This window comes from Parageobacillus sp. G301 (assembly GCF_030268025.1).
Lineage (GTDB): Bacteria > Bacillota > Bacilli > Bacillales > Anoxybacillaceae > Parageobacillus_B > Parageobacillus_B toebii.
The window spans coordinates 250,515-481,200 of sequence record NZ_BSDB01000002.1; the positions used below are offsets into that span (position 1 = coordinate 250,515).

Consider the following 230,686-nt stretch of genomic DNA (forward strand, 5'->3'; position numbering starts at 1 on the left):
TGCCGCTTACCGAAGTGTTAAAACCCGCCATTGACTACGCGGAAAACGGCTATCCGGTGTCCCCGACGTTAGGGAAGCACTGGCAGGCCGCATTTCAAACATATCAAAAAATGTTAAAAGGCCCGGAGTTTGCAAGCTGGTTTGAAACGTTCGCGCCAAACAGACGCGCTCCAAAAATCGGGGAAATATGGGCGTCCAAACATCATGCCAATACGCTTCGCCTCATTGCGGAAACGAATGCGGAAAGCTTTTACCGCGGCGAATTAGCGGAAAAAATCGCGGCCTATTCCAAACAATATAACGGCTTTTTAGACATCGATGATTTAGCGGAATATGAAGTGGAATGGGTCGAGCCGATTTCTGTTCATTACCGTGGTTATGACGTATGGGAAATCCCGCCGAACGGACAAGGCCTTGTCGCCTTAATGGCGCTGAATATCATGAAAGGGTTCGCCGTTCCAGAAACGCCAACGGTCGCGACATACCACCAGCAAATCGAAGCGATGAAGCTGGCGTTTGCCGACGGAACGGCTTTTATTACCGACCGCCGTTATATGCGGCATCGTGTCGAAGAATTATTGTCCGAATCATTTGCTAAGGCAAGACGAGCGCTTATTGGAGAAGAAGCATTGCTTCCAAAGCCGGGAACGCCTCCAAAAGGAGGGACGGTCTATTTAGCAGCGGCGGACGGCGACGGCAATATGGTGTCGTTCATTCAAAGCAACTATATGGGATTTGGCTCCGGCCTTGTTGTGCCAGGTACAGGCATCGCACTGCAAAACCGCGGGCATAATTTTTCCTTTGATGAACATCATGTAAACCGGCTGGCCCCAAGGAAAAAACCGTACCATACGATCATTCCGGGGTTTTTAACCAAAGGAAACGAGCCGGTCGGACCGTTCGGCGTCATGGGCGCATTTATGCAGCCGCAAGGGCACTTGCAAGTCGTGATGAACATGATTGACTTCCATCTCAATCCGCAAGCGGCGCTCGATGCGCCAAGATGGCAATGGGTTGAAGGAAAAAAGGTGCTCGTCGAACCTCATTTTCCTCGTCATATTGCCGAAGCGCTGGCACGAAAAGGGCATGAAATCCATGTTTCCCTCGATTCCGGGACATTCGGGCGCGGTCAAATCATTTGGCGGAATCCGCGCACAGGAGTGCTCGCGGGCGGTACAGAACCGCGCACGGATGGAACAATCGCCGCATGGTAAAAGTAAATTATCTTAAAAACGAAACCTGCCTTGTTGGAAAAAGGCAGGTTTTCATATGCTTATTCCACCGTAAACATAATCGTCGCTTTTGCGTTTGGCCAATTTTTATCCGCAAGCCACCATTCAAGCTTGTAATTTCCTTTTGGCAAATCGGCAAACGTTTCGGTAAAAACGAGCGCTTCTCCTTGTTTTAACGGACGTTCTTCATAAATTTGCGTAAACATTTTCCCTTCGCTGAACTGTTTCACTTTTTTTCCGTCGCGGTACAAAATGTAATCATATTTTTTTCCGCTCGTAAACGTCACTGTTTGCACGCGATTGGTTTGATTTTTTACCGTAAACGTCACCACGTAATTTCCATCTTTTTTCTCATACGTTAATGAAGGTTTGAGCGTCCCATTGCTCATCCCTCGCTCTAATTGCGATTTTGCTTGCGAAGTCTCATCTTTTGCCTTTGGCCGTTCTCCTCCATTGTTGGAAAAAAGCATACCGATTGCCGCCACCCCCACAGCGATGCCCGCTAGCCCGATCATCCGTCCTTTTCCCATAAAGCTCACTCCTTTCTATATATAGTCGTCCCCATTTTTCATCTTGTTACAAGAAACGAAAAAAATTATGAAAAAATCCTTGTCCTCCTTGATATTTCTGGCATATATGCCCGATTTGTCTAATAAACTGTTACAAATTGAACAACAACGAGAGTGTTTGAGGTGGGGATCGTTCATAACAGCACGGATACAAGCTCTAGATGTTTCTAAAATGCACAAGCAGAAGTGGTTTTCATCATCCACGAGGCGAGTCTCATTTCACACTCCTCACATCCAACTTAGGGAGGGCGAGTGGTGTGCACGATTACATCAAAGAGCGTACTATCAAGATTGGAAAGTACATCGTGGAGACGAGGAAAACCGTTCGCGTGATCGCGAAAGAATTCGGGGTTTCCAAAAGTACGGTTCACAAAGATTTAACAGAGCGGCTCCCTGAAATTAACCCGGAGCTGGCACAGGAAGTCAAACAAATTCTCGATTACCATAAATCGATTCGCCATTTGCGCGGGGGGGAAGCGACAAAGAAAAAATATAAAAAACAAGCCGTGAAAAATAACTAGGAAGTTTTCCACCTTGCGTCATACCTTCGTAACAAAAATAGTATGATTCTCCTAATAAAATATGGTAAAATAATCAATTAGGAGTGATTCGAGGGTAGAGGCAAGGAGGATCATATATGTTCTCGAGGGATATTGGGATTGACCTTGGCACGGCGAACGTACTCATTTTTGTCAAGGGAAAAGGAATCGTGTTAAATGAGCCGTCCGTTGTCGCGATTGATAAAAATACAAACAAGGTGCTGGCTGTCGGCGAAGAAGCGAGACGAATGGTAGGGCGTACTCCTGGGAATATCGTTGCCATTCGGCCGCTAAAAGATGGAGTAATCGCCGATTTCGATATCACGGAAGCGATGTTGAAGTACTTTTTAAACAAGCTCAACGTCAAAGGCTTTTTCGCCAAACCGCGCATTTTAATTTGTTGCCCGTCGAATACGACATCGGTGGAACGGAAAGCGATCAAAGAGGCAGCGGAAAAAAGCGGCGGCAAAAAAGTTTACTTAGAAGAAGAGCCAAAAGTAGCGGCCATTGGCGCAGGAATGGATATTTTCCAGCCATGTGGGAATATGGTAGTCGATATTGGCGGTGGCACAACCGATGTGGCAGTCCTCTCGATGGGAGACATTGTCACCGCCTCCTCCATTAAAATGGCTGGGGACAAGTTTGACATGGAAATTTTGCATTACATCAAGCGGGAATATAAGCTGCTAATTGGGGAACGAACTGCGGAAGAAATTAAAATCAAAGTCGCAACTGTATTCCCAGGCGCACGTGATGAGGAAATTGACGTTCGGGGCCGCGATCTTGTCACAGGCTTGCCGCGCACGATCACGATCCGCTCTGGGGAAATTGAAAAAGCGCTGCGTGAATCGGTCGCGATGATTGTACAAGCTGCCAAAAGCGTATTAGAGCGCACCCCACCAGAATTGTCGGCCGATATTATTGACCGCGGCATTATTTTAACGGGAGGCGGCGCGCTGTTGCACGGCATTGACCAATTGCTTGCCGAGGAACTAGAAGTGCCTGTGCTTATCGCGGAAAACCCGATGGATTGCGTTGCGCTCGGAACGGGGCTCATGCTTGAAAACATCGATCGCGCGCCAAAGCAAAGTTTTGCTTAATTTTTTGATGAACAAAGCGAATAGATACCACCGTTAGGAATTGGTACCTATTCGCTTTTTTCGCCTCACTGCTTTATAATGATATTGACATCCCACACGACTCAAGTCGTGGGATTATTGGGTTGTTAACGTCCGCATTCATTTCTGGTTTGGACAACGCCCAAGTTCAGGGCTGTGCCATCAGCCCGTCCTACGGCAGAGCCTATAGCTCCGTAGGCTGGCAGACTATCGCTTAGCTACAACATCTGCCACAGGTGACTCTCTTACATGTTTTTACGTCTTTTTTTGACGGACTCCATCGGTTTTACGCTTGAAAAGTCTACCTTTTCGTTCAAGCAACCTAATACCGATGCGGTTAGAAACATCCGTTCGTTTTCATTATACCAAAGTGATACTATGTCGAGCAATGGAACTGCCCATAGGCAGTCCTTGCTCGAAGCCGATTCACCCCAGAGCTAAAGCCGATGGGCTTTTTCGGCAATATGTGGCATATGCGAGGTGACATCCCTTGTTGCGAGGGTTTTATACAGCGGCCAGCGGCATGATGGCCCAGCAGCGCCGCATCGAAATGTTGACAAACAATATCGCCAACGCCAATACGCCTGGATACAAGTCTGACCAAGCGGCATTGCGCGCATTTCCGGAACTGCTTCTTTCGCGATTGGACAAGGCAACCGTGCCAACGAAAACGCCGCGTTCATTTCCGTTGCAGCCAACGATTGGTTCGATCAACACGGGCGTCTATATGCAAGAACTCATCCCGAATTTCCGCCAAGGCGATATAAAAGAAACTGGACAGCCAACCGACATTGCGCTGATCAACGGGACGCTTCCTGTTGATGCGGAAACGGGGAAGGAAGGAACGCTGTTTTTCGTCGTGCAAAACGAAAACGGTGACATCCGCTATACGAGAAACGGCAATTTCACCTTGAATCCACAAGGCTTTTTAACGACGAACGACGGCTGGTACGTATTAGATGAAAACGGGCGGCGCATCCAGCTTCCAAGCACGAATTTTACCGTGAACGCCGATGGAACGATTGTCGCAAACAATAACCGCATCGCAAGAATTAACATCGCTTTTGCGGCGAATCCGAATACGCTTGTCAAAGAAGGAAACGGCTTATTCCGCAGCGAAAACGGCGTCTTGCCGAGCGCGCTTGGCAACCCGAACGTTACATACACGCTGAAACAAGGCTTTTTAGAACGGGCAAACGTAGACCTCAACCGCGCGATGACCGAAATGCTTTCTGCATACCGCGCCTTTGAAGCAAACCAAAAAATCGTACAAGCTTATGACCGAAGCATGGATAAAGCCGTGAACGAAATCGGGCGGCTCAAATAACGAGTAGGGGGATCAATACGTGTTACGTTCGATGATTACCGCTGCCAATACGATGGCACAACTCGGGCAGCAGCTCGACGTCATTAGCAACAACATCGCCAACAGCAACACAACCGGATTTAAACGGCGCGAAACGAACTTCGGCGAACTGCTTGCCCAACAATTTACGAATTTACCAAATGACAAGGCCACTCGCCTTACCCCAAACGGCGTACGGTACGGCGTCGGCGCGCGCCTTGCCGAAACAAACCTCGTGCTTGCGCAAGGGGCGCTGACGAAAACGGACCGCGCCTTAGACGTTGCCCTTGCAAAAGAAGGACAATTTTTCCGCGTCCTCGTCCAAGGAGAAAATGGCGCGCAAGAAATCGGCTATACAAGATCTGGCGCATTTTATTTAACTCCGTCCGCTGAAAATCCAAATGAGCTGATGCTTGTCACAAGCGATGGCCATCCAGTGCTTGACGAAAACAATGCGCCGATTTTGCTTCCGGAAGGCTTTAAAAACATTACAATTTCCAATAATGGCACCATTACCGCTGTCGCTTCCGACGGCCGTGTGATGAGAAGAGCCAATATCGGCATTACAACGATATTGCGGCCGCAGCTGTTGCAATCGGTCGGCGATAATATATTTACCCTCCCGGATTTAAACGCGCTGAACGTCAATGAAACCGATGTCGCGGTAAACATGACCGGCAATTTGCGCAATCAAATCAGCATGACGCAGGGCGCTCTCGAACAATCGAACGTCGACCTCGGCACGGAATTAACCGATATGATGATCACGGAGCGCTCGTACCAATTGAATGCCCGCGCGATTTCCCTTTCCGACCAAATGCTTGGTTTAATTAACGGAATCCGTTCATCATAAGGGGACATTTATATGAATGAACAACACCAAGAAGAAAAACAAGAGCATAAAGAAGAAGCGAAGACGGAGCACCGCCGCAAATTTCAGCGCACCCGCCTCATTCCGATTTGGCTTCGCCTCGTGATCGTTTTTGTCCTGATGACGGTGAGTCTTGCCGCTGGCGCGATGATCGGCTATGGCGTGATCGGCGACGGCAGCCCGTTTGATGTCTTTAAACGCTCGACATGGCAGCACATCATCGATTTTGTCGAGAAGCAATAACAAGGCGAACATAGAAAGGAGACTATGTATGCTTGACATCCAACAAATTCAAGCGATCATTCCGCACCGCTATCCGTTTTTATTAGTGGACCGCATCTTGGAAATCGAAGAAGGAAAACGCGCCGTCGGCATCAAAAACGTCAGCGCCAACGAATCATTTTTCGTCGGCCATTTTCCGGAATATCCGGTCATGCCTGGCGTCTTAATCGTTGAGGCATTGGCGCAAGTCGGCGCGGTCGCGATGCTGAAAAAAGAAGAAAACCGTGGACGCCTCGCCTTTTTCACCGGCATCGACAACTGCCGCTTTAAAAAGCAAGTAAAACCAGGCGACCAGCTTCGCCTTGAAGTCGAAATCATCCGCGCCAAAGGCCCGATCGGAAAAGGAAAAGGTGTCGCAACAGTGGACGGCGAACTCGTTTGCGAAACGGAAATTATGTTTGCGCTTGGCGACAAGAAAAACGACTGATGCCTCGCTCTCCTTTCGGCAGTGAAAGGAGAGCCTATTTTGTTTGTCCGGGAAAGCTGATTTTTGTGGTAAAATGGACGTCAAGAAGGAGGTGAGGAGACGGTGGAGCGGCTGATGGAACAAATTCTTTTTGAGTTGAAAGAAATGCGTGTGGATCTAAACGAAGTGAAGCAAGGCCAAAAGCAATTAGAATCGGACATTCGCGAGCTGCGCGCAGGCCAAAAGCAATTAGAATCGGACATTCGCGAGCTGCGCGCAGGCCAAAAGCAATTAGAATCGGACATTCGCGAGCTGCGCGCAGGCCAAAAGCAATTAGAATCGGACATTCGCGAGCTGCGCGCAGGCCAAGAGCAGCTGGAATCGGATGTACGTGAACTTCACTTAGGCCAACAACAGCTAAAGTCCGATGTTCGCACGTTGCAGAAGGCGGTTGCTGAACTCCAGGAGGGGCAAGTGCGGGTCGAACAAACCATCGACAAACTTTCTCAAAGTATCATTGACAACTTAGCTCCTTATTTTGACACAATTACCCACCATATCGATGAACGATATGAAGAAATAAACGAGAAATTACAGCGCCACGACCGGATGATCGAAACCCTCTCCTATCGTTCCCTCGCGCAAGAAACCGAACTCAAAGACCTCAAACGAATGATACAAAATTCCTCATAAAATGCATGAATTTCTCCTTTCTGGGAAACATAAGCAAGGACCGATCTTTACATAAGGTCAACAACATTCCCAGAAAGGAGAAGAACCGATGAAGAAAAAGTGGCTTTTATTCAAACTGTTCAGCGCTTTCGTCGCCATGATGCTTGCGGCAGGATGCAATATGGGCAATGACAATGACAACGACAATCCGCCGCCGCCAGACAACAACGTGGATCAAAATGACAATAACAACATCAACGATCGGGACATGAACCCGGCGGACGACATCAATCAAAACGATGACGCCGACAACAATATGAACAATAACGGCGATCTCAATGACAATAAAAATGATCAATTGCCGCCAGGCGACGATACGAACAACACACCAGGCGATGATGAAAACGATAACGTTCCGGACCGTGAAGACCCAATCGAAGACCCGCAAGATACAAACGATAAAGACAATAAAGACGAATAATGAAACAAGGGTTGCCCTACAAGCAAGGGGCAACCTTGTTTTATTTATGCGAAGTCGCGATTTTGTCAGCGGACGACCAAGCTATAACCATATTGTGAACGCTTTCTTAGTTACAGAGGAAAAATGTTGCCTAGATATATCTATCCTTATCGTTTATAATGGTTACGGTATGATATTGTTAGACGACAAGGGATTTATTTCTAGGAGGTATAATCATCATTATGGAAGAAACCATCAGCCTGCGCGAACTGTTCGAAACATTGCGGAAACGTTTAATGCTTATCGTACTCATTACTGCCTTAGCGACAATTATAAGCGGCGTAGTCAGCTACTTTTTTTTAACGCCGATTTATCAAGCATCGACACAAATTTTAGTCAACCAGGCAAAATCGGAACAACAGCTATACAATTATAACGAAATTCAAACGAACGTGCAGTTGATTAATACGTATAGCGTCATTATAAAAAGCCCGACAATTCTCGAAAAAGTAAAAGAAGAATTAAACTTGGACCGCACGGTGGATGAGCTCAACGAACAAATCCAAGTTTCAAGTGAAAAAGATTCGCAAGTGTTCTCGGTGACCGTTCAAGACCCGGATCCTGCCATGGCCGCCAAAATTGCCAACAAAACGGCAGACGTCTTTAAAAACGAAATCGTCAAAATTATGAACATCGACAACGTAAGCATACTCTCTAAAGCAGAGGTAAAAGAAAATCAAGAACCTGTTAAACCGAAACCATTATTAAATATGGCGATTGCCTTTGTTGTTGGATTGATGACAGGCGTTGGACTTGCCTTTCTACTAGAATACTTAGATAACACGATTAAAACCGAAACGGATGTCGAAAAACATCTTGGACTGCCAGTACTCGGTGCAGTAAGCATCATTTCGACGGAAGAATCGAGAAAAGCGAAAAAACAAGTAAGCATGGTGAAAACAAGAGGTGAAACCATTGGCTCGTAGAGATCGGAAAAAAATACAAAAAATAGAGCGAAGTTTAATTACGATGGAAGACCCGAAATCGCCAATTTCGGAACAATACCGGACGATTCGGACGAACGTGCAATTCTCGTTTGTCGACAAAACGATGCGTTCTATAATGGTCACTTCGGCAGGCCCCGGGGAAGGAAAATCAACGACGACGGCAAACTTAGCGATCGTCTTCGCTCAACAAGGAAAAAAAGTGTTATTAATTGACGCCGATTTACGCAAGCCGACGGTGCATTACACGTTTCGCTTAAACAACTATACGGGGTTAACCAACGTACTAACCAACTCCGCGCCGTTATTGCCGTCATGTCAAGAAACGAGTGTAGAAAATTTATATGTTCTTACATCCGGTCCCATTCCGCCAAACCCAGCGGAGCTTCTGAGTTCCAAGACGATGGAACAATGCATGCAACAACTGTATAACGAATTTGACTTGCTCATTTTTGACACGCCACCGGTGTTGGCGGTGACGGACTCGCAAATTTTAGCGAATCAATGCGACGGGACAATATTGGTCATCGAAAGCGGCGGAACGGAAATCGAGGCTGCCGTAAAAGCGAAGGAACTATTGGAAGCGGCCAACGCGAAACTGCTTGGCGTTGTGCTGAACAAACGGAAACACCGCGAAGGCGGCTACTACTATTACTATCGATATAAATAAGGAAGGGAGGCTTCCCGATGATGGGAAGCCTTCGATATGGTGCATAGAGGGTGAGAGTGATCGTGAAAAATTTTCTCTTAACGGTGTTGCTTTTGGTAAGCTGCGTGTCATTTATTATAGCGGGGCAGCTGTATTGGCAGAAAAAAATTGATGACACGGTGAAGCAGGCGATGGCCGAAGCACCCAAGCAAGAAGCAATCGATGAAAATGAAAGCAAGCTGATGAAATATGCGGCTCAGCTGCCTTCCGAAGTGCAAAACAAGATCAAAAATGCGATCCATACAAACCACCCGGTGCGGCTTGTCATTGTCGGTTCACAAGCAATTTCTTCTTCCGAGAAAAGCTGGCCGGCTTTGTTCAAAAACGAATTGGAATCTACATACGGTAAACAAGTATTCGAAGTGGTCGTCAAAGAATATGGAGATATGACAACGAAAGAAGCATTAGAGGCGAATGTAGACAAAGAAATCATCGATGCGAAGCCAGATATTTTGTTATGGGAGCCGTTTTTATTAAACAATAACGGTGTCATCGAAATCGAAGATACGCTGCAACAGATTGACACCATCATCCAAAACATCCAATCCGCATTGCCGGATGTGACGGTGATGCTACAGCCGCCGCATCCGATTTATAACGCTACATATTACCCAATCCAAGTGGAAGAGCTTAAAACGTTCGCGAAAGAAAAAGGATACACTTACTTAGACCATTGGAAAGCATGGCCGGATTACAAAAGCGAAGAGCTCAACGATGTTGTCAATGAAAACACAGACTTGCCAAATGAACGAGGCCACCAGCTATGGGCAGACTTTTTGATCGACTATTTTATTGCCAAATAAGAAGCGCACCTCATGTTTCATGAGGTGCGCTTTCCTTATTACGATGCCGTTTTCAATTCCAAATGCTCTTTTAATTTATTCGAAATCGCCAGTCTCTCTTTATCTGGGACAATCAAGTAATAAGTACCGTTAATTGTCGTCCCTTTTCCGGTAATATGGAGCTGCTCAATATGGTGGCGGGCCTCTTTGTAGTTTGCTTGAATCTCTTGCATTTCATCAAACGTTAAATTTGTTTTCATGTGTTTTCCAATTGCTGCTAACACTTCATCATAATTTGTAAGGGAAGAAAAGCTTGCCCCTTTTTGAATGATTGCTTCGATAATTTGCTTTTGCCGGTCTTGGCGGCCAAAATCGCCGCGCGGGTCGCTTTTGCGCATGCGCGAATATTTCAACGCTTTCTCCCCGTTTAACGTAATTTCTCCTTTCGGGAACGTTACCCCTTCATACGTAAACGCAAACGGGTTGTTTACCGTTACACCGCCGACCGCATCGACAATATCGCGAAAACTTTCCATGTTGACTTTAATATAATAGTCAATTGGAATATCTAAGAAATGTTCGACGGTCGCCATTGTCATCTCTACGCCGCCAAACGCATACGAGTGATTGATTTTATCTTTTTTGCCTTTTCCGATGATTTCCGTGCGTGTATCGCGAGGAATGCTGACCATTTCTATTGATTTTTTATTCGGATTGACCGTCATCACAATTAACGAATCGGCGCGGCCGCGATCTCCTTTTCGCTCATCGACGCCAATTAATAAAATGGAAATTGGTGTTTTCTCTTTAAACGATATTTCGTCATCCCGCTTATCGGATTTCCAGTCTACATTTTCATACATTTGATTTACCGTCTGTTTCACATGGTGATAGATCGAATAAGCGTATGCTCCAATACCGATGAGAAGGGCAGCGACAATCCCGCCAACCCAGCGCAGCCATTTTTTCTTTTTTCGACGTTTTGCTCTCATGTATAACCTTCCTTTAGTTATATAATTTTTTCATTTAACTAACTATTACGATTATAGAGCGTTTTTCCATGTAGTACAACAGAAAGAAGAAGAGAAATAGGAATTATTCACCACTCTATCCATAAATTTCGACAGAATTCCGCAAAAAACACCGATTGATAGCTCTATTTTCCTATGTTACCATAATAAATAGTTGCTTAGTAACTCGAAAAATAAGGAGGGGTTAGCGATGATCGATATACATAGTCATATTTTGCCTGGCGTTGATGATGGAGCGCAAACGATCGATGACGCCATCGCAATGGCGCGCGCCGCAGTAAAAGAAGGAATTACGACCATCATCGCGACTCCTCATCATAAAAACGGAAGCTATGATAATCCAAAACAATCCATTATTACACGGGCAGCCCAATTGAACGATATCATGAAACAGCACGATATTCCGCTCACAGTATTGCCCGGACAGGAAGTACGCATTCATGGGGATTTATTAAAAAACCTAGCAGAAAACGAAATCATGACCCTAGCAGACACTTCGTATTTATTCATCGAATTCCCTGCAGACCACGTACCCCGTTATGCCGAACAGCTATTGTTTGACTTGCAGCTGAAAGGCATGATCCCAATTATCGTACACCCAGAGCGAAATGCTGAAATCATAGAACATCCGGAGCGTCTCTACCAATTGGTGAAACGAGGCGCGCTGGCACAGCTAACGGCCTCAAGTGTATCAGGACATTTCGGGAAAAAGATAAAAAGATTTTCCTTACAACTGATTGAAGCGAACTTAGCGCATTTCATCGCTTCGGATGCGCATAATACGACAAACCGTCCATTCCGTATGCGGGAAGCATACGATGTCATAAACAAAGAATTTGGCATCAATGCCGTGTATTTCTTCCAAGAAAACGCCGAGCTTCTCATCCGCGGGCAAGCGGTATATCGCGAAGAGCCGGAACGAATAAAAAGGAAAAAATTTTTGGGTTTGTTCTAATATGTTTTATGGTAACATCGTTGTCATAAAACATATTTTTCTTTTCTCCTGTTTTTGTCGAATCGTTGCTGATTTCTACGAACGATGGCAAAAATGGGGGCGAAAGATGGATGAAAAAATGACAGAATGATGGTAATGTATGTGAAATAGAAGAGAGATTACGGGACTAGGCAGTCGCCTGAGCTTTTCGATTTCGGTGATGTCTAGCTCCGGCGGTCAGCCTGTCAGCTACTTCGAGCAGCATCTTGGATGACATGCGCCGATTAATCGCAGGCGCAGCTCGGGAGCAAATAGCTTTCCCTCTAGGGGTGACAAACCTATCCTGTTGGGCGGAAGAATATTTGCTCATCGCTGCTAGCGGACTGCCTGCACTTTTCGGTGATGTCTAGCCTCGGCGCCTAGCTCCCTTGTGCGAAATAACCTTCGCCCTTGAAGTGCAAGCACTTCCGCGGGCGAAGAACATTTCGCTTCGGGGGAGCCAGGATGGCGACATTTCGCCGTTGCCCGCAGGACGCGGGCCGCTTTTAGGCGAAATTGGGGCGCCTTGGCTTTTCGGAGATGTCTCCTTTCCGTTATCAATGGAGGCACTCGGCCATGCCGTGGGTGGGGACGATGACGGTCCTGCCACCTTAGACGCTAGTCGTCGAGGGTGTGGTGTGAGGGCGGGTTAGATGCCCGGTTTTATATGAATTTAGTTGTGGTCTATTTATTACCGTGAATAGTCTAGAACTAAATTCATATATTTATTTTTGTTATCAAATACATAGAAAAGAGGGATTTCGTTGAAAAAAGTACGCAAAGCGATCATTCCCGCAGCGGGGCTCGGCACGCGCTTTTTACCAGCAACGAAAGCGATGCCGAAAGAAATGCTCCCGATCGTCGATAAACCAACGATTCAATACATCGTTGAAGAAGCGATTGCATCCGGCATTGAAGATATTATTATCGTCACAGGAAAAGGAAAACGTGCGATCGAGGATCATTTCGACAACGCCTATGAACTTGAACATATACTAATGAAACAAGGAAAACTAGACTTGCTTGAAAAAGTGAAAGAACCGTCCAAAGTCGATATTCACTACATCCGTCAAAAAGAACCGAAAGGGCTTGGCCACGCCGTTTGGTGTGCGCGCAACTTTATCGGTGACGAACCGTTCGCCGTCCTTTTGGGCGATGACATTGTTCAAGCGGAAACGCCATGCTTAAAACAGCTCATCGACCAATACGAACAAACATTTAGCTCGGTCATCGGCGTCAAACGGGTGCCTGATGAGGAAACACACCGCTACGGCATTATCGATCCACTCGAACAGCACGGCCGCCGCTACCAAGTTCGCCAATTCGTCGAAAAACCGGCGCCAGGCACCGCGCCGTCCAACTTAGCGATTATGGGAAGATACATACTTACACCGGAAATCTTCTTATTCCTTGAAAAACAAGAAGCCGGTGCCGGCGGCGAAATCCAGCTCACCGACGCGATTCAAAAACTCAACGAAATTCAGCGCGTCTTCGCCTACGAATTCGAAGGCAAACGCTATGATGTCGGCGAAAAGCTCGGATTTATCCAAACGACGATTGAGTTTGCGTTGCAACATGAGGAGTTAAGAGGTGATTTACTAGAATTTATGGAGAAAATCGTTGCGGAAACAAAACAAAATACAAATGCATCATAACGAGCTATCGCGAACATGGCTCGTTATTGCATTTCTATATACGAAGGGAGACGCAAGGCGTTGGCATATCGAAAACGATTAACGTTTTTAATGATATTGGACTCATTGATCGTTTTAACAGCGATTTACGTTAGCTTGTTTACGCTTCAACCAGGAATACAAATATGGAAGTATAAATCGGTTCTTTTATCGGCGCTGACGTTGCTTATTAGCCATCATTTCTTTGCGTTTATATACCGTTTATATCAAAAGGCGTGGGAGTACGCAAGCATTGGCGAATTAATGGCGATTATCAAGGCGGTTACCTTTTCGATTATCACAACGGCGATCGTGCAGTTTGCTGTCTTTCAAGATATTTACGTCCGCGCGTTGATGATTACATGGATGATCCATATTATTCTTATCGGCGGATCGCGGTTTGTATGGAGAGTATACCGCGACCGTTATGTAAAACCAAACATGAACAAACGGAGAACGCTTATTATCGGCGCGGGCGCCGCAGGGACGATGGTAGCGCGGCAGTTAGTAAACAATCCAGAAGCGGAAATAAAGCCAGTCGCGTTTATTGATGATGATCCCAATAAACAAAAATTGCAGTTTTTTAACATTCCTGTGATGGGAACGACGAAAGATATTGAAGATGTTGTTCGCGCGTTACGCATTGAGCATATTATTATCGCGATTCCATCGTTGACAAAAAAGGAACTGAATCGCATTTTTGAACAGTGCGCGAAAACAAATGCGAAAACACAAATCGTCCCGAAACTCGAGGATATCGTGACAGGGAAAGTATCTGTTAGCCAGTTCCGCGATGTGCAAGTGGAAGACTTGCTCGGAAGGGAACCGGTCGAACTTGATCTCGAAAGCATCTCCAGCTACATCGAAAACAAAGTCATTTTAGTCACAGGCGCTGGTGGTTCGATCGGTTCCGAAATTTGCCGGCAAGTATGCCGATTTAACCCGAAAAAAATCGTTCTGCTCGGTCACGGAGAAAACAGCATTTATCAAATCGACATGGAACTTCGTAATCAATATAAAGATCAAATCGACATTGTCCCAGTCATCGGCGACATTCAAGACCGCGAGCGCATGTTTGAGGTGATGGAAGAACATAAGCCAGATGTCGTCTACCATGCAGCGGCGCATAAACATGTTCCGTTAATGGAATACAACCCGAAAGAAGCGGTTAAAAACAACATTTTCGGCACAAAAAATGTCGCCGAAGCGGCCGATACATTTGGTGTCCAAACTTTTGTATTAATTTCGACTGACAAAGCGGTCAATCCAACTAATGTGATGGGAGCGACAAAACGCTTAGCGGAAATGATGATTCAACAATTGGACAAACAGAGCAAGACAAAATTTGTCGCCGTCCGCTTCGGAAACGTCTTGGGAAGCCGCGGCAGCGTCATTCCGTTATTTAAAAAGCAAATCCAAGCTGGCGGACCTGTCACCGTTACCCATCCGGAGATGACGCGCTATTTTATGACGATTCCGGAAGCATCCCGGCTCGTCATCCAAGCTGGCGCACTTGCCAAAGGCGGCGAAATCTTCGTCCTTGACATGGGCGAACCAGTCAAAATCGTTGATCTCGCGAAAAACTTGATTAAACTATCCGGATACACCGTCGAAGAAATCGGCATCGAATTTACCGGCATTCGTCCTGGTGAAAAGCTGTTTGAAGAGCTGCTCAATGAAAACGAAGTCCATCCAGAGCAGGTGTTTCCGAAAATATTTATCGGGAAAGCAACGCTTATTGACCCAAAAATACTACAACAATTTATGGAACAGTTTCCTAATATGCGATCGGAAGAAATTCGCCATCAATTACTAAATATAGCTAATAATCGGTTAGATCATCAGACTGCTATAAATCATTCATAAAGGAGAACTAAACAATAAATTTTGCAATCGTAGGTTGTGAGCATATCGCGAAAAACACGCTGAAGCAGTTGAACATATTGAGGGAGTCAATTTAGTTGCGGTTTGTGATAAAGTTCCACAAGCGATGGATGAGTATGTAAAAAATATGGGGCAAAACCTTACGAAGACTTAGCGGACATTCTCAGTGATCCATCCATTGATGTGGTGAACATATGCACTCTGAACGGTCTTCATGTGCCAATTACCGTAGAAGCGGCAAAAGCAAAAAAATGTCATCGTTGAAAAACCTCTATTGCGTTAACATTAGAAGATACAAACTTATGTAAAAATGGGGATGATATTTGGAAAGTTATTGATGCAGCAGCAACGAAACCTTATGGATTTATGCCATTATATCCAGGACCAGGTTTAGGCGGTCATTGTACCCCAATCGATCCTTGGTATTTGACATGGAAGGCAAGAGAATATAATTACCATACCCGTTTAATTGAAATTGCCGGTGAAATCAACGACAGCATGCCAGATTTCGTCGTCCAACGTTGCGTAGAAATTTTAAATGAACACGGAAAAGCGTTAAAAGGTTCTAATATTCTAGTATTAGGCGTTGCCTATAAAAAAGATATCGATGATTATCGTGAATCACCGGTATTGCCAATTCTAACGAAATTGACAAAAGCAGGAGCAAACTGGACAGTTGTTGATCCGCACGTGAAAGAGTTTAAGTGGAATGGCAAGTTAGTAAAAACGAAAAATTTGCATGAGGTTAATATTGAAGAGGCTGATTTGGTGCTAATTACTACGAATCATAGTGCTTTTGATTTTGAAATGGTCGCAGAGAAAGCGAAATTTATTTTTGATACGAGAAATGCTCTGATGTCAAAAATAGAACCAGGGAAAAATTATTAATTATAACTATTTGGAGGCTTAGGTTTGTGTCTTTTGGTCTAAAAAGATTAAAAATAAATAATAAAGGTTTTTTAGCCAATGTTTTAACATTATTAACGGGTACAATCATAGCTCAGGCTATACCAATTGCTGTTTCACCTATTTTAACTAGAATATATAATCCAGACGACTTTGGAATATTTGCTTTATATACGTCTATAATATCGGTTATTGCAGTTATGGCAAATGCTAGGTACGAACTTGCTATAATGCTTCCTAAAAAAGAAGAAGAGGCAGTAAATATATTAGCTTTGTCTATTATAGTTGCAGCGGCGATTAGTTTATTGTTATTTATTATTATACTTTTATTTCATGATAATATAGCCTTGTTATTAGGCAATCCTAAAATATCGGATTGGTTATATTTTATTCCCCTAAGTATTTTGTTAACGGGTATATATCAATCATTTAATTATTGGTCTAATAGAAAAAAACAATATAAAAGGCTTGCTTCTAATAGAATGTACCAATCGACAACAACAGCTGGAGCAAATTTGGCATTAGGGCCAATAAAAAATGGGGCATTTGGTTTAATAATTGGAGGTCTAGTTTCCCAATTAATTTCGACTATTCGATTAGCTATAAAATCAATTAAAAATGATAATATTTCATTGAAATCTATATCTTTGAATAGCATGTTACAAATGGCCAAGAGATATGATCAATTCCCAAAATATGCAATTGGATCGGGACTGCTTAACAGTGCATCTGTCCAATTGCCTGTTTTTATTTTATCCAGCTTTTTTTCAAGCAATGTTGTAGGGCTTTATTCTCTTTCTAACAGGGTCTTAAATATGCCAATGTCTATTCTAGGGAGTGCTGTAGCTCAAGTTTTTTTTCAGACTTCGGCAGAATTGAACAATAATAGTAAAAGTGTACTAAAAACGGTTACATATAATACCTATAAAAAAATGTTGTATATTGGAACTGTTCCCCTATCTATTGTTTTTGCTTTTGGAGATTATATATTTTCTTTTGTTTTTGGAGTGGAATGGAGAGAGGCAGGAGAATATGCAAGGGTACTAAGTCCATGGCTTTTACTAGTATTTGTATCTTCTCCGCTTTCAAATCTATTTACAGTACTGGAAAAGCAAAGACAAGGGTTTTTATTTAATCTTTTCCTATTTATTAGTAGAGTTTTATCATTGTTAGTAGGAGCGGTAGCGTTTAAGGATGCATCTTTTACTATTTCTTTATTTGGTGTTACCGGCTTCTTGTTTTGGCTGTGGCATTGTTTATATATTTTGAAGCTTGTTGGCATTAGCTATAAAAAATCGTTTTTATTTACTTGTTCATTTTTATCTCTCGTGTTTGCGATATTAATGAGTATAAGATATCTTTTGTTTGGAAATGTAATGTGAGGAGATTTCGCTTATGATAGAGATTTTACTAAAAAATAATTCCGGATTTAAATGGTTTAGGCAGGATGATATTTCTTTTAAGGGTTATTTTAAAATACATGATAATTTTACTAATAGCAATAATCCATACTCCATTAATACTAAGATTAAAAATCAAGATGATTTTTTATCTTTTTTACATGAAGCAAATGGATTTTTTGCTATAGTCAAAGAAGATGCGAAAAATATTTTTGCGGCAGTAGATCGCGTCAGAAGTATCCCGCTTTTTTATGGTAAAAAAAACGGTCAATTTTATTTAAGTGATGATGCTCATTGGATTCGTGAAAAAGTAAATGATCAAGATGTAGATGAGGTTTCGAAAACAGAATTTCTATTAACAGGTTATGTAACTGGCAAAGATACACTGTATCCCAATGTAAAACAGCTTCAAGCTGGTGAGTATCTAATTTATAATAAAGAAACAAAAAGCCTTGTTACCGAACAATATTTTCAATTCAGGCATTCTAATTTTTATGATACTTCCAACGAAGAGTTAATTAGTCTACTCGATCAAGTACATGTCAATGTATTTAAAAGATTAGTAGAATCTTTGGACGGTCGTACAGCTGTTGTTCCTTTGAGTGGGGGATACGACTCCCGATTAATTGTCGTGATGTTAAAAAGATTAGGTTACGAAAATGTTATATGCTTTAGTTATGGCAAAGAAGGAAATAAAGAATCAACGGTTTCGAAGAAGGTTGCAGATTTCCTTGGGTATCAATGGATCTTTATCCCGTATACCAAAGAAAGGTGGCATAAGTGGTATCGTTCCGAAGAGAAACAGTCCTATTATAGATATGCAGATGGACTTTCTTCTCTTCCTCATATACAGGACATTATTGCTGTTTCTGAATTAAAAGAGAGAAACTTGATACCAAAGGATAGTATTTTTATTCCGGGACATTCAGGTGATTTTGTAGCAGGTAGTCATATACCTACTAGTTTTGTTGGTAGAAATAGCATATCATATAAGAAATTAACAAATGAAATTTTTAAAAAGCACTATAGCTTATGGAGTTTAGAGAAAAATGGTAATAATTTCAAAGAGAGGTTTAAAGAAAAAATATATAGCAATATTCCTAAAAAGCCCGTATATTCAATTGAAGAAGCCGCAGATTTATTTGAGTGTTGGGATTGGGCAGAAAGACAAGCAAAATTTATATGTAATTCTGTGAGAGTGTATGATTTTCTTGATTATGAGTGGCGAATGCCTTTGTGGGATAATGAAATTATGGCGTTTTGGTCAAGAATAAAGATGAATAATAGAATCAGTAGAAAGTTATATTTTGACTATGTTAATAGAATGCAAAGTGATTTTGCATTTATTGAAAAAAATAAAGAGGATAGCTCCTTTACTAAAAATGGGAAAAATTTAATAAAAACGTTTTCCTTCATATATAGCCTTCTATCTAGATTTTTAAAATTGAAGCAATATAACTCGCACCCATTACAAATGCATGGAATTGTAGACAAAGAAGAATATATTAAAAGTGTTCTAGGTGGAATGGAAAGTATAAATTCTATATTAACGGCTCATTATTTAGAAAGCAATTTATGATACTATGTTAGATATCTGTAGTGGTGTTAAGTGTAAGTTCATGAACATAGCGTAGTTAAGTCTCTACAATAAAAATAATAAGGAAATGGAATAGATATAGGATATACTGGAAAAAGTATAATGATAACTTCAATGGTGATAAGTTTTACTTTTCTAATAGCTCGGTAAAAAAGATTAATGGAGAATATGGTGTGTTTGAAAGTAATGACTTTTATCATTATAGCCGCGGAATAATATGCGCATGGAGATATTAGGTAGTTTCGTTGTGGGAAAGAGGTAATAAAACTTAACTTTTTGTATCTAAAATATTGACTAAAATTCGCTGTATAAATTGGACAAGGATACAATTGAAATTATTGAGTAATTTCGATTTCTTTTTTAGTTGTTATCATAGTTTACGAAAAGGAAATGAATCATAATGATCAGAGTGATTAAATTATTAAGAAAAATTTACCATTATATAAAAATGTGTATTTACGTAAATGAGAAAATAATATTATTTCAACATCAAAAACATACAAATCAAAAATCTTCTGCGACGATTGTTGAAGCTAATAAAGATAATGTAAAGGATATTCTTGCTTTTCAAGATAAAAGATATTTAAAAGTGTTTAATCATTTTTTGGAGATTGGTGATAGAGGTTATTTCGCTTATTTAAACGGAAAGTGTGTTCACCGATCTTGGGTAAAACATAAACCACAACATGTTTCGTTACATCCATTATTATCAATACCATTGAACTATAACGAAGTGTTCATTCATTATTGTGAAACAGCGCCAGATGCTAGAGGGAATAATATTTACCCTCATGTTCTATCAAGAATAGCAAGTGATTTTAAAGATCGTTCAAGAATTTTGATCTCGGTAAATGAAAAGAACATCCCTTCAATTAAGGGAGTAAAAAAGGCGGGGTTTATAGAGATAGAGCGTTATAGGATTATTGTTATATTTGGTATTAAATATATTAGGGTGGAGAAGTTATATTGAAATCCATAAAAGTTTAATAAAAAATCAAATATAAACTACTTCTATAAATGTTTCTAAACTTTATGGTAAACATTATGATTTCAGAATGGACATAAGCGTGGGTTTCTGTATTAATGTCTATTTACTATATAAAGTTGTATGGGTATACATTTCTCCACGCTTTCATAAGGGAGGATAACTTTGGTTAGCAATATGAATAATAAAGAAAAATATAGAGAGCTGTGTAAGAAAGAGAAATCAATCCCAATCTTTTCAAAGGATTGGTGGCTAGACGCTGTGGCGGGAGATAATTGGGATGTGGCTATTGTAGAAAAAAATGGTGAAGTGATTGCAGCCTTGCCTTTTGTAAAGAAAAGGAAAGCGATTTTTGATATTATCAGTATGCCAAAATTAACGCAGAACTTAGGAATCTGGGTCAAATATCCTGAAAACCAAAAGTATACAAATCGCCTATCTTTTGAAAAAGAGGTTTATACGGAATTGATTGATCAACTTCCTAAGTTTGACTACTTTAAACAAAACTTTCATTATAATGTAACGAATTGGTTGCCATTTTATTGGAAAGGGTTCGAGCAAACAACGAGATATACATATGTTATAGAGGATTTAACCAATGTAGATAAAATTTTTGCATCTTTTCGCGAAAACATTAGAAGGGAAATTAGAAAAGCGACAAAAAAGGTAGAAGTAATCTCAAATGATGATATTGAATTATTTTACGATGTAAATAAGCTTACTTTTGAGCGTCAGAATTTAACAATCCCTTATTCTCTAAGTTTTTTAATAAATTTAGATCAGACATTACACCCACGAAATGCTAGAAAAATTTTCTTTGCAAAAGATAAACAAGATCGGATACACAGTGCAATTTATATAGTTTGGGATGAAAACAGTGCTTATTATTTGATGGGTGGGGGAGATCCTAATTTGAGAAACAGTGGTGCTACATCATTGTTAATGTGGACAGCTATTAATTATGTATCCGACAAAACTCAAAAGTTTGATTTTGAAGGAAGTATGATAGAGCCAATTGAACGGTTTTTTAGAGCTTTTGGTGCAGTGCAAAAACCTTATTTTCAAATCACTAAAACAAATTCGAGATTACTAAAAGCTAGAAAGTTTTTGAAAGAGGTTTTTAAATGATTACTGTGTATATACCTAATAATCATATACAAGAGAGAAGTTATATTATTCGAGTGTTGTTTGAGGAGTTTCTTGGTTTAAAATATAAGATAAGTGTTACGGAAGGAAATAATTATAGGATTGTTCTAGAAAATGGTTGTAAATTGATTATAAAAGATGCATTCTTTTCTCTGTTTAAGGATGACTTTTTAGAATATCTTGCAATCAAGAATATACCAAGTAATGTTATATTTGTAAAAAATCAATTTACTTCTGAAAAAGATATACCGATTCTGTATGGAAATGAAGAGTTATCCGTTAGCTCAGAACAGATTATATGTGGAATTGATTTATTTGCATCTAGTTTCTTTATGCTTACTCGTTGGGAAGAATATGTAAATAAGGAACGAGATCTGCATAATCGATTTCCTGCAACTGCAAGTGTGGCGTACAAGTTTGGGTTTCTTGACCGTCCTATCGTCAATGAATATGTTGAAATGCTATGGAATATGTTAAAGTACCTTGGTATTGAACAAGAACGTAAACAAAGAAGTTTCCAATATATACTAACCCATGATATTGATTATATTTTATGTTGGAAAAGTTTAAAACAATTATTTATACTTTTAGGCGCGGATATAATAAAAAGAAAAAGTATTCGAGAGGCTATAAATAGTTTAAAGGATTTTATAAATGTAAGATTAGGAAATAGCAAAGATCCATATGATACATTTGATTTCTTAATGGATCTTTCTGAATCGCTTGGTGTTAAATCACATTTCTATTTTATGAGTGGTGGTTTAACGACTTACGATAATCACTATAACATTGATTCTGTGAAAGCAAGAGAAATTATTAAAAAAATTGAAGACAGGAATCATATAATTGGTTTTCACCCAAGTTTTAATACCTACAATAATAAAGAGCAGTGGCAAAAAGAAAAGGAAAAATTAGAAGAAGTTCTAGGATATCAAGTAAAAGAAGGGAGGCAGCATTATCTTCGATTTGAAGCGCCATTTACATGGAGAATATGGGATAAGAATCAAATGGAGTTTGACAGCACATTAAGTTACGCAGACAAAGAAGGTTTTCGTTGTGGGGTTTGCTATGATTTCCCAGTGTTTGATTTTTTAGAAAGAAGGCAGCTTAAATTAAGAGAAAATCCTTTAATTGTAATGGAAGCTAGCTTTACAATGTATCAAAGCATCGGACCTCTTGAAATGGAAAATAAAATAGATATGCTTATTGAGAAAGTAAAAAGATACAATGGAAATTTTGTTTATCTGTGGCATAATTCGAGTTTTAAAGTAGGAAAATGGAAAGAATATGATAATGTTTATTCTAACACATTATTAAGGAATTACAATTATTGATTAGTTTAAAGGTTAATATTAAAAATGAAAATGAACGTGTTGCAAAACGTATAACGAATGCATAAATGCACATAAAAAATCCACCACCTTGGAAATCATATACAGTGACCCAAGCCAACTACCAAGGGGTAAACACGATCATGATTTCCAATTTGAACAGTGAACATGCATGGAACTTATGAAATCGACCCAATTTTAGAAGCATTATTTCGGTATATCGACTCGCTATCGTTGCCGGAAAAACCGTATGTGGCAGGAAGACCACCGGTGTCAAAAAATTGTCATTGAATTGTTTCTTTTTGGGAACATATTTTTCCATTGGTTCCTTGTGAAAATTAGTGCGCATCCTGCAACGTTTTCGCTGTTTTCAGCGGGCTTAGTGAAGTTCCTCCTCTTTCTACGTTTTCCCGCGCGCGGCGAAGTGGTTCCGGGAACAGGGATTTCCTGTTTTTTATGCACAGTTGCTCAAAGATTTAGAAGTACGGTATCCCCAAATCGTGCTGATCGACAGAACGCCCCTTCGAAGCAGTCTTTACGATTCACAGGCAAAGTGGGGAGTGTCCACTCGATATCACTGGTTGAAAGGATATAAGCTCCATCTCTGCACCACTGCCAAGGGAATCATTTTATCTCATGTGTTGACCACAGCGAATCGGAATGATGCGGCAGTGGCATCAGAATTGCTTGCTTCTTTGGAGCAATGGAATATGGAATTCGCATTAGGTGATGCCGCGTATGTCAATGAAAAGGTTCGACAAACAGCCGAACAAGCAGGAATCATATTCTTCATTTTCCCCATCGACCGTTGCAATAGTGAGTGAACGGAAAGATGCCTAATGGCCTGGTTCCTCCTGTCCTTTTGAAAACGAGATTTGGTCAATGGCTGTTTGGGCTTCGCCGCGAGATGGAACGGGTATTTAATGAGTAAAAGAGTGACGGGGTGGAACAGACGCGATTGTATGAATCTCATCGATACTTACTGCATGTGTTATGCTGCATATTTACGCATAACTTCGAGTTTTTACTCTAGTTTTGCAACACCACCAATATAAAAAAATCAATAAACGGAGTGCTAAACAATGAAAATACAAATGCTTGATCTATCAGAACAATATCAGTCTATGAAAGAGGAAATCCTTCAAAAACTTTGACGAAGTCATGTCTTCATCTCGCTTTATTTTAGGAGATGACGTGAAGCAATTAGAATCGGATATTGCAAAGTACAGTAATGTCAACATGGTATTGGCGTAGGGAACGGTAGCGATGCGATTCATATCGCTCTTCAAGCGGTAGGAGTAGGTGAGGGGGATGAAGTGATCACTACTCCTTTTACATTTTTCGCTACGGCTGGATTCATTGTTCGTACGGGAGCGAAGCCGGTTTTTGTGGATATTGATCCGGTAACCTTTAATATAGATCCAGCGAAAATCGAAGCAGCCATTACCTCAAGAACAAAGGCAATTGTTTCGGTTCATTTATACGGACAAATGGTGGATATGGATCCGATTGTGGAGATTGCTCAAAAATATAATTTAGCGATTATTGAAGATGCTGCTCAGAAAGTATAAAGAAAAAACGGTCGGAGAGATGGGAACGGCTGCTGCGTATAGTTTCTTTCCGACAAAGAATTTGGGTGCATATAAAAGTTTTAGGATGAAGATGGTTAATATAAAATGTTAACAAAAAGGGGAATGACGAGAATTGAGAATTGCCTATGTAATAGCTGGAACTTTTGATAAAGAAAGTGGAGTAGCAAAAAAAATATATAATCAAGTGAGAGAATGGGAAAAACAAGGGAATAAGGTAAAGTTATTCTGTTTTACTAAAAGAAAGGTTACTAATTTATTTCATTCATTAGATATTGAAATTATAAAATTTAGTAATTATGTTAGCTTCGTTTTAAATCCTTTTTTGTACAGAAAAGTATTAAAATTCCAACCGGATATTGTTTATTTTAGGCAATATCCTTTTACTTTTTCTTTTTATTTTCTTTTTAAGAAGTTGCCTACAGTAATTGAGTATAATTCTGATGATGTAGAAGAAACAAAGTTAACATTTAATTTTCCTGTCAGAGTTTTTCATCTATTAACAAGAGAATTAATTAATAGATCTGCAATTGGTTTTGTAACCGTCACATATGAACTTGAAAAAAAGTTGAAGAAATATAATAAACCAATTATTACAATTGCCAATGGGATAGGTAGTAATACTTTAAAAATAGAAAGAAAGATAAATTATAACAATAAAATTAATGTGTTATTTCTCGGTTCACCTAATCAGCCATGGCATGGGGTAGATAAAATATATTATTTGGCATCTAAACTTCCAGATGTAGACTTTCATTTAGTAGGCATCATGGATAAAGTAGCATTAAATAATGTTCATACATATGGCTACTTGAGTTTAGAACAATATGCAAAAATAGTAGAAGTATGTAATGTAGGAATTGGAACATTAGCTTTACACAGAAAAAAGATGAATGAAGCCTCCCCTTTAAAAGTAAGAGAGTATCTACACTTTGGGTTACCAGTAATTATTGGTTACGAAGATACAGATTTTATTGGAAAAGAAGAGGATTTCATATTAAAAATTCCTAATAATGAGGAAAATATTAAAGATAATATAAATTTAGTCTCTGATTTTATTAGGAAGTCTAAGCATATAACTGTTGATAGAAGAAAGATTGCTCATATTTATTTTTCTGAAAAAGAAAAGAAAAGGTTAAAGTTTTTATCTTCTTTATTGTGAAAAGATAAAGTTAGTACATTTTGTGTTGCTAAAGAATTGGGTGAGTCACCGTATCACAGTTTTTCATTATTTGGAAATATTGCAACTTAACTTAAAATACTATCATGTATGGACATCATGCAATGGTTTCTTTATTTGGTGTAATCAATGAAATATGCGATTGTCAGAAAAAAGTAATCCAACGCATATACAAGCTTTTGTGTTAGATTTTGAGTAAAGTTTTATCTAAAGTTTAATGTACATCTTTTTCTTCATCAAGTATTACTTAGAAATTTGAGTTGAGTAGCCTTCAAGATTTGCTGAGACTTTTATTCGGTACGTACTATATAAATGTAACTTAGAGTTTCAACCTCGGTATAACATCGGTTTATTTAGCTGATATACTGTTTCTAAAGAAACGAACGAAAAAGGAGCGGACCTATGCAATGAAGCGATTGAAAGTAACCAATACCCATAGACTCACAGTTTACACCTTATGGAAAGAAGAACGTCAAATTAAAGATGCTTTTGGCGTCAATGTGTGACCGCCGTTCGTTTGGTCAGGAAGGATATCTTGGAAAAGAAGTTGTAGCGATGCTAGATCTTCATCGGCAGCCTGTGTCTACCTATGTACCCTTAGGAGGACTTGAAAAATTACTCTATAAAAAACTCCACCTCGCGAATCTCCGTATCTGACGGAAGAACGACAATGTGAGTCAAAAAACATGAACTCCATAGTATTCTTTTGAACAAGGACTCGGAATGGCAACTTCTTGGGATGCACGCATTGTTCAAACATGGCTTCGGAACCAATACGGGGTTTCCATGACTCAGGTAGGCGTGAATAAAATGCTTCATCGCCTTGGTTTTTCCTATATCTGTAAGACCTATACGTTAGCGTAAGGAGACGAGTAAAAGCCACGGGCATTTGTGCAAGAGATGAGATGGTGAAAAAAACTCATGACTGATAACATGTTTTTCCTATATATCGATGAGACGCGCATGCGCTCGTATCAAGCATTACGAGTCACATGGGCGGAAGTGGGAAAACAAAAACAAATTCCTATGTATGGGCATCATGCCAGTGTTACTCTGTTTGGCACTGTGAAGTCCTCAACGGAAAGGTCATCGTCGAAAAAGCACTTACTTGCAACATGACAAGCAATCAAGGGAAACATGTACTTTTAGTGTTAGACAACACTCGATTCACCATGGCAAACGAGTGAAAGAATTTTTGGATGAACATGAAGACCATAAATCTGATCGAACGCCTCTAGAAATGGCTAAAAGAGTCAGTCATTGCCAATCGGTTTTATAAGGATGTCCATGACATCGAACAGTCTGTGGGCAGTTTTTTAGAGTACATCGAACATCATCAACAGGAAGTTCTTCAGTGCTTAGGTTGGTATGTTGCTTGAGAAGTCGAAATGTTAAGTTACATTTATATTAATGGAGAATTCTATACTTGAAAGGGGGAACTTGCTTTTGTTGTTATTTTTGAGCATTTTGTTTTTAATATATTCTCTTTTCATTTCATTTAAAATTAATAAAAAATTTTATCCTAAAGGTATTTCTCCTACACTCTTATTTACGGTAGCATCAATATCCTTTATTAATATAGGGTATATATATTACTACGTAAAATATTCAGAATACTACAGTTGGGTAGGTAAACCATTATTAGTTACTAGTATGGGATTGTTTATTATTTGCGTTTCATCTCTTTTTCATCATATAATTTTTTCTAATAGTTTACCAGTTAAAAATAATGTTAGTAACAAATATGAGTATAAACTAGAAAATTATAAAATAATATTTTTGATAAGTTTATCTGTTTTTATCTTCGTGCTTATTTATTATATTTTACTTGGATATATACCTTTATTTGCGGCTATAAAAGAATTAGTATCAGATGGATTAAAAAATGGATTGATGAATACCAAAAGAGTGGCAAGAGATATTTATATAAATAAGGATGCAAAATATATCCCATTACAAGGATTTTTTGAACAAATGAGGTATTATGGATTACCCGTAGTTATTTTCCTGAATTTATTTTATTTAAAGAAAACAAAAATAAGCCATGTGATGATAGCCGTTTCTATTCTTTTAATAATCTCCTCGGGGCAAAGGTGGCCATTGATGTATGCTTTAACAGGAGTATTTGTTTATTATTCATATACAATTAATAATCAGAAGAAATTTCTAAAAACATCTATCAAAGTTTTTGTATTAGCGTTGTTAGCAGGATGTGTGCTCTCAATTTTATTAGGGAGAAATTTGGAACATACAGATATAGGTATGTTTGGTACTATTTTTTTTGGTTTAAGCGATTTATTAACGAGAATAGCTACTGGAAATGTTGAAATTCCATTTTTTTCCTACAGTATAATTCCTTACGAAGTAGATTATTTCTATGGTTGGACATGGGTTCAAAACTTGATAGCTTATTTTCCAGGACCATATCCTAGTTTCCCAGTTGATTTCTACAAATTGGTTACAAAAGATCCGATTGGATATACTGCACCTCCAGATTTTTATACTGAGGCATACATTAATTATTCGTGGATAGGTGTAATATTCACTTGTTTTTTATGGGGGAGTGTATTATTTTTTATCGGAAGAAGTATTTTGTTTGTGGAAAATAATATATTTAAATTGAGTTACAAAGTTCTAATTATTACATTGATTGCATTTTCTGCTTTTTCAGGTATTATGTTCATATTTGGCGGTATAATTATAATTATATTTATAGAGTTAATAAGAATATTAATTAATATTATAGTAAAAGATAATCCTTCATCTCCATAATAGATTTTTTTGTAATCCCCATAATAATTATAATATGATAAGTGGACAGGATAGGAATAACAATAGTAATGAGATTATTTAACTGGTAAATGTTTTTATAAAAAGAGTAACAGTGTTACAAAATTAGAGTAAAAAGTATGAAATCTTTAAAAATGCATAACTGCAAATTTAGTAAATAACGATGAAATCCATACTATCGAAGTAACTAAGCATAGGTAAACGTAATATCAATGTTATATAAAAACGAAAGTGGTTGATTATTATGTTAGAAAAAAAGAAGGTTTTATTTTCTGCTACTGTTTATTCTCACTTAGCAGCATTTCACAAACCATTTATAAAATTATTGCAAGACAAAGGTTATGAGGTGCATGCGGCTGCAAATCCAGATCATGGACGTAAAGAAGAAATTGAAGAGATGGGAGTCATTTGTTGGGATATTCCCTTTTCTCGATCGCCTTATCAGTTGTCAAATTTTAAAGCTATGATAGAATTGAAAAATTTATTTCAAAAACACTACTTTGATTTAATCCATGTCCATACTCCAGTTGCTTCTTTTTTAGTAAGATATACAGCAAAAAAATATAAACAAGGACCTGTTCTTTATACGGCCCATGGATTTCACTTCTATAAAGGAGCCCCCATTCAAAACTGGCTTATCTATTATACGGCTGAAAAACTAGCGAGAAGATGGACTGACGGTTTGATAGTGATGAACAAGGAAGATTATGATAACGGAACAAAACTTGGGTTTAAAGAAAATGAGTCTTTGTTTTTTACACATGGAGTAGGTGTATCTTTTGATCAATATTCCGTTAGTACTGATTCTAGTGGCTATATTCGCCAACAATTAAACATCGCAGACAACGATATTGTAATTACATATATTGCAGAGTTAATTGAAAGGAAAAACCACATCTACCTATTACGCAATTGGGAAAATATTCTGAATAATTATTCGAATGTTCACTGTTTAATTGTTGGAACAGGAAGAAGAGAAGAGGATTTAAAAAAATATGTAGAGCAAAATCAATTAAAAAATATTCACTTTCTGGGATTTAGAAAAGATATTCCGGAAATCTTATCACAGTCAGATATTGTAACTTTGCTTTCTTTTCATGAAGGTTTACCTAGATGTATCATGGAAGCAATGGTTTCTGGAAAACCGCTAGTTGTAACGAATGTAAGAGGTTCAAGAGATTTGGTGAAACATGGGGTAAATGGATTTGTAGTCGACTTAGAAGATGACCAATCTTTAGTCGAGTCCTTTGCCAAATTGATTAACGATAAAAATTTACGGGAACAAATGGGGAAGTCTTCTTTTAAAGAAATTCAATCCTACAACCTTGCAAATGTTCTTAATGAAATGCAAGAAATTTATTCACATTTTATTGATAGAAATTAGATAGTGAGAAACAGAATTGTTTAATTAAAAAAAGATTTCAATTCATGGAGGAACAAAATGACAATCCTTGTAAAGGATGGTACCGGTTATATCGGTAGCTATACTTACTTATGTTGAATTGTTAAGCACACTGGATATGACATTGTTGTTGTTGATTCGTTTTGTAACAGTAAACTGGAAGCGTTAAAGTGAGTCAGTGAGATTACAGGAAAGGAGTTTTCAGTCTATCATATTGATTTATTGGAGAAGAATCAACTGGACGAAATATTTTCCAACCATTAGATTGATGCGTTGATTCATTTTGTTGGATTGAAAGCTGTCGGTGAGTCGGTAGCGATTCCACTTCGCTACTATCATAACAATATTACCGGTACGTTAATGTTATGTGAGGTAATGCAAACTTATGGTGTGAAGAAGATCGTATTTAGTTCTTCGGCCATAGTATACGGAATCCCAGAGTGTGTGTCGATTTCTGAGGATTTTCCACTCTGGGCAACGAACCAGTATGGACGAACGAAACTGATGATTGAAGAATTTTTGCGTGATCTGTACGTGTCTGACAGTGAATGGAGCATTGTGCACTTATGTTACTTTAATCCGATTGGTGCACATCCAAACGGGCGAATCGGTGAAGACTCAACTTAATGCTTTATATTACGCAAGTAGCGGTAGGAAAATTAAAAGATCTTCGCGTGTTTGGCAATAACTATCCAACGGTAGATGGTACTGGGGTTCGCGATTATATTCATGTTGTTGATTTAGCAATCGGACATGTGAAAGCATTGGAAAAAGTAATGAACACAACGGGAGTAGAGGCGTATAATCTCGGCACAGGACGGGGGTATAGCGTCCTTGAGCTTGTATCGGCTTTTGAAGAAGTAACAGGCATCAAAATCCCGTACAAAATCATCGGGCGTCGTCCAGGTGATGTAGTCATTTTTTATGCGGACCCTACTAAAGCAAAAGAAGAGCTAGGTTGGGTTGCTACTAGAGGGATTGAAGAAATGTGTCGCGATGCTTGGCGGCGGCAATCGAATAATCCAAATGGGTATGAAAGCGTGTTATTAAAAAAATAAGTACATGATTTTAAAGGGAATGGCTGTATGATAAAAGTGAAAGAGTTTTTATCGTTTGGTTTGTTTGTCAGGCTTAACTTTTACTTCAAAGAAACGAGGTGATAACTATATTAAAACGAAGTTTTGATTTCGTCGTTTCTTTCATCGCGTTAATCATTTTATCACCAATCATGTTGGTAACTGCGATACTGGTTCGCTATAAATTAGGCTCTCCCGTTCTCTTTAAACAGCAGCGTCCCGGGTTGCACGGTAAACCTTTTTATTTATATAAGTTTCGCACAATGACAGATGAACGAGATGAAAAAGGAGAGCTATTACCTGATCATCTAAGATTGACTCCATTTGGGCAGTTTCTTCGAAAATATAGTCTTGATGAATTGCCACAGCTGTTTAATGTGTTAAAAGGGGATATTAGTCTCGTAGGGCCTAGACCATTGCTTATGGAATATTTAGAGCTGTATACACCAGAACAAGCCCGTCGTCATGAAGTAAAACCAGGGATAACTGGTTGGGCTCAAGTCAATGGGCGCAATGCGATTTCGTGGGAAGAGAAGTTTGAATTAGATGTTTGGTATGTGGACCATCAATCGTTTTGGCTCGATTTAAAGATTCTTTTTCTTACCGTGATTAAAGTGCTTAAATCCGAAGGTATCAGCCATGAGGGACATGTTACCATGGAAAAATTCACTGGCACTAAAAATGAAAAAAAGAGTGGATGATGTAGATGAATCCGATTGTCGTCATCGGCGAAGGTGGCCATAGCAAAGTGATCCAAGATATTATCTTTGCGATGGGGGGCTACCAAATTATTGCGATTTTAGACGATAAATATAAAGATGTTCATAATCGCGATGGAGTATTATATGGTCCGATATCTGTCGTTTCGAGCATTATAGATAGAGATCGGAATACGAAGTTGATTATCGCTATCGGAAACAATCAAGTACGCGCCGAAATAGTAAAGCGGATTGGTGTTGATAATAAAAAGTTTGCTACATTAATTCATCCTTCCGCCATTATTAGCCCTTCTGCACGCATTGGAGAAGGAACTGTGATTATGCCGAATTGTGTGGTGAACGCAAATGCGGAAATCGGTAAACATGTCATTATCAATACAGGGGCGATTGTAGAACACGATAATCGTATAGGGGATTATGCCCATATTTCTCCTAACGCTACTTTAACAGGAAACGTTGCGGTTGGAGAAGGAACTCATATTGGTGCGTCTGCGACGATTATTCCGGGAATAAAAGTTGGTAAGTGGAGTGTTATTGGTGCGGGTTCAACGGTAATTCGGGATATACCAGATTTCAAAAAAGCAGTCGGATGTCCGACTAGACTGCTAGATTAGTGTTATAATTTTTTATTAAGGGAGATTATCAACTTTAGCATATAAGGATGATAGCGAATGACTAACAAATCTCGAATTTTTCTTTCCCCTCCTCATATGAGCGGGAACGAACAAAAGTACATCAATGAAGCGTTTGAAACAAACTGGATTGCTCCGCTTGGTCCGAATGTCGATGCGTTTGAAAAAGAGTTGGCGGAATATGTAGGTTCAAAAGGAGCGGCTGCGGTTAGTTCGGGGACAGCGGCGATTCATCTTGCGTTACGGTTGTTGAATGTCCAACAAGGGGATAAAGTTTTTTGTTCTTCGTTGACGTTTATCGCAAGTGCCAATCCGATTTTGTATCAAGGAGCGGAGCCTGTTTTTATCGATTCGGAGCCTGATACGTGGAATATGTCTCCGTTGGCGTTAGAAAGAGCGATGGAAGAGGCGAAGAAGGAAGGCAAGCTTCCGAAAGCGGTGGTTGTGGTTAATTTATATGGTCAAAGCGCGAAGATGGATGAAATCTTAGCGATTTGCAATCACTATCAAGTGCCAGTAGTGGAAGATGCAGCGGAGTCGCTTGGTTCTACATATAAAGGAAAGAAAAGCGGTACGTTTGGGAAGTTTGGCATTTATTCGTTTAACGGCAACAAAATTATTACTACCTCTGGCGGAGGAATGTTGGTTTCCGATGATGTCGAAGCGTTGCAGAAAGCTCGTTTTCTAGCGACTCAGGCACGCGATCCAGCTCCGCATTATCAACACAGCCAAGTAGGATATAACTACCGCATGAGCAATATCGTCGCCGGAATCGGCCGGGCGCAGTTGGAGGTGTTGGACGAGCGGGTGAAAGCAAGACGCGCCATTTTTGACCGCTATGTGCAAGCGTTAGGGGATATCGAAGGCGTCCACTTTATGCCGGAATTGGAAGGTACGATGTCGAACCGCTGGCTGACGACGTTGACAATCAATCAGCAAGCGCTTGGCGTGACACCAATGGATATTATCAACGCGCTTGCGGAGGAAAATATCGAGGCAAGACCTGTATGGAAGCCGCTTCATCTGCAGCCTGTGTTTAATGGGGTAACGTATTATCCGCATCAGGAAGGTTGGAGCGTTTCCGATGAATTGTTTGCCAATGGCATTTGTTTGCCATCTGGCTCTAGCATGACCGTTGAGGAACAAAATCGGGTCATTGACGTCTTTATTAAAGCGATAAAACGATAAATAATTGTTTGCAAGCCTCCTGTTGAAGCCGTTCAGCGGGAGGCTGCATTTATTTTTTTGATTTGGAGGTGACTGTTGTGACGGAGAAAAAGCCGCTACAACTAGAAACCGAGCGTTTCAAACATATATTGATCAAAGCGTATCAACGAGGGGAATTGTCCACCAATATCACCGCAAAAGATATGGTTCAGGAGCTAGCACATCAGTTAAAACAAGTTTTTTTTAAAGAGGATAATAAGTAGTATTGGGAGGTATGTATGCCATCATTTCAACAGCTACCAAAGTCCGTGAAAAAAACGATTCGCTACATTCTTCAAGATGTTCAGTCGTTAGAAAAATTGGAGTGGATGGAAAAAACGATTCACTATATTATATTCAAAAACGAAAGAAGGAAAAGGAATTAAAAAAGAATGATTCGTTTAAACAGATTAGGTGATGGTATGAAAAACAAATTTGTTCTTTGGATTCTTGTCTTCACATGGTGCGGGATGATTTATTATTTTACGGAATCTTCCATGTTTACTGGTACGAATACGGCAAGTTGGATTAGTGAAATCGTACAAAAGCTGCAATTAGGGCATGTCAATCATATCAATGATGGGTTTTTGTCATGGAATTACATCATGCGTAAATTGGCGCATCTTTCGGTGTTCGGTCTGCTTGCGGTGCTTGTGTGGAGAGCGTTAGATCCGCGGCGGTTTGCGATGATTGGTGCGTGGGTGTTTGCCGTTATTTGTTGCGCATGTTTGGATGAATGGCATCAGTCGTTTCAGCCGGGAAGAAGCCGCTTGTGTCCGATGTTGTGATTGACGCGTGTGAGGTGGGAATTGCTTTATTTGTTGTGTGGATTTTATTTATGAGAGACATGTTCTTAAGTGTGATAAAGATTACGAATTCCCTCTATGTTTTGCATCATGGTTAGATCCTCTGCTTCCTCTTCTAGCTATACCCGCTGTATCCATTCCATTGGTTAGTTTTTCAACAACTACACCCTAGATGCTCAAAGATTTCTTTTTTGGATGTTCGATTATTCATGGTTCCATTTTTCCATTGATGTGGTTCATTGTTTTGGAAAAGTGGATGATGGCTTCGTACAGAATATTGCGCGGCTAGTCGCAAGAAACAGGCGTATAAAAATTTTTTTATGATAAAATTTTAGATAATTCAGATAAAAATATATGGTAACCTGCCGACTTGTGAATGTAATAATAACTGCTGTAGATGAAAAGGGGGAGTATTTATGGAAGAGTATAAGGATAAAGTAAAACAACTAGAAAGGATTTCTTACAGTAAATACTTAAGTGAGTTTGCTGGGGAATTTAAAAAGATAAGAGATTGGGCTAAGGAGAAAGGCCTAGTTAGATTTGAAAAGATGGCTCAGTATGAAATTGAGGTTCTTTCTCTCCGTGACCAAACACCGATTGTTAAAATCAATGATAGAGGAAGATTTATTCCTATGATCGAATATAAAGATGGAACAAAATGGCCTGATATAGAGAATTTTACCGGTGAACAAATAGCATATTATGAACAGCGTCTAGAAGAAACGGAAAACGTATTTTTAAGGGCTAGATACGCTGACTTTCTGTTTGAACATGGTGATAAACACGGAACTAAAAATAAGTATGAAATTTCTAAAATACTCTTGCCATCATTGCTTGAAATAGCCGAAAAGCATTTAGATAAAGGTAATTTTTATTCGTTTGTTTCTGATCTGGCAAGAGCGGTTGAAGTTTCTTTGAAAATGGGAAATAAAGAATGGATTGAGATTGTACTCAAAAAAATAGAGAGCACTTTACACATGTTTGATAAGAACAAAGACTACAGATGGACATTGGAACTGTCTAGGCTGTTAAGAAATATCTTAGGCAGCAAGTTATCAAATTTAGTTGATGAAAATATTGTGTTGTTGTGTATCCAATTACTAAACAAAAGGAGAAAAAGTTATTGGGATAATAAGGAATATGCCGATCATCGCATGTTTTGTAAAGAAATCATCCATTGGAAAAAGTTGAAGAGAATTAGCAATGAAGAGGAACAACAATTGCAGGTGGAAATCGGACAGTCTTTTGAGGAAGAAGCGATACATCAACAAGGTAGAGAACAAAAGAGTAGCATGGTAAAGGCCCATTTTTATGAACTAGCGATGAGGCATTATGCGAATATTGGAAGGACAGATAAGGTTGAAGAAATGAAAATACTTATAAGAAAAGCGTATAAAGAATGGGAAGAGAGTGACGAATTATCTGTTGTTTCTGTGGAGGTTCCAATCCCTACTCACGAAATAGAAAATATGATGCGAACTTATCTTGAAGTAGATGTAGCAGAATCGATAGACATGATAGCGAAGCCAATTGATTTTATCCCTGATATTAATAATGTCGAAAAACTAACGAAGGAACTGATGACTGCTTACCCCTGTATCATTTAGTAACTAAAGGATTAATAGATGATGAAAAGAAAGTCGCTGAAGCTAAAAATGATGAGGAGTCTTACCAATGGGCTTTCTCACAAAATTATATGTTGCATTTACAAATGGTTTTAAACATGGTTCTTGTCCCTTTATTTGATAAATTAATGAATGAGAGAGGACTCACATCAGAAATAATAATAGATAAAGTTTTTGCATGGCCATTAATGAGCGAGAAGAATAAACCGTTTGTAGAACTGGGAATAAAAAAATTTTTTGATGGAGACTATGTTAGTTCCATTCACATATTAGTCCCTCAATTCGAGTCCACCCTTAGACGAATGTTTGCAGCCGCAGGATATGCGACTACTTCGATCAAAAAGTCTACTGCACAACATGAAGAAACATTTAACGAATTTTTGAACAGAGATGATATAAAAGAGGCTTTAGGGGAACGCATTCATAAATTGATACAAATGGTAATGGTAGATCAGATGGGGATAAATTTACGTAATAAAGTGGCTCATGGATTAATTACGTTTGAACAGTGCACGAAGGGTCTTAACTTGTTAGTAATCTACTTATTTTTATTACTGACCAATTATTCAGTGGTCAAAGAAGAAAATAATGCAAGTGAGTAAATTTTTTGTATAGGTTTCAATCATTGGGCGATGATTTAACGCCTGCTTTGAAAAAAGATTAAGTCCAGGAAATTGTGTAAAAAGAAAACGGCAAAAAGCGATTTTATTTTCCGGTGATCCAAGTTCGCTGTACTGATAGTGGAATTTTACACAATATTTAATATCGGTATTTATGAGTTATAATGTAAGAACATATAAATCATCACACGGAAACCGCTTTAAAACATCACTAAGCCTTTGTAGCTGTAGGCTTGGATCTCCATCTAAGAATCCTATATATCCATAATCACTCATAGATACACGCGTGAAGTATGCCCAAATCGCTTCTCAACCCTTGATATATAAGGGTTGAGAAGCGATTCCTAGTAAGTGTCTAACTCGGGGCAGTCGTTTCTTCGAATTTTGTCGAAGTGTTGAGGTTGAGCGGCAGAGGTGTATAGGATTATAATCATATATAGAACGAATGTTCTTTAGAGGGCGAAGTGAATGAGATGAGCAAGGCGAACATGGGTGCCTCATCAGTTTTACCATATTGTGTGTCGCGAGAATCGCCGTGATCCGTTGTTTCAAGAACCGAATGATTTTCTCGCTTTTTTGCATATCCTCGGTCAGCTTCATGAAAAAATTCCGTTTGAAATGGCTTCTTATTGCCCTCATGACAAACCATTTTCATTTATAGCTACGCTTACAACACGAGCCCATTTTGAAAATTATTGGCGCTCATTAATAAGCGATATGCCAGTTACTATAATACACGCTACTGCTTGACAGAACATGTGTTCGAAAAATGCCATGTCAGCAAATTCATTGACGATGATAAAGGAATGTTGGAAATGAGCCGTTACATTCATCTGAATTCTGTCGAAGCCCGTATCGTGCATGTACCAGAACATTACCGCTGAAGCTATTTTTATTTGTACATGGGTTCAAAAGTTTCTCCACCATCATTTATGAATATCGATGTGCTATTACATTATTTTCTCGGTACTACAGCAGAACAAAAGAAAAATATGTGAGGTTTGTAAAAGAGTGCGATTCCGTCTGTTCAAGTAGTTGATCACAATGGTAACAAGAGGTATATTGGTAGAACTGTGGGATAGCAATATGAAATTAAAACTCAATTGTCTTTGTTTGTTAAGTGAGCTAAAATTCAAGATAAGCAGCAATGATTCGATTCGGTTTACTTTTGACGAAGGAAGTGAAAAGTGGTGCAGGATTTTTTAGAAGATGGGAACTTAATGCCTGGGATACACGAATATACATGTAAAGAGTTTGAAGAGCAATTTGTACAAAACTTCCCTCATTCCGAATCGCGTCCTGATATCTATGAAAAGTTTTGTATATGGATCAGGAAATTGGTGAAAATGTTACCACCTCGAATATATGGTTAGATGGTAGCTTTTTAACGACGAAGCTGAATCCTAACGATATTGATTTGGTCGTTTTTTATCGTCCGGAAGATATAGAATCTAAAGAAGTATCAGAGGTGTTAGACAACTATATTCATCAGATATCCCGACAGTACCGTTGTGATGCATATTTTTGTCTAACATTGGAACACTATCCTCCAGAGGTTAAAGCTGGGATATCTGGGAATGTTGCTATAATGCAAACTTATTGGATGGGACAGTTTGGTTTTGACAGAAATAGAAAGCCTAAGGGGATTGTTGAAATACGTCGTGAAGAATTAATGAAGTTAGGAGGTGTTACTCATGATGTCGCCTCAAGATTGGATGGATAGAAAAATTCGGGAAACGGAATCAATCATAAAAGATACGAAAGAGCAACTTTCTGTATTAGATATTCCTGATTATGTGCAATCATTACAAATATCATCTTTTAAGCGGCGCCTTGAAGATCTTAAAAAAGTAAAAAAAGAAATCGAAAGGGTTTCGAACAGAGAAGAAATGGTATTAACAATGCATCCCCCTAATTTACCAAGCGGAAAAATATCTGTACGTGCTTTTACTTCAGTATTAAGTGGTTTACAAAATTTATCGGATAGCATTGCAAATACTCTCTTTAATCAGCCAAGTGAAAAAGGAAAAATACCTCAAGATATTCTTGAGCAAAATGAGTTTATCTTAAGAGAAACTAAAGCAGGATCTTTCAAAGCTGTTTTGGAAGTTAAGCATCCGGAACAGCATACACTTGATGAACCAATGCAATCGCAAATAATAGGTGAATTGTTTAAATTATTAGAATCATCTGATGTGCCAGATCAACTAGCCGAATTGATTTCGCAATTAGGACCAAGAACTTTAAAAAACTATATTGAGTGGACAAAATCCATTAAAGAATTAAATACATCGATAGAATTGGAATGGACATCACTATACAGATCACCATCGCGTATATCATTAAATGTAGAAAAAGCAGGGCGGATTTTTAAAACTCTTAGCGATTTTTCTAATACGACAGAAACAGAAATAAAAATAATAGGCAGATTAACTGGTGCGAATATAAGAATTAAAAATTTTGAAATTGTAACCGATGAAGGTGAAAAAATTACAGGAAGAATAAGCAAAGATGCATTAAAAAAGATTGAAAATTTGGGTCTTAACAAAAAATGTGAAGCCGATTTACTAAAAGTTACTGTTATCGGACCGGCAAATCGGGAAAAAGTATCTTGGACTTTACGTGATATTAGATTATTATCGTAGAAATTGACATTTACTTTTTTAATTTTAGGCAGTACAAAGAAAACTGCCATTTACAATCTTGGCAACGGCTTAGATTTATTCCGTCAAAGAAGTGATGGAACAGAGAATATTTAACATTTCATTTATATATCCTTTAAAAAAAGAAGGTGAACTTTTTATGAATCAATTTCAGATAGGATTTACAAATGGAAAATCGGACTTATCTATTGGGTTTGATACAAATATCTTGCTCGATGCGATATACAAAAGTATTCAAGGAAGTCCACTTTCTTCATTAGAAGTAAACTCATTATGGCAAGCTAAAGATTTCCTAGAATCAATTGTCCAATTTTGCAATGGAACCCATAAAATGAGTACAGCAGGTATATCAGGGGGGGAAGCATTTAGCATATACGTAAATGCTCTTGAGTTTGAAGGTACTGTAGAAGATATCAAAAAGTCTGTATCAGAACATATTAAAGTTTTAAATGAGCTTGAGAAAGGAAATACAGCAAATGAAGATGATGTAGGCTCAATCGTAGATGTTTTTCAGTCCATTTCTAAATATTTAAATAATGAGGTCTTAAGTTTTACCTCAAGTAATATCGGGGGTTGGAGAATTTAAATATGAGAATATCTGCGATTGGTAATTTAAAGGCTACAGTTAGTGATATGTTTAATTTTGAAGATCAATTAAAAAATCTTTCATTAAAGATATATCCATCTGTTGCTTTAAAGGAACTGATCGTAAATGATCTTATACCAATTGTAAAACAACTGCGGGATATTTTAATATCGGAAATTAAAGCTTTGGAGGAAAATGAACAGCATGTTATTTCTTCTAAGGCTAAGGCAGTAAACAAAATATGGTTTAGTCGCCGTATTCAATTTGTAGCAAGTGCTATTTCAGGGACAGATTTGAAATCTTATCCATTAGAGATTATGGAAATATTTAAAGAGATGATCAAAAACATAGACGGAGAAAATTTTGAATTATTAACGTCTCCTATAGACCAGTTAAATTTTACTTTTCAGGAAATTTGGCATCCAATAAAAAAACTACTTGAAAATGAAGTAGGAGTTACAAGTAATAATAATAAAAAGTTTGTTAAATTAACATTTCCAAGCCAGCATAAGGATAATGTGTTCTTAAGTGGTATTTATGCTCATGAAATAGGACATTATTTTGACCGAAATAGGGGACTTTGGTCCAAAATATTTGCACAAAAAGTTTTGTCCCACCCTTATTTAAATAAGTTAGGAAAATTCTTTTTCAAACAAAACAATCATCCAGCTTCCATTGCGGAAATTTCATCTTTTCTCCATGATACAGTACTGGGGGCATGGCTTCGCGAAGCTATAGCCGACTGTGTGGCAATATATTTATTAGGACCTGCTTTTATATTTTCTTCCAGTGACTTGCTTACTTCAGTTGTAGGTACGCAAATAATTCAAACGGGGAGCTTGATAGATGTCCCATCCCACACACATCCGCGAGATGGATTAAGATTTAAGTTTCAGTTAAGTGTTTTACGAAAGTTGAAACTGTATGATCCTTTACACGAAAAAATCAAGGAAATCTTAGATACATTAGAAAAGGACTGGGAACAAGCCCAAGTGGTGTATCAGCCTAACATAATTAGTCGCAATTATATAAGTTTTATGCTTAACCAGGAGTCCTATCAAATACTAGAAAGGATATGGGAAGAGTGTTTATCATTGGTTGTTAATGAAGTTGAAGCGCTTATAGGTGATAATTTAATGAAACCATGCCACATAGAAGAAGCGATGAGGCTGGCTGAAGAGAGAATTAAATGGTTAGTTCCGCCGAATGAATTAGACGGAAAACCAGCTAATGCAAAAGCTATATTGAATTCTGGTTGGTTTGCAAAATTATTAGGGGACAATGAAATATTATCTAGAGTTCAAAGTTTGGATGGGGAAAAATCAGAGTACAACTTCTTAGGGTTGCTAAATGGATTAATGAAATATGCGTTGCATGCCTCTACCATCCAAGAAAGGTGGGGGAATTAAATGGCTATTTTGTCTAAAGATAAAATAGAGGAATATTTATCATTAGATGATCATGAAAAGAGATTGATTGTTACTCCAATATTAGACAGAGAGAAGCAATTAGGAGCTTCGACAATAGACCTGAGGTTAGGAACAAAATTTAAAGTAGATATGAGAACTAGAGAGCCATATATTGACCCGATGGAGAATAATAGACCAATAGAAACTTTTTTTGATCAGACGTATCGAAATTTTGGTGAAAAGTTTTTGTTATATCCTGGCCAGCTTGTTATAGCATCTACCTTCGAATATGTTAGACTGCCTAGTAATTTAATGGGATTAGTAGTTACACGTTCCTCATGGAATAGACTGGGGGTGACTATATCTTCTGTGGTACAGCCAGGATATGCCGGTGTATTGACATTGGAGTTAGTAAATCGTTCTTCCAATCCAATAGCAATTTATCCGGGATTAAGATTTGTCCAATTGTTATTGTTTGAGGTAAAAGGGGATACAAAAATACTTGATTACGCATTGCAATCTCTGTCTAAATACGTGGCTAATACGGAACCTTTCATATCAAATATTTTTAGAGATAAAGATCTAGAGACTCTCATGAAGTTTATATGACAATTAGTAATGGGTATGTAATCAATATCCAAAAATAAAATATATTGGTTACGTTCCTGTGCATTGCGATCCGAAAAGTAGACAGTATAAAATCGGTTAAGCAGGGGAATCAAGTGCCTAAATGGCTCTGATTCCTTTCCTTTCCTTTTCTTTTCTCGTCTTTTCCAAGCGTCTCAGCCCCCTAAGGCCTGTCAAGGAGAGCATTTGACAGCCCCTCAGATTCTGGGAATGGATGGTTAAGACAAGGAAGGAGAAAATATAGCCCTCTAATGGATTATCGAAAAAAGCCATTTATAACCTCGGCAACGACTTAGGATATTCCGTCAACGAAGTCATTGAAACATGTGAAAAAATAACCGGCCACAAACAAATCCTTCATTGAATACACCGAACGCCGTCCGGGCGCCCCAGCGCGCCTTGTTGCCTCCTTGGAGAAGATTTATTATAAGGAACTCGGCTGGAAAGCGGAATATTCGTTGGAACAAATCATAGAAAGTGTGTGGAAATGGCATCAGCGGAAAGGATTACAACGATAATGCTGCCCTTGTTGTGGGGCGGCGTGTTTATTTATGACTAAAATTAACAGAATATTCCGTATATATTTGATTCGCTGCACCGTGCATGGCGGCGATGGAGTTATGGAATAGTACATAAATCGTGGGTATATTTTCACAAAAATGTAATGGAAGGAAAAGGATTGGGAGGAAAGGTGTCGAAATAAAAGGATTAGTGTCAATATCACGAATATGGAGGGGATAAAGTTGAATTTTTTTCGGGAACTAGGCAGATTGGCAGGGAAAGCAACGGGAGCGGTGATAGGTGGCGCGGTGAATGTTGTCGGTGAAATAACAGGCAGCCAATGGATCAAAGAGGTAGGCGATGGCGTGAAAAAAGCGTCTGAGTTTGCCGGCGATACGTTTGGCCAAGCGGTAGACGGCGTATGGAATACGGCGTCTGGCATCATTCAAAAAGATGAAGCGAAGATCGAAAAGGGCCTTGGAAACATCGGTGAATCGATTTCGCGCACGGCCAAAGGAGTATACCAGACGGCCAAACATACATACCAAAACGGAAAAGAGGTCTATGAAGGGCTGCGCGATGACGATGAGAAAAAGATCAAAAACGGATTGACCAATATTGCCAAAACGGTAGCTGTAGGAACGTTGGCGGTCGGAATCGTGGATGTGATCGATGGCGCTGACCATAGCGATTGGGCAGAAAGCGATCAAGATCCGGACAACATAGGTAATGGGGCAGATGCCAATGGACATTCTATGGGTTCCTATACCGGCTATTCCGAGGTGGCAGTCAGCATCGAATCGGAAGAAAATCCGGGGACACATCATGTCCGTCCTCACTGGGTGGAAGGACATTGGCGCGATGGGCAATGGATTGAAGGATACTGGCGTGATGGGGATGGAAATACCGATGTGAACTTGACAGAGCAACAAGGCGGCGGCTATGAGCGGACGAATCCGGACGGGAATCCGGGTAATAACCTGGCATAAATTAGATGACCTTCTTTTGTTTCAAGTGGGGAATAAACTTTTGATAATAGCCAAGACGGCGAGGGAGGGAAACGGGTGAAAGAAGAAATATTGCTTGTAAAAATACATAATTCCTTAGCGGAAGGCAAAAGTGATTATGAAGCTACTCGGGGAAATTGGAGGATGAGTAAACATAGATTTCCGTATATTCAATATGTTGCAGGGGTACATCATGGAAAAGTCGTTTGTGTCTTTCAGCCTGAAGAGTGGGAGATTATCGAAGAAGGACCTGATAAGGGGAGAAAACGTTTTGCAGGTACCAAAGTTTCTAGTGAAGTATTGAAAAAGCTGCAAATGGTAGAGGACAAAGTTATGAGGAAATTCGGAAGCGGGAATGCTATTGCTTATCTTTCATTGGATGAATTGGATCAGTTAGTGAGCAACTACCAAACTATAAAATATGCAAAGCATCATACGGCTAAATCAAACGATGTGGGGGAAAACGTGCTTGACCGAATCAAAGGAGGGCTGTTCGGCCTTGCGATTGGCGATGCGCTGGGGGCGACGACGGAGTTTATGAGTGCCGAGGAAATTCGCGGCACGTACGGAAAAGTGACTGACATCATCGGCGGCGGTTGGCTTGATTTACTGCCTGGGGAAGTGACGGACGATACGGCAATGACGATTGCGGTGGCGAAAGGGATCATTCGGAATAAGGAAAATCCGATTGCTGAAATCGGAGAGGAGTTTTTGAAGTGGTATAAGACCAATCCCCCGGACGTCGGCAATATCATCCGCACCGTGTTTTCATTGTATGCTGGCGATTGGTTTGATGCTGCTTATCGGGCTTGCCGGAAGCTCGGCGGCAAATGTGCGGGGAACGGGTCGTTAATGCGCTGTTTGCCGATTGCGCTGGCGTATGCGGATCAGGAAAAGATGGAGGAAGTCACGGTCCTTCATTCGAATATGACACATCATGATAGTCAAGCGGCGGAAGCGTGCCTTATTTATAACCGCATTGCTTCTCGGTTGTTGCATGGAGAAAAGCTGTCAGCAGCGATTAGGCAAGAAGTTGTTCATACGCGATACGAACCGCTTTTAACGATTGAACCGGCCTGCCCGCCTGACGGCTATGTCGTGCATACGATGAGCTGGGTTCTTCATTGGCTGTTGCGCTGCGAATCGTTTGAAGACGTCGTCATTTCAGCGGTGAATATGGGCGGCGATAGTGATACGATTGCGGCGATTGCCGGGGGATTGAAAGGATTAGAAGTCGGATATCACCAACTGCCAAGCCGTTTTATTGAAAAAATCGTCTGTGCCGATGAGTTGGAAGAGCTGGCGGTGCAATTGGTAAATATTCGGGGCTAGTCGGGTGGAGTTTGCCGCGGCCTTCCTATTGGTTGATCGGTTTGAGATAGGATTTATAGGTTTCCGATAATTTCCATCGATGTTTCTTTGTTCGAAATTTTTGTGAATGATGGGGGGATGTATGATGCTAGCTCATCGATTGGCTGAAATACATTCGAACTTTGGCATTTATAGTGAATCACAAATCAATGGGAACGTTGACTTTCATATCGTATCGGATTTGAAACAAGTTCCGGAGTTGAATTATTTAGTGGATTTTTATGAAGCGTATTTCCAGCATTATAAAAAAGCAATGGATCCATCTCGGAATTATTGGTCTTTTAAGAGGGACAATATTGCCCGAAGTGTGGATTTGCCGTTTATTGGGCGTAAGGTTGTTGAGCGAGGTAAGGCAGAGTATATCTTTGTGTTTAAGGGTTCCTTGCAGAAGGAAGAGAAGCTGAGTATGACCGTCCTTTCTTGTTTTTGGATTTTTGAAGACGTACAACCTTATCAGTCATTTTTTGATCGCTATTGGCCCAATACCAAAAATTATGATCCGCTTGTTCGAAATTTAGGGATCACCAGGGATATTGCAGAGAGATCATATGTGACGGATTTTGCTAGGGTAGCTAATCATAGAGGGATCCGGGATATGAAAAAGTGCAAGGAACTGTTAATGGACGAAATACATTTATTAAATCCCCAACTGGTCATATTAGTCGGTTCAGAGCCAAGAGATGCATTTAGCCACGAACTTCGGCTGCATCCGGAAAAGTACATGAGTGTTCCGTTTTCGTTAAAAGGGGTTCCGAAAAAGACACAAATAGAGGGTCCGCTTCTCTATAAGCAACTGCGTGAACGTCTTTATCATTTGTTAGACAAGGAAAAGGGTCAGGTTCTGTGAAGCGCCGAGAATGGTCGATTGGGTTTGGTGCCTGTCACCACCCGATATGCTTGGGAAAGGAGATGAAGCGATAAAAAGGAGATTGAGATATAGTGAATGCATAAAAGCAAAAAGCTCTTATTTCTGTACTCCAAAACCATATCTCAAACGATATCCAGCTTTTGCTGCTTAAATAGAGCAAAACAATTGTTAAATGCCCGAAAACTTATAAAAAACTTGAAATTGAGATAGTTTTTTCTTTTTTTCTTTTGTCTTCAAACAATAAAAATGAAAAACATAAAGGAGGAATAATAAAGATGAAAACACGTATTCCAACTATTTTATCTCACACTCTTCTTTCTGCTTTTTTAGTTATCGGGTTAGCTGCGTGTAATGACAAAGAAGCTACCAGCCAAAATTCTTCTTCTAAAACAGCAGAAAAAGCTTCTGAATCGGATTCGAAAAAAAACAAAAAACAAGAGAAAGAAGCAATATACACTTTTCCTCCATTAACAATTCAGAAACAAGAACAAGTATTACTTGAAACAAAACAAGGAACGATGCGCTATTTAGGTTATGCAATTGATGAAGGAGATCAATATCTTTTAGCGATTCGTTTTGAAGGAAAAATAACAGAGGCAATGAAAAACAATTTTTACATTAAAGTTATTTTAGAAGACAGTGAGTACGACGAAATTGATAATGAAGTGAAACCAGTGAATATTTTACCTACCAAAGAAGGAGAAATCCATCTATACCGATTAGAGACTCCGGCCCAAGGGAGAAAAATCGTTCGATTAGATGTCACATTCCAAAAATCCGAAAACAAACTAGTAAATACTACACCAAAACAAAATATCGAATTCCAAGAATCCGAACAAGAAGATATTACGAAAACTTTCCAACTTCCAGAACCAAACGGAACAATGAAAATTCCAGGAGAAATAGGTTTTAAAACTCTTGAACATTCCGATTTATCGGTAGTAAAAGAAGGAGAATATGGAATTGTGAAAATCAATTCCATCTCTTTATCTCCTACTTACAATAGCCTTACCATTAGCGGAAGCATTGAATATAAAACAGATTTATACGGTAATCCTAAATTTCGTTATTTCCTTCCTGCAAGCAAAGAGTATGGGAATATGGAATTAGAGCTTAACACAGAAACTGAAGATAGGTTTAAAGGAACAAAAGTTCCGTTTGAAGCAAATATAGAATTGAATGAACCAATCGGGAAACAACAAGGTGAATTTTATTTTGCGATAGATGATATTATGTTTGGATTTGATTTGGTAACAGGAAAAGAATTAAAAGAATTACACATTACTCGTTTTCCTTTAGGTGAAAAAGGTTATGGAGCAAACAGAGTAGGTTATGGAGCAGTAGAGAAATTTCCAAGCTTATTTGGTTTTGAAGATACAAACGGAAACATTTATTTTGACGCTCGTGTCATTACAGGTTTTTGGTACGGTTATGGCGAAAATACGAAAGGCCATTCTTTATACAAAATTGATGTATCCGGCGATTATCAAACCCTTTCCTTCCAATTAGGAACAGAAAAAACAGATGAAAAAATTAATCCGAACGCTAAAGCATTTATTCGTATTTACGATACAGAACCACAATTTAACGAAGAGACAGGAGACATTCTTCCTGAACCAAAACCGCTCTATGAACGCACTCTTGGTGTTAGCGATAAATTAGAACCAGTTAGTATCGATGTTAAAGGAAAACATCATATTTATATTGTATATATGTCTTCTGAAATTGATAATAGTGTATGGGATAATAGCTTGGAAAAGACTATTCATGTTCCTGTTATTATCTACGATATGAGGCTATCCAAGTAAATTAAAAGAGAGAATTTATTGCACATAACCCTGTCAAGTAGACAATGAAAAAAAGAGTATATTAAACTGCGGCCTTTTCTCGGTATTCAATCGGGGAAAGGCCGTTTAGCTTTTCTTGAAAACGACTGTGATTGTAAAAATAAATATATTCTTCTATCGCCTGATGCGCCTGTTTGATCGTTTTTGGGCGCACTAAATACAGCTTCTCTGTCTTTAAATGGGAGAAAAAGCTTTCGATACACACATTATCGTGGCAATTTCCTCTTCGGGAATGGCTTCCTTGAATTTTGAGTTCTTGGAGCTGGTTCTCATAGGATTTTGTCGTGTATTGGAATCCTTGATCCGAATGCAGAAGAGCATTCTTGCTAAATGGCTTCTCCTCTAGTTGTTTCAGTGTATTTAATACCAATTCAAGATCGTTTCTTTCCGATAATTCCCACGCGACAATTTCGTTGTTATATAAATCTAAAACCGCAGACAAATAAGCAAACGTATCTCCCACACGCACATACGTAATATCTGTTACGAGCTTTTGAAACGAATGGTCGGCGCAGAATTCGCGGTTTAAAACATTCGGAAATACCACAGATCCTCTTCGTCCGTAGAAAGGACGCTTTTTGCGAATTACCGATTGAATTCCCAATTCCCTCATGAGACGCCGTACACGTTTATGGTTTACCATGATTCCTTCCCTAGATAATGCCCTTGTCATTCGTTTATATCCGAAGTATGGATGAATCTTATGAATAGCGAGTAAATGTTCTTTCAACAGAAGATCTTCTTCCAGACGCAACGCTCTTTTGGATCTACTTTTGCGCCATTTGTAGTATCCAGCCCTGGAAACTTCGCCAATTTGAAGCAGCCATGCCAGTGGGTGCTTTTTCCGTAGCTCCTCAATAATGAGAAACCTTTCCGCTTTTAAGACCACTCCTTCCCGTGTAGATTTGGATTGCGCTTTTTTAGGTATTCCACCTGTGCTTTCAAATACGCGTTTTCCTCTTCCAAACTGGAAAAATGTTTGCGATTCCATACTCCCCGTTGATCTTTCAATGACTCGCCGCGTTGAACTTTCTTGATCCATTGTGCAATCTGGGCGTCGCTCTTGATTCCAAAATGTTCGCGGAGCTGCCGATAAGACCAGCCCTCCTCCAACTTCAAACGAACGACTTCCCGTTTCAGCTCTTCGGAATAGGTGTTAAAAGTTTGTCCTTTCTTCGCCATAAAAAATCCCCTCCCAAGTAGACTCTTAAGAACATCATATCAAATGTCCTCTTTTTTCGCTGTCTACTTGTAGGGGATAATACCATGGCTGGTCTTTCTTCGATTCTTTTTTCTTCTTTCCCTTGTTTTTCAAGTATTTATAGTAACCTGATCTTGAAACCTTTAGCTTTTCACATATTTTAGCAACCGGATATTTTGTTTTTAGTTCATCTATTACTTTGAATTTCGCTGTTTTCCCCCCTTTTCAGAATTTGAAGATACTTTTTTAAAATTTCATTCTCCATCTCTAGCTCTCGTATGATCACATCCTTATCCATTTCAGGATGATTTTTAACTTTTCTTCTTAACCCTGCTCTCCATACGTTTCATATTGATCGATCCATTTGTAAATATATTTGTGATCGGTAATATCAAGATGGTGCGCAATCACTTTCACGCTTTCTCCTGCCAAGGCTCATTGAACCGCTTCAAGCTTTAATTCTGTAGAATAACTTTTAGCTCCTTGTTTTTTAGACATGTTTATCGGCTCCCTTCTATCATCTGTATGGGCATCTTGTTTTCGATTTATACATGTCTACTTTCAAGGGCTCACTCCACTGTCACTTGTCGAAGGCTATTCCGTAAAGAAGTCATTGAAGCATGCGAAAAAGTAACCGGCCGCAAAGCCTTCATTGAATCCACCAACCGCTGCCTAGGTCCCCCCCCTCCGGTGCGCCTTGTTGCATCCCCGCATTTACGAAGAACTTGGCTGGAAAGCGGAATATTCGTTGGAACAAATCATCAAAGCGGGTGGAAATGGCATAGCCGAAATGTGAAATAAAGATGCGAACTGTTTATTACATTTGTTAAATATAAATAGAAACAACAAACATGATGTCGTAAAGAAACACATACATATATAGGAATGGATCACGAACAATTTATCATCGGTTGAATATCACTTTGATTGTCATTCGGTTGGATGGTTGCTAGAATAATGCATGTCGCATCTTTTAGCAGAAGGATACACTTTTCTAAAATAGTTTTTGATGACTTCATGTTTTGTGTGAGGGGAGTTCGGATATGTCGAAATCGTTCGTTTATATCTCCCTCGTCTTGATTATGATAGTTTGGGGATTGAACGTGATTGCCATCAAGATTTTAGTTGAACATTTTTCGCCGGTGACGTTAACGTCATTTCGGATTTTTACCGCGGGGATCGTTGTGATTCTGATTTTGCTATTCATGGGGCAGTTGCGGAAATTAACTTGGAAGGAAGTTATGTATATTGGCATAGCCGCTTTGTTTAGCGTCGTTGCCCATCACCTTTTTCTGGCGCTTGGATTAGCAAAAACGACAGCGTCCAATGCTGGTTTAATTTTAGGTCTTGTTCCGCTGGTCACATCATTGTTAGCGGCTATCTTTTTAGGCGATCGGTTTACGGTGTTTCGGTTTGTCGGGATTTTCCTCGGGTTTGCCGGCGTGGCGTTTGTCGTGTTAAACGGTAAAAGCGGCATTCACCATGTGTCCATTGGCGATTTTTATGTATTTCTGGCCGTATTATCCCAAGGAATCAGTTTTATCATGATCAAAAAAGCAACGGTCGATGCGCGTGTGATGACAGGTTGGATGTTGTTGTTTGGGTCTTTGCTTCTGTTTTTTATTAGTTTGTGGATGGAACCGAACGGCGTCTCCAGCTTGGTAAACGGTACGCCATTCTTATGGATGATTTTCCTTGCTTCCGCTGTATTTGCCACTGCGCTCGGCCATATGTTTTACAACCAAGCGATCCAACATATTGGTGCGGTGGAATCGGCGATTTTCATTAATTTGAATCCTTTGTTTTCTTTGCTGGGAGCTTATTTATTCCTCGGAGAATCTATTTCCTTTACACAAATGCTGGGATTTATTTTGATCGTGCTCGGCGTCGTCTTAGGGAGCGGTGTATTGGATGAAATCGAGGTGTTTACTCATCGCTCGAAAATGATGGGGAAAAAGTGTTGAAAAACGGAGCTTGTGGGGCTCCGTTTTTTATTGGTGAGGGGGTCTGTCGCTAAGGGGATTTCCTCTGTCTACACAAAAGACCGAATATTCATTATCTTGTGTAAAAAAATCAGTCCACTATGGATCGAAAATGAAAAATGTAGGTGGGGGAGTCATCATTCTAACATGTTATGTAAATCTTGCAGCATACCGACAAAAACTAGATCGTGATGTATGTTTTCATATAAAGCTGGGCCAATTGTTACATAAGTTTCTGTTATGTTCCCCATATTTTCCTTCTTTACTCCTCTTCCCCTAAATATTCCAACATCTTTTCCGCTATGTTGATGGATTGATTTTTTATCTTTTGTCTTTTTCGGAGAAATGCTGGCCAGCTTGGATGATGGAGAAACTGTGCGGTTGGGATGGTCCATTTTCCACTGCCTTCGAGGCGTTGGTACGCATCAATTTTTCCTTCTGCGCAATATCGGCGAACCATTTGTGGTGTGACGTCGAGAAGAAGTGCGACATCGCGAACGGTTAGATATTCTGGAATGGTTGGTTCCGTTATTTGGCTAAGAACGTTCTGGACTTCTTCTTTCTCTTGTTCGTTTAGTGCTAGATACATCTTCTCTTTTTGTTTTTCCAGTTCAAGTGAAAGTCTTACTAGCTCCAAGTAACGTCTGGCGTTTTCACTTAGTGTTGACGTTTTTTCATATTCATCAACATTTGAATTTCCTGCTGTTCGAAAAAGAGTAGTCATTTTTTTATTCACCCCTTCCTCACCTCCATTGTATCAGGATGGTTAAAGAAACTAAAGAAAAAAAAGAAATAAAAGAAACTTTTATTAATATTTGTTTCCTTATTAAGGGAAAATATTCTCTGGAATGATTGCTTGCGTGTCTGTGCATTGCAATCCGAAGTTATTGAACAAACACATCATCTTAGTGACCGGAGAAGAACAGACGATTGATTTGCCACGCTCGGATGTCTTGAAATACTATTTTGCCAACGCTTGGTTTTAATCACGTTCATTAGGTATTAGGGTCCGTGTCTTATTTAGTGTTCTTTATATCATTGTGATTACAGTAATTTTCTCTCCCATTCATTAGCGGGAAACGATGATAATACACAAATGTATCATAATTTGTTAAAATTTTATGTATATTCTAAAAATAAAGACGCAGTTTTTCGGGTGTTAAAGAGGTGTTCTTTCGTCGAAAAAGATAAAGATTTATTTACGTAAACTAAACAAAATCATCAAATATGTAAAGTAACCTATATAGTAGAGTAAGTGATTTGCCGACCGTTTTATAACCGAAAGAATGGGGGAGAGCGCAGTGAAGAAGATAGAAGATGCCTTGCCTTTGCATGAAACAAAAAGGCGTCCGGGATGGAAACTGTATGTTTCTTTGCCGGTTTTATCGTGGGCGTTGTATGATTTTGCGAATACGATTTTTTCTTCGAATGTGAATACGATTTTTTTCCCGCTTTATGTTTCGGAAACGGTGGGAAAAAGCGAGAGCTTGAACCAGATCGCCAGTACATTTATTTCGTATGCGAATGCGTTAGCCTCTTTCTTTTTAGTTTTATTTTCTCCTTTATACGGCACATGGATTGACCGGACTGGGAGAAAAAAGAAATGGCTTGGGATATTTACAGTTCTTGCGGTTGTAGCGACTTTGCTTATGGGCGTTGCCGGATATTCGAATCATGGGAATTTCATTTTTGGATTGCCGGTGTCTTTTGTCATCACCGTGCTTTTATTTGTCGCAGCAAAATTTTTTTACCATTCGAGCCTCGTTTTTTACGATTCCATGATTTCGAGTTTGGGGAATAAACAGGAAATTCCGCTCATCTCCGGTTTTGGCGTTGCCGTCGGATATGTAGGAACGCTTGTCGGGCTTGCCGTGTATCCGTTTGTTGGCGAAAAGGATTACTACCGGGCTTTTATTCCAAGTGCTCTTTTGTTTCTCCTCTTTTCTTTACCGCTTTTTTTCTTTGTCAAAGAAGAAGCCGCTGCGCTAAAACGAAAGACCGGATTTTTTGCGGGCTATCGGGATATTTATGCGACGTTGAAAGAAATGAAAAAGTATCAAAGCATTTTTACATTCATGATTGCTTATTTCTTTTTAAATGATGCCGTGGCGACGACGATCGCCATCATGTCCGTTTATGCCAAAGCCATTGCCGGGTTTACGGCGGGGGAATTTATCCTTTTATATTTAGTTTCCACCGTTTCTAGCATTATAGGTTCGTTTCTTTTTGGCTATATTACGAGAAACAAAGGGGCAAAAAAAGCGGTTTTGTATGTTGGCATCATGATGTGCATTGCGCTGGCAGTAGGGGCGCTTGCTTTTTCCAAGCTTTCTTTGTGGATCGCTGGAAGTTTGTTCGGCGTCAGTTTAGGAGCGATGTGGGTCACTTCGAGAACGTATATTGTCGAACTTTCGCCGAAAGACAAGCAAGGGCAATTTTTCGGACTGTTCGCTTTTTCCGGAAAAGTGTCGGCCATCATTGGTCCGACGATTTATGGAAGCATTACTCTCCTTCTTCATTCGTATGGAAACATTGCCAATCGGTTGGCGATGGGATCGCTTTTGGTGATGGTGCTCCTTGGCATTTTCTTTTTGCGGAAGGTAAAGCCGCAGGCGCCCGCCGAGCCGGAAAGCTGACGGGAGATTTTGTGGGTGCCTGTCGCTTGTCAGACAGTTGGTGGCAAAATGGATACTTTATAGAATGCGATCCGGTAAAACAAAGAGATTGCTTTCCTTTTTGTTTTGGGAAAGATGCGCTATGATAATTTTAAGAGGGTTTTTAGAGGGAGTGGGTGAAATGGCCGGAGATTATTTTTTGAAAAGAATTTATGAACCATATGATCGAGCAGATGGAAAACGAATTTTAATTGATCGGATTTGGCCGAGAGGCATCTCTAAAACGGAAGCAAAGATCGATTTGTGGATGAAAGAGATTGCGCCAAGCCCCGAACTTAGAAAATGGTTTGGCCATAAAAGGGAGCGGTTTCAGGAATTTTCAAAGCGCTATGTGGCGGAGCTGGAAACGGAGGAACAAAAACAAATGCTTGTCAGAGAACTGATTGCGATGGCAAAAAAAGAAAAAGTAACCCTTCTTTACGGGGCTAAGGATAAAGAATGCAATCATGCCGTTGTGTTACGAAACTTTTTAACATATTTTTCCCGAGAAGTCTCCCTTCCCCTAAACGTAAACGGAGTGAAGGAGGGAGATGAATTGGGAGGTTTTTGATTTCTAAAAACGAACATATGTGCTATGATAGAACTATCCATCAAACAAAGAAAGAAGGGAATGCACATGCTTCGTGGCCAAAAAGTGTTCTTCCGGGCATCGAAAGCGGATTTGGACCGATTGTATGCCTGCAATCGCGAATCCGCCCGTGTTTGGAATGAATGCCTCCGCTTAGCCAAAGAACACTTCCTCCAGCATGGGTGCTGGATCACCAAAAGCGAGCTGCAAAAACAAACGAAAAGAAAGTTCCATCTTCACAGCCAATCGATTCAAGCCGTCTGCCACAAATATCTCTTCGCCAGAACCTCGCACACCAAGCCATCCAACAAGGACATCCTGCCCGCTATCCCTACAAGAAAAAGAAGTACTTCCCAACAAAATGGGCGAAAGACGGTTTCAAAGTGTATGAAAACGGAAAAATCGAACTCTCCATGGGCATTCATCACGGAAAACGGGAAAAGCCAATTGTCGTGTATGCGTCGCATCTTCCAAAGGGAACGATCAAAGAAATCGAATGCTGCTGGGATCAAGGTCTTTATTTGACTGTGACGTATGAAGATGGACAAAAGGCCAAAGCGTACAAACCGAACTTCTCCGTCGGAGTCGATCTTGGGGAAGTGCATACGATCGGAGCGTTTTGCGAAAACGGGCAAGCCCTCCTCATCACGGGAAGAAAAATACGTTCCCTTCACCGGCTGCGGAATAAAAAACTGGCGGAGATCCAGCGTCGCCAATCGAAATGTCAATAAGGATCACGCCGATGGAAAAAATATGAGCGGGCGAAACAATACGTGTTATCCAAATCCGAAAGACAGCTGCGGGATGCGCTCCATCAAACGGCCAAACAGTTTGTCGACTGGTGTTTGAAGCAATCCGCCTCCGATGTGTATATCGGAAACGTCGAAGGAGTGCAGCGAAACACAAGAAAGAAAAAGCGGACAAGCCGCAAACAAGCGCAAAGACTCTCGAATTGGTCATTCGGGAAAGTGAAGTGGCATCTCACTTATAAGCTGGCTCCACATGGCATTCGCTTGCAAGTCGTATACGAGCTAGTCTTCCTGTCTGCCAAAAGAGAAAAAAAGCATCTTCCCGCCTGTTTGTGTGCCGGTGTGGGTATGAGGAACATCGTGACGTTCATGGAGCGCGAAATATCTTAAGCAGGGCGCTGCACGGCACCTTCAAACACTGGAACGTACAAACGAAGCTGACGTATCTACGGATTGCGTAAGCAAGAAGTAGTAGAAGGGTTGGACCGCCCCATCGGTTTAGTGCCGATGTTGCTTACTGGACCCATCAAGAAGACTTCCGATGAATTCGTCGAGTAGAAGGAGACCGCCTTCTTCTGCGCAGAAGCTTCTTTGGTGGAGGTAGTAAGAAACTCCCACCTCTTCATGGAATGAAGGTGGGAGAGGTTCATTGAGGATGTAACCCCTATTCTCCTCAATACTCTCCCCGAAAGGATGATCCTCGTCATGAAAGAATACCTCGATTTGAAAATGGATTTCATGTTTAAACAGCTTGTTTGGCCATCCGAGCCGAAAGCGGATTACGATCGCTTTTTTGAATGCAATTTTGCATCGGAGCGGACGCGACCGCATTGTCGATGTGCGGTATGAAAATACGGAGCTTGCGAAAGAAACGGAAGATGGCAAAACGAACCGCTTGGATGTGCTCGTATTTACCGACCGGGGCGAGCGGGTTAACGTGGAAATTCAGGTTGTTCACCAGCATGATTTGCCGGAGCGGGTGTTGTATTATTGGGCGAGGCTGTTTTCTGCGTCGCTCTCTTCAGGACAAGCGTATTCCGAACTTCCTCCAACCATTATGGTTACGATCCTCAACTACCCTTTATTTCCTCATGAAACGGACCGCTTTCATACCGTGTTTCATTTACGTGAAGATGAGGAACATTTCCTTTGGAGTGCTTATATCGAATTCCATGCGATTGATTTGCCGCAGTTTATGGTACAATGGAAGAAATATCGACGGGAGATGAAAAAGTCGGCAGAAGTGCCGTGGTTGATGATGCTATCGGTGGTAGACGGCCGTGATAGCAGATTAGATGAAACAATGTGGAGCGAATTGGAGGAGTGGGCGATGAACGAGCAAGAAATTCGCGAAGCGTTAGAAGAATGGGGGAAGTTAAGCGTCAGTCCGGAAAACCGCTACGCGTATGAAATGCGGTTGAAATGGCTGCGCGACCAGCTTTCCAACCTTCTTGGGGAGCGACGTGCAGGATTAGAGGAAGGATTGAAGAAAGGGCGGGAAGAAGGAGTTCGACAGGTTGCATTGGAAATGCTTCGTGCTGGGTTAGATCACGAAATGATTATGTCCGTGACGAAACTTAGTAGAGAAGAGTTGAATGAACTAGCTAAGAAAACATTGGACGATTAAATCGTTTATTGCAAAAGTTTATGCAGTGATGTGCATGAGGTCTATAGAATCATATATGATTGCGTCTTTATGTTAGTTTGCTTCTGACAAAAGAATCACGTCTGCAGGAGTTCTCTGCCAGATCAATTGCTTTGATTGTTTTCGAAGAAAGAAAATATTGGAGTGAATTGGAGGGATAGTTATGATCAAAGCCGTGCATGGAGACATTACGAAACTTCAAGATGTTTCCTACATTTGCAACGCGGCAAACGGAATCGGTCCGATGGGAGGAGGAGTGGCAGCCGCGATTCGCAGAGCTGGCGGCCAAGAGATTGAGACAGAAGCGATAAAAGTTTGTCAGGAGCAAAATCCGATGCCAGGTGACCTGTATGTCACACATGCGGGAACACTTCCGTTTCAAAACATTATTCATCTAGTGACGATGAAAGAACCGGCAGGAGCGACCTCTTATGACATTGTCAGAACATGCTTAAACAATTTAGTCGCTTATTGTCAAAAACATGGAATTGACAAAGTAGCCCTGCCAGCGTTGGGAACAGGAGTAGGAAATTTGGATAAAGCAAAAGTCGCCGCCATCTTCAAAGAAGTGTTGGAACCGGTGAAAGACATCGAATTTATCGTTGTCGATATTGATGAAGAATTTATCGCATTATTCGATGGAAGCGGCAATGTCCACTAAAAGGAACGGAGCATCTTCTTTGGTGCTCCGCTCCATGTGTGTTTGTTGGGCTCGTTGCCTGTTACTAACCGATGTCATGGCCCAATTAGTTATACGATTCCAATTTAACCTTAGACAGTGAAGGAGTCACTAACTTTGAAAAGGCATATGAAGCATTAACGTATTTTAAAATGAAGCATATAATTATAGTTGAGAAAAAATGAAAAGACGATGAATGCAGATTAATTCAAATATCTCACCCACTTTTTTTATTTTGTAATAGAAAGTAAGAGTGCTTATGAATAAGGAAGTTGTGGAGGGAGGCTTATATGTACAGACTAAACATCGACAAAAATGAACTTGAGGAAATTCCCGAAACGACGTTTTTTGAAAATGATATAAAAGAGCGCGAGCATATCGAGGAGTGGATTCGCAAAAATCCAGAGGTACTCGGAGAAGATTTGCTTATTATCGGGCATGAGTATGACAAATTTGAGGTGAACGAGCGGCTTGATTTACTTGCGTTAGATAAACAGGGGAACCTCGTTATTATTGAATTAAAACGAGACACGACAGGAGGAAGCGTGGATTTTCAGGCGTTGAAATATGCTTCTTATTGCGCCAGATTGAACCCACAAGATGTGTTGGACATTTATTCGGAGTATATCCAAAAACATCATCTTAACGTCGATGCGAAAGAGGAATTGATGGCGTTTTTAGAAGTGGAAAATGAAGAAGAGCTGAATGCAATTCTTAATACAAACCAGCGGATCATCATTGTCGGCAGGGAAATCGATAAACGCGTCCTTTCAGTTTGCACCTGGCTGTATGAAAATAGCATCGATATAAAATGCATCACCATTAAACCGTACAAGCTGGATGATCAGATTATTATGGATATTCGGCAGATTCTCCCTCCGGATAAATTGGAAGACTACTACATAAGCAAGAAGGCGGCTGCTAGAGATCGGCAAATTAGTATTGACCAAGCGGTATCGACATTTTTGACGGAAGTTTCGAACTTCATCAACACGCAGACGGACTATACAGCGCATTATAGCGGAAAGCGGGATTATTTCGTTGGACGCAAATTTTTAAATATTCCATGGAGATTTGTCTTTGTGTATAAACATCGCAATCACACCGCGACGATGTTTATTGAATCTGATCATCCGCAGGGGGTAGAGTTATTGCAAAAGATTGCGGTAGAGAAAACCGAAGCGTTGCGACAGGACTTAGGGTATCCGGTAGAGCTTGTTTTAGGTGCGAAAAATAAACGGCTGCATAAATTGGTGGTGACCTTAACATTTCATGAGAATCAGCCTTTGGAAGATCGTATTCGTCAATATACGGAGACGTTTGTAAAATATAAAGCATTTTTAGAAGAGGTTGTCGGGCAGTATCGTTAATTTTCTTATAGGCTTACTCCACTGTCATTACCCGATTTTGGGGAGCGGCGCGCGAGGGTGGAAGAAGGATTGAAGAAAGGTCGGGAAGAAGGTCGAAAGGAAGAACGGAAGAAAGTGATTCGGCATAGGGCGGCAAAAGGAATGACCGCGAAAGACATTGCTGACCTTACTGGTCTTACGGAAGAGGGAGTTGGCAAGTGGGTTGAATAGTATTGGGGTGGCGCGTTGTTTAAAAAGAAAAGGAGAGCTTGTCACGGTCAGAAGTGAACGGCTCTCATTTTGTTTTATTTTTATATAATTGAAAACAAACAATGCTAGAACCGTAAAGCAAACGGCATTAGGGCATGATGCTTGTCACTTGTTGAATATGGGTTTCAAATGGCAATCCATGATATTAAGCTTCTGTTGAAATACGATTTATTTTGGAAGAAGAAGGTTTAGTGGATATATAGATAACGATAAAAGCAAAAATCGTTAAAATGGTTACTGCTAAAGTAGTTTTTAGTCCTACGACATCCCATTGGTTAATTAGAAGGAGAAAAGCGGGAATAGTCGCTGTAATCCATGCTTGAATAAACGCTACCCAACCAGTAAAGACGGCGATGTTCTTTTTTTGTGCAAGTAGTAAGTAAAATAAAGTCCAAAGGAAGGACCACATAAGCCAAATAATACCGAATTTTATATCTTGCAGTTTAGTAAAATTTATATAACTATATCCTAGGGCTAGGATTGCTACCCATAAAGAGTACCAGCCCAAACCTGAAGAATCTAAGTTTTTTAGGTTAGAAATTCCTACATATAGATAAGTTAAACCAAAAAGAAATATACCGGAAGCGTTAAAGATGATCCACAGATCCCCTTTAGATGTAAATATGAGATAAAACGGTGTAATAACTTGCATTGCTCCAATAAATAAGTTGAACACTCCAGCGCTTTTTTGATCGACTTTCCCCAATAACATTAAGCTATTGATAAATAATACAGCGCCAACATACATTAGGCCGACTTTATCCATGTTTTTTCCCCTCTCAACAGTGAAATAATTATGGTGTTTCTTGTGTTGATTCAAAGAGGATTAGATTGCCATCCTTTATTTTTGCAATAAATTGGACTGGGTGATCTTGATGTAATCGCTTACTAATTTTTGCGGCCAAGGGAACTTCTATATATTTTCGAATAGCGCGTTTTAAAAATCTCGCGCCATATCGTTGATCAAACCCTTTTTTAATCAAGAATTTACGAGCAGATTCGTCGAGCTGAAGTGTGCAGTTATATTTTTGTATTCTTCGGTTAATAGCCTGAATGTTGAGATCAAGAATATGTTCTAGCGCATCTTGTTTTAGCCACTGAAAGACAAAAATATCATCGAATCTGTTGATGAACTCGGGACTAAATCGTCTTTCTAGCTGAGAAAGGACAATAGAGCGGAGAAAATCTTGTTCCGTTTTTCTCCAATTGGAAGGGCGTAAGAACCAAAAAAGTTTACGCAATCTATACTTTAGACTTTTGCTAGCGTAACTAATAATTTCTTTTGCGCCAATATTGCTTGTCATAAAGATCATGGCATTACGGAAATTAATAACCTTCTCTCCCGATGTCATTACTAGTATACCGTTATCCATTACATTAAGCAGGGAATAAATAACTTGATCATCTGCTTTTTCCAGTTCGTCAAAAAGAACAATCTCAGGTTTACTGTAAGACCCCTCAATTTTTTCCTTTTGGAATAGGGAGTTTCCCTCTTTACTCCCTACGTATCCTGGAGGAGCCCCCGTTAACGCCGCAGCATAGTGTTCTTGGGTTAGTGTATTCATGTCAATCCGACAATAAGCTTCCGCATTTCCGTGGATAGCTTCGCTAAGCACTCGAACTATTTCTGTTTTTCCCACACCTGTCGGTCCTAGAAATAATGCGACATACAAAGGGCGGTTCTCTTCTGTAATATCAGTCCAAACAATATTTAACATTTCCTCTATACCATCTAAAACTTCATCTTGTCCCCAAATTTTTGAACGCATATGACGAATTACTTCATTTACTTCAAAACGAAATCGTGTAACTAAGGGAGAAGAGGAATTGAAAGTTTCTGAAAGATTAGCTGATGATAAAGAATTTTGGTGGCGATTCTCATTTAAATCCTTTAATTTCGATGTTATAAATGTCATCGCATCATCCCCTCATTGTATCGATAAAGGAGGTCAGGTCCAAGAACCTGACCTCTTCTCTTTATTCCCAGATCATTTTCCAGCTACTTTTTCTATCCCTTCGTGAGGTATTCCTTCTATCGGACACTCAGCAGTTCCTACTGTAGAACGTGTGATCTTTTCTACGTTTTCACGGGCCTTCTCCGCATCAAGCACCCATGTACGGTAGAAGTCAAATGGACACTCTGCTACGCCACGACCGTCTTCTCCTGATTTAATTAAACCGGTATATCCACGGTGAAGTAGTTTAAATAAGTGGTTTTGTGATTGCGAGTTTTTGCGGAAATCGCGGATTTGCGATATAGAGAGTTCTGCATATTGAACTCCGTTTTCCTCTGTGCCGCATTCCCCTAATGTACGACCATCAAAACCAATAATAGCTGAATGACCAAAATAAGAATAAACACCGTCGAATCCAGACGCATTAGCAACAGCAACATACGTATTATTCGCCCAGGCCATTGCTTTCGCCATGATAATTTGTTGTTCTTTTGCCGGATACATATATCCTTGGCATCTAACAATAAGCTCCGCGCCTTTCATAGCACAATCACGCCATATTTCTGGATAGTTTCCGTCGTCACAGACAATTAAACTTATTTTGATTCCTTTTGGCCCTTCTACAACATAAGTAGTGTCTCCAGGATACCACGGTTCAATTGGGCACCAAGGAATAATTTTACGGTATTTCTGTACAATTTCTCCTTTATTATTCATTAAAATCAAGGTGTTATAAGGAGCTTTATTTGGATGATCTTCATGTCTTTCACCTGTTAAAGAAAATACCCCCCAAGTGTTAGCAGCACGACATGCTTCGGCAAATATAGCAGTTTCTTCTCCAGGAATGGAAGAGGCAGTATCATACATTTCTTGTTCATCGTACATGATTCCATGAGTGCTGTACTCTGGAAAAACGATTAAGTCCATACCAGGGAGCCCCTTTTTGATTCCCACAATCATGTCCGCTATTTTGCGGCAGTTGTCCAATACCTCCTCCTTTGTGTGAAGACGCGGCATTTTGTAGTTGACCACTGCAACACCCACTGTGTCATGGCTGCTCGAGATATCCCCATGTCTCATTTTTCATTACTCCTTTCCTTGATTGATTTGATTGTATAGATGGAAACGAAGATCATATCGCTTTGTTTCCATCCATCTGCCCTATATTTATTGCAAGAAATGTGCCAAGTTTAGATATTGTTAAATACTTTATATTTTTGAATAGGGAGGATAGAGAGTTTTTCAATTTTGCGACATTATTTTTGATTGAATATTTGAAATGTTAAGAATCTTGTAATAAAATTAAAGATGATATCGAATTGTTCAATTTTTATACATTGTTGCAAAATGATACAAAGGGGGGATTATATGAATATTTGTATAGGTCTTTTATTTTCATTAACAGGCATCACTTCCTTAACGGAAATTGGTCCATATCGAGCGGCGGTGTATGCCCTCGAGAAATTCCAAAAAGATTACAGCAAATCCAATATTTCATTTACGTATGAAGTAAGAGATATTCGTTCCGATCCAAGTGAAAGCTATAGGCAAGCATTGGATATGGCACGTTCAGGGATAAAAATTTTTGTAGGATGCTATACATCCGCATGTCGCAAAGCTATTTTGCCTGTTCTGGAGCAATACGATTGCCTTTTAATATATCCGGCGCTTTATGAAGGACAGGAGATCCACCCGAATGTTTTCTATGTTGGAGAAATTCCCAATCAACAAATCGCTTCACTGCTGAAATTTACGGTTGAACAATTTGGAAAGAAAGTTTACCTAATTGGAAACGATTATGTTTATCCTAGATATACGAATCAGCAAATTAGAGAGATGCTATATGGGTTGGGGGGAGAAGTGATTGGGGAAAAATATGTTCCATTAGGGCACAAAGAGTTTTCGCCTTATTTTGAAGAGATTAAGCATTCTTCTCCTAATGCGATATTGTCTACGCTTGTTGGGGAAAGTATATTGCCTTTTTATAAAACTTATTATGAATTAGGATTAAATCCTGAGGAAATACCTATTATTAGCCCAATTACGACAGAGCTGGAAATACAAGCAATGGGACCTAAATATGCGGCTGGTCATTATAGTTGTTTTAGTTATTTCCAGTCATTAGATATTCCTGAAAACCACTCATTTGTAAAAGGTATGAAAGAAAAGTATGGATTGGACACGGTTATTTCCGCAGTTATGTGCAGTACTTACATTGGGATTCAGATCGTATTAGACGCGATATGTCATTTACAATCCACAGAAAGAAGGAAAATCTTAAAATATTTATACGAGAAAGAGTTTTCTTCCCCAAGTGGAAAAATTAAAATAGAATCTAATCATCATTTGTCAAGAGAAGTGAGGATTGGAAAAGCAAAGGAAAATGGACAATTTGGAATTGTTTGGAGCTCGGGACAACAAATTTCTGCAAGACCACTTTTAACCAATACGCTGCTAGATTCTATGGATGAAGAAGATATATGGAAGATTTTAGTTGAAGAAATTGGTAGAGAAGTATCTGATGGAATTATCGTCGTTGACCAAAATAATAAGATTTTATACGTGAATCCCTATGCTTCTGATATAACTAGAGCTAAATCCGGTGATCTTTTCGATGATACGCACTTATTGGATATAGGTTATGAATTAATTAAAAGGAAAATTAGGAAGCCGTATAATGCCTTTTTGATTTTAATAAAGAAAAGATCAGCACAAACTATCTCGCAGTCTCAAGAGAAATACCAATTTGGCAAAATCGTAACTTATAATCCGACTTTTCAAAAAGAGCTTCATATTGCTTCGACCGCCTCCCAATTTGACGCAAATGTATTGATATTAGGGGAAACTGGCACTGGCAAAGAAGTTTTGGCACGAACTATTCACGAGCAAAGCCCTCGTCGTAATGGACCGTTTATTGCTTTGAATGCGGGGGCTATTCCAAAAGAACTGATTGCTAGTGAGTTATTTGGATATGTGGAAGGAGCATTTACAGGTTCAAAAAAAGGCGGAAACATTGGAAAGTTTGAAGCCGCCAATGGGGGCACATTGTTTCTTGATGAAATTGGAGAGATGCCATTAGAATTGCAAGTAAGCCTTCTTCGAGTGCTAGAGGAGCGAAAAGTGGTTCGTATCGGTGATTATAAGGAACGACCTGTTAATGTAAGAGTCATCGCTGCAACAAACCGCAATCTTAAAGAGGAAATTGCTTACCAGGGATCTTTTCGTTCTGATTTATATTATCGGTTGAATGTATTTACCATTCATGTCCCTCCACTTCGACATCGAATAGAAGATATTCCTTATTTATCGATACAATTCTTGCGTCAGTTTCATCAGTATTATGGAAAAGGACCTCTAGATTTATGTGATTCCGCATTGCAAATGCTTCAGTCCTATCATTGGCCAGGTAACATACGTGAATTGAAAAACGTGATGGAAAGAGCGTTTCTTTTAGCTATTCATGAGCCCAAAATCCTTCCTTCACACCTGCCTGAAGATTTCCAACATTCTAGTACAATAAAACGATCTCACTTAGCTGGTAATCTAAAGTATATGGAAAAACAAATAATCGAACAAGTTCTTCAAGAAACAAACAATATTACAGAAGCAGCTAAAGTTCTTGGTGTAACTAGAAGCACGTTATACCGAAAAATGAATAAATGGAATATCCGAAATAAAAAGACGCAGTAGACAGAAGCTGTGCTTGGACAAATGCAGATAAACAGAAGGGCACGAATGTCAAAATAGATATGTCATCAAAATTATTGTTCACAAAAGGAGATGGTTTATGTTCCGTGGATAGACTATCAAACCAACAAATCAGATAACTTTTTTGTGAGGGTTTAGTAAATTCGTTAAGGGAAGTCAAAGAAAAAAACGATTCATTTTAAGAAATAATTGCTAAAAATCAAAGGCGGTCAATATGACTTTTCTTCTGAAGCAGAAGAATTAATCTAATTATTTAACAAACAACATGAATTTATGCGTTTTGTAGCACCATTCATTTAAGAAAAAACACACGTTTGGAGTTATTTCTATTTTACTCCATAACGTGTGTTTTTTAAACAACTTTTTTGGAATCGGGTTACATTTGTTATGACTTTTTCTAAGTCTCGTGATGGGAGTTACTAGAATAATACAAAGTAAATTGGTTGTACCTTTCAAGTAAAGGTTATTTTTAAACAATTTTATTCTACTTCTCGAAGGATTTTTTCAACATTTTTCATTCGGTTATTCAAATCTTGGAGTTCTTGAAGAATTTTCTTTTGATGTTCGCTTGTGTCTCGTTGTAAAGCGAGCAATTCTTCGGACATTTTTTGATAAGCTTGTTCTTTCCCTGCTTGTATTTTGACGTGCCATGTTTTGATCAAATAGACGATAATGATTGTTGTCAATACCAATACAGTTAAACTATAAAATACACCCGTATGCATGATGTTCATTCTCCTTTCTTCTTGATGGTCAGTGTGTTGACCGATTTTGCAATCAATTCTTTCGTTAAACGAATATCAAAAGGCTTTAATTCATAATATTTCATGGATTTGCCGTCCTCTGACAGCTCCAACTCACTCGTTACCAACCCCGCTGCCTCTAATTTCTGCAAATGCATATAAAGCAAGGGCCGGCTCATCTGAACGGCTCTTGCTAATTGGCTCACATACTGCCTCTCTTTTGCTAATATAGAAATAATTTTTAAGCGATGAGGGTTCGACAGAGCTTCCAATACAGCAAGCAATTCATCTCCAGATAAGTCATCTCCAGACAAGCTCGGATTTTTATTTACCATCACTATGTCTCTCCCTTTTTATTCCGCGTCTTATCCAATCTTCTCGACTGCTATAACCCCGTTTAAAGTTTTACGGTACTCAGCATCCCCCTTTCATTTTGGGATATTTAATAGTTAAAAATTTAATAACATATGTAATAAATATTTTACATGTAATAATAATATTACAGGTGTTCATTTTTGTCAACACCATAAAAAACGACTTGTACTTTGGTAAGAACACACTGATCTGATTAAAAAAACAGCACAAAAAAATCGCCATTTACCGTCTTGGCAACGGTTTAGGATTAAGTGATGGAAACATGTGAAAAAGCCACCGGCCGCAAAGCCAGCATTGAATCCATCGACCGATGCCCGTTGTTGCTTCATCGCAAAAAATGGATGACGAGTTGGCTGAAAAGCGGAATATTCGTTGGAAGGGATGATTGCAAGCGCATGGAAAAAGCAAGTAAACCGAAAAGCCTCCCGCTGCATGGTGTTTAGCGGGAGGCTAATTTTAATAATCAGCTCCATTGTTTTGGTTGACGAAATAGCGAAAAAAATGTAATATTGAAAAAGTTTCAATTATACAAAAATAATAAATTTTGGTGTAAACCGAGATAAAATGATTGTATTTTCGGAAAATTACAAAGACCATATATGGGAGGGCATCTTAGATGAAGAAAAAAGACATTTTCTTTACGGGGTTAATGCTTTTTGCCTTATTTTTCGGGGCAGGGAACTTAATTTTTCCGCCGTATCTTGGCATGGAAGCAGGGAAAGCGGTTTGGCCGGCGATTATCGGGTTTGTCGTTACAGGGGTGAGTTTGCCTATTTTGTCTGTTGCCGCTATTGCGCTAGCCAAAGATGGGATTCAATCGATTGGAAATTATGTTCATCCTCTGTTTAGTTTATGCTTTTCGCTTATCATTTATTTAGCGATCGGTCCGTTTTTCGGCATTCCGCGGGGAGCGAGTGTCACTTATGAAATGGGAGTAAAACCGTTTCTCAGCGGGAATGGCGGCGCGTTCTCGCTGCTTTTATTTACCATTATCTTTTTTGTGATCGTTTATTGGTTAAGCTTAAATCCGTCGAAGCTGGTTGATCGCATCGGGGAAATATTGACGCCGATTTTGCTTCTTTCGATTGCCGTTCTTTGCATCGCAGGGATCATTCAGCTGCAAAACCCGCTGCAAGAACCGGCGGAAAAATATGCTTCCGCTCCGTTTTTTAAAGGATTTATGGAAGGATATTTAACGATGGATGCGATCGCGGCGCTTGCGTTTGGGATTGTCGTGGTGAACGCTTTAAAAGATAGAGGCGTGCATCAGCAATCGGCAATGATAAAAGCCACTATTCAAGCAGGGTTGATCGCTGGAGTGGGTTTGGCGTTAGTTTATATAGCGACTGCGTTGGTCGGCGCGAAGATGTCTGTAAACGGTCCATTTGCCAATGGCGGGGATTTATTGTCCAGTGCGGCCGCGCTTTTATTTGGCAGCGGCGGGAAGCTATTGCTTGGCGTCATTGTCGCTTTAGCGTGTTTAACGACCTGCATTGGGCTAACCGCGGCATGCGCGCAATATTTTCATGAAATAACTCCAAACATATCGTATAAAACTTATGTGACGATCATTACGATGTTTAGTTTAGTCGTTTCTAATTTAGGATTAAATCAACTGATTTCGATTTCCGCTCCGGCGTTAACGATGATTTATCCATTAGCCATTGTGCTTGTGGTCATGTCGTTTTTCCATCGCTTGTATAAAGGCTCTACGAAAACGTATGGAATGGCTTTGTTGTTTACCTCGGTGTTCAGCGTATATGATGGCTTGAAGGCGTTTGGTGTGGATACGCAATGGTTAGAGCCGTTATTATCTTGGTCCCCATTTTTCTCGGTGGGATTAGGTTGGGTGGTTCCTGCCATCATCGGGGCAATCATCGGCTTTGTGATGGACAACATCGTCTTGAAGCAGCATCGGACAGCGTAAAAGCTGGAGAATTGGGAACGGCCGCTTTGCTTCGGCATGGCGCTTGCCGTTCCCGTGTTGTTATAAGGAAAAGAAGGCCGATCACGGCAGACATGATGGCCTGTTTTATTAAAAGCGAAAAAGTGGAATGCGGTAATATCGTGGGAAAAGACAGTTCGATTTTAATTTTTTCTTTATTGACGGAAAGGAAAATTAATCCTCCCTTCGAAATATATAGTAAGCAAAGTGGTACTTGGTAAGAAGGGAGAATAATAGATTGAATAGGCTGCGGATGAGATCGTTCGTATTTCTTATATGCATGACGGTGATTCTCGCCGCGCTGCCGACGTCTCAGGCGATGGCGGCAAAACAAACGGCAGTGGTGACGGCGAAGCAGGTAAATGTGCGGCAAGGGCCGGGAACGCTTTATCACGTTGTGATGAAGGTCGATCAAGGGGAAACGTATCGAGTCGTTCGTGAAAAGGCAGGCTGGGTGCAGTTGCAAATAAAGCAAAACCAGACAGGATGGATTGCCAAACAATACATCGCCTATGTCCGCAAACAGGCGGTGGCAACAGAGGATAGACTGCGAATACGAACCGTCCCGAGCTTGAACGGCAAGGTCGTTGGCTATCTTTCTCAAGGACAAGCCGTTGAGGTGATAGAGAAGGAAAACGATTGGGAGAAAGTGGTGACTCCTTCGTTTATTGGCTGGGTTTCTTCCGCTTATCTTGCTTCGAATGATGATAAGAAAACATCGATGAGACAAACAGGATGGGTAACGGCGGATTCATTGAACGTAAGGGCAAGACCGTCGCTGCAGGCAGAACGTGTGGAAAAAGTTACATACGGCCAACAAGTGCAAATTATGTTCAAACAAGGACAATGGTATCAAATTGCCACAGAGAATGGAAAGATTGGCTGGGTGTCCAGTGAGTATATTGCCGCTGTTTCTCCGACGGCTTCGCAATGGGTGAAGGTATTGTATAATGATGTGAATATTCGTTCGGCTCCTTCGCTGGATGGAAACATAAAAACAACAGCGCAGTATGGAGAACGTTATCGGGTGCTAGGGAAGATTGGCAATTGGTATGAAATTGAGATTCCAGGACGGGGCATTGGTTATATTGCCGGCTGGCTCGTTTCCGCTGGTGCGGATGGCAAATCGGAGTCCAAAACCTTAAAAGGAAAAACGATTGTGATCGATGCTGGACATGGCGGAAAAGACAGCGGGGCCATTAGCCATACCGGGATGATGGAAAAAACGCTGACATTGCGGACAGCGCAGCTTCTCAAAGGAAAGCTGGAAGCACAAGGGGCAAACGTGGTGATGACGCGTTCGAGCGACCGGTATGTTTCGTTGTCGGAGCGCGTGCAAACGGCGTATCGCTATCACGCGGATGCATTTATTAGTATTCATTATGATAGTGCGAAGGATCAAAATGCCAAAGGAGCAACGGTATATTACTATGATATGTTTTCCGACTATTTGCTTGCATTGTCGCTGGAACATCCGTTTTCCCGCATGATGTCGATTCCGTTTCGCGGGGCGAGTTTCGGAGATTATTACGTGATTCGCGAAAACGAGCTCCCGTCCGTGCTAGTAGAATTAGGATATTTGAGCAATCCGACGGAAGCGAGCATCATTGCGACAGATCGTTACCAGCAGGAAGTGACAAGCGCGATTGCCACTGGGCTTCGCAATTATTTTGAATAATGAACGAAAAGGCAGGGTGTGGGAGTATCCTGTCTTTTTCTATCTTTAGAAGCAAAGAGACAACATTGTTCTAATAGAATCGTATATGAGGTTGGGAAATTGCTAAAATAGTATAACAGTCAGGGTGAGGGGAGAAGTCGATTGCGTTTCCGGTACTTGAGATAGTAGGAGCATGGCCGGGAAGTATGATGAGTGTATCACCGACACCATTACAAGCGCAAAAAAGTGATTTTGGTTGAAGAAGTGGAGTAGATTTTTTGAGGTTTTGCTTGGAAAAGAACATTTTCATAAAGCGATGCGCTCTTTGTATTTATCAGAATATTCAATAATTTAATATTGACTTTTTTGCCTCTGTCTATTGTAATAAAGATGCATCCTCTACTATCCTCTATATTTCCTCGAAAGGATGATCCTCGTCATGAAAGAATACCTCGACTTGAAAATGGACTTCATGTTTAAACAGCTGTTTGGGCATCCAAGCCGAAAGCGGATTACGATCGCTTTTCTGAATGCAATTTTGCATCGGAGCGGACGCAACCGCGTTGTCGATGTGCAGTATGAAAATACGGAACTTGCGAAAGAAACGGAAGATGGCAAAACGAGCCGCTTGGATGTGCTCGTATTTACCGACCGAGGCGAGCGGATTAACGTGGAAATTCAAGTTGTTCAACAGCATGATTTGCCGGAGCGGGTGTTGTATTATTGGGCGAGGCTGTTTTCTGCGTCGCTCTCTTCAGGACAAGCGTATTCCGAACTTCCTCCAACCATTATGGTTACGATCCTCAACTACCCTTTATTTCCTCATGAAACAGACCGTTTTCATACCGTGTTTCATTTACGTGAAGATGAGGAACATTTCCTTTGGAGTGCTCATATCGAATTCCATGCGATTGATTTGTCGCAGTTTATGGTACAATGGAAGAAATATAGACGGGAGATGAAAAAGTCAGCAGAAGTGCCGTGGCTGATGATGTTATCGGTGGTAGACGGCCGTGATAGCAGATTAGATGAAACGATGTGGAGCGAATTGGAGGAGTGGGCGATGAATGAACAAGAAATTCGCGAAGCGTTAGAAGAATGGGAAAAGCTAAGTGTCAGTCCGGAAAACCGATATGCGTATGAAATGCGTTTAAAATGGCTGCGCGATCAGCTTTCCAATCTTCTTGGGGAGCGGCGTGCAGGACTAGAGGAAGGATTGAAGAAAGGGCGGGAAGAAGGACGTGAGGAAGAACGGAAGAAAATGATTCGCCATATGGCGGCAAAAGGAATGACAGCGAAAGACATCGCCGATCTCACTGGCCTTACGGAAGAGGAAGTGCGAAAGTGGATGAAATAGTACCGGTGTAGCGCATTGTTTCTTTTCGAGTTTTGCCAAAGAGAAGGAGAGCTTGCCACAGTCAGAAGTGGACGGCTCTCCTTTTTGTTTTTTTCAATAATTAGAAGTATCAAGCACATTAGTAACTTATAAAGAAAATGAATAAATCCAATAAAATCGATAAATTCAACAAAATCAACAAAAACCAATGAATTTCGTCATAAATAGGTAAATCGAATAAACCTTTAGAACACTCACATGGAATTCCATATGATGGATCTGCACTTACATACACAATCATGGAAAATGCAAAAGAGGTTCATTATCAGTTATAATAACTTCATATATGAATGAGAATATCATGGACGAATGCGAGTGTTTGGCAGAAATGATGTTTGATTATCTATGATTTCTCCTGTCATGAAGGACGTTTGGGGGCGGAGTAAACAATCAAAGGTGTGATGAAATATGGATATTGTCGTAGCGGGTGTAGGATATGTAGGACTAGTCACGGCTGCGTGTCTGGCGGAAAAGGGACATAAGGTGGCGTGCGTGGATGTCGATGTGGAAAAAGTGGCGCTGCTTCAGCGAGGGAAATCTCCGATCTATGAACCTGGGTTGGAGGAGTTAATAAGGAAAAATCGCGAGCGGTTGTTGTTTACGACTGACTATGCGGCGGCGTGCCCGCGGGCAGATGTGATTATCATCGCTGTTGGCACCCCGGAAGAGCCGGATGGATCCGTGAATTTGCGATATGTATGGGAAGCGGCAAAGCAAATTGCGCAGACGGTGGAAAAAGACTGTGTGGTGGCGGTGAAATCTACCGTTCCCGTTGGGACAAGCGATCAAGTGGAACGTTGGATATATGAACATCGGAAGCACCCCGTTCATATTGAGGTTGTGGCGAATCCCGAGTTTTTATCACAAGGGACAGCAATCAAGGATACGCTGCATGCGTCAAGAATTGTGTTAGGGGTAGAATCGCCGCATGCGGAGAAGGTCATGAAAGAAGTGTATGACCCGTTTTATCTTCCTTATGTCGTGACAGATCGAAAAAGTGCGGAAATGGTGAAATACGCATCCAACGTTTTTCTCGCCTTGAAAATATCCTATATTAATGAAATCGCGAATTTATGCGAAATGGTTGGCGCCAATATCGAAGACGTGGCGGAAGGAATGGGAATGGATCCGCGGATCGGGAGCCGTTTTTTGCGCGCCGGCATCGGTTATGGCGGGTCGTGTTTTCCGAAAGACACGAAAGCGCTGCGTTGGCTTGCCGATGGTTGCGATTATGAACTGAAAACGGTGCAAGCCGCAATGGAAGTGAATGAAAGTCAAAAAGTGAAATTGATCGAAAAGGCAAGAACGTACGTGAGCCATTTTCGCGGGCTGGAGGTGGCGGTGTTAGGTCTTACGTTTAAGCCGGGAACGGACGATATAAGGGAGGCCCCTTCCCTTGCTAATATCGCGGTATTATTGGAAGAAGGCGCAAATGTAAGGGTGTGGGACCCTGTTGGGATGGAAAACGCAAAGCGCGTATTTCCAAAGGAAATCACCTATTGTTCGACGATCGAAGAGGCGGTTGCGAACGCCGATATTTGTTTTATTTTTACGGAGTGGCCGGAAATCCGGCAATTTGACGTCCGTCAATATGCGAATTTAATGAAAACGCCGCTTGTGTTGGATGGGCGGAATTGTTACAGTCTAGCCAGTGCGCGCGAGGCAGGAATCATTTACGAATCGATCGGCCGAAAACGGGTGTGTCCGGCAGAGGACCACTTGCCGTCTGAACATATCCCTGCCAAGTAGACAGCAATCCCCATTGTCGTTTCAAGGAAAACACTGGATAATCCAAATTGATAAGCGGAAGAAAAAATCGTATAGTCAGTAACTCACTCTATACACCTACCTTAGCTCCTATTACGTTGGGCTAAGGTAGTTTCGTTTCTGATGAATTTTTTATGATTGCAACAGGCTATGTTGGGCGGAATAATGTGTCGAATTTCAACCTGAATTTATATAATAATATAGTAAAAAAACCGGGTATTATCAGTGCAAAAGATTTGCAAGTAAAGAATAGCTAAAAAATAATAATTTAGTGAAGCGAGTTGGTCTGAATTCACCAAATGCAAATAACATGAAACAATTGGTAAAAATAACAAAAACTTTTCTTTCTGGCGTTTGGCCAATTGTGGTGGGCATAATGCGTTTTTGGTGCTAGTTACCTACTTGACTTCTGATGCCAGCTTGTTAATATCTAATAAAGGTAAACACCTTCATTATATTACTTTGCGACAATACATCTATGTGAAGCATTAATGATATATTTGGGAGGAGTTTTATGCTGTTGAAGAAGGCCAGCGTCAAAACATGTGAGGTGTTATTAAAAGAGTTTGAACAAGGGCCGAAGCCGTTTAGTCCGGAGAAGTTGGTTTTTACAGGAGTGGGAGAACGGGATGTATATAATATCTCGGCACCGTTTGAAGACGAGGGAGAATTTGTTATCGCTGGTCGAGTAGAGCCAAGAGATAGTGAGCATTCGGAAGTGCATTTCTTTGTGAACCGTGGAGAAGAATGGGTGCCAAAGGAAGGAGCGCCAGTATTCACGCTTCAAGACCCGTTTGTTTCGAGAATTCGCGGGGAATTGATCTTCGGTGGAGTACAAACTTTTCCACATCCATCCATAGAAGGCACCTTAAGCTGGAGAACGATTTTTTACAAAGGGAAGAATATCTCTAGTTTAAAAGAATTTGCAAAAGGCCCAGATGGGATGAAAGATATTCGATTGATTGAGTTGAAAGATGGATCAGTTGGTGTGTTTACACGTCCGCAAGGGGAAAAAGGCGGACGAGGGAAAATAGGTTTTACACGAATCGATTCATTAGATGAGTTGACAGTGGAGATCATGGAAGAGGCTCCTCTTTTGGATAATCAGTTCGTAGATGACGAATGGGGAGGAGTCAATGAACTTCACTTGCTTTCGAATGGACTTGTTGGTGTTCTTGGGCATATTGCTCGTTTCGGTGAAGATGGCAAACGCCACTATTATCCGATGGTATTTGTGTTGAATCCGGATACAATGGAGCTTTCCGATATCGAATTAATTGCGACAAGATCGCATTTTTTGGAAGGTCCTGCGAAACGCCCAGACCTCGTTGATGTGGTATTTAGCGGCGGGTTAATTCGGAAGGAGGATGGCACTGCGGATTTTTACGCGGGAATTAGCGACGCGGAAGCACAAAAAATTACTGTCATCGATCCATTTGTGAAATACGAAAGACTAGGAGATGGCCGTGAACATTTTGCCAAAACTAGGTTCGCCTAGTTTTGGCATTTTTTTATACAAAATTTGTATCAGTAAATTTAGAAATTTTATATGTTTTTGCGATAGAAAGCGAGCGCTTTTTGGTAGAATGATAATATAGAACAAAGAAGTGGAGTGATAAAATGAAATCGGACAAAAACGCCCCATGTTCTCGCAGAAGCGGGAAGGGAAACGTTGTTTCCATACAAACCGCAGTGGATCAACAATTAACGGAATGCATGCATGATCTATTATGGTATGCGACTGAAGAATATGCAGATGAGTTGTTAAAAACCATCGGCGGTCCGAGAGAATGGGAACAACATGGGGAAATCGGAGAGGCGATTAGTTTTTTTATAGCAAATTGGACTATTTTTTGCGTTCCAGTGACGCCGCGGGGCGAAACGATCATTGAGCGATATGTAAAGCGGAGAGGTTCGTTATGGCGGCCTTCCACTCGCTCCATTCTTGCGTCATGGATTGGAGCGGCGCCGTCTTTTGATATAGTGGTAGAGCTTCAAGGAGAACGGCGTTTCGTCGTTCAAGATGTGTTGACATCGGAAAAACGAGTCGTGCGCATTTTTGACAGTGAGCCATTGCCGCAAGTGCAAATAGGAGATTTGCTAATGGGGATTATAGTGCCTGCCGGAGAGGCATACACGTATTTTACTGCATTTTTTTCATTTCCAAATATGATCGCCCATGAAATTGCATGTTCGCTAAAAGAGGATTGGGAAGCATACGGGCCGGAAGATGCGCGTGCATTTTTGCGGACATCCTTTCCAAGCGCGTGGATGAAGGTTGTTCGTATGCTCGTGTCATTTATAGCGGATCCGTTCGAATGGGAACATCCGAATTACGCAGCGGTGGTTTATGAATTAGAAAAGAAAATGCCGCAAAGTATGAATTTGAATATGGCAAAAGTGATTTGGCATGAATATTGTGAGACCTGCCAACCTATTATTCGCAGTGTTCCTTTGCATGCGGCTGCTTTGCATTATATTGTCTGCCGGATTTTGCGCGGCGAGGCAGTAACACAGACGGATTTGGCGCATCTTTATGGCGTTTCCGCAAGCAGTATTTCCAAAAAAGTGAACGATATGATGGATTATATAACAGATCATCTCCTATCGGAGGATTTCGAAGAGGACGATGATTTCATCGAGGAATGGGATGATGACGAGTATTGGGATGAGGAAGAGCCATACCCTGTTAGCGAACTTGTGGAATCGATGCTCGATAAACTTGTAAAAACAGGATATATATTTGGAAAAGAACAAAATCGGCAGGAGTTAAATCATCTTGTTAATGAAGCGGTACGTGAGTTTTTCGAAGTGGAGGAAAATAAAATATACGATCGCAAAGAAATTCGCGCCATCGCCGAAAAGGTCATCACTGATTTACTGGACTGAAGAATGGGCTGCATGCGCAAACGCTATTTGACAACAAAGGGGATTTTGCGGCTCTGAAAAGAGAAGGGAATTAAGGACGATTATTCAAAACATTGCAAGCAACATTCGTTGGTGAAATGAATCCATATCCGCACGGATGCCCAAGAAACATTTACTTTGATAGCGGACATGCCATTGGTTCGCTATTTTTTTATAAATGGAATTATTCATGGTCATAACCGACATTCATCCGTAAATAGTAATCGTAGTGAAGGGGGAAAAGCGAAGTGATTAATGAAGATCGGCTTTGGAATCGGCTGATGGAATTAGGCAAGATTGGAAAACAGCCGTCAGGTGGGATTACTCGCTTATCGTTTACAAAAGAGGAACGTGCCGCAAAGGAGAAGGTCGCTTCGTATATGAAGGAAGCGGGGCTTACTGTGTATGAGGATGCGGTCGGAAATTTGATTGGACGTAAAGAAGGAAAGGAAAAAGATGCGCCTGTCGTACTGGTCGGTTCGCACATTGACTCAGTCTATAACGGAGGAATGTTTGACGGTCCGCTCGGAGTGCTTTCAGCGGTGGAAGTGTTACAAACGATGAACGAACGAGGGGTGGAAACGAAGCATCCGATTGAAGTCGTTGCCTTTACCGATGAAGAAGGAGCACGCTTTAGTTTCGGAATGATCGGAAGCCGCGGAATGGTGGGAACGTTGTCGGAGGAAGAGTTAGTTCATCAAGACAAAAATGGGGTTTCGATTGCCGAAGCGATGAAAGAAGCAGGGCTTAACCCTAGTGAAATCGGCAAGGCAGCGCGCCGAAAAGGCTCGGTAAAAGCATATGTCGAGCTGCATATCGAACAAGGCCGTGTGCTGGAAGAAGCGAATCTTCCCGTCGGAATTGTCACAGGGATCGCCGGGCTTGTATGGGTTAAATTTACGGTAGAAGGAAAAGCGGAACACGCCGGGGCAACGCCAATGCCAATTCGCCGCGATCCGCTTGTTGCGGCGGCACAGATGATCCAAATGATCGAGCAAGAGGCGAAAAAGACAGGAACTACCGTGGGGACCGTTGGGCAAATGAAAGTATTCCCCGGAGGAATTAACATCATTCCAGCAAAAGTCGAATTTTCCTTGGATTTGCGGGATATTGATGCGACAGTGCGAGATCACGTATTACAATCGATTATCGAACAAGCGCAAAAGATTGGCAAAGAGCGAAACGTACTAGTTAACGTTGAGCTATTGCAGGAGATGCCTCCGGTATTATGTTCTGAACTTGTGCAAAACGCGGCGAAAGAGGCATGCGGGCAGCTTGGTTTGGATATTTTCTCCCTTCCGAGCGGTGCTTCCCATGACGGAGTACAGCTAGCTAGGCTTTGCCCGATTGGGATGATTTTTGTTCGCTCGAAAGATGGGGTTAGCCATAATCCAGAGGAATGGAGTTCGAAGGAAGACTGTGCGGCTGGGGCGAACGTATTGTACCATACCGTATTGCGTTTAGCGATGGGAGAATGAGGAGAAGGGGGAAGAAATGATGACAAACACGGAAATTAAACAGCTTGTCGATGAAATCAAAGAGGAAGTCATCGCATGGAGGCGGCATTTGCATGCAAATCCGGAGCTGTCGTTTCACGAAGAAAAAACGGCGCAATTTGTTTATGAAACATTGCAATCGTTTGGGAATTTAAAGCTTTCGCGTCCGACAAAAACGAGTGTCATGGCGCGGTTAATCGGGGACGGTCCGGGCAAAGTGGTGGCCATTCGCGCGGATATGGACGCATTGCCGATTCAAGAGGAAAATACGTTTGAGTTTGCTTCGAAAAATCCAGGCGTGATGCATGCGTGCGGGCATGATGGTCATACGGCGATGCTTTTGGGAACGGCGAAAATTCTTTCGCGGCTGCGTCATCAAATCAAAGGAGAAGTCCGCTTTCTTTTCCAACATGCCGAAGAGATATATCCAGGCGGTGCAGAGGAAATGGTGCAGGCGGGCGTGATGGATGGGGTGGATGTCGTCATTGGCACCCATCTTTGGTCCCCATTAGAAATTGGCAAGATTGGCATTGTGTATGGTCCGATGATGGCTTCCCCAGATCGCTTTTTCATTCGGATTCATGGGAAAGGCGGGCATGCTGCTTTGCCACACCAAACGATTGATTCGATTGCCATCGGCGCGCAAGTGGTGACGAACTTGCAGCATATCGTATCGCGCAACACCGATCCGCTTGAGCCTCTCGTCGTATCGGTGACGCAATTTATTGGCGGAACGACGCACAACGTGATTCCAGGAAGCGTCGAAATTCAAGGAACGGTGCGCAGTTTTGATAAAACGCTTCGTCAAAATGTACCAAAATTAATGGAACGGATCATAAAAGGCATTACCGAGGCACACGGCGCAACATACGAATTTAAATATGAATTTGGCTATCGTCCGGTTATTAATGATGAGAAAGTGACCCGTGTCATTGAGGAAACGGTGCGGGAAGTATTTGGCGAAGAATCGGTTGATCATATAAAGCCAAATATGGGCGGAGAAGACTTTTCGGCATTCCAGCAAAAAGCACCAGGAAGCTTCTTCTATGTCGGCGCCGGAAATAAAGAAAAAGGCATTGTGTATCCGCATCACCATCCGCGCTTTACCATTGATGAAGATGCGTTAGAAATCGGCGTTCGCCTGTTTGTGCATGCGGCGTTCAAACTGTTGGCGGAAGCGTGATGGCGCTTCCGGTTCATTTTTTTATTTAAGATTTAAATGATTCTTGTTATATTTCTATTTTTGTTTTATACTATATGTAACCGGTTACATATATAAGGTGGAAAAAATATGGCAACAATTAGAGATGTGGCAAAGTTAGCAGGTGTATCTGTGGCGACTGTTTCGCGCGTGTTAAATCAAAATGGTTATGTGAATGAAGAAACCGAAAAGCGCGTGAGACAGGCGATGAAAGAATTAAATTATAAACCGAGTGAAGTGGCGCGGGCGCTGTTTAAAAAGACATCGAAAACAATCGGGTTAATCGTTCCAGATATAACAAACCCGTTTTTTCCAGAGCTTGTCCGCGCTGTGGAAGATGTGATGAATATTTATGATTACACCGTGATTTTGTGTAATTCGGACGAAAAAACAGACAAAGAAAAAGAATATATAGAAGTACTAAAGCAAAAATATGTTGACGGCATTATTTTGACGACTAATCAGCTGCAACTAGATGAAGTATCGGAAGGGGATATCCCGGTGGTGGTGCTAGACCGTCCCCTAAGTCACAACTATCCATCTGTGATTGCTGATAATTATGGAGGAGCGCGGCTAGCGACAAAACATTTATACGATATTGGGTGCCGCAAAATTGCTCATATCCAAGGACCACCTCATGTTGTGAACGCGATAGAGCGCTTTCGCGGCTATCGAGATGAAATGATGGAGAGGGGACTTTGGGACGAGAGGATGATTATTTCTGGAAACTATCAGCTAAAGCAGGCGAAAGAAGCGGTGATCGAAGCATTAAATAAATACGATATCGACGGCATTTTTGCCGGAAATGACGCGATGGCGGTGGGAGCGCTGAAAGCGGTTCAACAGCTAGGGCTGCGAGTTCCAGATGACATTGCGATTATTGGATATGACGGCATTCCGCTGACGGAAATGACGACACCGGAACTATCGACCATTTCCCAACCGATTTATGAGATGGGCGCAATAGCCGCAAGAATTTTAATCAAAAAGATAGAAGGAAAACCGCTCGAGAAGCTTCATTATGTGCTTCCGGTTGAACTAGTGGTACGACAATCGACGCGTAGGGAGGAATGAAGGTGGCAAAACCAGTGATTACCGTAGTCGGCAGCATCAACATGGACCTTGTGACGATCGCTTCCCGCTTTCCATCACAAGGAGAGACGATTTTAGGGGAGGAGTTTCATCTCATTCCTGGCGGGAAAGGAGCAAACCAAGCGGTGGCGGCCGCGCGGCTTGGCGCGGATGTGCATATGATTGGCGCGGTCGGGGAGGATGCGTTTGGAACGGAGCTGCTTCGCTCATTGGAGCGGGAAGGTGTTCATATCGATAATGTGAAACCGGTTACAGATAAGGGGACCGGCATTGCTTCGATTACGATTTCGGAACAAGATAACCGAATTATCGTTGTTCCGGGGGCAAACCATGCGCTTCATCCAGAAGACATCGATCGATGCGAAGAAATGATTGCCAAAAGTGACGTATGTGTACTCCAGCTGGAAATTCCGCTTTCCGTTGTAGAAAGAGCCGTTTTTTTAGCGAAAAAGCATGGAGTGCGCGTCATTTTAAATCCTGCGCCAGCGCAGCCGCTGCCTCAGAAGCTTATAGAGCAAGTCGATTTTCTTACGCCAAACGAACATGAACGGGATATTATTTTCGAACAAGTCGATGCGGACGCGTTTGCCGATAAAGTGATTGTCACGGAAGGGGCGCGCGGCGTGACGATTCGGAAAGATGGAAAACAGATGCTCATACCAGGCTTTCGCGTTCCGGTCGTGGATACGACAGGAGCGGGAGATACATTCAACGGCGCGCTGGCGGTCGCGTTAAGCAAAGGAATGAGTTTAGAAGAAGCTTGTCTGTTCGCCAACGCAGCGGCGGCGCTATCAGTGACAAAGCTAGGCGCGCAAGGCGGAATGCCGACTGAAGAGGAAGTGGAGAAATTTTTGCAGGAAAAGGAAGGGTGTTCATCATGAAAAAACGGGGCATTCTGAATAAAGAATTAAGCACGTTATTGGCTTCTCTCGGTCATACCGATACGATTGTCATCGCAGACTGCGGCCTGCCGATTCCAAATGAGTCAGCCCGCATTGATTTATCACTGGTGAAGGGGTTTCCACCATTTTTATCGGTGCTGGATGCGATTTTAGAAGAGTTAGAAGTGGAAGCGTTCACATTGGCGGAAGAAATCAAAATAGAAAACCCCGTTATGTATGAAAACATTCAGCAAAGATTGGCCAGTGTTCCGATGCAATTTGTTCCACACGAACAGTTTAAAGAGATGACTAAATCCGCGAAAGCAGTCATTCGTACAGGGGAAGCGACACCTTACGCCAATATTATTCTTCGCTCCGGTGTGAACTTTTCGTAGTGTTCATTTTCAAAAAAGGAGGGGGAGAGAGCGATGACCAAACCGTTTATTGTGATGCGGGGCATTAAAAAAGCGTTCCACCAGCATGTCGTCTTAAATGGCGTTGATTTTGAAGTACTTACCGGTGAAGTGCACGCGCTCATGGGCGAAAACGGCGCCGGAAAATCGACGTTAATGAAAGTATTAACCGGCATTTATGAGCGAGATGCCGGGACGGTCTTGGTGGATGGCCGAGAAGTGCATTATCGCCATCCAAAGGAAGCGGAACGTGATGGGATTTCTGTCATTCATCAGGAACTCACCATTATTCCTACATTGACGGTAGCGGAAAATATTTTCCTAGGGCGCGAAAGCACCATCAGCCGTACAGGAATCATTCGTAGTAAAGACATGGAAAAGCAGGCGAAAGTTTATTTGGAAAAACTCGGCATCGATATTGATCCGAATGAGTTGGCAGGCAATTTGTCGGTAGGAAAACAGCAAATTGTCGAGATTGCAAGGGCGCTTTCTACAAACGCCAAATGTTTGATTATGGACGAGCCGACCGCCGCGTTGACGGAGCGGGAAATTCAAACGTTGTTTGAAGTCATTCGCACCTTAAAGCAGCAAGGAGTTGCGATCATTTATATTTCGCATCGCATGGAGGAAATTTTCACGATTTGCGACCGCATTTCTGTACTCCGAGACGGACAGTTTATCGGCATGAAGCGCATCGCCGAGACAAACTTTGATGAGATTGTTCACATGATGGTTGGTCGGCAAATTGGAGAGCGCTTTCCAAAACGAAATGCGGTCATTGGCGAAGAACGGATGCGCGTAGAAGGCTTGACACAGGAAGGCGTCTTTGAAAATGTTTCGTTTTCAGTGCGCGCTGGTGAAATTCTCGGTGTGGCCGGATTGATGGGATCAGGACGCACCGAAATAATGGAAGCGATTTTTGGAGCGAGAAAAACGAACGCGGGAACGATTTATATTGACGGTCAACCAGTTCGGATTACATCGCCGCGACAAGCGATTGAGCGCGGCATCGCAATGATTACAGAAGATCGCAAACAAAAAGGGCTCATTTTAAATATGAGTGTGCGGGAAAATTTAACACTTCCAAAATCAGAACAATTGGCGAAAGCCGGTGTTATTCAAACGACGAAAGAGCGGGAGTTAGTTTCAACGTTAATTAAGAAACTAAATATTAAAACGGCGTCTCCAGAATTAGAGGTAAAAGCGTTAAGCGGAGGGAACCAGCAAAAAGTCGTATTCGGAAAATGGCTGGCAATGGAGCCGCGCATTCTCATTTTAGATGAACCAACGCGCGGGGTTGATGTTGGCGCCAAAAAAGAAATTTATGAAATTATGAATGAACTGACGGCTCAAGGGGTCGCCATTATTATGGTATCGTCTGAGCTCCCGGAAGTACTTGGGATGAGTGACCGAATTATGGTCGTCCATGAAGGGAAAGTTCGCGCTATTTTGGAGAATGAAGGAATTGATCAAGAAACGATTATGCGCGCGGCAACAGGGGGGAATAACAATGGAAAGTAAATGGAAGTTTGATATAAAAAAACTTGGTCCGCTTATCGGCTTCTTCTTGTTATGTATCGTGCTGTCGATATTGAGTGACAGTTTCCTAACGGTCAATAACTGGATGAACGTTTTACGCCAAGTGTCGATTAACGCGTTAATCGCGTTTGGTATGACATTCGTTATTTTAACGGGAGGCATCGATTTATCTGTCGGTTCTGTGTTAGCGCTCTCAAGTGCGATTACTGCCGGAATGATGGCAAGTGGAATGAATGGCTTTACCGCGATCATCATCGGATTGCTTGCCGGATTTCTCATGGGTATACTAAACGGCATTGTGATTACGAAAGGACGCGTTGCTCCGTTTATCGCGACATTGGCAACGATGACGATGTTTCGTGGATTAACTCTTGTTTATACAGATGGTCGTCCTATAACTGGTTTTGCCTCGGACGATATTTTGTTTCAAATGATGGGACGCGGGTATTTTCTCGGCATTCCGGTTCCGGTTGTGTTTATGATTGTCGTGTATGTGGCATTATATTTTGTATTAAAGAAAACGACGTTTGGCCGCCATACGTATGCGATTGGCGGAAATGAGGAAGCGAGCCGTTTATCCGGAATTCGCGTCGATCGCCTAAAAATTTGGATTTATTCTTTAACCGGCGGATTATCCGCATTAGCCGGAATCATTTTAACCTCTCGCTTAAACTCGGCGCAGCCAACGGCGGGAACAGCGTATGAATTAGATGCGATTGCTGCTGTGGTGCTTGGAGGAACAAGCTTATCGGGTGGCCGCGGCTGGATTTTCGGAACGTTGGTTGGCGCGCTCATTATTGGTGTATTGAACAACGGGCTGAACTTATTGAATGTATCTTCATTTTATCAGCAAGTCATTAAAGGGTTAGTCATTCTTCTTGCGGTGCTCCTTGATCGCCGCAAAGAAGCTTGATGAATAAAACATTATACAAGGAAAGGAAGAGAGCAATGAAAAAGTTAGCTAGCATGTTGTTGGCGTTTTTGTTGGTTATTGGTGTCTTAGCAGGTTGTTCGTTAGATAACGGCACAACCGGCGACAAAAAAGAAGAAGCAAAGAAAGACGGAAACATGAAAATTGGTTTATCGATTTCAACGTTAAATAACCCATTCTTTGTGACGTTAAAAGAAGGTGCTGAAAAGGCGGCGAAAGAAGAAGGTGCGGAATTAATCGTTGTCGATGCGCAAAACGATTCTGCGAAGCAAATTAATGATATCGAAGATTTGATTCAGCAAGATGTTGATTTGATTTTAGTGAATCCAACTGATTCCAGTGCGGTGACATCGGCAATTGAATCGGCTAACAGCGCGAATATTCCTGTAATCACGGTGGACCGCAGCGCAGATGGAGGGAAAGTAGTTACCCACATTGCTTCCGATAACGTTGCAGGCGGAAAAATAGCAGGAGAATTTATCGTTGAACAACTAAAAAATGGCGGCAACATTGTAGAGCTTGAGGGTATCCCTGGTTCGTCTGCCGCGCGTGAACGTGGGGAAGGATTCCATCAAATCATCGATAAAGCGTCCAATATAAAAGTCGTAGCGAAACAAGCGGCTGATTTCGACCGCGCCAAAGGATTATCCGTCATGGAAAACATTTTACAAAGCCATAAGGACATTCAAGCTGTATTTGCTCACAATGATGAAATGGCGCTAGGGGCATTAGAAGCGTTAGAGGCGCGCGGTATGAAAGATGTAATCGTCGTTGGCTTTGACGCAACAGAAGACGCGGTGAAGGCGGTTAAAGAAGGAAAAATGGCGGCAACTGTTGCTCAAAAGCCAGAACTTATTGGAGAGAACGCAGTAAAAACAGCGTTGAAAGTATTAAAGGGAGAAAAAGTGGATAAATTTATTCCTGTTCCGTTGGAGTTAGTAAAAGGAAATAAATAATCGATTGATTTACCTTCTGTCCATGTACGGGCAGAAGGTATTTTTTATTGCCACAGCTTCATAAAGATAGTAAGGTAAATAACAGGTGATGTGTATGAAAGGAAAAATCCAACGCTGGAGCCTTGTCGTGATCTGGTGTATCGTCATTTATTCCTTTAGTGAATCTTCGCTGTTTACCGGTGAAAATACGAAGCGCATATTAGAAGCGGTGTTGTCGTATTTGCCATTTAGCCATGACGGGGATGATGCATCGTCTCCGTTAAATTTTATTGTTCGGAAGCTGGCGCATTTAACCGAATTTGGCATACTGGCGGTGCTTGTTTGGCGGGCGATTGAACGAGGGCGTATGGCGTATGTTGGCGCATGGGTCTTTGCGACGGTGTACGCGATGACGGACGAATGGCATCAATCGTTTGAGCCGGGGCGCACCGCTGCGCCGACAGATGTGGCGATCGACTCGTGCGGAGCGTTCCTTGCCTTGCTTTTTGTCCGTTTGTATATGTATTGGAAAAGGAAAAAGAAGGATGTTTCCGTATAGATTGTTGCTGAAAAATGTGGATGATGGATTACAAGAAGTCGCCGCAAAGCATTTAGACGATTTGACTTGAAATGGGCAAAAAAACAGCATTTGATGAACGAGTCAAACAAATGCTTATTTCTGCTTGTCGAATATAACAACTTGAGAAGTGTTTAGGGGATGAGCAATCGAACTAATGGCTAACTCCGTGCCCAGATATCTTTATTTTTTCTTGCGTTTTTTGCCTAATAGAGCCGTTGCGATGGCACTAAAGAAGTTGCCTAAAGCTTCGATTAAAGCTTCGATCATTTTAGCAAAAAACACCTCCTACCTTAATATCCCTTTATTTACCACATATAACAATACTATAGAAAAACTATGAAAAACGACAATCTTTGTGAAAAGATCGAAAAAGAATATACCGTCGTAATATCGCGGCCTCTCCCAAGTATCGTTTGCGGTAAATATGGAAACAATGATAAAAGCAAGTTTGCTAGAATCAAAGAGGGGAGAGGTCTTTATGTTTGCTTTTATCGCCGGAGTATTCGTGGGGTCATTGGTGATGCTTGTTGTCATGAGCATGATGTTTGTCGCCAAACAGGCAGATGAGCATAGCGCCAATTGGCAGAAGAAATGAGAAAGCTTCCTGCAGACATGCAGGAAGCTGTTTTTACTCGTCAGCAGGAAACACGATTCCCGTTTGTTTGCGGGCCTCTTCCATCAAGGCAATCGTCAGCAACGAATGCTCATGTGAATTGATTTCGGATTCGCGTTTTCCGTTTTTGATCAGTTCGATAAATTCCTTTGCTTCATAATACATTGGAGGCTGTTCTTGCGGGACGGTAATATCTTCTGTGCGTCCGTCGCGGTAGCGAATTTCCACTTTTGCCGGCGTATGGATCGCATCGATCAGAATGCTTCCTTCTTCCCCTTGAATTTCCGATGGAAGATAAGAGTTGGTGATTTTTGAGTACATCACCACCGCATCCATGTCGCCGTAATCAAAAATAATGCTTCCTTCTCCGTCAACGCCGGAGTCGAGTTTCAAGCTATTTGCTTGAAGGCGATGCGGTTTTCCGAATAAGACGACCATCGGGTAAATGCAATAGACGCCGATATCCATAAGCGAGCCGTTGGAAAAGGCGGGATTGAACGCGTTCAAAATCGTTCCTTGTTTGTACGCATCATAGCGGGATGAATATTGGCAGTAGCTGGCGAAATAGCGGCGTATTTTCCCGATTTTATGTAAATGTTCGCGAATCGTTAGAAAGTTCGGAAGCATCGTCGTTTTCATCGCTTCCATCAAGACGACATCATTTCGGCGCGCCGCATCAATCATCGCTTTGACTTCTTTTGTATTTGATGCCATCGGTTTTTCGCATAGCACATGTTTGCCGTGGTTCATAAGCAAAATCGCCTGTTCGGCGTGCAAAGAATTTGGGCTTGCGATATAAACGGCATCGATATCTTTGCTTTTCGCCAGTTCCTCAAGGTTTGTAAACGTCCGTTTGGCACCTGTTTTCGCCGCAAATTCCTTCGCTTTTTCTTCCGTCCGCGAATATACCGCGGTTAATGTGAAGTCTTCTACTTTTCTTGCCGCTTCAATAAATGCTTCCGTAATCCAGTTCGTTCCGATCGTGGCAAATCGAATCATGGCGATTCCTCCTTGTTTGTCGTAACTATATCATTTTAACGCTCATACAATTCAATCGGCAACTCATCGGGATCGCGGAAAAACGTGAACCGTTTCCCTGTAACTGGGTCGATCCGGATCGGCTCCGTAGCGACGCCTTGCGTTTGTAAGTATGCGACAGCTTCATCGATATCGTCAACTTCCAAGGCAAGATGGCGCAGTCCGCACGCTTCCGGGCAGCTTGGCCGCTTTGGCGGATTTTCAAAAGAAAACAGCTCAATTTGTGTATGTTCGCCGACTTGCAAATCTAATTTGTACGAATTTCGTTCTTTTCGATATTGCTCGTGAATAATGTTGAAACCGAGGATATTCGTATAAAAATGTTTCGACCGTTCGTAGTCGGAACAAATAATCGCGATATGGTGAATGCGGGTGAATTGCATAAGCTCCTCCTTTAGCAAGGCAAATGAATTTCTACTAGAAGTGACATTATTTTTTAAAAATAAAAAAATCCAATTCTGCATGAATATTGACGTGGAACAATATGTATATTATCATAAAAGCAATAGATAATAATATTCAAAATATTCATATATTTATATTTTACTCATAAAACATCACCTCTAAAAACTCAGTATATTTTTGAAAACGCTTACCAAAATAGTTTTTTCGTTCATCCATATTATTGATTCCCCACGAAATAGCAGCTGTGATTTATCTCCCAGGCATGTCTACATCCTGTTTTGCCCACATATTATGATACTGCACTATTTTTCTATGAAATAGAAAAGGAGAAGGTACATATGCGCTATGAATTCAAATTGCCAGACATCGGAGAAGGGCTGCATGAAGCGGAGATTGTGCGTTGGTTTATTCAAGAAGGAGATGAAGTCGCTGTCGATCAGCCGATTGCGGAAATTCAAACAGATAAGGCGATGGTGGAAATGACGACACCTGTAGCGGGAAAAGTAGTAGCGCTTGCCGGGCCGGAGGGAGCGACGATAAAAGTCGGTGAACCGCTTATCATCGTTGACCAGCAAAAAGCCGCTGATCATGAAGAAGCAGCCGCAGAATCTAAGCCGGCGCAACGGAAAAAACGAGTGATTGCCGCCCCGTCGGTAAGAAAACGGGCAAGGGAAATGGGCATTCCGATTGAAGAAGTAGAAGGAACTGGAGAAGGCGGAAGAGTGACGCTTGCCGATTTAGAGCGATATGTAAAAGAGCGCGAGTCCGCATCGGCGGCGGTGGCACCAGCGCTGGAAGCTGCCGAGACGACGACGGTTCATAAGCAAACGGTAAACGAAGAACGCATCCCGATTCGCGGGCTGCGGAAAAAAATCGCCGAAAAAATGGCGAAATCAGCATACACCGCTCCACATGTGACGGGGATGGATGAAATCGATGTGACGAAACTGGTGAAAATCCGTACAAGTCTTGTGAAACAGTTGGAGACGGAGTCGGTCAAACTGACATATTTGCCGTTTGTCATTAAAGCAGTGACGCGTGCGCTAAAAGAACATCCAATATTTAATGCAACAATAGATGAAGAAACAAACGAAATCGTGCTAAAGAAAGAATACCATATCGGCATTGCCACGGCGACGAAAGAAGGGCTTGTCGTCCCAGTGATTAAGCATGCCGACCAAAAATCGATTCGCGAGCTGGCGATCGAGATTGCCGAGCTTTCGGAAAAAGCGCATCGCCATACGCTGCGTGTTGACGAGCTGCAAGGAAGCACGTTTACGATTACAAGCACCGGGGCAAACGGCGGCTGGTTTGCGACACCGATTATTAACTATCCGGAAGTGGCGATTTTAGGCGTTCACTCGATTAAGCGAAAACCAGCTGTAGTTGGCGATGAGATTGTCATTCGCGACATGATGGGGATGTCGCTCACGTTTGACCATCGCGTCATTGACGGGGAACCGGCAGGCCGGTTTATGAGAACGGTAGCGCAAATTTTAGAACATCCAGATCAGCTCCTGTTAGATGTTCGGTAAGCGAAGGGGGAGGAAACGATGTTTGATCAAAACCAATTGCCGTTTGATATGGTACAGCTATTGGATGAAAACGGAAACGGGGATGAGGAAGCATTACAACAATTTTCCGATGAATTTCTCGTCACGCTATATAAGTGGATGCGAAAAGCAAGAGCCGTTGATGAACGTTTGTTAAAAATGCAGCGGCAAGGGCGGATTGGTACATACGCGCCATTCAGCGGTCAAGAAGCGGCGCAAATCGGCAGCGTGCTCGCGCTTGAGAAAGAGGACTGGATTTTCCCAAGCTACCGGGAAATCGCTGCTTGTTTGGCGCATGGGCTGCCTCTTACGCAAATTTTCCATTACGTGAGAGGCCATGTGCTTGGCGGCAGAACGCCGGAGCATTTAAACATTTTCCCGATTCAAATCATTATTGGCGCGCAGACGCTTCATGCGACAGGATGCGCATGGGCGGCAAAACTGAAAGGAGAAAAGCAAGTATCCGTCTGTTATTTCGGTGATGGCGCGACATCAGAAGGCGATTTCCATGAAGCGATGAACTTTGCGTCTGTTTATCAAGTTCCGGTCATTTTTTTCTGCCAAAACAACCAATACGCCATCAGCGTTCCGGTGCATAAGCAAACGGCAAGCCGGACGATCGCGCAAAAAGCGGTTGCTTACGGAATGAAAGGCGTGCTTGTCGATGGCAACGATGCGCTTGCGGTGTACAAAACGATGAAAGAGGCGGTCGATTCGGCGCGAAACGGCGAAGGACCGATGCTAATTGAGGCGCTGACGTATCGACTGGGGCCGCATACGACATCGGATGACCCGACAAAATATCGAAGCGCGGAAGAAGCGGAGCAGTGGAGACGGAAAAAAGATCCGCTTCATCGCTTGCGGGTGCTGTTAGAAAAACGCGGGCTTTGGACGGAAGAAAAAGAAGAAGCATGGGTAGCGCAAGCAAACGACGAAATCACGGCGGCGTATGAAGAAGCGGTGGCGGCGGAGACAGGGTCGATCGTCGATGTATTTGACTACGTGTACGGTAAGCCAAGCAAGCTCTTACAGGAGCAGCAACAAGAAGCAGCAAGGAGAAAGCAAGGGAAAGAGGTGAAATAACATGGCGGAAAAGACGATGATTCAGGCGATTAATGAAGCGATGCGGCAAGAAATGGAACGCGACGAGCGCGTGATTGTACTAGGAGAAGATGTCGGGAAAAATGGCGGCGTGTTTCGCGCGACAGATGGATTGTTAGAACAATTTGGGGACCGCCGTGTATTTGATACGCCGCTTGCCGAATCAGGCATTATCGGCACATCGATCGGACTGGCGGTGAACGGATTCCGCCCGATTGCGGAAATTCAGTTTCTCGGCTTTGTCTATCAGGCGATGGATCAGCTTGCGGCGCAGGCGGCGCGCCTTCGCTTCCGTTCGGCGGGACGGTTTACATGCCCGCTTGTCGTACGAAGCCCATACGGCGGAGGAGTGCGCACGCCGGAGCTTCATTCCGATGCGCTAGAGGCGCTGTTTACGCATTCACCTGGTTTGAAGATTGTCATGCCATCCAACGCCTATGACGCAAAAGGGCTGCTTATTTCAGCGATTCGCGATGAAGATCCCGTTTTATTTTTAGAGCCCATAAAATTATACCGCGCCTTGCGCATGGAAGTGCCGGATGAGCCGTACGAAATTCCGCTTGGAAAAGCGCGTGTCGTCAAAGAAGGGGAAGATGTGACGATCATTTCGTGGGGGGCGACTGTTCCGCTTGTTGCGAAACTGGCGGTAGAGATGAAGTCGCAAGGAATTGACGCCGAAGTAATTGACCTTCGCTGCCTGCAGCCATTAGATATCGATACCATCGTGGAATCGGTAGAAAAGACAGGACGGGTGATGATTGTTCATGAAGCGGTCAAAACGAACGGGTTCGGCGCCGAAATTGCCGCATTGATTAGCGAACGGGCATTGTTTACGCTATCGGCGCCAATCGTGCGCGTGACCGGCTATGATACACCGTATCCGGTGCCGTCGGTCGAGGATGATTGGCTGCCGAACGCCACTCGCATTTTCGAAGGGGTACAAATGTTAATGCGCTATTAATAAGCACGAAAGGGGATCACAATGGGACTTTATGAAGATTTATTAGAACGGATTGGTGACCGTGAACGGGTGACGGTGAACGAAACAGTTCTTGAACAGCATAGCAAAGGGATTTCCTATCACGCGCCGAAAAAGCCGGATGTCGTCGTCTTTCCGAAAACGGCGGCGGAAGTGAGCGCGGTGTTGTCTTATGCGAATGAGCGGCGCGTTCCGGTGACGCCGTTTGGCGCAGGAAGCAGTCTCGAAGGCCATGTGATTCCGGTCAAAGGCGGCATCACACTCAACCTTACGATGATGAATAATATTATTGACATTCGCCCCGACGATTTTTTGGCCATCGTCGAGCCAGGGGTAACGCGGATGCAGCTGAATCAGGCATTGAAAAAACATGGACTGTTTTTCCCGGTTGATCCGGGAGCGGACGCAACGATCGGCGGGATGGCGTCAACGAACGCCAGTGGTACAAACAGCGTCAAATACGGCGTCATGCGCGATCAAGTGCTAGGCTTGGAAGTCGTGCTCGCCGATGGGAAAATCGTTCATACCGGCGGAATGGCGGTGAAATCGTCGGCAGGTTATGACTTAACGGGGCTGTTTGTCGGTTCGGAAGGAACGCTGGGTGTATTTACGAAGATTATTGTCCGTCTTCAGGGCATTCCGGAAGCGACGAATGCGATTAAAGTAAGCTTTCCTACGTTGGCGGAGGCAGCGCAGGCCGCAGCGTCAATTTTAAAAGCGGGCGTGTCTCCGGGGAAAATAGAGCTTGTGGATGAGCAAACGATTCAAGCGGTCAATCAATACAAACAGACAGACTATCCAGCGGCGCCGACGCTATTTATTGAACTAAGCGGCAGCGCGTCGAGCGTAAAAGACGGAACAGAGCTTGTCAAAGAGTTGTGTGTTGCGGAAAACGCGGTTTCGTTTGAAATGGAAGAGGATTCTGTCGCGCGCGCCAAATTGTGGGAAGCCCGGCATCACGCGGCATTTGCCATTCAAGCGGCATATCCAGGGAAAGCGATGTTATCGACCGATGTATGTGTGCCGATTTCCAAAATGCCGGCAGCGATTGCCGAAACGCGGAAGCTTGTCGATGAATATGGCATGACGGCCGCGATTCTCGGCCATGTCGGCGACGGCAACTACCATACCATTCTTGCTTTTGATCCGGCGGATAAGGAAGAAGTAAAGCGCGTCGAAGAAGTGAACGCCCGCATCGTCCGCTATGCTTTATCCCATGGCGGCACATGCACAGGAGAACACGGCATCGGCATCGGAAAGCGTCATTTCTTATATGAAGAACATCGCGATTCGGTTCCGCTGATGAAAGGGATTAAACAGCTGTTTGATCCGAACGGCATTATGAATCCGGGGAAAATTTTCTTATAATGAAAATCCCTCACTGATTCACGCTCAGTGGGGGATTTTTTTTGCGTGATAAAATCCATCCTTTCTTTTTTCGTTAGACGGAGTGCGGGAAAAATATGTACAATAAAGTCGTATCATACATGTTTTTGTCAAAATAGGGGGTCGCCCATGCGAAAACGATGGAAGTGGATCATTTATGCCAGCAGCATTGTGGCGCTTGTTGCAAGCGCTTCCTTTACAATCTATTGCGCGTGGAAAGTATATGCCTATCATCAGCCAGGTGAAAGAGAAACTGAGGCGCACGAAAATAACGCGTATCATTTTGTCCTCGTTCCGGAGGAGCTGGATAATGATTATTGGCGCTTAGTGGAAAAAGGAGCGAAAGCGGCGGCAAAAGAGACAGGAGTCCATCTCGAATATGTTGGACCTCGGCAGGCCAACATTGATGAACATATTCATATTCTTGAGAAAGCGGCCGCTTCCAAAGTAGATGGAATTATGACACAAGGATTGACGGAAAAAGAGTTTACGCCAGTGATTAACCGCATTATCGAAAAAAATATCCCTGTGGTGACGATCGATACCGATGCGCCAACAAGCAAGCGAACGGCTTATATCGGCACGGACAACTATTACGCTGGTTTTATTGCTGGAAAAGCGCTAGGGGAAGATATGCATGGGAAGGCAAATGTAGCGATTATTACAGGAAGTCTTACCGCCTCCCATCAGAAACTGCGGGTTCAAGGGTTTAAAGATGCGGTGAAGAACGAAAAAGGGATTCGCATCATTGCCATCGAAGAGTCGAATATTACACGCATACAAGCAGCGGAAAAAGCGTACAGCATTTTAAACAAGCATCCTGAGGTGAACGCGTTTTATGGCACAAGCGCGCTGGATGCGATCGGAATCGCAAAGGTCATTGAACAGTTTCATCGCGAAAAGGAAACATATGTTATCGGATTTGATACACTGCCGGAGACGATTCATTATTTGCAAAAAGGAACGATTCATGCAACGGTGGTGCAAGAACCTTATGAGATGGGATACCGTGCGGTGAAAATGATGGTGGATATTATCAAAGGAAATGATGTTCCGTCTGTTACGAATACGGAAACAAAGGTCATCCGCAAGCAAGATTTGCCGCTGCGTCCGGCTCGCAACTACGAGGTGAAACATGATTAAAATTCGGACAAAACTATTGTTGTATTTTAGTATTTTTATCCTGTTGCTCAATGGCATTGTCTTCTTTTTATACAACAGCAGCGAAGATATTGTGAATGAGTACGACTACAGCATGCGCCGGCTTTTGCTGTTGAATGAAATTTCTCAACGTACGAATCAATTAGTAGAACAGTTGAATGCTTATCTTACAGAAAAAGAGGAACGATACTTGCGAGAGTATAACCGCCAATACCGCTGGCTGCAAGAAAACCGCAAACAAGTCAGAGAAATGTTTTCCAACCGAAAAAATGCGCTTTTAGTGGAAAATTATGAACATATGATTGAAAGTTTACTAGAGGAAGGGGCATTGACCGTCTATCATTTTCAAGCAGGCAATATTAGCTTATACTCTTCCCACCTTCACGAAGCGATGAAGATTTCTTCGTTTATTCAAGAGACGACCCTTTCATTAATTCACAATGAATTAACGACTTATCAGCATTTTTACAATGAAGTGGAAGAGCGGAATCGTTATTTTCGCTACATGGTGATCGGATTGTTTATGACAACGTTTTTGCTTGGCGTTCTTTTGGCTGTATGGTTTTCTGGAGGCATCACAAAGCTGATCGCGCGTCTTTCGCGTGCCGCTCGGGAAATTGCAAGCGGGAAGTTGGATGGTCCTGATGTCGTTAGCACAACGAATGATGAATTAAAATTATTAACTCATACGTTTAATGATATGCGCCGCAATCTGCAGCGGCTGATTGAGGAAATGAAGAAAAAATCCGAACTGGACAGGCTCGTAAAAGAATTAGAGTTAAAAAGTTTACAGAGCCAAATCAATCCTCACTTTTTATTCAACACGTTAAATGTGGTTTCGAAAATGGCGTATTTAGAAGAAGCGAACCAAACATCACGGTTGATTGAAGCGATTGCGGCAATTTTGCGATATAATTTAGGAGACTTGCAGCGTACGGTAACATTAGCCGATGAAGTCCATATCGCAAGGGAATACTTTTTTATCCAACAGACACGCTTTTTTGACCGAATTAAATTTTCGATGGATGTCGATAAACAATGTTTGCCATTGCCCATTCCGCCTCTAACCTTGCAGCCGCTTATTGAAAATGCCTTTATTCATGGAATCGAATCTTATGAAAAAGGAGCGGAGATTTCGTTAAAAGTAGAAAAAAGGAACAAACGCGTCATCATCGAAGTAAGGGACAACGGAGTCGGGATGAGCGAAGAAACGAAAGAAAAATTAATGGCTTTTATAAAGGGACAAGAAGACGGCTCTGCTTCGAATGAAAAAAAACGCGGACACTCCACCAGCATCGGTATACGCAACGTTATTCGCCGGCTTCAGCTTTTTTATGGGATACAAGATGTGATGGAGATTGAGTCAACGGTTGGGGAAGGAACAACGGTTCGTCTGCTTTTGCCAATGACAAAAGGGGGTGGAAGCGAATGAAAATTGCCGTTGTGGATGATGAAGTGTTGGAGAGAAAAGCATTGCAAAAAATGATTCGCGACCATCTTCCGAATATGGAAGTAGTCGCTGAAGCTGCCAATGGACGTGAGGCGGTGGAAATCGCCAACGAATATAAGCCGGATGCGATGTTAATCGATATTAAAATGCCTGGAATCGACGGGCTCGAAGCGATTGAGCTTATTCGCCGGCATCACCCGGATATGAAGTTTATTATCGTATCCGCGTTTGATACGTTTGAATACGCAAAGCAAGCAATGCGGCATGGTGTGAAAGAATATTTATTAAAACCGAGCCGGAAAGAAGAAGTGATTGGCGCGCTAAGGCGAGTGTATGACGAATTAATGGAAGAGCGGAAGAAAGAAGAAGAAAACAGGGAATTGCAACAACGAGTGCACCAATTGCAAAAGCTTGTAGAAAAAGAATGGTTATCAGTGCTGATGCTCGAAGAAGTTTCTTCAGAGGAATGGAAACAATGGGAGACGCTGCTTCCGTTTTCGATTGACTCGGGAATGTTTATGGTGATTCAATTTCCTAGCGGCGGAAAAAAAGAGGTATGGAAACAGTGGGTAGAACAAGTGCTTTTAGAAAAGGCGGCGACATATTACGTCATTGGAAGAATCATCGATGGACAAATGCCGATTTTGTTTTTTACGGATATTCCCGAGAAAACATGGAAGCCGATGATACAATCCCTTGCCCATGACCTTGTTCAGCAGTTTGAAAAGCAATATGAAGAAACACTTTATATCGGTCTTGGTTCTCCGGCATCCCAGCTAGAGGGGTTGCGCCATTCCTATTATGAAGCGCTCGCTGCTGTACAATATTATGCATCGCAAAAAAAGGCAAAGAGCGGTTTTCTGCCGAAGAAAGCGGTGCTCGCATCGGCAGCCATCGATCAAACGGAAAGAGAAAAACGACTGTTTGATGTGGTGCGTGAAGGTGATTTCGAACAAGCATTAACACAATGTCTATCTTATATAGAAGAGATAGCTTCTCATCATCCGTTTCCTGTCGTGAAACAGAAGATGGAGGAAACATTTATTTTGCTTGGGCGCATGTTAACCGATTTCGGTATTTCGTATGAGCGGACCACCACTTTTCATTCGTGCAGTTCCTTGGAGAAATTGAAAAGAACAGCAATAGAGCAGCTTCAGCACATGGTGCATTATATACAAGCATGGCGGCATCAGCAGGCAAACGGAAAGCTTGGCAAGGCGAAAGATTATATTGACGAGCATTACCATCATCCGCTGACACTCGAAGAAGTGGCGGAATATGTCGGCATCAGCCCATACTATTTTAGCAAACTATTTAAAGACCGCTTCGGAATGACGTTTATTGACTACGTAACCGAAGTGCGCATCGCGCGCGCGAAAAAGGAAATGGCAGATCCGAATAAAAGTCTAAAAGAAATTTGTTTTCTTGCCGGCTACAATGATCCGAACTATTTTAGCCGCGTTTTTAAAAAACATACCGGAATGTCTCCTACCGAATATCGGAGAAAGCTCCACTTTGCCACTTGATGGTGATGAGGAGCTTTTTATCTATGGACAAAAAAGTGAAGAAGATCGCAAAAAAGTGCAGAGATTTGTTGGCTGAAATGATGAAAAAACATGTTACATTCATTGTTGAAAGGGTTTTCATGATAAAGAAAAGGGGGAGGAAACGTGAAGAAAAAAGGATTATGGTTGTCATTAGCATTAACGTTCAGCTTGGCGTTAGCTGGCTGTAATTCCGATTCCAATTCCGCATCCAACAATAACAATAAAGAGGATCAAGGCGGAAGCAAAGGACACGAAAAGCTTGAAATATTCAGCTGGTGGACTGGCGCCGGAGAAGAAGATGGATTAAAAGCGTTAATTAAATTGTTTCAAGAAAAATATCCAGATATACCAGTAGAAAATGCAGCAGTAGCAGGCGGTGCCGGAACCAATGCGAAAGCGGTGTTGGCGAGCCGCATGCAAGGAAACGACCCTCCTGCGACATTCCAAGTGCACGGCGGTGCGGAGTTGAATGAAGGATGGGTAGCTGCCGGTAAAATGGAGCCGCTCAACGATTTGTATGAAAAAGAAGGTTGGATGGATAAGTTTCCAAAATCATTGATCGACATGGTCAGCAAAGACGGGAAAATTTATTCCGTTCCTGTGAATATTCACCGCGGCAATGTGCTTTGGTATAACAAAAAAATCTTTGCCGAAAATGGCCTCCAGCCGCCAAAAACGTTTGATGAATTTTTCCAAGTTGCTGAAAAGCTGAAAGCGAAAGGCATTACTCCGCTTGCGTTGGGGGACAAAGAACCTTGGACGGCAACGCATATTTTTGAAACGGTTTTACTAGGCACGTTAGGAACAGAAGATTACAAAAAGCTTTGGACAGGAGAATTATCGTTTGACGATCCAAAAGTGAAGGAAGCGGTCAACACGTTTAAGAAAATGTTGAATTACGTCAACGAAGACCACAGTTCCCGCAACTGGCAAGATGCCGCTCAGTTGGTCGGAAAAGGCGAAGCGGCCATGAACATTATGGGAGATTGGGTCAAAGGTTATTTTGTGAACGATTTGAAATTAAAAGTCAATGAAGACTTCGGTTATGTGCCAACTCCGAATACAGAAGGCAAATTTATGGTGATCACCGATACGTTTGGCTTGCCAAAAGGCGTGAAAAATCCAGAAGATGTGAAGAAATTTTTATCCGTACTTGGTTCCGTGGAGGGACAAGATGCCTTTAACCCTCTGAAAGGCTCGATCCCAGCTCGTATTGATGCGGATCTGTCCAAATATGACGAATATGGAAAACAAACAATTCAAGATTTTAAAACAGCAGAACTTGCGCCAAGCTTAGCGCATGGATCCGCAGCGCCGGAAGGATTTGTGACAAAAGTCAACCAAGCAGTCAATATTTTCGTGACGCAAAAAGATGCGAAAACGTTTATTGATACACTTGTATCGGCTTCGTCAGAATTGAAGAAATAGAGAAGAAAAGGGGACGGGAACCATTCTCTTCCCCTTTTCTTGTTACGACAGGAGGGATGGAATATGGAAACAGCAAAGGCAGTATCGGAACGAAGCGTGACAGTCGTTCCAAAGACGCAAAAAAAGCGGAAATGGACGGTGGATCATTGGCTTGCACTCGCATTTCTATCGCCATCGGTTGTGCTTATTTTGATTTTCGTGTATGGATTTATCGGTTGGACGGGATATGTTTCTCTCAGCAATTGGAATTCATTGGTGCCTGACTTGTCGTTTGTAGGACTGAAAAACTATCTCTATTTATTTCATGATTTCCGCTTCCAAGCCGATTTGCGGAATACACTTGTCTTTACAGTCTTGTTCATCGGTGTCGTGATTGTGCTTGGCCAATTGTTGGCGATTTTATTGGATCAAAAATTGCGCGGCGAATCGATTTTTCGTAACATTTTCTTTTTCCCGATGGCGTTATCGTTTGTCGTAACAGGGGTTGTTTGGCAATGGCTATTAAACCCGTCAACAGGGGTCAACTTGTTTTTAAAAAAATTTGGATTGGACTCGAAGTGGTACACAGATACAAACATTTTAGGAGGTTTCCACATAGGGAAAATTGAGTTTGGCGTGCCGGTGGCGATCGTGGCGGTGGTGATTGCCGCTGTATGGCAAATGACGGGATTTGCGGTCGCGATGTATTTGGCAGGATTAAGAGCGATTCCGGAAGAAGTGCGGGAAGCGGCGCGAATGGATGGCGCCACGGAGTTCCAAATTTATCGTAAAATTATTATCCCGATGTTACGGCCGATTACGGTCAGTGTCATCATCATTATGGCCCACATTTCGCTGAAAATCTTTGACCTGATTTACGCGATGACTGGCCCTGGAGCAAACTTTGTCACAGACGTGCCGGGAGTATATATGTTTGAAACGACGTTCCGCGGCAACTACTACGCAAACGGAGCGGCGATCGCGATCATTATGCTGCTTTCTGTGGCTATTTTTATCGTTCCATATTTGATTTCAAGCCGAAAGGGTGAATCATGATGAAACAACGGACATGGTCACGGGCAGTTTTGTATATCATTTGCATCCTGATGAGCTTATTTTTCTTAATGCCGGTCTATGTGATGCTCGTGACAAGCGTCAAGCCGCTCGATGAAGTGACGCTTTCTGATATGTGGAAGCTTCCGACTGCCTTTGATTGGAGCAGTTATCAGACCGCGCTTGAGAAATTGGCGCCAAACTTTTTGAACTCTATTTATCTCGTTGTTCCTGCGACATTGCTCTCGGCGCTGTTAGGAGCATTGAATGGCTACGTATTATCGAAATGGAAATTCAAAGGGGCGGATACGATTTTTACGTTGATTTTGTTTGGCATGTTTATTCCTTATCAAAGCATTTTAATTCCGCTCATCCAGTTTTTGCGGGAAATTGGTTTGTATAATACAATTCCAGGGCTTGTATTTGTCCATGTCGTGTACGGTATTCCGATCACGACATTGATGTTCCGCAATTTTTACGCGGCGATCCCGGATGAAATGATTGAATCGGCGAAAATCGACGGAGCCGGGTTTTTACGGATTTTCCGCTATATCATGCTTCCGCTGTCAATTACCGGGTTTGTTGTCGTAGCGATTTGGCAGTTCACAAACATATGGAACGAATTTTTATTTGCAGTAACAATCACAACGTCTTCCCAACAGCCAATTATGGTCGCGTTGCAAAACTTATCCGGCAGCCAAATTGTCCAATGGAACGTGCAAATGGCAGGGGCGCTGCTTGCTGCTTTGCCGACATTGCTTGTCTATATGTTCCTCGGCAAATACTTTGTCCGTGGTTTGCTAGCAGGTTCAGTAAAAGGGTAATCATGCATGCCGGCAAAATGTTTGTGGGAGATCTTTTAGGAGCTAGAAACATTTCGATAATGCAAAAACATCCACCAAGCAAGAAATTCCTATGCCACGATCTTTGTCGTCGACCTCCGATCGTGCAAAAACTCTAGGAGATCGACGGCAAATTCTTTTTGCTTCTATCCCTACAGCCATCACCGCCCTACTCTATTGACAGAATTTTCTAAATGGTTTATACTAGACTTGCCATATTTTGAAAAGTATTGATGTGTCAACGTTTTTTGCGGTTTTATCTTACCTATGAGGGATTGAAACAGCTCTTGTTCAAGGGAAAGGTTACGTATTTGTTTTTGAGTTTGTATCTTACCTATAAGGGGTTGAAACTCTGATAGCGTTTTGAGCGCTTGGATTTCGCCAAGCGCGTTTGTATTTTACCTATAAGGAATTGAAACTTCGACTTGCGCATTTCTGCCATGTCGCAACACTGTTTGTCTCTTACCTATAAGGAATAAAAACTTTGCCCACCCACCCTTTTCTGCTACTGCTTGAATGGTTTTATCATACCTATTTGAAAAACCGCTCAACACAAAAAACCCGCTGATTTTCAGCGGGTTTTATCACTGGCTTAATGCCTTATGGTACAATAAAATCGGAAATCATAGAGACGAAAGCGGGGAGAAGTGCGTGTATCTTGGAGCGATTGAAGCAGGTGGAACGAAATTTGTATGCGCTGTCGGGGATCGCGACGGAAACATAAAAGAAAGAGTGACATTTCCAACGACGACACCAGAAGAAACGATGCGCTATGTCGTCGATTTTTTTAGCCGATATGAATTAGAGGCGATCGGCATCGGTTCCTTTGGTCCGATTGATTTGCATCCCGATAGTGCGACATATGGCTATATTACAAGCACACCGAAACAAAAATGGATGAATTTTAATTTTGTCGGTGAAATGAAACGGCATTTCCAAGTGCCGATCGGATTTGACACGGATGTGAATGCGGCCGCGCTCGGTGAACGGCGCTGGGGTGCCGCAAAAGGGATGCGAAGCTGCATTTATATTACGGTTGGAACCGGAATCGGCGTCGGGGCGATTGTCGAAGGGAACCTGCTCCATGGTCTTATGCATCCGGAAATGGGGCATATTCTCATCCGCCGTCATCCGGAAGACACATTTGCCGGTGTTTGCCCATATCATGGAGATTGTTTAGAAGGAATGGCGTCCGGACCGGCGATTGAAAAGCGCTGGGGGAAAAAAGGCGCGGAGCTAGGAGATCGCTTGGAAGTATGGGAGTTAGAAGCGTTTTATTTAGCGCAGGCGATTGCCAATTATATCTTAATTTTATCGCCGGAGAAAGTCATTATCGGCGGCGGTGTCATGAAGCAAAAACAGCTGTTGCCGAAAATCCGCCGCAATGTTCAGGAACTGTTGAACGGGTACATTCAGCAAGAAGCGATTTTGCGCGATATTGATCAATATATTGTACTTCCAGGCCTTGGCGATAATGCCGGCATCTGCGGGGCGCTTGCCCTCGCCGAACAGGCGCTTGCACAATGATCCACTGACCGCTTGTTCACACAGGCGGTCTTTTTATTATTATTTTTATGACTTTTCAGTCATAATTTATATAGAATCATGTTATAAAATAAGTTGATAAATATATACCACTGTTTTATAATATTTTTGACTGTCTAGTCATATTATCGTTAGGGGCGAAGTCCAATGAAAAAGGAAACGAATTATCAGCGAATTGTTCAATGGCTTCGGCAGCGCGGCGTGCGTGCGGAAATTGCAAAACCTCGCATCTCATTGCCATCGTATCGGCAATGCATCGAGCCAGGTATTTCGAAAAGTTCCTCTTTATAGGAGATGACGGGCATGACAGCAGGCCGGAGAGTGCAATTTATCGAAACAGCGATGAAATTGTTTGCTGAAAAAGGATACCATTCGACATCGATTCAAGATATCGTCGATGCGTGGGGGATTTCGAAAGGAGCGTTTTATCATCACTTTTCGTCAAAAGAAGACTTAATGCTCGCTATCATACGGCACTATTTTGAAAAAATGATGGCAAACATCACCGCCATTTCACACGATAGCAGTTCAGAAAAAGAGCGGTTTATTCAGCAAATCGCCGCGCATTTTGCGAATATGCATGAGCATAAAGACTTTTTGCAAATGATGATGAACGAACAGCTGCCAAAAATTAGCCACGATATTCACCATTATTTATTGAAGCAGTATGCTAACATCTTTTCTTGGTATTGCGACCGTCTCATCGAAGTATACGGAACAGAGGTAGAGCGGTACGTGCTTGATGTGGCGACGATGTTAAACGGCATGATTCGGCAATATATATTTTGTTTCATTTTGCAGGCAAATAAGTTTCATGCCGAAGAATTAGCGCGTTTTCTCGTACGGCGTTTGGATGCGATCATTGCGAGTTTTTCGCATGAAGAATCGCCGATTTTAAACAAAGAAATGTTAAAGCCGTTGATGGAAATAGAAGAAAAAGAACGCCGTGTATTGCGAGAAAAGATCAGCGCACACATTGCCCATATGCAAAACAAGATTTTATCGTTTTCACTCGATAAAAAAATACAGCACGAACTTCATGACGCGCTTGATGCGTTAGAAGCAGAGTTAATGAATGAAGAGTCGGCACCAAGGAAATATGTGGTGCAAGGAATTTTATTATATATCGAAAATCAACATATTCCGCTATTAGCTGATGATTTAGCATCGTTGACAGAAGTTATCCAACAATATATGACAGCGAATAGATGGGAGAGACGAAAATGGAAAAAGGAAATGAATTAGAAATGCAGTCAAGCACCATTCGACATCGAAAGATATTAATTACTGGTCTTATCATTGCCATGCTTTTTGGCGCATTGGACGGAACGATCGTCGGAACGGCGATGCCGCGCATCGTTGGGGAGCTTGGCGGATTAAGTTTAATGACATGGCTGACGACCGCTTATATGCTCACTTCGACGACGATCGTGCCGATTGCCGGAAAACTTGCGGATTTATTAGGCAGACGAGTCATTTATGTAACAGGACTCGTTATTTTTATGATTGGCTCCGCCCTTTGCGGTATGGCGAATAATATGACAGAGCTCATTATTTACCGCGGACTGCAAGGAATCGGCGGGGGAATTATGATGCCGATGGCAATGATCGTCATCGGGGATGTGTTTACCGGAAAAGAACGTGCAAAATGGCAAGGGGTTTTCGGTGGATTATACGGCCTTGCCTCCGTCATCGGCCCGCAAGTTGGCGGTTTTATCGTCGACCATTTGAATTGGCGCTGGGTATTTTACATTAATCTTCCTGTCGGGATTTTAGCAACCATTTTTATTGCGATGGGATTAAGTAAATATAAAGCCGAAGGGCCAGTGAAATTCGATATTGCCGGGATGTTTACGATGGTTGTCGGCGTTGTTAGCCTGCTTTTAGCGTTAACGTTTGGCGGGGATAAGTATGAATGGACATCATGGCAAATCATTGCCTTGTTTGCGGCGGCGCTTGTCTTTTTAACGCTGTTTGTATTTGTAGAGAGGAAAGCAGAAGAACCGATTTTGCCGATGCATTTATTTAAATACCGCACGTTTACCGTGCTAAATGGAATTGGCTTTTTAATGAGTGTCGGCATGTTTGGGGCGATTATGTTTGTTCCGTTTTTTATGCAAGGAGTTGTCGGAGTGAGTGCAACCCAGTCCGGCACGATTATGACGCCGATGATGATTACGATGATTATCGGAAGTATCATTGGTGGCCGAACGGTTTATAAAATTGGCGTAAAAACACAGCTATTCATTGGTATGGTCATTATGGCCGCGGGGTTCGGTTTATTAAGCACGATGGATGTGGATACGTCCGAATGGACCGCTACATTGTATATGATCATTTTAGGACTTGGAATGGGGTTAGTGATGCCTATTTTAACTCTCGCTTTGCAAGAGAGTTTTCCAAAGTCAGAGCTTGGTGTCGTCACTTCCTCAAGCCAATTTTTCCGAGCGATCGGCGGGACGTTCGGAATGACGATTTTAGGGGCGGTGATGAACCATCGCTCGAGCCAGCTGCTTGATGACCGTCTCATGCCAATGCTTCGGTCGCTCCCTGTGCAGGCAAAAGGAATGGTTGATCGGTTTGCCCATATGATTCATGATGATCCGCAAGGGCTTTATTCCGTCTTGTTTAGCCCGGAAGCGTTAGAGAAAATACCGCCGCAAATGAGAGAGGCGTTTGTGCCGATTTTAAAACATTCGCTCGTGGATTCGCTTCATTCGGTTTTCCTATTTGGACTTATTTTTGTCATTGGTGGAACAGTGCTCGTATTTGGGTTGAAGAACATCAAGCTATCTGATAGACAACAGTTGCAAGAAATGGCTGAAAAGGAAAAACTGCCGCAGAGCTAAACCTCCGCGGCAGTTTTTTTGGGGAAGCGATGGGTAACGGTTAGTGGGAGGTTTTTTGCTAAGAAGGAAAATGTGGTGTTGTTGACGGTGTGCTGGTGCGTTTTGTCGCTTTATTTACGAAGCGGTGATCAACTAGTCAAACACTTTTGAGCGGGTGTGAAAACGAACGCCTTCTGGACCTTCTAACGAAAACATGCCGCCGCGTCCTGGGACGACATCGATAATGAGCTGCGTATGTTTCCAATATTCGTATTGCGCTTTCGAAATGTAAAACGGACAGCCGCCGATTTCGCCAAGCAGCACATCGGAATCGCCGACGATCAGCTCGCCTTGCGGGTAGCACATCGGTGAACTTCCATCGCAACACCCGCCGGATTGATGGAACATTAATGGCCCGTGTTTTGCTTTTAACTTTTCAATCAGCTCCAAAGCGGCCTCTGTCGCGATTACTTTTGGCTGATTACTCATCGCAATCTCCCTCCTAAAATAAAAAAGATGGATGGCAGGAAAGGCAGCGTGAATGACACGCTGCCTAAAAATTAGAAGAGTCCTAGTTTTTTCGGTGAATAGCTGACAAGCAAGTTTTTTGTTTGTTGATAATGTTCAAGCATCATTTTATGTGTTTCGCGGCCGAATCCGGATTGTTTATAGCCTCCGAATGCTGCGTGTGCAGGATACATGTGGTAGCAGTTTGTCCAGACGCGTCCTGCTTGAATGCCGCGACCGACGCGATAAGCGGTATTAATGTCGCGCGTCCATACGCCTGCACCTAAGCCATACAATGTGTCATTGGCGATCTCTAATGCTTCGTCCATGTCTTTAAATGTAGTGACTGCAACGACTGGTCCAAAAATTTCTTCTTGGAAAATGCGCATTTTGTTGTGGCCTTTAAAGACAGTCGGTTTTACGTAATATCCATCTTTTAAGTCGCCTTCTAGGATATTCCGTTCTCCGCCGGCAAGCAATTCGGCGCCTTCCTGTTTGCCGATATCAATGTACGATAATATTTTTTCTAATTGTTCCGAAGATGCTTGTGCGCCGATCATCGTTTCTGTATCGAGCGGATTGCCTTGTTTAATTTGTTTTACACGTTCTAATGCGCGCTCCATAAATTTGTCGTAAATCGATTCATGAATGAGAGCGCGGGAAGGGCATGTACATATTTCTCCTTGGTTTAAAGCAAACAACGTAAAGCCTTCGATCGCTTTATCGAAAAATTCATCATCTTTTGCCGCCACGTCTTCGAAGAAGATGTTTGGCGATTTACCTCCAAGCTCCAATGTGACTGGAATAATGTTTTGCGATGCGTATTGCATGATTAGACGTCCTGTTGTCGTTTCGCCAGTGAAAGCAATTTTAGCGATGCGGCTGCTTGAAGCAAGCGGTTTTCCAGCTTCCACTCCGAATCCGTTCACAACGTTGACAACACCTGGAGGAAGGATGTCTTGAATTAACTCCATTAAAACAAGGATCGATGTCGGTGTTTGCTCTGCAGGTTTTAAGACAACGCAGTTTCCAGCTGCTAACGCTGGAGCGAGTTTCCATGCTGCCATTAAAAGCGGGAAGTTCCAAGGGATGATTTGTCCGACAACACCAAGAGGCTCTTTAAAGTGATAGGCGACCGTATCGTGATCGATTTCGGATAAAGTGCCTTCTTCCGCACGGATGCAACCGGCGAAATAGCGGAAATGGTCGATCGCAAGCGGAATGTCGGCATTCAACGTTTCGCGAATCGGCTTGCCGTTTTCCCATGTTTCTGCAACAGCAAGCATTTCCAAGTTTTCTTCCATACGGTCAGCAATTTTGTTGAGGATTCGCGCGCGTTCGGCAGGGGAAGTACGGCCCCATGCATCTTTCGCAGCATGAGCAGCATCCAACGCAAGTTCGATATCAGCTGCTTGGGAGCGTGGCACTTCGCAGTAAGCTTGCCCTGTCACAGGGGAAATATTTTCAAAATACTCTCCATCGACCGGTGGAACCCATTTGCCGCCAATGAAATTTTCATAGCGTTTTTTGAACGTGATCAGTGAACCAGGCTGCCCAGGTTGAGCGTAAATCATCCAAGTTTCCCCCTTATATATTTTTTATATGCGCTTACAAGAAAGCGCATTCAATATAATGAAGTGAAAAATTTCTCCCAGTAATTAGGTTATCATTTTGTCACAATTTTGTCAAAACAAATTTTGATTTATTTAAAATTTTATAAAAATAAAAATGATGAATCTAGTAGTGCAGCTCGAGTCCTTCCAGCCATTGGCTTGCATATACGCTGCTTAAATGATGGAACGCTTCGAGCACATCGCTTGGATTTGCCGCAAAAAGTTGTTTTGCGACGTTTTGATTTTGTTCGTGAATAAATTGAAACAGAAAGTCTGTTTTGACACGATTGACGGTTAAAAGTGCACAATAAGAGCGTTCTAGCTGCTTTTTGCGCTCGATTGTATCATCAATTTGTTCGAAATGCGCTTTATAGTGGGAAATAAGTTCGGATATATGCTCGCGAATTCGCGCCTGCGCTTCGTTCATCATTTCCTCCATCTCTCTGGCAGAAAGAAATGATTGCCTCTCGAGCATGGTTCCAAGCACTTGTTGTAAAGCATGCGACGATTCTGTTGCGAATGCTACATTGGCGAGCAATCCATGCATATATTCATTTTCATCCGCCGCTTGAATTCGTAACTTCATAATGATTTCAAGCACATCGGAATGAATTTTTTCTTTCGTCCAATGGGCGGTCAATTCATGAAGGAGAATGGACAATATATGGGCAACTTCCTCTTTTGTCATTTTCATCGTTGGCAGTTCCTTTCTGATTCGTGTTGTATATTTTAAGAATGCCATGGTGATGTATCCACCGTCAACGTTGCTTCCTTTTTTTAGTTGTAGAATCGCGTTTCTTTGAGTAAGATGGAACTAATAGAAAAGGGGAGGAGAAAAGCAATGAAGCCGCTAAGGCTGCGAGGTCATCATTTATTATGTGTTCATGGATTTCGCGGAATGGGATATAGCCCGTCGTTTGTCAAAAAAATGTGGGAAGTAGTGACGAAAATTCGCGATGAAGAACAAGATTTTCCGATTCAAGTCGTTGTCGCGCTCGATGATACGTGCATGACATGTCCGCATCACGGGGAAACGGCATGCCAAGCAGATCCAAATTCGAATGAACATGTGATCTCCATGGACCAAAAAGTGATTCGCCATTTAGGAATTGAAGAAAATGAAATTTATTTAAAATCGGAATTAGTGCGGCTTACAGCGCAAAAAGTGCGGCCGGATGATTTAGATTACTTATGTGCCAACTGTTCGTGGCTTCCGTATGGCGTGTGTAAAGAAGGAGTTGCCAATGTACAAAATGGCAACGTGGCGCAAAAGGCAAAAGTAAGTGCCGCCAGAAAATCATTTTCGCAGCAATACCGTTTTCAGAATTCATAAAAAATAATGACACCATTGATAAAAAAGTGTGGTATGATAAACAAATATAAAAGATTTTCAGACAGAAAGGGTTATGGAATATGAAAGTGGCAAAATTTGGAGGAAGTTCGGTCGCAAGCGCCACACAGTTTCGAAAAGTCGCCGATATCGTCAGCTCTGATGTGGAGCGCCGCATTATTGTTGTATCGGCGCCGGGGAAACGATTTAAAGAGGATATAAAAATAACCGATATCCTTATTCAATTGGCGCAAGCGGTTATGGACGGAAAAGCATGCGATGAGATCGTTCAGGCGGTAGTAAAACGATATGCAGAAATCGCCAAGGAGCTGGAATTGCCGGCAGATGAATTTACAGCGGAGCTAGAAAAGGATTTGCGTTGGAAAATGAACGAATATCGGCATGATCCGTGCCGCTTGATGGACGCGATAAAAGCAAGCGGGGAAGATCATAATGCTAGATTGATGGCGCTTTATTTACAGGAGATAGGGTTAGAAGCAAGCTACGTCAATCCGCGGGAAGCGGGAATTATTGTAACGGATGAACCGGGTAATGCGCAAATTTTGCCGGAATCGTATGAAAAGCTATATCATTTACGAAAACGACGCGGCGTATTAGTGATTCCGGGATTTTTTGGCTACTCATTGGAAGGGCATATCGTCACATTCCCACGCGGAGGTTCAGATATTACCGGATCGATTGTAGCAGCTGGGGTGAAAGCGGATGTGTATGAAAACTTTACGGATGTCGATTCGATTTATTGCGTCAATCCTTCCATTGTCGAAAACCCGCGCCAGTTAAAAGAAATTACATACCGAGAAATGCGCGAACTTTCTTATTCCGGATTTTCCGTGTTTCATGACGAAGCGCTGGAACCAGTTTATAAAGCAGGCATTCCTGTTTGTGTGAAAAATACGAATAACCCTGCCGCTCCAGGCACTTGGATTGTCGCCAAACGCAACCATCACGACGAGCCGATTGCCGGGATTGCTAGTGATACGGGATTTTGCAGTATTAACATCAGCAAATATTTAATGAACCGGGAAATCGGATTTGGCCGCAGACTGCTGCAAATTCTAGAGGATGAAGGAATTTCGTATGAGCATACTCCTTCTGGCATTGACAACATGTCCGTTATTTTACGGGAAAATCAATTAGAAGGAGGAAAAGAGCAGCGCATTTTAGACCGCATTCAAACGGAGCTGGAAGTCGATGAAGTTCATATCGAACATGGACTTGCGCTGATTATGGTGGTTGGCGAAGGCATGGAACGCACCGTCGGGATGGCGGCGAAAGCAACTGCGGCGCTTGCGAAGGCAAACATTAACCTTGAAATGATCAACCAAGGTTCATCGGAAGTAAGCATGATGTTCGGCGTAAAAGAAGAAGTCGTGGTCGATGCGGTTCGCGCGCTTTATGAAGCGTATTTTCAAGAGGCTTCCGTAGGAAACGAAGTATAAAATACATAAGAGGCGGAACGAAAAGTAATCCATTACTTTCGTATCCGCCTCTTTTTATATGTTTTTATACATAAGATATAGAAGTTCGGAAAATACTACCAATGTATATATTTTATGAGGGAGGAAACGGCATTGAAACGATTTTTCTTCGCCATCATCGCATGTTTCGTTTTCACCATCGCCCATGACGGACCGCATGCATTTGCGCAAATCCAAAAGCAAGAACTGGAGCAGTACATAAGCAGCATCGGCTGGACGATGGAAGATTTACTAAATTATTTAGATGATTACCAGATGACGGTCGCTGATTTTCAGACGATAGATGAGCTAAAGCAGTGGCTCGGTACACCGATTACAGAAGAAAATTTCCATCAGCTGCTTACACGCTATCAACTGACACAAGAAGAATTAGAAGCATTGCTTGGCCAGTTTGGAGAAACGGTTCAAGATTATACGTTTATTGATGACTTGGATGCGGCTGTTGGCTTTTATTTGCGACATAACGAACAAATGCAGCAAATTAATGATATGCTTGGAGCGATTGGTTTTACAGAAAAGGAAGCGAATCGTTTATTTGCGCATATTGCATCGCTTCATCACCAAAATTTGAAGCAACAGTTAGAAGCATTGAGCGCGCGCATACAACCGTTTCTTCAAGTAGAAGATGCAACACAGCTAACGAAGCAGCAAAAGAAACAATTGTTTTCCATTTGGGAAGATGTGCTGGCTGCGCTGGAAATACAACCGAAATTTTACCTGGAGAAAAACGGGGACAAGCAGGAAGTATCTTATCATCGGATTTTGTCGATGGATACGCTCGGTGGTCGGAATTTACGGGTCGAGCTATACAATCAAAAAGGAGAATTGCTTTCTGATGTCCAGTTGTCGGAAGAAATGTTTACTTCGGGATATGTGTTCCGAGCAGGTGAAAAATTGATCGACGCCAGCGCATTAGCAAGTGAAATGAAAGAAAAAATGTATGGCGAAAAAATGCCAGATACCGCTTCTCCGTATCTTGCCAATATGCTGCTCGGTCTTCTGTTTGTTTTGCTTGGCGCTTATGTTTATTGGCGCGCAAGAAGCAAATTAGCGGAGTGAGACATATGAGCAGGCGCCGGAAAACATATCAAACGTACGGTGCGTTGGTTTGTATGATGATAGGATTGGTGATGGCACTTTGGAATGGATATGCCTATTGGCTCGGGTGCAATGCTGTAAAACCGCTGAAAGAGGAAAGAAAAACGCCTATTGCTCGGCAAATGACCGCAAATATGGCTTCTAGACCGGAAATTGGCGAACAGATCGGGATGTTATCGATTCCAAAGCTTGGCGTTTCTATACCAATTTATCATGGAACAGAAGAGCGGCAATTGCGAAAAGGAATTGGACATTATCCAAAAAGCGCTTTGCCGGGAGAACGAGATAAGAATAATATGGTGCTATCCGGTCATCGTGATACTGTATTTCGGCAATTGGGAAAAATCGGTGTTGGCGACAAATTAATTGTGGAAACAACAATGAAGCAGTTTATTTATCGAGTAAAAAAAGTCCGCATCGTGGATGAAAACAACCGTACGGTTCTCGTCGAAAAGCCTCGTCCAACATTAACGGTGACGACATGCTATCCATTCCATTTTATTGGCAAAGCGAAGCAGCGCTATGTTCTCATTGCGCAGCTTGTTTCCACCATAAAGAAAAAGGGCTAGATGCGTAATTCTAGCCCTTTATGGTTGATTCATTGTTTTTAAAGCCACGGCGCTCGTTCAATTGCTGTTTAAATTCCTTCAACAAGGCTTCTCCTTGTAGCCCTTTTTTTACAAGACCTGCAAGTACCACTTCCGCTAAATCTGTTTTGCTTCGGATTAACAATCCATCCATAAGCACGCTGATATGGTCGTTCATTCTTGTGATGGAACGAACAGTTGCGAGCATATTGGCGGGATCGTTGCTTCGGTTTGTAATCGTTACTTGAAGACGGAATTCGTCATTTCTTTTTTGCAGTTCTGAAAATATTGATTCGTATTTTTTATCTAAATATGTTTCGATTAGCCAGCGATTTTGTCCGTCTTCTTTATTAATAATCAGCCCATCAATAAACGGGATGTCTTGTTGGTGCAAATCGTCGTAAACAACGGAGAGCCCCACAAGCTTGAAGGTTTTCATTCCATCACCTCGTCAACATTGTCCTTATAAAAATTATAGCACATTCCAACGACCGAGGGAAAATGTATCACGTGCCCGTTATCTTTTATATTTTATCCAATTGCAACCGTATCGATGTGGTGAGCTGTCATTTTATGGTCCGATAAGTCTATTTTTGAGGAGAACATAGAAAATTGAATTTTGCTGTCGATTTTACAATGTTCAGACCGTATGACCATCATAATTGCGGAAACAAACGGTATGTAAAATTAAAAAATGATGATTTTACGAAGAAATAGAAGTCCATTATGATGAATATGCACCGAAATGGAAGGGAGGGATGTGTCCAAACATGATTAACCAAGTCGTGCTCGTCGGCCGGTTGACAAAAGATCCAGAACTTCGATATACCGCCGATGGAGCAGCAGTCGCTAACATTACGTTAGCGGTAACAAGAAATTTTCGCAATGCGGAAGGGGGAATTGATACCGATTTCGTTCAATGTATACTTTGGCGGAAAGTGGCGGAGAATACAGCCAATTACTGCCGAAAGGGTTCGATTATTGGAGTCATGGGGCGGATTCAGACAAGAAACTATGAAAAGAAAGACGGGCAACGAGTATACGTGACAGAAGTAGTGGCTGAATCCGTGCGGTTTATGGGCGGCAAAACGAATGAATGGATCGAACATGCTTAAATTTCCTCTATTATCCTCATTCTTTTCCTTCCAGCCTTTTCCCCAAAAGAGAGAAAGCGTGTTTCCTCGTAACATCCCCAACTTTGCGCTAGCAGGAAACGTTAGCGCTTTTTTTTATCGTGTGTTCCCGCTGCTGCACTGTGCAAAGCGAAGAGCTAGATGTGATTATTTGATGGCATCGGAAAATTCTTTCACCAGCTTAATGATGATGAATTCTAAATGTTTTCGCTTTTTGGCTGGCAATTGAGTGAGTGAGTAAATCGTTTTTTCCATATTTGGGTTTTGTTTCAAATAGTCAATAATATCCAGCATTTTTTCATCAATATGATCCGTTTGATATAGAAGGTTTACCTCTTACAGCAGCTCTTTTTTGTCGTATGCTTCCCAATTAAAAAATCGACGCTTACTTTGTAGAGATTGCTTAGTTTTTGCAACGATTGCACGTCCGGAAGCAAATCCCCGTTTTCCCATTTGCTGATTTGTGAGCGCGATATATTGAGATGCTGCGCCAGCTGCTCTTGTGTCCAATTATGCTGTTTGCGCAAATATTTTAGTTTTTCTCCTAAATTCATGATTGCTTTCACCACGCTCGAATAAAATCCATCAATAACTTAAAGATAGAAGAGCGTGGAAGAAGTTTGTGTTCTGTTTAGAAACGTTTGTCTATTTGTTCTTAAAAAGATCAAACTTTTTTCACTTGCCAATGTTCGACATCTTTGTCCGATGACTGTCATTATGGTACAATAAGCGAAAAATGGATAAATATTTACTATAACCAGGAAAAAGAGGGATGATGGTGAATATTTATCTCGCGGATTTAATGGTAATTGAGCGGAAAGGTTTCAAACGAAAGAAAGGAACGTATAGGATATTTATCAAAGAAATGCGAAGCCCATTTTCGATTAAATTGAAAACGATTGCACCAACTAATTTTACGGATTCATTGCGGTTTTTAAAAAGTGAGGAAAAACATGACCGTTTCTTGGGGGAAGAAGCGCGGTTTCGCACCATTACGTGTTCTTGTGATGCTCAATTATATTTTGTATTTAAATCGGTCAATCAACTATATATGTTTATCGTAAAGCTTGATTTACAAAAACAAAAGTTCGAAATAGCCCTCTATGAATGGAATCAGCTCCAACAAAAATATCTCCGCCTTCACACCAATGAGCTATTAACCATTGAGAGACAGCTCATTTATTACATTTTGCAGTCGCTTTATATTTTTGACAACAAGCGTATTTCCTATTTGTTTATGTGCCCGGCAAGAAAAAACAATAAATGGTTGTAGCTGTTTTGTGATTGCCTCAAGAACTTCCTTCGTTTATTCTGCTTTTCCTATGGTATTTTGGATGAGGATTGTGCGTTAAACCGCAGATATTCAATACGATTTGATCCTTGCTTAAATAGGGTATTCCCTATTATTTTTTTAAAGTTTTCCAGTTCCCCGCCGCGATTATTCTGGTTTGGATGGCAGCGAACATGGCTGTTTTTTCGTAAAGATTATCTAAATTTTGTATAAAAAAACAAAAATGCTCTTTCTATGAGAAAGGAAGTTTCGCTATACTAATAATATACGTGACTACTTTTCACACCTTTCCGCGTGTCGAAAAATGGAATCTGCCTAAAAAGATGTCGTATCTCTCAGACTATTAGAATGGGCAATTTCAATAGATTCCTTTTTTCGACATTGTTGCGATGTGGATTCAGCCACGGGGGAGAGCGAAAAGGTGTTGAGTTGAGCTGAATTAGCATTGATTCAAGGCGGCAAACGTTGTACAAAGCGGGAAGCAGAAACAATAAGGGAGAGGTAGATGATTGTGAATTGGAAACCAAGACAGATCGTGTTAACGTCCGCTTTCGTCTCTGCTCTGTTTCTGATGCCGGATGATGGAAAAGCAGCGGAATGGAAAGTGGGAATGAGCTCGCCGCAAGTAAAGGAGATCCAGCAGCTACTAAAGGAGAAAGGATTTTTTACATATCCGACTGCCACCGGTTATTTTGGAACGATTACCGAGCAGGCAGTCAAAGCGTTTCAAGCATCGGTTCGTTTGCCGATCACGGGCATCGTCGATGACGCTACATACGCCAAGTTAAAAGGAACAGCTGTCTATAGTACTTCGGAAATGAAAATCGGCTCGCGCGGAAACAATGTAAAGGTGCTGCAACAAAATTTAAAGTTGCTTGGCTATTTCCAATATCCGGAGATCACTGGTTATTATGGAGTGATTACGCAAGATGCGGTCAAGAAGTTTCAACGAAATAACGGCCTTTCCGCAACAGGAGTCGCAGATGCGCGCACTGTACAGTTGATTCAAAACGCGGTGAATAAGCAATCTAACAAAACTTTGCAAGCAAATGCATTAAAAATAGGTTCAAGAGGGACGGAAGTAAGCAAATTGCAACAAAAATTAAAGCAGCTCGGTTATTTTACATATCCAGAAATTACGGATTACTATGGAACGTTTACGGCGGAGGCGGTCCGCAAATTTCAGGAAAAAAACAAACTTCCAGTTACCGGAGTGGCTGACAGCGTAACGCTGGCGAAAATAAACGAAGCGATAGCCAGCTCCGAACCGCAGCCGTCCGCACCGAAAGCGGGCATCTATTTAACAATTGGATCGACTGGTTCTGAAGTAAAAAAAGTGCAAACAAAGTTAAAACAGCTTGGCTATTTTACATATTCGCAAATCACTGGCTATTATGGAACGATGACAGCAAATGCAGTAAAGAGTTTTCAACGGGATGTTAATCTGAAAGCAACAGGTGTTGTCGATGCAGAAACCTATGAGCGTCTGATGGGAAAAGCACCGCAGCGAAAGCTTGATGTTACTGAACTTGTTGCCGATGCGGCGGAACTTCTTGGCAAACCATATGTTTGGGGCGGGGAGACGCCGCAAGTAGGTTTTGACTGCAGCGGATTTATTGTTTATTTGTTTAAAAAACAAGGAATCTCTTTGCCTCGCACAGTAGCGGCAATTTGGAACGTCGGCACGCCGGTTTCCTCCCCTTCGGTCGGCGACATTGTCTTTTTTGAAACGAGCCGTTCTGGCCCATCCCACGCGGGCATTTATATCGGCAATAGACAATTTATTCATAGCGGCTCTTCCACTGGCGTCACCATTAGCAGCTTGGATAATTCTTATTGGAAAGCGCGTTACTTGGGCGCAAAACGATACTACTAAGTTAGGAAAACTTCAAAAGCCCCTTTGCTTTTAAACATAAAATAAAGGGATGGCTTGGAAGTTTCCAGAGCCATCCCTTTACTTTAGAAAGCTTTTTAAACGCTGATTACGGCAGCGGAGAAAACAGGCTAATTAAGAGATCCAAATTTACCTTTTTTGCTGGAACTGTTTGGCGCATCGAGATCTTCATTTTTTTGTATGAAACACAAACAGAATAAAGGATGCGAAATGCATCGCAAATCGATTTCTTCCTATTTATATTTAGGGTATTTCCATGAAATTGAAATCGGTATAGAATAATTGTATTAAATACTATTTTGGGGGAAAACAAATGAAAAAAGTGAGTCGTTTAGGTGCCATTCTTTTTTTTGTAGCCATTTTTATGTTTGGAACACATGGGTATGATGCGAAAGCGGCAGTACGATGGGAAAAGCTAGAGCTAAAGAAAGGAATGATTGGGAAAATTACTGTCGTAAACGATACGGAGCTTTATCGTTGGACAGCACCGGATAAATTAACTGTGATTGGAAAATTAAAAAAGGGACAAGAATACCGCGTTTACAGCAGTAAAACAATAAAAGGGAGCGTTTTCTATGGAGTTGGAGGAGGAACTTACGTTAAAAAAACTGCCAACATTCGTTACACTCCGTTATCGAAAGAGCAATTTATCTCGCTTGTCAAACAGGCATTGAAAGGGCATTATGTGATTGTCGATGATGGTCAATACATTCCGTTTGTCATTGAAAAACAGAAAGGAAATCGTCTGTTTGGCTGGTATCTTTACAATGGGGAAGGTTCGCTGCCGATAGAAGGGGAATTGTCTGGAAACGTCGTTACGCTTCGTGTTTACTTTGAGGATGATTATACACATATTTTGGATTCCATTTCCTATTTACAGGAATATAAAGTACCTAAAGAGGAAATCGAAGAAATTGCCGAACAGCTTGTCAATAACGACGATTATTATATGCAATTCCAATTTACGATTGCCGATAGTCCAACTGAATTCAGCGGGCAATTCCGCTTCGTCGATTTATATTTAGATGATCGTTACGATGTCGTCAGTACAGAATTAGGAGAACCGTTTGCCATTCAGGTCAAAAAATTGGATTAACCCTAAACGGATAAGTGAGCGGCCAAGAGGCCCTCACTTTTTTATTGTGAAAAATGAATGGCATAAATGGAACCATTCTTAATTATATGGATTAATCAGGAAAATATACATAACTATTGGTCTATTTGAAAATAATGGGCATATGTTATATATGGTGTTTGCAAATGAAAAAAATATCAAAAAAATATTGACGAAATCTCTGAAAAAAATGCAATTGAGGCTAGAAATTCCAAGAAAAATGTATTATTATAGTAATCGTGGAGTGTTTGTGGAATAGAAAGAAAGATATAGCAACACAAGCACCATTTCTATTATCATCCTATTATAGGTTTGATAGGATGATAAAGTAAATTTCTTGAGGTTTGTAAGCAATGAATCTATAATATACATTGCTCTAAAACAAGCGATTTTCATAATTAATAAAGGGGGATATATTTCTCGATGGATAAGAAAAAAGCTGTGAAGTTGGCAACGGCAAGTGCTGTAGCAGCAAGTGCATTTGTCGCTGCAAATCCAAATGCTTCTGAAGCGGCTACAAACGTAGCAACAGTAGTAAGCCAAGCAAAAGCACAATTCAAAAAAGCATACTATACTTACAGCCATACAGTAACGGAAACTGGCGAATTCCCAAACATTAACGATGTATATGCTGAATACAACAAAGCGAAAAAAGCATACGCTGATGCGGTAGCATTAGTGAATAAAGCAGGTGGCGCGAAAAAAGACGCTTACTTAGCTGATTTACAAAAAGAATATGAAACTTACGTTTTCAAAGCAAACCCTAAATCTGGTGAAGCTCGTGTAGCAACTTACATCGACGCATACAACTATGCTGTGAAATTAGATGGTTTGCGTCAACAATTAGCTGATGCTGTTCAAGCGAAAGATCTTGCGAAAGCAGAAGAGCTTTATCACAAAATTTCTTATGAGTTAAAATCTCGTACAGTAATCTTAGACCGCGTATATGGTCAATCCACTCGCGATCTTCTTCGCACTAAATTTAAAGCAGAAGCACAAAAACTTCGCGACAGCTTGATTTACGATATTACTGTTGCAATGAAAGCGCGCGAAGTACAAGACGCTGTGAAAGCAGGCAATTTAGACAAAGCTAAAGCTGCTGTTGATAAAATCAATGAATACTTACCAAAAGTAACAGACGCTTTCAAAGCTGAACTAACAGAAGCAGCGAAAAAAGCATTAGATGCATATGAAGCAGCGCTTACTCCAAAAGTTGAAAGTGTAAGTGCGATTAACGCTAAACAAGTTGTTGTTAAGTTCAATAAGGCAGTTCAAGCTGGTACAGCAACTGGTGGTGCTCAAGTAGTTGCAAACTACAGCTTAGATGGTACTAATCCTACACGAGTTGAATTAAGCGAAGATAAAAAGACTGCTACTTTAACTTTCGGTGCAGGATTTGTATCTAAATTAAACAAATACGTTGAATTTAAAGTTGAAAATATTAAAGATGCTACTGGAAAGGACGTTACTAAGTATCAAGCACCATTATTCTTAGAAGATAAACAAGCTCCAACGGCTACTGTAGAGTATAAAGCGCCTAATGTAGTAGTTAGCTTCTCTGAACCTCTTAAAAAGCAAGGCACAGAATTAGGTTCTGTATCAGGAAGCACTGCTACAGTTTCTGTAGATGGAGTACCAACAACTTCTTATACAATTACTGATGATAATACTGCTAGTGATGCTTTAACAGGCGCTAGCAAAATTACATTATCTGGTCTAACACCTGGTGAGCATACAATCACTATCGTAGGTGCTCAAGATTTAGCGGGTAATTTCTTACCAGATGTGACTTTAAAAGTTAATGTTAGTGAAGATAAAACAGCTCCTCAAGTAGTATCAATGACTGCTGAAGGCTCTAAAATTCGTGTTAAACTTAGTGAGCCAGTTGTAGATACAACTCTTAACGGTCAAGCTAACAAGCGTCTATGGTTAACAGATGGTACTAATAATGTGTATGCAACATCTGCTGAACAAGTTGATACTGAAGGAAAAGAATATTTAGTAGATGCTTCTGCATTTATTCCTGCAGGAAATAACTTTGTTACTAAAGAAATCACTGTAAAAGCTGGTTCAAAAGATGCTAGCGGAAATACTTCTTCTGATTTTAAACAAACATTAACTATTACTAAAGATGAGACGGCTCCTAAAGTAGTAAGCACATCTTATAAAGATGACAAAATCATTGTGAAATTTGATGAGCCTATTGCTGCAGGTACTTCTCCATTAACAACTGGAACTGACTTAAATGTTCGCTATACTGATACAGATGGTGTTGTAAAAGTTGATAATGCTGCAACATATTCACCAGTTGCCTATGTATATGATGCAAACAACGACGGTGATACTACAGATGCTGGTGAAAACCAATATCTTGTAATTCCTGTTACAGACACTGACTTTGTTGCATCTTCTAAGTTAAAAGCAGGTAGTTACGAAGTTACTTTACCAGCTGGAGTTGTTAAGGATGTATATAACAACAGCACTACAGCACCAATAAAACTTACTTTCACAGTAGCTCAAGATAGCACTACGTCTGCTACTTTAGGCTTAAGTGTTACTCAAGTTTCTCCTGGTGTGCTTGAGTTTGTAGTTGGTGCTGCAGGTACTGAATTAACATCTGCTGCATTAGATGTGAATAAATTTACAATTAACGGAGTAGCTTTACCAGTTGGAACAAAATTATATTTCTTCGGAGATAAGCACACTATCCGTGCAGAGTTACCAGAAGGTGCTATTACTGCAAATGGTATTCGTACAGTTGCAGCAAGAGATATTACTGACAAATACGGCAATACTTTAACTCAAGCAGCTAAAGACGGTGTTGCTGTTAACTTAACAGAAAATGTTCGTCCAACTGCACAAAAAGTTGAACTTGCAGATAACAAAACTTTATATGTTACACTCTCTGAAAAACTTGGAACTCTACCTGCAACTGTAAATGGCATTAAAGTTAAGAAGAATGGTTCTTATGTTGATGCTGCTGACTTAACATTTGCAGTAGTAAATAATAACCAATTAAAAATCACTACTACAAGCACAGTGTTCAACTTAAGTGACTCTATCACTGTAGAGATTACTGGTACAAATGTTGCTGATGCGAATGGCAACCTTGTAAAAGATGCAGTTATTAGTAAATAAAATTGAGTAGCACCTATCCTTTTAAAAGAAGTAAAGTAAGGGCAGAGGGTGAAAACTCTCTGCTTTTACTTTTTTCCGGGAAAAAATATATCGTATCGACAGTCCTGTTATCCCTTCTAAGAAACCGTATCAAAAAACTTTTTAAGCATTTAATATATTATGAACATCAAATACAAATTTATATACTCTGACCAGCCTCAATTCCTTTCGGGGAATTGGGGCTATTTTTGTTTTAGGAGGGAAAAATGAGCAAGTATTAAACCATCAACTACAAGTAGCTAGAAAGAGAGGTATCTGGTATTTGCCAAGTAGCCAGCGAAGCGCGTCAACATTGTCAGCCTGAAGCTCGTTCGGGAGTCTAGCATGCTGTACAAGGAGCGACAAGTCAAGTCGCCGGAAGATGCGTACAGGCTGCTGAAGCCGTTTCTTGTGGAAGCCGACCGTGAGAAGTTTGTCGTCATCTGCTTGGACACGAAAAACCAGCGACCGCTATCAACGTCTGTCATGTCGGAAGCCTGAACGCCAGCATCGTCCATCCGCGTGAAGTGTTCAAGTCGGCGATTCTGTCGAATTCGGCTTCGATTCTTGTCGCCCACAATCACCCTTCGTCCGACCCGACTCCGTCGAGGGAGGACATCGAGGTAACGAAACGGTTAGTGGAGGCAGGAAGAGTGATTGGCATAGATGTGCTGGACCATTTGATTGTTTGCGAAGAGAAGTTCATTTTACTAGAAGAGAAAGGCTACATTCGAAGGAAAGTGAGAACAATGAATTTTGTTATGCTCTGCTTAACTATAACTAAAACGAACGCTTTCCAAATGACAGGAAGCATCGAGAAATGACAAAAGCCCTAGTTCACCCTAAATTTTATAATTTTTCATAAAAGAATATTTGCATTAATATACAAGATATAGTAAAATTTTCTATGGTTTTTATTACTATAATTATACTTATTTTACCTTTTAGTAGGTAATAAGATAGATAATAAATATTTTCTTTAAGGGGGAAGAAGAATGGGGAAGAAAAATGCTAAAAAGTTGGCAACATCTATTGTCACGATGTCTGCAGTTGCCGCTAGTGCAGTGGTGGTTTCCAATCCGGCTCAAGCCGCAATAACGACCAATGCTGAGAAGCTGGTTGTTAAAGCGGAAAAACTTGCTGGCGCATTAAAATGGCAAGTTTCTTACGATTACCGGAAAAAGGTTTATCCTAAAAATGTGTTAGATTATCCAGATATGAAGCTGTTTAATGAGACAAAATCTGCGTTGAAAGCTGCTCGGGAAGAAGTAAAGAAGCTAAAAGGAAAAGAGAAAGAAATTTTGGAGGCTCGTCTCACGCAAAATGTTCAAGTATACGTCGATCGCGCTGCCCTTTATATTGATGCCGTTTCAGCAGGTAAAAAAATTGAAGCGAAAGCGAATATATTAAAGAAATTCATTTCTAACCATATCGTAAATGACTCCACAGAAAAAGCGTATCATGATTTAACAAAAGAAATTCGTACAAAGTCCCCTGCTTTTTATAAAGTATATGGTGCTTCTACTCGTACAGCATTGGTTCAAACATATCTCAAACCTGCACAACAAGTGAAAGATGCGGCGTTATATCCAGTTTCCATTAAAATAGAGACAGACCGTTTGAATGCGGCGCTGAAAGAAAACAAGATTGATCAAGCGATTTACCATAAAAACCGTATTGAAAAATTTGTGAGCGAAGGTTTAAAACTTGGAGTGTTGAAAGAAAATAGCAATCTATTCAAAAGCGTAATGGCTTACGTAAGTCCGGTTAAGGCAGAGTTTGAAAAGCGCTTTGTGGTCTTCAATGCAAATTCTACTGCAGCGGATAAGCCAACCACTTTTGGCGGAACGGCAACGGAAGTGAAAAAATACGACCAATTCGTTATCATCATTGCGGGAAAAGATCAATATATTAAACTGGCAAATGTAGAGGTCAATGGAAATATTATTATTAAAGGAAATGAAACAGGTGCCGGAACGGTTTACCTTGAAAACGTGAAAGTGAATAAGGTGAATAACCAAGGCGGTGTCATTATTGTTGATGACGTGGCTGACCATAGTTTGCATCAGAAAAACGTCACAGCTGAAGAATTGAAAATCAACGATGCAAACGGTGCCAATATCGTGGCGGAAGAAGGAACGAGGATTAAAACATTGTCTCTTACAGAAACAGCAGGATCCAAAGGAGCGGTTATACTTGATTCGAAAGAAAAAGGTGCATACGAAGTCGTTTCCGTTGGCACGAAAGGAAGCGAATCGAGTAAAGGGGTGGAATTGAGAGGCGACTTCTCTAATACGAAAGTAGAAGTAACGGGAGAAGGTTCACAAGTCAAAGTAGCGAAAGACGCCGTAGTGAAAGAAATTGAAGTGAAAACAGAAGCGAAATTGGAAGCGGAACAAGGCGCGAAAGTACAAGCCGTGAACCTGGCTGCCGAAAAAGCAGGGCAAAAAATCGAATTAAAAGGGGACTTAAAGGAAGCTACGGTCACTGTTAAAAATGCGAATGCACAAATCCAAGTAGCAAAAGACTCTGTAGTAAAAGAGATTAAGAAAGACTCCTCAGTAACAGGCCCTATTCAAGTAACAAACAGCGGTACGATTCAAACATCTACAGGTGTTACCGTGAATAACAAGGATGGGGGACAAACTGGGCCACAAACCGGTTCTACAGATGGTTCGACGGGATCGGGTTCTGCTGGTAGCATCCAAACCGCGCCAACGTTAACAGCAGATAACACAGATGCAAAAGTGGGAAACGACATTGAATTAACGTTTGCTCCAAATACAGATTGGCAAGGAAAAATCACGGCTGTAGAAGTAGATGGAGTGTCAGTAGCTACAGAGAAGTATACAGTCACAAATGGTAAGATCACGTTAGATAAGAGTCTATTCACAACAGCTAAAAACTACAGCATTGTCATCAAAGCAACAGGATATACAGATGCGATAGTGGTACAACCGGTAGCGGCGAGTGATCAAACAGCACCAACAATGGAAGTACATTTATACCCAGGTTTTGCGTTAGGGTCAACTTCGATTAATTATATTCCTGAAAATAGTAATCAATTAGTGTTCAAGATTTCTGATCAACCAGTTTCTACTATACCAAACGTAGGAGATACACCTCCTTCCGATGTAAAACCTTATAATATTGGAGATGATATCACGGATATATCTCCTAACCAATATATACAACTGTACGAACTAGATAGTAATGGAAAAATAGTAAAGTTTAAGGAAATTAAAATTACGGAGAAAGATATCAATTCTTCGCATTATGTAACAAGATTTACTTTTGAATCTAATAACTTTTATGTTGAATTTAATTATCCATTAGAAAAGGAAACTTTTACAAACGATGATATAGATGAAGTTATTAGATATTTCAATATAACAGCTGAGGATTTTTCAATAAATAAATCAAATATCAAATCAATTAAGTGGATTGCAGCTGATGAGAAAGGTATAACTAAGTTAGAGATTCAGTTAGACAAAGAAATTAATTTATTAGGGAATTATATCATTAGTCTTGGTTATGTATCGGAAACTGTAAAATGGATCACTCCAGAAGGGCAGGATTCATATGATCTCGCTTCATCGGAGATCTCAGGTGATGTTTCTGATTCTGTTGTTATTGAACATATAAAAGCATTGATTGCAAATGGTGATTATAACGGACGTATTTATTCTTTAGACCATTTGTTACATTATCTGTCAAAAACATCAAAGATACAGAATTATAATGAACGTAAGTTTGATCTGTATCAGAAGTATATAGTGGACAATAAAGATAGACTTGAAGATTTGAATTCTTTGCAAAACATAATTGATGAGGTCAATGAAATTCCGACATTTGATGCTGTGGAAGCATCGGGTAATACTATAAAGTTAATATTTAGCGAAAACGTATGGATTGATGGTGTATTAGATAAGAATGATATAATAGTCAATGTAAATGGAGAGAAACGATCGATTACAAACTTACAGCAAACCATTGATCTGTCATCGGCAACAAATTCGATCACATTTACAATTGATGGACAGTCTATTCTTCCTGGTCAATTTGTCAAAATTATTATTTCAGAAACAGGAGCTGCGAAAATAAAAGATATTGATGGTAATTCTATTTTACCGATTAATCATAGTAGTCAAACTGTGCTAACAAAGGAGCAGACGCTTCAAGCATTAGAAACGGAGTTAGCGAATCTCCCGGCAAATAAAGCAGAGGCAGATGCGATAAATGATAGGGGATTATTGCAACAATTGTTAGAAAGAGTAAATACAGTCATTGAAAATGCGAAAAGTATAGGAGTAACAGAAGAGGAAATCAAACAATTACCAAACTACGAGCGCATTGCGGTGACAGAGAAGCGAATTGCGGATATTGATGCAGCAGCAAAGGCACAAGCAGTTGAAGCAGTGAAAACGGAGTTAGCGAAGCTGCCAGCAGATAAATCACAGGCGGATGCGATAAATGATAGAGAATTATTGCAAGAATTGTTGGACGGAGTAAACACAGCTATTGAAAATGCGAAAAGTGCAGGGGCAACAGAAGAGGAAATTGAACAGTTACCAAACTACGGGCGCATTGCGATAACAAAGGCACGAATTGCGGATATTGATGCAGCAGCGGCAAAAGCTCAAGCAATTGAAGCATTAGAAACAGAGTTGGCAAAGCTGCCAGCAGATAAAGCAGAGGCAGATATGTTTAATGATAAGGAAGCGTTGCAGGAATTGTTAGAAGGAGTAAATACAGCTATTGAAAATGCGAAAAGTGCAGGAGTAACAGAAGAAGAAATCGAACAATTGCCAAACTATGGACGCATTGCAGTAACAGAGGCACGCATTGCGGATATTGAGCAAGAAGCGGCAGCAAGAGCTCGAGCGGTTGAAGCAGTAAATAATGCAACAAATGCTGTAGATATGAAAGAAGCGTTAGAAAATCTTAATTTGGATTTTCAAGGTAAAATGTATTATGAAGGTTTTAATGATTATCAAAAGCTTGCCGTAGCGGAACAAGTAATGGCAATACGTGATGCTTTGAAAGCATATGATGAGGATCATACAAGAAATGAGAAAGCTGTTGCTGGAAAATTCTATGATGAAAGCGAAATTCAAATAGCACTTGATCAAGCTGTGTACAAGGTGTATATTTCTCCGACGTTTAGTTCCATCACTTTTAATGATAATGGAAATAAAGCTGAAACGATTGTCATTAGATTGTCTGAGGCTTTAGGAACTTTGGGAACGGAACTAAATGATGGCGACGATCTTAAGTATGCAATTACTATAACTGAAGGTTCTAATAATATAACTGAGTTTACAGCTATTTATAAGCGAGACATTGATGGTAATTTAGATAATGGTAATCAACCGGCGATCCTAATTAATACAGATAGTGATGGTTTAATAACAAATGCTGTTACAATTAAAATTGATGATTCATTAACAGATTTAGAAGGTAATAAATTTTTACCAAACTATGCGATATCTCTAGATTAATAATAAAAGCTCTTGATTGCGTACCTGTGCGCAACAGACAGAAAAGCTGACAGTATCATTCCAGTTAGTTCAGAAGGAACCAGTGTCGAAGCGGCTCTGGTTCCTTTTCTTTTGCTATCTTTTTGTGAAAAATTTAAGGAAATTAACAGCGTGCCTGTCACCGTTTGAATATGTCTTTTCCTTATTTGACTAAATTGCCTATTAACTGAACAAAAAAGCGATACTTTTATGGAAGTACCGCTTCCGTTAAATACAAAGTTATAGTTTTTTATCCAATTTTTGAGTAATTTCTTGTAACAAGTCAATTATTTTCTGAGTTTGTCTAAGTTGCTCATCTGAATTGATCTTGATAATGTTAACCCAATGAAAGATAAGTGCAAGCATTGCAAAAAGTAGAAGAGCTACAAAAGATAGAAGAGCTACTAATAACGATCTCATCCATATATACTCCCAATTATTTTTAAGCAAAATAATTTTTTAAACTCGTGGTGTTAGATAAAAAAGTGAGCATAAAAATTGGCCCTTGTATGGAAATTCCGGCAGTGAGAAAAGGAGAAAATTCTCCAAGTGGTTTCAACAATGTAGAAAGGGTTAAACTGCCATTTAAATCTTACATATTAAGTTGAAGTAAGAATCTCCTCGGCAATTGTCTGACGGTCTCTTCACTAATCTATTCTTTTTTATTTAAAAGTATAATATTCAAATAATATATAATTAATAAAAAATTAATAATTTATTTACGTTACATATATTGTACTAATATGAAAAATATGGTACTTTGATATAAGGATTTTATTTACCAATAATTATACTTATTTTCGAAATCAATATTTTTAGTAAAGGAGAAAGAAGAATGAGAAAGAAAAAAACTAAAAAGTTAGCAATATCTATTGCTGCTATGTCTGCGGTCGCCGCTAATGCAGTTGTGGTTTCCAATCCGGCTCAAGCCGCAACAATGGCCAATGCTGAGAAGCTGGTTGTTAAAGCGGAAAAACTTGCCGGCGCATTAAAATGGCAAGTTTCTTACGATTACCGGAAAAAGGTTTATCCTAAAAATGTGTTAGATTATCCAGATATGAAGCTGTTTAATGAGACAAAATCTGCGTTGAAAGCTGCTCGGGAAGAAGTAAAGAAGCTAAAAGGAAAAGAGAAAGAAATTTTGGAGGCTCGTCTCACGCAAAATGTTCAAGTATACGTTGATCGCGCTGCCTCTTATATAGACGCTGTATCGGCCGGCAAAAAAATCGAAGCGAAAGCCAATATATTAAAGAAGTTAATTTCTAACCATATCGTAAATGATTCCACAGAAAAAGCATATCATGATTTAACAAAAGAAATTCGTACAAAGTCCCCTGCTTTTTATAAAGTATATGGTGCTTCTACTCGTACAGCATTGATTCAAACATATCTCAAACCTGCACAACAAGTGAAAGATGCGGCGTTATACCCAGTTTCCATTAAAATAGAAACAGACCGTTTGAATGCGGCACTAAAAGAAAACAAGATTGATCAAGCGATTTATCATAAAAACCGTATTGAAAAATTTGTGAGCGAAGGTTTAAAACTTGGAGTGTTGAAAGAAAATAGCAAGCTATTAAAAATCGTGATGGCTTACGTAAATCCGGTTAAGGCAGATTTGGAAAAGCGATTTGCAATTTTTAATGCAGATTCTACTATAGCGGACAAGCCAACCACTTTTGGCGGAACGGCAGCGGAAGTGAAAAAATACGACCAATCCGTTATCCTCATTGCGGGAAAAGATCAATATATTAAACTGGCAAATGCAGAGGTCAATGGAAATATTATTATTAAAGGGAATGAAACAGGCGCTGGAACGGTTTACCTTGAAAATGTGAAAGTGAACAAGGTAAACAACCAAGGCGGTGTCATTATTGTTGATGATGTGGCTGATCACAGTTTGCGTCAGAAAAACGTTACAGCGGAAGAATTGAAAATCAACGATGCGAACGGTGCCAACATCGTAGCGGAAGAAGGAACAAAGATTAAGACATTATCTCTTACAGAAAAGGCGGGAGCGACAGGAACGATTATTCTTGATTCTAAAGAAAAAGGTGCGTACGAAGTCGTTTCCATTGGTACAAAAGGCAGCGAATCAAGCAAAGGTGTGGAATTGAAAGGTGACTTCTCTAATACGAAGGTAGAGGTAACGGGAGAAGGTTCACAAGTCAAGGTAGCGAAAGACGCCGTAGTGAAAGAAATCGAAGTGAAGACAGAAGCGAAATTGGAAGCGGAACAAGGCGCGAAAGTACAAGCCGTGAACCTGGCTGCCGAAAAATCAGGGCAAAAAATCGAATTAAAAGGGGACTTAAAGGAAGCTACGGTCACTGTTAAAAATGCTAATGCAAAAATTGAAGTAGCTAAAGATTCTGTAATTAAAGAGATTAAGAAAGATTCATCCGTCACGGGTTCTATTGAAGTAATAAATAACGGTACGGTGCAAACGGCTACCGGTGTTACAGTAAAGAACAATCCCGGTGGACAAACTGGTTCAACAGGTAATACAGGATCAGGTGGAACGAGAAACCCATTTAAATTAACAGTAATGCACACAAATGATACACATGCTCATTTAGACAATATTGCAAGACGCATCACTGCAATTAAACAGGTAAGACAAACAAACCCTAATTCATTGTTATTAGATGCAGGAGACGTGTTCTCTGGAACATTGTATTTTAATGAATTTAATGGATTAGCAGATTTAGAGTTTATGAATCTTGCGGGCTATGACGCCATGACATTTGGAAATCATGAGTTTGACAAAGGAACTGCAATTTTAGCTAACTTTGTGAAGGGGGCGAAGTTCCCATTTGTCAGCGCCAATGTCGATTTCTCCAAAGATGAAAATCTAAAAGTAAGTTTCCGTAATGAAATATCTTCAAATCCAGAAAACGGAAAAATTTATAATGGAATTATCAAAGAAGTAAATGGAGAAAAGATCGGTATCTTCGGCCTAACAACAGCTGAAACGAAAAATATTTCAAGTCCAGGTGAAGACGTAGTCTTTGAAGACTACATTGAAGAGGCGGAAAAAGCAGTTGAAGCATTCGAAGCCCAAGGAGTCAATAAAATTATCGCATTAACCCATATAGGATTTAACGACGGCGGTGGAGATAATGACCTTACGTTGGCAAAGGAAGTTGAAGGAATAGACGTTATTGTTGGCGGACATTCTCACGATAAGCTTGTTGAACCTGTTGTTGATAAAACAGGAGAAGAGCCGACTGTTATTGTTCAAGCGAATGAATATAGCAAGTACCTTGGTACGCTAGATGTCGAGTTTGATGAGAATGGGAAAGTGGTTGGCTATGCCGGCAAGCTGATCGACATTGATCAAAAAGTAAAAGTAGGAGATAAAGAGGTTTATGTGCTACAAGATGATCCTGAAGATGCTCAAATTTTAGCAACAAAATACAAACCAAAAGTTGTAGAAAAGCAAAATACTATTATTGGACAAGCAGCCGTTGATTTAATTGGAGGAAATCCGCCTGCACGTGTTGGCGAAACAAACTTAGGAAATTTGATTACTGACGGCATGCTGGCAAAGGCAAAAACTATTAATCCAGATACAGTCATTGCTCTCCAAAACGGGGGTGGAATTCGTGCTACCATCCCGGCTGGAAACATTACATTAGCAAAAATACTGGAAGTAATGCCTTTTGGAAACTCATTAGCATTAATGAAACTGACGGGTGCTGAAATCAAAGAAGCGCTTGAACACAGTGTAAAAGACGCACCAAAACCTTTTGGCGGGTACTTGCAAGTTTCCGGTATGAAATTCACATATGACAGCAGAAAACCATTAGGTGAAAAAGTGTTAACAGTGGAAGTGAAAGAAGGAGACAATTATGTTCCGTTAGATCCTAATAAAACATACGTAGTAGCCACAAATACCTTTACCGCAAAAGGTGGAGATGGCTACACCATGTTCGCTAAGGCTTACGCAGAAGGACGTGTAAGCGAGCCGGGATTTGTAGACTGGGAAATGTTCAGAGATTACGTAGCTGCTCAACCAAATCAAACGGTAAATCCATCGGTGGAAGGACGTATCATTGATGTAGCGACTGCTATAACCTCTATAAACGCAGCTGATTTCAGCGGAACGGCACAATCTCCTAAAGTTTACAACGGCAACGTTTCTGTTGATGTAACGGGAGTTGACAAATTAGAGTATGCAATTGTAAAAGGTGACCTTTATTTAAGAGGAAACACAGCGATCGTTTTAAACCATGTTACGGTAGAAGGCGAAACATATTTCCTTGACTAAAAAAATTAAACAAGGCCCTGGGCAAAATTGCCAGGGGCTATGTATGGAAAAAATATAAACCTAGGGAGGATAAAATGAAGATAAAAAGTTGGAAGAAAACTTTCAACATAGTGCTCATTTGGGTTATGGCCATAAGTCTGTTCGTCCCGGTTAATGTATCAAAAGCAGCTGAAGTTATGACAGTTGCTGAAGCAATTGCCAAGCAAGGTACAAATGGTGCCACGGTAGAAGGGTATATAGTTGGCAATTCTAAAGGAAGTGGGAATTTTACTTACGAACCACCATTTGATCATAGCCAAGGTCTATATAATATTAGTATTGCAGATAAAGCTGGTGAAACAGATAAGTTCAAAACGTTAAATATTCAATTAACAGCACCATATAGAGAAAAATTTAGTTTGGCTAAAAATCCAGGAAATTTAGGTAAAAAAATTCGAGTTACAGGAAATTTGGAGAGTTATAATGATTTACCTGGATTGAAATCTCCAATAAGTATTGAATTTGTTGAGGACACCAACCAATCAAAAGTCCAACCAGTCACCGCTTCCCCTGCAGCCGGAGCGGTTGAAAAGGGAACAGTAGTAACGCTATCAACAGCAACACCAGGTGCAAAAATCTATTATACAACGGACGGAACAGATCCAACCGAAACAAGCACAGAGTATACAGGTTCAATAACCATTGACAGAGATATAACGATTAAAGCAATCGCCGTAGCAAACGGGCTTGAAAAAAGTGAAGTTCAGACTTTTGTCTATACAGTTTTGCAAGAACAATCGATTGCGGATGTAAGAAAACAAGCAATCGGAACACAGGTAAGCACAACAGGAATCGTGACGGCTGTATTAAAACATACCGTCTATATCCAAGATGAAACGGCAGGAATCGTCCTATACGGTTCAGGACTGAATGTTCAACGCGGAGATAAAGTTCGTGTAAAAGGAACGTTAACTGATTTTAATACGTTATTGGAAATCAATGTTCAAGCAAGTGATGTACAAGTCATCGGCCAAGGGATGGTTCCACAGCCGCAAGTGTTAACAGCAGACCAACTTAACGAAGATAAAGAAGGTATGCTTGTAGCTGTTCACAATGTAACCGTTGAATCTTTATCCAACGGCAATTATATTGCCAAAGATGGCAACGGAAATACGTTTGTCATTCGTCCAGAGGATACGAACTTACTTTCCGTTAATAAAACCTATGAATCAATAACTGGCGTTTTAGGTGCGTATAAAAATACTTATCAGTTAATTCCTCGTGATGCGGCTGACATTGTTGCCGAATCAAATAAAGTGCAACCTATTACAGCGACTCCTAGTTCAGGGCTAGTGAATAAGGGAGTTACGGTAACCTTATCAACAGCTACAGAAGGCGCGACAATCTACTACACAACAGACAACACCGAACCAACGACAAGCAGTCTCGTTTATAGTGGACCAATCACCATAACTGAAGACACAACGATTAAAGCGATTGCGGTGAAGGATGGATTAAAAAACAGTGATGTAGCTACTTTCCAATACATCATTCAAGATGGGGAGATTCGCATCCATGACATTCAAGGTGCCGGACACACTTCACCATTAGATGGAAAAAACGTAACAGATGTTGAAGGCATCGTAACGTATGTGGTTGACGCTAATAACTTTTATATGCAAGATTTGCAGCCAGATAATGATGATAAGACATCAGAAGGAATTTTAGTTTATAAAAAATCTCATGGCGTAAATGTTGGAGACGTTGTGAAGGTAACCGGACAAGTGAAAGAATATGTATTAGAGGGATATGATGAAAAATTACAGACTGATTTGCCGGTTACCGAAATAAATGCAGGATCAGGTTCCATTACAAAGGTTTCAAGCGGACAATTCCTTCCTGCACCAGTTGTGATTGGAAAAGACCGAGCACTTCCGACTGAAGTTATTGATAATGACAGTTTCACTAAATTTGATCCGGAAGAAGACGGAATCGACTTCTTTGAAAGCTTAGAAGGAATGCTTGTGCAGGTAGATAATCCAAAGGTTGTTGCACCGCAAAAATATGGTGAGATCATCGTTGTCCCTGAATCAATTCCAACGAATACAATAGCTGGTGGATTAAAAATTTCAGAAACAGACTACAACCCTGAAAGAATCATGATTGATATTAATGATGAAAACTACGTGGCAAAAACAGGAGATTATTTTAATGGCTCAATCAAGGGTGTTGTAAGTTATAGTTTCAGCAACTATAAAGTGTTAAGCAATAAAAGTGATTTACCGCCACTTATTGAAGGACCAACCGCTCGTGAAACAACAACGATTACTCCAGACCCAGAGAAACTGACAATTGCTTCTTACAATGTAGAGAATTTCTCAGCAAAAACAGATGACGCAAAGGTAACAAAGCTAGCACAAGCAATTGTCCAAAATTTGAAGCAGCCGGATATTATCGGTTTAGTAGAAATGCAGGATAATGACGGGGAAACAGACAGCGGAAATACCAATGCTGATCAAAGTTTTGCGAGATTAATCAACAAAATTAAAGAACTTGGAGGTCCAGAATACGCTTATACGGATATCGCTCCGGAAAATAATAGGGACGGCGGTGCTCCTGGTGGAAATATTCGCGTTGGCTTTCTTTATAACCAAGACCGGGTATCTCTTGTAGAAGGAACAAAAGGTACTGCCACACAAGCAGTTGGTTTTGAAAATGGAAAACTGACATTAAACCCAGGCCGCATTGACCCAACAAACCCGGCGTTTGATTCCAGCCGTAAGCCGCTGGCAGCACAGTTTAAATTTAACGGAAAAAGTGTGATCGTAATAGCAAACCATTTCAACTCTAAAAGCGGAGACTTTCCTTTATTCGGGAAAGTTCAGCCTCCAGAATTCAAAAGCGAGGCTAAACGCCTTGAAATGGCAAGAATCGTTAACAATTTTGTAAAAGATGTTCAATCAAAAGATCCGAATGCAAATATTGTGGTATTAGGGGACTTTAATGATTTCGAATTTTCAAATCCTTTAAAAACACTAAAAGGAAACGAATTAACAAATATGATCGAGAAAGTTCCGGCAGAAGAGCGCTATTCGTATACGCATCAAGGAAACTCCCAGGTACTTGATCACATTTTAGTATCTAATAACTTGGCACAATCAACAATAGTCGATATTGTCCATATCAACTCATCTTTTATGGAAGTGCACGGACGTGCAAGCGACCATGATCCGGTACTAATTCAGATACAATTAGGTGCTGCACAGCCGAAATATGACAAGGTATATAATCTTGTTGGCTTCTCAACTAAAAAACTAACGATTCAAGCTTCCAACTCTCTGGTCAACATGGACGGCACTTCAGTAATTAGAGAGGGAATCTGGTTAAAGAACTCAGCTACTGTTAAAGGGGAAGGTTTAAAAAATACAAAAATTGTGATCAGCCCAACTTCAAAAGATGCTGTCATTGACTTAAGCGGTGCAGAAGTAAAAGAAGTATTAATCGACAATGCCAATGTAAAAGAGATTAAAGGCGCAGAAAATGTTCAATTATGGACGGTAACGAACGGAGTTGATACCTCTAATATCATATTTAAGGATTCAAAGGGAGAAGTAATATCGCCTGTCACGCTCCCAAGTTTGTCGAAAGGCTCTGCGGAGATAAATCTCTGCAGGGCTTTTCTTTTTGTACTTTAGTAGAAACATAAAATCCGTTTCAAATAACTTTTGAGACAGTTAATATAAAATAGAAGCTAGATAAATAGTATTAAGCCCTAATTCCTACCAAGGAGCCAACGATTTCAGTTTGCAAAGTTTGAGTTATTTATTGTCAGAAAATGAAAATAATTATTTACAATAAAGCACTCCCATGGTACAATTTATTGGTAAAAAATGCAGGAGGGACCTATATGAGGAAAATTATTTCATTATTGTTGGTTTTTTTATTAATGGCATCGTTTTTGCCAAAACCATTTCAAGCAGCAACTAATGATCCATTAGTTCCTGTTTACAGCAAAAAATATAATTTAAGTATGTTATTGCCCAAAAAAGAATTGAGTCGTATTAAGGTAGTGGAGGACAAAGAAGGCTGGAAATTTTATTTCAAAGAGACCTCTAAAAAAGTGGGTGCATTAATTGTATTAATTAAAAAGGGTTTTTATACATATGAAGGAGAAGGAGACGTTTATATTCCTATCATCCAAGGTGATAAGGCTAGTAATAATGTATATGCTTTAGGACCTGCAGAACCCATGTATGAAGGGAGCATGGAGAAAGAGTATGAACGTATATATGATGTAATACTCAAGCATTTTGTAACAATGGAGTTAAGCACAAACCGTTATGTTTACACGATTCCTTGGGGAAAGACAACATTTCAAAAAGGGCAACTTGGCAAGATTGTAGTGACTAAGACAACCAATTATTACACGCTGGATAAGAATAACAAAATGATCAAAAAAGGCACTTTTAATAAGGGTGTGGAAAAACCGGTATTTAAACCGGCAAAAACTCAAAAGGGATATTATTATATTGGTGGCGGATTATATGTTCCGCAGAATTCCGGCAAATTTGTTAAACCTACTTCCGCAATGATCTCAAACGTTAGTAACGAACAGTTAAAAACCTATAATATGACATGGACCAATATGTCCAATTCAAAGGATAAATATTACCAAGTTGCTGAAGTGAAATATTTGGGTGGCAATAAGATCGATCTAGCCATTAGCGGAGTCATTTACTACCGAAATGATGGAGCAGATGTCAAACAAGAAAACCTGTCGAAAGCACGAGTGACCATTGATTCAAATGGAATCGGAACCTTCAAATTCAAAAGTGACTTTACCGGTGCATCAGGCACAGGGTATATCTACCTGCGAAATCACAGAGTAGCTGTTTACCTAGTTCCAGACGTTCTAGACAGCTACTTTGAAGCCATAGACATAGGCATCACTTACTTCACAAAAAAGTGGCCTTATTGATAGTGGGGGCTGACCCACATGCTCTAAAAAGCGGTAAGGTGATTACCTTCTCTTTAAAGTGTTAAAGAAAATCTACATAATGAAAGGGAGAGGGGAATAAAAAGAAACATTATTTGTTTGCAAACGGACATTAGGTGCTAGAGCATTGCGATCCCAAAAGTAGACAATATAAAAATCGGTTACCCCGAAGGAATCAGGGATAAACGGCTCTGATTCCTTTCTTTTCTCGTCTTTTTCTCAGTGTCTCACGAGGAACTATCAAGGAAAGCACTTGACAGCCCCAAGGTATTCTGAGAATAGATGGTTAAGACGAGAAGGAGGAAATATAGCCTTGTCCTCGTTTTTAACTGGATTTTGCATATTGAACGGGTGTTTGATAATCTCAATACGTTCTTTCTTTAGGACTAAGTTTCTTTTTGCCTACCGAGTTATTCCCATAACTTATAAACACTGTGTGAAAAATTATACAATATAATTACAAAAATGTAAAACTTTGGATCGAAACAACTCTGCCCCTCTTCGAAGCATTTTTACATCGCTTAGGCAGGATTTTTTTCAAAAATTATTGAATATCCATTTATATGAAGGAAAGGAGGTATAAGCCAAAGAAGTTGCAGCAACATATGTGCGTTTTTCAGAGGAGTTTCGTAGCTTTATAGGCATGCTCATGGCTGGTGTTGTGTAGATCTAGGCAAACGTTTTGCAGCAGGATTTGTGCAACAACGTAAAAGAGAGAAGTGCTTTACAATGGTATACTTTGTCATAAGGACATGGGGGGATTTATTTGGTAAGTCGGCTTAAGCATATCACTTACGCTCTAATAGCTACATTTATTTTTTTAACCATATTACCAGCTGCAAATAAAGTAGAGGCGAAAGTATTTTGGGGGCAAAGTGAACTCTATTTTGACAAATACTGGCAAGGGGTTGGCAGATTACACAGCCTCGGCATGAGGATGTATGTGCCACAATCCAGTGCTATGGTTCCTCAAACGATGACGAAACAATTAAATCGTGAACAGCAGACGACAAGTATTACATTAAGCGCCGCAGGAGATGTAACGCTTGGGCGTGATGAAAATTACGGATATGTAAATTCTTTTGATGATGTAGCAAAAAGAAATGGCATTCGCTTTTTTTCAAAAAATATAGAACCGATTTTTAAAAACGACGATTTTACCACTGTTAACTTGGAAACAACCTTAACAACCTCTACGCGAAAGGCGAATAAAAAATTCCGGTTTCGCGGTCATCCATCGTACGCAAAAATTTTAACATTCGCGGGGATTGAGGCTGTCAATTTGGCGAATAACCATACGTATGACTATTTGCAAAAAGGATATGAAGACACGATCGCAAACTTAAAAAAGGAAGGCATCGGTTATTTTGATGAGAAACATCCGATGTTGACAACAGTAAAAGGGGTCAAAATCGGTGTAATTGGCTACAAAGGATGGGTGGATAATAGTCAGGTTCGCAAGCAAATTCTCAATGATATTCGCTCACTGCGGAAAAAAGGAGCGAATATTGTCCTTGTTCATTTCCATTGGGGCGTGGAAAGAAGTTATATTCCTAATACAACCCAAAAATCATTAGGACGTTTTGCGATCGATAGCGGAGCGGATTTAGTTGTTGGACACCATCCGCACGTTATCCAAGGAATCGAAGAATATAAAGGCAAATTCATTGTTTATAGTTTAGGGAATTTTATGTTTGGGGGCAATAAAAATCCGTCCGATAAAGACACTTTCATCTTTCAGCAAACTTTTTATGTTCAAAATGGCAAACTAACGGCTCGAAAAGAGATTCGTATTATTCCATGCCGCATTTCATCTGTCACAACAAGAAATAACTATCAGCCAACTCCGCTAACAGGAAGCGAAGCAAAAAGGGTGAAAACGAAAATATTGAATTTGTCTGCAAAAATAAAAAAACCGACGTGGAGTGTATACGAAAAATAAACGATTAAAAAAGGGGGTTCGTGCCTGTCACGTTCCGAAGTTTGTCGAAGATTGCTAGAGACAGAGAGTCATTGATTGGTTCTCTGTCTTTTTTAATCCTGCGGGATTATCAATCGTTTCTTTGATAAAATCGTTTGTTCGGGCTGGAACCGTACTTTTGGTTGCTACAATCACAAAATGGTTCAGTCCAAGACATAGGTAGGGTACTTCGTTCTCTGGAATGTGTTAAGGCCGAATCAGAGAATACCCTGCATTTTCTCTTTTGATCTAGTAAAATGCTTTATACAAAATTTTATACATCATCTACGAATCACTTAACATTTTTGAAAATAAGCCGATAAAAAAGTATAAGAGTAGAAAAATATTGTTCATTTTTCCTTTGTCGCTTCTCAGTAAGAAAGATAGAAAAAAAGAGAAGTAGGTGGGAACGAAAAGATGAAAAATATAGGAAAAGCTGTCGTTTTATCGATGGGGCTTTTGCTTGCTTCTGCGGGGGGATCTATGATTTCGTGGAGCGTAAATACAGTAGAGGCAGCGAGTACGGTAAAATTAAACAAAACAACGTATCAAACGACTAATAATGTATACATGCGGTCGGAAGCGGGAACGAATTACAAAGTGATCATCATCATTCCGAAAGGAAAAACAGTCACGGCGACAGAGAAAAAAGGGAACTGGTACAAAGTTTCGTACCAATATATGTTGAAAGGGAAAAGTTATACGAAAACAGGCTGGGTAAGCGGCAGTTGTTTAAAGGAATATGATCAATATATTAAAACGAGCGGTACATATTACTTTACCAAGAAAACTGTCAATCTCTACAGCGCGCCAAACACGAAAAAGAAAGCTGTTACTAGTTTAGCCAGCGGCAACGGATTATATTCAACGAGAAAAGTAGTCAATAGTGTCGGTCAAACTTGGTATGAAGTTTCTTTTAATGGGAAAAAGCTATATGTCATAAGCAGCGATGTTGTAAAAGTGTCGTCCAAAAGTTTTACGGCGACGAAGTATATAGCGAATAAGGATACATTTTTGTATTCTTCCTTTGGAAGCGCATATGCAAAGTTGGAGAAAATCGCAAAAGGAACAATTGTTGCATCTAGTTTTAGTGTTGGAGATTGGTATAAAGTTAGCTATAAAAACAAAACGGGATATGTTTATATCAAAGATTTTGCTCCTTATACAGGAAACAATGCAGGACAGAAGCCATCATCGCCAGTGTCACAGCAGCCAGCGCAAGATCAGCAAACAACAGAGCAACCAAAGCAACCGAATAATTCATCGAATACGCCTGTTACAGAACAAGCGATTTCTGGCAAAACGTTTGCGGTAAGAGCGGATTTAAATGTACGAAAAGAACCGAATAAGGACTCTGATATCCTTGCAACGATTTCAAAGGGAACGATTATTGTGCCGACCCATAAAACGTCCAATAATTGGTACAAAATAACATATAATAATACAATCGGTTACGTTTCTGGAGATTATGTGACGGAAGTGAAAACAGGAGCGCCTTTAAACGGGGTGCGGGACGGCTACCAATTTATTGATTTACGGACAACCGCTTCGGTTACGGCTCAACAAATAAACAAGTATATCGAAAATTATGTCAACTCAACAAATAAGCCAAGCGTTTTACTAGGAAAAGGTCAAGTGTTTATCGATGCCGGTAAAAAATATGGAGTAAATGCGTTATATTTAGCCGCGCATGCGATTCATGAAAGTGGTTTCGGCACTTCGAGACTGGCGCTGACGAAGTACAATTTATTCGGTTACGGCGCTTATGACGCATCCCCGTTTGTTTCGGCATATCGCTTTTCGTCCGTAGAAGAATCGATTGATTATATCGCTCGAAAAGTGAAAGCAACATATTTAAACCCGGCCTATTCGTATTTTAAAGGAGCGTATCTCGGTTTTCGCACTAATACATTAACGGGAACACGTGTCAATGAGAGCAGTGAAGGCATGAATTTTTATTACGCCAGCGATCCATATTGGGGGCAAAGCATCGCCCGCCATATGGCCAATATTTTGGCGTATGATAGTAATTATTACAAATCCGCTAAACCAAACGAAACGGTGCCTGCCTCACCAAGTATTCCGCAAGGATCGGACGTGTTTCCGGAAAATATCGTAGCGGTGGCGAATCAAGACCTTGCGCTATACGATCAAAAAGGAGCGAATAAAAGCATAACCATTTTGAAAAAAGGATCTACATTTATATTGCTGGAGAAAACGAATGATTACTGGGTTCGTTTAAAATACAACAATCAAGAATATTGGACGAATTCCATTAAGTTTTATGAGTATAAAAAATACATTACGGTCAAAAACTTAGGCAGTGTCAATGTGACCACATTAAATGTAAGACCAACGCCGTCAACGACAAAAGATCCAATTACCCAGCTAAAAATGGGAGAGTATGTTCAGCTGTCATTAACAGACGATGGAAAGCTGGAAATCCAAAATTCTTGGTATAAAATCATATTAAAAGATGGACGTGTGGGATGGGTCAGTTCGAAATATATTGTTAGAGAACTAAATTAATTGCGTGATGATAAAGATTTTCGTAAAACCCGATTATAGGCAGATATGAAGATTTAAAATCTACCACTTAAATGGTTTTTTATAAGCAAAAATTGTAGTGTGCCTGTTACCTCTTGAATATGCCAAAAAGCCCTGTTGTGAGAAATCTCTACGGGGCTTTTGGTATGGTGACATTTAAATTAAATGAATACAGCGTTTGTGCGGACTGGAAATTACATTGATTGTTTGTTAGAAATATAGAGGGGGGTAGAACGATGTCTGAAGAAAAAAAGGAAAAAGAGGAAAAAAAGAAAAAAAAGAAAATAATCGGTTGTTTTGGTTGTGGTTGTTTGACTTTTATATTACTTATTCTTGTGGGTAGTTGTACAGCTTTATTTGGGGACAGTGATGGTGGCGGAGGTAACGAAGATAAGGATGACAAGAAAAAAATTGTGACAGTGGAAGAAAAGGGAAAAGCGTCGACAGCCAAAAACAAAGAGAATGAAAAAACACCAGTACCTTCACAAGAAACTAAGGAAGAATCTAATATACAATCAAAGACGTCACCACAATCACAATCCCAATCGTCATCAGCACCACAGCCAAAATCTCAGCCTAAGCCTGAACAGCAGCAACAACCTAAACAAGCTTGCTTAAATATTAAAGGGAACATTTCAAGTTCCGGTGAAAAAATTTATCACTTGCCGGGAGGACAATTTTACGATCGTACGGAACCGGAAGAAATTTTCTGTACAGAACAAGAAGCAATCGCTGCTGGCTATAGAAAATCTAAACGTTAAGGATGGCGTGCCTGTCGCTCCTCGAAGTTTGGCGAGTGGACATTCGAAGAAGTCTTGTAGAGAGAAATCTCTGCGGGGCTTTTCTTTTTTGCATTAAGTTAGTTAAACTGGCTATCAGTCCGTATCCCCTTCTAAGAAACTGTATCAAAAAGTTTTTTAAGTATTTAATATAATTATATGAGTATCAGATACGAGTTCTATACACTTTGACCAGCCTCAATTCCTTTCGGGGAATTGAGGTTATTTTTGTTTAGGGGGGGAAAGGATGAGCAAGTATTAAACGATCAACCACCAACAGCCGAAATTGCTAGAAAGAGAGGTACTCATCAAACAGCCAGCAAAGCGCGTCAACATTGTCAGCCTAAAGCTCGTTTGGAAGTCTACCGTACTGTACAAGGAGCGTCAAATCAAGTCCCCAGAAGATGCGTACAGGTTGTTGAAGCTGTTTCTTGTGGAAGATGACCGTGAGCTGTTTGTCGTTGGCCTACACACGAAAAACCAGCCGACTGCCATAATAATAGGTTGCGTATCTGCCACCATCCGAATGTGTCGAATTTTATTGAAGAATGATAGTTGAAAATGGAAATTGAGTAAATTAATATGATTGATAAGGATCGAGGTTTGTTGCAATAGATGCTAGTCCTTTTCTTTATTTAGCGGACGTATCAGCATCATTGGGGGAGGATTTATTGATTACCTCTATTTATCCTAATGAAAGACAACTAGTCAATGCTTTTATGGAATATACTTTTTTCCATCCAATTACTCTGACTAATGGTGAAACGAGAAAGCTTTTTATCTGGGGAAACGAGATCTGGCTACCTGATGGAAAGAGTAGGAATCGATCAGGAATTTCAGATGTGATTGGAACAGATGAGAAAGGAGACGTTTGGCTGATTGAAGCAAAATTGTGCTCGAATCCTGAATTAAATGAAAATATTTGGAGCGAGCAGCTTGATCCATATCGACTTTCCTTATCCAAACGCTCTGAAGATGAAATTGTCATGGGGGCAAGGCGTTATTTAATAAAAGCTAATGCCGGTTCGGTTTTTCCGCCTTTTATTAACGATAGTGTCGAAGGTCTTTACGATGGATTTAAACAGTGGTGCGTGCATTGGGGATTTTCTGAGGAAAAAGCAAAATGGCTTTATGATTGCACGATCCAAAACATTATGAGGGGCAATGTGATTGCATGCGTTCTTGCAGATATGCTTGATGAACAAGTATGGGAGAAGAGGGTTAGTACATTTGCTTATGGAGGGTTCGGTTATATTGCCTTTCAACCTTCTGACATGGTTGCTCTGCTCGATTACAAAAATCAAGCGGTGGAAAAGGAAGATATACATTGTAACAGAGGTACATGGGCAGAACTAGTAAAGAAAAGGAATAAGGTGAAACCTACTCCTGATACAGTGGAATTGTATTTATCAAAAGATGTGATTGATACATACAGCAAAATACGAGAATTTTTATTGGAGTTAGGATGGGATAAGAGTTACCGTTCGAATCAGAAGGCATTCATTATTGATTTACCTACGAAATATGGAGTGGATATTCGGATTCATATTGGCTGGGTTGATGCGGATGGAAGCATGGATATCAACTATCGGACTGTTCACAACTTCGGGTTGAAGTTTAACATCGATTTCCGGCATTTTAAAAAGGATCCAGCAAAAAAGGAACTTTGCTATAGGCTTGCGAAAAGGTTGGCGATGGAAGCAAGGTATAATGGCAGAGGAACAGCAAAGGTGCTGAATCAACGCGATCTTACAGATGATGAGTTTGAGAAATGGGATGGAGAAATGTACCGCATGGTGGATAAGTATAACCGAGATTATATTGGCAGAAAAGAGGAAACGAAAGATTTAGAGGCTGTGTTTCGATTTTTAAAAGATATCGTCATGGTACCTTGTCGAAAATAAAGATGTATTTGTATAGAAACAGGGGAATGCGCTACGCTTTTCGCGGAGCATTTTTACTTCTGCGATAAGGAGGTGAGAGGGCGTTCTTAATAAAAGTTAATCTTACATTACAGAAGGCGAATAGCTACCGTTTACGTTCGAAGGAGGTATAAGCATTATGATGGGTAAACTAGTTAATTCTAAATTTATTGTACTGTTTGTATTATCTTTTATTGTATTTTTTAATTCTTCTATTGCTTATGAAGCTGAAGCAAAAGGAGCAATAAATAAAACCGTTAAAGATTTAAATAACTTTAAGGTTGGTTCTTATGCGGAACCTGATTACGACCAGTACGAAATCAAAAAGATTAAAAATGGCACTCACACTTTTTATAACACCACTTATATTAATGGTACGAAGCTTGCTTTTACTACTACTATTACGGTGGAAAAAACATCAAAGAGTTTTAAGCTTAAATCTTTTAAAATTTCAGGTTTTATTGATAAAAAAATTGTATCTTCAGCATATATTACTGAACTGTGGATACAATACGGCGGTAACAAGGTAAAACGTTTCACGCTTAGCGGAACGGACAAGATATTGAAAAATGGGGTAACGTTCTCAAAAGATAAGCTAGATATACCTAATTTTGAAAGCATTAACGTTCATGTAAACAACAATCTAGTGGCAAGTGCGAACAAACAAGGGATCAAATATACACAAGGAATTATTTTTAAGTAATTGGGCTCACTCCACTGTCACCACCGAAGATTGTCGAAAAGCTCTGCGGAGAGAAATCTCTACGGGGCTTTTCTTTTTATGTAAGATGGTGTTGCAAAACTAGAGCAAAAACTCGAAGTTATGCATAAGGATTCAAGAATATCATATCAAATGTCCTCTTTTTTCGCTGTCTACTTGTAGGGGATAATACCATCTCAAGATTTACTAGAAAAATAGTAATTTAGGCTTGCTTCTATGAGAAGAAAATTATGGTACAATATTTATAAAGGTACAGCTAAGGAAACTTAGCGTCACAAAGCTATAGGGGCTAAGGGGAAACCTATGCCAGCCAGCTGCCATTACCAAACCAAAAATGAACACACAAAGGAGGAAGTTGGTAATGTTGAAAAAAGGATTGCCAATTTTACTTGCATCGATGCTTGTCGCATCGCCTGCATTTGCAGCCAAGCATGATGGGAAGCGGGAAATGCGAGCAAAACAAGTGGAAAAAATTGAGATAGTTGTAAAGAAAGAAGAGAAGAAAAAACAAGAGTTAAAGAAAAAACAAGAATTAGCGAAAAAAGAGCAACAAATACTCGCAAAAAAATTGGCTCAATTGAATAAACAAGTGAGCAAAATCGAAGAACGAATGAATAACGTGACGGCTGACATTCAAGCGCTCAGCCAGCCAGCGAAAGAAACGGCAACGCCAGCGGAAACGAATACGACGGCGACGCCGACAGATCAAACGCAAACGAGCGAGCCAGTTACAAACGAACAAACAGGTGCTACGGCAACGGATTCCACATCTTCTACATCCGTTTCGGATACTCAAACAACGACTTCTGTAGAGCAGCCTGTAGAAGATCAAGACGATAGCGAAGAAGCAAAACAAGAACAAATCGATAAGTTAATTAGCAAGTTGCTTTCGCTTTCCAATCAATTAAAAGCAGTGACAAATGAAATTCGCGCGTTAGAAAAGAAAGTCGGCACGAACAATCAAGAAATTCAGAAATTAAAAGAAAAAGTAAAAACGTTATACGAGCAAATGCAGCAAAATAAAAAAGCGTTACTCAACTTGTTGTAATGAGCACCGATGTCGGGTGCTCTTTTTTATGATGGAAATCATTATAGAGATTAAGTGATCGCGTTTCTCCCGTGTGGGGCATTGTCAATGCGAAATTTCAAAAACTGCCGCCATCCGAGTTCCGCATTTGGAATACAAAGAGAGGAAAAATTTCCATTACCTATTGGGAACATTCCGTTCTTATTACGGGATATGACGAACGGTATATTTATGTAAATGCCCCTCTTTATCATCGGAAAAAACGAGCGGTAAACTGGAAAAATTTCGAGGCGGCATGGGTATAAATGGGGAAGCAAGCATTAGTTGCTTACCAAAGCCAAAATGGCAAATAGAATTGAAAGAAGGACAAATCGGGAAGCTTACGATATTAAAGCCTATCAATTTATGGAAGCGAATGAAGCAGGTCAGCTAGAGTTTCTTAGAGTGCTTCATCCTTATGAAACGTATCGCGTATATAGCTACAGTCAAGCGTATGGAGGACAATATGCCTTAGGAAGCAGTCTTTATATAACAAATATCCCGGGATACATTAAATATGAGACACCGCCGAAAGAACTGTTAAAAAAGTAAAACGTTGTAGAAAAGCTGTGTCCTGAAAAAGTCGCTTCAGCAGATAACAAATAGGCTACAACTTCCTCCACCACTACAACGACTGACTCTCTAACAATCGTCGAATTGCTTTTAGTTTAATCGCCTTACTATATCTCTGATCGACATTCTATTTTCCCTCAACCCATACATTCTATCTGTCGAGACAGTATTGTGTCAATGGGTACATGCTTAAATGTGCTTTTTTATTCCTGTCTACTTGACAGGAGGAACTTCAAACTGTGGAGACCTTTCTTCACACTCGATAAGAGAAAAGAGGAAACATATAAGCAATGCGAAGTGATGTACTGTGGAGAGGGAGTCGAAGGGGGAAAAGTAAAGAGTGCGTGAGTGATGGAAAACAAAGGCCACTAAAAATCCCAACGATTAAGAATGGGATCGTACATATGGGGAGTGAAATTAGTCACATCATATCTATTGAAGAAAACAATTACTTAAATTATAATATATATACAAAAATAGTAAAATATAGAAGGGGGGATCTTGCTATGAAACAATTAATTACTATTTTTCTATCTTTAGGACTAGTGATTGGTTTGTCTTCTATCGATTTTACTGTCGCAGAAGCAAAAACAAAGAAGTACAAAAACTGTTCGGAGTTGAATAAAGACTACATAGGTGGTGTTGCTCGTTCTTCTTCTGCTAAAAACAAAGGTGGAAAAGTGAAATACAAGCCGTATGTTTCAAAGGAACTCTATGATGCTAATAGTAGACTGGATCGAGATAAAGATTTCATCGCTTGTGAACGATAAGCATTCGTTTTCTAGTGCACCATCTATTGCAAAGACCTTACATAAAAAGCCCCTCTCGATGAGAAGGGCTTTATTTCCAAAGAACTCCAATCGACTTTTTTCACAGTTAATTGCTTAGTACACTTGTTGTTGCTGTTGGGATTTTTAATAAGGAACGTATTGCAAAACGCATTACATTAAAAATTATTCTTCTATAGGTTCAAAAACAAGTCCAGCTGCTGTATATCCATCTTCATCATCAACATATAATATTATATTCATATTTGCTTTTTTCCAAACTGTACTATATCCATAGTAACCATCATCATCATAATTATACTCATCAATATATCCAGCTTGCCCAATTTTAGGTTCAACTTTATCTAATAATGTGTAGAATAGAGTTTTCATTTGATCTGGAGTTAAGTATTCCTCTTCAGGTCCAACAAAATCATACCATACTGCTGTTAATATATTATTTTCGAAGTAATAAAATGCGCCCACAGTGGAGTTAAATTTCCGAGTTTTATATCCTAATATTGTTACGCCATAATCACTAGCTTGAGTAATCAATGTGCCTGTTTTACCTGCAACAGTTTTAACTTGGCTAACGTTCATTCCTAAATGGATTCCATCCATAAGCTGCTCTTGTTTTACCTGATTCAACTTTACTTTCGAAGGGGTCTCATATTTTACTCGATTATCGCGGTCTACATAATATCCGCCGCCCATACTTAGCATCCCAGGTTTGAAAGCATATATACGGAACTTTTGCCCTGGATTTAGATTTCGGACGAATACTTTCTTACTTCCCTCTAGCTTATAAAGTGGCGTTTGTTTTAAAACTGTTAGCCTACCAATTTGCCCTGGTTTTAACTCTACACCATCCCAATAAACTACTGCCTCTGCCTTGTCAACTAATGGAGATAAGAGACCAACACCTAGTGTCAGCGCAAAAGCGTAAATAATTGGTTTAATCCTACTAATCACTTAAATTACCTCCTATAAAAGTAATATTTTACATAAAATAATGAGATAATTGTATCAAACGCAATAAAATAATACAATAATTGTAACAAATGAAATATATTCCTAATATGTAAATTGCTATAATAAAGCGGTTTATTTTAATTGGCTATCATTCACTCGAAAAAATTGAAGATCATCGTCTGACTGTGTTTTATGTCTACACAAAAAACAAAATCTGCAATTATTAACTGTCCATTTCATCGATGTTGGACAAGGTGATAGCATCTACATCAAAGCTCCTAACAGTGAGGATATCCTCATTGATGATGGAAATAACAGTCAAGATAACGATTGAAATTGGCTCAATTGAATAAACAAGTGAGCAAAATCGAAGAGCGAATGAATAAGGTGACGGCCGACATTCAAGCGCTCAGCCAGCCAACGAACGAAACGGCAGCGCCAGCGGAAACGAATACGACAGCGCCGACAGATCAAACGCAGACAAGTGAGCCAGCTACAACCGAACAAACAGGCGCTAAGGCAACGGATTCCGCATCTTCTACATCCGTTTCGGACACTCAAGTTTCTACAGATAATCAAACAACGACTTCTGTAGAGCAGCCTGCAGAAGATCAGGACGATAGAGAAGAAGCAAAACAAGAACAAATCGATGAGTTAATTGGCAAGCTGCTTTCGCTTTCCAATCAATTAAAAGCGGTGACAAACGAAATTCGCGCGTTAGAAAAGAAAGTCGGCGCGAACAATCAAGAGATCCAAAAATTAAAAGCAAAAGTAAAAACGTTATACGAGCAAATGCAGCAAAATAAAAAAGCGTTACTCAACTTGTTGTAATGAGCACCGATGTCGGGTGCTCTTTTTTATGTTTGTTGCAGCCATTTTAGGCAAAGTTTCATCCCCTCAATACAGACAAAGAATAGGTTTTGAAGAAGTTCCCGGAAAAGAACGTAAGAACCATTTTATCATTGGCTTTAACAACCTAAACCTGGATCACACCTTGTTGATAAATAAAAAGCGACCATCACTTAGATGGTCACTTATATAAAAGATTCTTAACTCCCTTTTGAGGATTTATTAATCAAAAGCGTCAGGATTTATAACAACCTCCTCAGTTAGGAGTAGCAGCAAGGAGGCTTCCTCACTTGATCCTGTCAATACCGGAATGGAATATCCACACGAACCCGAGTAACCCACTATCAAGTCAGTTGGTAATGTTTTAGGATATTCTGCCACACAGTTATTTCCAACTTCAATAAACCAAGGTTTGTTTACAATTTTGGTTAACTCCTCTATTTCATTTAACACTTTCTCTGCCCAAATTTCTAAAGGCTTTATGTACCTAGTGTCACGCTTTATGTTCTTAGTGTCATACATAGCAAATATACGTTTTAAACTTTTTTGAGGAATATTATTAGCCTCTATATACAGCTCTCCGTCTACTTCTCTAATGGTCCATTTGCCTAATGAAATCTTCTCATTACCATTTATGATTTGAATAGAACTTAATTTTTTAGCGTATTGATCTAATACTACCTGTTCCAACTTTGCTTTAGAAGGAGTTTCATATTTTACACGACCGTCACGATTTATGTAGTATCCACCTCCTAAACCTAACATGCCCGGCTTAAATGTGTAAATGCGGAATGTTTGCCCCGGCTTTAGATTTCGAACAAATACCTTCTTGTTTCCCACTAGCTTATAAAGTGGCGTTTGTTTTAAAACGGTTAATCTACCAATTTGCCCCGGCTTTAGCTCTACACCATCCCAGTAAACTACTGCCTCTGCCTTGTTACTTACTGAAGGCAAGAAACTAAAACCTAATGCCAACACAAGGGCGCAAATTATTGGTTTAATCCCCCTAAACATATAAATACCCCCTAATTGAGTAATATTTTACAATAAAATAATACAACAATTGTAACAAATAGGGAATTGGTATTATGTCAAGAAAATAGAGATTTTTTCTACCGCACTTCGCTTGCTGGTCTTGTCAGGGAATGAAGGTGTAATCATCTTTCATTCCCTGACAAGGAAATAGATCATTGGTCTGCCTTTTCATCCATCACTGGTTTTGTCGAATGATCCTATTGAATCAAGTTGTGAACATTTTATCTTCATATCATCCGGTGTTATCCGTAATAATTAAACGAGATATAAGCTCTGCGATTCTCGAACTTTAAAGTACCTAGCTGTTTTCACCATCGATAAAATCTTCAGCTAGTGAACCTTCTTCACCAATATTTACCGTTGACTCGTTTTGCTTTGAACCGTACTCATTGAAAATGAAGCATTAGATTGGCTATAGAAATAATAACGATGCTTCCGTTTCACGGATCCTCACCAATCTCAATGTGATCATTTAGTTTGCAAATGCAGAAAAATCCTTATCTTGTATTAAAGGATGTGTGGTAATTAGCATAATAATTAGCAAGGATTTTTCTTTTTTAGGAATGACGGACCTATAATTATTATTCCTTTAATAGACATATAATATTCAGACGACTCAACTACTACCTACTGGCATAGTATAATTATTACTATACATAATGTGTAATTATCTGGTATTTTTGTTAATTAAGGAGGTGGGGTATTTCATAGTTTGTACGATGCTCAAATGAGTTGATGCTAAAAATATTCATCCATTTATTTTAAAAAATAGTGATAGAACCGTATAATTATTGCTTTTATCATAGGAAGGGTGAGAGTGGCTGACAGATGTTCTCTTTGCGGTCAAAATAACTTTGAGACTTTGGATTAGTTCCGTTTACATTAAACATAAAGATCGGAAATACACGCCAGTGAGTGTTAATAAGGTTAAGTAGAAAGTATAAATTCGGATTGACCCCCTACATTTGGACACATCCTATCTTATTTTAGGTTATTCTCAAAATTTCTCGTTTTTTCTTGGCAAGAAGACAAAATCCTCTTGCCTTATACGCGAACTTCTTTGATGATTAACGATTCCGTTTGCGCTTTTTTGTAAAATTCATGCGGTGGAAGATCGAGAATACTCGAATGAATCCTTCGCTCGTTATAAAATTTCATGTACTCCATCACGGCTTGATAAGCTTCTTCATAGCTGTCAAACGCCATTCTTCCTAGACATTCCTCCTCCAGTAAACGATGAAACGCTTCCATATGCGCATTCCTATTCGGCGTCCGTGGTGGAATCCGTTCATGTTCGATTCCAGATCGCTCACAGGCAGCTTCAAAGGCATGAGAAATAAATTGCGGGCCGTTGTCTGTCCGAATCACAGGTTTATTTGCCTGTTCAAATTGCTGACGCTTGAATAACGCTCTTTGAAGCGTCTTTACGGCATCGCTTCCTGAACAACTCAACCCAATATGGTAATCAATCACCGAACAGTCATACACATCGATGAGCGACAAAACAAGGAAAAAGCGTTCTTCTCCTTCGATATATCCATATTTCACATCCATTTCCCATAACTGATTCGAGCCTGTAATAATGCGATTTCGAGCGAGTTTCTTCGGATATGGAATCCGTTTCTCTCGCTGCGGACGTAGTAAATCCATCGCTTTACACAATCGATATACTTTTTTCTTACTGATCACAAGCTGATGGTCTCTTCTTAACTGAATGGTCAGCTTGCGATATCCGTAGGCAAATCCTTCTCCCATCACAAGCTCAGAGAGCCATTCTTGGATTTATTCGTCTGACACTTTTTCGCCAGTTGCCTTTAGAGAGCAGCCGGGTGTTGGACGTCCCCCACCTACTGTTTTCTTCTCGACTTTCCGTTTTGTTGATAATAGTAGGTTTAGCGATTGATTTCTAGAATCTCCAATACTTTTGTAATCGGATATCCTTTCTTGATCCACTGCTTGGTTACTTCCAATTTTTCAGTAAGTGAGGGTTCTTCTTTTTTATCAAATCACGCAAAATCGCGATTTCTAAATTTTTTCCCTTAATAGCTTCTTGAGCTGCTCGTTTTCTTCCTCCAGCCGTTTGATTTCAGCTGAAAAGGGAGAGGAAACCATTTCTTGCCCTAGTTTTCCTTCTTCATATGCCTTCACCCATCTTTGCACAAGATTCGGGCTAAGCTCGTATCTTCTAGCTGCCAATGCTTTATTTCCAACTTCTAATGCTTCTTTCACCACTTGTAGCTTAAATTCCTTCGAATGTTTTCTTCGTTTCATGTACATCAAAAGCCCTCTTCATTTGGTCACTTCGATTATAAAAAACACCTTATCGAGTGTCCAAATTCATTAGGGGGCTAATGAGATTAAATATTTGCAATATAGATTTTTCCGCAATCAAGATCAACAGCTTATTACTGAAGAAGAAGCGTTAAGAATAACTGAAGAATACATCAAAATAGGTTATAAAAATACAGTTGCAAATATCCTAGCTTTAAAAGAATTAAATAATAATAAGGTGTTGCAAAACGCATAAAGATATTATTCATCCCCTTTAAGTAGACAGTGTAAAAAGTCCACATTTCAGATGTGGGTTCTTACACTATACTTGGAGGGGATTTTTCATTGCGAAAAAAGGACAAACGTTTCAATTGTATACAAAGGAATTTAAGTTACAAAGCCATTCATTATATAAGAATGAGGGATGAGCTGTCGAGCCGTTGCAGAACAGTCGGGGGATTCCTAGTTCCACTCAAGTGACAATGTGGGAGAAGAAATATCGAATGGTGAATCTCTTTTTGATCAACGCGGTATGCGTGCACAGGACAACTCATTTATCGGTCGTCCTCATATGACTTTTCGGAGTATGGAGGAAGAGAGAGATGATCTGAAAGCACAGGTCGAATAGTTAAAAAAGCGGTATCCAAATCTGCACGGGAAGGGGAAGTCCCAAAAGTAAATCGGTTCGCCATCATAGACGAGTTACGTCCCATCTACCGGTTGTTGTGGTTGGTGGAATCACTGATGTGTCATGGATCTGGATACTATTGGAAGGGTGCCTGTCACCGCCCAAGTAAAGAAGAGGATGACTTCAAAAGGTCGATTTAGCGAGCTTTTGAGTCAGCCTCTTTTGGCTTAGAAAGGATTTGTGACTGAAACGAAACTCCAATGCATAGGGAGGGAAGGCATAGGCAGGCATCAATCCCTTGTCTTCACTAAGTTAGCGACAAGGACATACCGCTTCGGTGCCGAGCCGATGTAGCCGAACGGATAACAAGTAGATACGTTTAATGTGGCTTTTGGCTTTGGCACGATGACGGTTCTGTCATCGGCGTCTACAATTCGCACTTTGCGGACTTTGTAAAGTAAACTCGCCAGCGACCGATTTGATCACCAGCCAATCTCCTTTTCCCACTTCGCCAAGTTTGCGAAACACGGTGTCACGGTGTCCTGCAAGTACGCAGTTATCCGGCTCTCCCGGCAGAACGCTTCCGGCGTAATGTCCGACTCCCTTTTCCAGCTCTTCTTCATTGGTGCCGTGGTAAATCGGAAGACTGGCGTTCAGCTTCGGAATGATGAACTCGCCAATATATATGTTCTCCTACTTCCGGTTGGCGCAGGTAAATGGCTGCAACCGTCTTTGACGGTGCAGCGATTGTTTTTGTTGCGGTTTCCTTTGGCAACGGTTTGGCGGCGTTGATTCCTTTTTCAAATTTGTTGCCATAGAGGAGGACGAGAACGATTCGTTGCTTTTGCATTTACTTTGCTTCTGCTCCTTTTCTTCTGTTGTCAGGAAAAAACGAAACGGCCTTTCCTCGGTTGAATATAGAGGAAAGGTCGTGAATTTTAGCTGCTGTATAACTTCGTCCAAGCAGGCGCATACATACACTTGCTTCATTAGTTGCATCAATTCATCTGTACACTGGTCATGGTTCATTCTTTTTTCCTATCCCCCACCACTTAAAACTAGACAAAAAATCCTAAATTTTAGATTCAAAATTTATAAAACGTTATATATAATATTTACTGTATTTTAATGTTATAAATTCCTTATTAACCTAAAACAAACTCTATAGGAAGAAATTTCAAGAGGAGGAGAATGTGTGATGATCTGTCCATCTTGCAGTCACGTCAATGATGGGGGGAATTTTTGTGAAAACTGCGGGACGAAATTATCAATAACGTCAGAGATCGCCGCTGCAACGGAGCGGGCTGGCGATGCACAGTCTTCCACCGCATCGATATCTGCTGCGTCTTCTGTACATTTGGACAATGCTAAAAAGATATCAAAAATGTACTGGGGGTATTTTACAACCGTTTTAAGGAAACCATTTTCGCAGTCGCGCCGTGTTGGAAAAGAACAATTTGTGAACGGGCTCATTACTATTGTTCTTTACACATTGTTTATCCCTTTAATGATTTTCTTTGGCCTTAAAGACTATACAGGATATATTGGGAGCCCGTTTCTGAATATTGTGGTAAAACCATTCTTTGCTTACTTCGTTTTTATTATGCTTATAGCGACTTTCACGTTTTTGGCTGTTAAGTTTGGGAAAGTTCAGGTAAGCTACCAAGATGTTATTGCTAGATTTGGAACTTTTCTTATTCCATTCGTCGGACTATTTGCTTTAGCGCTTGTGATGGCATTATTGCAGATGAAATTATTTTTATTATTGTTATTTCTCGGTTTTATCGCTTCTATTTTTACAGTTCCCGCTTTTGTCATTGGAAGCTTTAAAGATGGAATTCATGAGGGGTTAGACGCTGTATACGGTACAGTGCTAACGTATGTGGCGACTTTTATCGTTTTAGGAATGATGGCAAAAGCGTTATTTGCAGTGGTGATGCATATGATTCAAGAGTATATTTCCTCCTTCTTCTTCTTTTAATTTGATGCTGGCGAAGGGATATCGGTCTTGTTTAGGCAATCAGTATCAATCGTGGGAAAAACTGTACTATGCTTGCTAAAAATGATAACGGGAGGAAATCAGCATGTTGATTTGTAGACAATGTGGCAGTACTCTTTCCGAGAAGGCGCGCTTTTGCAAGGAATGCGGGGCGCCTGTTGACGAGGGAAAGCAGGATGTATCCTTAAATCCAGTAAACCAATCAGCCCCTCGAGCTCCCATGTCAAAGCAAAAAAAGAGAATGTTTGCTATAGCGGGAATCGCTTTAGTCATTTTGCTTGCTGCCTATAAAACTGGAGAAGCATTAACATCTAAAGAACGATTAATCAAACGATTTGAAACAGCGCTGGTAAAAAAAGACGACGAGGCTGTGGCTGAGCTTTTAACCTCTAACGATCCAAAATTGAAAATTAACAAGAAATCCATAAAGGGATTTATGAAATATTTAGATAAACATCCTGAAGAAGTGAGCGAGATTATTGAAACGTTAAAAGCGCAATCAAAAATAATAGATGAGTCCGAAAATCAAGGAATAACAGCAAAAGGATATGAAGATGATGGTTACATAGAGGGATTGGTTAATCTTGAGAAAGACGGAAAATTCCTCTTTTATGATAAGTATGAATTAAACATCAATCCTGTATATGTAACTATTTCAACAAACTATAAAGATACAAAGCTATATATGGACGGTAAAGAAATTGGAAAGGCGGATCGACCTAATTATGAAAAAACATTTGGCCCTTATTTGCCAGGGATATATACTCTCAAAGCGGAATTAAAGACAGATTTTATCGATTTGCAGGAAAGGGAAGAAGTTTCCCTAGTCGGGGTTGGGAACAAGACCGATGTAAATCTTGATTTAGACGGACAAGAAGTGACGGTGGACTTTAGATTGGAAGAAGGACAGGATATAGCAGCAAGATTATTGATTAATGGAAAAGACACAGGCGTTAATCCGTTTAAGGAGTCATCTTTTGGACCGATTTTGACGGATGGGTCTATGAATTTATCTGTTGAGGCCCAATTGCCATGGGGAAAAGTAAAAACAAAGGAAATTCCAATTGATAGCGACTATGTAGAGGTAGATTTGGCAAGTGATGAAAATTTCCAAAAAGGTATTATGGAACTTATTGTGAAACATATTAAGGAGATGTTGACGGCCTATACGTCTGGAGATGTAAATAAATTAACAACAGCAACACAGAACTACAAGGAAATGCTTCAGGAGAGCATTGATATGGATAAAGAAGAAGGCAATTTTTATAAAGTAAAATATTTAGCAACAGCATTTGATTTAGATTCTTTTCATCTTGAAGAAGAAGACGGAAACTGGGTGCTGTACGTGGATATTCGTTCATCCTATTTAGAGGATACGTTTTACGAGGGAGAAACTCCGGAACTAGAGGAGGGCGAGCATGACAATGAGCTGAAGTTGGTATACGATAGCAATGCTAAAAGCTGGTTAGTAGATGATGTGTCAGAATCCTATGATTTTAGTGACGAGAATACGGTAGTAATAAAAGAAGAAAATCCGCCAGAGTACGTCACTTCATGGGCTACGGCTGTTCCAGCATCTGCTAATTAGGAGGAATAATGTGCTCCAATTCCCCAATACCCTATTGATGAATATCTTATCGATTTAGTTCTATTATCCAATAAAGGGGGATAACTAATGAGAAAAAGATTATCTCTTGTTGTGAAACTTTTATTGGTTTTTGCATTTCTTTTTTCTTTTACTTTCGTGACCAATCAAACTTCTACTGAAGCAGCGACAACCAATCAAGGTGTAACTAAAGTTATTTACAAAGGCGAAGATTGGAAAGGATACCATTACGATATCTATTTAAATCACGCTGATACACAAGCTTTAGTATACGGTTATAAAACTATAGGCAAAATCTTAAGTAAACTAAAAATACCGGGTCCATATAAAATAGCTTCAAAAATGGCTGGATTAGCTTTCAAATTTGAAGCACCAGCTATTAAAAAGGCGGACAAAGGTCACGGGGTTATTATTCCAGTAACTATTACACGTCTTTTAATTCCTTGGGTTGATATGTACAAAACTCAATATCCAGATTCAGATGCGCCGTCGAACTACAATCGTTATGAAGTGTACCAATACAGCAAAAAACTCAAAAGCTTCAAAAACTACAATGAAGCCATTGCGTATGCGAAATTGTGGGATCACAGCCGAGTCGTCGATGTCGCTTCGAATTCAGACGTCTGGTCGAACTACGACCGTTACGAAGTGTACCAGTACAGCAAAAAACTCAAAAGCTTCAAAAACTACAACGAAGCGGTCGCGTATGCGAAATTGTGGGATCACAGCCGTGTCGTCGATGTTGCTTTGAATGCAGACGTATGGTCAAATTACGACCGATACGAAGTGTACCAATACAGTAAAAAACTCAAAACCTTCAAGAACTACAATGAAGCGGTCGCGTATGCGAAATTGTGGGATCACAGCCGTGTCGTCGATGTTGCTTTGAATGCAGACGTATGGTCAAATTACGACCGATACGAAGTGTACCAATACAGTAAAAAACTCAAAACCTTCAAGAACTACAATGAAGCGGTCGCGTATGCGAAATTGTGGGATCACAGCCGTGTTGTCGATGTCGCTTCGAATTCAGACGTCTGGTCGAACTACGACCGTTACGAAGTGTACCAATACAATAACAAACTCAAAACATTTAAGGATTATAACGCAGCGGTAGGATATGCGAAGCTATGGGATCACAGCCGGGTTGTGGATGTGGCATCGAATGCGGATGTCTGGTCGAACTACGACCGTTACGAAGTGTACCAATACAATAACAAACTCAAAACATTTAAGGATTATAACGTAGCGGTGGGATATGCGAAGCTATGGGACCACAGCCGAGTGGTGGATGTAGCTTCAGGCGCAGATATCTGGTCGAACTACGACCGTTATGAAGTGTACCAGTACGATAAAAAGCTGAAAACCTTCAAAAATTATACAGAAGCGGTGAACTACGCGAAGTTATGGGACCATAGCCGGGTCGTGGATGTGGCGTCGAATACGGTTATCTGGTCGAATTATACTCCGTAAGAAGGATGTTGGTTTAATAAAAGAACGCGTTGCAAAACGCATAACGAAATTTTCAATTTGAACGGCGAGCAAGAATGATCTTAAGAAATGTCGAGATAGCATCGAGTCCATTATTATAAGGGTGCGTCACACTGCCATCGCTCGAGGTTTATCAAAATATATCGAAAAGCTCTGTGGAGAAAAGTTTCTGCAGGGCTTTTTCTCGTAATGATTCTTACTGTGAAGAAAGAAAAAACTGGTCTTTCCTGTATGCATTTAAGGAAAGACCAGTTTTTTCTTTAGAAAACCTTTATTAATAGAAGGAACGGAAAAATCCATCGAGGAAGTGTTTGGCGATGTCCCATTTGGATAATTTCTGTATCGTTTCTTTTCTTGGTTTTTCCACCTCAAGTGGAACGATGACGTCCATTCTGTGTTTCATCTGGTTCGTTGGATGGGACACAATATATTCGTTTTGGCGCAGACCTTGCTTGATTTCTTGTTTCTTTCCATGTGCGATTCCTGGTGTTACGTGCCGTTTTTCGAGTTTGCCGTGATGAATGACATAGACAAACGATTTCGTTTTTTCATGCCACACCGCTTCGGCAGGCACAGTAATCGCCCCGTTCTTTTCTTGTGTAACTACCGTGATGTTTACGTGATACCCGAAAGGAAGTTGTTTCGGTTGTTCGTTGAGTTGCACGGTAAACGGATATTCGCTTTTTTCTTGAAAGCTCGCTTCTTTGATTGGAAATTTGCCGATATCGGCAATCGTGCCAGTGAATGACTCATTTTTATTCGGAACGTGGACAGTCGCTGTCTGTCCGACGGCGAGTTTTCCGAGTGTTTCTTCTTTCGCTTTTCCTTGAACGACAGCGGAAGGGGAAGCGATGGTGATCAGCGGTTTGGACTGGTTGTAGCTGATTTCTTCCACCACGCCAGCCGTGTTGCTTTCCACGATCAGTTCGTCTTTTTTCTCCGTTAGTTCATTTTGTTGCTCCTCGTATTCCTTCATTTTCCATTCGAGCAGCGTTTTTTCCCGCTCCGCTTCTCTTACTTTTTCCTCCCAATGTATCTTCTCTATACTATCTTCTTTGGCAGAAGAGGACATGGTCGTATAATAATCGATATCTTTAGAAAGCTGCTCGATTTGCGCGTTTAATTGTTCTTTTTTTCGCGCGATTCGCTGAATCTCCCGGTCGACTTCCTCATCCGCGTAGCGTATAAGCGGTGTGCCGACTTGTACTTCTTGCCCCTTTGTGACAAGAATTTCATCGATGGTGCCGAGCTGCGGGTTATAGTAAACGAATTTTCGCTCTGTTGGCACGGTCATGCCGGTAGTATGAACGGTTTCTTTGATATTTGTTTTTTCTGGTTTTGTCCGTTCGTTCACATAGACCGATTTTGGAATTTTGCTATGTTCATGAAACAAGATGTAAAGGTTTACGCATATACACAACGCTATAACGATGAATATATATCGTTTCCATCGTTTCATCGGCATTCCTACCTTTCATTGCGATCCGCTAAATGGAAATTTTGTATATATTGCTGATAATAAAGCCAAAAAAGAGGTAGACAGCGATGACGATCATCGTGATACGTTGAACCGATTTTTCCGTCAAGGAGCGAAGAGCAATGATTTGTATCGATATTGCCCAGATGGAAAAGACAGAAACGGTTCGCAACAGCGCCCATATAAAGGCATGTTTCGTTATGTAAGGCCCCCACACACCAAGGGAAAATGGGGAAAAGAGATTCTTTACGCCGAAAAATAGCTGGAATGGAAAGAGAACGAGATCTTCGAGTAAGAAAATGAGCAAAATCGGCAGTTGAATCGTTAATAGTTTCACAAAGTCGATATCAAAAAGCAAATAAAAAATGATAGAGGAAATGAACAAAAATAATAGTGGAACGCATAGACCGCCCAAAGCATGGCCGAACGCGAATAAAAGCTGCAAGAAAGCAAATTGCTCGCCTGTGTATCGGTCGAGATGCTTTGTCAGTTCTTCCGTGCCAATCCCAAAATAAGCCCGCAGCAATGAAAGAACAACATTGAAAAATAATAGAAGAAGGACGACGATTGTGACATTTTTCACCCGTTCTGCTTCTCTAAGCTGGGCAAACGCGACTTTTGGATGAAAAATTTCTTTTAGCGGATTGCTTTTATACACCATAAATAAATCCCCCATATGTATCAATATAGGCATAAGCATATTTTAATACAAAGGTACAGAATCTGTCATCACACGAGGATTTCATTTTATTTTTACAAAGAGATGAATTTTGCGATGCGTGCCTGTCATGCCCTGGAATTATTGAACTCCGATTCTTCTCGGAGCAACGGACGGAAAAACTATTAAAAGGACATGGTTGATAACTTTGGGAAGTTTCTATGGCTTCTATTTCCTGTTGGAAATAGAGGCCATTTTTTATGTAAAGAAATAGGAATATGATTTTCTTCCTATGAATAACGTTGTTATCAAGGAGGGAGAAGAAATGAAAAAAGTTGTTGCTTTCCGTATTTTATCTTTGCTGGCTGCTTTCGCCGTATTGTTTACGGCCATGCCGTTTACCGAAAAAGCATTTGCAAGCGGATATGATAGCTACATGCCCGACCCAACAAAAATTTTGACGTATGCCTATTACGAGGGAATTAGTACTCAGGAATTTAGCCATGTGAAAGACGGTCTTTATATATGGAAAGGGATTTATTCCTATGGTGAAGAAGACGACCCGTTTACCAAATATTATCGAGAAGATGAACATGGGCTCGTATCGGGGAATTTCGATTACGGTTATTCTTTTACCCATCTCGTTTACCCGGTCAAGGTAGGAACAACTTGGTCTTATATCAATGACGAAGGGGAAAAAATCATTTGCACGATCACGTCATTAACCAAAACAGTGAAAACAAAAGCGGGGACATTTAAAAATGTCGTGGAAGTAAAAGAAAGCGATGGAAGATATCGCTACTATGCAAAACATGTCGGGTTGATAAAATCGGAAAATCCGTCTTTAGATTACGGCGATCCGGAATACGTAGAATTAGTTGCGATCAAGACGAATCCGAAAATGATCGTGATGTGGGGAAAAGAGGAATTGAAAAAAGGGCAAATAGGGAAAATTACCGTTCTTAAGCCGATTAACTTGTGGAAGCGGGATAAGGCGAATCGGCTGCACTTTGTAAGGGTGTTAAAACCAGGAGAGCAATATCGTGTATATACGTATGATCATCGCTACGGAGGTCAATACGGTCTAGGCGGCGGGTACTACGTCACGAAAATTCCTTCGCATGTCAAATATGAAACACCACCAAAACGATTGTTAGATAAGGTAAAAGCGTTGTATCCAAACTAATAAGCGTTTTATAGCTGAAGATATTAAAGAAGCAAAAAAAGCAGAGCGGCTCCTTTGGGTCGGGAGCTACTCTCTTCTTCTGTCAGGAATTTTTGCTAAATGGCGAAGTTGCATAACAGGAACAGTCTTATTCAGAAAAGGAGTTAATGTGAACTGTTAGATGAATGATAAAATAGAAGAATAAGGGTATATTAGAACTTTCTTCATAAAAATACTTGATGGTAATAAATAACTATATTAATATTTGAAATAGAAAATAAATGTATATGGAGGTAAATTGGTATGAAGAAATGGATTTCGGGGGTTATGACAGCTAGCTTATTGTTTTCTAGTGCCATATTTGCTGTGCCTTCTGTTGCGCACGGTGAAGGGTACGAAACAGAAGATAATGGCAACATGGCGAATGCTACACCAATTACGGTAAATGACACGTATAGAGGTATTTTAAGAGATGATAGTGACGTTGATTATTATAAGTTTTCTTTGAATCAACCGGGACTCGTGACATTTTCGCTTCCTAACAAATCGCAATCTGGGGGTAGAATCGAAATTAGCATTATTGACAAAAACGGCAATACTCAAGCTGATTTAGTTAATAATCCAACAAGCGCATACGATATGGTTGAAAATAGTGTTGGTTTAGCCGCTGGCGATTACTTTGTTAAGGTAAAAACATATGACTATTATGTAAAAAATGAACCATATTCGTTTACGCTTTCCTTTAAACCGGGAAATACATATGAACAAGAACCAAACGAGAACTTAGCTGAAGCTACTTTGGTTAACGTAAATAATGTGATTGAAGGAGTTATTGAGAGCGATTCTGATGATGATTATTATAAAATCATTTTGCCGAAGCCAGGAAAATTAACGTTTACAATGCCAAATGAGGGTACGAACAAAAAAATCAGCATTTTAACAAAAAATCATGGAGAATTGGCGTATTTTTATACCGATAATAAAAGTGCCTATGAGGCATTTACTGCTAGTGTCGGCTTACCAGCTGGGGAATTTTATATCAAAGTAGAGGATAATGATTGGAGAATAAGCAATTCTCCCTACCAAGTTGAACTTACTTTCAAAGAAGGGGACAATTATGAAAAAGAATTTAACGATAGCTTACGAACAGCGGATCCTATAAAATTAAATAGTGAGATTGAAGGATTCGTTAAAAATGAATATGACAAGGATTACTATAAAATTACGCTTCCGCAGCCTACAAAAGTAAAAGTGCTGTTAAGCAATACAGGATACAGCAAGTATGTCTCTATATATGATAAAGATAATAACAAATTAACATCATTCTCGACGGATCCAAGCACCGATTATGACGGATATTACACGGAAATCGGCTTAAATAAAGGAGAATACTATATTGTAGTAGAAGACAACGATTGGCATATATTCAACGACCAGTACACATTAACTGTCACCGCTCCAAAACCGAGCGTATGGTGGGGAAAAGTAAAATTAGTTAAAGGTCAGATTGGGAAAGTGACGGTATTAAAAGATACCTATCTATGGAAAATGGATGCCAAAGGAAAACTAACGTCTGTTCGCAAACTGAAAAAAGGAGAAGAACTTCGAGTATATAGTTATAAAAACGGCATGTATGGCGTCGGCGGCGGCTATTACGTGAAGAAAGATGCAGCGGTGAAATATGAAACTCCATCGAAGACAAAGTTAAAACAGTTGGAAGAGATTAATAAATATTATAATTAAGTGTGTCTGTCAAAATAAAAAAATGCATCAGAGTTTCTTGAGAAGCTCTTCAAGCTAATTAGCGAAACAATTATATCTGTGTGGTCTCTATTCCTGTTGGGAATAGAGGCCATTTTTTATGTAGAACGTGTTGCAAAAAAATAGTTTTTTGTTATCTCTTAACGAAAAGTATTTACAAAGGTAAAATTTTGATAGAGAGGAATAATAAGTTGTAGGTGTACATATGTTGTGTATGTCTGTAAGTTTTCTCATACTCTCGAATGAAATGTTATGGGATGAAATAATTATAAATTATAGATTGTTGGTATTTTTAAACATAATAGATTAGTAGAATAAACAGTTAAGAAAGGAAGCAGGATGGATGAGGATTATTCGGACATGGTTTGTGCTTATGTTGTTAGTCGTCAGCAGTTTCATTCCCCCATTTTCATTTTCTAAGGCAGCTGGGACAGAAAATTGCGCATCCTATATAGGAAATGAAAAAGTTTTGTGGGACGGAATGGAACTAAAGCCGGGGCAAATCGGGCGGTTAACGGTTGTGAAGAAGACGAGTTTAGTAAAGTTTAACGGCAGCACGCCCGTTGCAGTTCGGACATTATATCCAGGAAGTTTTTACCGCATTTATGCGTTTAAACCTGGTTATTTAGGTGTAGGCGGAGGGTACTATGTCAAAAGAGATGAAAATATAAAATATGAAACGCCATCAAAAACAAAATTAGCGATGGTTGCCTGCATTCAACAAGCAAAGCGAACGAATGCCGCTGTTTCCATGAATCGCTTAGCAATCGGCGATTCGAGGTCAAAGGTGGAAGCTATTTATGGAAAAGCAAAGCGGAAAACACGAAACGATTACGGATTATATTGGGAAGCGTATGACCGAGGAAACTATAAAGATTTTATCATGATCAGTTACCAAAATGAGCGCATTGCCGCGATGTATACGAATCAGCCGATTGTGAGCACAAAAACAGGAGTAGCACTTGGCGCTCCTAAGCAAGAAGTTAGGTCGAAATACGGTACACCGCTTGCCTATATTCAAAAAGGAAATGTCCAATATATGATTAAAAATGAAGAATACGATATGTATCTCATTGATGGGAATTATATTACATTTTTCTATGACAAACATAATAATAATCGTGTGACAGCGGTACAAATTGTGAAAAGAGAGCTGGAAGAAGGAAAGGAAGGGTTTTACGGAACGGCAAGCGGGGAGTTGCGCACCGCTTATGAATATCAAATTTTTGATTTAGTGAATGCCGTTCGTTCAAAAAATCATCTTCCGCTTTTATCGTGGGATGGAAAAGTTGCGGCCACAGCAAGAAAACATAGCGAAGATATGGCGAAAAACCGCTATTTCAGCCATACCAATTTACAAGGCTTGTCTCTATCCGACCGCATGGCGCGTGATGGCATTGCTTATCGCGTGGCTGGCGAGAACATCGCCTATGGACAATTTAACGCCATTTTTGTTCACGAAGCATGGATGAATTCGCTTGGTCACCGACAAAATGTGTTATATCCGGGTTATGAATGCTTAGGAGTGGGAGTGGCATTCAATTCCTCCGGACAGCCGTATTATACGCAAAATTTTTACACACCTTAGATCGGAATAGAAAAGGGCTTGTGTCTAAAAGATAGAAATCTAACATGGAAATAAAGGTAAAAATAATAATGAAATAGAAAAGGCTCTTATTCCATCTGTTAAAGGGGATTAAGAGCTTTTTTATATTTTCACATAAGGATTTTTTAGTGACGGTACTATCACTATCTTTTACTTTTATAAAAAATATTTACAATTATATGAAAAACAAGGTAGAATTTTCATGGTGCTATTACCGTCTGTTTATTTCATTTTTGTAGGGAGGAATATTCGTGAAAAAGTGGATTACAGCTGTAGTTGTTTGTTTTTTATTTATGTTCGGGAGTTCTTTTCATAGTGCAGCTTCAGCGAAAGTACTATGGGATGGAATGGAATTAAAGAAAGGACAGATTGGCAAAGCTACCATCATTAAGACGACAGAGCTCTACAAGCTGAATGGAACAACAAAAAAGGTCGTTCGCAAATTAAATCCGGGTGAGGTGTACCGCATCTATACGTTTCTACCGGGAAAACTCGGCCTTGGCGGCGGATATTTTATTGACCGGGACAATCGGGTCAAATATCAGACTCCATCGAAAGAAAAGCTTCAGGCATTAGGAGTAAAAATTATTAAACGCACCTATAAGGATACTTTTGATTACCCTCAAGTGACAGGATTAATCAGCAAATCTGCCCAAGATAAAATTAATGAAACACTTGCAAAGCACGTTCGTGCCTCTTATAACGCTTATGTGGAACTAGAACGAACGGAACAAGAACACCGTGAGCAATATAGTGGGGACTTTCCGGAATCTATGTTGGATTACGAATATGACATGTCCTATGAAGTGAAATATAATGAGAACAATCTGCTTAGCATTTTAATTTACGATTATATGTATACCGGCGGTGCGCACGGCATGTCTACGTTAACCGCGTATAATTTTAACGTCTTAACGGGTCAGCGTTTGTATTTAAGCGATGTGGCGAAAAGCCAGCCGGCTTTGAATAAGATTAAAAAATATGTGATTACCGATTTAACAAACCGGGCAAATCGCGGAGAGTCCATTTTTATAGAAGAGTTGTCTGATGTAGAGATTAACAATCAACGTCCATTCTATTTTATCCCGAATGGAATTGCCATTAAGTTTTATGAATATGAAGTGGCGCCTTATGCAGCGGGAATGCCGGAAGTGAAAGTTCCTTATTCAGTATTTAAATAAAGAATGAGAAGAGAATAGAGCAAACCCCTCAATAGATTGGTAAGATGCGTATATTTTAATAGAAACTATTGGAGGAAAAAGATGAGAAATAAAATAATGATTCAATTTTTATCTTTGCTGATGGTTTTTGTTTTATTATTTTCAGCACTTCCATTTACTCAAAAAGCTTCTGCGAGCGGATATGACAGCTATATGCCTAGCCCGACAAAAATTTTCACTTATATCTTTTATGAAGGGTCAAGCACTGAGGAGTTCAGTCATGTCCAAAATGGAATGTATATATGGAAAGGTATTTATTCATATGCTGAGGACGAATCTTTAACCGAATATTACAAAGAGGATGAAACAGGATTAGTATTCGGTATCTTCGAATATGACTATTCTTTCGTTCATCTTGTGTATCCAGTAAAGGTCGGAACAACATGGTATTATACAAATGACGAAGGGGAAACCATTACTTGTACAATTACTTCGGTAACGAAAACAGTGAAAACAAGAGCAGGAACGTTTAAGAATGTTGTGGAAGTCAAAGAAAGCGATGGAAGATACCGATATTACGCAAAAGGCGTCGGGTTAATCAAGTCTGTAAACCCTTCTTTGTTACCCGATGATGGTAATTATGTAGAATTGGTTTCTATCAAACCTAATCCAAAAATGGTAGTAAAGTGGGGAAAAGATGAGCTCAAAAAAGGGCAAATCGGCAGAATCACTGTATTAAAACCAATTAATTTATGGAAACGGGACAAGAATAATCGTCTCCAATTTGTCAGACAGTTAAAGCCGGGTGAGCAATATCGTGTATACACGTATGATAACCTATATGGCGGACAATATGGATTAGGCGGCGGATACTATGTAACGAAGATACCTACGCATGTGAAATATGAAACTCCTTCAAAAAAACTATTAGAACGGATAAAAATTTTATATCCATGATGAAGTATAGTGATTTATGGTTGAAATAATCTTAACCATCTTAAAGGATGGAGATTTTGTTTCGGCGGCTATTATGTCAAGAAAAGTTCGGCTATGAAATTTCGAAACGCTGTCAAAAGCGAAGTTAAAACAACTAGAAGAAATTAATAAATAATCAAACATGTAGAAGTGTGAAAGGAAGTGCTCGCCACTTCCTCTTACACTTCGTTTTTTATTGAATAAGTGTGTTGATTCATGTATTATTAGTTTCTTTCCACCTCCCTCCCAATTCCCGGCTCGTCATTGTTTTTGGGTAAATAGAAAAGTTTTCATGTAAATATGGAAACAATGTCCTTTTCAGGATAATTTGTCGTATAATAAAAGACGTATGTCGAAAAAAATAGGCTGAGAGATTCGGAAAAGGGAGAGTTGTAAAGTGACGAGGAGACAAATCATCAAATTTTGCCTGGCAGTCATGCTTTGTCTCGTTTTCGGGAATGGGAATGTAATCAAAGCAGACGGAAATGTCGTATATTGGGAAGGGATGAAACTGGTTAAAGGACAAATTGGAAAACTAGAAATTGTAAAACCAATTAATCTATGGAAAAGAGAAAATGGAAAGCTTCAATTTGTTAGAATTTTAAAACCTGGTGAGCAATATCGGGTTTATTCATATGATTCCGCCTTCGGTGGGCAATATGGCGTTGGCGGCAACTATTACATAACTAATATGAAAGGATACATCATATACAAAACACCGCCGAAGGAAAAATTAAAACTAGTAAATCCAGAACGATATGGAGCAAAGCAATTATCGATCGGAACGGTCATAAAAGAATCTTCCTCCTCCATCGTAGCGGGAGTAAAAAAGTCAGAATTAGAGATTCAAAGTCCTCAAGGCAAGCAGCATGTTTATAAACTGGACGTCGAATTGTCGGACGAAAAGATTGCAATTGAAACGGCTTTATCAAACGAACAGGTGCTCGGGTTGGAGCCAGTTCTTCAACAGGCAAACCGTTATAACGGAAATGGACGCTATGTCCTTGGAGCAGTTAATGGCGACTATTTTAAAGCAAATGGCTCACCTGTTGATTTAATGGTCCATCACGGGGAAATTATTACAACGAATACGACTCCTGTTCAAGAACGAGTAATTTTTGGAATGAATTCTAATGGAAAGCCGATGATTGGGAATCCGGACGTAATGATAGAGATGAAAATTAATGGTGGAAACAGCTATCGGGTAGATTCAATCAACAAACCGCGTTTTGCCAATCATCTAGTTATTTACACTCCATATTTCTCCAGTTCCACACAAACGAATTCCCTTGGAACGGAAGTAGTACTAACGAATTTGCAAGGAAAATTAAATGGGAACGGCACATTAACGGGAACGGTAAAACAAGTAATTGTCGGCAAGGGAAACGAGAAGCTGCTTCCAGGCGAGATTGTTTTATCGGGGCATGGAAAAGCAAGTCAGTATTTACAACAAGCAAAAGAAGGAGATAGGATTGAAATTTCCATTCGTTATGACCAAGAAGCATGGGACGGTGTTCAAGAGGCGATAGGCGGACGATATCGTCTTGTTGCTAATGGAGCAGTTCAATCGTTTAATATTGCAGGAGCTCATCCTCGAACTGCCATTGGAATTGATCAGAATGGCAATGTATTGTTGGTAGTGGTGGATGGCCGAAATCCAAATCATAGTAATGGTGTCACATTGAACGAGCTAGCGAAATTGATGAAAGATTTTGGCGCAGTGGATGCGATGACGCTCGATGGTGGAGGATCTTCGACGTTTGTTGCACGTCAGCCCGATGGAAGCCTTGTTATTGAAAATAAACCGTCAGACGGTAAACCTCGCCCTGTAGCCAACGCGCTTCTTGTGATTTATAAGGAGAAAGCCGATCCGATTCCAGTTGGCTCGGAGGAGATGATCGATGATTTTGAACAGGCGGAAGGGCAATGGCTCGTTTCAGGGGTAGGCTATGTTTCCGCTGATGTTTCTGTCACGAATAAAATTGCGAGAACAGGAAACCGCTCTTTACAAATATCGTATGATTTTCGCGGCATGAAAGGAACTTCGGGCGTGTATGCCATCAAGAATGGAGGAATTTTGTTATTGGAATGTGGGTATACGGAGATGGCAACGGCCACTGGCTTCGTGCACAGCTTAAAGACGGTAGTGGAAAGCGGTTTTGGATTGATTTTGCAAAAAGCGTTGATTGGACAGGATGGAAATATGTAACGGCGGCGGTTCCTTCAAATTTAACGCTTCCGATTATGCTGGAAATACCAGTGCGATACATGGAAGTTAATGAAACAAACAAAAATACGGGAACCATATATGTAGATCATATAAGCGCGATTTACCGTTAAGAGCGGTTTATTTCCAAAATGAGGCATTTGCTTTTCATATTAGAATATGTGTATCATAAAACAGGACCCGTTTATGAATTTATAAGGAGGGATAAATTATTTATATGGATCAAGAGTTACTAAAGAAGCTGCAAAAAAACCCTCCTAAACTAATCGGAGGATATAAAAAACAAGGATGGGCAGTTAAAGTACTGGAGAAAATTGATAATAATGATGTAGAAGAAGAAGACGATAATGTAGTGATCGCTAAGGCCGTTCTGGAAGCGCGTGACTGTACGTATTATCCCGCTTTTCTTAGCATAGATTTATCACAAAAAGGAAAGATTGTCGGTCTGTATTTAATTTCAGAAAATAAAGACCAATTTGATTTAATTCCTTTTGAACTAGCTATGCCATTTTTGAATAAACCGAAAGAAGAATTAGTGCCGTTTCGGTATCGGACATTGGCGAAAATCGAAGGGGACGAGCAACAAGTAAATTGGCCGGATTTTAGCTAACAAAAGCTGACTCACTAGGTCGTAAGGCGCGACCAAAGAGTCGGCTTTTTTGTGTGAAAACGTTAAATTTTCGCTTTGACGTCATGATGACAGAAGCAAGCATTATCAAATTGTACAAGGAAATTAGTTGGAAGAAATAATAGTAATGATGAAATAGTAATAAAAGATAGAAAAATAGACAAATTACATATTCTATTTCTCTATGCTTTCTATTAAAATTAAATTATATTTTTATGGATAGTAGGTGAATAGATGATGAAAAGAAATCGGGGAAGACATTTTACGATATTGATTGCCGTTTTCGCGCTGTTCCTGCCTTTTATATTGGGAACTTTTGCGAAAACGACAGAAGCCGCTTCGCTTCCATCCATAGAGAGGTTGGAGAAACACGCTGCCCAGCTGGAACAAACGATGAAAGCAAGCCGTCTTTCCAAGCCTTATAGTCTTTACAATCAAGTGAAAAAAGATTATGAGGCGGCGAAAAAAGAGGTGGCGCGGATAAAAAACAAAACCGATAAGCAACGGTATTCCAAAAGACTAGCTAATTCTTATCGTACGATTCAACGGGCTTCCTATTATATTAGTGCCGTGGAAAGCGGAGAGCGGTTAACCGCTTTGACATCGCGGTTAGATCAGGCGCTTCGGTCAGGCGACTTAGATACGTTGTATGATATATATCCATCTTTTGATAAACAGCTGAAAAAGACAGGGATTTTGATTACGAAAGTTTCAGACACCGCTGTTCGGCAGAAAATGGTCAGAACGTTTCAGCGCCCAGCAGAAACGATGAAGCAACGCGCTTTTTTCCCTATCAATATAATGATAGCGATGGACAAAATTGTCGCCGCTTATGAGAATGGCGATATAAATCAGGCCGAACGGCTGCTTGCTTTATGCGAACAATGGCTGCCGAAAGTACAAGACGTTAATACGCGTAAACAGTTAGACATGTATTTTCAGGAATTGAAAGCGCCAGCTGTATTGGATATTGAATAAAGAAAGAAGGGATATGGACGTGAAAAGAATTAGCAAGTTAATTATCGCATTGTTTCTCTGTTTCTCTGCTTCGGCTGTGCTGGACGTAAGTGTCCGCGCCGCAGAACCTGTTTCACCAAAAGTATTGGATGAAGTGCGCCAAATTATTCGAGAGTATTATGTGGAACCGGTAAATGAACAAATATTAAAAGGAACTACGCCGCAAGAAATTGTCAAACATTTAGACCCATATTCTACTTATATGACGGCAAAAGAGTATGAAGAGTTTCTAAAATCTATTGATATGGAATTTATAGGAATTGGAATTATGATGGAAGAAGATGATTTAGGTATTAAAGTGATGTCTGTTTTGGAAAACGGGCCAGCGGCGCGTGCTGGGCTGCGGGCGGGGGACATCATTACAGAAGTTGATGGACAGTCCGTGGCGAATAATGCTAAAGAAACCGCATTAACCTTAATTACCGGTCAAGAAGGAACGGCTGTACATTTGAAAGTTTTCCGTCCATCGACGAACGAAACATTTTCGGTTTCCGTGACTCGCGAAAAAATTGACTGGCCAAACGTTGAATTCACAAAATTGGCGGGAAACATCGGGTACATTCGATTGTATAGCTTTGATATGAACTCTGTTAGGGACATTGAACGGGCAATTCGCTCTCTTTCCGGGGTAAAAGGATGGGTTTTTGATTTGCGTGATAATCCAGGCGGTTATGTGGAAGCTGCCCAACAAATCATAGGCTTTTTTCCAAATGCCAAATATGCGTTTCAGCTCCGAGACCGTTCTAATAAACCGGTAACTTATCGAGCGGTGACACAACCTATTCAAATGAAAGGGCCGATAAAAGTATTAATTAATTCCTCCAGTGCGAGTGCATCGGAGATGGTAGCTGCGTCGGTGAAAGAACAGCAGGCTGCTGTGTTGTATGGTCAGCGGACTTTTGGAAAAGGCTCCATGCAGGAAATGTTTGAGTTGTCGGACGGAAGCATGTTGAAATTAACGGTCGCGCGCTTTTTCTCGCCAAAAGGAACGCCTATTCATAACGTTGGAGTAAAGCCAAATATAACAACAGCGGTTAACAAGGAGCTGTATGCGGCGCATCGGGATTTACTTTTACAGCAGTTGAAAAGTTATCAGTCTTTTGGAAAGTTGCGAAACGCTCCAGCGGATAAGACATTTACCATTAAATTTTCTCGTCCATTGATGAATACTAGCACGAATGGAGTAAAACTATATCATATTGGTGGGCAAGAAGTACCAGTTACGGTTCAGATCCATAAGGGAACGCAGTTATTGGTTAAGCCAACTGAGAAGCTAAAAAAAGGAGAAAGTTATTTATTAGTCATTCATCCGACATTAAAGGGCAAAGATGGAGTGGTGATGAGAAAAGGCGCCTTTTTAGAAATTAGTGTAGCAAAATAAAGAATCTATGAATCTTTTACGCCTAACCTATGCATGAAAATATGGTTGTTTTCAGAAAGAGAATGAGAGAATAATATAAAAAACAAGGCTGCCCTGTCATGATTAGGGCAGCCTTGTTTGTGGCATTATGATTGCGGAGGATATACTTTCCATTTGGATAAATCAATATTTTCTTTTAATAGTAGATTTGATGGGAAAATAAACGTCCAAGGCTTGCTTGTGTTCGCTTTTACCTCAAAGCGTTCAAGACGGAACAAGCCTTTACATATAACTTCCCCAGAAGCGTCCTCCACCACTAATGGGATTTGCTCGAGCTGAATATGTTTATCACTGCCGTTGCGAATAAGCAACGTAACAATTAAGTCGCCCTGTTGATTTAGCTTCGCTTCTATTCCCGTGAAGTTAATTTCCCCAGCGGAAAGCGGCGGCAATGTTTCTATTAATTTTTGCAAATGTTCGCGCTGCTGTGCGGATAGTGATTGTTCCCAGCTTTCTTCTAAATCGAGACGATGCTGTAAAGAGTTGGGAGATTGCTTTAATTCAAACGCTATTTTCCAGTTTTCCGTCGGTATTTTATCGACAAGCTTATCTTCCGATGAGAAGAGAAATCTCCACGGTCTTGCCGTCATTGGCGGAAGTTCGCCAAAGCTATCCATGTCAAATTGTTTTCTGGCAATCGCTTGTCCGGTTTCATCTAGCAACAATAAAGTAATTTGTTCAAAGCGGACTGGTTTTGGAAGAGTGCTGCGTAAAAACGCCACGACGACAAACCCATCGTTATATTCAATTAGTTTCATTCCCGAAATAGAAATTTGATTATGTTTCAACGGTGGAAGCTGCTCATGATAAAACTGGTACACGTATTTTTCCTGAGGAGATAAGTCCCAGTCGGGATGAAACGATAACGTAGTCTTTAATTCCTCCTCTTGCTTCCTGCTTTCCTCCTGAACAGATGAGGGTTCAGGAGGAAGAGTATTCTGCTGTTTTCTTTTTCGTTTAAAAATCATAGAAATCCTCCTCTAATTAAGCGCGCTCGATATCAAATTGGCTTTTGATATAGTTCATCGCCTTAATAGCAGTTTCTGCATGAATGTTTTGCTGGAGGCGTACAAATTCATGATACGCTTCGATTTCGAAGGCGCGATATGGGTCTTCCTGGCCATATCCGCGCAAATGGATGCCATCTTTTAAGTCTGTCAATCTATTAAGATGATTAATCCAGTTAGAGTCAATAATTTGAATCATTAAACGTTTTAAGCGTAAAGTGAGCGCCTCGTCTTGTTTTAACGTAAGCAAATCAGATTTTAACGACTCGTATTCTTCCAAAACCAATTGTTTAATTTCTTCTTTTTCTGAGCCTTTGAAATCATCTATTGTTTTATTAAACTGTAAAAAGACAAAACTTAACTCTTCGTGAAGCCCTTTTATATTCCAGTCTTCGAAAAAGACATCCGACGGGCAATATTTATCGACTGTTTGCGTTACATAGTTTTCAATATGCTCGATCATTTTGAAAAGGACCTCTTCGTTTTGAAGAGCTAAAATACGATCGCGGATTTGATAAATGATCTTACTTTGCTGGTCAATGACAGAGTCTAATTTGAGCAAATGAGCCCGTGCCGAATAGTGGGCGTTTTCAATCGTTTCTTGAACCTTTCTGACAAATTTGATAGGGTCTGGGGAAATAATTAATCCGTTTTCATCGGTTTGCACTTTCTTTAACCATTTCTCCAATTCTTCTTGATCATAAAGGCGAAATAGGTCATCCTCTAGGGAAATAATGAATTGCGAAGAGCCTGGATCCCCTTGGCGACCGGCACGACCGCGTAGCTGCATGTCAATGCGGTTGCTTTCATGACGCTCTGTGCCAATGATATGCAATCCGCCCAGTTCTGCAACGCCTTCCCCGAGTAAAATATCCGTTCCTCTTCCTGCCATATTTGTGGCGATCATTACTTGTCCTTTTTGGCCTGCTTGTGCGATGATGCGCGCTTCATCCTCTTCTGTTTTCGCATTTAGAACTTGATGTGGAATACCGGCTTTGGTTAAATATTGGGACAATCGCTCCGACTGAGCGATAGACGTTGTGCCGATTAAGACAGGACGGCCAATTTTGTTCATTTTTTGTACTTCCGTTACAACTTTGCGGACTTTTGCTTCATATGTGCGATATACAAGGTCTTCCATGTCAATGCGCCGAGAAGGTTTGTTTGTCGGTATCGTTACGACACGAAGATGATATGTGTTCCAAAATTCATCTTTTGAAGGGGTGGCACTTCCCGTCATTCCGCACAGTATATCATACATTCGAAAATAATTTTGGATCGTAATTGTAGCCTGAACCTCATTTTCCTCAGTGATTTCTACTCCTTCTTTTGCCTCGATCGCTTGATGTAATCCGTCGCTAAATGTACGCCCATCCATTACGCGACCGGTAAATTGATCGACTAGCAGTACTTTTCCATTTTTTACAATGTAATCGACATCGCGTTTCATAATCACGAAAGCGCGCAATGATTGCATGACATGGTGCAATAATACTTGGTGTTCCACATCGTATAGATTATCAATCCCGAATGCTTTTTCAATTTTTGCGGCCCCTTCGTCTGTTAAAAATATTTGTTTTGTTTCAGGATATAATTCATAATCGACTCCGTTTTTAAAATGTTTAACAATTTGAGCGGTAATGCGGAATAATTCCGCTCCCATACTCGACTTATTAGCGATAATAAGCGGGGTGCGGGCTTCGTCAATGAGGATGCTGTCAATTTCGTCGATAATGGCATAGTGCAGTTTTCGCTGTACTTTATCATTAAGATCGTAAACCATGTTGTCACGCAAATAATCGAAACCAAACTCCGTTCCTGTTCCGTAAGTGATATCAGCCGCATACGCTTGTTTTTTTTGTTGGGGAGACATTTGCGATATGTTCAAACCGACAGTAAGTCCTAAAAATTGAAAAACTTTCCCCATTTGTTCGTAGTCGCGCCGAGCTAAATACTCGTTAGCTGTAATAATATGTACGCCTTTCCCTTCAAGGGCGTGCAAATAGCTCGGAAGAGTAGCCACCAATGTCTTTCCTTCACCGGTCTGCATTTCAGCGATATTTCCCTCATGTAACACAAATCCGCCGATAAGCTGTACGTCATAGTGACGAAGACCAAGAACACGTTTCGCAGCTTCCCGCACAACCGCGAATGCCTCAACTTTTAAATCATCGAGTGTATCTCCATCTTTTAAACGTTTTTTGAAATATTCGGTTTTCTCTCTTAATTGTTCATCCGTTAACGATGCGATGGTTGGTTCTAATTCGTTTACTTGCTGAACAAGTTTATAAAGTCGTTTTATATCTCGAGTGCTTTCGCTAAACAGCTCTTTTACTTTTGTTAACATGTTTTCCTCTCCTAATAAATTCATTCTTCCAGAAATTAATTATAGCACAACATACTAATAATACAGACAAAGGTAAAAAATACAAGTATCATTCTGGATTCAATTTATACACTAAAGTAAGTAAATTTCCTAAGACTGCCGAATGTTTTTAAGGAGAGAAGACATAAAAAAATGATTGATTTACTTGTTGTATGTGGTAACATAAAGATGATGTGTGTTACTATTACGCAAAGTTAAGGTGATTATTTATGAATACGCAAGCGGTTCTGGCATTTTTCGCTTCTTTAATAACGGTAATTGTGGTTACGCCTTTTGTCATAAAGTTCGCAGTCAAAATAGGAGCGGTGGATAGACCGAATGAGCGGAAAGTACACACACGGATTATGCCGAGGCTTGGGGGATTAGCAATTTTCATCGGTGTGGCCGTCGGCTACTTCGTCGGTGGAGTCTATAATCAACAAGTGACAGGGATTACTGTAGGGGCGATTATAATTGTAATTGTCGGCATGCTCGATGATTTATATGAGTTGTCGCCGAAAATCAAATTTTGCGGACAGCTTCTGGCCGCCCTCATTGTTGTTGCGTCAGGACTTAAAGTCGACATTTTAACGATCCCTTTTGTCGGTACATTTGACGTTGGATTGTGGAGCTATCCCATTACAATTTTTTGGATAGTCGGCATTACAAATGCGATTAATCTCATCGATGGCTTGGATGGTCTTTCCGCAGGCATTTCCGCAATCGGTATCGCTACGATTGCGACGATGGCCGGCATGGCTGATAAAATGCTGATTTTTACCCTATCCCTTATTATATTGGGTAGTGTGATTGGATTTTTATTCTATAATTTCCATCCAGCGAAAATTTTTATGGGAGATACCGGAGCGCTGTTTTTAGGTTATGCGATTTCCGTGTTATCCGTTTTAGGCCTTTATAAAAGTGTAACATTGTTTAGTTTTGTGGTTCCTGTCATTATTCTTGGTGTCCCAATTTTTGATACTACCTTTGCCATTATTCGTCGAATCGTGAATAAAAAACCAATTTCGGCGCCAGATAAATCCCATTTGCATCACCGTCTTTTAGCGCTTGGTTTTTCTCACCGCAATACGGTATTATTGATTTATGGTTTTGGCATTATTTTCGGAGTAAGCGCAATTCTTTTTTCTGCTTCGACATTATGGCAATCCATTCTCATTGTGTTTGTTCTTGCGGTTATAGTAGAACTTTTGGCAGAGTTAATTGGGCTTGTTAACGATCAATATAAACCTTTTATGACATTCATCCGCAAATTATTACGCGGCGGAAGAAAAGTATATGGAAATGATCGCTAACAATGATTGACAATAAAGTTGTTTTGTTTTCTTGCCGTTTGTGTCGAAAAGGTACAAACGGCTTTTTTGGGGAATAATAACTATTCGAAGATTATTGCCTTGTTTGATGAATGATATACGTTGTTTTTAAATTTTTCATCATTTCATTTAAACTTTGTCAAAAAAGCGTAATAATATCTTTGGAGAAGATGTGATAAACTAAACATGTTGAAATTAACATTATTTTTTTGGAGGAATTTTTTATGAAAGTACCAATGTTAGATTTAAGTGAGCAATATCAGCAGCTAAAGTCTGAAATACTTGCCGTTTTGGACGAAGTGATGAGCTCATCACGCTTTATTTTAGGTGATCAAGTAAAAAAACTAGAGAGTGATATAGCATCCTATAGCAACGTAAAGCATGGAATTGGATGCGGAAATGGAAGTGACGCGATACATATTGCTTTGCAAGCAGCTGGTGTAGGACCCGGTGATGAAGTGATTACGACAGCGTTCACCTTTTTTGCTACAGGAGGGTCCATTGTTCGTACTGGAGCAAAGCCAGTGTTTGTAGATATTGATCCTGTAACCTTTAATATCGACCCTAAAAAAATAGAAGCCGCTATCACCGAAAAAACAAAGGCAATTGTTCCGGTTCATTTATACGGACAGATGGCAGATATGGATGCAATTGTAGAAATTGCTCAAAAACATCAGTTAGCTATCATCGAAGATGCTGCGCAAGCGATTGGAGCAAAATACAAAGGAAAAAGTGTTGGTGAACTAGGAACCGCGGCTACATACAGCTTTTTCCCAACGAAAAACTTAGGAGCGTATGGAGACGGCGGAATGATTGTCACCAATGACGATGAGTTAGCGGAAAAGTGCCGCGTTATCCGTGTTCATGGAAGCAAGCCTAAATATTATCATCATATACTAGGCTATAATAGCCGTCTTGATGAAATGCAGGCAGCGATTTTAAATGTTAAGTTTCCGCATTTGAATAAATGGTCGGAATTAAGAAGAAAACACGCCGATACGTATACACGTCTGTTAAAAGAGAAGGTTGGCGATATCATCGTGACGCCGGTAGAGTCTAAAGATTGTTACCATGTCTTCCATCAGTATACGATTCGAGCGCCAAAACGTGACGAATTACAGGCGTTTTTGAAGGAAAATGGAATCGCAACAATGGTATATTACCCGCTTCCATTACACTTGCAGCCGGTGTTTAAAGATTTAGGCTATAAGGAAGGGGATTTACCGGAAGCCGAAAAGGCGGCGAAAGAGGCATTGTCGCTCCCGATGTTCCCTGAACTCAAAGAAGAGCAACAAGAATATGTTGTTTCAAAAATCGCTGAGTTTTATAAGAAGTAATAACATTGCACAAAGAAAACGTCGCCGCTTGTGTGCAGGGGGCGTTTTCTTTGGTTTGGTATTATTTATTTGATGCAATTTGTTTTATAATTGGGACTTTGTTAGTTTATGATAAGGATGGTGGCATTTTTGGCAACAGAAAAGCAGAAGTTCGTTCTCTATGAATACTTGCTGTTTTTTTGGAAAAAGAAATTTTGGTTTCTGTTTGTACCGCTAGCAATGGCGCTCATATCTGTGTTGGCGGGGCACCTTTTTTTGCATAAGTATAATTATACGGGAAAGGCGATTATCTTTACAGGTTCTGTAAATCTAAAAAGTTTAACGGATCCGAAAAATATTAGGGCAAATTTACCTCATGTCAAAAATAAGTTAGATATTGTTGTTACAGAGGATAAATATGTAAAAATTACCTTAAAAGGCGACGATAAAACTAGTGTACAAAACGAATTACGGAAGATTGTTTCCGAATATAATCATGATTTACAGCAACATTCTAAGCAGCGCTTAGATGTTACAAATGAACGTTTACATGAATTGGATGAATACAAAAAAGATTTGCAGTTGATAGTAGAGCACTATAACAAAAAACTAGATTCACAACAGTTAACGTTAGATCAGCTCGATAGCGCAGTTAAGGCGGAAGAAATTTTAACAGATACGATGGAAAAAGCAAGTCGGATTCGTAATAATTTAGTGTTTTATGAGGAACCATCTGTATTATCAGAGAACGTTTCTAAATCGAAAACATATACAGGGCAACTCATAGCGATTGGGGTTGTCTTAGGAATTTTCCTTACGTTTATCATTTTAATTTTGATGAAGTACGTACTCGATGCTAGGAGGTACTATCAACATGATTAAATTTGCCGTTGTCGGCATGGGCCATATCGCCAAAAAACATATCGAGGCGATTGAAAAAGCAGAAGGGGCAGTGCTGACTGCCGTGTGTGATACAAATCCGGAACGTTTGCGCGATTTTGACGGTAAAGTAAAAACATATACAGATATGGAAACGATGTTAAGGGAAAATGAGGATATTGATGTTGTTAATATATGCGTCCCTTCTGGATTGCATGCTAAATTAACTAAAATTGTTGCAGAGCATAAGCGCCATATTATCGTTGAAAAACCGATGGCATTAAAACTAGAAGATGCGGAAGAAATGATTCGTGTGGCAAAAGAAAACAAAGTGAAACTAGCCGTTGTTCATCCGAATCGTTTTAGACCGGCGATTCAGAAGTTAAAAGAAAAAATGGAACAGGGTGCGTTTGGAAAGCTGAGCCACGCGAACGCAACGGTGCGCTGGAACCGTAATCAAGCATATTATGATCAAGCTGCTTGGCGCGGCACGAAAGAGTTTGATGGCGGAGTGCTCATGAACCAAGCCATTCACAATTTGGACCTATTGCTTTGGCTAATGGGGCCAGTGGAAGCGGTGCAAGCTATGGCGGCGACAAGATTGCGGAATATTGAAACGGAAGATGTCGCAGCGGCTGTTGTTCAATTTAAAAATGGTGCGCTCGGTGTCATTGAAGCAGCAACGACGATTTACCCAAAAAATTTGGAAGAATCCATCGCTATTTTTGGCGAAAAAGCTTCTGTAAAAATCGGCGGCCGTACGGCTAATTTTATTGAAACATGGGATATAGAAGGCGTGTCCGAAGAGGAACGCGAGAAGTTGATCGACGAAATAAACAGCGATCCATTTGGAAAGCCTGGACATCAATGGATTATCGAAGATATGGTTCAGGCTATTCAAGAAGACCGTGAGCCAATTATAACCGGAGAAGATGGAATCGCTCCTGTCAAACTGATTTTAGCTATTTTAGAGTCGGCAGAAACTGGAAAAAGAGTGCTACTATCCTAAGGAAAGGAACGATGAAAGATGAGATATGATGAACTCTTGTTGAAAAAAATTGAAAATCGTGAAGCGGTGATCGGGGTAGTTGGATTGGGATATGTCGGTTTGCCTCTTGCGGTGGAAAAAGCAAAAGCTGGCTTTAAAGTGATCGGTTTTGATATTCAACAACATCGCGTCGATCAAGTAAATAGCGGAATTAACTACATTGGTGACGTCGTAGATGAAGACCTTCATGAAATGGTGAAAAAAGGTTATTTACAAGCGACAACAGATTATGCACGCATTGCGGAAGTCGATGCAGTGGCTATTGCCGTTCCAACACCATTAGATGAGCATCAACAACCAGACACATCTTATGTAGAGAATTCTGCAAATGAAATTGCCAAATATGCGCATGAAGGAATGTTAATTGTTCTTGAATCAACGACTTATCCTGGCACAACAGAGGAAATCGTGAAACCAGCGTTTGAGAAAAAAGGTCTAAAAGTAGGAGAAACGGTCTTTGTCGCGTATTCTCCAGAGCGTGTTGATCCTGGTAATAAATTGTTTAAAACGAAAAACACACCAAAAGTGGTCGGCGGTGTCACCAAAACGTGCACAAAGGTAGCAGCAGCGCTGTATCGTGCCGTTTTAGAAGGAGATGTTCATGAAGTATCAAGCCCAGCGGTGGCGGAAATGGAGAAAATTTTTGAAAATACGTTCCGTCATATTAACATTGCGTTGGCGAACGAAATGGCAATCCTTTGTGAGCGAATGGGCATTGACGTATGGGAAGTGATTGAAGCAGCGAAAACAAAACCATACGGCTTCATGGCGTTTTATCCAGGACCAGGTCTAGGCGGCCACTGCATTCCGATTGACCCATTCTATTTAACATGGAAAGCTCGCGAATATAACTACCATACTCGTCTCATCGAGCTTGCGGGCGAAATTAATAATGCAATGCCGGAATATGTGGTCAATCGAACTATGCAAATTCTAAACGAAGAAGGAAAAGCGCTACGCGGCTCGAAAGTAACGGTATTAGGGGTTGCGTACAAAAAAGATATTGACGATGTGCGTGAATCCCCAGTGTTAAAAATTCTTGAATTATTGGAACAACACGGAGCGGAATTTACAGTTGTTGATCCTTACGTTCCTTCGTTCCGTGCTTGCAATCGTGTAATTGAAACAGTGGAACTTACTCCAGAACTATTGCAACAGTCTGACATCGTACTTGTAACAACGGATCATTCTAACTTTGATTATGAAATGATTGCACAAAATAGCCCGGTTATTTTTGATACGCGCAATGCGTTAAAAGATGTAGAGAAGCCAAATAAATATGTAAAACTATAATCTTGTATGAAGAGGAGAAGGCAAAATGAATTTTATTGATTCTTCTGTTGTGCTTGATGAGACGGTAGAAGTCGGTTATTTTACAGTGATCGAAAAAGGTGTGAAAATCGGGAAAAATGTAAAAATCGGAAATCGTGTTACGATTCATGAGGGCACAGTCATCGGTGATGGAACAACCATCGCCGATGGTGCCGTGCTTGGTAAACCGCCAAAGCCAGCGAAAACGAGTACGGTGAAGCTTTCGGACGACATTCCTGCCCTTGTGATTGGCGAAGATTGCACCATTGGCGCGAATGCTGTCATTTATCGCGGCGCAACTATTGGGGCAAACACGTTAGTCGCAGATCTTGCAAGCGTGCGGGAAAACGTGAAAATCGGTAATTACGTCATCGTTGGACGCGGTGTTTGCGTTGAAAACCATGTCGAAATTGGCGACCGCACAAAAATTCAATCCAACTCTTACATTACAGCATATTCGACACTGGAAGACCATGTCTTTATTGCTCCTTGCGTGACAACGACGAATGATAATTATATGGGCAGAACCGAAGAGCGGTTTTCGAAAATTAAAGGTGCGACGATTAAGCGGGGAGCGCGCGTCGGAGGCGGAGTTATCATTCTTCCAGGAATTACAATTGCTGAGGAGACATTTGTGGCAGCAGGAGCGCTTGTGACGAAAGATACAGAACCAAAAACAGTTGTCAAAGGATTTCCAGCTAAATTCAGCAAAATGGTAGATGAGCGGGAGTTGTTATAAATTGTTGTCGCAATTAAAGCGTTTAGGAGCGGATTCGCTCCTTTACGCGTTTATGAACGTGGGAACGAAACTCATCGCGTTTATTATGTTACCTGTGTACACGAGCTTTTTATCGAGAGCCCAATATGGGCTTGTCGATGTTTTAGACCGATGGACATCGATGTTGACTTTCCTTGTTATTTTTGGCACAGATTCGGCGCTATCGTTTTATTACTATGACACAAAGGATGAGAATAAGCGCCTTGTGTATGTACGGAATGTCATGTATTTCCGGCTTTTTGTCGTTTTTTTGCTATTTGTACTGGTACTGCTTGCCGGTCCATGGTTTTCCAAAATACTGCTGGAAAATCCTCATCATGTTGATTTATTGTATATTAATTTATTTACGCTGCTTTTGGATACCGTTTTTGTTGTTGTGACGACCGTTATGCGATTTGAATTTCAAACAAAAAAAGTTGCTTTATTTACGCTGATAAAAATGCTTCTCGTTGCGGTTCTTTCCTACGCAGCGTTGAAATTTTTTGAACCAACTCCGAAAGGGTTGTTTCTCGGTAGATTAATAAGCAGCGGTATTGTTTTCTTTTTTATGTTGCATATTACGGGAAAGTATTTAAAGTTTCATGTGAGATGGGACGTCCTTAAAGAACTGCTTGCTTACGCCGCTCCATTGGCGCCAACCTCTTTAGCGTTTTGGGTAATTGCCAATTCGAGTACTATATTTATTCAAAAGTTCGCTTCCCTTGAGGAAGCGGGCGTATTTGGAGTAGCGCTGCGCTTGGCAATGATGATTACGTTGATTACAAGCGGCATACAAATGGCTTGGCGTCCTTATTCTATGTCAATAAAAGATCAAGAAAACAGCCCATGGCTGTTTGCAAAAATTTATATGGCTTTATTGCTGTTGGGGCTTTTCGGAATTATAGCGGTTGCAACGGTTAGTCCATGGATCATGAAAACGTTTTTTGCTACGCAGTATTACGAAGCATATCGGTATGTTTCATTTCTTTCGTGTGTTACATTTTTAAATTTTTATTATCTCATTATTTCTGCCGGCCTCTTTTTTACAAAGCAGACGGCGTACATTACCCGTGTGTTTATGATCGCGGCGTTCCTCAATATCGTTTTAAATTTTATGCTCGTTCCTTATTGGATTGAATGGGGAACAATTGTCGCTAATATTTTTACCTATGTGTTTGCTATATGGTTGATTTTCCGGAAAAGCCAAAAAGTTTATTATGTGCCAGTTTCATTTGGGAAAATGTCCTTTTTATTTGTAAACGCGCTGATTAGCCTAGTGGCTATTGTGTATATTCAAGAAACGAAAATACATGACGGATGGGTTATACTTGGATGGATCTACTTTCTGCTCATAGTGCTGATTAGCCGCGTAGATGCGGATTTTCGCGCTAAGCCGTCACATTTTCACGGGGGTGCCGCCGAATAAACACGGGTAATCACCGAAAAAGATAATATCAATGGGAACCGATTTTTTAGGAGGTGTTACGATGAAAATTGTTACCGTTTTAGGTGCAAGACCGCAATTTATTAAAGCAGCGCCTGTTTCTCGTGTGCTGCGTCAAAGACATACAGAGTTAATTATTCATACTGGGCAACATTATGACGCGAATATGTCTGATATTTTCTTTGAAGAGTTAAACATTCCAAAACCTGATTATCATTTAGGTGTCGGTTCTGGCAGTCATGGGAAGCAGACCGGGGAAATGTTGATCAAGATTGAAGAAGTTGTGTTAAAAGAAAAGCCTGATTATGTACTTGTGTATGGTGACACAAACTCAACGCTTGCCGGCGCGCTCGTCGCTGCAAAATTGCATATTCCTGTTATTCATGTTGAAGCGGGATTGCGCAGTTTTAATAAAAAAATGCCGGAAGAAATTAACCGAATTATGACAGACCATGTATCAGAATTTTTATTTTGTCCTACAGAGACCGCGGTAGAAAATCTAAAGAAAGAAAACATTACGCGAAATGTGATCAACGTTGGGGATGTCATGTACGATGCGGTACTATACAATCAAGAATTGGCACAACAAAAATCGACAATTCTTGCTGATTTAGGGCTGCAACCGAAACAATATCATTTAATTACGATTCATCGCGCAGAAAATACCGATGATATCCATAATATGAAAAATATCTTAGAGGCATTTTCGCAAATCGATGAAATGAAAGTGTGGCCGATTCATCCACGGACAAAACATAAACTAGCAGAATACGGATTGGATGCGGCATCCATTCCTAATCTGAAGATCATTGAGCCTGTCGGTTATTTAGATATGTTAACGTTAGAAAGCAATGCCAAAAAAATTATTACGGATTCCGGTGGTGTGCAAAAAGAAGCCTACTTTATGAAGGTGCCTTGCGTAACTGTCCGCGAACAAACGGAATGGGTAGAAACATTAGAGTCGGAAGCGAATATTTTGGTTGGCACGGATGTAGAGAAGATTGTGGAAGCGGTAAAAAAAGCAGTGAACCCTGTATATGCCAACGTATTTGGTGATGGAAAAGCGGCAGAAAAAATTGTTGCAGCGATTGAACAAGTGTAAGGGTGCGATTCTATGCTGTATGTGCTTTTTTGGATGATCGTATTATGCATATCGACTTTACTGTTTCGTTACGTGGCAGGAACACTTTCGTTTACGAAACCGAACCTTGTCTCCATTGTCTATTACTACTCACTATTAGTTTCTAGTTTTATTGGCGCATTGTTCATTGCATTAGGTATAGACGACTATTATATGACGAGGAAACTTTTTCGCCCTGATGAATACCGCATGATTGGATTTGTTGTTGTTTGTTTTGTCATGGTGTTTCTGCCGCTATCGATGTTCTTTGTTTCGAAACTGTGCGGGTTTGAGGCGAAACGAGAATTTAATGATTATTTGAAAAAACCACTTGAGAATATGGCTGCCAATCGCAACGAAATATTTTATTTGTTTGCTGCCTTATCAGCGATTAGTTTCTTAGCTATTATTTATATGGTTTGGAAGACGCCTGACATTCCGATTTTTGAGTTGTTAAAAGGCACGGACGAAAGTTTGGCGGAGTTGCGTGTGGAAGCATCGCGTCATTTTCATGGAAACGTATTGTTTCGAAATATTTTTGCTCTCACTCTTACTCCTGTTTTATCGCTTATCGTTTATCTTTTTGCTGTGTTGACCAATGAACCTAGATGGAAGCTGCTTTTTGTTTTCCTATTTGCCGGCGCCGTGTTTGTTAATGTATATGATTTAGCTAAATCTCCGATCTTTTTCTACTTTATTATGTTTTTCCTCGTTCGTATATATATTGGGAAAATGAGATTCTCTCCTGTAAAATTAGCAGTATACGGAATCATTGGCGGCGCTGTTCTCGTAGGGATGTATGTTGTCATTCAAGGGGTCAATGATATTGGAACGTTTTTATCCTACAATAAAGGACCGATTGGCAGACTAATCCTAGCACAAATCGCACCGACATTTTTGCACTTGAATATATTTGGGGAAGCGTTGCCGTTTCTCTATGGGAAAAGTTTACCTTCGGCTTTAACCGGATTGTTTGATATCGATAACGTTCGTTCGGCGCGAATGGTAATGGCTCACGTATTTCCAGAGCGGATTGAAGATGGAACAGGGGGAGTATTGAATACGCTCTTTGTTGCGGAAGCATACGCTAACTTTGGTTATTTAGGCATCATTATTGGCACCCTATACGTAGGAGCGGTAATTCAGCTTTTGTATATTTTCTTTCTCCGTCTGCCGAAAAATCCAATATTTCTTAGTCTGTTTGTCTACTTTTCGATCAACATCCCTCGAACCATTGTTGGGGGTTTTACCGATTTCTTATTCAACCCGATTTGGATATTGCTTATCACGCTGTTTGGGGGATTGGCACTGTTTATGTATATGAAGGACGATATACGGTTAATGCTTCTAAAAAAATTTAACAGTCGATGAGGGATTTAGAATGAAAAAGGTCCTTGTTTACTATCCTTTTCCGCTCGCGAAACAAACGAATAGCGGTTCCAAGTTAAGACCACACGAAATGTATAAAGCGTTTTGTGAATGGGGAGCCAAAGAGGGAATTGAAGTAATTCTTATTTCTGGTACGTCAGCAGAGCGGGAAAAGCAATTTTGTCAGCTTCAGAACGAAGGGAAGCTGACAAATCTTTTGTTCTGCTATATGGAAAACCAAACGATTCCTTTATGGTTGACCGATCCAGGACATAAGCCGCAAAAACCATTGATTGATTGGAAAGTATTGCGGTATTTGAAGAAACATCATGTTCCCGTAGGTGTCTTTTATCGTGATGTGTATTGGAAATTTGATGAGCTCTACCCGCTCAAAGGCTGGAAGAAAAAAATTATGCAAACTGTTTATCGGTGGGAAGAGCGCTTTTATGAGAAATATTGCGACGTCATTTTTTTACCTAGCATGGAGATGGGAAAGTACGTTTCCATCCGGCGCCCGATGGTAGATTTGCCGCCGGGGGGAAAGCGAAAAACGATTCCGCTCAAACAGCGCGATAACAACGTTTCCAAAGCGATTTATGTTGGCGGCATTAACAATGATGACTACGGATTGTTTTTGCTTCTTGATGCATTAGAAATCGTAAATCAGGAAAAAACGATTGTTCATTTAACTGTCGTATGCCGTAAAAATGAATATGATGCCTTACCTGTTTCGAAAAAGGAACGCATAAAGCAATTAAACGTAGAGGTAAAACATATTAGTGGAGAAGAATTAGATCGTTTGTATGCACAGATGGATTTTGCGCTTATTCCAAGAATTCGCAGCGAATATAATGATTTTTCCGTACCTGTCAAACTTGTTGAATATTTGTCAAATGGACTGCCAATCGTGGCCACATCCTGTTTGGCGCAAAAGCGTTTTATTGAAGAGGATGGGTATGGCATTATTTGTGATGATAATAAACATTCCATGGCCGAAGCAATTCGGGACATGATAGAATATCAAGACGGCTACCGCAACAATATTGTGCGAACATTTGTTGAAAAGCATTCATGGGTGGCAAGAGTAGAAAAAGTGAAAAAGACATTAATGGGGGAAGATGAATGAAAGTATTGCTGTTAGCCCCAAGCAAATCGATTCACACGCATAAATGGGCTTTGTTTTATCAAGAACAAGGTATTGATGTAAAAGTAGTTACGTTCAAAGATCATTATTCACCGGAAAACGCGAAAGAAGTCGAAACCATTGTATTGCCAAAATGGCTGCCGGGAAAATTATCGTATATTTCGACTGTATCCACGTTGAAAAAAGTTTTGTCGTCGTTCCAACCAGATATTTTACACTCTCATTATGTATCTAGTTATGGATTTGTCGGTGCCATTGCCGGGTACCATCCTTTCTATGTTTCCGTATGGGGACGTGATATTTATCAATTCCCAAAACAAAATACATTGAACCGAAAGATTGTGGAGTATACATTAAAAAAAGCAGACGTGATTTGTTCTACAAGTCATGTGATGGCGCAGGAAACGAAGAAATATACAAATAAAGCGGTCGAAGTAACTCCTTTTGGGGTTGATATCACTAAATTTAAACCTCTGCCAAAAGCGGAAGAAAAACGAGAAGTAACGATTGGGACGGTAAAAGCCCTTTCTGATAAGTATGGAATCGCGGATCTCATCAAAGCTTTTGCGAAGATTCGAAATGATTATCCAAATACGAATTTGCTTATTGTTGGAGATGGGCCGCAGAGAAAAGAATACGAGCTGCTAGCGGAACAGTTGGGTGTTCGTGACGTTACTACGTTTACTGGAAGAGTGCCGAACACGGACGTACCAAAGTATATTAATAAGATGGATATTTTTGCTGTTCCATCTACGGAGGATAGCGAAAGCTTTGGCGTGGCGGCGGTAGAGGCGATGGCTTGCGGAGTACCGGTGGTCGTGTCGAATGTAGGAGGATTGCCTGAAGTAGTGAAAGATGGGATAACCGGATTGGTGGTGCCGAAAGAGAGTCCAGAGAAGTTGGCAGAAGCATTTGAAACACTTTTACGTGATCCAAGTTTACGTTCGAAAATGGGGGAAAAAGGAATTCTTCATGTGAAAGAACATTATAATTGGATAGAAAATGCGTCGAGAATGCTTCACTTATACAAGCAAACGTTAAACGAGGTGTGAATCATGATTAAAAAAGCAGTGATTCCAGCAGCGGGGCTTGGCACCCGTTTTCTACCAGCTACAAAAGCGCAGCCAAAAGAGATGCTGCCAATTGTTGATAAACCGACCATTCAATATATTATAGAAGAAGCTGTTCATTCAGGAATTGAAGATATTATCATTGTGACAGGCCGAAACAAACGTGCTATTGAGGATCATTTTGATAAATCGGTTGAGTTAGAGTTGCTTTTAGAAAAAACTGGGAAACATGATATGCTGCAGGTTGTAGAGTCCATTTCAAATTTAGTGGATATTCATTATGTCCGGCAAAAAGAACCTCTTGGACTCGGACATGCTGTATTATGTGCGAAAAAGTTTATTGGCAATGAGCCGTTCGCTGTATTGCTGGGCGATGATATCATTGACAGCGATGTTCCAGCATTAAAGCAGATGATAGAACAGTATGAACGCGTTCAGTCAAGCATTCTAGGGGTAAAAGAAGTGCCTCGTTCCGAAGTGAATAAGTACGGAATCGTTGATTATAATGGTCAAAACGGGGATTTGTTCACTGTCAAAGGCCTTGTTGAAAAACCAGCGGTCGAAGAAGCGCCGTCAACTCAGGCAATTATTGGCCGATATATTTTAACTCCAGCTGTTTTTGACATGTTAGAACAAGTTGCTCCAGATTCCAAAGGAGAAATTCAACTAACCGATGCGATTGATCTTTTATTATCCAAAGAACAAGTGTATTCTTACATTATTAAAGGAATGCGTTATGATGTAGGAGATAAATTTGGTTTTCTCCAAGCTTCGATCGATTTTGCGTTAAAGCGCCCGGATTTAAAAGAGAAATTACAACAATACTTAAAGGAAAAGCTGAAACAATTATGAGAATTATTTATTTGTGCCAGCACTTTCCACCTGAGACGGGCGCACCGCAAATTCGAGTATATGAAGTCAGCAAGGAATTGATCAAAAGAGGCCATCAAGTGGAAGTGTTGACGGCGTTTCCACATCATCCAAAAGGAGTCATTCCAGAAGAGTATCGCGGTATGTTTTATTTATTTGAAGAGTGGGACGGCATCCCTGTTCACCGAACATGGATTTATCCATCACCAAAAGGGAGTTTCTGGAAGAGATTAGCTTCCTACTTTTCTTTTACATTCAGCTCGTTTTATTCTCTTTTTAAATCGAAGCCGACAGATGTTATTATTTGCAACTCCCCGCCTTTGTTTTTGGGAATTACCGGCTATCTTGGGGCAAAGCTAAAAAGGGCAAAATTTGTATTTAATGTCGCTGATATTTGGCCGGAATCTGCGGTAGAGCTAGGAATTTTAAAAAATAAAGCATTTATCCGGATGGCAAGATGGCTCGAATTGTTTTTGTACAAAAAGTCATGGAAAATAGCAGCAGCGACGGAAGGTATTCGCGATTATATGATTCAGCAGGGAAAAGCGCCGAGTGACGTATTTTTATTACCGAACGGAGTAAATACGGACGTGTTTAAGCCGCTGCCGAAAAATGAGGAGCTATTGAGAGAGTTGGGACTAGAAGGAAAAGTAGTGTTTACCTATGCGGGAACAATGGGGTATGCACAAGGATTGGATTCCGTTTTGCGAGCAGCGGCTTTGATTAAAGAGGAATATCCAAATGCTCATTTTCTGTTTGTCGGCGATGGCCAGGAGCGGGAAAAGCTAATCAAGCTAAAAGAAGAGCTGCGCCTCGATAATGTTACGTTTTACGGCTCTGTGCCTGTGTCGAAAATGCCTGACATTTTTTCTATATCCGACTATAGTATCGTGTCATTACGCAATATTGACTTATTTAAAGGAGCGCGGCCATCAAAAATTTTCCCTGCTATCGCTACAGGAACACCAGTTCTTTATTGTGGAGCTGGGGAGAGCGCTGAGATTTTGAAAACCCATAACTGTGGAAGAATCGCGCCTCCGGAACAACCGGAAGGAATCGCTGCTGTGATACGGGAGCTAATGCAAATTTCTGAAGAGGAATACCGTATGATGTCAGAAAACGGCAGGAGATTAGCGGTAGAGGAATATTCATGGAGCAGTATCGTTGATGATTTATTAAAACATCTTTCTGAATAAAATATCAAAGGCCATTTTAGGATAAAAAAGAAACCAGCGTGTCCAATGTCGGTCACACTGGTTTCTTTTTTTGCCGATTCATCTATATGAACCAAATGTTCCACCTTTAGTAAGAAACTTTTGCTCCTTTATAATAATGCTCAAGAATTTGTTTCGCTGTCCATCCTTTTTCGGCAAATGCTTTTGCTCCATATTGGCTCATGCCGATACGGTGTCCCCAGCCTCTTCCCGTTACCGTAATGGAAGAGACTTTTGCCGGGTCAGAAGAAATCAAAGTGACCCCTGTGGCAGTTTGGACATTTACGTCTTCCGATATCGTCACCGTGCCGTTGGCTGTCTGCACCGTTTGTCCTTTTAAAGAGGCAACAGTTTTTTTCCCTTGCGGTGTTTGTATAAATAATTGCTTGCCCTCTTTATTTACTTGAATATCAAACCAACTGGATGGCAGCATTCCGTAATATGATCCGCTGTTAAGAGGAAACAGCTTGCGGATTTGATTTTCGTTTCCTTTTACTGTTTTTGTGCCTTCCGAAGTCTCAATCGTTACGGCGCCTACCTCCCCATTCGCGCCGGTTTTGGTGATGGACATATTATATAAAGCTGCTGATGGATTGCGAATGCCAAACGACTGCAAAATCGTGCTAGGAGAAAAGGTAAAAGACCATCGGCTATGCGGCGATGATTCATATGGATCATCAACACTGACAAGATAAGGATAGGCACTTTGATTTGAATTCCATACATCGCCAACGTTGGCTGTTCTCCCACCGCTGGTAGAATGATAAAATGTCTCGATGACTTTCCCTTGGTATTTGATATACAGTCCTTTCGTTGCATCGACGGCTTGATTCGTTCTTTGGTTTTCACCATCAAACCCTTTATACGTTTGGGTATTTGGATTAGTAGTTAATTTGTTTCTATTTACATAAGCGTAGTTTCTAGCAGAAATCGCCTGTGCCTTTAATGCCTCCATTGGCCAGGAAGCAGGCATTTCGCTTGGAACGACACCTTTTAAGTAGTCTTCCATCCCTAAAATATTCACTACTTGAAGAGAGTTGTTTTGCGTGCTGATATCTAGTCCGCCGCGATAACGGGTTTTGTTAACCGTTACTAAGGATAGCGGAGCGGCTCCCTTTGTTTCCTGAATAATAAATCCAGTGCTAGAAAAATCAGATTTGGAATTGTATGTGACAGAAACTCTTGATGGATAATATTGAAAAGTTAATGTTGTTCCGCTTGCCAATGGCGTAATTGTCATTTTTTCTTTATTTAAAATTTGATAGTTTCCATTCACAGAAACTGTAACACTTGTCCCTTTATGTACTAGAACATTGACAGGGTTCTCATAGGTGATAATTTCCATAGCGTTTGAAGAAATGGGAAAAAACAAAAAAAAGATAACAGGAAATAAAAAGAAACATATTTTTTTCACGAATTATTTCACCTCACCGAACTTGGCGGGCATCCAGCCGCGCTGACCGTTTGATAATTGGACGTTATACCATACTTCCTTTTGACTATTGGTAAATGATTGGATGAAGACCAGGCTTGTCCCGCGTTCTACCGTTGCGATGACTGGATATGAGGTGGTTGCCCCTTTTCTAATATCGACTCTATCTGTAGTGCTGACCGTTTTTTGTGTATTGTTATTAATGCGCGATGTAGAAACATCACCAGAATATACCCATCCTTTTAAGGTGGAAGAAAGTTCGACCCGATACCATAATCCTTGAGAGGATGTAAATGAATCAATTACCTTTAAAGAGTCACCAGCATTTTTATAGGCAATCACTTTATAATTGGTGGATGCTCCACTGCGAATGGCGACGTTATTCTTTGCTACGTATACGGTTGACGGTAATGTTGGTGTTGAAGGTTGATTAGCTAATTGCTGCTTTAAACGATCAATTTCTTTTTGCTGCGCCTCCACTTTTGCCTTTAGAGAAGCGATGTCGGACTTAATAGGGGATAACTGCGACGTTACCCAATCAACGCTGGCAAGAATTACTTCTTCAGACGCTTTCATAACCGATGGGGTGAAAAAAATCGAGCCAGCAATCATTCCCGCAGCTAGTCCAATTGAAATTGCCCATTTTTTTGTTTTCATGATTTATTACCTCCATTATTTTGATGAAAATGAATGAAAGAGAATAATGGAGTGATATCCATTATTCTCTTTTTTATGTGGATTTAGAAGTTATTAAAATATTCTTCCAAGCCTTTTCGAATGCCTACAGCGGCTTTTTGTCGAAACGCTTTTGTTTTTAAAAGAGCTTCCTCGTTTGGATTAGATATAAAAGCTAATTCTACGAGAATGCTAGGCAATTCATTTTTGCGATTTACATAAAACTCTTGCTGTTTATAGCCTCTATTGTATGTACCTAGTTGCGCTACAAGATGCTTTTGTACAATTTTCGCTAGTTGTTGGCTCTTTGGTCCATTAAAATTAGTTGATATATTATAGTAAGTTGTAGTTCCGCGTGATGTGCGAGAATACGAGTCAGCATGAATGCTAATGAATGCGTCATAATCTGAACTATTTGCAATCAAGGTGCGTTCCGCAAGTTCCAGAAATACGTCTTTGCTTCTCGTTAATTTAACAATGGCTCCTGCTTTTTCGAGTTCATCTTTCAGCAATAGAGCAGTGTCAAGGGTTACATCTTTTTCTTTTAAACCACTTGGTCCGATAGCACCTGAATCATGTGCGCCATGTCCGGCGTCAATAATAATTTTTTTTCCTTTTAAACCTCTTTCCATCACTTTAATAGACAGCTTATCCGTATAGTTGCGAAGCGTAAATGTATATCCAGGTGAGAATGTAACAATTAACGAGTTATCTATCTTCTCTATTGAGCGAATACCTTTAATAGAAAAGGAAGGTATTTCGGCATATGAGAAAGAACCAGTAATTTTTAAACGATTTTCGGAAAGAATCGTGTAGGACACTTTAAAATTAGACGTTTTCTTCCAAATAAAATAAGTTTCGTTGGCAGTTTCCTGTTTGATTGGGTCAATAAAACTGTTCAATGCGATAGAGGAAGTTTGAGCTTTTTCCACCCATCCTCGTATTCCTGAAGTTGTTTCTGCATAAATCCATCCATTATATTCATAAAGGTAAACGAGTCGTTCATTTGCGCTTAACGTTTTGGTAATCTTATAGTTTTTAGACGCTCCACGACGCAAGGCGACAGCTGAACTTTTAGCATATACGTATTTTATTTTATTTACTTCAAATTCCGGCATCCAGCCTGTTTTTCCCGATGGAGATGCTACTTGTATCCAATTAAATGACGAACCCGGAACGGTCTGTTTTACAGTAACTTGCTTATTTTTCGAAACTCTTTCGACCACTGCAGAGTTGAAACGTGGTTCTGCATATAGAACAGCATTATTAGTCGTGATTGTTTTTTTGACGTTTGTTGATGGTGTGGTGGAGTTGTTGTTTTCTTTTACTACCGTTTCATGAACCCAGCCAATTTGTTTATTTGCCAAAGAGATTTTGTACCACGTTGCACCTTTTTCGTCAGTAGCGGTAGCAATTCCATGCAACAACGTTCCCTTTTTTAACTGCGTCAAGACTTTTGCACTAAGTGAAGGAGCTTGCCGGACATTAGCAACGGAAACATGAACGACAAGTTGGTAAGAACCTTTTTTTTCATTTTTCGGAGAAGAGCCCGATACCAAATTTGGCGCAGAAACGGCCACTGTGTTTTTTAATACCTTTTCTGGGACCCATCCTTTTATGTTTCCTAAATCAACACGATACCAAATTTCTTTTGTGTTCGTTACAAATGCATCTATAACGGTTACCGTTTGGCCGCTTTTTAAAGTTGCCACGCTTAGATAGTTAATATTTGCCCCACGACGCACGGGAGAAGATTGTGTAGCTGTCATTTTGGCAGGCAGAGATTTCGGGAGACCGTCTGCGATATGTAATTTTTCCGCTTTCACCCAACCTTTTACTCCAGATGTTTCTACTAGGAAGTATTTTTCTTGAAGAGAGTTCGTGAATTCATCTATAATTTTCACGATATTGCCATTGTTTAACGTTTTGACAAGAGGGTAATTAGAAGAAGCGCCTTTTCGCATAGCCACATTATTTTCAGATATAACTGCTTGCTTGCCAATGACGGTTTCTTTTTTCGCCGTAAAGTTTTCCGCTAATGACCATCCTGTCACGCGTTCAAATTGAACACGATACCATACTTCTCCAAATGCATTTTTAAATTCGTCAATAACGGTAACTTCGCGCCCCGTCGGAATGGAACTTACGATTGAATAGGATTGGGTAGCCCCTCTTCTCAACACGGTATTTTTTTCCGCCACCATTTGCATTGGATATTGATTGGATACGGCATCCCCTGCGGCAAGTGAGATTGTGGGCCATAAAGAACAAGTTGCAAGAATTGTAGAAACGATGAGTTTTTTCACGAATGATATCCCTCCGTGTTGTATCTTTAATATTTTTCTATACTATAATAGCGAATTTTGGCGGATTTTCCAATGCGAATAAAGTGCTATATAGGAGTATTGAGAGGAAAAAAGGGGAATGGAATTGTTGGGAATAATGAAGGAAAATGTAAATGGACATGAATTCCTCAGTAGCAATAGTCACCTAGCTTAAACTTTCATAAAAAAAGCCTCCCTATAAGCTTACGTAGATGAGGGAGGCTCTGGTAATTAGTTGGAAGTGACGAAATCGGAGTCGTTTTGTGTAAACGAGGTAGTCTCCTTCTCCTCTAAAGCTTGTTGTAGTGTTTTTGTAATTTCGGCAACGGATTGTTCATCTGGGATATAGTAATACACCTCATTAATGGTATCATCATACCCCTTTAGATGAAGGGTTTCTACACGGGCATCATCCATTTTTTGATATAGATAAATAAAAGATAACAAATCGGAAGGAGGAATATTTGTACGAACATGGTCTCCTAAGTTAGCGATCACATCATCAAGTTTTGTTAAGGAAGTAATCGATGTACTTTTCTCTATAATCGCTTTAATGACTTGTTTTTGACGTTCGTTTCTTCCGAAATCGCCTTTTGGATCCGATTTTCTCATTCGTACATAAGCAAGCGCTTCGTTTCCATTCAGTTTTTGTTTGCCTTTATGAAACGTATGCCATTTTAAGGAACCGGTTAGTTGAGCTTTAAATGTAAACGGCACATTGACCGTAATTCCACCTAGGGAATCGACTATTTCTTCGAATCCTTCGAAGTCGGTTGTGATGTAATAATCAATTGGAACATCAATCAACTCATTGACAGCGGCGATTGTTGACTCAATGCCACCGTAGCTGTAAGAGTGTGTAATTTTATCTTTTCTGCCTTCCGAAGGGATGTAAACGCGCGTATCACGCGGGATACTTAATAAATAAACTTTTTTTGTTTTTGGGTTAACGGTTAGAAGCATGATCACGTCCGAACGGCCTTCTTCGTCGTGATATTGATTTTCTACACCAACAAGTAAAATCGTGACAGGATCTTTTCGTATTTCAATTTTTTTATCGCGCTTTTTCCATAGATTGGATGGGTCTAGTGCTTCGTATATTTTTTCCGATGCTTTTTTTGTTTCTAAATATATATTGTAACCAAACACACTGATCGACCCGATAAATAGAAAAAACAGCATAAGTAAAATCATACGGATTTTTTTCTTTTTCTTCTTCCTTTTTTTTACTAATTTTCTTGCATTTCTTGAGTCAACCATAGTAACCCTCTTTTCAGTTAATTTTTACAAAAAGCTGTTTACCGACTCAATATTTGCTTTCTTCCTATATTTCGATTTGTTGTTCTAAATACTCCGTCTCCCCTTCTCTTATTTCCGCTCTTCCGTTGGTAAGTTCCATCATCCATTCGATGAACGTTTGTTTTTTTTCTTCATCAACGAAAATTTCCAGTTCAACATTTTCTAAATAATGGATATCCTTTATAGTATATACAGAAGAGCGCAATTCATTTTCCACTTTTCCGAGCCATGTGTAGTCAATGACAACATGCATGACGCGCACAAGGCGGCGTTCGACAATGCCAGCTGCCTTAAGCCCTTCTGATACCGATTTTCCGTAAGCACGAACAAGACCGCCTGCCCCGAGTTTAATGCCGCCAAAATATCGGGTGACGACGGCGACGGTATCTTTTAATCCTTTTTTCTTTAACACTTCCAGCATTGGAACGCCAGCGGTGCCGCTTGGCTCGCCGTCATCGTTCGCTTTTTGAATTTGGTCGTGTTCGCCGATGATATAGGCAGAACAGTTATGTGTCGCGTCCCAATGCTTTTTTTTAATTTGCTGGATAAACTGAATCGCTTCCTCTTCTGTTGTTGCTCTATTGATATAGCAAATGAAACGGGATTTTTCAATAATGATTTCGTTTTCTCCGTACCCTTTTACTGTGTAATATTTTTGTAACAAAACAAAAATCACCCCACTGTTACACAAAGGAGTTTCAAAAATTCGATAAGTTTTGGATAAAAACATGTTATACTAATTTAGTAGACAAAGAAATAGATTGTTATTGTTATTGGATGCTTTTTTTATTATAAATCGACAACATTTTTCCTTCAAATAAATTTTTTTGGTGCAGATACACAAAATTAGAAAGCAGCGCAGCAAAGCGTTTACGGGGGATCTTGTATGTCTTCAAATAAAACGTTAGATGCAAAGGAATTAGATAAAATTGTCGAAAAAATGATCGACACCGTTCAACATAGCAAAGACGAAATTTTTCGAATCGGTGAACAGTCGCGTCAAGAACATGAACGGCTGCTTCAAGAATTGTTGGAAGTGAAGATGCTAACCAAACAGACGATTGAAGAGGCCGATAAACTGGAAATACAAACCCGGCTGTCTCGGCAGCGCCTTGCGGAAGTAAGCAAGGATTTTTCGCTATATTCGGAAGAGGAAATTCGTGAAGCATACGAAAAGGCCCATGAATTGCACATGGAGCTGGCGATGATCCGCGAGCGGGAAAAACAGCTGCGGCTGCGGCGCGATGAGCTGGAGCGGCGCTTAATCGGGCTGAAAGAAACGATCGAACGGGCAGAGCATTTAGTTGGACAAATTACGGTTGTTCTTGATTATTTAAACAGCGATTTCCGTCAAGTAGGGGAATTTATTGAAGGGGCTAAACAAAAACAAGAGTTTGGGTTAAAAATTATCGAGGCGCAAGAAGAGGAAAGAAAACGGCTATCGCGGGAAATTCATGATGGTCCAGCGCAAACGCTCGCCCATGCCATTCTTCGTTCCGACTTCATTGAAAAAGTGTTAAAAGATCGCGGCATTGAAGCGGCGATTGCCGAAATTCGCGATTTTAAAAAAATGGTTCGTTCTGCTCTTCATGAGGTACGAAGAATTATTTATGATTTGCGACCAATGGCGCTTGACGATTTAGGTTTAATTCCTACACTAAGAAAATACCTACAAACGATCGAAGATTATAATAGGGAGATTACCGTCTCCTTTGTACACATTGGTGAAGAAGTAAGACTACCGGCCCGAATGGAAGTTGCGGTGTTCCGTCTCGTTCAAGAATCAGTACAAAATGCCCTGAAGCATGCGGAAGCGACCGAAATTCAAGTGAGAACGGAAATGAATAACAACCAGCTGTTTGTGATGGTAAAAGATAATGGGAAAGGATTTGACACAACGGTAAAAAAAGAGAATGCTTTTGGACTTATTGGCATGAAAGAACGGGTCGAATTGTTGCAAGGGACATTAACGATTCGGTCAAAGATTGGATTCGGTACAACGATTTTCATTCGTATTCCGTTGAATGTATAACGTTACATAATCAAAAAAGGGAGGAGAGGTTATGAAAACACGCATCGCCATTATTGATGATCATCAACTATTTCGGGAAGGGATTAAGCGAATTTTAGAATTTGAAGAGGAGTTTGAAGTCGTCGCAGAAGGCGCAGACGGAAGCGAAGCTCTTTCGATTGTAGAAGAGCATCGCCCTGACATTGTCATTATGGACATTAACATGCCGAACATCAATGGAGTAGAGGCAACGAAACAGCTGATTGAAACGTACCCTGATACAAAAGTTGTCGTTCTTTCGATTCATGATGATGAAAACTATGTGATGCGCGCATTGCAAACAGGGGCTACCGGCTATTTATTAAAAGAAATGGATGCAGATACATTGATTGAAGCGGTGAAAATCGTCGCAGAAGGCGGCTCGTACTTGCACCCGAAAGTGACGCACAATTTGATTCGCGAATACCGCCGGCTTGCATCGGAAAAAGGAGAAAACAAAGAAAGAAAACGAGAAGTCCGCTGGCCGCTTCATCTATTAACGCGCCGTGAATGTGAAGTATTGCAGCTATTAGCAGACGGAAAGAGCAACCGCGGTATCGGTGAGGCGCTATATATCAGCGAAAAAACGGTGAAAAATCATGTAAGCAACATTTTGCAAAAGCTAAACGTGAATGACCGCACACAAGCGGTAGTAGTCGCTATCAAAAATGGCTGGGTCGAAGTTCGTTAGTTGCTTATGAAAATTGTCGATGTTTATTGCTATTTGATAATGAAATTCGTTCCATTTTTCGTTACAATAGGTAATAAAGACTAATGGACGAGGAAGGTAGGAACGGATGAAAACAGCAATTGTGACGGATAGCACCGCTTATATTCCGAAAGAATTGCGCGATAAGCTAAGGATTCATATGATTCCGCTGAGCGTCGCGTTTGGCGGGGAGACGTACCGTGAGGAAATCGATATTACGACCGAGCAGTTTTACGAAGAAGTGAGGCAACAAAAAGAATTGCCGACGACATCCCAGCCAGCGGTTGGCGAATTTGTCAAACTATTTACATCGCTTCGTGACGAAGGGTACGATGCGGTCATTAGCATTCATCTATCGAGCGGCATTAGCGGAACATACCAAGGCGCGCTGACGGCAGGAAATATGGTCGATGGCCTGCAAGTGTACGCGTATGATTCGGAAATCAGCTGCATGGCCCAAGGTTTTTACACGATCGAAGCAGCGAAGATGGCGCTGGATGGGAAAACGCCCGAGGAAATCATCGCACGGCTTGATGAAGTGAAAAAAACGTTGCGTGCTTACTTTATGGTAGACGATTTGTCGCATTTGCAGCGCGGCGGAAGGTTGACAGGCGCACAGGCGTTCATCGGCGGACTGCTGCAAATTAAGCCGCTGCTTCACTTTGAAAATAAAGTGATTGTTCCGTTTGAAAAAATTCGCACGCGCAAAAAAGCAGTGAAACGGATTGAAGAATTGTTTGCCGAAGACGCCGCCAAAGGAGTGCCGCTCAAGGCGGCGATCATTCACGCGAATCGTCCAGACGAGGCGGAACAATGGAAGCAGGAACTGGCAAGCAAGTATCCGCATGTCGAATTCATGGTGAGCTACTTCGGCCCAGTCATCGGAACCCATCTTGGCGAAGGTGCGTTAGGACTAACATGGTATCAACCGTAATCTTGCTGATCCCTATGCCGCAAAGCTTTATGCGGCATAGGGATGAACAATATGAAATGGAGGGATCATATGCGTTTTATCGTGGATGAAGGAAGGTTGATCCCCGAAGCATTGGCCAAAACCAATGACCGAACTGCTAAACCGATCAGCCACATCGATGTCACGTCTTCTATCCCGCTGCACCCCGAGTTTCATTACTCCCCAGAACTCCTTTCTTTTTTGGAAGGAAAACAGCTTCTCCTTGAAGAACTTCCGTTCCCCCTTGATCTCATTCAAGCACATTATGAACATGGCTATCTTTCTTACGAAAAAGGAATGATGAAAACAAAACATGGATGGCGCTGCATAAGGTGCGGAAACGAGGAGAATCATTTTTACGCCTCATTTCCTTGTGCACGCTGCCAAACGGTTTGTACATATTGCCGCAAATGCATTATGATGGGACGTGTCAGCGCATGCACCCCGCTGGTCGTATCCCGCTTTTCCTTCCCTCAAGCTTGCTATTTTTCCCCGCTTTCCTGGAACGGAATATTATCCCAAGGCCAGCAGCGTGCTGCCGATGCGGTGGAGGACGCAATCGTGCGGAATGACGAATTGCTCGTATGGGCGGTTTGTGGCGCTGGAAAAACGGAGGTATTGTTTCCAGGCATCGCGCGGGCGCTTGAGATGGGAAAGCGCGTATGTATTGCCACACCAAGAACCGATGTTGTGCGCGAGCTTGCCCCTCGCTTGAAACAAGCATTTCCAGGCGTCCCATTGATCGCCTTGTACGGCGGCAGCGACGACCGCGGCAAATTCGCCCCTTTTGTTATTTCCACCACCCATCAGCTATTACGTTTTTACCGCGCTTTTGATGTGATGGTGATTGATGAAGTCGACGCCTTCCCGTATTCGATGGAACCGATGCTTGAATATGCTGTCGCAAAAGCGCGCAAAGAGACATCCAGTCTTATTTATTTAACGGCAACTCCTCATCCAGCTTGGCAGAAAGAGATCAAGCGCGGCAAACGAAAAGCGGTCACCATTCCCGCCCGCTACCACGGTTTTCCCCTTCCTGTCCCGTCCTTCGAATGGTGTGGCAACTGGCGCAAGCAGTTAAAGCGCAGGCGTCTTCCCCGCAACGTCATCACCTGGGTGAAATTGCGCATTGAAACAGCAAAACAAGCGTTTTTATTCGTCCCCCATATTGATGAGCTCGAGCAAGTTGTACGTATATTGAAACAATTAGACGAGCGGATCGAAGGCGTTCACGCGGAAGATCCGAAGCGCGCGGAAAAAGTGCAAGCGTTTCGTGACGGTCGCATTCCGCTTCTTGTCACTACGACGATTTTGGAACGCGGCGTGACCGTTCCGAACATTGACGTTGCCGTGCTTGGCGCGGAAGACCGCATTTTTACGGAAAGCGCGCTCGTGCAAATTGCCGGCCGCGTCGGGCGAAGCGCTCAATTTCCAAACGGTGACATCCGTTTTTTCCATTACGGAAAAACGAGGGAGATGGTCGCGGCGAAACGGCAGATTGAGAGAATGAATAAGGAGGCGTCGGAAAGGGGGATGTTGAAAACGCAATGAATTGCTTGATTTGCCATACGCCGTACAATCCGATGGTGAGTTGGCGGCATTTTTTGACATTAGAAAAGGCGGATTGTCTTTGTTCAAAATGCCGCAATGCGTTTATGAGGATTAACGGAGAAATTTGCGATATGTGCGGTCGCCCGTTTGCAGACCTTGAACCATCCCATCGCCAAGGTCGATTATGCATGGATTGTGTCCGTTGGCAAGAGGACGACGAGTGGAAAGATGTGTTGACGAAAAATCGGTCGGTGTATATGTACAATGAATGGATGAAAGAAGTGGTTGCGCTTTGGAAATTTCGCGGCGACTACGCGATGGCCGAAGCGTTTCAAGAAGAGTTTCGCCGTGAATTTTATCGTCATTTTGACCATACCTTTCTGATCGTTCCGATTCCCCTCAGCGCCGAGCGGCTGTACGAGCGAGGCTTTAACCAAGCAAAGGCGCTGGCCGAGCTACTTGCTCTCCCCATCCACGATATCCTCACACGCCATCACCTCGAAAAACAATCCAAAAAATCGCGCCGTGAGCGGCTGCGAACGGAAAACGTCTTTCAGTTTTCGGGAAAAATGCCTTTACAGGACAAGCATATTGTGTTAATCGACGATATTTACACGACAGGGACAACGTTAAGGCATGCGGCGAAGGTGTTGCTCAAGGCTGGCGCTGCTTCTGTTTCTTCGTTTACATTGGCAAGAGGTTAATATCGAAGACAAACATGCCGATATTAAAAATAGCAAGGGATAGAGCGGAGCGTGAAGTAAATGCAAATTCGCAACGATTTGATCATGAACGAGTCAATGACAAATCCATTCCAGTTTTCCTTGAAAGAGGGGGAAACATTTTTCGCGACCATTAAGGAAAAATTAAGCAACAATGAAGCAATTATAACTGTTAAAGGGCAGGATGTGCACGTTCGTTTTCAAGGCGAAATACCGAATGAAGATCAATTTGCTGTGCAAATTATCGGCATAAAAGATCATGTTTTACAAGTGCAGGCCGTACCAAAAACAGTGGAAACGAATGAAGCAGCCACTCGGTTGCTCCCTGTCAGCGAATTAGAGAAAGCGGAACAAATCTTGTTAGCGCAAGGAATTCGTCTATCTAAGGAAGAAAAAGCGATATTAAGACGTTTTTTCGAAAAAGCACAGGGGACGCTGGATGAAAAACTGGAAACGATACAGGCACTTGCGAATAAAAAGCTTGAAGTGACCGAATTGCATTTACAGTCTATCCATGAAACACTGCATGGTGAGCCATTTGGCGAGATATTAATGCAGTTGGCAGATCATCTCGATCTCTTGCCGCATTTACAATCTTCGGAGGAAAACAACCGAGAGTCTGTTAACAATGAAACAAAGATTTTCAACTCTCAAACTGAAACAGAGTTATTAGAAGATCAAAGGATCTCACAAAAAGATCGCATTTCTGCAGGAGCAGAAGCAACGAATGAACAACAAACGGAACTGCCGTATTGGAATGAGGAATGGTTTCAAACCATCCCCGTCCAATCCAAAGATATGATCGTTAAGACGATTACAGAAAAACTCTCGCAAGCGGCGCTTGATTTTAAAAAGCTGCAAATAGAGATGAATAAGAAGTTAGAAAACGCAACATTTTTATTGAACAGTGGACAAACATTGGCGCGACAGCAGGCAAAAAAATTCATTGAAGCCGTGATTAATACGTTAGACCGTGCTATTTTGCAAGGAGAATTTACGCTTTTTACCGACATGAAAACGGAGAAGCAAATGCTTCAAGCAAGTGCAAAATTGGCGGAAGCAAAGCAGCTGCTTACTGAAGGAAAGCCGAGTGATGCTTTAATAATCGTGAATGAAGTGAAAAATTTGCTTGGAGGGCTTCGCTTTCAACCAGCGGATGTAAAAATAAAGCATTTTATTTCCGCTTTTCATTTCAACGAGCAAGAAGTGATGCCGAAGCAACAGCTTCTTTTGCAGCTGGCAAGAACATTAAAGCTTCCGTTAGGCGAAGAAGTTTCAGCACGGAGTATGTTTGAGCAATTTCGGCAATTAGGGTTTCAATATGAACAAGATATTTCTCGCGCCTTATGGTTGAAGCAGCCAGCCATGGAACCGCAAAACATAAAGATGGTGTTAATGAAATTAAGCCAAGGAGAACTTGGCATGATCGCACAGCAAGCCGAGCATGCTTTAATGAATATGACAGGCCAGCAGCTGTTGAGTAAATTTGATGCTAACCATCATATGCAAACGATGTTTTATCAATTGCCGATATTATTGAGCGATCAAATTGAAACGGTCCATATTTATTTAAACTCCCGAAATGATGGAGGAAAGCTTGATTGGCAAAATTGCAGCCTGTACTTTTTACTGGATACAGAAAAATACGGGAAAATCGGCATTTTGCTTCAAGCATTGGAACGAAATTTAACGATTACCATTAAAACGGACAATGCACAACTTGCCGAAGCATTAAAATCGTTAACAGAGATGGCTAAAGAAAATTTGGAGGCAATCGGCTACAATGTAAAAGGGATTGCTTTTGCGAAAATGAATGAACAAGGAGAAACAAAAACAGTGGCAGAAACAACGAAAGAGAAAGAAACAAACAGAGAGAAAGGTTATGATTGGACGGTATGAAAAACGGTTATCCACATTATTTTTCCGCGTTGACGAGTTATCAAAAAGGGGCTGATCAACTGTCGGAGTCTAAAAGCAATACTGTCAACGAAATCATCAAGCAGGCGCAGCAACAAAACATTCCCATGCAAACCGATTCGTCGCTTGTCAAGCATTTAGCGGATCCAGAAAATCGCGTTCCTTCACAGCTCTATGCAGTCATTGGAGAAATTTTAAAATTAATTAAGAGCATCGAACAACAATAGGGGAGATTCATGTGGAAATTCAAAAAATCACCAAAGCAAACATGATGAACGTAAGCAAAAAAGAAGCAGCAGCATCAGCGTCTGTATCGTTTGCCGAAGTCGTGGCAAAGCAAAACGAAGAACTTGCACTGGAACGGTTTCAGCAACTTGCGAAAGAAATTGAAGAACAAGGAAAAGTTTTGGCAGAATCGCGTTCGGTGGAAGAGTTGAGAAAATATAAAAAACTTGTGAAAACGCTGCTTGATGACGTGGTAAAAAACGGTTTGCAGCTATCCGAACAGCACGGTTTCAATTGGAGCGGGCGCTCGCGGCTATATAAGATTGTGAAGGAAGTGGACAGAAAGCTAATTGATTTAACGAATGCCGTATTGCAAAAAGAAAAACAAGGGATTGACCTTTTAAGCACCATCGGGGAAATTCAAGGATTGATTATCAATATTTATACGTAAGCGTTTTTTATTTGTCTTATAATGAAGGAAAGAGAGAAGTAGTGGGAGGGGAAACAATGAATTTAGGAAATTGCCCAAACTGCGGAAGCCTATTTGTAAAAAGTCCGTTTCGCGATATTTGCGAGAGCTGTTATAGAGAAGAAGAAGAGGCTTTCGAGAAAGTTTACCGCTTTTTGCGCAAAAGGGAAAATCGCATGGCGACGATGGTGCAAATTGTAGATGCAACGGGAGTGAAGGAGTCGCTGCTGATGAAATTCATTAAAAGCGGACGTCTACAACTCGCTCAATTCCCGAATTTAGGATATCCTTGCGACCGCTGTGGCAAACTGATTCGCGAAGGAAGACTGTGCGCAAACTGTTTAACAGACTTAAATAAACAATTAGAAACGCTGCAGCAGGAAGAAGAAATGAAAAAACGTCATCAGATGAGAAGCGTTTATTATACGAAAAAGGACGATGAGAATTAATTTTCATTTCTTGTAAACAATTTTTTTCGTTTGCCGATAATATAGGTAGGAGATACGGAAGCGGCATAGAGGCATGGAAAAGGGGGGATTTTCATGAGAATTGACAAATTCGGCTTGATGGGCGTTAATCCTTACAGACGCCAGTTCGATAAAGAGATGCAGGCGAAAAAGCCTGTAGTTAAACAAGATAAAGTGGAAATTTCTGCAACGGCGAAAGAGCTACAGCAAATTTCTCAATGGACGGTCGAGCATCAAGAGAAAGTGCGCAAGTTAAAAGAACAAGTGCAAAACGGAACATATCAAATTGATGCGAAGGCAATTGCAAAAAGTATATACAAATATTACTTTGACAATTAAATCAGTATTCACACAATACTGGTTTAATTTTTATGTACTTTATAGGGAGAGATTGGATTGTCTGCCAAACAATTAATAGAGTTGCTAGAAAAGCATGTGAAACTGCATAAAGGCTTGCTGGACTTAGCGAACAAAAAAACGGAAGTGTTAAAGAAAGGCGATATGGAAGCATTGAATGAAATTGTGAAAGAGGAACAAAAGTATATTGCGGCAATTAAACAAATCGAGAGGGAACGGATTCTTACTGTTGAAAAGATCATAAACGCATTAGGCCATACGCAAACAGAGCCGACATTAACGGCATGTATTGAACTAGTGCAAGAAACGGAACGTTCCGCTTTAGAAAGATTGCGAGACAATTTGGTGGCGGTCGTTGCAGATCTTAAAAACATTAATGAATTAAATCAACAGCTCCTCCATCAATCGCTGCAGTTTGTCAACATGACGTTGGATATGATCATGCCGCAGCCGAAAGAAGTGAATTATAGAAAACCGAACATGGCGCCATCTTCATATGAAGGCAGCAGTTCGTTATTTGATTCAAAAGCTTAGAGTTTCAAGCATTGGGGGAAAATGTAATGCGATCAACGTTTCATGGCTTAGAGGTAGCCAAACGAGGCATGTTTACGCAACAATCAGCGCTATATGTAACTGGACATAATATTGCCAATGCCAACACACCTGGTTATTCACGCCAACGTGTCAATTTTGTGCAAACAGAACCGTATCCGCCAGCTTCGATGAATCGTCCGCAAATCCCTGGACAGATGGGGACGGGGGTCGAAGCGGGTTCCATTGAGCGGGTGCGTGAAAGTTTTTTAGATATTCAATATCGCGGGGAAAACAATAAGCTTGGCTACTGGGAAGCGCGAGCAGACGCACTAAAAAAAATGGAAGATATCATGAACGAGCCATCAGACAGCGGTTTATCGAAAACGATGGATCAGTTTTGGCAAGCGCTGCAAGATTTAAGCGTGAATCCGGAAAATGAAGGGGCGCGTTCGGTTGTGCGCCAGCGCGGATTGGCGGTTGTGGAAACGTTCCACTATTTAGCTGACTCATTGACATCGATTCAGAATGATTTCGCGAACCACATCAATGTGACGATCAAAGAAATCAATTCTATTGCTGAACAGCTTTACAAAATCAATCAACAAATCGGAGAAATCGAGCCACACGGTTATTTGCCAAACGATTTGTACGACGAACGTGACCGATTGTTAGACCAACTATCTAACTTAGTCAATATCAAAATTGAGGCTAAGCCAAGCGGCGGGAATGCTTTAAAAGTTGCCGAGGGCATATACGATGTATACATCGTGGACGATACCGGCAATCAATATTTGTTAGTCGGTGGAAATCAGTCTTATAAAACGCTGTCTATTCAGCCAAGCAATGCAGCTAATCCGGAAACACCAACAGGTCCAGTAACCCAATTAGTATTAAAGGACGTCACCACTAATAGCACTACTAATATTCCATTTACCTCTTCCGGTAAGCTTAAAGGGTTGATTGAAGCTTATGGATATGTAGATGGACCAGACGTCAAAGGCATTTATCCAGAAATGTTGAAAGACTTAGACAACCTTGCTTATTCTTTCGCAAAAAGATTTAATGAAGTACATCAACAAGGATACACGTTAAATCCGAGCAATAAGGGCGGTTTGTTTTTTGAAGATCTCTCGAAATTAGCAGGCGCAGCCAAAGCGATCCAGCTTTCTTCCAATATTGATGATTTAAACAATATTGCGGCATCATCCCAACAAAATGAACCTGGTAACGGGTTGAACGCGATTAAGCTTGCTAACGTGAAAAACAGCAACTTTGCCAACTTGCAAGATCCTGTTCCGGATCCGTCCATCACATATCCCATTACCGCCGGAACATTACAATCGTATTATGAGGGAATGATCGGGAAATTGGCGGTCGATGCCCAGCAAGCGAACCGTTTAATGAATAACTCGGAAGTGCTGAGACAATCGGTGGAGGAAAGAAAACAGTCGGTCAGCGGGGTTTCGTTAGACGAAGAAATGACGAATATGATTAAGTTTCAACATGCCTACAATGCAGCAGCTAGAACGATCACTGCTATTGATGAAATGCTTGACAAAATTATTAACGGTATGGGAGTCGTTGGAAGGTAGGTGAATAAAACATGCGTGTCACGCAATTCATGTTAACACAAAATATGTTAAGAAATTTAAGCCAAAGTTACGCAAGGCTAGGGAAAATTCAAGACCAGTTGGCCACTGGCAAAAAAATTGCGAGACCGTCGGATGACCCGGTTGTCGCGATCAAAGGAATGGCGTACCGAACCAATTTGACAGAGGTAGAGCAATTTAAGCGGAACTTTTCCGAAGCGCACAACTGGATCGATACGGCAGACTCTGCTTTAAACGAAGCAACGCAAGTGTTGCAGCGCATAAGAGAACTCGTTGTGCAAGCAAGCAATGATACGTACGAAACATCACAAAGGCAACATATCGCAAGCGAAATCGGCGAATTGAAGGATCATTTAGTGTCGATCGCCAATACACAAGTAGCCGGCAAATATATTTTTAACGGTAGTGATACGCTGAATCCGCCGGTCAACTTAGCCAATTCGACTAATAAAGTGTCGACGAACTCAGAACAAGTGAAAATTGAATTGCTAAAAGGCATTGAAATTCCGGTGAACGTGGATCCGACCAAGATTTTCACCTACAGCACCACCCCGGGCGGCGGCTTATTCAGCGACATTGAAGCGTTAGAAAGGGACCTTCAAGCCGGGAAAACAGGACAAGATCTTAATAAATATTTGCAGTATCTCGATAAGCATTTAAGTAACATTTTATCTGAAAGAGCGGAACTCGGTGCCCGTAGCAACCGGATTGAATTAATGGAAGCGCGTGTGGACGAACAGGAAGTCATCGCTCATCGGATTCTCTCTGATAATGAAGACGCTGATATTGAACGTGTCATCACTGATTTAAAAACGCAAGAAAGCGTGCATCGCGCTGCGCTAGGTGTAGGTGCCCGCATTATTCAGCCGACGCTTCTTGATTTTTTACGTTAAGCTATCTTGCGAGGACAAGATAGCTTTTCCTCTAGGAGGGAATAAAATATGCAACTGCCGCAAATTCGCTTGCAGTCTACCTTTGCAAAGATCGCGATCAAGACAACACCGCCTGTGCTGGAAATCAAACAGCCGCCTGCAGAGCTTGACCTGCAGCAACCTCCGGCGGAAATGAAGATTGAAACAAAACCAGCCAAACTAACCATTGACCAAACGAAAGCATGGGAAGACATGGATTTGAAACATATTTTCCGCCGCATTGAAGAATTTGCGCAACAAGGTTATGAAGATTGGTTGGAAGGCATTGCTCGCATGTCTCGGCAGGGAGATGAATTAATGAGGATTGAAGATGACGGCAATCCAATCGCCGAGCAGGCAAAAGAAAACAGCGAGGACCCGATATACGACTTCAATATTGGCTGGATTCCATCTCTCTTTAGTGTCAAAACGAACTTTGAACCAGCGAAAGTGCACATTGATCTAAAAGTCAATAAACCGATTAATCATACAAAAATAAACAAGCCGATCATTAACTATACACCGGGGAAAGTGACGATAGATCTTGCGCAGTGCAATTCATTAAAAATCGATTTCGTCAACTTACGATTTGTTGGTACTAATTTTGAAATTTCAATTTAATAAAAAGGTGTGAAACGATGAGACTTCGTACAAATTATCATGGTGAAGTTGAAATTAATGAAAAGGATATTTTTCATTTTGAGCACGGCATTCCAGGTTTTTTAGACGAAAAAAAGTTTGCCTTATTGCCGCTTGAAGATACGCCGTTTGTCATTTTACAGTCTGTCAAAACGCCAGCGCTTGGGTTTGCGATGATTGATCCGTTCGTGTATTTTCCAGATTACGATATTGAACTTGATGAGCACACGGTAACGCAACTTGAACTTTCTTCAGAAAAAGAAGTGATAGTATATGTCATTCTCACGGTGGCCGATCCGTTTGAAAACACGACCGCGAACTTGCAGGCACCGATTGTCTTAAATTACGAAAAGAAACTCGGCAAACAAGTGATTTTAACGAATACACCGTATAAAACGAAACATCGGCTATTCCCTGAAAAGGTCGAGGCGAAATAAAGGAGGCGGGAGCAGATGCTAGTGTTAACACGCAGACTCAAAGAAGCGATTCAAATCGGAGATGACATTGAGATTAATGTTCTCGCCATTAGCGGTGACCAAGTCAAACTTGGCATCAACGCGCCGAAACATGTCGAAGTCCACCGCAAAGAAGTTTATCTTGCCATCCAAACCGAAAACAACGCCGCCTCCCACGTCTCCAAATCATCGCTCGAGCAGTTGAACGAGCAATTAAAACAATGGAAAGGGGGGAAACAAGCATGAGCGTCAGCATCGGCGGAGTGCCAGTTCAAGGCGTCGTTGCGCGCATTGTGCAAGATAATAAGGCCATTGCCGAACAAGCCTTAAATGAAATAATTAACAAACATAAAGACGACCCAGCGCACATCATCAAAGAAATCCAACAGCCTTCGCCATTTTCTCAATTTCTCGACATCAAAATCTAAAAAATTTGCGCCAACCTATTAAACTTCCAAAAAACAAACCGATATAAAAAATGAACGTGGCATAGAGAAGAAAGGCGGCCGACTTTCTTCCTATCCGCGAAATCTATCATTCCACAAGGACGTGGAAGAAAAAAATTTCAAGGAGGAAAAGAGTATGAGAATTAACCACAACATTGCGGCGTTGAACACGTATCGCCAATTAACTGCTGGTACTAATGCTGCTTCGAAATCAATGGAAAAATTGTCTTCTGGTCTTCGCATTAACCGTGCTGGAGACGATGCAGCAGGTCTTGCGATTTCTGAGAAAATGCGTGGGCAAATTCGTGGGTTGGAGCAAGCTTCTCGAAATTCCCAGGACGCAATCTCGCTCCTTCAGACGGCAGAGGGAGCTTTGAACGAAACGCATGCGATTCTTCAACGTATGAAAGAACTTGCAACACAAGCTGCTAACGGTACCAATACAGATTCTGACCGTGCTGAAATTCAAAAAGAAATTAACCAATTGACTTCTGAAATTAACCGTATTGGTAATACAACTGAGTTTAACACTCAGAAACTATTAGATGGTGGAGCATCTGCAAATGGGATTAGTGCAGGTACTACTGATGCAATGGGAGTAGCTGCTACAGGTGCACAAATTAGGGGATTACAGGCGATAGATTTAACAGCTGACTTTACTGGAGGCGGTACAGAAACACTTTCTGTTACTATAGGCAGTTCAACTTATTCCATTTCTCAAGACACTATGAAAGTGCTCTGGGGAGATGGTACAGGCAAAACTAAAGATGATTTAATCAATATTTTAAGCAACTATATGGTTGATGGTAGTAATAATAAACTTGGGGATGTTGCTACAATTTCTATCTCTGACTCAGGGATTTTTACAATTACAAATAAAACTGCTGGTACAAGTCAAACTATTCAACTCCAAACGTCAAGCACTAATACAGGTTTTGGGCAATTAATAGGGATTTCTGATGCAACAACAGCTGTAGATATTACTGCTGATGGAACTGACCAAATTGAAGCAGTAATTACGGGTTCAAAAACTGTTGCACTTACTGACTCTATTAATGCATCAGATTGGGCAGGTAAATCGTTTACAGTTGAGGTGAATGGTAGAACAGCAACTGTAACAATTGCAAATGATTTTACAGGTACACAATTATCAGATTTGGTAAATGCGTTCAATACTGCTTTTGATGCAACTTTTGAAGATGGAGCAGTAGTAGCAGCAGTTACTGGCGGTAAATTTACCTTTACAACGGATTCTACTGCGTTTACTTCTGACGTAGGAGATGGGGTACAGCCTTCATTAAGAATTTCAGGAGATAACTTAGATAAAATTTTAGGTTCAGTAGCTGCAGGTTCTTCTGAAGTTGGTGGAACTTATACTCAACGGTTCCAAATTGGCGCAAACCAAGGTCAAAGTTTTGAAATCCAAATCGAAGATATGCGTGCGCAAGCATTAGGCATTTCAGGAACAGTTTCAGGCGGAAACCAAGGTGCAGTAGATGGTGCGAAATTTACAACCGTTAAAGGTGCTACAAACGGTACTGACAGCGTTGGTACAGAGTATGCGTTAGATGTATCTACTTTTGAAACTGCATCTGCAGCAATTAAGGTCTTAGACAATGCTATTCAAAAAGTTTCTGCTCAACGTTCACAACTTGGTGCATACCAAAATCGTTTAGAGCACACTATCAATAACCTTGGAACTGCAGCTGAGAATTTAACAGCAGCAGAATCTCGTATCCGCGACGTAGATTATGCCTTAGTTGCTTAAGCAGCGACAGGCACAGTCGTCCTAGCTGGAAACGGCTAGGAGTATTACCGGGTGAATTGCTGGAAACCCCTTATAGCCTTTGACGCCACAACGTAGCTGGAAACGGCAGACGTGATGGCTCGAAAAGTCAAAGGATTGGGCAACCAGCAGCCAAGCTCCTGTCCCGAAAGGGTGGAGAAGGTTCAACGACTAGGACATACCGCCTAAGGCGAGAAGCTATGGCGATGAAGTCCGTAGGGTGAACAGGATCCCTCCATCGTCCTGTATCATCCGAAGCGCCCGGCCCCTAACAGGTAAAGCTGAGGGTGAAGATGTAGTCTGGTCCCGTCACGAAAGTGAGGGTGGCACGATGGCCAAAGAAATGATGGAGTTCACGAAAAACAACATCCTTACACAAGCAGCACAAGCGATGTTGGCTCAATCTAGTCAAATTCCGCAAGCGGTGTTGCAACTGCTTCGGTAATTTGATTAGAAGGGCGTCTTAGCTGGAAACGGCTAAGAGGATCACTGGGTGAATTGCTGGGACCCCCTAAAGCTTTCCTTGCCACAACGTAGCTGGAAACGGCAGGCGTGACGGCTTGAAAAAAGGAAAGATGCAACAATGGGCAACCAGCAGCCAAGCTCCTGTCCCGAAAGGGTGGAGAAGGTTCAACGACTAGGACATACCACCTAAAGCGAAACGCTATGGTGATGAAGTCCGTAGGGGAGGCGAATAGCCGAACCGAAGTGCCCAGCCCCTAACAGGTGAAGCTGAGGGTGAAGATATAGTCTACACAACGTTCGAAAGACGTTGAGGCATGGCAAGCCAATCAACAACCACAAGGAGTATTGCAATTGCTTCGTTAATCGTACACAAACGAAAAGAGACCTTAGGTTATCTAGGGTCTCTTTTTTCATGAACACCGTATTTGTCTTTTATCTCTCTCCATTTATACACAACGGACCAATAGCTTCTTTGCAGAGCATCGGCGATTTCTTGAATCGTAGCTCCTTTCTGCTTCATTTCTTTCAGTAGCTGTATTTCTCCAGTGGAATACGGTTTTACACGCTCGGAGCTACTTGTCAACAATTGAAAATCAGGAAATTTATTCTTCCATTTCTGTTTTTCTATGTTGAATCGCTTGTTCCAGTTAGTTTTATAATACATTGACGGACAGGTATAGGTGACAGGGGCGATAGCGTCTAAGAAAAGAAATGTATCTTTGACTGATGTCGTTTTTAAAATATTACCTTGACCATCGGGGCGTTTGCTTAAGCGAAACGTGATGCCGAAATGAGTGAAAATGTGGTTCTGTAATTGCTGTAGTTCGTGGGGCGGGTAACATTGCAAGTAGAGATAAATATGTGGTGTTAAATAAATACGCTTCTTTTGCCGATTTACTTGGGAAGAAATGCAGAGAGAGCCATCGTCCATATACAAAACGGAAAGAAAATGCGGCAACGTACAATATGGTAACAAGGAAAGCGGTATGTGCTTAGAGCCGTCATCGTGATAAAAATGAGGATATAACTTTGTAAACAATGGCAGTGATGATGAACGGACGCATTGACTTTTATGCGTGATATATAAAAGGTCGTTAAAAAATGAAACTTTCCATCTTCGATATTCTTCTTGATCGATACCGAAATGTTCCCGATAACTATGGTTTTTCCTTCGGCTATTATAAAGCTTTGTAATTTCTCCATCACCAATAATGCTGGCGATTAAAATGTTTTGTTGTATAGGAGTTAACTGTAAGAAATCGTGCATTTATTTCACCTCTTAACAGAACATATGTTCTATATAAATTTATTATAAATGTATCCCTCATGTTTTGGAAAGGCTTTTGACTAACTTTATGGAGTAGTGTTTTGTCGTTATAAGCTATGTGCCAACGGAATGATAGATTTTTTAAGAAAAATGGAGGAATTTCTAGGAATTTTTCAAAAGGGATGAGACAGTTTTAGAATATTAATGAGGAGAGGTATTGCTTACTAATAACAAAAAATAGCGATATTTTACAGATGATGATTATTACAATATGAGTAAAATAAATCAATTATGGGGGAGGTACGTAATAGATGGTTACCTTAGGAAGTAATTAACATTCATCGTATTGGAATTGTTAGCACTATTATACACAGGAAAAAGGAGGGTGTTCAAATTTTTAAAGTTGTCTTGGAACATACTGATTTTTATAATGGGGTAAACGATTGGAAAACATGATTAGTTTGTTTAATTTCAACAAAGTCTGAGAAGAAAAAGAATCTCGTTCCATGCGATGAAGTTTGTGTTTGGAGAAGGGAAAATGTTAAAACTGTCATCGTTTAAATTAAAGATATTGCTTTCTACGATTTTTTATATGTGTGTAAGGTGATTATTGATAAAATGGTAATAAAAAGAGATGGAGGAAAACAAAAATGAAATGGTCAGAGTTACGTAAGCAATATCCGAATCAATTTGTTTTGGTGGAGGCTATTTCGGCTTGTTCGCAAAATGGCAAACGTATCATTAAGGAAATGGCAGTGATCGACCGGTATCATAGTGTGTCTGATGCATGGAATGGTTATAAACAGCAGCACAAAACTTTTCCGGAGAAAGAATTATATATTTTTCACACAAGTAAGGAGCAAATAGAGGTAGAAGAACAATATTTTATAGGGATTCGGGGGAGAGTATGAATATAAGAATAGAAAATGGATTACCTATTGTTTCTGTCGAAATAAAGTGTGGTGAAAAAACTGTTCTTTTAACAGACGTGTTGTTGGACACAGGTTGTGCTACGACCATTTTTGATACGGATGCACTCGCACAAATTGGTATCGAATTAGATATTATTAATGGAAGAACAAAACGAATGTACGGAGTAGGTGGATACAGCGAGCTTTGTTATGAACAAATAGTAAACAACGTTATAATTGATGGAAAGGAGCTAGTATCATTTTTATTACAACTGGGAATGACCAAAGAAATATATGGTTTTGACGGAATTTTAGGCGTAGACTTTATGGAGAGAACAGGAATGATTATTAATTTTAAAAATTTCATCATCAAATATGGATAAAAGCATGTTTGAGTTTTGCCAAGAAAGTTTTGTACTTATATCCCCATCTTGTTTCTCTGCTTTAATGTGATTTTACTCTTCTATATTCCCTTTTAAGTTTGTTAGTTTTTTACTTGATGATAGCGCTGCTATTTTCAACAATTGACAAGTATTGTACGCAAGAAATGAAGTTATCATAATCCCCTGAATATGGGGTGTTTTTATTTTTCCCTCCCCCCCTTCACAACTCCCCATCTCCATCCGATATAAAACATAGATAGTGTTCATGCAAAGGAGCGGACGATGATGACGATGGAACGAGTATCTTCGCATCCTCTTTCTTATTTGTATGAAAATATTCGCAATGAAAAAGCCAGCAGCATGATCGAACCCCAGCAGCAACATCATACGAGCAATTCGGAAACAACAGCGCAAGACATTCCAAAAGAAAAACTGGAAGAAGTTGTGAAAAGCTTAAACGAATTTTTGCAGCCGAGCCATACGTCCATCAAGTTTGAACTGCATGACGAGTTACAGGAATATTACGTGCAAATTATCGATGAGCGAACGGATGAGGTTATTCGCGAAATTCCGCCGAAAAAGCTGTTGGATATGTACGCGGCGATGATGGAATTTGTCGGTTTAATTGTCGATAAAAAAATTTAACGGTGGTGAGTGAATTTGGCAAGCAACATGCGCATTGGCGGTTTGGCGAGCGGCATGGATATCGACCAGATCGTCAAGGACTTAATGAAAGTGGAACGGATGCCGCTTGATAAGTTGAAACAGAAAAAGCAAATTTTAGAGTGGCAGCGCGATGATTATCGGGAGATGAACAAATTATTACAAGAACTAGATACGCTTATTTTCGATGGGGTATTTAAGCAGAGTACATTTTTGAAAAAAACGGTTACAAGTTCGGATGAGAGTGTTGTCACCGCAACGGCAGTCAATGTTGCTGGAAATCAAACGGTTGAGCTGTCGAATATCACCCAATTGGCGACTGCTGCGAGATGGATATCGGAGCAACCTATTCAAACCACAAGTACGTCTGGAAAAATTAATCCAAACGATAAATTGAAAGACGTTACTTTCCTGGTGGAAGATAGTAGTGGGAATCCGCAAGAAATCACATTTATAGAGGCGTTTTCTTTAAAATTTGAAGTAGTAAAACCGGGAAGTTCGACGCCGGAGACAGTGGATATTTCCATTGATCCGACAGTTGATACGTTAAATAGCGTTATTGCTAAATTGAATCAAAACAGCAAATTAGGAGTTAGCGTCTTTTTCGATGAGTTTAGTCAAAAACTGGTCATAACCAAAAATGAAACAGGAGCAGGGGCTTCAATTAAAGTAATTGAAGGGGCAAGCGATGGTACTCCTGGGACAATCGGTTTTCTTAATGCACTTGGATTTGAGTCAGCCCGAGCTAATAACGAATTAACAGGAAAAGTAGATGGACAGAATGCTAAGTTTACAATTAACGGATTGCCAACCGAACGTACGACCAATACATTTACGATTAATGGTATGACTTATACGTTAAAAAATACTAAAACATCAGGAACTGTAACTATCTCTACTACAACCGATACCGACTCAATTTTTAACTCAATCAAAGCATTCGTCGACAAATACAACGAAGTCATCAGCAAAATCAACGCCGAGCTGAAAGAAGAACGCTATCGCGATTACCCGCCGTTGACTGATGAGCAAAAAGAAGCAATGACGGAAAAGCAAATTGAGCTTTGGGAAGAAAAAGCGCGGAGCGGGATGTTGCGAGGCGATTCGATTTTATCGAGCGGTTTAAGTAAGATGCGAATGGACCTTTACACAAAAGTAGAGGGTTCTAACATTACGGGCGGGTTTTCCCAGCTTGCGGAAATTGGCATTACTACCTCATCTAACTACTTGGATGGGGGTAAACTCATTATTGATGAAACGAAACTTCGCCAAAAAATTCAAGAAAATCCGAATGCGATTTACCGCTTGTTTAATAATGACAGCACCAACTATTCAGAAAAAGGCATTGCCCGCCGTCTCCGTGATACGATCAAAGATACCATCGGCAAAATCGAGCAAAAAGCCGGGAAAACGATTTGGACGAACCAGCAGTTTGCGATTGGTCGCGATTTAATTCAAATTAACGAACAGATCGATCGTTTTGAAGACCGTCTCAAAGAAATCGAGGACCGCTATTGGCGGCAGTTTACGGCGATGGAAAAGGCGATTCAGCGGGCGAACGAGCAAAGCATGTATTTGATGAACGCCTTTTTCGGCGGTTCTCAATAAAGGGAGCAGGTAAAGGAGTGAGGTAAATGGCAACGAACAATCCATATCAAAACTACCAAACGAACGCCGTGCAGACGGCATCGCCAGGCGAGCTGACGCTGATGCTATATAACGGCTGCTTGAAGTTTATTAAACTAGCGCGCAAGGCGATCGAAGAAAACAATATCGCAGCGCGAAACGAAAACTTGATCAAAGCGCAAAACATTATTCGTGAGCTGATGGTGACGCTCAATATGGAGTATGAAGTCGCAAAGTCGATGATGCTCATGTACGACTACATTTACCGCCGGCTTGTCGAGGCAAATGTGAAAAACGATGCGGCGATTTTAGATGAAGTCGAAGGATATGTGACCGAGTTTCGCGACACATGGAAGCAAGTGATCCAAATCAACCGGCAGCGTCAATACGCACAAGGCGGGCAGGCGTAATGAGCGTTGTCACTACGTTATTTCACGTGACGAAAGAGCTGCGGGATCTCGTGTGCGCGCCGGTTCCGGCGGAAAAGCGCGAAGAGACGATTGAAGCGATCGAGCGGCTGCTTGCTCAAAGGGACGAGCTGTTACGGGAGCTTCGTCCGCCGTATAGCGAGGAAGAACAGCGGCTTGGCCGGCAAATTGTTGCATGGAATCAAGAGATTGATGCGAAGTTGCGGGAGCTGAAGCGGCAAATTCAGCGCGATTTGGCGATGGTCCGTGAGAAAAGGCGGGCCAATACCCATTATACGAACCCGTACGAGCAATCGCTTGCGATGGACGGGATGTTTTACGATAAAAAACGATAGGTTGTGATAGATATGACGGTGTTAACACCGATGCAAATCGAAATGGTGCAAAAATACGTGGAGCTTCTCGATACGATCGAGGAAGGGTTTGCGTATGTGGAAGAAAGTTTCGTAAATTATGAGCGGACGCAAGGAGACGAGGTGCTTGCCAATATTTTTATGGCATTGGCGAAGATTAACGAGACGAACGTGCATTTATGCCGGTTGTTCGCCGAGGAGACGGACATCGTTCATCACTTGCGGCTATTTTCCGATGTGTTGGAAGAAGCGTATAAATTAGATGGAAATTTTGGCGATCCGAACATGAAGCAGCGCATCGTCGAGCAGCATCTTTCCCCCGCGTTTCAAGCGTGGAAGATGATCATCACCCAGCTGTTAAAACGATATGTCGAACAATGAAAACACCGAGTCCCATGGCGTGGGGCTCGGTGTTTTTTATACGGCTTTGACGATGGTTACATTGATTTCTTTGCGTAAATCAATTTCGTACGGGCTTTTTAATTCTTCCCCATACGGGTTTTTAATGATGCGCACGATCGGTCTGAGCGGAAAGTCGGGAAACACTTTCGATACGACGCCGACATATCCGGTGTTTCATCCGATTGTGTAGAGACGATGAAATAAGCAAATTTTTGCATGTTGCCGCATTTTGAATGGTAAAATGGAATTGGTAATAAAGAATGGGGTTAGGAAAAACGATGTTATTCTCTGAGTAATATTGCCACATTTCCTTCTCGCTTTCACAAAATTTTCAAAAACATTTTGCTGATTCAGGCAGGACCTTTGTTGGGGTTTGTAGAATATTAAACACATAGCCTTAATAAAAAGGAGTGATCAGCGATGATCTATAACATTCGCGGGGAAAACATTGAAGTAACTCCAGCATTGCGTGAGTATGTCGAGAAAAAAATTGGAAAATTGGAAAGATACTTTGAAAACACAGAAGATATTCATGTTCACGTTAATTTAAAAGTATATAACGATAAACAAGGAAAAATCGAAGTGACGATCCCAATGCCGCAACTGTTGCTTCGCGCGGAAGAACGCCATGACGACATGTATGCGGCCATTGATTTAGTAGCGGATAAATTAGAAAGACAAATTCGTAAACATAAAACGAAAGTAAATCGTAAATTACGCAATAAAGAAACAAAACAAGTGCTTGTCACGCAAAACAACAATCCTCCGGTAGAGGAGAATGAGGAAGAAGAATTTGAGATTGTCCGCACGAAACATTTCAGCTTAAAACCGATGGACAGCGAAGAAGCGATTTTGCAAATGAATTTGCTTGGTCATAACTTCTTCATCTTTACAAACGCGGAAACAAACCGCACAAACATCGTGTATCGCCGTAAAGATGGAAAATACGGCTTAATTGAAGCAAACTAACCCTCATCCCCTGCCGACAGCCGGCGGGGGATGTTATAATATGGAGGAAGGAGGGGAAAAACGATGGAGGCGCTTTTGCGGCAGATTTTAGTAAAATTGGACAAGATGGAAACGAATGCTGAACAATTTCAAGTAGAAGTTCGCGATCGTTTTGATCAAATTGACAAATGTTTCGCAACGATAGAAGCTCGGTTGGGACGTCTGGAGCAAGGGATGGAAGAGGTTGACGGACACCTTGATCGTATTGAAAATGATATGGTTGATGTGAAAGGGCGGCTCGAACGGGTAGAACGGGAACTATGTGAGGCGAAAGAAGCATTATTTCGTCTAGAAAATCAAGTTGCTGACGATGTGCATGCTCTGTTGAAAAATATAGATAAGAAAGTGGAAGAAAAAGGGTTTGAAATATATGCGATCAACAAACGTCTTTTGCATGTAGAAGGAGCTATTGAACAAATTCAATCCCAAGAATGAAGCTACTCCAGTTCTTCTTTTCCGCATTTTCCTCCCCGGTTCATCCCCGCGTCTTAGTTGTCACCCATTCATGTACGTGATATTATGTAAATTAGTGATTCTATTGAAATAAGGAGCGTTTTCTATGCTTGGAGTATTAAAAAAGGTGTTTGACCCAAACAAACGCCAACTAAGCCGTTTAGAAAAGATTGCTGACCAAGTCGATGCGCTTGGCCCAGAGATGGCAAAGCTTTCGGATGAACAGTTGCGTCAAAAGACCGAGGAATTCAAGGCGCGCTATCAACAAGGCGAGTCGCTGGATGACTTGTTAGTTGAAGCGTTTGCCGTCGTGCGCGAAGGTGCAAAGCGCGTCCTTGGATTATATCCATATAAAGTGCAAATTATGGGCGGTATTGTCCTCCATGAGGGAAATATCGCCGAAATGAAAACAGGGGAAGGGAAAACGTTAACGGCGACGATGCCCGTTTATTTAAACGCTTTAACCGGAAAAGGCGTGCATGTCGTGACGGTCAACGAATATTTGGCGACCCGCGACGCGACGGAAATGGGCAAATTGTATGAGTTTTTAGGATTAACCGTCGGTTTGAATTTAAGCGGTATGTCGCGGGAGGAAAAACAAGCGGCGTATAATGCCGATATTACGTACGGAACGAACAACGAGTTTGGCTTTGACTATTTGCGCGATAACATGGTGCTTTATAAAGAACATATCGTACAGCGTCCGCTTCATTATGCGATTATTGACGAAGTGGACTCGATTTTAATTGACGAGGCGCGGACGCCGCTCATTATTTCGGGCACCGCGCAAAAATCGACAGCGCTGTATATTCAGGCAAATGCGTTTGTGCGTACATTGAAAAAAGATGTCGATTATACGTATGATGAGAAAACGAAAAGCGTACAGCTCACTGAAGAAGGGATCACGAAAGCGGAAAAAGCGTTTGGAATCGACAACCTATTCGACTTAAAGCATGTAACGCTAAACCATCATATTAACTTGGCGCTAAGAGCGCATGTGACGATGCATCGGGATGTCGATTATGTGGTGGAAGACGGAAAAGTCGTCATCGTCGACCAGTTTACAGGCCGCCTAATGCGCGGACGCCGTTATAGTGACGGATTGCATCAAGCGATCGAAGCAAAAGAAGGATTGGAAATTCAAAATGAGTCGATGACGCTTGCGACGATTACGTTCCAAAACTACTTCCGCATGTATGAAAAGCTTGCGGGAATGACGGGAACGGCGAAAACGGAAGAAGAAGAATTCCGAAACATTTATAACATGCAAGTCGTTGTCATCCCGACAAACAAACCGGTCATCCGTGAAGACCGTCCAGATTTAATTTTCCGGACGATGGAAGGAAAATTCCGCGCCGTAGTAGAAGATATCGCACAGCGCCATGCGAAAGGGCAGCCGGTGCTTGTCGGGACGGTGTCGATTGAAACATCGGAACTTCTTTCGAATATGTTGAAAAAACGTGGGATTCCGCATAATGTATTAAATGCGAAAAACCATGCGAAAGAAGCAGAAATTATCGCCCAAGCCGGTCAAAAAGGCGCTGTAACGATCGCGACAAACATGGCCGGACGCGGTACGGATATTAAGCTTGGCGAAGGTGTCAAAGAGCTTGGCGGATTAGCGGTTATTGGCACGGAACGCCATGAAAGCCGCCGTATTGATAACCAGTTGCGCGGTCGTGCGGGACGCCAAGGCGACCCAGGTGTATCGCAATTTTATCTATCGCTTGAAGATGAGTTGATGCGCCGTTTCGGTTCGGAAAGTTTAATGTCGATGATGGACCGCTTAGGCATGGATGATTCTCAGCCAATTCAAAGCAAAATGGTCACTAAAGCGGTCGAATCGGCGCAAAAACGGGTAGAAGGCAACAACTTTGATGCGCGTAAACAGCTGCTTCAATACGATGATGTGTTGCGTGAGCAGCGTGAAATTATTTATCGCCAGCGCTATGAAGTGCTTGACTCCGACAACTTGCGCGGCATTATCGAAAAAATGATTCAATCGGTCATTGAGCGGGTCGTCAACGCTCATACGCCGAAAGAAGAGCTTCCGGAAGAATGGAATTTAAAAGGAATCATCGATTACGTCAATGCCAACCTGTTGCCGGAAGGCGATGTGACCGTTAACGATTTGCGCGGCAAAGAGCCGGAAGAAATGATTGAGCTCATTTGGGAAAAAGTGAAAGCGCGCTATGATGAAAAAGAACAGCAAATTCCGCCGGAACAAATGCGCGAATTTGAACGCGTCATCGTCCTTCGCGCCGTCGATATGAAGTGGATGGACCATATCGACGCGATGGAGCAGCTGCGTCAAGGAATTCATTTGCGCGCGTACGGACAAATTGATCCGCTTCGCGAATATCAAATGGAAGGATATGCGATGTTTGAAAACATGATCGCTTCCATTGAAGAAGAAGTAGCAAAATATATTATGAAAGCGGAAATCCACAGCAATCTCGAACGCCAGGAAGTGGCAAAAGGCGAAGCGGTTCATCCGAAAGAAGGAGAAGGCGAAGTAAAACGGAAGCCGTATCGCAAGGCCGTTCGCATTGGTCGTAACGACCCTTGCATTTGCGGAAGCGGCAAAAAGTATAAACATTGCTGCGGAAAAAATGCATAACGTTTGCGGCAAAGTGGGGGGATTGCCTCTCACTTTGTTTGCGAACTCCCATTGATTCTTGTTTCGAAAATCCAGTACAATGAGTAACGAGGTGAAGCATCATGATTGATCTGATCGAAATTAAGCAAGAACTTGAAAAAATGGCTAAGCGATTAGCGGAAATAAGGGGGTCTCTTTGACCTCGAAACGAAACAGGCGCGCATTCGTGAATTAGAGGAACAAATGGCCGCGCCAAACTTTTGGGATGATCAAAAAGCAGCGCAAACGGTAATTAATGAAGCAAATGCGCTGAAAGATTTAGTGGGCGAGTTCCAATCACTTGAGGAGCGTTTTGAAAACTTAGAAGTGACGTATGAGTTGATTAAAGAAGAGCCGGATGAAGATTTGCAACAGGAGTTGGTGGCAGAAGCGAAAAAATTAACGAAAGATTTTAGTGAATTTGAACTCCAGCTCCTATTAAATGAGCCATACGATAAAAACAATGCGATTTTAGAGCTTCATCCTGGCGCGGGCGGCACGGAATCCCAAGACTGGGCTTCAATGCTTTTACGAATGTATACGCGCTGGGCCGAGAAAAAAGGGTTTAAAGTCGAAACGCTTGACTACTTGCCTGGCGAAGAAGCGGGAGTTAAAAGCGTCACGCTTCTCATTAAAGGGCATAACGCGTACGGCTATTTGAAAGCAGAAAAAGGCGTGCACCGGCTCGTTCGGATTTCTCCGTTTGATGCGTCTGGCCGCCGCCATACATCGTTTGTTTCTTGCGAAGTTATGCCGGAGATGGATGATGATATTGAAATTGAAATTCGTCCGGAAGAGATTAAAGTCGATACGTACCGCTCTAGCGGCGCCGGAGGCCAGCACGTCAACACGACCGATTCTGCTGTGCGCATTACCCATATTCCGACTGGCATTGTCGTCACGTGCCAATCGGAGCGCTCGCAAATTAAAAACCGCGAAAAAGCGATGAACATGTTAAAGGCGAAGCTGTATCAAAAGAAACTTGAAGAGCAGCAGGCCGAGCTTGCCGAAATTCGCGGCGAACAAAAAGAAATCGGCTGGGGGAACCAAATTCGTTCCTATGTCTTCCATCCTTACTCGCTTGTCAAAGACCACCGTACGAACGTCGAAGTTGGAAACGTGCAGGCGGTAATGGATGGCGAAATCGATATCTTTATTGACGCCTACTTGCGTTCCAAACTCAAATAAGACGAAAGGCATCTACTATCGCTTGTTCGATAGCAGATGCCTTTTTTGTGTAGACTAACTTTAATGCGTTACTGCTTTATTCCGCTGCCATTTACTTGTAGAAATGGGCGTGCTATACTCTCATGGGAGGTCTGATGAATGAGAAGAGGAAGTCAACCATTGCATCCAAAAGTGGGGCTAATGATGGAATATGTATACATATTGATTGGTTCGGCGATTGTTGCCGTGGCGTTTAATGTCTTTTTATTGCCAAACCGCGTCGCTTCTGGCGGCGTAAGCGGAATCAGTACGATCGCTTATGCGGTGTTCGGTTGGCAGCCTGCTTATGTGCAATGGGCGCTGAATATTCCTTTATTTATTTCGGGAGTTGTTTTGCTCGGTCGGCAGTTTGGCGTAAAGACGCTTGTCGGCACATTGTTTTTGCCGTTTGTTGTCTATTTAACGAAAGATGTCGAGCCAGCCACCCATGACCCACTGCTTGGTTCGTTATTTGGCGGCATTGGGGTTGGGCTTGGCCTTGGCATTGTGTTTCGCGGCAAAGCATCGACAGGCGGGACCGATTTGGCGGCGCAAATTATTCACAAATATACCGGATTGTCCCTTGGCATGTGTGTGATTCTGATTGACGGGCTAATCGTATTAACCGCTGCGTTCGTCTTTGATATTGAACAAGCGTTGTATGCACTCATTGCTCTTTATGTGACAAGCAAAACGATTGATTTAGTACAAATCGGGCTTGGCTACTCGAAAATGGCGATGATTATTACCAATGAAGAAGAAAAAGTACGTCATGCGATTTTGCATGAAATTGACCGCGGTGTGACAAAGTTGTCAGGGTACGGCGGCTATACGGATCACGAACGCCCAGTGCTGATGTGTGTAGTGCAGCAATCGGAGTTCACAAAATTGAAACAATTGGTCAAAAACATTGATCCATCAGCATTTGTCATTGTTATGAACGCTGCCGAAGTGCTTGGAGAAGGTTTTAAGCGCACATAATTTTTTCAAAATGGGTTATAATAACTCTGAATGTAATTATTAGATTAGGGGGAGTTCATTTATGAAATGGAAACTTGCTACTGTATTTCTTGGTGCTTCACTAGCGCTTGCGGCCTGTGGCGGCGGCAACAATGCAACGGATAATAACAATGGCAATAATGGCGGAGGGGATACTGCCGCAGCAGCAGAGCAAATTTTCCAACAAAACTGCGCTTCTTGTCATGGGAAAGATTTATCAGGTGGTGCAGGACCAAACTTACAAAAAGTTGGAAGCAAATATTCGAAAGATGAAATTAAAAACATTATTGAAAAAGGACGCGGCGGCATGCCAGCTGGCCTTATAAAAGGAGAAGATGCTGATAAAGTTGCGGAATGGCTTGCGTCCAAAAAATAAACCTTTTCAATCCGGTACCTACAAGGGCCGGATTTTTCTTATGTAATGTATTTGAAATATAAATGTAAAACTCAAGTGCAACAAATGATGCTATAATAAACTTTGCAGAATTTTGTATAATCGATTCGAAATATAGCGAAACAGCTCGAGTAACGGCAACAATGAAAATGAGATTAGGTGATAAAGCATGATCGAAATGCAAGATGTATATAAGACATACCCGAATGGCGTAGTAGCGCTAAACGGGGTGAATGTTCGCATCAAACAAGGAGAATTTGTCTATGTCGTTGGACCTAGTGGTGCGGGAAAATCAACGCTTGTGAAAATGATGTACCGTGAAGAGAAGCCAACAAGCGGCTCTATTATGATCAATGGTGTAAATCTTGCTAAATTAAAAGACAGCAAAGTTCCATTATTGCGGCGACATATCGGAGTAGTGTTTCAAGACTTCAAATTGCTTCCTAAGCTAACGGTATATGAAAATGTAGCGTTTGCTTTGGAAGTAATTGAAGAATCGCCGAAAGTGATTCGCAAGAAAGTGATGGAAGTACTCGAATTAGTCGGATTAAAACATAAGGTGCGATCCTATCCAGATGAACTTTCCGGAGGAGAGCAGCAACGAGTTTCTATTGCACGCTCGATTGTGAACTCTCCTAAAATTGTGATTGCAGATGAGCCGACAGGGAATTTAGACCCAGAAACATCATGGGGGATTATGGAGTTGTTTGAAAAAATTAATAATCGCGGCACAACGATCGTCATGGCAACACATAACCGTGAAATTGTAAATACGATTAGACGCCGTGTCATCGCAATGGAAAATGGGAAAATCGTCCGTGATGAGGCGAAGGGAGAATACGGTTATGAGGATTAGTACCCTAAAGCGTCACGTGCGGGAAAGCATGAAAAGTCTTGGCAGAAACGGCTGGATGACGTTCGCTTCCATCAGTGCGGTGACTGTTACGTTGCTATTAGTCGGCGTGTTTTTAGTTATCATGTTTAATATGAACCATTTTGCGAAAAAAATCGAAAATGATGTCGAAATTCGCGTCCATATTGATGTAACGGCGAACAATCAAGATAAACAAACGCTTCGTGCGCAGATTGAAGCGATCCCTCAAGTGAAGGAAATACGTTATTCTTCGAAAGAACAAGAATTGAAAAATTTAATTAAAAGTTTTGGCGAAGAAGGCTCTTCGTTCCGTTTGTTTGAACAAGACAACCCGCTAAGCGATGTGTATGTGGTGAAAACAGAAAAACCGACAGACACGATCAAAGTGGCCAAACAAATTGAAAAGTTCCAGTTTGTCCACAAAGTGAACTACGGTCAAGGTCAAGTAGAAAAATTATTCAGCACGTTGAAAGCGGCACGAAACATCGGGCTTGTGTTAATCATCGGTCTGTTGTTTACCGCGATGTTTTTAATCTCCAATACCATTAAAATTACGATTTTTGCGCGGCGGCGCGAAATTGAGATTATGAGATTAGTAGGAGCGACAAACGGATTTATTCGTTGGCCGTTTTTCTTGGAAGGATTGTGGCTTGGCGTCATCGGTGCGGTTTTTCCAATCGCGTCGATCATGGCCGTTTATTATAACATTTACAAATTTTTAGAGCCGAAAATTACGATTCCATTTGTAGAGCTTCTTCCATTTTATCCGTTTATGTGGCAAATCAGCTTGCTTTTATTGCTTATCGGTGCATGCATCGGCGTTTGGGGAAGCATGATGTCTGTCCGTAAGTTTTTGAAAGTCTGATAGAAAAAGATCATCACCATAAGGGAGAGGGGAATAATTTGATGAAAAGCAGGAAAGTACTGGCGCTTGCCGCAGCTGCGGCGTTAAGTTTTGGTGTTTTCCCGCACTTTGCCAATGCGGTAAGCGACCGGGATATTCAAGAAAAACGGGATGCGATTAACAACATTCGTTCAAAGCAGTCCGCGGTACAAGAGAAAATAAATGATGCTAATCAAGAAATTCAAAAACTGCAATCCAAACAAAAAGAGCTCTCCGAAGAAATTAAAAAACTCGATTTAGCAGTGGAAGAAACGAGTGGAAAAATTCGCAACTTATCCGCTGATATTCAACAAACAGAACAAGATATTGAAACATTGAAGCGTGAAATTGCCGAAGTGCAAGCGCGCATTGAAAAACGAAATGAGATTTTGAAAGAGCGTGTTCGTTCTTTGCAAGAGAGCGGCGGAGTCATCAGTTATCTTGAAGTATTGCTCGGAGCGCAAAGCTTTAGCGATTTTATTGACCGCATGAGCGCTGTCACCACCATTTTTGAGGCAGACAAACAAATTATTCGCGAACAACAAGCGGATAAAGCATTAAAAGAGAAAAAAGAAAAGGAACTTACGGATAAACTAGCTAGTCTTCAAACAAACTTAAAAGAACTAGAGCAGCTGAAACAAAAATTAAGCGAGCAAATGAAGCAAAAGAATCAATTAATGGCACATTTGAAACAAGAAGAACAAGAACACCATGATAAAAAAATGGCGCTTGCGGAAGAACAAGAATTGTTGAGAAAACAAGAAGCAGCGATGAAATATCAGCTTCAGCAGCTAATGAAGAAAAAGCGTGCTGAAGAAGAAGCGAAACGCAGAGCGGCTGCTAGACATACATATTCATCAGGAAATGAAAGTGCGCCGTCCGAAAGTGAAAATAGCAGCGGCGCATCTAGTTCCCGAGATACATCAAACGTTCCACCTGTTACAAGCGGAGCGTTTATGAGACCAGCGAATGGTCCGATTACATCAGGATTCGGTTACCGTTTTGGTGGAAGTGATTTTCATCCGGCAATCGATATTGGTAAAACTGCTGCTGTTGTTCCTGTTGTGGCAGCGGCTGACGGATATGTATTCCGTTCGTATCTTTCTAGCAGTTACGGAAACGTCATTTTCATCACTCATGTGATTAATGGACAAGTATATACAACCGTATATGCCCATCTTGACGCGCGTCTTGTCGGTGAAGGGCAAACGGTTCGCAAAGGGCAAGTCATCGGTTATATGGGGAACACAGGCCATTCGACAGGGCCTCACCTTCACTTCGAACTGCATCGCGGAGCGTGGAATCCGGCAAAATCGAATGCGGTAAATCCGCTTAATTATATTAATTAATTTTTAACCGTTACGCCGAGCAGTGAAACACTGCTCGGCTTTTTTGCCTATTCTATTAGAACTATTTTTATAAGTGAGTTATTAATATTTTCGAACGTGCTGCAAGGATCCATAAATGCACATAAAAACCATCATCTTACAAAGGGGGAGGCTATCATGATTTCCAATTTTATTTATCTAATATTTTTATATTGACAATATCAAAATAATTATTTTATAATTATCTCGAATTCAAGATTTATGAAACAAAGATAATATCAGAAGGAGCGTGTTGATGATGGCAGGTATCGGATTATTATTAATCCGTTTAGTTTTTGGATTGACATTTGCAGGACATGGCGCCCAAAAATTGTTTGGCTGGTTTGGAGGACATGGACTTGCGGGCACGGCAGGCTGGATGGAATCCATTGGATTAAAACCAGGAAAAATGATGGCTTTTGCTGCTGGGATGAGCGAATTGATTGGCGGATTTTTATTTGCACTAGGACTTTTGACTCCGCTTGCCGCTTTATTGATGATTGTGCCAATGATCGTGGCTATTGTGAAAGTGCATGGGCCAAACGGATATTGGGCGGCACAAAATGGGTATGAGTACAATCTTGCGATTATTGCGGTTGCTGTTGGAGTAGCATTAATCGGACCGGGGCAATATGCGCTTGATACGATTATTTTTGGATAAGCTATTGTAAGGAGAGAGTGTGTATATGATTCAAGTATATCCTGCGCAATCCCGCTATTATGCGGATTATGGATGGTTAAAGACGTATCATAGCTTTTCTTTTGGCGACTACTATGATCCTAATAATATCCATTTCGGCCCGCTGCGCGTATTAAACGACGATTTTGTCGCTCCGCTTAGAGGGTTTGGCGCCCATCCTCATCAAGAAATGGAAATCGTTTCGATTGTATTAAAAGGCTATTTAAAGCATGAGGACAGCACAGGACATACCGCGATGACAACGTTTGGAGGCGTGCAGCGGATGTCGGCAGGGACAGGAATTATTCACTCTGAAATGAACCCATCGCCAACGGAAGAAGTGAATTTTTTGCAGCTATGGTTTTTGCCTGAAGTCCGAGGGTTGACGCCATCGTACGAGCGGACGACGTTTGATGTGGCGAAAATGAAAAACGCGTTGCTTCCGGTGGTGACGAAAAATCCTTCGTCTCCAGGAATTGCCCATATTCATCAAGATGTAACGATTTACCTTTCCGATTTAGAAGCAGGGCGCGAGCTTATATTTACGCAACAAGAGGGAAGAAGAATCTTTTTCTTTGTTATTGAAGGAGATGTTGCATTAAACGGAGAAACAACGTTGCATAAGCGTGATTCCGCGCGAATTACGGAAACGCCGATACTCCGTATTGCATCAGAAAATGGCGCGCGTTTTATGTTAATTGATTTACCGTAACGAACATGGCACAACTTGCGAAACGCAAGTTGTGCATTTTTTTTTCAAACTTATTTGGTTGAGAAAACAATGGGAAATGTGTAAACTAGTAATGCAAAGAAACAGAATGTAATCATACTGTGTACAAGCTAGTCATATGATAAAAATAAAAGGCATCGCACGGCCTACTGTGTGGTGCCTTTCCTGTATGGCATAGGGTGAGGAGGAGACAGTTGTGAATAAAAAAACAACCGCAATACTTATGGCTTTATCGATGCTAGTTGGTGCCGGGGGAACATATGCCGGCATGCAGCTTGCAGCGCCTGACAGCGATCGTGAAATAACACTGGTCGAGCCGGATAAAGCGGCAACGAACGATGACGAGAAAGAGCTGAAGAAAGTCGAACAAGCTTATGAGCTGATTAAAAACCGCTATGTTGAAAAAGTTGATGATGATAAGCTCATTCAAGGCGCGATTCAAGGAATGATTAGCACGCTGAACGACCCGTATTCTGTCTATATGGATGAAGAAACAAGCGAACAATTTACGGAGTCGCTTGACTCTTCGTTTGAAGGAATCGGTGCCGAGGTAAGCATGATTAACGGGAAAGTCACGATTGTCGCACCGATTAAAAACTCGCCGGCAGAAAAAGCGGGATTAAAACCAAATGATCAAATTTTGCGGGTGAATGGCGAAAGCTTAGAAGGGCTTGATTTATATGAAGCCGTGTTGAAAATTCGCGGGAAAAAAGGGACGACGGTACAATTAGATGTTCTTCGCCCCGGTGTAAAAGAAGTGATTAAAGTAAAAGTAGTCCGCGATGAAATCCCGATTGAAACGGTTTATGATTCTGTAAAAACGTATAACGGGAAAAAAGTCGGCTATTTAGAAGTAACATCGTTTTCCGAAAATACAGCACAAGATTTTAAAAAGAAATTAGCGAAATTAGAAAGCGAGCATATCGATGGGTTAATCATTGATGTGCGCGGCAACCCAGGCGGCTATTTGCAAAGCGTGGAGGAAATTCTAAAACAATTCATTCCGAAAGACAAACCATATGTACAAATCGAAGAACGCAATGGCGATAAACAACGTTTTTATTCCGATTTAACGGAGAAAAAACCGTATCCGATCGCCGTGTTAATTGACAAAGGCAGCGCGTCCGCTTCGGAAATTTTAGCTGGCGCTATGAAAGAAGCGGGAGGATATAAGCTCGTCGGTGAAACATCGTTCGGAAAAGGAACGGTGCAACAAGCGATTCCGATGGGAGATGGCAGCAACATTAAATTAACGCTCTATAAATGGCTGACGCCGGATGGCCATTGGATTCATAAAAAAGGAATTAAGCCGGACGTTGAAGTAAAGCAGCCGGATTACTTCCACGTTAGTCCGCTTCATATCGAAAAAGAGCTTTCCTTTGATATGAACAATGAGCAAGTAAAAAGTGCGCAACAAATGTTAAAGGGACTTGGATTTGACCCGGGCCGCACCGATGGCTACTTCAGCAAAGAAACTGAGTCGGCGGTAAAAGCATTCCAAAAGGCAAATAAACTCCCGCAAACCGGAAAAATCGATAAAAACACAGCCGAAGTATTACAAGCAAAAGTGATGGATGACATTCGCTCCGACAACAATGATGTACAACTAAAAACAGCGATGAAAGTGCTGTTTCAATGAAACAAAACGGGCAACCGCCTTGAGCGTTGCCCGTTTTTTCAACTTTGACCAATTCAATCATCCGGCTGCAACAAGTAAAAAACGCAAAAATGGTTGGTTTATAGCTGCACCTTTTCTTTTTTGGAAGATGGCGAGAACGATGGGGAATGCAACGTTTTTTCAATCGTAAACCGCGGCCGTCTTTTGACTTCTTGATAAATTTTTCCAATATATTCTCCAATGAGTCCCATTCCCATTAGCAACAAACCGCCGATGAGCCAAACGGAAATCATGATGGATGTCCAACCTGATTCGGCATGACCAAGCAATTTGACAGCTAACGAATATATGCCGGCAGCACTGCTGAGAAGAAAAGCAAGAAATCCAATGAACGTAATCAATCGAATTGGTACGATACTGAAAGAGGTAATGCCATCAAACGCAAATGCCAGCATTTTTTTGAGCGGATATTTCGATTCTCCCGCAAAACGTTTTTTACGGTCATAAAATACTTTCGTCGAACGGAAGCCTAGCAGCGGTACTATTCCGCGCAGGAAGATGTTGATTTCCGTGTAGCGGCTCAATTCCTCAAGCGCCCGCTTGCTCATTAATCGGAAATCGGCGTGATTGTACACTAATTGGACGCCTAATTTTTGCATGAATCGATAAAACCATTGTGCGGTTGCTTTTTTAAACCATGTATCGGTATCGCGGCTGCGCCGCACTCCGTAAACGATGTCATATCCTTCCCAATATTTCAGGACAAATTCGCGGATGACGGAAATATCGTCCTGTAAATCCGCGTCAATAGAAATGACACAGTCGGAATTATTTTTTGCTGTTTCCAAACCGGCAAGCAATGCATTTTGATGTCCGAAATTACGGGAAAGTTTAATCCCAGTAACGAATGGATTACGTTGGCTTTCTTCTTCGATCAGCGCCCATGTACGGTCTAGGCTTCCATCATCGACAAACAATATTTTGCTTCCGATGGCAATTAAATCTTCTTCTAATAGATTTTCTAGTACGTGTGTTAGCTGTTGTATCGTTTCCGGCAAGACATCTTCCTCGTTATAACAAGGAACGACGATCGTCAAAATCGGTTTTTGCATCATTTCCTCCTCCTTCCTTATTCCACTTCATATAGATAAATTTTCCAAGCGGACTCCGAATCTTCGAACGTTTTCAATAGGCGAAGGTGGATTTCTTTCGCATTCATGATGGGGACGGAAGAGAAAATATAGCGTCCTCCCATTTGCTTAAATACTTTTGTATTGATATCGAAATGATAAATTTTTTTATGGGATGTTTTACGGAACATGTAATGTTTGCCAAGTTCCGCGGAGAACAGATAGACGCGGTTGCCCCAATGGTCAAAGTAATCTTTTAGGACAGGACTTTTATCTAGCTCTTTGGCGATGATTTTACGAAATTGATGTTTGTAAGATAACGGATAAAAATTGTTATACGTATCGAGCGTGTAAAACCCGTTATATTGCGCGATGGCTGGATGAAGCCCTACGCTTGCGACGCGATAGGTGCTTTGGGGTTTGCCGATATAGTCTTTGATTTCGTTAAACAAATGCTCGGCGTAAAATTCTTTAAACGAAGGCGTCCCAATGCGGCGGTAGCGAATCTCTTCATTAAAGCTGCCAAGAATCAATAGCTGCAGCGCAAGAGCAACGGGGATAATGCGTCGCCATCTGATTCCCTGTTTCCAAAGAATTTGCAATGCTAACGCAAAATCTAAATAGATGACCATTGGCCGCAAAAAGTGAAACCGTGCAAAGTTAAACGTATTTAGTAAAGAAATGCGTTCTTTTAGCGGCTGCCATCCTTTGTAAAACCAAAACGCGTACCATACGGATAATACAAAATTCAGCACGAATAGGAAAAGGAATCTTTTTTCCAGCGTTTCATTTCGTTTGGCCAAAGCAAAGAAGAAAGCGATCCATAAAATAGGCAGAATGACAAACGTATGCACGGTCATCACATGATTATGCCCAAACAAATAGTTTTTAAAAGCAAGACGGACACAGTGCCAGAAACTAAGTTTAGAAAGGAAAAACTCATGTCGGCTTGTCGGTTCTTTTTCGAATAGGAGTGAATAAACGAGGCGATATTCAATTGCCAGAAACACGCTTGTCATGAGTGCGATGGCTCCAAAAAACGGCCAGTTCCATCGTTTATGGACGATGACGTCTCGCAGCCACAATAGTGCCATGGCGGCAAGAAAGAAGAAAAATCCAAGCACAAAACTTGCGTAAAACGGCAGGAGCACAAGTACGAGCCATTCTTTCCATGTCGCCTCGCCTTTTCGGATCGTTAAAAACGACCATAGCGCCAGCGGCATGCCAAGTGTGCTTAACATTCCAGACGGCCAAAATGGAGTAAGCGCGAATGTCAGTGACGCTCCGACGCGAATGAGATACGACTCTTTCTTCGGCAGAAAATGACGCTTTAATAATACATACATTCCGATAAACGCAAAAACGCGGGTAATCGTCTGGCTAAGCGCGTAAGCTGTCATCGAAGGAAACAGCGCATGGAGCCAAACGATGCCGCTGAATTCTGTACCAAACGCGTTGCGCGGAAGGCCATTAATCACTTGCGGAATCGTTGCGTTAACCGGACCGAACAGTTCGCCGCTCCGCGTCAACACTTTATACCAAGCGATGTTCGAATCCATATTGTCATGAACTCGGATATGTGCATTTTCCCCTAACACATAAAGCGGGGAAAGGTAAATAGCTAAAAGAAGTATCGCAATTCCTATGGCAACTCGTTCGTTCCTATCCATTGTTCCTTGACTCCTTTAACGCAGTTTCAGTAAAGCATTGTTTATTATAAAATAAAAAATAAATTACGATCAATGAACCTCTTCCACCTTTATTCCATGAAGAGGTGGGAGTTTCTTACCATCTCCACCAAAGAAGCTTCTGCGCGGAAGAAGGCGGTCTCCTTCCACTCGATGAATGCATCGGAAGCCTTCTTGATGGGTTCAGTAAGCAACATCGGCATCACACCGATGGGGCGGTCCAACCCTTCTACTACTTCTTGCTTACGCAATCCGTAGATACGTCAGCTTCGTTTGTACGTTCCAATGCACAAAGGTGTTATGCAGCGCCTTGCTTAAGATATTTCTCGCGCCGTGAACGTCACGATGCTCCTCATACCCACACCGGCATACAAACAGGCGGGAAGACACTTTTTTTCTCTTTTGGCAGATAGGACAGGTCTGACTCGTATACGACTCCTCGATTCCATGCAAGCGAATGCCATGTTGGATCAGCTTATAAGTGAGATACTTCTT

207 protein-coding genes, 13 pseudogenes and 1 riboswitch (2 of these 221 only partly in view) are annotated in these 230,686 nt (G+C 41.0%); of the genes and pseudogenes, 181 read left to right on the forward strand and 39 right to left on the reverse strand.

The window, feature by feature from the left end:
• On the forward strand, positions 1–1,214 hold the 3' portion of the coding sequence (locus QSJ37_RS09965) for a gamma-glutamyltransferase family protein (RefSeq protein ID WP_285754999.1). Its footprint begins 391 nt before the window's first position; only the last 1,214 of its 1,605 coding nucleotides appear in the window; its start codon lies beyond the left edge, outside the window; the stop codon is at positions 1,212–1,214.
• 59 nt (positions 1,215–1,273) lie between these two features.
• Here QSJ37_RS09965 and QSJ37_RS09970 read toward each other — a convergent pair whose 3' ends face one another.
• Complete coding sequence (locus QSJ37_RS09970; RefSeq protein ID WP_285755001.1) at positions 1,274–1,762, reverse strand: BsuPI-related putative proteinase inhibitor; 489 nt, start codon at positions 1,760–1,762, stop codon at positions 1,274–1,276.
• Positions 1,763–2,058: 296 nt separating this feature from the next.
• Here QSJ37_RS09970 and spoIIID point away from each other — a divergent pair, with 296 nt between their 5' ends.
• The 11 genes from spoIIID to QSJ37_RS10025 all read left to right on the forward strand — a co-directional run bounded on the left by spoIIID (position 2,059) and on the right by QSJ37_RS10025 (position 10,010).
• Complete coding sequence (spoIIID, locus tag QSJ37_RS09975; protein WP_008880665.1) at positions 2,059–2,322, forward strand: sporulation transcriptional regulator SpoIIID; 264 nt, start codon at positions 2,059–2,061, stop codon at positions 2,320–2,322.
• Positions 2,323–2,438: 116 nt separating this feature from the next.
• A complete protein-coding gene (gene mreB / locus QSJ37_RS09980; RefSeq protein WP_285755007.1) occupies positions 2,439–3,440 on the forward strand; it encodes a rod shape-determining protein in 1,002 nt (333 codons plus the stop codon).
• A gap of 508 nt (positions 3,441–3,948) precedes the next feature.
• Positions 3,949–4,785, forward strand: coding sequence for a flagellar hook-basal body protein (locus tag QSJ37_RS09985; RefSeq protein ID WP_285755008.1), 837 nt, complete (start codon positions 3,949–3,951; stop codon positions 4,783–4,785).
• 19 nt (positions 4,786–4,804) lie between these two features.
• Positions 4,805–5,656: a flagellar hook-basal body protein gene (locus tag QSJ37_RS09990; protein ID WP_285755009.1), complete on the forward strand. Its 852-nt coding sequence runs from the start codon at positions 4,805–4,807 to the stop codon at positions 5,654–5,656.
• A 12-nt stretch (positions 5,657–5,668) separates the two neighbouring features.
• The gene (locus QSJ37_RS09995) at positions 5,669–5,917 is read left to right on the forward strand and encodes a DNA-directed RNA polymerase subunit beta (protein WP_015865287.1); all 249 of its coding nucleotides are present in this window, start codon (positions 5,669–5,671) and stop codon (positions 5,915–5,917) included.
• A 28-nt stretch (positions 5,918–5,945) separates the two neighbouring features.
• The gene (fabZ, locus tag QSJ37_RS10000) at positions 5,946–6,383 is read left to right on the forward strand and encodes a 3-hydroxyacyl-ACP dehydratase FabZ (RefSeq protein WP_015865286.1); all 438 of its coding nucleotides are present in this window, start codon (positions 5,946–5,948) and stop codon (positions 6,381–6,383) included.
• Between the two features lie 102 nt (positions 6,384–6,485).
• Positions 6,486–7,055 (forward strand): hypothetical protein, encoded by a 570-nt coding sequence (locus tag QSJ37_RS10005; RefSeq protein WP_285755011.1) that lies wholly within the window; start codon positions 6,486–6,488, stop codon positions 7,053–7,055.
• Positions 7,056–7,143: 88 nt separating this feature from the next.
• Positions 7,144–7,515 (forward strand): hypothetical protein, encoded by a 372-nt coding sequence (locus QSJ37_RS10010; RefSeq protein WP_285755012.1) that lies wholly within the window; start codon positions 7,144–7,146, stop codon positions 7,513–7,515.
• Positions 7,516–7,736: 221 nt separating this feature from the next.
• Entirely contained in the window at positions 7,737–8,480 is a 744-nt protein-coding gene (locus QSJ37_RS10015) for a YveK family protein (protein WP_285755013.1), read from the forward strand.
• Positions 8,470–9,168, forward strand: coding sequence for a CpsD/CapB family tyrosine-protein kinase (locus tag QSJ37_RS10020; RefSeq protein WP_285755016.1), 699 nt, complete (start codon positions 8,470–8,472; stop codon positions 9,166–9,168). The genes QSJ37_RS10015 and QSJ37_RS10020 overlap by 11 nt, the downstream gene beginning before the upstream one ends.
• 62 nt (positions 9,169–9,230) lie before the next feature.
• Positions 9,231–10,010 carry an SGNH/GDSL hydrolase family protein gene (locus tag QSJ37_RS10025; RefSeq protein ID WP_285755017.1) on the forward strand — a complete coding sequence of 260 codons (780 nt, stop codon included), beginning with the start codon at positions 9,231–9,233 and terminating at the stop codon, positions 10,008–10,010.
• Between the two features lie 38 nt (positions 10,011–10,048).
• Here QSJ37_RS10025 and tagU read toward each other — a convergent pair whose 3' ends face one another.
• A complete protein-coding gene (tagU, locus tag QSJ37_RS10030) occupies positions 10,049–10,981 on the reverse strand; it encodes a polyisoprenyl-teichoic acid--peptidoglycan teichoic acid transferase TagU (RefSeq protein WP_285755019.1) in 933 nt (310 codons plus the stop codon).
• 229 nt (positions 10,982–11,210) lie between these two features.
• Here tagU and QSJ37_RS10035 point away from each other — a divergent pair, with 229 nt between their 5' ends.
• The 37 genes and pseudogenes from QSJ37_RS10035 to QSJ37_RS10205 all read left to right on the forward strand — a co-directional run bounded on the left by QSJ37_RS10035 (position 11,211) and on the right by QSJ37_RS10205 (position 47,400).
• Positions 11,211–11,975, forward strand: coding sequence for a tyrosine-protein phosphatase (locus tag QSJ37_RS10035; RefSeq protein WP_285755020.1), 765 nt, complete (start codon positions 11,211–11,213; stop codon positions 11,973–11,975).
• 782 nt (positions 11,976–12,757) lie between these two features.
• Complete coding sequence (gene galU / locus QSJ37_RS10040; protein ID WP_285755021.1) at positions 12,758–13,648, forward strand: UTP--glucose-1-phosphate uridylyltransferase GalU; 891 nt, start codon at positions 12,758–12,760, stop codon at positions 13,646–13,648.
• A gap of 60 nt (positions 13,649–13,708) precedes the next feature.
• Complete coding sequence (locus tag QSJ37_RS10045; RefSeq protein WP_285755022.1) at positions 13,709–15,532, forward strand: polysaccharide biosynthesis protein; 1,824 nt, start codon at positions 13,709–13,711, stop codon at positions 15,530–15,532.
• 144 nt (positions 15,533–15,676) lie between these two features.
• Positions 15,677–15,814 (forward strand): annotated as a pseudogene (locus QSJ37_RS17950) (Gfo/Idh/MocA family oxidoreductase); the annotation flags it as partial.
• A gap of 9 nt (positions 15,815–15,823) precedes the next feature.
• Positions 15,824–16,438, forward strand: coding sequence for a nucleotide sugar dehydrogenase (locus QSJ37_RS10050; RefSeq protein ID WP_483313605.1), 615 nt, complete (start codon positions 15,824–15,826; stop codon positions 16,436–16,438).
• Between the two features lie 26 nt (positions 16,439–16,464).
• Positions 16,465–17,838 carry an oligosaccharide flippase family protein gene (locus QSJ37_RS10055; protein ID WP_285755023.1) on the forward strand — a complete coding sequence of 458 codons (1,374 nt, stop codon included), beginning with the start codon at positions 16,465–16,467 and terminating at the stop codon, positions 17,836–17,838.
• A gap of 13 nt (positions 17,839–17,851) precedes the next feature.
• Positions 17,852–19,435: an asparagine synthase-related protein gene (locus tag QSJ37_RS10060; protein WP_285755024.1), complete on the forward strand. Its 1,584-nt coding sequence runs from the start codon at positions 17,852–17,854 to the stop codon at positions 19,433–19,435.
• 418 nt (positions 19,436–19,853) lie between these two features.
• On the forward strand, positions 19,854–20,423 hold the full coding sequence (locus QSJ37_RS10065; RefSeq protein WP_285755025.1) for a hypothetical protein: 570 nt from the start codon (positions 19,854–19,856) through the stop codon (positions 20,421–20,423).
• Positions 20,424–20,603: 180 nt separating this feature from the next.
• Positions 20,604–21,566, forward strand: a complete 963-nt coding sequence (locus tag QSJ37_RS10070) for a GNAT family N-acetyltransferase (protein ID WP_285755027.1) — start codon at positions 20,604–20,606, stop codon at positions 21,564–21,566.
• Positions 21,563–22,918, forward strand: a complete 1,356-nt coding sequence (locus QSJ37_RS10075) for a polysaccharide deacetylase family protein (protein ID WP_285755029.1) — start codon at positions 21,563–21,565, stop codon at positions 22,916–22,918. The genes QSJ37_RS10070 and QSJ37_RS10075 overlap by 4 nt, the downstream gene beginning before the upstream one ends.
• A gap of 140 nt (positions 22,919–23,058) precedes the next feature.
• Positions 23,059–23,948 (forward strand): annotated as a pseudogene (locus tag QSJ37_RS18065) (transposase).
• Positions 23,949–23,997: 49 nt separating this feature from the next.
• A pseudogene (locus tag QSJ37_RS10085) lies at positions 23,998–24,586 on the forward strand (DegT/DnrJ/EryC1/StrS family aminotransferase); the annotation flags it as partial.
• 33 nt (positions 24,587–24,619) lie between these two features.
• Positions 24,620–25,666 carry a glycosyltransferase gene (locus QSJ37_RS10090; protein WP_285755032.1) on the forward strand — a complete coding sequence of 349 codons (1,047 nt, stop codon included), beginning with the start codon at positions 24,620–24,622 and terminating at the stop codon, positions 25,664–25,666.
• Positions 25,667–26,407: 741 nt separating this feature from the next.
• Positions 26,408–26,548, forward strand: coding sequence for a helix-turn-helix domain-containing protein (locus QSJ37_RS10095; RefSeq protein WP_285755033.1), 141 nt, complete (start codon positions 26,408–26,410; stop codon positions 26,546–26,548).
• A 582-nt stretch (positions 26,549–27,130) separates the two neighbouring features.
• Complete coding sequence (locus tag QSJ37_RS10100; RefSeq protein WP_285755034.1) at positions 27,131–28,456, forward strand: O-antigen polymerase; 1,326 nt, start codon at positions 27,131–27,133, stop codon at positions 28,454–28,456.
• A 262-nt stretch (positions 28,457–28,718) separates the two neighbouring features.
• Positions 28,719–29,858 (forward strand): glycosyltransferase family 4 protein, encoded by a 1,140-nt coding sequence (locus QSJ37_RS10105; protein ID WP_285755035.1) that lies wholly within the window; start codon positions 28,719–28,721, stop codon positions 29,856–29,858.
• A gap of 117 nt (positions 29,859–29,975) precedes the next feature.
• A pseudogene (gene galE, locus QSJ37_RS10110) lies at positions 29,976–30,934 on the forward strand (UDP-glucose 4-epimerase GalE).
• 101 nt (positions 30,935–31,035) lie between these two features.
• Entirely contained in the window at positions 31,036–31,653 is a 618-nt protein-coding gene (locus QSJ37_RS10115) for a sugar transferase (RefSeq protein ID WP_285756099.1), read from the forward strand.
• Between the two features lie 5 nt (positions 31,654–31,658).
• Entirely contained in the window at positions 31,659–32,285 is a 627-nt protein-coding gene (locus QSJ37_RS10120; protein WP_285755037.1) for an acetyltransferase, read from the forward strand.
• A 57-nt stretch (positions 32,286–32,342) separates the two neighbouring features.
• Positions 32,343–33,491 carry a DegT/DnrJ/EryC1/StrS family aminotransferase gene (locus QSJ37_RS10125; RefSeq protein ID WP_285755038.1) on the forward strand — a complete coding sequence of 383 codons (1,149 nt, stop codon included), beginning with the start codon at positions 32,343–32,345 and terminating at the stop codon, positions 33,489–33,491.
• 77 nt (positions 33,492–33,568) lie between these two features.
• Positions 33,569–33,733, forward strand: coding sequence for a YwzD family small protein (locus tag QSJ37_RS10130; RefSeq protein ID WP_285755040.1), 165 nt, complete (start codon positions 33,569–33,571; stop codon positions 33,731–33,733).
• A gap of 15 nt (positions 33,734–33,748) precedes the next feature.
• Positions 33,749–33,895 (forward strand): LytR family transcriptional regulator, encoded by a 147-nt coding sequence (locus QSJ37_RS10135; RefSeq protein ID WP_285755041.1) that lies wholly within the window; start codon positions 33,749–33,751, stop codon positions 33,893–33,895.
• A 36-nt stretch (positions 33,896–33,931) separates the two neighbouring features.
• A complete protein-coding gene (locus tag QSJ37_RS10140; protein WP_352177099.1) occupies positions 33,932–34,297 on the forward strand; it encodes a VanZ family protein in 366 nt (121 codons plus the stop codon).
• 434 nt (positions 34,298–34,731) lie between these two features.
• Entirely contained in the window at positions 34,732–35,922 is a 1,191-nt protein-coding gene (locus tag QSJ37_RS10145; protein WP_285755042.1) for a DUF7380 domain-containing protein, read from the forward strand.
• A 104-nt stretch (positions 35,923–36,026) separates the two neighbouring features.
• Positions 36,027–36,542, forward strand: coding sequence for a DUF4209 domain-containing protein (locus QSJ37_RS10150; RefSeq protein ID WP_285755043.1), 516 nt, complete (start codon positions 36,027–36,029; stop codon positions 36,540–36,542).
• A 510-nt stretch (positions 36,543–37,052) separates the two neighbouring features.
• Positions 37,053–37,599, forward strand: a pseudogene (locus QSJ37_RS18070) (transposase).
• Positions 37,600–37,780: 181 nt separating this feature from the next.
• Entirely contained in the window at positions 37,781–37,933 is a 153-nt protein-coding gene (locus QSJ37_RS18075) for a hypothetical protein (protein ID WP_483313606.1), read from the forward strand.
• Positions 37,885–38,283: a DUF6932 family protein gene (locus QSJ37_RS10160; protein WP_285755044.1), complete on the forward strand. Its 399-nt coding sequence runs from the start codon at positions 37,885–37,887 to the stop codon at positions 38,281–38,283. Before QSJ37_RS18075 ends, QSJ37_RS10160 begins: the two co-directional genes overlap by 49 nt.
• Positions 38,255–39,205 (forward strand): hypothetical protein, encoded by a 951-nt coding sequence (locus QSJ37_RS10165; protein ID WP_087960299.1) that lies wholly within the window; start codon positions 38,255–38,257, stop codon positions 39,203–39,205. Before QSJ37_RS10160 ends, QSJ37_RS10165 begins: the two co-directional genes overlap by 29 nt.
• Positions 39,206–39,362: 157 nt before the next feature.
• On the forward strand, positions 39,363–39,809 hold the full coding sequence (locus tag QSJ37_RS10170) for a hypothetical protein (protein ID WP_081189993.1): 447 nt from the start codon (positions 39,363–39,365) through the stop codon (positions 39,807–39,809).
• A gap of 2 nt (positions 39,810–39,811) precedes the next feature.
• On the forward strand, positions 39,812–41,218 hold the full coding sequence (locus QSJ37_RS10175; protein WP_087960298.1) for a hypothetical protein: 1,407 nt from the start codon (positions 39,812–39,814) through the stop codon (positions 41,216–41,218).
• The gene (dcd, locus tag QSJ37_RS10180) at positions 41,219–41,827 is read left to right on the forward strand and encodes a dCTP deaminase (protein WP_081188978.1); all 609 of its coding nucleotides are present in this window, start codon (positions 41,219–41,221) and stop codon (positions 41,825–41,827) included.
• Positions 41,828–42,095: 268 nt separating this feature from the next.
• Positions 42,096–42,363 (forward strand): annotated as a pseudogene (locus QSJ37_RS10185) (UDP-glucose 4-epimerase GalE); the annotation flags it as partial.
• Between the two features lie 225 nt (positions 42,364–42,588).
• Positions 42,589–43,335, forward strand: coding sequence for a hypothetical protein (locus QSJ37_RS10190; protein WP_285755047.1), 747 nt, complete (start codon positions 42,589–42,591; stop codon positions 43,333–43,335).
• A gap of 162 nt (positions 43,336–43,497) precedes the next feature.
• Complete coding sequence (locus QSJ37_RS10195) at positions 43,498–44,685, forward strand: ADP-ribosylglycohydrolase family protein (protein ID WP_352177101.1); 1,188 nt, start codon at positions 43,498–43,500, stop codon at positions 44,683–44,685.
• A gap of 121 nt (positions 44,686–44,806) precedes the next feature.
• On the forward strand, positions 44,807–45,571 hold the full coding sequence (locus tag QSJ37_RS10200; RefSeq protein WP_172437882.1) for a uracil-DNA glycosylase family protein: 765 nt from the start codon (positions 44,807–44,809) through the stop codon (positions 45,569–45,571).
• A 296-nt stretch (positions 45,572–45,867) separates the two neighbouring features.
• On the forward strand, positions 45,868–47,400 hold the full coding sequence (locus tag QSJ37_RS10205) for a hypothetical protein (protein ID WP_285755048.1): 1,533 nt from the start codon (positions 45,868–45,870) through the stop codon (positions 47,398–47,400).
• 61 nt (positions 47,401–47,461) lie between these two features.
• On the opposite strand, the gene QSJ37_RS10210 is transcribed toward QSJ37_RS10205, so the two are convergent.
• Positions 47,462–48,621 (reverse strand): IS3 family transposase gene (locus tag QSJ37_RS10210; protein ID WP_483313594.1). Its coding sequence is split into 2 segments (ribosomal slippage): positions 47,462–48,366 and positions 48,366–48,621, totalling 1,161 coding nucleotides; the frame shifts between segments, so codons are not numbered across the junction.
• A gap of 343 nt (positions 48,622–48,964) precedes the next feature.
• Positions 48,965–49,057, reverse strand: a complete 93-nt coding sequence (locus tag QSJ37_RS10215) for a helix-turn-helix domain-containing protein (RefSeq protein WP_285755049.1) — start codon at positions 49,055–49,057, stop codon at positions 48,965–48,967.
• A gap of 626 nt (positions 49,058–49,683) precedes the next feature.
• Here QSJ37_RS10215 and QSJ37_RS10220 point away from each other — a divergent pair.
• Positions 49,684–50,604, forward strand: a complete 921-nt coding sequence (locus QSJ37_RS10220) for a DMT family transporter (RefSeq protein WP_285755050.1) — start codon at positions 49,684–49,686, stop codon at positions 50,602–50,604.
• 280 nt (positions 50,605–50,884) lie between these two features.
• Here QSJ37_RS10220 and QSJ37_RS10225 read toward each other — a convergent pair whose 3' ends face one another.
• Complete coding sequence (locus QSJ37_RS10225) at positions 50,885–51,358, reverse strand: helix-turn-helix domain-containing protein (protein ID WP_285755051.1); 474 nt, start codon at positions 51,356–51,358, stop codon at positions 50,885–50,887.
• A gap of 550 nt (positions 51,359–51,908) precedes the next feature.
• Between QSJ37_RS10225 and QSJ37_RS10230 the strand changes: the two genes are divergently transcribed.
• The 9 genes and pseudogenes from QSJ37_RS10230 (at position 51,909) to QSJ37_RS10270 (ending at position 58,518) form a co-directional block, all read left to right on the forward strand.
• Entirely contained in the window at positions 51,909–53,258 is a 1,350-nt protein-coding gene (locus QSJ37_RS10230) for an MFS transporter (RefSeq protein WP_483313595.1), read from the forward strand.
• 160 nt (positions 53,259–53,418) lie between these two features.
• Entirely contained in the window at positions 53,419–53,847 is a 429-nt protein-coding gene (locus tag QSJ37_RS10235; RefSeq protein WP_285755053.1) for a DUF488 domain-containing protein, read from the forward strand.
• A gap of 161 nt (positions 53,848–54,008) precedes the next feature.
• On the forward strand, positions 54,009–54,596 hold the full coding sequence (locus QSJ37_RS10240; RefSeq protein ID WP_285755054.1) for a hypothetical protein: 588 nt from the start codon (positions 54,009–54,011) through the stop codon (positions 54,594–54,596).
• Positions 54,597–54,638: 42 nt separating this feature from the next.
• Entirely contained in the window at positions 54,639–55,004 is a 366-nt protein-coding gene (locus tag QSJ37_RS10245; protein ID WP_285755055.1) for an IS200/IS605 family accessory protein TnpB-related protein, read from the forward strand.
• Complete coding sequence (locus QSJ37_RS10250; protein ID WP_483313607.1) at positions 54,941–55,075, forward strand: hypothetical protein; 135 nt, start codon at positions 54,941–54,943, stop codon at positions 55,073–55,075. The genes QSJ37_RS10245 and QSJ37_RS10250 overlap by 64 nt, the downstream gene beginning before the upstream one ends.
• Before the next feature lie 244 nt (positions 55,076–55,319).
• Positions 55,320–56,241, forward strand: a pseudogene (locus tag QSJ37_RS10255) (Rpn family recombination-promoting nuclease/putative transposase).
• A 181-nt stretch (positions 56,242–56,422) separates the two neighbouring features.
• Positions 56,423–56,920, forward strand: coding sequence for a macro domain-containing protein (locus tag QSJ37_RS10260; RefSeq protein WP_285755057.1), 498 nt, complete (start codon positions 56,423–56,425; stop codon positions 56,918–56,920).
• A gap of 308 nt (positions 56,921–57,228) precedes the next feature.
• A complete protein-coding gene (locus QSJ37_RS10265) occupies positions 57,229–58,308 on the forward strand; it encodes a PDDEXK family nuclease (protein WP_285755058.1) in 1,080 nt (359 codons plus the stop codon).
• A gap of 69 nt (positions 58,309–58,377) precedes the next feature.
• Positions 58,378–58,518 carry a hypothetical protein gene (locus QSJ37_RS10270; protein ID WP_156482451.1) on the forward strand — a complete coding sequence of 47 codons (141 nt, stop codon included), beginning with the start codon at positions 58,378–58,380 and terminating at the stop codon, positions 58,516–58,518.
• A 184-nt stretch (positions 58,519–58,702) separates the two neighbouring features.
• Here QSJ37_RS10270 and QSJ37_RS10275 read toward each other — a convergent pair whose 3' ends face one another.
• The 3 genes from QSJ37_RS10275 to QSJ37_RS10285 all read right to left on the reverse strand — a co-directional run bounded on the left by QSJ37_RS10275 (position 58,703) and on the right by QSJ37_RS10285 (position 61,592).
• A complete protein-coding gene (locus QSJ37_RS10275) occupies positions 58,703–59,323 on the reverse strand; it encodes an AmiS/UreI family transporter (protein ID WP_285755060.1) in 621 nt (206 codons plus the stop codon).
• Positions 59,324–59,351: 28 nt separating this feature from the next.
• The gene (locus QSJ37_RS10280) at positions 59,352–60,473 is read right to left on the reverse strand and encodes an AAA family ATPase (protein WP_285755061.1); all 1,122 of its coding nucleotides are present in this window, start codon (positions 60,471–60,473) and stop codon (positions 59,352–59,354) included.
• Positions 60,474–60,545: 72 nt separating this feature from the next.
• A complete protein-coding gene (locus QSJ37_RS10285) occupies positions 60,546–61,592 on the reverse strand; it encodes an aliphatic amidase (protein WP_081188968.1) in 1,047 nt (348 codons plus the stop codon).
• Between the two features lie 288 nt (positions 61,593–61,880).
• Between QSJ37_RS10285 and QSJ37_RS10290 the strand changes: the two genes are divergently transcribed.
• Positions 61,881–64,202, forward strand: coding sequence for a transporter substrate-binding protein (locus tag QSJ37_RS10290; protein ID WP_285755062.1), 2,322 nt, complete (start codon positions 61,881–61,883; stop codon positions 64,200–64,202).
• Positions 64,203–64,699: 497 nt separating this feature from the next.
• On the opposite strand, the gene QSJ37_RS10295 is transcribed toward QSJ37_RS10290, so the two are convergent.
• Together QSJ37_RS10295 and QSJ37_RS10300 are read right to left on the reverse strand one after the other, a co-directional pair.
• The gene (locus QSJ37_RS10295; RefSeq protein ID WP_089098193.1) at positions 64,700–64,945 is read right to left on the reverse strand and encodes a hypothetical protein; all 246 of its coding nucleotides are present in this window, start codon (positions 64,943–64,945) and stop codon (positions 64,700–64,702) included.
• Positions 64,946–64,950: 5 nt separating this feature from the next.
• Positions 64,951–65,298: an ArsR/SmtB family transcription factor gene (locus QSJ37_RS10300; RefSeq protein ID WP_285756102.1), complete on the reverse strand. Its 348-nt coding sequence runs from the start codon at positions 65,296–65,298 to the stop codon at positions 64,951–64,953.
• A 294-nt stretch (positions 65,299–65,592) separates the two neighbouring features.
• On the opposite strand from QSJ37_RS10300, the gene QSJ37_RS10305 reads away from it, so the two are divergent.
• The 17 genes from QSJ37_RS10305 to QSJ37_RS10385 all read left to right on the forward strand — a co-directional run bounded on the left by QSJ37_RS10305 (position 65,593) and on the right by QSJ37_RS10385 (position 84,673).
• Positions 65,593–65,781, forward strand: a complete 189-nt coding sequence (locus QSJ37_RS10305; protein ID WP_285755063.1) for a hypothetical protein — start codon at positions 65,593–65,595, stop codon at positions 65,779–65,781.
• A 173-nt stretch (positions 65,782–65,954) separates the two neighbouring features.
• Positions 65,955–67,265, forward strand: a complete 1,311-nt coding sequence (brnQ, locus tag QSJ37_RS10310) for a branched-chain amino acid transport system II carrier protein (protein ID WP_285755064.1) — start codon at positions 65,955–65,957, stop codon at positions 67,263–67,265.
• Positions 67,266–67,536: 271 nt separating this feature from the next.
• On the forward strand, positions 67,537–68,961 hold the full coding sequence (locus QSJ37_RS10315) for an N-acetylmuramoyl-L-alanine amidase family protein (protein WP_483313608.1): 1,425 nt from the start codon (positions 67,537–67,539) through the stop codon (positions 68,959–68,961).
• A gap of 418 nt (positions 68,962–69,379) precedes the next feature.
• On the forward strand, positions 69,380–70,297 hold the full coding sequence (locus QSJ37_RS10320; RefSeq protein ID WP_240345848.1) for an Rpn family recombination-promoting nuclease/putative transposase: 918 nt from the start codon (positions 69,380–69,382) through the stop codon (positions 70,295–70,297).
• A 447-nt stretch (positions 70,298–70,744) separates the two neighbouring features.
• Complete coding sequence (locus QSJ37_RS10325; protein ID WP_285755067.1) at positions 70,745–72,085, forward strand: UDP-glucose dehydrogenase family protein; 1,341 nt, start codon at positions 70,745–70,747, stop codon at positions 72,083–72,085.
• 532 nt (positions 72,086–72,617) lie between these two features.
• Positions 72,618–73,601, forward strand: coding sequence for an MTP-1 family protein (locus QSJ37_RS10330; protein ID WP_143414859.1), 984 nt, complete (start codon positions 72,618–72,620; stop codon positions 73,599–73,601).
• 122 nt (positions 73,602–73,723) lie between these two features.
• Positions 73,724–74,992: a hypothetical protein gene (locus tag QSJ37_RS10335; RefSeq protein ID WP_285755068.1), complete on the forward strand. Its 1,269-nt coding sequence runs from the start codon at positions 73,724–73,726 to the stop codon at positions 74,990–74,992.
• A gap of 266 nt (positions 74,993–75,258) precedes the next feature.
• Positions 75,259–76,488, forward strand: a complete 1,230-nt coding sequence (locus QSJ37_RS10340; protein WP_285755070.1) for a Zn-dependent hydrolase — start codon at positions 75,259–75,261, stop codon at positions 76,486–76,488.
• 19 nt (positions 76,489–76,507) lie between these two features.
• Entirely contained in the window at positions 76,508–77,689 is a 1,182-nt protein-coding gene (locus tag QSJ37_RS10345; RefSeq protein ID WP_285756103.1) for a M20 family metallopeptidase, read from the forward strand.
• Positions 77,690–77,797: 108 nt separating this feature from the next.
• Positions 77,798–78,781, forward strand: a complete 984-nt coding sequence (locus QSJ37_RS10350) for a LacI family DNA-binding transcriptional regulator (RefSeq protein WP_285755071.1) — start codon at positions 77,798–77,800, stop codon at positions 78,779–78,781.
• Positions 78,782–78,783: 2 nt separating this feature from the next.
• On the forward strand, positions 78,784–79,680 hold the full coding sequence (gene rbsK / locus QSJ37_RS10355) for a ribokinase (protein ID WP_285755073.1): 897 nt from the start codon (positions 78,784–78,786) through the stop codon (positions 79,678–79,680).
• Complete coding sequence (gene rbsD / locus QSJ37_RS10360) at positions 79,677–80,075, forward strand: D-ribose pyranase (RefSeq protein WP_062677118.1); 399 nt, start codon at positions 79,677–79,679, stop codon at positions 80,073–80,075. The genes rbsK and rbsD overlap by 4 nt, the downstream gene beginning before the upstream one ends.
• A gap of 33 nt (positions 80,076–80,108) precedes the next feature.
• On the forward strand, positions 80,109–81,614 hold the full coding sequence (locus QSJ37_RS10365) for a sugar ABC transporter ATP-binding protein (RefSeq protein WP_285755074.1): 1,506 nt from the start codon (positions 80,109–80,111) through the stop codon (positions 81,612–81,614).
• Positions 81,604–82,545, forward strand: a complete 942-nt coding sequence (gene rbsC / locus QSJ37_RS10370; protein ID WP_285755076.1) for a ribose ABC transporter permease — start codon at positions 81,604–81,606, stop codon at positions 82,543–82,545. The genes QSJ37_RS10365 and rbsC overlap by 11 nt, the downstream gene beginning before the upstream one ends.
• Positions 82,546–82,580: 35 nt before the next feature.
• Positions 82,581–83,519: a ribose ABC transporter substrate-binding protein RbsB gene (gene rbsB, locus QSJ37_RS10375; RefSeq protein ID WP_285755077.1), complete on the forward strand. Its 939-nt coding sequence runs from the start codon at positions 82,581–82,583 to the stop codon at positions 83,517–83,519.
• Between the two features lie 94 nt (positions 83,520–83,613).
• Positions 83,614–84,057 carry a VanZ family protein gene (locus tag QSJ37_RS10380; RefSeq protein WP_285755078.1) on the forward strand — a complete coding sequence of 148 codons (444 nt, stop codon included), beginning with the start codon at positions 83,614–83,616 and terminating at the stop codon, positions 84,055–84,057.
• 445 nt (positions 84,058–84,502) lie between these two features.
• Entirely contained in the window at positions 84,503–84,673 is a 171-nt protein-coding gene (locus QSJ37_RS10385; RefSeq protein ID WP_285755079.1) for a DUF3789 domain-containing protein, read from the forward strand.
• Between the two features lie 33 nt (positions 84,674–84,706).
• Here the strand turns inward: QSJ37_RS10385 and QSJ37_RS10390 are convergent, their stop codons facing one another.
• The gene (locus QSJ37_RS10390; protein WP_285755080.1) at positions 84,707–85,690 is read right to left on the reverse strand and encodes a Gfo/Idh/MocA family protein; all 984 of its coding nucleotides are present in this window, start codon (positions 85,688–85,690) and stop codon (positions 84,707–84,709) included.
• A 35-nt stretch (positions 85,691–85,725) separates the two neighbouring features.
• A complete protein-coding gene (gene gloA2, locus QSJ37_RS10395; RefSeq protein ID WP_285755081.1) occupies positions 85,726–86,112 on the reverse strand; it encodes an SMU1112c/YaeR family gloxylase I-like metalloprotein in 387 nt (128 codons plus the stop codon).
• A gap of 360 nt (positions 86,113–86,472) precedes the next feature.
• On the opposite strand from gloA2, the gene QSJ37_RS10400 reads away from it, so the two are divergent.
• From QSJ37_RS10400 to QSJ37_RS10465, 14 genes are all read left to right on the forward strand, one after another.
• Positions 86,473–87,669 (forward strand): dihydrolipoamide acetyltransferase family protein, encoded by a 1,197-nt coding sequence (locus QSJ37_RS10400; RefSeq protein ID WP_285755082.1) that lies wholly within the window; start codon positions 86,473–86,475, stop codon positions 87,667–87,669.
• Between the two features lie 18 nt (positions 87,670–87,687).
• Positions 87,688–88,770 carry a pyruvate dehydrogenase (acetyl-transferring) E1 component subunit alpha gene (pdhA, locus tag QSJ37_RS10405; protein ID WP_285755083.1) on the forward strand — a complete coding sequence of 361 codons (1,083 nt, stop codon included), beginning with the start codon at positions 87,688–87,690 and terminating at the stop codon, positions 88,768–88,770.
• Between the two features lies 1 nt (position 88,771).
• Positions 88,772–89,749 carry an alpha-ketoacid dehydrogenase subunit beta gene (locus tag QSJ37_RS10410; RefSeq protein ID WP_285755084.1) on the forward strand — a complete coding sequence of 326 codons (978 nt, stop codon included), beginning with the start codon at positions 88,772–88,774 and terminating at the stop codon, positions 89,747–89,749.
• Between the two features lie 21 nt (positions 89,750–89,770).
• The gene (locus tag QSJ37_RS10415) at positions 89,771–91,135 is read left to right on the forward strand and encodes an FAD-binding oxidoreductase (RefSeq protein WP_285755085.1); all 1,365 of its coding nucleotides are present in this window, start codon (positions 89,771–89,773) and stop codon (positions 91,133–91,135) included.
• Between the two features lie 147 nt (positions 91,136–91,282).
• Positions 91,283–92,296 carry a sugar-binding protein gene (locus QSJ37_RS10420; protein ID WP_285755086.1) on the forward strand — a complete coding sequence of 338 codons (1,014 nt, stop codon included), beginning with the start codon at positions 91,283–91,285 and terminating at the stop codon, positions 92,294–92,296.
• The gene (locus QSJ37_RS10425; RefSeq protein ID WP_285755087.1) at positions 92,289–93,746 is read left to right on the forward strand and encodes a sensor histidine kinase; all 1,458 of its coding nucleotides are present in this window, start codon (positions 92,289–92,291) and stop codon (positions 93,744–93,746) included. The genes QSJ37_RS10420 and QSJ37_RS10425 overlap by 8 nt, the downstream gene beginning before the upstream one ends.
• The gene (locus QSJ37_RS10430) at positions 93,743–95,290 is read left to right on the forward strand and encodes a response regulator transcription factor (protein WP_285755088.1); all 1,548 of its coding nucleotides are present in this window, start codon (positions 93,743–93,745) and stop codon (positions 95,288–95,290) included. The genes QSJ37_RS10425 and QSJ37_RS10430 overlap by 4 nt, the downstream gene beginning before the upstream one ends.
• Positions 95,291–95,434: 144 nt before the next feature.
• Positions 95,435–96,739 (forward strand): ABC transporter substrate-binding protein, encoded by a 1,305-nt coding sequence (locus tag QSJ37_RS10435; RefSeq protein ID WP_062755570.1) that lies wholly within the window; start codon positions 95,435–95,437, stop codon positions 96,737–96,739.
• A 63-nt stretch (positions 96,740–96,802) separates the two neighbouring features.
• The gene (locus QSJ37_RS10440) at positions 96,803–97,774 is read left to right on the forward strand and encodes a carbohydrate ABC transporter permease (protein WP_285755089.1); all 972 of its coding nucleotides are present in this window, start codon (positions 96,803–96,805) and stop codon (positions 97,772–97,774) included.
• Positions 97,774–98,595, forward strand: a complete 822-nt coding sequence (locus tag QSJ37_RS10445; RefSeq protein ID WP_081188946.1) for a carbohydrate ABC transporter permease — start codon at positions 97,774–97,776, stop codon at positions 98,593–98,595. The genes QSJ37_RS10440 and QSJ37_RS10445 overlap by 1 nt, the downstream gene beginning before the upstream one ends.
• 669 nt (positions 98,596–99,264) lie before the next feature.
• Positions 99,265–100,140, forward strand: coding sequence for an ROK family protein (locus tag QSJ37_RS10450; protein WP_285755090.1), 876 nt, complete (start codon positions 99,265–99,267; stop codon positions 100,138–100,140).
• 165 nt (positions 100,141–100,305) lie between these two features.
• Positions 100,306–100,449: a hypothetical protein gene (locus tag QSJ37_RS10455; RefSeq protein WP_015865188.1), complete on the forward strand. Its 144-nt coding sequence runs from the start codon at positions 100,306–100,308 to the stop codon at positions 100,447–100,449.
• Positions 100,450–100,461: 12 nt separating this feature from the next.
• Positions 100,462–101,403, forward strand: coding sequence for a TetR/AcrR family transcriptional regulator (locus QSJ37_RS10460; RefSeq protein WP_285755093.1), 942 nt, complete (start codon positions 100,462–100,464; stop codon positions 101,401–101,403).
• On the forward strand, positions 101,382–103,007 hold the full coding sequence (locus tag QSJ37_RS10465) for an MDR family MFS transporter (RefSeq protein ID WP_285755095.1): 1,626 nt from the start codon (positions 101,382–101,384) through the stop codon (positions 103,005–103,007). The genes QSJ37_RS10460 and QSJ37_RS10465 overlap by 22 nt, the downstream gene beginning before the upstream one ends.
• Before the next feature lie 132 nt (positions 103,008–103,139).
• Here the strand turns inward: QSJ37_RS10465 and QSJ37_RS10470 are convergent, their stop codons facing one another.
• The 3 genes from QSJ37_RS10470 to QSJ37_RS10480 all read right to left on the reverse strand — a co-directional run bounded on the left by QSJ37_RS10470 (position 103,140) and on the right by QSJ37_RS10480 (position 105,800).
• Positions 103,140–103,475 (reverse strand): DUF779 domain-containing protein, encoded by a 336-nt coding sequence (locus QSJ37_RS10470; protein ID WP_285755096.1) that lies wholly within the window; start codon positions 103,473–103,475, stop codon positions 103,140–103,142.
• A gap of 71 nt (positions 103,476–103,546) precedes the next feature.
• The gene (adh, locus tag QSJ37_RS10475) at positions 103,547–105,067 is read right to left on the reverse strand and encodes an aldehyde dehydrogenase (RefSeq protein ID WP_033008377.1); all 1,521 of its coding nucleotides are present in this window, start codon (positions 105,065–105,067) and stop codon (positions 103,547–103,549) included.
• Between the two features lie 163 nt (positions 105,068–105,230).
• Positions 105,231–105,800, reverse strand: coding sequence for a hypothetical protein (locus QSJ37_RS10480; RefSeq protein WP_285755098.1), 570 nt, complete (start codon positions 105,798–105,800; stop codon positions 105,231–105,233).
• Positions 105,801–105,947: 147 nt separating this feature from the next.
• Between QSJ37_RS10480 and QSJ37_RS10485 the strand changes: the two genes are divergently transcribed.
• The 4 genes from QSJ37_RS10485 to QSJ37_RS10500 all read left to right on the forward strand — a co-directional run bounded on the left by QSJ37_RS10485 (position 105,948) and on the right by QSJ37_RS10500 (position 109,602).
• Positions 105,948–106,439 (forward strand): DUF1284 domain-containing protein, encoded by a 492-nt coding sequence (locus tag QSJ37_RS10485; protein WP_285755099.1) that lies wholly within the window; start codon positions 105,948–105,950, stop codon positions 106,437–106,439.
• Between the two features lie 80 nt (positions 106,440–106,519).
• Positions 106,520–107,896 carry an aspartate kinase gene (locus QSJ37_RS10490; protein WP_285755100.1) on the forward strand — a complete coding sequence of 459 codons (1,377 nt, stop codon included), beginning with the start codon at positions 106,520–106,522 and terminating at the stop codon, positions 107,894–107,896.
• 132 nt (positions 107,897–108,028) lie between these two features.
• Complete coding sequence (locus tag QSJ37_RS10495; protein ID WP_285755101.1) at positions 108,029–108,994, forward strand: processed acidic surface protein; 966 nt, start codon at positions 108,029–108,031, stop codon at positions 108,992–108,994.
• Positions 108,995–108,999: 5 nt separating this feature from the next.
• Positions 109,000–109,602, forward strand: a complete 603-nt coding sequence (locus tag QSJ37_RS10500) for a class D sortase (RefSeq protein WP_285755102.1) — start codon at positions 109,000–109,002, stop codon at positions 109,600–109,602.
• Between the two features lie 10 nt (positions 109,603–109,612).
• Here the strand turns inward: QSJ37_RS10500 and QSJ37_RS10505 are convergent, their stop codons facing one another.
• Complete coding sequence (locus QSJ37_RS10505) at positions 109,613–110,059, reverse strand: YwpF-like family protein (RefSeq protein ID WP_285755103.1); 447 nt, start codon at positions 110,057–110,059, stop codon at positions 109,613–109,615.
• A 331-nt stretch (positions 110,060–110,390) separates the two neighbouring features.
• Here QSJ37_RS10505 and ssb point away from each other — a divergent pair, with 331 nt between their 5' ends.
• Entirely contained in the window at positions 110,391–110,735 is a 345-nt protein-coding gene (gene ssb / locus QSJ37_RS10510; protein ID WP_285755104.1) for a single-stranded DNA-binding protein, read from the forward strand.
• 165 nt (positions 110,736–110,900) lie between these two features.
• On the opposite strand, the gene QSJ37_RS18080 is transcribed toward ssb, so the two are convergent.
• Together QSJ37_RS18080 and QSJ37_RS18085 are read right to left on the reverse strand one after the other, a co-directional pair.
• A complete protein-coding gene (locus QSJ37_RS18080; RefSeq protein WP_483313596.1) occupies positions 110,901–111,047 on the reverse strand; it encodes a hypothetical protein in 147 nt (48 codons plus the stop codon).
• A gap of 35 nt (positions 111,048–111,082) precedes the next feature.
• Entirely contained in the window at positions 111,083–111,307 is a 225-nt protein-coding gene (locus QSJ37_RS18085) for a helix-turn-helix domain-containing protein (RefSeq protein WP_483313597.1), read from the reverse strand.
• A gap of 218 nt (positions 111,308–111,525) precedes the next feature.
• Here QSJ37_RS18085 and QSJ37_RS10520 point away from each other — a divergent pair, with 218 nt between their 5' ends.
• The 6 genes and pseudogenes from QSJ37_RS10520 to QSJ37_RS10545 all read left to right on the forward strand — a co-directional run bounded on the left by QSJ37_RS10520 (position 111,526) and on the right by QSJ37_RS10545 (position 123,709).
• Positions 111,526–112,026 carry a hypothetical protein gene (locus tag QSJ37_RS10520; RefSeq protein WP_285755105.1) on the forward strand — a complete coding sequence of 167 codons (501 nt, stop codon included), beginning with the start codon at positions 111,526–111,528 and terminating at the stop codon, positions 112,024–112,026.
• Between the two features lie 523 nt (positions 112,027–112,549).
• Entirely contained in the window at positions 112,550–113,920 is a 1,371-nt protein-coding gene (locus QSJ37_RS10525) for a C40 family peptidase (RefSeq protein WP_285755106.1), read from the forward strand.
• Between the two features lie 331 nt (positions 113,921–114,251).
• Positions 114,252–115,034, forward strand: a complete 783-nt coding sequence (locus tag QSJ37_RS10530; protein ID WP_285755107.1) for an SLAP domain-containing protein — start codon at positions 114,252–114,254, stop codon at positions 115,032–115,034.
• Positions 115,035–115,475: 441 nt separating this feature from the next.
• Positions 115,476–118,190: an S-layer protein gene (locus QSJ37_RS10535; RefSeq protein ID WP_285755109.1), complete on the forward strand. Its 2,715-nt coding sequence runs from the start codon at positions 115,476–115,478 to the stop codon at positions 118,188–118,190.
• A gap of 363 nt (positions 118,191–118,553) precedes the next feature.
• Positions 118,554–118,939, forward strand: a pseudogene (locus tag QSJ37_RS10540) (JAB domain-containing protein); the annotation flags it as partial.
• Positions 118,940–119,203: 264 nt separating this feature from the next.
• Complete coding sequence (locus QSJ37_RS10545; protein ID WP_285755110.1) at positions 119,204–123,709, forward strand: hemoblobin-interacting domain-containing protein; 4,506 nt, start codon at positions 119,204–119,206, stop codon at positions 123,707–123,709.
• A gap of 258 nt (positions 123,710–123,967) precedes the next feature.
• Here the strand turns inward: QSJ37_RS10545 and QSJ37_RS10550 are convergent, their stop codons facing one another.
• Positions 123,968–124,147, reverse strand: coding sequence for a hypothetical protein (locus QSJ37_RS10550; protein WP_138187375.1), 180 nt, complete (start codon positions 124,145–124,147; stop codon positions 123,968–123,970).
• A 415-nt stretch (positions 124,148–124,562) separates the two neighbouring features.
• Between QSJ37_RS10550 and QSJ37_RS10555 the strand changes: the two genes are divergently transcribed.
• From QSJ37_RS10555 to QSJ37_RS10610, 12 genes and pseudogenes are all read left to right on the forward strand, one after another.
• Entirely contained in the window at positions 124,563–127,997 is a 3,435-nt protein-coding gene (locus QSJ37_RS10555; protein ID WP_285755113.1) for a 5'-nucleotidase C-terminal domain-containing protein, read from the forward strand.
• 74 nt (positions 127,998–128,071) lie between these two features.
• Positions 128,072–131,671, forward strand: coding sequence for a chitobiase/beta-hexosaminidase C-terminal domain-containing protein (locus QSJ37_RS10560; protein WP_285755114.1), 3,600 nt, complete (start codon positions 128,072–128,074; stop codon positions 131,669–131,671).
• 212 nt (positions 131,672–131,883) lie between these two features.
• The gene (locus tag QSJ37_RS10565; RefSeq protein WP_285755115.1) at positions 131,884–132,954 is read left to right on the forward strand and encodes a hypothetical protein; all 1,071 of its coding nucleotides are present in this window, start codon (positions 131,884–131,886) and stop codon (positions 132,952–132,954) included.
• 979 nt (positions 132,955–133,933) lie between these two features.
• A complete protein-coding gene (locus tag QSJ37_RS10570; protein ID WP_285756104.1) occupies positions 133,934–134,914 on the forward strand; it encodes a CapA family protein in 981 nt (326 codons plus the stop codon).
• 435 nt (positions 134,915–135,349) lie between these two features.
• Complete coding sequence (locus tag QSJ37_RS10575) at positions 135,350–137,461, forward strand: SH3 domain-containing protein (RefSeq protein WP_285755116.1); 2,112 nt, start codon at positions 135,350–135,352, stop codon at positions 137,459–137,461.
• Positions 137,462–137,715: 254 nt separating this feature from the next.
• On the forward strand, positions 137,716–138,240 hold the full coding sequence (locus QSJ37_RS10580; protein ID WP_285755117.1) for a sunset domain-containing protein: 525 nt from the start codon (positions 137,716–137,718) through the stop codon (positions 138,238–138,240).
• Positions 138,241–139,100: 860 nt separating this feature from the next.
• Positions 139,101–140,162, forward strand: a complete 1,062-nt coding sequence (locus QSJ37_RS10585) for a hypothetical protein (protein ID WP_285755119.1) — start codon at positions 139,101–139,103, stop codon at positions 140,160–140,162.
• 157 nt (positions 140,163–140,319) lie between these two features.
• On the forward strand, positions 140,320–140,883 hold the full coding sequence (locus QSJ37_RS10590) for a hypothetical protein (protein WP_285755120.1): 564 nt from the start codon (positions 140,320–140,322) through the stop codon (positions 140,881–140,883).
• A 257-nt stretch (positions 140,884–141,140) separates the two neighbouring features.
• Positions 141,141–141,223, forward strand: a riboswitch (cyclic di-GMP riboswitch).
• Between the two features lie 39 nt (positions 141,224–141,262).
• Positions 141,263–141,949, forward strand: coding sequence for a hypothetical protein (locus tag QSJ37_RS10595; protein ID WP_285755121.1), 687 nt, complete (start codon positions 141,263–141,265; stop codon positions 141,947–141,949).
• A 71-nt stretch (positions 141,950–142,020) separates the two neighbouring features.
• Positions 142,021–142,233 (forward strand): hypothetical protein, encoded by a 213-nt coding sequence (locus QSJ37_RS10600; RefSeq protein WP_285755122.1) that lies wholly within the window; start codon positions 142,021–142,023, stop codon positions 142,231–142,233.
• Positions 142,234–142,283: 50 nt separating this feature from the next.
• Positions 142,284–142,519 (forward strand): annotated as a pseudogene (locus QSJ37_RS10605) (bifunctional 2',3'-cyclic-nucleotide 2'-phosphodiesterase/3'-nucleotidase); the annotation flags it as partial.
• A gap of 527 nt (positions 142,520–143,046) precedes the next feature.
• Positions 143,047–143,310, forward strand: a complete 264-nt coding sequence (locus tag QSJ37_RS10610; RefSeq protein ID WP_285755123.1) for an excalibur calcium-binding domain-containing protein — start codon at positions 143,047–143,049, stop codon at positions 143,308–143,310.
• Positions 143,311–143,493: 183 nt separating this feature from the next.
• Here QSJ37_RS10610 and QSJ37_RS10615 read toward each other — a convergent pair whose 3' ends face one another.
• Positions 143,494–144,279 carry a hypothetical protein gene (locus tag QSJ37_RS10615; RefSeq protein WP_285755124.1) on the reverse strand — a complete coding sequence of 262 codons (786 nt, stop codon included), beginning with the start codon at positions 144,277–144,279 and terminating at the stop codon, positions 143,494–143,496.
• Positions 144,280–144,502: 223 nt separating this feature from the next.
• Between QSJ37_RS10615 and QSJ37_RS18090 the strand changes: the two are divergent.
• Positions 144,503–144,601, forward strand: a pseudogene (locus QSJ37_RS18090) (MBL fold metallo-hydrolase); the annotation flags it as partial.
• A gap of 14 nt (positions 144,602–144,615) precedes the next feature.
• Complete coding sequence (locus tag QSJ37_RS10620) at positions 144,616–145,110, forward strand: hypothetical protein (protein WP_483313598.1); 495 nt, start codon at positions 144,616–144,618, stop codon at positions 145,108–145,110.
• A gap of 240 nt (positions 145,111–145,350) precedes the next feature.
• On the opposite strand, the gene QSJ37_RS10625 is transcribed toward QSJ37_RS10620, so the two are convergent.
• From QSJ37_RS10625 to QSJ37_RS10635, 3 genes are all read right to left on the reverse strand, one after another.
• Entirely contained in the window at positions 145,351–146,142 is a 792-nt protein-coding gene (locus QSJ37_RS10625; protein WP_285755125.1) for a hypothetical protein, read from the reverse strand.
• Between the two features lie 1,065 nt (positions 146,143–147,207).
• Positions 147,208–147,918, reverse strand: a complete 711-nt coding sequence (locus QSJ37_RS10630; RefSeq protein ID WP_285755126.1) for an IS3 family transposase — start codon at positions 147,916–147,918, stop codon at positions 147,208–147,210.
• A 270-nt stretch (positions 147,919–148,188) separates the two neighbouring features.
• Positions 148,189–148,440: a transposase gene (locus QSJ37_RS10635; RefSeq protein WP_285755127.1), complete on the reverse strand. Its 252-nt coding sequence runs from the start codon at positions 148,438–148,440 to the stop codon at positions 148,189–148,191.
• A gap of 88 nt (positions 148,441–148,528) precedes the next feature.
• On the opposite strand from QSJ37_RS10635, the gene QSJ37_RS10640 reads away from it, so the two are divergent.
• Positions 148,529–148,690 (forward strand): hypothetical protein, encoded by a 162-nt coding sequence (locus tag QSJ37_RS10640; protein WP_285755128.1) that lies wholly within the window; start codon positions 148,529–148,531, stop codon positions 148,688–148,690.
• A gap of 662 nt (positions 148,691–149,352) precedes the next feature.
• On the opposite strand, the pseudogene QSJ37_RS10645 reads toward QSJ37_RS10640, so the two are convergent.
• Positions 149,353–149,912, reverse strand: a pseudogene (locus tag QSJ37_RS10645) (class D sortase).
• Between the two features lie 345 nt (positions 149,913–150,257).
• Between QSJ37_RS10645 and QSJ37_RS10650 the strand changes: the two are divergent.
• The 4 genes and pseudogenes from QSJ37_RS10650 to QSJ37_RS10660 all read left to right on the forward strand — a co-directional run bounded on the left by QSJ37_RS10650 (position 150,258) and on the right by QSJ37_RS10660 (position 154,140).
• Positions 150,258–151,043 carry a zinc ribbon domain-containing protein gene (locus QSJ37_RS10650; RefSeq protein ID WP_285755129.1) on the forward strand — a complete coding sequence of 262 codons (786 nt, stop codon included), beginning with the start codon at positions 150,258–150,260 and terminating at the stop codon, positions 151,041–151,043.
• Positions 151,044–151,146: 103 nt separating this feature from the next.
• A pseudogene (locus tag QSJ37_RS17960) lies at positions 151,147–151,215 on the forward strand (zinc-ribbon domain-containing protein); the annotation flags it as partial.
• Positions 151,216–151,281: 66 nt separating this feature from the next.
• Entirely contained in the window at positions 151,282–152,649 is a 1,368-nt protein-coding gene (locus QSJ37_RS10655; RefSeq protein WP_285755130.1) for a zinc ribbon domain-containing protein, read from the forward strand.
• 87 nt (positions 152,650–152,736) lie between these two features.
• Positions 152,737–154,140 (forward strand): ligand-binding sensor domain-containing protein, encoded by a 1,404-nt coding sequence (locus tag QSJ37_RS10660; protein ID WP_285755131.1) that lies wholly within the window; start codon positions 152,737–152,739, stop codon positions 154,138–154,140.
• A 292-nt stretch (positions 154,141–154,432) separates the two neighbouring features.
• On the opposite strand, the gene QSJ37_RS10665 is transcribed toward QSJ37_RS10660, so the two are convergent.
• The gene (locus QSJ37_RS10665; RefSeq protein WP_285755132.1) at positions 154,433–155,617 is read right to left on the reverse strand and encodes an efflux RND transporter periplasmic adaptor subunit; all 1,185 of its coding nucleotides are present in this window, start codon (positions 155,615–155,617) and stop codon (positions 154,433–154,435) included.
• A 28-nt stretch (positions 155,618–155,645) separates the two neighbouring features.
• Positions 155,646–156,296, reverse strand: coding sequence for a hypothetical protein (locus QSJ37_RS10670; protein ID WP_285755133.1), 651 nt, complete (start codon positions 156,294–156,296; stop codon positions 155,646–155,648).
• Between the two features lie 322 nt (positions 156,297–156,618).
• On the opposite strand from QSJ37_RS10670, the gene QSJ37_RS18095 reads away from it, so the two are divergent.
• The 9 genes from QSJ37_RS18095 (at position 156,619) to QSJ37_RS10715 (ending at position 168,213) form a co-directional block, all read left to right on the forward strand.
• Positions 156,619–157,479: an alpha-amylase gene (locus QSJ37_RS18095; RefSeq protein WP_483313599.1), complete on the forward strand. Its 861-nt coding sequence runs from the start codon at positions 156,619–156,621 to the stop codon at positions 157,477–157,479.
• Positions 157,480–157,761: 282 nt separating this feature from the next.
• Positions 157,762–159,201 carry a hypothetical protein gene (locus tag QSJ37_RS10680; protein WP_285755135.1) on the forward strand — a complete coding sequence of 480 codons (1,440 nt, stop codon included), beginning with the start codon at positions 157,762–157,764 and terminating at the stop codon, positions 159,199–159,201.
• 361 nt (positions 159,202–159,562) lie between these two features.
• Positions 159,563–160,807, forward strand: a complete 1,245-nt coding sequence (locus QSJ37_RS10685; RefSeq protein WP_285755137.1) for a CAP domain-containing protein — start codon at positions 159,563–159,565, stop codon at positions 160,805–160,807.
• Between the two features lie 269 nt (positions 160,808–161,076).
• Positions 161,077–162,006 carry a DUF3298 and DUF4163 domain-containing protein gene (locus tag QSJ37_RS10690; RefSeq protein WP_285755139.1) on the forward strand — a complete coding sequence of 310 codons (930 nt, stop codon included), beginning with the start codon at positions 161,077–161,079 and terminating at the stop codon, positions 162,004–162,006.
• A 627-nt stretch (positions 162,007–162,633) separates the two neighbouring features.
• The gene (locus QSJ37_RS10695; protein WP_483313609.1) at positions 162,634–162,942 is read left to right on the forward strand and encodes a hypothetical protein; all 309 of its coding nucleotides are present in this window, start codon (positions 162,634–162,636) and stop codon (positions 162,940–162,942) included.
• A 415-nt stretch (positions 162,943–163,357) separates the two neighbouring features.
• Positions 163,358–165,169, forward strand: coding sequence for a phosphodiester glycosidase family protein (locus tag QSJ37_RS10700; protein WP_285755141.1), 1,812 nt, complete (start codon positions 163,358–163,360; stop codon positions 165,167–165,169).
• A 235-nt stretch (positions 165,170–165,404) separates the two neighbouring features.
• Positions 165,405–165,797 carry a hypothetical protein gene (locus QSJ37_RS10705; RefSeq protein ID WP_285755143.1) on the forward strand — a complete coding sequence of 131 codons (393 nt, stop codon included), beginning with the start codon at positions 165,405–165,407 and terminating at the stop codon, positions 165,795–165,797.
• 252 nt (positions 165,798–166,049) lie between these two features.
• Entirely contained in the window at positions 166,050–166,793 is a 744-nt protein-coding gene (locus QSJ37_RS10710; RefSeq protein WP_285755144.1) for a hypothetical protein, read from the forward strand.
• A 13-nt stretch (positions 166,794–166,806) separates the two neighbouring features.
• Positions 166,807–168,213 carry a S41 family peptidase gene (locus tag QSJ37_RS10715; RefSeq protein WP_285755145.1) on the forward strand — a complete coding sequence of 469 codons (1,407 nt, stop codon included), beginning with the start codon at positions 166,807–166,809 and terminating at the stop codon, positions 168,211–168,213.
• A gap of 125 nt (positions 168,214–168,338) precedes the next feature.
• Here the strand turns inward: QSJ37_RS10715 and QSJ37_RS10720 are convergent, their stop codons facing one another.
• Together QSJ37_RS10720 and secA2 are read right to left on the reverse strand one after the other, a co-directional pair.
• The gene (locus QSJ37_RS10720) at positions 168,339–169,220 is read right to left on the reverse strand and encodes an accessory Sec system S-layer assembly protein (RefSeq protein WP_062756085.1); all 882 of its coding nucleotides are present in this window, start codon (positions 169,218–169,220) and stop codon (positions 168,339–168,341) included.
• Between the two features lie 16 nt (positions 169,221–169,236).
• Positions 169,237–171,606, reverse strand: coding sequence for an accessory Sec system translocase SecA2 (secA2, locus tag QSJ37_RS10725; RefSeq protein WP_285755146.1), 2,370 nt, complete (start codon positions 171,604–171,606; stop codon positions 169,237–169,239).
• 248 nt (positions 171,607–171,854) lie between these two features.
• Here secA2 and QSJ37_RS10730 point away from each other — a divergent pair, with 248 nt between their 5' ends.
• From QSJ37_RS10730 to QSJ37_RS10790, 13 genes are all read left to right on the forward strand, one after another.
• A complete protein-coding gene (locus QSJ37_RS10730; RefSeq protein WP_285755147.1) occupies positions 171,855–172,937 on the forward strand; it encodes a glycosyltransferase family 4 protein in 1,083 nt (360 codons plus the stop codon).
• A 242-nt stretch (positions 172,938–173,179) separates the two neighbouring features.
• Positions 173,180–174,292: a DegT/DnrJ/EryC1/StrS family aminotransferase gene (locus tag QSJ37_RS10735; RefSeq protein ID WP_285755149.1), complete on the forward strand. Its 1,113-nt coding sequence runs from the start codon at positions 173,180–173,182 to the stop codon at positions 174,290–174,292.
• Positions 174,293–174,412: 120 nt separating this feature from the next.
• Complete coding sequence (locus QSJ37_RS10740) at positions 174,413–175,153, forward strand: lipopolysaccharide biosynthesis protein (protein WP_285756106.1); 741 nt, start codon at positions 174,413–174,415, stop codon at positions 175,151–175,153.
• Positions 175,146–176,159, forward strand: coding sequence for a Gfo/Idh/MocA family protein (locus QSJ37_RS10745; RefSeq protein ID WP_062756092.1), 1,014 nt, complete (start codon positions 175,146–175,148; stop codon positions 176,157–176,159). The genes QSJ37_RS10740 and QSJ37_RS10745 overlap by 8 nt, the downstream gene beginning before the upstream one ends.
• A gap of 18 nt (positions 176,160–176,177) precedes the next feature.
• Positions 176,178–177,491, forward strand: a complete 1,314-nt coding sequence (locus tag QSJ37_RS10750; RefSeq protein ID WP_285755151.1) for a nucleotide sugar dehydrogenase — start codon at positions 176,178–176,180, stop codon at positions 177,489–177,491.
• Positions 177,492–177,516: 25 nt separating this feature from the next.
• The gene (locus QSJ37_RS10755) at positions 177,517–178,248 is read left to right on the forward strand and encodes an N-acetyltransferase (protein ID WP_285755152.1); all 732 of its coding nucleotides are present in this window, start codon (positions 177,517–177,519) and stop codon (positions 178,246–178,248) included.
• A gap of 1 nt (position 178,249) precedes the next feature.
• On the forward strand, positions 178,250–179,692 hold the full coding sequence (locus QSJ37_RS10760; RefSeq protein WP_285755153.1) for a lipopolysaccharide biosynthesis protein: 1,443 nt from the start codon (positions 178,250–178,252) through the stop codon (positions 179,690–179,692).
• Between the two features lie 61 nt (positions 179,693–179,753).
• Complete coding sequence (gene wecB / locus QSJ37_RS10765; protein ID WP_285755154.1) at positions 179,754–180,812, forward strand: non-hydrolyzing UDP-N-acetylglucosamine 2-epimerase; 1,059 nt, start codon at positions 179,754–179,756, stop codon at positions 180,810–180,812.
• A gap of 12 nt (positions 180,813–180,824) precedes the next feature.
• On the forward strand, positions 180,825–182,201 hold the full coding sequence (locus QSJ37_RS10770; RefSeq protein WP_285755155.1) for an O-antigen polymerase: 1,377 nt from the start codon (positions 180,825–180,827) through the stop codon (positions 182,199–182,201).
• Between the two features lie 10 nt (positions 182,202–182,211).
• Positions 182,212–183,324 carry a glycosyltransferase gene (locus tag QSJ37_RS10775; protein ID WP_285755156.1) on the forward strand — a complete coding sequence of 371 codons (1,113 nt, stop codon included), beginning with the start codon at positions 182,212–182,214 and terminating at the stop codon, positions 183,322–183,324.
• A complete protein-coding gene (locus QSJ37_RS10780; protein ID WP_285755157.1) occupies positions 183,321–184,394 on the forward strand; it encodes a glycosyltransferase in 1,074 nt (357 codons plus the stop codon). The genes QSJ37_RS10775 and QSJ37_RS10780 overlap by 4 nt, the downstream gene beginning before the upstream one ends.
• Positions 184,395–184,397: 3 nt before the next feature.
• On the forward strand, positions 184,398–185,264 hold the full coding sequence (galU, locus tag QSJ37_RS10785) for a UTP--glucose-1-phosphate uridylyltransferase GalU (protein WP_062756107.1): 867 nt from the start codon (positions 184,398–184,400) through the stop codon (positions 185,262–185,264).
• A complete protein-coding gene (locus QSJ37_RS10790) occupies positions 185,261–186,478 on the forward strand; it encodes a glycosyltransferase family 4 protein (protein ID WP_285755159.1) in 1,218 nt (405 codons plus the stop codon). The genes galU (QSJ37_RS10785) and QSJ37_RS10790 overlap by 4 nt, the downstream gene beginning before the upstream one ends.
• Before the next feature lie 106 nt (positions 186,479–186,584).
• Here the strand turns inward: QSJ37_RS10790 and QSJ37_RS10795 are convergent, their stop codons facing one another.
• From QSJ37_RS10795 to QSJ37_RS10815, 5 genes are all read right to left on the reverse strand, one after another.
• Positions 186,585–187,841, reverse strand: a complete 1,257-nt coding sequence (locus tag QSJ37_RS10795; RefSeq protein ID WP_483313610.1) for a SpoIID/LytB domain-containing protein — start codon at positions 187,839–187,841, stop codon at positions 186,585–186,587.
• A 72-nt stretch (positions 187,842–187,913) separates the two neighbouring features.
• Positions 187,914–188,588, reverse strand: coding sequence for an SH3 domain-containing protein (locus QSJ37_RS10800; RefSeq protein ID WP_285756107.1), 675 nt, complete (start codon positions 188,586–188,588; stop codon positions 187,914–187,916).
• An 80-nt stretch (positions 188,589–188,668) separates the two neighbouring features.
• The gene (locus QSJ37_RS10805; protein ID WP_285755161.1) at positions 188,669–190,909 is read right to left on the reverse strand and encodes an N-acetylmuramoyl-L-alanine amidase family protein; all 2,241 of its coding nucleotides are present in this window, start codon (positions 190,907–190,909) and stop codon (positions 188,669–188,671) included.
• Between the two features lie 249 nt (positions 190,910–191,158).
• Positions 191,159–192,187 (reverse strand): LCP family protein, encoded by a 1,029-nt coding sequence (locus tag QSJ37_RS10810; protein WP_285755162.1) that lies wholly within the window; start codon positions 192,185–192,187, stop codon positions 191,159–191,161.
• Positions 192,188–192,251: 64 nt separating this feature from the next.
• Positions 192,252–192,890, reverse strand: coding sequence for a YigZ family protein (locus QSJ37_RS10815; protein ID WP_285755163.1), 639 nt, complete (start codon positions 192,888–192,890; stop codon positions 192,252–192,254).
• A 222-nt stretch (positions 192,891–193,112) separates the two neighbouring features.
• On the opposite strand from QSJ37_RS10815, the gene QSJ37_RS10820 reads away from it, so the two are divergent.
• The 19 genes and pseudogenes from QSJ37_RS10820 to QSJ37_RS10915 all read left to right on the forward strand — a co-directional run.
• Complete coding sequence (locus QSJ37_RS10820; protein ID WP_285755164.1) at positions 193,113–194,258, forward strand: sensor histidine kinase; 1,146 nt, start codon at positions 193,113–193,115, stop codon at positions 194,256–194,258.
• Between the two features lie 31 nt (positions 194,259–194,289).
• A complete protein-coding gene (locus QSJ37_RS10825; RefSeq protein WP_015865096.1) occupies positions 194,290–194,967 on the forward strand; it encodes a response regulator in 678 nt (225 codons plus the stop codon).
• Positions 194,968–195,073: 106 nt separating this feature from the next.
• On the forward strand, positions 195,074–195,919 hold the full coding sequence (locus tag QSJ37_RS10830; protein WP_285755165.1) for a DegV family protein: 846 nt from the start codon (positions 195,074–195,076) through the stop codon (positions 195,917–195,919).
• 69 nt (positions 195,920–195,988) lie between these two features.
• The gene (locus tag QSJ37_RS10835) at positions 195,989–197,488 is read left to right on the forward strand and encodes an ATP-dependent helicase ComFA (protein WP_285755167.1); all 1,500 of its coding nucleotides are present in this window, start codon (positions 195,989–195,991) and stop codon (positions 197,486–197,488) included.
• Positions 197,485–198,192: a ComF family protein gene (locus QSJ37_RS10840; RefSeq protein ID WP_285755168.1), complete on the forward strand. Its 708-nt coding sequence runs from the start codon at positions 197,485–197,487 to the stop codon at positions 198,190–198,192. Before QSJ37_RS10835 ends, QSJ37_RS10840 begins: the two co-directional genes overlap by 4 nt.
• Before the next feature lie 60 nt (positions 198,193–198,252).
• Positions 198,253–200,109, forward strand: a complete 1,857-nt coding sequence (locus QSJ37_RS10845; RefSeq protein WP_285755169.1) for a hypothetical protein — start codon at positions 198,253–198,255, stop codon at positions 200,107–200,109.
• Positions 200,106–200,354: a flagellar biosynthesis protein FlhB gene (locus QSJ37_RS10850; RefSeq protein ID WP_205424661.1), complete on the forward strand. Its 249-nt coding sequence runs from the start codon at positions 200,106–200,108 to the stop codon at positions 200,352–200,354. The genes QSJ37_RS10845 and QSJ37_RS10850 overlap by 4 nt, the downstream gene beginning before the upstream one ends.
• Before the next feature lie 11 nt (positions 200,355–200,365).
• Entirely contained in the window at positions 200,366–200,803 is a 438-nt protein-coding gene (locus QSJ37_RS10855) for a YaaR family protein (protein ID WP_285755170.1), read from the forward strand.
• 56 nt (positions 200,804–200,859) lie between these two features.
• Positions 200,860–201,270, forward strand: a complete 411-nt coding sequence (locus QSJ37_RS10860; protein WP_285755171.1) for a TIGR03826 family flagellar region protein — start codon at positions 200,860–200,862, stop codon at positions 201,268–201,270.
• Between the two features lie 93 nt (positions 201,271–201,363).
• The gene (gene flgM, locus QSJ37_RS10865) at positions 201,364–201,627 is read left to right on the forward strand and encodes a flagellar biosynthesis anti-sigma factor FlgM (protein ID WP_285755172.1); all 264 of its coding nucleotides are present in this window, start codon (positions 201,364–201,366) and stop codon (positions 201,625–201,627) included.
• 57 nt (positions 201,628–201,684) lie between these two features.
• Positions 201,685–202,179, forward strand: a complete 495-nt coding sequence (locus tag QSJ37_RS10870) for a flagellar protein FlgN (protein ID WP_285755173.1) — start codon at positions 201,685–201,687, stop codon at positions 202,177–202,179.
• Between the two features lie 26 nt (positions 202,180–202,205).
• Positions 202,206–203,771: a flagellar hook-associated protein FlgK gene (gene flgK, locus QSJ37_RS10875; RefSeq protein WP_285755174.1), complete on the forward strand. Its 1,566-nt coding sequence runs from the start codon at positions 202,206–202,208 to the stop codon at positions 203,769–203,771.
• An 11-nt stretch (positions 203,772–203,782) separates the two neighbouring features.
• Positions 203,783–204,682: a flagellar hook-associated protein FlgL gene (flgL, locus tag QSJ37_RS10880; protein ID WP_285755175.1), complete on the forward strand. Its 900-nt coding sequence runs from the start codon at positions 203,783–203,785 to the stop codon at positions 204,680–204,682.
• 48 nt (positions 204,683–204,730) lie between these two features.
• Positions 204,731–205,321, forward strand: coding sequence for a DUF6470 family protein (locus tag QSJ37_RS10885; protein WP_285755176.1), 591 nt, complete (start codon positions 204,731–204,733; stop codon positions 205,319–205,321).
• Positions 205,322–205,338: 17 nt separating this feature from the next.
• Positions 205,339–205,776, forward strand: coding sequence for a flagellar assembly protein FliW (fliW, locus tag QSJ37_RS10890; RefSeq protein ID WP_285755177.1), 438 nt, complete (start codon positions 205,339–205,341; stop codon positions 205,774–205,776).
• A gap of 15 nt (positions 205,777–205,791) precedes the next feature.
• The gene (gene csrA, locus QSJ37_RS10895; protein WP_285755178.1) at positions 205,792–206,040 is read left to right on the forward strand and encodes a carbon storage regulator CsrA; all 249 of its coding nucleotides are present in this window, start codon (positions 205,792–205,794) and stop codon (positions 206,038–206,040) included.
• Entirely contained in the window at positions 206,037–206,222 is a 186-nt protein-coding gene (locus QSJ37_RS10900) for a hypothetical protein (protein ID WP_043906094.1), read from the forward strand. The genes csrA and QSJ37_RS10900 overlap by 4 nt, the downstream gene beginning before the upstream one ends.
• A gap of 154 nt (positions 206,223–206,376) precedes the next feature.
• Positions 206,377–208,008 (forward strand): flagellin N-terminal helical domain-containing protein, encoded by a 1,632-nt coding sequence (locus QSJ37_RS18100; protein ID WP_483313600.1) that lies wholly within the window; start codon positions 206,377–206,379, stop codon positions 208,006–208,008.
• Between the two features lie 349 nt (positions 208,009–208,357).
• Positions 208,358–208,471 (forward strand): annotated as a pseudogene (locus QSJ37_RS10915) (flagellin); the annotation flags it as partial.
• A gap of 411 nt (positions 208,472–208,882) precedes the next feature.
• On the opposite strand, the gene QSJ37_RS10920 reads toward QSJ37_RS10915, so the two are convergent.
• Positions 208,883–209,758 (reverse strand): DNA endonuclease, encoded by an 876-nt coding sequence (locus tag QSJ37_RS10920; RefSeq protein ID WP_285755180.1) that lies wholly within the window; start codon positions 209,756–209,758, stop codon positions 208,883–208,885.
• A gap of 650 nt (positions 209,759–210,408) precedes the next feature.
• Here QSJ37_RS10920 and QSJ37_RS10925 point away from each other — a divergent pair.
• The 7 genes from QSJ37_RS10925 (at position 210,409) to QSJ37_RS10955 (ending at position 214,503) form a co-directional block, all read left to right on the forward strand.
• Positions 210,409–210,669 (forward strand): hypothetical protein, encoded by a 261-nt coding sequence (locus tag QSJ37_RS10925; RefSeq protein ID WP_033026284.1) that lies wholly within the window; start codon positions 210,409–210,411, stop codon positions 210,667–210,669.
• Complete coding sequence (locus QSJ37_RS10930) at positions 210,666–211,052, forward strand: pepsin/retropepsin-like aspartic protease family protein (RefSeq protein ID WP_285755182.1); 387 nt, start codon at positions 210,666–210,668, stop codon at positions 211,050–211,052. The genes QSJ37_RS10925 and QSJ37_RS10930 overlap by 4 nt, the downstream gene beginning before the upstream one ends.
• Positions 211,053–211,337: 285 nt before the next feature.
• Positions 211,338–211,697: a flagellar protein FlaG gene (flaG, locus tag QSJ37_RS10935; protein WP_285756108.1), complete on the forward strand. Its 360-nt coding sequence runs from the start codon at positions 211,338–211,340 to the stop codon at positions 211,695–211,697.
• Positions 211,698–211,712: 15 nt separating this feature from the next.
• Entirely contained in the window at positions 211,713–213,323 is a 1,611-nt protein-coding gene (locus QSJ37_RS10940; RefSeq protein ID WP_285755184.1) for a flagellar hook-associated protein 2, read from the forward strand.
• A gap of 26 nt (positions 213,324–213,349) precedes the next feature.
• Positions 213,350–213,751, forward strand: a complete 402-nt coding sequence (gene fliS / locus QSJ37_RS10945) for a flagellar export chaperone FliS (RefSeq protein WP_285755186.1) — start codon at positions 213,350–213,352, stop codon at positions 213,749–213,751.
• Positions 213,751–214,104: a flagellar protein FliT gene (gene fliT, locus QSJ37_RS10950; RefSeq protein WP_285755188.1), complete on the forward strand. Its 354-nt coding sequence runs from the start codon at positions 213,751–213,753 to the stop codon at positions 214,102–214,104. The genes fliS and fliT overlap by 1 nt, the downstream gene beginning before the upstream one ends.
• 12 nt (positions 214,105–214,116) lie before the next feature.
• Positions 214,117–214,503 (forward strand): DUF8042 domain-containing protein, encoded by a 387-nt coding sequence (locus tag QSJ37_RS10955; RefSeq protein WP_285755189.1) that lies wholly within the window; start codon positions 214,117–214,119, stop codon positions 214,501–214,503.
• Between the two features lie 36 nt (positions 214,504–214,539).
• On the opposite strand, the gene QSJ37_RS10960 is transcribed toward QSJ37_RS10955, so the two are convergent.
• The gene (locus QSJ37_RS10960; RefSeq protein WP_483313601.1) at positions 214,540–214,668 is read right to left on the reverse strand and encodes a hypothetical protein; all 129 of its coding nucleotides are present in this window, start codon (positions 214,666–214,668) and stop codon (positions 214,540–214,542) included.
• Positions 214,669–214,944: 276 nt separating this feature from the next.
• Here QSJ37_RS10960 and hpf point away from each other — a divergent pair, with 276 nt between their 5' ends.
• The 12 genes from hpf to QSJ37_RS11020 all read left to right on the forward strand — a co-directional run bounded on the left by hpf (position 214,945) and on the right by QSJ37_RS11020 (position 227,394).
• Positions 214,945–215,493, forward strand: a complete 549-nt coding sequence (gene hpf / locus QSJ37_RS10965) for a ribosome hibernation-promoting factor, HPF/YfiA family (RefSeq protein WP_015865067.1) — start codon at positions 214,945–214,947, stop codon at positions 215,491–215,493.
• Positions 215,494–215,556: 63 nt separating this feature from the next.
• Positions 215,557–215,967: a hypothetical protein gene (locus tag QSJ37_RS10970; protein WP_062679068.1), complete on the forward strand. Its 411-nt coding sequence runs from the start codon at positions 215,557–215,559 to the stop codon at positions 215,965–215,967.
• Positions 215,968–216,091: 124 nt separating this feature from the next.
• A complete protein-coding gene (gene secA / locus QSJ37_RS10975) occupies positions 216,092–218,605 on the forward strand; it encodes a preprotein translocase subunit SecA (protein WP_285755190.1) in 2,514 nt (837 codons plus the stop codon).
• A 104-nt stretch (positions 218,606–218,709) separates the two neighbouring features.
• Positions 218,710–219,811 (forward strand): peptide chain release factor 2 gene (gene prfB / locus QSJ37_RS10980; protein ID WP_097354901.1). Its coding sequence is split into 2 segments (ribosomal slippage): positions 218,710–218,781 and positions 218,783–219,811, totalling 1,101 coding nucleotides; the frame shifts between segments, so codons are not numbered across the junction.
• A 138-nt stretch (positions 219,812–219,949) separates the two neighbouring features.
• On the forward strand, positions 219,950–220,810 hold the full coding sequence (locus tag QSJ37_RS10985) for a YitT family protein (RefSeq protein WP_285755191.1): 861 nt from the start codon (positions 219,950–219,952) through the stop codon (positions 220,808–220,810).
• A 61-nt stretch (positions 220,811–220,871) separates the two neighbouring features.
• A complete protein-coding gene (cccB, locus tag QSJ37_RS10990) occupies positions 220,872–221,204 on the forward strand; it encodes a cytochrome c551 (RefSeq protein WP_285755192.1) in 333 nt (110 codons plus the stop codon).
• A 187-nt stretch (positions 221,205–221,391) separates the two neighbouring features.
• Complete coding sequence (ftsE, locus tag QSJ37_RS10995; protein WP_062679071.1) at positions 221,392–222,078, forward strand: cell division ATP-binding protein FtsE; 687 nt, start codon at positions 221,392–221,394, stop codon at positions 222,076–222,078.
• The gene (gene ftsX / locus QSJ37_RS11000) at positions 222,068–222,961 is read left to right on the forward strand and encodes a permease-like cell division protein FtsX (RefSeq protein ID WP_285755193.1); all 894 of its coding nucleotides are present in this window, start codon (positions 222,068–222,070) and stop codon (positions 222,959–222,961) included. The genes ftsE and ftsX overlap by 11 nt, the downstream gene beginning before the upstream one ends.
• Positions 222,962–223,002: 41 nt before the next feature.
• A complete protein-coding gene (locus QSJ37_RS11005; protein ID WP_285755194.1) occupies positions 223,003–224,328 on the forward strand; it encodes a murein hydrolase activator EnvC family protein in 1,326 nt (441 codons plus the stop codon).
• 277 nt (positions 224,329–224,605) lie between these two features.
• Positions 224,606–225,007 carry a DoxX family protein gene (locus QSJ37_RS11010; RefSeq protein WP_285756109.1) on the forward strand — a complete coding sequence of 134 codons (402 nt, stop codon included), beginning with the start codon at positions 224,606–224,608 and terminating at the stop codon, positions 225,005–225,007.
• Between the two features lie 25 nt (positions 225,008–225,032).
• Positions 225,033–225,737: a pirin family protein gene (locus QSJ37_RS11015; RefSeq protein ID WP_285755195.1), complete on the forward strand. Its 705-nt coding sequence runs from the start codon at positions 225,033–225,035 to the stop codon at positions 225,735–225,737.
• A 214-nt stretch (positions 225,738–225,951) separates the two neighbouring features.
• Positions 225,952–227,394, forward strand: a complete 1,443-nt coding sequence (locus QSJ37_RS11020) for a S41 family peptidase (RefSeq protein WP_285755196.1) — start codon at positions 225,952–225,954, stop codon at positions 227,392–227,394.
• A 98-nt stretch (positions 227,395–227,492) separates the two neighbouring features.
• On the opposite strand, the gene QSJ37_RS11025 is transcribed toward QSJ37_RS11020, so the two are convergent.
• The 4 genes from QSJ37_RS11025 to QSJ37_RS11040 all read right to left on the reverse strand — a co-directional run.
• Positions 227,493–228,488 carry a glycosyltransferase family 2 protein gene (locus QSJ37_RS11025; protein ID WP_285755197.1) on the reverse strand — a complete coding sequence of 332 codons (996 nt, stop codon included), beginning with the start codon at positions 228,486–228,488 and terminating at the stop codon, positions 227,493–227,495.
• A 14-nt stretch (positions 228,489–228,502) separates the two neighbouring features.
• Positions 228,503–230,173: a DUF6044 family protein gene (locus tag QSJ37_RS11030; protein WP_285755198.1), complete on the reverse strand. Its 1,671-nt coding sequence runs from the start codon at positions 230,171–230,173 to the stop codon at positions 228,503–228,505.
• Positions 230,174–230,262: 89 nt separating this feature from the next.
• Positions 230,263–230,442: a hypothetical protein gene (locus QSJ37_RS11035; protein WP_285756165.1), complete on the reverse strand. Its 180-nt coding sequence runs from the start codon at positions 230,440–230,442 to the stop codon at positions 230,263–230,265.
• Positions 230,435–230,686, reverse strand: the 3' portion of a protein-coding gene (locus tag QSJ37_RS11040) for an RNA-guided endonuclease InsQ/TnpB family protein (protein ID WP_285755199.1). The gene runs 924 nt beyond the window's last position; the window shows 252 of its 1,176 coding nt (coding positions 925–1,176); its start codon lies off the right edge, out of view — the gene reads right to left on this strand; its stop codon occupies positions 230,435–230,437. The genes QSJ37_RS11035 and QSJ37_RS11040 overlap by 8 nt, the downstream gene beginning before the upstream one ends.

Bases quoted from the DNA above. Each gene is read 5' to 3' on its own strand.
- QSJ37_RS09970 (WP_285755001.1), bottom strand. From the start codon at position 1,762: ATGGGAAAAGGACGGATGATCGGGCTAGCGGGCATCGCTGTGGGGGTG.
- mreB (WP_285755007.1), top strand. From the start codon at position 2,439: ATGTTCTCGAGGGATATTGGGATTGACCTTGGCACGGCGAACGTACTC.
- QSJ37_RS09995 (WP_015865287.1), top strand. From the start codon at position 5,669: ATGAATGAACAACACCAAGAAGAAAAACAAGAGCATAAAGAAGAAGCG.
- fabZ (WP_015865286.1), top strand. From the start codon at position 5,946: ATGCTTGACATCCAACAAATTCAAGCGATCATTCCGCACCGCTATCCG.
- QSJ37_RS10010 (WP_285755012.1), top strand. From the start codon at position 7,144: ATGAAGAAAAAGTGGCTTTTATTCAAACTGTTCAGCGCTTTCGTCGCC.
- QSJ37_RS10015 (WP_285755013.1), top strand. From the start codon at position 7,737: ATGGAAGAAACCATCAGCCTGCGCGAACTGTTCGAAACATTGCGGAAA.
- tagU (WP_285755019.1), bottom strand. From the start codon at position 10,981: ATGAGAGCAAAACGTCGAAAAAAGAAAAAATGGCTGCGCTGGGTTGGC.
- QSJ37_RS10035 (WP_285755020.1), top strand. From the start codon at position 11,211: ATGATCGATATACATAGTCATATTTTGCCTGGCGTTGATGATGGAGCG.
- QSJ37_RS10060 (WP_285755024.1), top strand. From the start codon at position 17,852: ATGATAGAGATTTTACTAAAAAATAATTCCGGATTTAAATGGTTTAGG.
- QSJ37_RS10065 (WP_285755025.1), top strand. From the start codon at position 19,854: ATGATCAGAGTGATTAAATTATTAAGAAAAATTTACCATTATATAAAA.
- QSJ37_RS10075 (WP_285755029.1), top strand. From the start codon at position 21,563: ATGATTACTGTGTATATACCTAATAATCATATACAAGAGAGAAGTTAT.
- QSJ37_RS10095 (WP_285755033.1), top strand. From the start codon at position 26,408: ATGGCAACTTCTTGGGATGCACGCATTGTTCAAACATGGCTTCGGAAC.
- QSJ37_RS10105 (WP_285755035.1), top strand. From the start codon at position 28,719: ATGTTAGAAAAAAAGAAGGTTTTATTTTCTGCTACTGTTTATTCTCAC.
- QSJ37_RS10120 (WP_285755037.1), top strand. From the start codon at position 31,659: ATGAATCCGATTGTCGTCATCGGCGAAGGTGGCCATAGCAAAGTGATC.
- QSJ37_RS10125 (WP_285755038.1), top strand. From the start codon at position 32,343: ATGACTAACAAATCTCGAATTTTTCTTTCCCCTCCTCATATGAGCGGG.
- QSJ37_RS10135 (WP_285755041.1), top strand. From the start codon at position 33,749: ATGCCATCATTTCAACAGCTACCAAAGTCCGTGAAAAAAACGATTCGC.
- QSJ37_RS10140 (WP_352177099.1), top strand. From the start codon at position 33,932: ATGAAAAACAAATTTGTTCTTTGGATTCTTGTCTTCACATGGTGCGGG.
- QSJ37_RS10145 (WP_285755042.1), top strand. From the start codon at position 34,732: ATGGAAGAGTATAAGGATAAAGTAAAACAACTAGAAAGGATTTCTTAC.
- QSJ37_RS10150 (WP_285755043.1), top strand. From the start codon at position 36,027: ATGGTTTTAAACATGGTTCTTGTCCCTTTATTTGATAAATTAATGAAT.
- QSJ37_RS18075 (WP_483313606.1), top strand. From the start codon at position 37,781: ATGCCTGGGATACACGAATATACATGTAAAGAGTTTGAAGAGCAATTT.
- QSJ37_RS10160 (WP_285755044.1), top strand. From the start codon at position 37,885: ATGGATCAGGAAATTGGTGAAAATGTTACCACCTCGAATATATGGTTA.
- QSJ37_RS10165 (WP_087960299.1), top strand. From the start codon at position 38,255: ATGATGTCGCCTCAAGATTGGATGGATAGAAAAATTCGGGAAACGGAA.
- QSJ37_RS10170 (WP_081189993.1), top strand. From the start codon at position 39,363: ATGAATCAATTTCAGATAGGATTTACAAATGGAAAATCGGACTTATCT.
- QSJ37_RS10175 (WP_087960298.1), top strand. From the start codon at position 39,812: ATGAGAATATCTGCGATTGGTAATTTAAAGGCTACAGTTAGTGATATG.
- dcd (WP_081188978.1), top strand. From the start codon at position 41,219: ATGGCTATTTTGTCTAAAGATAAAATAGAGGAATATTTATCATTAGAT.
- QSJ37_RS10195 (WP_352177101.1), top strand. From the start codon at position 43,498: ATGAGTAAACATAGATTTCCGTATATTCAATATGTTGCAGGGGTACAT.
- QSJ37_RS10200 (WP_172437882.1), top strand. From the start codon at position 44,807: ATGATGCTAGCTCATCGATTGGCTGAAATACATTCGAACTTTGGCATT.
- QSJ37_RS10205 (WP_285755048.1), top strand. From the start codon at position 45,868: ATGAAAACACGTATTCCAACTATTTTATCTCACACTCTTCTTTCTGCT.
- QSJ37_RS10220 (WP_285755050.1), top strand. From the start codon at position 49,684: ATGTCGAAATCGTTCGTTTATATCTCCCTCGTCTTGATTATGATAGTT.
- QSJ37_RS10230 (WP_483313595.1), top strand. From the start codon at position 51,909: ATGGGGGAGAGCGCAGTGAAGAAGATAGAAGATGCCTTGCCTTTGCAT.
- QSJ37_RS10235 (WP_285755053.1), top strand. From the start codon at position 53,419: ATGGCCGGAGATTATTTTTTGAAAAGAATTTATGAACCATATGATCGA.
- QSJ37_RS10240 (WP_285755054.1), top strand. From the start codon at position 54,009: ATGCCTCCGCTTAGCCAAAGAACACTTCCTCCAGCATGGGTGCTGGAT.
- QSJ37_RS10260 (WP_285755057.1), top strand. From the start codon at position 56,423: ATGATCAAAGCCGTGCATGGAGACATTACGAAACTTCAAGATGTTTCC.
- QSJ37_RS10265 (WP_285755058.1), top strand. From the start codon at position 57,229: ATGTACAGACTAAACATCGACAAAAATGAACTTGAGGAAATTCCCGAA.
- QSJ37_RS10275 (WP_285755060.1), bottom strand. From the start codon at position 59,323: ATGGATAAAGTCGGCCTAATGTATGTTGGCGCTGTATTATTTATCAAT.
- QSJ37_RS10280 (WP_285755061.1), bottom strand. From the start codon at position 60,473: ATGACATTTATAACATCGAAATTAAAGGATTTAAATGAGAATCGCCAC.
- QSJ37_RS10285 (WP_081188968.1), bottom strand. From the start codon at position 61,592: ATGAGACATGGGGATATCTCGAGCAGCCATGACACAGTGGGTGTTGCA.
- QSJ37_RS10290 (WP_285755062.1), top strand. From the start codon at position 61,881: ATGAATATTTGTATAGGTCTTTTATTTTCATTAACAGGCATCACTTCC.
- QSJ37_RS10295 (WP_089098193.1), bottom strand. From the start codon at position 64,945: ATGCATACGGGTGTATTTTATAGTTTAACTGTATTGGTATTGACAACA.
- QSJ37_RS10300 (WP_285756102.1), bottom strand. From the start codon at position 65,298: ATGGTAAATAAAAATCCGAGCTTGTCTGGAGATGACTTATCTGGAGAT.
- QSJ37_RS10305 (WP_285755063.1), top strand. From the start codon at position 65,593: ATGGAAACATGTGAAAAAGCCACCGGCCGCAAAGCCAGCATTGAATCC.
- brnQ (WP_285755064.1), top strand. From the start codon at position 65,955: ATGAAGAAAAAAGACATTTTCTTTACGGGGTTAATGCTTTTTGCCTTA.
- QSJ37_RS10315 (WP_483313608.1), top strand. From the start codon at position 67,537: ATGAGATCGTTCGTATTTCTTATATGCATGACGGTGATTCTCGCCGCG.
- QSJ37_RS10320 (WP_240345848.1), top strand. From the start codon at position 69,380: ATGAAAGAATACCTCGACTTGAAAATGGACTTCATGTTTAAACAGCTG.
- QSJ37_RS10325 (WP_285755067.1), top strand. From the start codon at position 70,745: ATGGATATTGTCGTAGCGGGTGTAGGATATGTAGGACTAGTCACGGCT.
- QSJ37_RS10330 (WP_143414859.1), top strand. From the start codon at position 72,618: ATGCTGTTGAAGAAGGCCAGCGTCAAAACATGTGAGGTGTTATTAAAA.
- QSJ37_RS10335 (WP_285755068.1), top strand. From the start codon at position 73,724: ATGAAATCGGACAAAAACGCCCCATGTTCTCGCAGAAGCGGGAAGGGA.
- QSJ37_RS10345 (WP_285756103.1), top strand. From the start codon at position 76,508: ATGACAAACACGGAAATTAAACAGCTTGTCGATGAAATCAAAGAGGAA.
- QSJ37_RS10350 (WP_285755071.1), top strand. From the start codon at position 77,798: ATGGCAACAATTAGAGATGTGGCAAAGTTAGCAGGTGTATCTGTGGCG.
- rbsD (WP_062677118.1), top strand. From the start codon at position 79,677: ATGAAAAAACGGGGCATTCTGAATAAAGAATTAAGCACGTTATTGGCT.
- QSJ37_RS10365 (WP_285755074.1), top strand. From the start codon at position 80,109: ATGACCAAACCGTTTATTGTGATGCGGGGCATTAAAAAAGCGTTCCAC.
- rbsC (WP_285755076.1), top strand. From the start codon at position 81,604: ATGGAAAGTAAATGGAAGTTTGATATAAAAAAACTTGGTCCGCTTATC.
- rbsB (WP_285755077.1), top strand. From the start codon at position 82,581: ATGAAAAAGTTAGCTAGCATGTTGTTGGCGTTTTTGTTGGTTATTGGT.
- QSJ37_RS10380 (WP_285755078.1), top strand. From the start codon at position 83,614: ATGAAAGGAAAAATCCAACGCTGGAGCCTTGTCGTGATCTGGTGTATC.
- QSJ37_RS10385 (WP_285755079.1), top strand. From the start codon at position 84,503: ATGGAAACAATGATAAAAGCAAGTTTGCTAGAATCAAAGAGGGGAGAG.
- QSJ37_RS10390 (WP_285755080.1), bottom strand. From the start codon at position 85,690: ATGATTCGATTTGCCACGATCGGAACGAACTGGATTACGGAAGCATTT.
- gloA2 (WP_285755081.1), bottom strand. From the start codon at position 86,112: ATGCAATTCACCCGCATTCACCATATCGCGATTATTTGTTCCGACTAC.
- QSJ37_RS10400 (WP_285755082.1), top strand. From the start codon at position 86,473: ATGCGCTATGAATTCAAATTGCCAGACATCGGAGAAGGGCTGCATGAA.
- pdhA (WP_285755083.1), top strand. From the start codon at position 87,688: ATGTTTGATCAAAACCAATTGCCGTTTGATATGGTACAGCTATTGGAT.
- QSJ37_RS10410 (WP_285755084.1), top strand. From the start codon at position 88,772: ATGGCGGAAAAGACGATGATTCAGGCGATTAATGAAGCGATGCGGCAA.
- QSJ37_RS10415 (WP_285755085.1), top strand. From the start codon at position 89,771: ATGGGACTTTATGAAGATTTATTAGAACGGATTGGTGACCGTGAACGG.
- QSJ37_RS10420 (WP_285755086.1), top strand. From the start codon at position 91,283: ATGCGAAAACGATGGAAGTGGATCATTTATGCCAGCAGCATTGTGGCG.
- QSJ37_RS10425 (WP_285755087.1), top strand. From the start codon at position 92,289: ATGATTAAAATTCGGACAAAACTATTGTTGTATTTTAGTATTTTTATC.
- QSJ37_RS10430 (WP_285755088.1), top strand. From the start codon at position 93,743: ATGAAAATTGCCGTTGTGGATGATGAAGTGTTGGAGAGAAAAGCATTG.
- QSJ37_RS10440 (WP_285755089.1), top strand. From the start codon at position 96,803: ATGGAAACAGCAAAGGCAGTATCGGAACGAAGCGTGACAGTCGTTCCA.
- QSJ37_RS10445 (WP_081188946.1), top strand. From the start codon at position 97,774: ATGAAACAACGGACATGGTCACGGGCAGTTTTGTATATCATTTGCATC.
- QSJ37_RS10455 (WP_015865188.1), top strand. From the start codon at position 100,306: ATGAAAAAGGAAACGAATTATCAGCGAATTGTTCAATGGCTTCGGCAG.
- QSJ37_RS10460 (WP_285755093.1), top strand. From the start codon at position 100,462: ATGACAGCAGGCCGGAGAGTGCAATTTATCGAAACAGCGATGAAATTG.
- QSJ37_RS10465 (WP_285755095.1), top strand. From the start codon at position 101,382: ATGGAAAAAGGAAATGAATTAGAAATGCAGTCAAGCACCATTCGACAT.
- QSJ37_RS10470 (WP_285755096.1), bottom strand. From the start codon at position 103,475: ATGAGTAATCAGCCAAAAGTAATCGCGACAGAGGCCGCTTTGGAGCTG.
- adh (WP_033008377.1), bottom strand. From the start codon at position 105,067: ATGATTTACGCTCAACCTGGGCAGCCTGGTTCACTGATCACGTTCAAA.
- QSJ37_RS10480 (WP_285755098.1), bottom strand. From the start codon at position 105,800: ATGAAAATGACAAAAGAGGAAGTTGCCCATATATTGTCCATTCTCCTT.
- QSJ37_RS10485 (WP_285755099.1), top strand. From the start codon at position 105,948: ATGAAGCCGCTAAGGCTGCGAGGTCATCATTTATTATGTGTTCATGGA.
- QSJ37_RS10490 (WP_285755100.1), top strand. From the start codon at position 106,520: ATGAAAGTGGCAAAATTTGGAGGAAGTTCGGTCGCAAGCGCCACACAG.
- QSJ37_RS10500 (WP_285755102.1), top strand. From the start codon at position 109,000: ATGAGCAGGCGCCGGAAAACATATCAAACGTACGGTGCGTTGGTTTGT.
- QSJ37_RS10505 (WP_285755103.1), bottom strand. From the start codon at position 110,059: ATGAAAACCTTCAAGCTTGTGGGGCTCTCCGTTGTTTACGACGATTTG.
- ssb (WP_285755104.1), top strand. From the start codon at position 110,391: ATGATTAACCAAGTCGTGCTCGTCGGCCGGTTGACAAAAGATCCAGAA.
- QSJ37_RS18080 (WP_483313596.1), bottom strand. From the start codon at position 111,047: ATGCTGGATATTATTGACTATTTGAAACAAAACCCAAATATGGAAAAA.
- QSJ37_RS18085 (WP_483313597.1), bottom strand. From the start codon at position 111,307: ATGAATTTAGGAGAAAAACTAAAATATTTGCGCAAACAGCATAATTGG.
- QSJ37_RS10520 (WP_285755105.1), top strand. From the start codon at position 111,526: ATGATGGTGAATATTTATCTCGCGGATTTAATGGTAATTGAGCGGAAA.
- QSJ37_RS10525 (WP_285755106.1), top strand. From the start codon at position 112,550: ATGATTGTGAATTGGAAACCAAGACAGATCGTGTTAACGTCCGCTTTC.
- QSJ37_RS10530 (WP_285755107.1), top strand. From the start codon at position 114,252: ATGAAAAAAGTGAGTCGTTTAGGTGCCATTCTTTTTTTTGTAGCCATT.
- QSJ37_RS10535 (WP_285755109.1), top strand. From the start codon at position 115,476: ATGGATAAGAAAAAAGCTGTGAAGTTGGCAACGGCAAGTGCTGTAGCA.
- QSJ37_RS10545 (WP_285755110.1), top strand. From the start codon at position 119,204: ATGGGGAAGAAAAATGCTAAAAAGTTGGCAACATCTATTGTCACGATG.
- QSJ37_RS10550 (WP_138187375.1), bottom strand. From the start codon at position 124,147: ATGAGATCGTTATTAGTAGCTCTTCTATCTTTTGTAGCTCTTCTACTT.
- QSJ37_RS10555 (WP_285755113.1), top strand. From the start codon at position 124,563: ATGAGAAAGAAAAAAACTAAAAAGTTAGCAATATCTATTGCTGCTATG.
- QSJ37_RS10560 (WP_285755114.1), top strand. From the start codon at position 128,072: ATGAAGATAAAAAGTTGGAAGAAAACTTTCAACATAGTGCTCATTTGG.
- QSJ37_RS10565 (WP_285755115.1), top strand. From the start codon at position 131,884: ATGAGGAAAATTATTTCATTATTGTTGGTTTTTTTATTAATGGCATCG.
- QSJ37_RS10570 (WP_285756104.1), top strand. From the start codon at position 133,934: ATGGTTCCTCAAACGATGACGAAACAATTAAATCGTGAACAGCAGACG.
- QSJ37_RS10575 (WP_285755116.1), top strand. From the start codon at position 135,350: ATGAAAAATATAGGAAAAGCTGTCGTTTTATCGATGGGGCTTTTGCTT.
- QSJ37_RS10580 (WP_285755117.1), top strand. From the start codon at position 137,716: ATGTCTGAAGAAAAAAAGGAAAAAGAGGAAAAAAAGAAAAAAAAGAAA.
- QSJ37_RS10590 (WP_285755120.1), top strand. From the start codon at position 140,320: ATGATGGGTAAACTAGTTAATTCTAAATTTATTGTACTGTTTGTATTA.
- QSJ37_RS10595 (WP_285755121.1), top strand. From the start codon at position 141,263: ATGTTGAAAAAAGGATTGCCAATTTTACTTGCATCGATGCTTGTCGCA.
- QSJ37_RS10610 (WP_285755123.1), top strand. From the start codon at position 143,047: ATGAAACAATTAATTACTATTTTTCTATCTTTAGGACTAGTGATTGGT.
- QSJ37_RS10625 (WP_285755125.1), bottom strand. From the start codon at position 146,142: ATGTTTAGGGGGATTAAACCAATAATTTGCGCCCTTGTGTTGGCATTA.
- QSJ37_RS10630 (WP_285755126.1), bottom strand. From the start codon at position 147,918: ATGGGAGAAGGATTTGCCTACGGATATCGCAAGCTGACCATTCAGTTA.
- QSJ37_RS10635 (WP_285755127.1), bottom strand. From the start codon at position 148,440: ATGTACATGAAACGAAGAAAACATTCGAAGGAATTTAAGCTACAAGTG.
- QSJ37_RS10655 (WP_285755130.1), top strand. From the start codon at position 151,282: ATGTCAAAGCAAAAAAAGAGAATGTTTGCTATAGCGGGAATCGCTTTA.
- QSJ37_RS10660 (WP_285755131.1), top strand. From the start codon at position 152,737: ATGAGAAAAAGATTATCTCTTGTTGTGAAACTTTTATTGGTTTTTGCA.
- QSJ37_RS10665 (WP_285755132.1), bottom strand. From the start codon at position 155,617: ATGAAACGATGGAAACGATATATATTCATCGTTATAGCGTTGTGTATA.
- QSJ37_RS10670 (WP_285755133.1), bottom strand. From the start codon at position 156,296: ATGGTGTATAAAAGCAATCCGCTAAAAGAAATTTTTCATCCAAAAGTC.
- QSJ37_RS18095 (WP_483313599.1), top strand. From the start codon at position 156,619: ATGAAAAAAGTTGTTGCTTTCCGTATTTTATCTTTGCTGGCTGCTTTC.
- QSJ37_RS10680 (WP_285755135.1), top strand. From the start codon at position 157,762: ATGAAGAAATGGATTTCGGGGGTTATGACAGCTAGCTTATTGTTTTCT.
- QSJ37_RS10685 (WP_285755137.1), top strand. From the start codon at position 159,563: ATGAGGATTATTCGGACATGGTTTGTGCTTATGTTGTTAGTCGTCAGC.
- QSJ37_RS10705 (WP_285755143.1), top strand. From the start codon at position 165,405: ATGGATCAAGAGTTACTAAAGAAGCTGCAAAAAAACCCTCCTAAACTA.
- QSJ37_RS10710 (WP_285755144.1), top strand. From the start codon at position 166,050: ATGATGAAAAGAAATCGGGGAAGACATTTTACGATATTGATTGCCGTT.
- QSJ37_RS10715 (WP_285755145.1), top strand. From the start codon at position 166,807: ATGGACGTGAAAAGAATTAGCAAGTTAATTATCGCATTGTTTCTCTGT.
- QSJ37_RS10720 (WP_062756085.1), bottom strand. From the start codon at position 169,220: ATGATTTTTAAACGAAAAAGAAAACAGCAGAATACTCTTCCTCCTGAA.
- secA2 (WP_285755146.1), bottom strand. From the start codon at position 171,606: ATGTTAACAAAAGTAAAAGAGCTGTTTAGCGAAAGCACTCGAGATATA.
- QSJ37_RS10730 (WP_285755147.1), top strand. From the start codon at position 171,855: ATGAATACGCAAGCGGTTCTGGCATTTTTCGCTTCTTTAATAACGGTA.
- QSJ37_RS10735 (WP_285755149.1), top strand. From the start codon at position 173,180: ATGAAAGTACCAATGTTAGATTTAAGTGAGCAATATCAGCAGCTAAAG.
- QSJ37_RS10745 (WP_062756092.1), top strand. From the start codon at position 175,146: ATGATTAAATTTGCCGTTGTCGGCATGGGCCATATCGCCAAAAAACAT.
- QSJ37_RS10750 (WP_285755151.1), top strand. From the start codon at position 176,178: ATGAGATATGATGAACTCTTGTTGAAAAAAATTGAAAATCGTGAAGCG.
- QSJ37_RS10755 (WP_285755152.1), top strand. From the start codon at position 177,517: ATGAATTTTATTGATTCTTCTGTTGTGCTTGATGAGACGGTAGAAGTC.
- wecB (WP_285755154.1), top strand. From the start codon at position 179,754: ATGAAAATTGTTACCGTTTTAGGTGCAAGACCGCAATTTATTAAAGCA.
- QSJ37_RS10770 (WP_285755155.1), top strand. From the start codon at position 180,825: ATGCTGTATGTGCTTTTTTGGATGATCGTATTATGCATATCGACTTTA.
- QSJ37_RS10775 (WP_285755156.1), top strand. From the start codon at position 182,212: ATGAAAAAGGTCCTTGTTTACTATCCTTTTCCGCTCGCGAAACAAACG.
- QSJ37_RS10780 (WP_285755157.1), top strand. From the start codon at position 183,321: ATGAAAGTATTGCTGTTAGCCCCAAGCAAATCGATTCACACGCATAAA.
- galU (WP_062756107.1), top strand. From the start codon at position 184,398: ATGATTAAAAAAGCAGTGATTCCAGCAGCGGGGCTTGGCACCCGTTTT.
- QSJ37_RS10790 (WP_285755159.1), top strand. From the start codon at position 185,261: ATGAGAATTATTTATTTGTGCCAGCACTTTCCACCTGAGACGGGCGCA.
- QSJ37_RS10795 (WP_483313610.1), bottom strand. From the start codon at position 187,841: ATGGAAATTATCACCTATGAGAACCCTGTCAATGTTCTAGTACATAAA.
- QSJ37_RS10810 (WP_285755162.1), bottom strand. From the start codon at position 192,187: ATGGTTGACTCAAGAAATGCAAGAAAATTAGTAAAAAAAAGGAAGAAG.
- QSJ37_RS10820 (WP_285755164.1), top strand. From the start codon at position 193,113: ATGTCTTCAAATAAAACGTTAGATGCAAAGGAATTAGATAAAATTGTC.
- QSJ37_RS10825 (WP_015865096.1), top strand. From the start codon at position 194,290: ATGAAAACACGCATCGCCATTATTGATGATCATCAACTATTTCGGGAA.
- QSJ37_RS10830 (WP_285755165.1), top strand. From the start codon at position 195,074: ATGAAAACAGCAATTGTGACGGATAGCACCGCTTATATTCCGAAAGAA.
- QSJ37_RS10835 (WP_285755167.1), top strand. From the start codon at position 195,989: ATGCGTTTTATCGTGGATGAAGGAAGGTTGATCCCCGAAGCATTGGCC.
- QSJ37_RS10840 (WP_285755168.1), top strand. From the start codon at position 197,485: ATGAATTGCTTGATTTGCCATACGCCGTACAATCCGATGGTGAGTTGG.
- QSJ37_RS10845 (WP_285755169.1), top strand. From the start codon at position 198,253: ATGCAAATTCGCAACGATTTGATCATGAACGAGTCAATGACAAATCCA.
- QSJ37_RS10850 (WP_205424661.1), top strand. From the start codon at position 200,106: ATGAAAAACGGTTATCCACATTATTTTTCCGCGTTGACGAGTTATCAA.
- QSJ37_RS10860 (WP_285755171.1), top strand. From the start codon at position 200,860: ATGAATTTAGGAAATTGCCCAAACTGCGGAAGCCTATTTGTAAAAAGT.
- flgM (WP_285755172.1), top strand. From the start codon at position 201,364: ATGAGAATTGACAAATTCGGCTTGATGGGCGTTAATCCTTACAGACGC.
- flgK (WP_285755174.1), top strand. From the start codon at position 202,206: ATGCGATCAACGTTTCATGGCTTAGAGGTAGCCAAACGAGGCATGTTT.
- flgL (WP_285755175.1), top strand. From the start codon at position 203,783: ATGCGTGTCACGCAATTCATGTTAACACAAAATATGTTAAGAAATTTA.
- QSJ37_RS10885 (WP_285755176.1), top strand. From the start codon at position 204,731: ATGCAACTGCCGCAAATTCGCTTGCAGTCTACCTTTGCAAAGATCGCG.
- fliW (WP_285755177.1), top strand. From the start codon at position 205,339: ATGAGACTTCGTACAAATTATCATGGTGAAGTTGAAATTAATGAAAAG.
- csrA (WP_285755178.1), top strand. From the start codon at position 205,792: ATGCTAGTGTTAACACGCAGACTCAAAGAAGCGATTCAAATCGGAGAT.
- QSJ37_RS10900 (WP_043906094.1), top strand. From the start codon at position 206,037: ATGAGCGTCAGCATCGGCGGAGTGCCAGTTCAAGGCGTCGTTGCGCGC.
- QSJ37_RS18100 (WP_483313600.1), top strand. From the start codon at position 206,377: ATGAGAATTAACCACAACATTGCGGCGTTGAACACGTATCGCCAATTA.
- QSJ37_RS10920 (WP_285755180.1), bottom strand. From the start codon at position 209,758: ATGCACGATTTCTTACAGTTAACTCCTATACAACAAAACATTTTAATC.
- QSJ37_RS10925 (WP_033026284.1), top strand. From the start codon at position 210,409: ATGAAATGGTCAGAGTTACGTAAGCAATATCCGAATCAATTTGTTTTG.
- QSJ37_RS10930 (WP_285755182.1), top strand. From the start codon at position 210,666: ATGAATATAAGAATAGAAAATGGATTACCTATTGTTTCTGTCGAAATA.
- flaG (WP_285756108.1), top strand. From the start codon at position 211,338: ATGACGATGGAACGAGTATCTTCGCATCCTCTTTCTTATTTGTATGAA.
- fliS (WP_285755186.1), top strand. From the start codon at position 213,350: ATGGCAACGAACAATCCATATCAAAACTACCAAACGAACGCCGTGCAG.
- fliT (WP_285755188.1), top strand. From the start codon at position 213,751: ATGAGCGTTGTCACTACGTTATTTCACGTGACGAAAGAGCTGCGGGAT.
- QSJ37_RS10955 (WP_285755189.1), top strand. From the start codon at position 214,117: ATGACGGTGTTAACACCGATGCAAATCGAAATGGTGCAAAAATACGTG.
- hpf (WP_015865067.1), top strand. From the start codon at position 214,945: ATGATCTATAACATTCGCGGGGAAAACATTGAAGTAACTCCAGCATTG.
- QSJ37_RS10970 (WP_062679068.1), top strand. From the start codon at position 215,557: ATGGAGGCGCTTTTGCGGCAGATTTTAGTAAAATTGGACAAGATGGAA.
- secA (WP_285755190.1), top strand. From the start codon at position 216,092: ATGCTTGGAGTATTAAAAAAGGTGTTTGACCCAAACAAACGCCAACTA.
- QSJ37_RS10985 (WP_285755191.1), top strand. From the start codon at position 219,950: ATGAGAAGAGGAAGTCAACCATTGCATCCAAAAGTGGGGCTAATGATG.
- cccB (WP_285755192.1), top strand. From the start codon at position 220,872: ATGAAATGGAAACTTGCTACTGTATTTCTTGGTGCTTCACTAGCGCTT.
- ftsE (WP_062679071.1), top strand. From the start codon at position 221,392: ATGATCGAAATGCAAGATGTATATAAGACATACCCGAATGGCGTAGTA.
- ftsX (WP_285755193.1), top strand. From the start codon at position 222,068: ATGAGGATTAGTACCCTAAAGCGTCACGTGCGGGAAAGCATGAAAAGT.
- QSJ37_RS11005 (WP_285755194.1), top strand. From the start codon at position 223,003: ATGAAAAGCAGGAAAGTACTGGCGCTTGCCGCAGCTGCGGCGTTAAGT.
- QSJ37_RS11010 (WP_285756109.1), top strand. From the start codon at position 224,606: ATGGCAGGTATCGGATTATTATTAATCCGTTTAGTTTTTGGATTGACA.
- QSJ37_RS11015 (WP_285755195.1), top strand. From the start codon at position 225,033: ATGATTCAAGTATATCCTGCGCAATCCCGCTATTATGCGGATTATGGA.
- QSJ37_RS11025 (WP_285755197.1), bottom strand. From the start codon at position 228,488: ATGATGCAAAAACCGATTTTGACGATCGTCGTTCCTTGTTATAACGAG.
- QSJ37_RS11030 (WP_285755198.1), bottom strand. From the start codon at position 230,173: ATGGATAGGAACGAACGAGTTGCCATAGGAATTGCGATACTTCTTTTA.